The organism is Pseudomonas sp. Ors-4-3C, from assembly GCF_055755035.1.
The window spans coordinates 5665001-5895686 of sequence record NZ_CM146900.1 but is presented as its reverse complement, the minus strand read 5'-3'; the positions used below and the strand labels follow the sequence as shown (position 1 = coordinate 5895686).

Sequence of the window (230686 nt, the reverse complement as noted above, 5' to 3'; positions counted from 1 at the left end):
AGGCCTGAACCTGCGCCTCAAACGCGACAAGAACGGCCACGGCAACTGGGAAGATATCGGCAAATTGCCGACAGCCGCCGCGCCCGCCGGCAGCCCGGCGCCTGCCAGCGCACCTGCTGCCGAAGCCCCTGCCCAGCCGGAAAAACCGCCGCAGCCGATCCGCCTCGACATCGACAGCCTGACGGTCAATAACGCCCGCGTTGAATACAACGACGAGCAGACCGGCAAGCAGTACAGCGCCGAAAGCATTCAGTTGAGCACCGGTGCGGTACACGACTCGACCAACATTCCGCTGAAAGCCACGGCGTTCCTCAGCACCAATCAGCCTGTGCTGCGGGTACGCACCGAGCTCAATGGCGAGCTGCGCATCGAACGCGCCCTGCAACGTTACAAGTTCGAAGACATGAAACTGTCCGGCGAACTGACCGGCGACCCACTGCAGGGCAAGGCCATGACCTTCTCCGCCCAAGGCCAGATCTCCCTGGACAAGGCAGCGAATGTCGCCGAATGGACCGGGATCAAGATCTCCGCCAACCAGTTGCGCGCCCTCGGCGAGCTGAAGGCCAACGACCTCGACAAGACCCCGCAGATCACTGGCGGGATCTCGATCGCCCAGTTCGATCTGGCGAAATTCGTCGACAGCATCGGTCAGACGTTGCCCGCCATGGCGCCCGGCAGCCTGAGCAAAGTCGAACTGGTCAGCCGCGTGGCCGCCACGCCAACCAGCGTGGCTTTCGACAACGTCAACCTGAAACTCGACGACAGCAGCTTCAGCGGGCGCATTGCCGTGGAAGACTTCGCCAAGCAGTCGCTGCGCGCGATCCTCAAGGCCGACACCTTTGATGTCGACCGCTACCTGCCGCCGAAATCGGACAAGACCAAAAACGCCACGCAAGTGCGTCAGGCCGAAGTCGCCAGCACCGAAGCCGATGCCATGGCCGGCGCCGGCAGCACACCGCTGCCGGACAAACCGAGCAAAAGCGCCTGGAGCACCGAGCGTCTGCTGCCGGTCGAGCGTCTGGCCAAACTCGACGTCGATGCCGACCTGACCTTCGGCCAACTGACCCTCGACAAACTGCCGATCCAGAACGCTGCACTCAAGGCCACAGGCCAGAGCGGCCTGCTGACCCTGCAAAACCTGCGCGGCGAGCTATACGGCGGCGACTTCGAAGCCAAGGGCACCCTCGACGTACGCCCGAGCGCCCCCGTGCTCAATCTGCAGACCAAAATCAACCGCGTGCCGGCCGAGAGGATTCTCGAAAGCCAGGGCAAGAATCCGCCGGTCAAAGGCCTGGTCACGCTGACCAGCAACTTCACCGGCAGCGGCAACAGTCAGCAGGCGCTGATCGAAACCCTCAACGGCAACGCCAGTTTCGTGATCAACAACGGCGTGCTGCTCAACGCCAATCTTGAACAGCAACTGTGCAAAGGCATCGCCACCCTCAATCGCAAAACCCTCAGCGGCGAGCCACGAGGCAAGGACACACCGTTCCAGGAACTCAAGGGCAACCTGACCTTGCGCAACGGCGTGGCGAGCAACCCGGACCTGAAAGTGCGCATCCCGGGCATGACCGTCAACGGCAACGGCGACATCGACCTGAAAGTGCTGGGCATGGATTACCGCGTCGGCATCATCGTCGAGGGCGACACCAGCGCCATGCCGGATCCGGCCTGTCAGGTCGGCGAGAAATTCGTCGGTATCGAGTGGCCGCTGCGCTGCCGTGGCCCGCTGGAGCTGGGCGCCAAGGCCTGCCGTGTGGATAACGAACGTCTCGGCCAGGTCGCGACCAAAATCGCCGGTGACAAACTCAGCGAAAAGATCGATGAAAAACTCGGCGACAAGGTCAGCCCGGAATTGAAAAACGCATTGAAAGGGCTGTTCAAGCGATGAGAGCGGAGCAGTTTTCCACGGCGGTGCTGGAATGGTTCGACCGCCACGGCCGCCACGATTTGCCTTGGCAGCAAGACATCAATCCGTATCGGGTATGGGTCTCGGAGATCATGTTGCAGCAGACCCAGGTCAGCACCGTGCTCAATTACTTCGACCGCTTCATGACCGCGCTGCCAACAGTGCAAGCGCTGGCCGAAGCGCCGGAGGACGAAGTGCTGCATCTATGGACCGGGCTGGGTTACTACACCCGCGCGCGCAATCTGCAGAAGACCGCGAAGATCGTCGTCAGCCAGTATGGCGGCGAATTTCCGCGGGACGTCGAAAAGCTGACGGATCTGCCGGGGATCGGCCTGTCCACCGCCGGGGCTATCGCCAGCATCAGCATGGGCCTGCGCGCGCCGATCCTCGATGGCAACGTCAAACGCGTTCTGGCGCGTTTTACCGCGCAAGAGGGTTACCCGGGTGAGCCGAAGGTCGCCAAACAGCTGTGGGCCAACGCAGAGCGTTTCACGCCGCACGATCGGGTCAACGCCTACACCCAGGCGATGATGGATCTTGGCGCCACGCTGTGTACGCGCAGCAAGCCGAGCTGCCTGCTGTGTCCGCTGGAAAAGGGCTGCGAGGCACACATGCTTGGCCTGGAGACGCGCTACCCGATTCCCAAACCGCGCAAGGCCATCCCGCAGAAACGCACGCTGATGCCGCTGCTGGCCAACAGCGAAGGCGCGATTCTGCTTTATCGTCGCCCGTCGACAGGTCTGTGGGGCGGTTTATGGAGCCTGCCGGAACTCGATGACCTCGACGACCTGCAACATCTGGCCGACCAGCACTCGCTGACCATGGGCGAGCAGCAGGCGCTGCCAAGCCTCGTCCACACCTTCAGCCATTTCCAGCTGTCCATCGAACCCTGGCTGGTTCAGGTACAGGAGGCCGGTCAGCACGTGGCCGAGGCCGACTGGCTCTGGTATAACCTCGCCACCCCGCCGCGCCTGGGCCTTGCCGCCCCGGTCAAAACCTTGCTCGAACGCGCGGCCGCCGTATTGAACGCAGGAGAGTCGTCATGACCCGCACCATCATGTGCCGCAAGTACAAAGAAGAACTGCCCGCGCTGGAACGCGCTCCTTTCCCGGGCGCCAAAGGTCAGGATATTTTTGACCACGTCTCGGCCAAGGCCTGGGCTGACTGGCAGAAACACCAGACCCTGCTGATCAACGAAAAGCGTCTGAACATGATGAACGCCGAAGACCGCAAATATCTTCAGGGCGAAATGGACAAGTACTTCTCCGGCGAGGATTACGCCAAGGCTGAAGGCTACGTTCCGCCTGCAGAGTAAACCCGCAAAATCGGGGGTCGGATCGTAAGCGACGGAATTAATTTAAGAAATTTTAAAAAAGTCGTTGACGTAAATCCGAAAAACCCTTTTAATGCGCCCCGTTGCCCAGATAGCTCAGTCGGTAGAGCAGGGGATTGAAAATCCCCGTGTCGGCGGTTCGATTCCGTCTCTGGGCACCAAATACCGAAAACCCTGAATCGCAAGATTCAGGGTTTTTTTATGCCTGCGATTTGATGGCGGCTCAATCCAGCCCCTTTGCGCAGCCCAGAAAAAACCCGCGAGCCTTTCCCAGGCATCGCGGGTTTTGATTGCGCAAATGCGCGACGGGTTTCGAACAAAGGCGATCCGCGCTACTTTGGCTGCACCTTATGGAAGAGGGTCATCCGTTCGATGAACCAGAAAAGAACCCGCGTGCCCCTGCCCCACCCGCCACCCTATCGCCAGAGTCGGACTGCATTCTGGCTGACGGTGCTGGTCGGCGTACTGATCGCCTTCCTCATCGGCGCGTCGATTTATCTGATCGTCCACAGCTTGATCAGCGGCTCCATCACCACCTGGAACCGCTCCGGTCCACGCCACACCTACACCCTTGCACTGCAACCGCGAATGTTCTGGTTCGAGATCGTGTCGCAATGCATCGGCACCGTATTCCTGATAGCCGTCGGCTGGATCGGACTATGGATTCACCGAATGGCGCAAGAACCCACTGACAAGCAGAAGGGCAAGCGTACGCGGGGGTAAATGACGGTTGGCCCTCAGAGGGTGTTGACGTAGTCGACCGGCAACAAAACCGTGTCGAGCGCAGCGTCTACCGGCAGCGATACCACGGTAATCACCGGGCAAACGATCATCATGTAGCAGATGACCGCGGCGGGCATGCCGTCTCCCCCTCTCACGCCAAGCAAGTGCAAGTTGCCATCGACGCCTTTGTAGTACGGTTCTGCAGAATCACCGTTCAGGCGCCCCATCATCGTTCCACAACCAGCCAACAGCAAAACCAGGCTCACCGCTGAGCCAATACGCAAAATCCCTTTCAAACCAGCACTTCCTTGCATCACAGAAACATAAGGCGCGGGATTGTACCCGCGCCTCGACTTTCAATTGAACCCAACACTATCCAGCGTCATTCCAGTGGAACACCAGATTGCGGGCAGCGCCGCTGCCAACGTCTGTCTCATCGCGCCGTGTTTCGCCATTGCGGGTGGCGACCACCGTGTACTTACCGGGTGGTAGTTGCACGTAAACCAGCGGACCCGTTTGGGTGAGGGTCAGTACGGTTTGCCCTGGTGACTTTTGAATCATCACATCGACATCAGCGGTGTACTGGTCTTGCGCGCCCACCGCGAACGTCATGTGCAGGTTGTAACCGGTGGATTGTTGAATGGCTTTTGCCTCATCAACGCCAATCCCGCCGGACAAGTAGTTGATGCCGTTTTGCTGCTGTTGTTGAGCCTGTACGCCTGCGCTGTCGACGGGCTCAAGGCTGGCCGCCTGCAGCATCGCCGGAAAAGCCAATACAGCGACCGCAGCGACTGGCAGCATGAATGAAAGAATGCGCTTCATAATCCCTACTCCCGGACTCTTTTAGAGCCCAACCGTGACTCCTTATTTGATCCGGCCAGGGAAGCGCGCGTTTTAGATTGATTGGAACTTGGCCTGTGTACGAAATGGACTACAGAACATCACTTACTGAAACACCTTTTGCCGGCAACGTCCTGCAATACCCATCCCCTCTTCCTGCCGCCTATACGGGGCTCGCCCGACATCGCCGAGCGGCGAATCCCGGCATGCTTTGCGCCTGTTTCCACTGATGCGGAAGACTCGATGAGCCAGGTAAAACCTACTGATGCGCAAGACCCGAAAATCGATTCATTGCTGGGGGAGTTGGGCGAACTGATTCGCCAGGCGCGGCAAAAAGTGCTGCGTGCTGTTGATACGATTCAAGTCCAGACCTGTTGGCAGATCGGCCGGCATATTGTCGAGTTTGAGCAGCAAGGGGCGCAGCGGGCGGGGTATGGCAAGCAGTTGCTGGTCTTGTTGGCGAAGGATCTGACGGCGCAGTTCGGGAAGGGGTTTGATGCTTCCAACCTGCGCTATATGCGCCTCTTTTATCAGGCATTTCCAATTCGTGACGCACTGCGTCACGAATTGAGCTGGACCCACTATCGGCGGCTTTTGGGCGTCACCAGTGAAAAGGCTCGCCATTGGTACATGGAAGAATCTGCCAATCTGAACTGGTCCAGTCGCGCCCTTGATCGACAGATCAATACGCTCTACTACGAGCGACTGCTGATGAGTCGAGACAAAGCCGATGTGATCGAAGAGGCCACCACCCACATTGCAGCCATGAAACCCCATCCTCGGGAATTCATTCGCGACCCCGTCATACTCGAGTTTCTTGGGCTGCCGTCGGCCGGCAAGGTCAGGGAGAGCCGTCTTGAACAGGCCCTCATCGACCATCTGCAGGGGTTTCTCCTGGAGCTGGGTAAAGGCTTTTCCTTTGTCGCTCGGCAACAACGCATCAGTACCGATGGTGACGATCTGTACATCGATCTGGTGTTCTACAACTACCTGCTCAAATGCTTCGTGATCATTGACCTCAAGCGCGGCAAGCTCAGTGCCGGCGATGTCGGACAGATGGACATGTATGTACGCATGTACGACGAACTCAAGCGCAGCGAGGGCGACAAGCCGACAGTCGGGATCATTCTGTGTGCAGAGAGCAATGATTCGGTCGCGCGTTACTCGATGCTCAAGGGCAATGAGCAACTGTTCGCCAGCAGTTACAAGACGATACTGCCGAGTGAGGAAGAATTACGCGCAGAACTCAATCGCGAACAGGCCTTGATCGAAGAACGCCTGCTCATTCAATCGACTGAATAAACCTTCTGGATTGTTGCCGGGCGGCGCCGAGACTATCGTTGGCAACTTACCCGCAAAGGTGGAAAGCCATGACCTGTCAGGACACGCCCGCGATGCAGGATATGCAGTCAAGGTTGCCAATTTTGACCGCGGCGCAAGGTGAACCCTTCACGGAAGCCGCCAAGGATGGCTTTGCCCTTGGCGGCTTCACCTGGCGCCATGCCCTGCCCGACATCCAGCGACCGGTAGTCATCATCAACGCCGCCACCTCGGTACGCTGCCGCCACTATTCACGCTTCGCCGATTACCTGTTCGCCAACGGCTTCGACGTGATCACCTACGACTATCGAGGCATCGGCGAATCACGCCCGGCAACCCTGAAAGGCCTTGAGGCTTCATGGACCGACTGGGGCGCGCTGGATTTCGAGGCGATGCTCAAACGCGCGCAACGGGAATTCTCCGGCCAGCCAATCGATGTGGTCGGCCATAGCTTCGGCGGTTGCGCGGCTGGGCTCGGCGAGTCCGGGCAGGTCATTCGTCGGCTGGTGACGGTCGGCGCGCAGTTCGCTTACTGGCGCGACTATGCCCCCGAACAGCGCTGGCGCATGTTTGGCAAATGGCACCTGCTGATGCCGCTGCTGACGCGGTTCTGTGGCTATTTCCCGGGCAAGCGCCTCGGCTGGCTGGAGGACACGCCCGCCGGTGTCATACGCGACTGGAGCACGCCTGCCGCGCGCTACGAGCAGCGTCCGAGTGGTCGCCGACTGCTGAAGGCAAGCGGTCGCCTGCCCTTCGCCAACGTCCGCGCAAACACCCTGGCGATCAGCATCAGCGACGACCCCTACGGCACCATTCCAGCCATCGAACGCCTGCTCCACTACTTCAGCCATGCGCACAAAACCCACCTGCGCATCGAGCCGCAGGACATCGGCGAACAACAAGTCGGACATTTCGCCTTTTTTCGCAGCGCATACCAAGCCACACTATGGCCCATCGCTCTGACCTGGCTGCAAACCGGCGAGCTGGCCCCCGACACACCCGGGCGGCCAGTGCCACGCAGCTGAGCCCTTTCAACGCACGACGGAACACACCATGGCCTCCGCCAACAAGCAGCAAAAACGCGCCGCCCGGGCCAAGACCAAGGCCAAGCAAAACCGCAGCAAACGCGCCGAGGCGCCGGTCGAACTGGACCCGAACGATGACCGTATCGACTTCGAGTCGGTGGACCTGACCGAGCTGTTCAAGAAAATGATCAATGCCGAGAAGATCAGCCAGCAAGCCATGTGCACCGCGTTCCTCGAAGACCCGCTGCTAGGACTGGTCTACGAGCAGGAAGGCGAAGAAGGCGCGATGGATTTCATCCTCGCCGCGCTGATCGAGTATCGCCAGTGGTCCCAGGAAACCGACGAAGCCGGCGCCCTGGCGTGGATCGAATCTCCGGCCTTCCAGGCCGACTATGTGGCGGCGTCCGACGCGATCGCCGCACAAACCCAACAGAAGAACTGAGTTCCCATGGCATCCCTGAACAAGCAACAGAAACGCGCCAAACGCGCCAAGGCCAAAGCCAAGCACATCCGCATGGTCGGCCGTAAGCCACTGGACCAGGACGACAATCTCGGGCATCTGGACGAGCCGATCCCGGAATACACCCTCGCAATGTTCAGCAAAATGCGCGACGCCGAAGCCGTCAGCCGCAACGAAATGCTGCTGACCCTGCTGCGCGAACTGGCGTTCATCATCGTTGACCATCCGGAACTGCTGGACATGGAAAACGCCGAGAACGAAGGCATGGCCGCCACTCACCTGGCCGCCGACATGCTGATCGACTACCGCATGTGGGCCGACGGCATGGACATCGAAACCGCCCAGGCCTGGCTGACCGAGCCACAGTTCATCACCGATTTCGGGATTGCGCTGGATACTTACGGCAAGTCGCTGGATGCCCAGGAAGAAAAGAGCGAATAAACCCCGCTCACAAACAAAAACGGCCGCTCGTCATCACTGACAGCGGCCGTTTATTGTTTGGATGGCTCAGCAACCCTCTGCCCGATGACAATGTATATCCCGTTGACATATCCCAAACACAGCCTATCCTGAGCCCATCACTGGATCAGACCCGGGAGGTCAAATATGGAACAGACCACAATTTTCATGAGCAATCGAAGTCAGGCAGTTCGGCTACCAAAGGCAGTTGCGATGCCCGGCGACGTTAAACGAGTGGAAGTCATTGCGATTGGCAGAACACGCGTCATTACGCCTGCTGGAGAAAGCTGGGATAGCTGGTTTGATGGCGACAGCGTCAGCCCTGATTTCATGGCTGACCGTGAGCAACCCGCTGATCAGGAGCGCGAGTCGTTCTGATGATCAAATACATGCTGGATACAAATATCTGCATCTTCACCATCAAGAACAAACCACAGATTGTCCGGGAAGCTTTCAATCGACATTCCGGACAGTTGTGCATCAGCGCTATCACGCTCATGGAGCTAATTTACGGTGCTGAAAAGTCAGCGGCCCCGGAAAAGAATCTAGCGATCATCGAAGGTTTCGTTGCGCGATTGGAAGTCTTGCCTTTCGACAATGACGCAGCAGCACAGACCGGGATGATTCGATCTGAACTTGCGAAAGCGGGAACACCGATTGGGCCGTACGACCAAATGATCGCGGGCCACGCGCGGTCACTTGGACTTATCGTGGTTACGAACAATGTGCGTGAATTTGAACGTGTTTCCGGATTGCGTTTTGAGGATTGGGTTCATCCCGATTGAGCAACGCTCACAAACAAAAACGGCCGCTTGTCATCACTGACAGCGGCCGTTTTGCATTACGCGTTGCGGATCAGTTCAACACCACCGCACCACGGTTTTCCTGCTTGCGACGACGCGCCACCAGCAGGCCGGCGACGACTACCATGAGGCTCAGCAGGCCGGTCGCGAGGATTTCCACGCGGTGGGCTTCCTGGAACAGCATGATGGTCAGGGCCGCGACGATGAAGATGATCACCGCGTAGGTCAGGCCCGGGAACAGCCACATGCTGAAGACGATTTTTTCGCCGCGGGCCATGCGTTGTTTACGCATGCGCAGTTGCGAGAACGCGATCACCAGGTACACCAGCAGCGCGATGGCGCCGGAACTGGCCAGCAGGAATTCGAACACCGCGGCCGGGGCCACGTAGTTGGCGAAGGTGCAGAGGAACGCCGCGCCGGTCGACAACATCACTGCCCAGTATGGCGTGCCGCTTTTGTTGACCCGAGTTGACATGGCCGGTGCGTCACCGCGCTTGCCGAGGGAGAACAGCATGCGCGACGAGGTGTACAGCGCCGAGTTCAGGCAGCTGGTTACCGCGACCAGCACCACGATGTCGACGATCATTTTCGCGTTCGGGATGCCCATGCGCTCAAGCACGGTCTGGTAGGAACCGAGGTTGGCCAGGGTCGGATCGTTCCACGGCACCAGGGCCACAACGATGAAGATCGACACGAGGTAGAACAGGCCGATCCGCCAGATCACCGAGTTGGTGGCCTTGGAGATCTGTTTGCCCGGGTTCTTCGATTCCGCGGCCGCGATGGTCACGATTTCGGTACCCATGAACGAGAACATGGTGGTCAGGATTGCACCCAGCACCGCGCCCATGCCGTTTGGCAGGAAGCCGCCGGAGTCGAACAGGTGCGAAACACCGCTGACCTGGCTGTTCGGCAGGAAGCCGAAGATCGCCGCAAGGCCAAGGATGATGAAGCCGATGATCGCCAGCACTTTGATCAGGGCGAACCAGAATTCGAACTCACCGTAGTTCTTCACACTGAACAGGTTGGTGACCGTCAGCAGCAGGGTGATGATCAGTGCGAACGCCCAGATGCCGACACTCGGAAACCAGGCATGGAGGATGGTCGCAGCGGCGTTGGCCTCCAGCGGAATCACCAATACCCAGAACCACCAGTACAACCAGCCGATGGTGAAACCGGCCCAGTGCCCGATGGCACGGTCGGCGTAAGTCGAGAACGAGCCGGTGTCGGGCGAAGCGACAGCCATCTCACCGAGCATGCGCATCACCAGCACCACCAAGGTACCGGCGGCGGCGTAAGCCAGCAGCACAGCGGGGCCGGCGGCAGCGATAGCATGGCCGGAGCCAACGAACAGACCGGCGCCGATAACACCGGCGATCGACAACATGGTCACATGACGCGGTTTGAGCCCCTGTTCGAGGCCATTGGAGCTTGGGGTACTGCTCATCGGAACTACCTTTGCGAGGAAAGCGATTGCGTCCGTCCCGTCTGGTTTTCCTTCTCGTAAAAAGAAACCAACGGGGCGTTCCAGATTCTGCACGCAATAAGTGCGCCAAAATGTTTCAAACTCTTCTGGCCCGCGGCTTTTAACGCGACCGGACAGTCATCGCAAGTCCTTAAAATTAATGGCAATTCGCCAGAACGTTACCCTGCGACTCACTTTTCAAACGAACGAGCGCACCAGAAACACACTGAAAAAGTGTGGGATGCACAATAAAAGGGCGATTCAGGAACGTTCGGCCGGATAGCGCTTCCAACACCCCGCCAAAGCTGGCAACATCGCGCCTTTTTTTACGCAACACCCACGGGGCTGCACGTTTAAACACCCGTTCGGTTGTTGATGGGGCGACAGTCTGCTGTGCCGATGCGACAACCTGCCACACGCCATCCGCTTACCGCTCGTAGCGCTGTTGGCTGCCATTGAAACGCTATGCTAGCTTGGCCGCCTCGCCAGGAAGGCCCGCCAACAGCAGGAGCGCAACATATATGAGGAACGCACATGGCTGAGGCCACGCCCGCGCTTGAAATCCGCAACTTGCACAAACGCTACGGACAGCTTGAGGTGCTCAAAGGCATCTCGCTGACCGCCCGCGACGGCGATGTGATCTCGATCCTCGGTTCCTCCGGTTCCGGCAAGTCCACGTTCCTGCGTTGCATCAACCTGCTGGAAAACCCGCACCAGGGCCAGATTCTGGTGGCCGGTGAAGAACTCAAGCTCAAGCCCGCCAAGAATGGCGAACTGGTTGCCGCTGATGGCAAACAGATCAACCGCCTGCGTTCCGAGATTGGCTTTGTGTTTCAAAACTTTAATCTGTGGCCGCACATGAGCGTGCTCGACAACATCATCGAAGCCCCGCGCCGCGTGCTCGGCCAGAGCAAAGCCGAGGCGATTGAAGTCGCCGAAGCGTTGCTGGCCAAGGTCGGCATCGCCGACAAACGCCATGCCTACCCGGCGCAACTGTCCGGTGGTCAGCAACAACGCGCCGCGATCGCCCGCACGCTGGCGATGCAGCCGAAGGTGATTCTGTTCGACGAGCCCACCTCCGCCCTTGACCCGGAAATGGTTCAGGAAGTACTTAGTGTCATCCGCGCACTGGCCGAAGAAGGCCGCACCATGCTGTTGGTGACCCACGAAATGGGCTTTGCCCGTCAGGTCTCCAGCGAAGTGGTGTTCCTCCACCAGGGGTTGGTGGAAGAGCAAGGATCGCCTCAGCAGGTGTTCGACAACCCGCTTTCGGCGCGCTGCAAACAATTCATGTCCAGCAACCGCTAACGGAGCAACATGCATGCAGAATTTTAAAAAGGTCTTCCTGGCCGCCGCCGTCACCCTCGCGTTCAGCGCTGGTGCCATGGCCGAGACCCTGAAGATGGGCATCGAAGCGGCCTACCCGCCGTTCAACAATAAAGACGCCAGCGGCAACGTGGTCGGCTTCGACAAAGACATCGGCGACGCCCTGTGCGCCAAGATGAAAGTCGAATGCACCGTGGTCACCTCCGACTGGGACGGCATCATCCCTGCGTTGAACGCGAAGAAGTTCGATTTCCTGATCTCCTCGCTGTCGATCACCGAAGAGCGCAAGGGCGCGGTGGACTTCACTGACCCGTACTACTCGAACAAGCTGCAGTTCATCGCGCAGAAAGATAAAGAGTTCAAAACCGACAAGGATTCACTCAAAGGCAAGATCATCGGCACGCAGCGCGCCACCCTCGCCGGTACCTGGCTCGAGGACACTTACGGTAGCGATATCGAAGTAAAACTCTACGACACCCAGGAAAACGCCTACCTGGACCTGACCTCCGGTCGTGTCGACGCGATCCTCGCCGACAAGTACGCCAACTACGACTGGCTGAAAACCGACGCCGGCAAGAACTACGAGTTCAAGGGCGACCCGGTCGTGGAAAGCGACAAGATCGGCATCGCCGTGCGTAAAGCCGATCCGCTGCGTGAGAAGCTGAACGCCGCGCTGAAGGAAATCGTCGCTGACGGTACCTACAAGAAGATCAACGACAAGTACTTCCCGTTCAGCATCTATTGATCTGACCTGCGGGACCGGCGCCGTGATCCGACGGCACCGGCTCCCGGCCTTGCCTGCCGCGATTTGAAAAGAAATCCATGATTATCGACCTCTACGGATTCGGCCCGGCCCTCGCTGCCGGTGCGCTGATGACCGTCAAACTGGCGCTGACGGCCCTGTGCCTGGGACTGGTGCTCGGTCTGCTCGGCGCCTTGGCCAAGACTTCGCCGTACAAGCCGCTGCAATGGCTTGGCGGTACTTATTCGACTTTGGTGCGCGGTGTCCCGGAATTGCTCTGGGTGCTGTTGATCTACTTCGGTACGGTCAACCTGATGCGCAGCCTCGGTGAATTCTTCGGCAACCCCGACCTGCAACTCAGCGCATTCGCCGCTGGCGTGATTGCGCTGGGCCTGTGCTTCGGCGCCTACGCCACGGAAGTGTTCCGCGGCGCGATCCTCGCCATTCCCAAGGGCCACCGTGAAGCCGGTGTGGCGCTGGGCCTGTCGAAATGGCGGATCTTCACCAAGCTGATCATGCCGCAGATGTGGCGCATCGCCCTGCCCGGCCTGGGCAATCTGTTTATGATTCTGATGAAAGACACCGCGCTGGTGTCGGTGATCGGCCTGGAAGAAATCATGCGTCACGCGCAGATCGGCGTGACCGTGTCGAAACAGCCATTCACCTTCTATCTGGTGGCCGCGGTCATGTATCTGGGCCTGACAGTGCTGGCGATGAGCGGCATGCACTTCCTGGAAAAACGCGCCGCTCGCGGCTTTGCGAGGAGCGCTTCATGAACTGGGAAGTGATCATCAAGTGGCTGCCGAAACTGGCGCAGGGCGCGACCCTGACCCTGGAACTGGTGGCGATTGCCGTGATTGCCGGCCTGCTGCTGGCCATTCCGCTGGGCATCGCCCGCTCCTCGAAGCTGTGGTACGTGCGCGCTTTGCCCTACGCCTACATCTTCTTTTTCCGTGGCACGCCGCTGCTGGTGCAACTGTTCCTCGTCTATTACGGCCTGGCGCAGTTCGATGCGGTGCGTAGCAGCGCACTGTGGCCGTACCTGCGCGATCCGTTCTGGTGTACCACCGCGACCATGACCCTGCACACCGCGGCGTACATTGCCGAGATCCTGCGCGGCGCGATCCAGGCCATTCCGCCGGGCGAAATCGAAGCGGCGCGGGCACTGGGCATGTCCAAGCCCAAGGCGATGTTCTACATCATGTTGCCGCGTGCGGCGCGTATCGGCCTGCCGGCCTACAGCAACGAAGTGATCCTGATGCTCAAGGCCAGTGCGCTGGCGAGCACCGTGACCCTGCTGGAACTGACCGGCATGGCCCGCACGATCATTGCCCGCACCTACCTGCCGGTGGAAATCTTCTTCGCCGCCGGCGTGTTTTATCTGCTGATGTCCTACGTGCTGGTGCGCGGCTTCAAGCTGCTGGAGCGCTGGCTGCGCGTCGATGCCTGCCAAGGGCGTTGAAACTTCCCACGTGCTGACGGGCGAGGACCTACTCGCCCGTTTCACTGCGCTGGATGCTTTTTTGATTGAGCATCAGGCGCTGTGGAAACCTCGTCCGTTCACTCATCTTTCGCTTCCATGGGAAACCGCCTACCCCGAATTGGCTTCGTGGCTACGCGGACGATCGCTGGAAGATGCAGAGCTTGTGCATAACCACCCTGCCGATCTCATCGATGCGCCGGAGCCGTTCGCTTCATTGGCGGCGTTGTCGGCTGCGCTGAGCGCAGTCGGAGAGTTGCCGGGACATGCGCTGGAAGCGGCAGGCCATCGATTGAATGTCGATGTGCCGGGGCGCAAGTGGCAGCAAATTGAAGCGTTCGCCAGCCGCTTGTCTTTCGCCTCTGCGCCAACACATTGGCTGGACTGGTGTTCCGGCAAGGGGCATTTGGGCCGACGCCTGCTGGGCGCCGGGCAACAGCTGACCTGTGTTGAATACGATCCGGCGCTGGTCGCCAGCGGTCAGGCATTAAGTCAGCGCCATCATTTGCACGCCCTGCATGTCGAGCAGGATGTGCTGGCAGCAGACGCAGCGAGCGTTATAAGTGCTCAGCACACCCCGGTCGCCCTGCACGCCTGCGGCGACCTGCATGTGCGCCTGATGCAACTGGCGAGCGCTGCCGGATGTCAGCAGATGGCCATCGCCCCGTGCTGCTACAACCGGATCAATCGCAACGAGTACCGGGCCTTGTCCTGCGCCGGCATGCGATCCGCCCTACAACTCTCGCTCGAAGATCTGGCACTGCCCATGAGCGAAACCGTCACCGCTGGCGCACGCGTCCGACGTCAGCGCGACACCTCGATGGCCCGGCGCCTGGCCTTCGACCTGCTGCAACGGCAACTGCGCGGCGTCGACGAATACCTGCCAACCCCGTCCCTGCCCAGCGTCTGGCTGGACAAACCCTTCGCCGCTTACTGCCGCGACCTGGCAGCGCTGAGAGAGTTATCCACAATCGGCACGCCGAACTGGCAGGCACTGGAAGCCGCCGGTTGGCAGCGGTTGGCCGAAGTTCGCAACCTGGAACTACTGCGCGGACTGTTCCGACGACCGTTGGAGCTTTGGTTGAACCTGGATCGAGCCATTTTCCTCAGTGAACAGGGGTATGTCGTACGCCTCGGCACCTTTTGCGACACCCCACTGACACCGCGTAATTTCCTGCTGCTGGCTGAACGCGCTTAAAATCTTTACAGCCTGTGGATAACTCTGTTGATGGTTTTCCAGTGGATCCAATATTCACGGCCGTTAGACCGCTTAAACAGCATTGGTCATTTTTTGTTCATATTGATAAAAAACCTGTAAAACAGGGATTTGCGCACAAAATGAGAACGTGTCCACAAAATCCCCTGCAACACTGCCGTTGCGTCGATCCGTTGTGCATAAGCTTCCAATCAAAACGACATAAACGGGTGAAATGGGTGCTTGAACGGTGCGGAAATCCTGCCCTCACGCTCAGTCTGGCTTGATCGCGTAGCACCTCGGTTTTGCGGCTAAAAACCCGGCGTCACCGCTCACGCCAAGCCTGATCCAGCGCCTGCGTAAAAATAGTCTGAATTCAGGGGTTTACAGAACCAACCCAATCGCTATAATCGTCGCCCACACGCCGGTATAGCTCAGTTGGTAGAGCAACTGACTTGTAATCAGTAGGTCCCGGGTTCGACTCCTGGTGCCGGCACCATACAAAACGAAGCCCCTGCAGAAATGCAGGGGCTTTGTTGTTTCTGGTACGTCCACATTGCCTGTCACAGCCGTGCACTCAAAATTCGTCGTTAATCTGGATGGCTCGTCGGGGAGGCAACTGCTTCTGCCGGTGCAGAGAGCGGTACCTCGGTGACACGTGCAGCCTTTCCGGCCCTCATTTGACGTTCAGATTCCAGCAAGTCTTGCTGGAATTGCTCCAGTTCATTGAGCATCGCTGATTTCCTACTTCAGTTGCTTATGGAAATAAGGGTCAGACCACGTTTTGAGCTGAGACTGTGGTCTGACTCTATTTTTCCCCACCTTATTTTGCTCGTGTCACCACGGTGCTTAGGTTGGCGAAAACGCTTTGAGAAACCCTGGCCTTCCTTTGCTCTTCATTGGCCGCCGAGAGCGGCAGCAGCGTTGCGCACGAGGCCTGTCCAGCCTTCATCTGACGTACAGATTCCATCAAGTCCGTCTGAAATCGCCCTAGTTCATTTGCCATGCCTTTTCGTCGCCTTCAACTATTTTCTCCAACGCTCGCTTGCTGAACTTATGCAGCTTGAACCGAAAGCGAAATCCGCCTTCCAAGTTGCTGCAACGCACGCTCAACATTCTCGATTTTGGAGTGATGCAGGAAATCTACCAGGCGATCGACCTGGGGCCGTTGTACGCCGAGACGACGTGCCAACTCGGCCTTGCTTAAACCTGACTCCAAAAGCGTATTCCACAGAGCAACCTTTGCTGCAGTCAGCGCAGGCAGACGCAATACAACGTCACTTGCCTGTTCTCCTGCCTGCCCGGTCGGAATCAACCGGCGATCATCAACGTATATCGAGAATGCCGTCTCGATTGCATCAATGGCGGTGTCCAACGCTTGCTCGAGGGTGTCGCCAACGGCGTGCATCTCAGGAATTTCTGCGCAGGACAACCAGACACTGTCCGGCTCTTCGTGAACTTCCAACGCATATTCGAACATCACGATTCCTCTCATGAGGCCCAGCTGTTTGATTATCGATTTTCTCAACCCTTCGCCCATTTCCTTGGCTCCATGGTCGGGAAACACAGTTGATTTGCCATTCAAGGAAACCTTGAAGTGACTGCCCTTGCCGGTTTGAAACTCAACGCCTTGGGCTTTCAACCATCGCCGAAACTCGCTGTACTTCATGTGCATCACTCGCCGTTTCGGTAAAGCGAATGTGCAACATATTTGCTGCACTCGCAACATAAGTGTTGCACTACACAGAGATGGCAACGGCCACCACCTGGCCACGATTGCGCGTCCGTCCTCCGCAAGCTACCGTCAAACCCGTCGCTGCCAATTCAGCGACCGGGCCTGAGAACCCGGGTAAGATACAGGCGCACCAGCGCCCCAAACCCATGATTGCCGGCGCTTTTTTGCACCCGTATTCTCGTGTAATGGCGGCTGTGCGTGGGAGACCTTCGGGTCTGCCGGATTCCTGTATCTCCGGTTTCTCAGCCTGCGCATAGCTGCCACCCTTTCGCCTGAGAACGAAAATGGCAGCTCTCATTTGATACAGGGAGTTTACAAATGAATGCCATCGATCCATCCGTAATCCGCCGCGCTGCCACATCGGTCAACTCACTCCACGCCTTAGATACAGGTGAAGCGAAATGACCAACTACCTCGATTTGAAAACACCAGGCTTTACGCACTTTTCCTTCCAGGCCAATCGAGCGCTGTTCCGCACCAATCGTGGTGTTCCAGTGATGGCCGCCCTCTCGCACGCCTCACACTTGCTTCACATCTCCAAGCTGCTGACCGCCGACTCTACAGTTTCTCGCGATCCTGACCTTCACGCTTATGCCTCCCGGTATCTGCAGGAGTTAAGCAAGGCGCTGATCGACGACGTGGTGAAAGTGCTGGATGCGCCAACAGCAAGCCATTGACGTAAACCGCCAAAAGAAAGCCCTCGCGGTATCGCGAGGGCTTTTTGCGTTTCAAACCTGACTGATCTCAAACACAAACGAAATCCTGCTCTGACTCGCACTCCACACATAACGCAAATGCTTACCCTGCTTCGGAATCGACACGGCCGGCGGCCGGAACGCGGCAACACATTCGTGGCCCGGCAGGCGAACGCTGTTGTAGAGCATCCCCCACGATTCAGACTCACGCAGTTGTCGGGCAAACGCCTGGGATGGGCCATAGGCGTCTGGATCGGGTTGATGCAAATCTGGAAAGTCGTGACGAACATCATGCAGCGGCTTAACCACGCGATTAACGTAAGTACGCATGGTCAACTCAAGATCCGCTTCGTTGGTGGCCGCAAGAAAACGTTCCTGGTGATAGCAGGTTTCGGCGATGGCCGCGGCCTGGCTGCTGGCGGCGTAGTAGACGCCGAAGGTGCCATCGGTGAAGCGGCTGCTTTTGCCGATGTGGGTAAACGCCGCCATCACCGGGGTTGAACCGGGGCCGGAGAGCCGGTCTTCGGGGCGCACGCGGGCGAGGACGCCGGCCTGCTCGATCAGGCGATCGTTGGTCAGCGCTTCCAGCGCGTAGGCGATTTCCAGGTCTTCGGGGTCGAGCACGTCTTCGAACAACGCAATCGGCGGGAAGCTGCTGTTGACGATCCGGTAGGCTTTGGGCCATTGCGGATCGGCCAGCGGTGGGGCCTTCAACCGCGCACCCCGTCGAGGTAGCGGCGCACGTCGGCGATATCGACCACCCTCCCCGCCAGCATGTAATCCAGCGCGGTCCGGCCATTGAATGGCGCCGCCGTATTCGGGCTGCTGACCCACGTATAGGCGCGCTCGCGGCTATTGCTGAAGATGATGCTCAGCGCCTTATGAATGCCCATCAAGTACGAGATGCGCTCCAGCGTGTCATGCGGCAGGCGAATGTTCGGCGGCAAATGTTTGTACTTGTAGAACGTGGTGTTGCCGACGCCCCCCAACAGCGTGCGCTGCTGCTCGGCGTTGCAACCCCAGCGCTCCATGAGGTTGAAGAAAAACTTCAGCGCGACGCGCCCGGCTTCGGGGACGTCGAGTTGTTCACGCGGGGTGAGGGCTGGGGATGAGGTAGCCATGGTCGTCCTTCTTCGCTGTTCCGCAAGCTCAGCGTAGTACACATATGAATTTTTTCAATAACTCTATCCGCATACGAATAAAATCCTCAAAACCTCAGGTTGACACCTCAATGTTCCGTGGCAGAGAATCTGGCTCAAGAGCGCGAAACCGACTGCCTTCAGGTGGCAATAGTCGGCGTTAGGAACCCCGTTGATGACCTGAAAATCAGCGCTCGGGTGAGACCTCTTCTCCCCTGCTTGAGGGAGCACAATATCAAGCGACATTCATGTGAAGGGCAGCCTGAGAAGGCTGCCCTTTCTTGTTTGAGCTACCGGTAACGTCGATACAACAGTTCACCATGCCGATGCTTGTTCAGGCCCTTCTTGTCACAGTTCATGAAATTCCAGAGTAGGTTGCCACGCTCAACATGGATGACCACCAGCATCTGGTATCTCGCGTTGTAGGCGCCGATGAAGGAGAGTCGAAACGAGGCGTCATCGTAGGGGACCCGCCATATTTCTAACGGTTTCGTCAGGGTATCTCGCGCAAATTCGGTGAATCGCTCACGGGCATTCGGGCCCTTTTCCACCGTATGAAGCAAATGCTCATGCTTCACCAAAACCGGTCCATATGGCGTTTCGATCAGAACAGCATCAAGACCGTGAACAAGTCCAAAGCCTCTGGCGACTTGCTCCCACGCTGCATTAAGACTCGAGGCACCCGGAAGCTCTCTGACTGCAGAAATCAGGAGGCCGGGGTCGATATCGCGAATATCCGGTAAGCCCAGATCTTTCCAGGTTTTTTGATCGGGTAACGCCCTGCTCCCCTGCAAACTCATGGCATCGACTCGCTAGCTTCGCGGATGCCGGCATTGCCTGGAAATCCATGGCCTCGGACTAAAAGTCCCGAAAATAACTACCTGATATTTCAGCCACTTGTGCATTGGCGGTAAATCAGCCCGTTCGCTCTTTTCTATAGGAGGCTTCCGACAACGGTGCAAAACAGTGACGTTTCGGTGTGGGAAATACTCAAAAATGCAGTAGTCCCGGGGCATAAAAAAGTGCCCGACTCGTCCGAGCCGGGCACTTTTCTTGACCCCAATCACCCCCACGTCATCAAAAATCCCGATCCTGTGTCAGCTTCCAGCCATCGGCAGGGACATCAATTCGCTACTAAACCCGCGACAACTATGCTCAGGTGCTGGAATATAGCCAGCATATGACGCCGGATCGGCAGTCTCGTAAACAACAATACCCAGCCCACTTCAGAGGGCATTACCCATGGATAGCAGAACCTTACGCAACCTCATGCGCATCGTGCAGACCGGCTCGTTGTCGGCCGCAGCCGAGCATTCGTGCCTGACTGTGCAGGCCTTGGCCGCACAGTTGAACAAGGTCGAAGAGCAGTTCGGTTTCCGCTTGTTTCGTCGTTCCAACAAAGGGCTGACGCTGACGCCGCAAGGCACGGAGCTGACGCCCTACATCGACAAAGTGCTGATTGCCACGCGACAGATGGAAGAAAAGGTCGAGGCGCTCAAGGTGCCTGGCCAGCGCACATTGAAGGTTGCGTTGAACAACACGTTGTCGTCTGACTTCAACCGGCGAATGATCGGACGCCTGATCGAGGTGTTTCCCGATTACCAGATGGAATTCAGCTACGCCGAGTCGATGGAGAACCTGAGCAAGCTGAAGAATGAGGACTTTGACCTCGCGGTGCTGATCGGCCCGCAACGTCCGGGTCTGCCGAGCATTGTTTTGCCGGATGTGCAGGTGCAGGTGGTCGGTGCCCATTGCGGGCAGGAAAACGATCCACTGACGTTGCTGGGCAACAAGTTTCAGGTGCGTCCTGCGGAAGATTGTCCGTATTCCCACAGCTTCCTGCGCTTTCTCGACGCGGGTCTGGGCAATCACGAGAACGGTCAGCGCATGGTCTATTCCTGTAGCGAGACCCTGACGCTGTCGTTGATCACGCAGATGGACGCGGTCGGCATGGTGTCTCGTGAGGCCGCGCAAAAGAACGGCCTGACGATTTTCCCCGGCTTCGAGGATTTCCTCGAAGTGCGTCTGGCGGTGAACAATCCGAACCTCTCGGGCCAGGCCCTGAATGACGTGGTCGATCTGCCGCTACATGAACGAGCCGAGCGCAATGTACGCAGCCGTCCCAACCGCCACACTGAGAAAGAGGTTTTTGCTGAAATACGCACATAACAGCGTCGGAATGGCTGCATAAAATTCCGGGCGGTCGAGCTGTAGGTGCTGATCCTTGATCAACAAGGGAGTCAGGCTGATCGCAGCGACGATCGCCACCGGCAGGTATTCCAGCGCCCGCGCAACGAATGGCGGCCAGTGCTCGGTGTTGACTTGCAGTGGCAACGCGCGCGGCAGGAAAGTCACGGCCATCATCAGCGCCACCACCAGAATCAGGAACGTTTGGTCAGGCATACACCCACTCCGCAGCCCACAAACGTGGCGATGAATACGTTGAATGGCGAAGTACCGACCAGGCTCAGCGCGCCCATGCAGGCGACGGCAGCCGCTGCGGCGATGAGTTTGTTGCGGGTGTTGCACAGCGACACCAGCACGTAAAGCATCATCGCGGTCAGTGCGTAGTCGAGCTGATATTTGATCAGGTGCGATGCATATTGCGCGCAAACGGCGCCCAGCAATCCGCCCAGCACCCAGGAGGCGTGGCAGAACAGATTGAAGCCGATCAGGTAACGGATATTGACCGGCGCGCCGGTGCCCAGCTTGACGCTGTGAAACGCAAAAGACTCATCGGTCAGTCCACCCGCGTAAGCCCAGCGCTCCATGCGGCTGAGCCCCAGTGCGCGCAGGGCCTTGGCCATGTACACCGACATCAGCATGTGCCGCGCATTGATCAGGAACGTGGTCAGCACAATGGTAGTCAGCGAAGCACCACTGGAGATCAGCGCCAGCGCGGCGAATTGCGAAGCACCGGCATAGACGAACAAGCACATCGCTACCGGCAGCCACATCGGCAGCCCGGCGTTGACCGCCATCAGCCCGAACACGAACGACACCGTGAAGTAACCGGCCACCACCGGGCTGGCTTCGGCAAACGTGCGCGATGGCTGATGGGCAGCCATCAGCGGCGCACTGCCGGACGTTTCATTCATAGATCCCTCTCAAATGTCCGTTCGCCGTGGGGTTCGCAAAAACCCTGGGCAGTCCAGAATCGCTTGCCCGCGAGGTTAGCATCGTCGACGAACAGAAACATCCGTAATACACCGACCCGTTTCATGTCAGACGACGCCGCTTCCACCAGCCGCTGGCCGACGCCCTGGCTGCGATAGCGTGGGCTGACCGCCAGGTGGTTGATGGTGCCGCGGCTGCCGAGCATGCCGCCGAGCACCGCACCGACGATTTCGCCTTCGACGTCGAAGGCCAGATAGGCCGTGGTGGTCTTCTGGATCAATACACCGCGCAGGCATTTGGCGTCCTGCCACTCACAGAACGACACCTCGTCGAACTGGCGGAAGAAACGCTCCATGCGCTGCGCGTCCTTGGCGGTAGCGCGTCGCAGCACCACCGGCGTCGAGCACTCGACGCCATCGATTGGGGTGATCTGATTAGCGAACAATGTCGAAAGCGGTCCCGGGCCGCGAGAAGGAAATCGCCAGAATCTGCCGGTAAGCCATGGCATGCGTGTGGGTGTTGCGCGCCGGAGTCACGTAGTGGCGCATGTCGCGGTCAAGGAAGTACGTGGTGTCGAGTATTTCCTTGTAGGTAGTCGACGCCAGTTGATGCTCGTGCACATCGTACAAACGGCTCTCCGCGCCCTCGACGTTGTTGCGCCCCCAGAAGTGCACACCGCTGAACGGATAGCCGTCGCAGTGAATCCCTTCCGGAGTGATTTCCAGTTGCTTGCCGGGTTTGATCTCGATGCGGATCTGATGGATCTGGCACTGCCAGATTTCATCGTGCAGCTCTTCCGGCAACACGCTTTTGTACACTTCAAAATCGGTGTCGATCAGGCTGCGCATCACAGGCGAAGTAATCACCTCATCGGAGAAGTCCTGAAAGTGCCGCACAACACCACCCACGTAGGCGTTGTTCTCTTTCGACTGCACGTACGCGCGATGCTCGAGTTGCTTCAATTCACGTGTTTTCGGGTTGTACTCAAAGTCGCTGTAACGACGGTAACGCATGCCGGCTTCGGCCTGACCGTAGTAACTGTCTGGCTCCATGTTTTCCCAACTTTTGGTCAGTCTGACGAAGTCGGCAAAATGACCGTAGAGATTGAAGTCACCACCCTGGACGTTGACATATTTGTCGCGCCGTAGCGATTCGCCCACTTCTCTGTTCAAAACGATCATTACCAAATTCTCCGCTGCGTTGAGCGGCCTAATCTATTAGGTGGAGAATTTGCGTCCATGAGAAAGAATTTCAGGCATTTAAAGTGCAGTTTGAAACGGAGTTTGCAGCAGCGTAAAAACAACTTTTACATGACAAAAACACGGGTTTTTTACAGTTTCTATAGAAAAGAGGTCGAAAAAAAACCCCGAACCAGTCGGGGTTTTCTCATGTTTCTTACACCGGATCGTTCATCAGAAGATGTTGATCGGGTAGTCCACGAATACACGCAGCTCGTTGCCGCTGACGTTGTACTCGCTGGATTTCTGCGACACGCGCAGGATCGAGCTGCGCAATTTCACGCTCAGGTCTTTCGCCGGACCACTTTGTACGACGTATTTGACCTGGTTGAAGATCTCACGCTCGGTACCGCCTTCGCTGGTGGAAGTGGTGATATTGTCGCCACGCACATAAGCGAAGTTGTAGCTCAGACCCGGTACGCCGAATGCGCCGAAGTCCAAACCGTAACCCAGCTGCCAGCTGCGCTCGTCTTCAGCGTTGAAGTCCGACCAGTAGGAGTTGGCCAGGTAGATGGTGTTGCCACCGTCACCGACACGACCTTGCTCTTTCTGATAGCCGCCATAGGCGTAGCCCAGGTTGCTGTCGCCGGTGGAACGCTGGTGCGCCACGGTGAACGAGTGCGGGCCGGTGGCGAACGTCGCTGCCAGGCTCCAGATCTTGTTGTCGTCACCGGTAGCACCGCTCTGACGAACATAGGAGTCGTCGAGCTTGGTGCGGTAGCCGTTGAAGTCCAGGGTCAGGGACTGATCCTTGTCGATCGGGAACACGTAGTTGGCGTTCACGTACTGCTTCTTCAGCACGTCTTCAACGTCGGAAGCGTACAGCGCCGCCTTGAACTGTTCGGTGAACTGGTAGCTACCGCCCAATACGTTGATAGCCTTCAGACCACCGCTGTCACGGCCTTCAGCGCTTTTACGCGATTCGGCGGTGAAACGACCGGCGTCCAGTTGCAGGCCTTTGATCTCTTTGGAAGTGATCAAGGTACCGGTGTAGCTTTCCGGCAGCAGACGCGAATTGTCGTAATTCAGCACCGGCAGGGCCGGCATCTGGTCGCCGTAGGTCAGCGTGGTATTGGACAGACGGAATTTGACCGCTGCGCCGCCCTTGGACAGGTCGTTGGCAGGTTTGCCGCTGTCGCCACGTTTGAAGAAGTCGATGCCGCCGGCACCGCTGCGATCTTCGCTACGCTCCAGGTTCAGGGCGTACAGGCCGAAGGCGTCAACACCCACACCGATGGTGCCTTGAGTGAAACCGGACGAGAACGTACCGATGGCCGCTTGGCCCCACTCAGACTTGTCTTTGTTGCCGTCTTTGTAATCACGATTGATGTAGGCATTGCGCAGCAGCACTTTCAGGCTGCTGTCTTCAACAAAACCCTTGGACTCGGCCTGGCCGTCAGCCATGGCCTGTGTGGCACTCAACATCCCCAGTGCGATCAGACTGATTCGCTTGTTCAACATTTTGTTTTCCTTATTACGGGTTGAAACGCGCTGTGTCGAACGGCTGAAACGGCGCTAATGCACTCTTTTTTCACCCCGAAAACAAAAAGGCCCGCCCACGGAGAAACCGTGGCGGGCCTGTTTATTATTTTGAGTCATGGCGGTTGGCCACAGGCGTTGGGCCGAATCGTAGCCGCGCCCTCAATAATGTGTCAATTTCAAGAATCGTCTTTAAATAGGTAAAAATCGTCTAAGAATCGTAAATTTTGCGATAGCGCATTGCTCGGAAATGCGCTTAACCAGTGAATCCAGCGCGATTACACGCAGCCGTCGAGACCGCATTGCGCGGGGGATTGCCCTGGCTCAACAGCGACAACCGCTTGCCCCAACCAGTCGGCGAATGCCTGCGGTTTGCCAAGCCATGGGCTGATGTCGAGCAAGGTGAATTGTCCGTCCTGCTCCAGTGCCAACGTTGGAAATCCCTGGCCGCCTAGCTGCGCCAACAGCGCGCGGCTGGCTTTTACATGCGCTGTCGTATCAACGGACTTAAACGCAGCCGCAAAGGTGTGCTCGGCGTAACCCAACTCACTGGCGAGTTCGAACAGCACAGATTCATCGGCAATGCGCCGCCCTTCCACGTAATGCGCCGTTTGCAAACGTCCGAGCATTTGCAGACCACGGCTGTCGATGGACTCTGCCGCCATCACCGCTGCGATCGGCGGCGTCGAATCGAAAATCGCCGAGTGATCGCGCAGCAGGCCTTCGAAATACGCCTCGCCAAACGGCTGCCCGGTGTATTCGGCAATGCGCCGGTCGTGGGGCATGACGTAATCGCGCAGTTGCGGCGAAACGCGCTGGCGATTCGCGCCGCTCATCATTCCACCCGCATGGGCAACGACCGGCAGCACTTGCTGCGCCGCTTGCACCAGCGGTTTGGCGCCGTAGCACCAGCCGCACAATGGGTCGTAGATGTAATGAAGGATCATGGGAGTACTCCGGCAACCAATCAGGAAAATTCGATGCCGACAGACTATTCCCTCGTGTGTTGGCGAAAAACGTCGGAATGCCTTTCAGACTGTTTCGGTAATCGGTCAAATTGTTCAAAGGGTCGGTGTGTATCGAGATCGACACAAATTGAAACAATCCAATAGGGGAACTTCTCAGGAATAAATTACGGGAGCAAATGCAAAGCATTACCATTTGCGCGTTTGAATTTCCCTACCCTTTCGGATGCGCTTTTCCATGCCTGCCCCGTTCCGCCTCACGCCCGTCACCCTTGGATTGTCTGCCTTTCTAACCAGCGGTTTTGCTTACTCCGCCACCGAACTGCCTGCCACCGCGATCAGCGCCGAAGAACAGGCCGAGGACCCGCGCGTCAAAATCAGCAGCACTGCGACCCGCACCTCGACCCCGGTGCGTTACGTGCCGCAGGCCATCGACTCGATCAAGACCGCGAACGTCGCCGACTACGGCACCAATGACATCGGCGACGCCCTGAGCGGCATTCCCAACGTCAGCAGCAGCGCCGACACCCGCTTCGACAGCCTGCGCATCCGTGGCTTCGACGCCAGCAACGACTTCTATCTGGACGGTATTCGCGACGACAGCCAGTACAAGCGCGACCTGCACAACATCGAACGGGTCGAAGTGCTCAAAGGCCCGGCGGCGGTACTTTACGGCCGTGGCAGCCAGGGCGGGATCGTCAACCGCGTGAGCAAGCTGCCCGAATTCGGCCGTCGCTCGACCATCGAAGCGCAGGGCGGCAGCGAAGACCTGCGCAGCCTGTACGCCGACCTCAGCACCGACCCCAGCGAAAACCTCAGCCTGCGCCTGAACATGGGCAACATGGATGAAAACAGCTTCCGCGATGGCGTCAGTGGCAACCGCCAGCTGTTCGCCCCGTCGATGAGCTGGCAATTGACCCCGGACCTCAACTGGCTGGTGCAATACGAATACAGTCGCTACAACCGCACCCCGGATCGCGGCATTCCCGGCGTCAACGGGCGCCCAGCAGATGTCGGTCGCGACACCACCTACGGCAACGATCACGATTTCATCGACGACAAGGCGCAGTCTCTGCGCTCGAAACTCACCTACGAGATCAACGACAACTGGCAGCTGCGCCAGACATTGGGCGTGTTCAAGCTCGACAGCGATTTCGACAACACCTACCTGACCAACTTCGATCCGAAAACCAACAAGGTCGCGCGCCAGCACTGGCAGCAGGATCTGACCACCCGCAACGTCTACAACAACCTCGAACTGGAAGGCGGATTCGATACCTTCGGCCTTGAGCATCGCCTGCTCACGGGTATCGAGATCGGCAGCCAGCGCCGCGACCCGACGCTGTACAACGCCGCCACCGGCAGAACGCAAGGCGCGCAACCCGTGCCATCGCTCGACCTGTACAACCCGAACCGCAATCTGCGCCACACCGGCAGCATGCAGGTCTCGAGCAGCAGCCACACCGAAGTCGAAAGCCGCGCGGTCTACGTCCAGGATCAACTGCGCCTGAATGATCAATGGCAACTGCTGGCCGGCCTGCGCTACGACACCTTCGATATCGAGTCGACCAACAAGCTCAAGAACATCACTGAGGATCGCGACAGCCACAGCACCAGCCCGCGCGTCGGGATTGTCTGGACGCCGCTGCAGAATCATTCGTTCTACGCCTCATGGTCGAAGACCTTCTCGCCAGTGGGCGGCGGCCTGATCGGCATAACCCCGGGGGCTGCCGGCAATAGCAACGACTTGAGTCCGGAGCTGACCAAACAGAAAGAAATCGGGGTGAAAAGCGATTGGCTGGATGATCGCCTGAGCACCACCCTGGCGGTCTACGACCTGGAACTCTACAACCGCCGCACCAGCGATCCGAACGATCCGACCCTGACCGTCATGACCGGTCTTCAGCGTTCCCGCGGTGTCGAGCTGACCGCCACCGGCAAACTGGTCGGCAACTGGTACATGCGCGGCGGCGTCGGCGTGCAGGACACCACCATCGAGAAGGACAACAACGGTCTGGAAGGCAAGCGCGTCAACAACGTGGCCAAACACAACGGCAGCCTGTTCCTGACCTGGAAACCGGAAATGGGCTGGTACGGCGAAACCGGCCTGACCCTGGTCGGCCAGCGTTATGCCGACAACGCCAACACCACCGTGCTGCCGGGGTATGGCCGCTGGGATGCACTGGTCGGTTACCGCTTCAAGGACTGGGATTTGCGCGCAGCGCTGAACAACATCACTGACCGCGAGTATTACGCCTCGGCCACCAGCCAATATCAGATCCAGCCTGGCGCACCGCGCAGCGTGGTGATGACCGGTACTTACAGCTTCTGATTTCACACAAATCCTGTGGGAGGGGGCTTGCTCCCGAAGGCGTCGGGCCAGGCAACATCATCGTCACTGACTTACCGCATTCGGGAGCAAGCCCCCTCCCACAGGTCCAATGTTCGCAGTGGTTTTTGTGTCGTGCATAAAAAAGCGCCGCCATCCCGGCAGCGCTTTTACCAATCCTTGTTGTTTTTCTTATCCTTGCATCACAGCCCATAACGCTTCCAGTTCGGCCTCGCTGAACAGGCCAGCGGGATAGCGCTCGATCATCATCCGGCGCGGATCAGGTTCCCTGATCTGACGCGTTCCATTGGATTTCAAAAAGTGCGCGACAATCTGGAGCGATTCGCCGTTTACGACCATGGGATGCAAATTCCGCTCGCTGACTACGTTCACTTCGGCGTTCATTTCAGCGCTCTCTCCCCGTTCGTGAGCGGCCAAGTTATCCAAGGTTTATGACAGAACTATTGAAGTCCCCCCTCTCCCTAGTGCGCTTTGTCCGATACAAGAGCTATGCCAAGGTTTCCGATTTGTCGACAAGCGGATACAAAGAAGCCCGCGGTCCAGTAAGGCCGCGGGCTTCTTTGCATGCACAGAGAGCTAATTGTTGCCTGGCTGATTTATTAATCAACTCAAGCTGTTACGTCTCAACTCACTCTTTGTGCGGCGCTGGCTGCTGTTGGGTAAGGCAGTGAATATTGCCACCGCCCAGTAACAGTTCACGACCCGGCACCATCACCACTTCGTGCTGCGGGAACAGCTTCTGCAGGATTTCTCGTGCAGGGGCATCCATCGGATCGTCGAAGCTCGGCGCGATGATGCCGCCGTTGACGATCAGGAAGTTCACGTAGGAACCGGCCAGACGCACAGAAGGATTGCGCTCCTGGGTACCGTCGACCGGATCGACGCCCGCGCACTCTTCTTCGGTGGCATACAGCGGCCCCGGGATCGGCATCTTGTGCACCGTGAACGGGCGGCCCTTGGCGTCGGTGCTGCTTTGCAGCACGTTCATCGCGGCCTGGCAGCGCGGGTAGTTCGGATCCTGCGGATCGTCGGTCCACGCCAGCAGCACTTCGCCTGGACGCACGTAGCAGCAGAAGTTATCCACATGACCGTCGGTTTCGTCGTTGAACAGGCCATCCGGCAGCCAGATGATCTTATCCACAGACAGATTGTCGCGAAGCACCGCTTCGATCTCTTCGCGGCTCAGGTGCGGGTTGCGATTGTGGTTGAGCAGGCACTCTTCGGTGGTGATCAGCGTGCCTTCGCCGTCGACGTGAATCGAGCCGCCTTCCAACACAAAACCTTCGGTGCGATAACGCGGGCTGCGCTCGATTTCGAGGATCTTGCCGCCGACCTGCGAGTCGCGATTCCACGGCGAGTACAGACCGCCTTCAAAGCCGCCCCAGGCGTTGAAGTCCCAGTTCACACCGCGCACTTCACCGCTGTTATTGATGACGAAAGTCGGGCCGCTGTCGCGCACCCAGGCGTCATCGCTGGACATCTCGACCACACGGATATTCGGCACGTCGAGGCGCGCACGGGCGTTTTCGTACTGGCCAGCGGAAACCGCGACGGTCACTGGTTCAAACCGGGCGATGGCCTTGGCCACGGCGGCATGCGCAGCTTGTGCCGGCTTGCCACCCAGGCGCCAGTTGTCCGGGCGCTCGGGCCAGATCATCCAGGTCTGGGTCTGCGGCGCCCACTCGGCCGGCATGTAGAAGCCATCGTCACGCGGGGTACTTTTCAAAGTGGTCATCGGATCAGGACTCCTGGGAACCGTCGAAGGGTTGCAAAGCAATGGCGACTTTATAACCGATAAATATCGTATTTTAAATGCTTTAAAATGACGCTCGTCTAAAAAAAACAGTTAAATACCGATACAAATCGAATTAGCACTGAACCCATGTGGGAGCGGGCTTGCTCGCGAAGGCGGCACATCCGTCGATATCACCTTTGAATGAAAAACCGCATTCGCGAGCAAGCCCGCTCCCACAAAAGCAGCGTTTACAGGCCTTCCTCGAGCACCCGATCCAGCATGTCGACAAAGAAGTCCACGCTGCGCCGCGAGGTGACCATCGGCGGTTTGATCTTGAGAATATTCAGGTCATCCCCGGTCGGTTGCATGAAGATCCCCAGCTCGCGCAGGCGATCGCACAACAACGTGGTCTCCTCGGTGGCCGGTTCCAGTGTCTGGCGGTTGCGGATCAGTTCCACCCCCAGATAGAAGCCGGAACCATGTACCGCACCCACCAGCGGATGTTTATCGATCAGCGCTTCCAGCCGCGCCTTGAAGTGACCGCCGACGATCTGCGCGTTTTGCCAGAGCTTTTCTTCTTCCATGACATCCAGGACTGCCATGCCGATCTGACAGCTCACCGGGCTGCCACCGGCCGACGAGAAGAAATAGCCTTCGGCCTCTAGCGCCTCGGCGATTTCCCGACGCGTAATCACCGCGCCGAGCGGCTGGCCGTTGCCCATGCCCTTGGCCATGGTGATGATGTCCGGCACCACGCCCTGCTCTTCGAAGCCCCAGAAGAAGTGGCCCATGCGCCCGTAACCGACCTGCACTTCGTCGGCGATGCACACCCCGCCCTGGGCCCGTACCAGCGCATAGACCTGTTTCAGATAACCGGGCGGCAGGGAAATCCCGCCGGCATTCCCGTACACCGGTTCGCAGATGAACCCGGCCAGTTGGCGCTTCTGCTCGGCGATATGCGCCAGTTGCGCTTCGACGCTGCGCACATAGTCCGGCGCAGAATCCAAGCCACGGAACTCACCGCGATAGATATTCGGCGCGGTCACCGGGTGCACCCAGTCCGGACGGCTTTCCAGCGCACGCGGGTTGTCGGCGATGGATGTCGATACCGCATCGGCGCCGACAGTCCAGCCGTGATAGGCCTCGAGCACGCTGAGCATGTCGCGCCCGCCGCTGTAGGCCCACGCCAGACGAATCGCCAGGTCGTTGGCTTCGCTGCCGCTGTTGACCAGAAACACCCGGTCCATGCCGTCCGGCGCCAGCTTCAGCAAGCGTTCGGAAAACTCCGCCACGGCGGCATAGTTGAAGCGCGAGTTGGTGTTGAGCAGCGACCACTGCCGCGCCGCCACCTGAGCCATGCGCGGATGACCATGGCCGAGCACCGCAACGTTGTTGAGCATGTCGAGGTAGGAGCGGCCCTGCATGTCGATCAGGTGATTGCGCCAGCCGCGCTCGATGCGCGGCGGGTCGACGTAATAATGTTTTTGCGTGCGGGCGAAACTCGCGTCGCGCCGTTCGAGCAAGGTTTTGCCGTCCAGCTCCGGTTCGGCATCGCAGGCCAGGCCCAGCAGCGTTGCTGGCGAGGGGCACAAGGCCTGCCACGCGGCAGCGCGCGAAGGGCTGCAGAACCATGGCGCATCCAGCGATGCCACACGACTCAACTGCACAAGCAACGGACCGCTGACTGCACCCAGCACCTGCCCTTTGACCAACGCCGCGCCGCTGTGCAGCGAAGCATTCACACCGCGCAAACGCACGCTCAGCTGCGGCCCGTCGAGCTGCAGCACACCGTCCGCCGCGTGGTGCAGCACACCGGCAAACGGCGCTTCCACGGTCGCGCCCTGTGGCACGCGCAGTTCAACGTGCAGCGGGAAGGTCTCCGGCTCTACCGCGCTGTCCACTCGCGTCTGCGACAAACGGTATTGCCCATAACGACTCGCCGCCAGGCCATGCGCGGCAGCGGCTTCAGTCAGCAGCCGTTGATCGATCCCCTCCTGCTCCCAGTTGCCCGCTTCGAAATGCGGACTGAGGACGCCAAGATCTATCAACGCAAACTCGCGCCCGACCAGCTCTGGCAACAGCGGAGCGAAGCCTTCACTGTCAATGGCCGGCAGCGGCTGGCCGACCGCCGTGAGGATCGCCGCTTCCATCAGCGCCAGCGGTACAGTCGTGGCCACGTGGAAAATTTCCCATTCGTGGCCAAGGTTATCGCGGCTGTAGGTGTTGCCCGGATCGATGCTGACCTGCTGCTCGCCACTGAGTACCAGCACCGCTGCGCGGGCCACGATCAATGGCCACAACGCCAACAGCTCTGCATGTTGCAACGGATTGACTGCGTGATAGGCCTGCACTGCCGGCAGAATCACCAACGGATCTCCGCCGGCATGGTGCAGCAGCGCCGCGCACGTTACCGACAGATCGGTAATGCGCCAGGTGCGCACCAGATCTCCGAAGTCGATCACGCCCTGCAATTGCCAGTGACGCTTGGCATCTCGTTGCCAGACCACGTTGTCGTCGGTGATGTCCATGTGGATCGCCTGCACCGGCAGCTTGTCCAGCAGCGGCTGCAAGCGACGTTCGGCCTGTTCGGCAGCGTCAGCAATCAGTGCGCGCTGGCCTTCATCCTTGATCACCGGCAGCAGATGCTTGATCAGCGCACTGGCGTGACGCGCATCCCACTGCAGCGTGCGCTGAAGGCCTGGGTGATCGAAGCCGGCCAGGGCCAGATCCATCTCGCCACACAGTTGACCGAAACCGGCCACCACGTCGTGGCCCAAGTGATCAAGATGAGTCAGCGACTGACCCTCGATGTAGTCCAGCAAACGCACGTGCACTGGCTCGCCGTCGGCCTCCAGCGATAACAGATCCGCGCCGTTACTGGCCGGGATCACTCTGGGCACGTGCACCGAAGAGTGTTCGGCAAGGTACTTGAGGCCTGCATGCTGAGCCTGCAACTCCACAAGTGCATAGTCGCCGCGGCAGATTTTCAGGACAAACCGCCCACGCTCAGTGTCGACCCGATAATTCAGATCCTGCTGACTGCCCAGTGCCTGTAACGTGCCACTGAGGCCGTAATGCTCCGCCAACCACTGCCGGGCCTGCGCTTCAGAAACCTGTGGGCTGGGCAAACTGGCGCGATGAATCAACGTGGCGAGTGGCATGGAACGACCCCTGAAATTTTATTAGGCGCCTATATCGCCATTGCTACCGTGGATGCGCAACCCCCGATCCGTGTTATTCAAGCGCTCGCATCCGCGGGCACTTTGCGCAAGAATGTCGGCCATTCACCTCTATCTGGAAAAATCTCATGAATGTAATCACCACCGATCTGCCCGGTGTTCTGATCATCGAACCCAAGGTATTTGGTGACGAGCGCGGCTTCTTCTACGAGAGTTTCAACGCCAAGGCGTTCCAGGAAGCGACCGGTCTGGACACCCAATTCGTTCAGGACAACCATTCGCGCTCGCAGAAAGGTGTGCTGCGCGGCCTGCATTACCAACTGCAAAATACCCAAGGCAAACTGGTCCGGGTAACGGCCGGTGAAGTGCTGGATGTGGCCGTGGACATCCGTCGCAGCTCGCCGCACTTCGGCAAATGGGTTGCCGTACGCCTGTCGGCTGAAAACCACCGTCAACTGTGGGTTCCGGAAGGTTTCGCCCATGGTTTCGTGGTGCTGAGCGAGTTCGCCGAGTTCCTCTACAAGACCACCAACTACTACGATCCATCGTCCGAGCGCAGCATTCGCTGGGACGACCCCGCTCTAGGCATCGACTGGCAGCTTGATGAAGCACCGAAGCTGTCGGCCAAGGATCAGTCCGGCGCGCTGCTCAAGGACGCTGACGTCTTCGCCTGAGCCTAGGCATAATGCGCCTGTCACCACAGGCGCATCCGGCTCATGAAACCTACCCTTCCCCGCAGACCTCGCTGGCGCAGCCTCGCCCTGCTGGCGCTGTGTCTGGCGCCGCTTCTATGGCCGCTGGAACATCTGGCCGAGCGCTATTACCGCAGTGAACTGGCCGGGCAAAACCGCCAGACCCTCGACCTCTACGTTGCCAACCTGCTCGGTACCCTGCACCGCTATGAAGTGCTGCCGCAGATCCTCGGCGACCTGCCGGCCCTGCGCGCCGTACTCGGTGCACCGGACGACGGCGTCACCCAGGGCAATGCCAACCGCCTGCTGAAAAACATCGCGGCGCAGACCGGCGCCGAAGTCATGTACCTGATGGACACCAGCGGCCAGACCCTGGCAGCGTCGAACTGGGACAAGCACGACAGTTTCGTCGGGCGCAATTTCGCTTTCCGTCCGTATTTCAGCGAGGCCATGGCCGGACGCCTCGGACGTTTCTTCGGCCTCGGTACCACCTCGGCCAAGCGCGGTTATTTCTTCGCGGCGGCAGTGCGCAACGGAGAGAAAATAATCGGGGTGCTAGTGATCAAGGTTGACCTCGACCACACCGAAAGCCTGTGGGGCAAAACCCCGGAACAACTGCTGGTGACCGACCATAACGGCGTGGTGATTCTCACCTCGCGTCCGGAATGGCGCTTCCGCTCGACCCGCCCCCTGAGCGAGCCCGAGCGTTTGGCGATCACCGCCATCCAGCCCTATCCGACGCGTGAGCCGCGCCCGCTGAACCTCAGCCCCAATGCCTGGCTGACGCAAACCGTGAACATCGCCGAAACCGGCTGGAGCGTCAGCATCCTCGCCCCGCGTACGCTGATCGACCGTCCGGTACGCACCGTGGTGGCGATCGGTGGCGCCACACTGTTGGTGGTGATGCTGTTGCTGGGGCTGATGATGCAACGCCGTCGGCATTACCTGGAGCGCATCGCTTTCGAAGCGAAGGCCCGTCGCGAACTGGAAGGCCGGGTGGCTGAACGAACCAGCGATCTCGAAGGCCTCAACCGCCGCCTCAAGCAAGAAGTGCTGGAGCGCGAACAGGCCCAGCAGGAACTGGTGCGCGCCCAGGACGATCTGGTCCAGGCCGGAAAACTATCGGCGCTCGGAACCATGTCGGCGAGTATCAGCCATGAACTCAATCAGCCGCTGGCGGCGATTCGCAGCTACGCCGAAAACGCCGAAGTGCTGCTCGATCATCAGCGCACCGACGATGCTCGCGGCAACCTCAAACTGATCAGCGAACTCACCGGGCGCATGGCCTCGATCATCGCCCACCTGCGGGCCTTCGCCCGCCGCGATCGCCATGCCCCGGAAAGCGTGGCCCTGCAACCGGCGCTGGACGATGCGCTGGCGTTGCTGGCCAAACGGCGCCGCAGCATGGAAGTCGAGCTGATCCGCGACCTGCCGGCCGCCACCCTGTGGGTCGAGGCCGGGGAAACCCGGCTGCGCCAGGTGCTCGGCAACTTGTTGGCCAACGCGCTCGATGCGCTGACAGAAAAAGGCCCGCCGCGCAAACTGTGGCTGAGTGCCGAATCCACCGCCGAGGGCGTCAACCTGTACATTCGCGACAACGGTCCGGGGTTCTGCATGGAAGCCCTCGGTCGCGCCAGCGAGCCCTTCTACACCACCAAGACCCGCACCCAGGGCCTTGGCCTGGGGCTGGCCATCTGTGAAACCCTGATGCGCGCCTTCGGTGGCGAACTGTCGTTCGCCAACCACAAGCAAGGTGGCGCCTTGATCACCCTGCGGCTGCGCGCCGGCGCGCCCGGGGTCAGCCTGCAACCGTCCGAGGATCGAAGTGCATGACAATCGACAATCGCATTCAGGTGGTGTTGATCGACGACGATCCGCACCTGCGTCAGGCCCTCGGCCAGACCCTGGACCTGGCCGGGCTGAAAATCCTCCCGCTGTCCGAAGCCAAAGGTCTGGCCGGGCAACTGGAGCGTGACTGGCCCGGTGTGGTGGTCAGCGACATCCGCATGCCGGGCATGGACGGCCTGGAGCTGTTGAGCGAATTGCATGCTCAGGACCCGGAGCTGCCGGTGCTGCTGATCACCGGCCACGGCGATGTGCCGCTGGCGGTGCAGGCGATGCGTGCCGGCGCCTATGACTTTCTGGAGAAACCGTTCGCCAGTGATGCGCTGCTCGACAGCGTGCGCCGCGCCCTGGCCCTGCGCCGGCTGGTACTGGACAACCGCAGCCTGCGCCTGGCCCTGAGCGATCGCAACGAACTGAGCGCGCGACTGGTCGGCCACTCGGCGCCGATGCTGCGTTTGCGCGAGCAGATCGGCGCGCTGGCCGCGACCAAGGCTGACGTGCTGATTCTCGGTGAGACCGGCGCCGGTAAAGAAGTCGTGGCCCGTGCGCTGCACGACCTGTCGAGCCGGCGCAACGGCCCGTTCGTGGCGATCAACGCCGGGGCACTGGCCGAATCGGTGGTCGAAAGCGAACTGTTCGGGCATGAGCCGGGCGCGTTCACCGGCGCGCAGAAACGCCGCATCGGCAAATTCGAATTCGCCAACGGCGGCACGCTGTTCCTCGATGAAATCGAAAGCATGAGCATGGACGTGCAGGTGAAATTGCTGCGCATGCTGCAAGAGCGCGTGGTCGAACGTCTGGGTGGCAATCAGTTGATCCCGTTGGACATCCGGGTCATCGCTGCGACCAAGGAAGACCTGCGTCAGGCCGCCGATCAAGGGCGTTTTCGCGCCGACTTGTACTACCGACTGAACGTCGCTCCCCTACGCATTCCGCCGCTGCGCGAACGCGGCGAGGACGCGCTGGTGCTGTTCCAGCATTACGCCGATGAAGCCAGCGCCCGCCATGGCTTGCCGCCTCATGAACTGCAACCGGCGCAACGCGCCTTGCTGCTGCGCCACACCTGGCCGGGCAACGTGCGCGAACTGCAGAACGCTGCCGAGCGTTTCGCCCTCGGTCTGGAACTGGCGCTGGATAACAGTGGAAGCGAAGGCGGCGGCAGCACGGTGGAAGTCATCAGTGGCGGGCTCAGCGAGCAAGTGGAAAACTTCGAGAAATCGTTGATTGCCGCCGAGCTGGCGCGCTCGCACAGTTCGGTACGCAGCCTCGCCGAAGCCCTGGGCATTCCGCGCAAGACCCTGCACGACAAACTGCGCAAGCACGGCTTGAATTTTGCCGACAGCAGCGCCCATGGAGACGAAGCCGAATGAGTCGCGACAGTCGCTATCTGGAATCGGTGCTGCATCACGACATTCCCCTGACTCGGGAGATGGGCCTCAAGGTTCTCGCCTGGCACGAGCAGCAGTTAAGCCTGCACTTGCCGCTGGAGCCGAACGTCAATCACAAGAGCACCATGTTCGGCGGCAGTCTCTACTGCGGCGCGGTATTGGCAGGATGGGGCTGGCTGCATCTGCGCCTGAAGGAACAAGGCATCGAAGACGGGCACATCGTGATTCAGGAAGGGCAGATCAACTATCCGCTGCCCGTGACCGGTGATGCCACGGCGATTTGTCCGCCACCGGAAGCGGCGGTCTGGAACAAATTTCTGGCGATGTATCAGCGCTACGGGCGGGCGCGATTGACGCTCAATACACGGATCGTCAACGCCGGGAGTGAAGAGGATGCGGTGACGTTCAGCGGGCAGTACGTTTTGCACCGCTGAAGCAAAAGATCGCAGCCTTCGGCAGCTCCTACACGGGATTCGCATTTCCCTGTAGGAGCTGCCGCAGGCTGCGATCTTTTGATCTTATGAGCGCGCCAGCTCCAGCAATCTGGATCGCCACGCCGCTTTCGCCGGCAGCGCCAGAAAGAACTCATTGAGCAGCGATTCCCGCGCCGGATAACAGAACGCTTCGCCCTGCAGATCCACCACCTCACCGCCCGCACCTTCGAGCACACCCTGTGCTGCCGCGGTATCCCACTGCGAAGTCGGCGCCAGTCGCGGATAGCAATCCGCTGCCCCTTCGGCCAACAGACAGAATTTCAACGAACTGCCGATATTCGTCAGTTGCAGCTCGCCCAGGCTGGCGCTCAAACCAGCGAGCAGGCGCTCCTGCTCCGGACTGGAATGCCGACGGCTCGCCACCACGGTGAACGCTTCACCAGCGGCGAGTACGTCACGCACCTGAATCGCCACCGGCGAGCCACCTTTATCCCCACGCCACGCGCCGAGCCCCGCACCGCCGACATAGAAACGCCCATTGGTTGGCATCGACACCACGCCAAACACCACCCGACCGTTTTCGATCAGCGCGATGTTGACGGTGAATTCTTCACTGCCACTGATGAACTCTTTCGTGCCATCCAGTGGATCCACCAACCACCAGCGCTGCCACCCGGCACGCACGCTCTGCGGGATGTCGGCATCTTCTTCGGACAGAATCGGAATACTGGAGTCGAGCGCGGTCAGCCCAGCAACGATCACATGGTGCGCAGCGATGTCCGCCGCCGTCACCGGTGAGTCATCGGACTTGGCGGTGACCGCCACATCAGCGCGCCAGAACGGCAGGATCGCCTCGCCGGCCTGCAATGCCAGCTCAACCACTGGCGCCATCAATGGATGGGGAAAACTCATCGACATCTCACTCATGACTGAAAAAACCCGCGCTGCGTCAGCAGATCACGCGCCAGATACAACGCCGCCAAGGCACGGCCTTCGGTAAATTGCGGGTTCTGCGCCAGCGCCGCCAGTTCACTCAGGTTGACCTTGTCGACACGCATCGGCTCGGGTTCGTCGCCCTCCAGACGCTCCTCGTAAAGGTCGGTGGCCAGCACCACCTGAATCTTCTGGCTCATGTAACCGGGCGACAGTGACAACTCGGTCAGATGTTCCAGCTGGCGCGCGCCGTAACCGGCCTCTTCCTTGAGCTCGCGCTCAGCGGCTGCCAGCACATCCTCGCCCGGCTCGATCAGGCCTTTGGGCAGGGACAGTTCGTACTCGTCAGTGCCGCCGCAGTATTCCTCGACCAGCACCGCGTGTTCGCTATCGAGCATTGCCACAATCATCACCGCGCCATAGCCCGCGCCTTTGCCGACCAGACGCTCGTAAGTGCGTTCCACGCCATTGGAAAAACGCAGCTTCAGTTCTTCGACGCAGAACAGGCGACTGGTGGCGACGATCTCGCGGGCGAGTACAGTGGGTTTCTGGCGCATGCAAAGCTCCTTGGCGTGAACGCGCTACTATAACGCGGCTTTCCCGATTGTTTGTGTCGGATATCTTTCTACCGCTCGAGACGTTGCCATGCCTTCTTTACCGTGGTCTGACATCGATACCGTCCTGCTGGACATGGACGGTACGCTGCTGGATCTGCACTTCGACAACCATTTCTGGCTGGAACACCTGCCGCAACGCTACGCCGAATTGCACGGTGTGAGCCGGGCCATGGCCGACATGGAACTGCAGCCGCTGTTCGAGCGCCATGCCGGGCAACTGCAGTGGTACTGCCTGGATTTCTGGAGTGCCGAACTCAAGCTCTCGGTGCGTGAACTGAAACTGGAAACCGCGCACCTGATCGCGCTGCGCCCGGATGCCGATACCTTTCTGCACGCGCTAAAACAGGCCGGCAAGCGGGTGATCATGATCACCAACGCCCACCGGGACTCGCTGTCGCTGAAACTGGAACGGATCGAACTGGCGCCGTATTTCGAACGGCTGATCAGCTCCCACGATTACGGTTTCCCCAAGGAGAACCCGCAGTTCTGGGATGCCTTGCAGGCGGATATCGCTTTTGATCCGGCGCGCAGTCTGTTCATCGATGACACCTTGCCGATCCTGCGTAGTGCACGGGATTTCGGTGTCGCGCATCTGCTGGCGGTGAAAGAGCCGGACAGCCGCAAGGGACCGAAGGACACGGCCGAGTTTGCGGCGGTCGAGGACTACCGCGATTTGATTCGGGGACTCTAGCAAAACCACTGTGGCGAGGGAGCTTGCTCCCGATGGGCCGCGAAGCGGCCCCAAATGTTCACGACTGCTGCGCAGCCGAACGGGAGCAAGCTCCCTCGCCACAGCGTGGTTATTACTTCGGAATACGGAGCTTCTGCCCTGGATAAATCTTGTTCACATCCTTGAGCATCGGTTTGTTGGCGTCGAAGATTTTCTGGTACTGGTTGGCGTTGCCGTAAACCCGCAGGGAGATCGCACTGAGCGTGTCACCTGCCTTCACCTCGACAAATTCCGCTGCCACCACTACCGGCCCCGTAACGGTAATCTGGTCATCAACACTGCCAACCCCGGCAATATTGCCCAGAGCCAGAAGAATTTTTTCTTTCTCCTCCTGACTCGCGACTTCACCCTTAACCGTGACCTTGTCGCCATCCACCGTCGCCTGAACATTTGGATCGCCCAGACCGACCTTGTCGATATGTTCCTTCAACTGCTCGCTGGCATTGGCATTGCCCGGGGTCAGCAGGTCGATCAGCTTTTCACCGGCCTCTTTCACAAAGCTCAACAGACTCATAGCGCACACTCCTTGATTTGGGTTCCAGACGTCCAAGCCTAGACCACACAAGACCAGCCCGGTTCCAGGCCGACCAATGACCCGACAGCCGCTTGATCGACGCCATCTATCAATAGATCGACAGTACCGATTAGACGCGACAAGTTGCCGCGCCTAGTCTTAGCGTTGATCAATCCGTCGGTGATGCCATGAACGCCAAGCGCCCAACTTGCGCGGCGCCTGCACTCGAAACGCCCGCGCCCGCCGCCAGCCAGACCTACAGCTACAGCGATCTGCCCCTTGTGGAATCGGCCAGCACCGCGCTCGCCGAGGAAGTTGCGTTGGCGATCGCCTACAACGGCATCAGTCAGGCGGTGATGCTGGTGACGCCGACGGATCTGGAAGATTTCATCGTCGGTTTCAGCCTCGGCAGCGGCATCATCGAAGACGCCAGCGACATTTATGACCTGCAACTGACCGGCGCCGGCTCGGCGCAATACGCGCAAGTGACCATCGCCAACCGCGCGTTCTGGAACCTCAAGCAACAGCGCCGACAACTGGCCGGCACCAGCGGCTGCGGCCTGTGTGGCGTTGAAGCCGTCGAGCAAGCGTTGCCCGATCTGCAAGTTCTGTCCGGCGCACCGCTGCCGCCAGCCGTGTGGCTCGACGGTCTGCGCCAGCGCATCGGGGCGTTCCAGCCCCTCGGCCAGCATTGTGGCGCGGTACACGCGGCGGTGTTCATGAACGCCAGTGGTGAACTGTTGCTGGGCCGTGAAGACATCGGCCGGCACAACGCCCTCGACAAACTGATCGGCGGGCTGATCCGCCAGAAGATTTCCACAGAAGGCGGTCTGGCGATTGTCACCAGCCGTTGCAGTCTCGAATTGATCCAGAAAGTTTTACGCGCCGGCATCCAGACTCTGGTCAGCCTGTCCGCGCCCACGGGCCTTGCCGTGCAATGGGCCCGTCGCCACAACCTCAATCTCATCCACCTGCCGCAGAAGAATGCGCCGCGGGTCTACAGCCCAGCGATGGAGAATCAAGCGTGAGCCAACATCATCAAGCCGACCAGAAACCTGTCCCGCGCTACAAACCTTACAAAGGTGCAGCCGGCGGCTGGGGTGCGTTGATCAGCGTGGCCCAAGCCTGGTTGACCAGCGACAACGCGTTGAAAAACCTGCGCATGATGCTCAAGACCAACCAGAACGGCGGCTTCGACTGCCCGGGTTGCGCCTGGGGCGACTCGCCGGAAAGCGGCATGGTCAAGTTCTGCGAGAACGGCGCCAAAGCGGTGAACTGGGAAGCGACCAAGCGCCGGGTGGACAGCAAGTTCTTCGCCAAACACAGCGTGACCTCGTTGCTGGAGCAGAGCGATTACTGGCTCGAATATCAGGGTCGCCTGACCGAGCCGATGGTCTACGACGTCGAGACCGATCGTTACAAACCGATCGCCTGGGACGATGCCTATGCCCTGATCGGCAAACACCTGCAAGCACTGTCGAGCCCCGACCAGGCCGAGTTCTACACCTCGGGCCGTGCCAGCAACGAAGCCGCGTATCTCTATCAGCTGTTCGTGCGCGCCTACGGCACCAACAACTTCCCGGACTGCTCGAACATGTGCCACGAGGCCAGCGGTGTGGCGTTGGCACAGAGTGTTGGCGTCGGCAAAGGCACCGTGACCTTCGACGACTTCGAACACGCCGACGCGATTTTCGTCTGGGGCCAGAACCCCGGCACCAACCACCCACGGATGCTCGAACCGCTGCGTGAAGCGGTGAAGCGCGGCGCGCAAGTGGTGTGCATCAACCCGCTCAAGGAGCGTGGTCTGGAACGCTTCCAGCACCCGCAGCACCCGATCGAAATGCTCACCAACGGCGACAAGCCGACCAACACCGCGTATTTCCGTCCGGCATTGGGCGGCGACATGGCGGTGCTGCGCGGCATGGCCAAGTTCCTCCTGCAGTGGGAACGCGATGCGCAGAAGGCCGGTACGCCGGCAGTGTTCGATCATGACTTCCTCAATGCGCACAGCGCCAACGTGCTGGAGTATCTGGGCGTGGTCGATGACACGCCGTGGGAGCAGATCGTCGCGCAGTCCGGACTGACTCTGGTGGAGATCGAGCAAGCGGCGCGCATGTACGCCAAAGGCAAGAACGTGATCATGTGCTGGGCGATGGGTATCACTCAGCATCGCCATTCGGTGCCGACCATCCAGGAAATCGCCAACCTGATGTTGCTGCGTGGCAACGTCGGCAAGCCGGGCGCCGGCCTATGTCCGGTGCGCGGTCACAGTAACGTGCAGGGCGACCGCACCATGGGCATCAACGAGCGTCCGCCGGTGGCGTTCCTCGATTCCCTTGAGCGGCGCTTCCAGTTCAAGGTGCCGCGCGAAAACGGGCACAACGTGGTCGAGGCGATCCATGCGATGGCCGAAGGCCGCGCCAAGGTCTTCATCGGTCTGGGCGGCAACTTTGCCCAGGCCACGCCGGACAGCCCGCGCACCTTCGCGGCGCTGAGCAATTGCGACCTGACCGTGCAGATCAGCACCAAGCTCAACCGCAGCCACCTGGCCCACGGTAAAGATGCACTGATCCTGCCGTGCCTGGGCCGCACCGACATCGATATCCAGAGCGAAGGCCCGCAAGCGGTCACCGTGGAAGACTCGTTCAGCATGGTTCACGCGTCCAACGGCCAGTTGCAGCCGCTGTCGAACCAGATGCGCTCGGAACCGGCGATCATCGCCGGCATCGCCGCCGCCACGCTGGGCAGCAAACCGGTGGACTGGAACTGGCTGGTGGCCGATTACCGGCGTATCCGCGACCTGATCGCCGATACCATTCCGGGCTTCAAGGACTTCAACGAGAAGGTCAAGAACCCGGGCGGTTTCTACCTCGGCAACAGCGCTGGCGCGCGCAAGTGGAACACCCCGTCGGGCCGGGCCAATTTCCGCGCGAACCTGTTGCCGAAAGATCTGGTGCATGAACGCACCCGCGCCACCGGACAACTGCCAGACCTGATCCTGCAATCGATGCGCTCCCACGATCAGTACAACACCACGATCTATGGCCTCGACGACCGTTATCGCGGGGTCAAGGGCCAGCGCGATGTGTTGTTCGCCAACGAGGCCGACATCATTCGTCTGGGCTTCCGCCCGGGACAGAAGGCCGACATCGTGTCGATCTGGGACGATGGCCGTGAGCGTCGGGTGAAGGGTTTTACCTTGCTGGCGTTTGATATTCCGGCGGGTCAGGCAGCGGCTTACTACCCGGAAGTGAATCCGCTGGTGCCGCTGGAAAGCACCGGGGATGGCAGCCATACGCCGACATCGAAGTTCATTGCGATTCGCCTTGAAGCGGCGAGTGAGACTGGGCTGATCATGGCCAAGTCCGCGTAATGCGGTGCCTGGACTGACCCCTTCGCGAGCAAGCCCGCTCCCACATTTGAAATGCATTTCAATGTGGGAGCGGGCTTGCTCGCGAAGGCGGTGGCTCATTCAACAAAATCCTTTGTACCCTGCACCTTTCAAACGCCCACAAAAAAGGCCGCTTTTTCACAAAAGCGGCCTGTCCGAAGTAGCTAAAGACCGGCAAAAATCGCTTAAGTTCCGCATAAAAAACAGTAACTTGCAGAATTGTATACAAGTCGTGTTATTCGTCGGAATTCGATTGTCAGCCTTGTTACACCACTTCAGGATCGCGCCGTCATCCCTTTGAGGCTCCTCTATGAAGTTCTCCTCGATTCTCTTGTTGTCCCTTGGCCTGGTCAGTGGTTTTGCATCTGCTGGAGGCACCACCGAAGCAGGTGTGGGCGGCGCATTGGGCGGGGTTCTTGGCTCGGTCGTCGGTCAGTCTTTAGGCGGCAGCACAGGTTCAACCATTGGCGCAGCCCTGGGCGGCGCGGGTGGTAGCGCGGTCGGCGCCAACAAACACAGCCGTGGCGAAGCGGCCATTGGCGGTGCGTTGGGCGCAGCCGGCGGTAACGTGGTTGGTCGCAGCATGGGCGGCACCACGGGCAGCCTGATCGGCGCCGCAGCAGGTGGCGGTGCCGGTGGCGCGCTGGGCAATTACATGGGCAACAAGAGCAATGAAGACGATCGTCGTTACGATCGTGGTCGCGACGACCACCGCGGTCGCGGCCATGCCTACGGCCATCGCAAGCATCATCGGTATTACAACCACCGCTGATTGCCAAGCCTTGCGGGCAACGGATCAAAAGATCGCAGCCTGCGGCAGTTCCTACAGTCGAACCCTGTAGGAGCTGCCGCAGGCTGCGATCTCTTTTGCGTTTAGCAAACCAGCAAACGTTCCAGCGCCTGGCGCAACTGGCCGGGAATCGGCACCGGTTGATTGGTCGCCCGATCCACAAACACATGGACGAAACGTCCCGCCGCACACGCCTCGCTTTCGCCAGCCTTGAACACCGCCAGTTCATATTGCACCGAACTGTTGCCCAGCTTGCCGAGCCGCAGACCGACCTCGATCTGATCCGGGAACGCGATCGAGGCGAAATAATCGCAAGATGAACTCACGACGAACCCCACTACCTCGCCATCGTGGATATCCAGGCCACCGACCTGAATCAAGTAAGTGTTCACCGCGGTATCGAAAAAGCTGTAGTAGGTAACGTTGTTGATGTGTCCATAAGCATCGTTGTCGTGCCAGCGGGTGGTGATCGGCTGGAAATGCGGGTAATCGGTGCGTTGCGGCATGGTGCTGGACATCGGTGTCGATTCCTTGAGTTTCTGCCCAGTCTAAAGGTAAAAACCTTTCCCTCGCGCCGCCAACTCGCCAATCAGTGGCGCCGGCCGCCATTGATCGCCCTGTCGCGTCTCCAGCGCCAGCAAGCGCTTGTGAATGTCTGCCAGCCCCTGATCGTCCGCCCAGGCCATCGGGCCGCCTCTGTCCGCCGGGAAGCCATAGCCATTGAGGTACACCAGATCGATGTCATGCGCCGATCCGGCAATACCTTCCTGCAGAATTTTCGCACCCTCGTTGACCAGCGCCAGAAGACACCGCTCAAGGATTTCCTCGGACCCAATCTCCCGGCGCTGAAAGCCGAGGCCTTCGCTGACGCTCAATATCAGCGCATCGACCTCGGGATCATGTTCGGCCTGACGACTGCCCGGCTCATAATGGTAATAACCGTTGCCGGATTTCTGCCCGAAGCGGCCCAACTCGCACAAGCGGTTGTCGACCTGAACCTCCGGCGCATCCTGGCCCTTGCCGGCCAATTCGCGCGCACGCCATTCCAGATCAATGCCGACCACGTCGTACATGCGGAACGGCCCCATCGCGAAACCGAAGCCCTGCAACGCCGCATCGACCTGCTGTGGATAAGCGCCTTCGAGCAGCATCTTGCGCGCCTCCAACACGTACGGATGCAACATGCGATTGCCGATAAACCCGTGGCAATTACCCGATATCACACTGACCTTGCCCATACGTTTGCCGAGCGCCAGTGCCGCTTCCAGCACGGCCGGAGAAGTCTGCGCCCCGCGAACGATTTCCAGCAGCTTCATGATGTGCGCCGGGCTGAAGAAATGCAGGCCGAGTACTTGCGACGGACGCTTTGTTACAGCGGCAATCGCGTCGATATCCAGCGCCGATGTGTTGCTCGCCAACAACGCCGCAGGCTTGAGCACGCTGTCCAGTTCACGAAAGATCTTCTGCTTGAGCTCAAGATTTTCGTACACCGCTTCAATCACCAGATCGACATTACGGATCGCCGCATAATCCGCCGCTGCACGAACTCGGCCGATCCGCGCATCCGCTTCGGCCTGATCAATCCGGCCCTGGCGCACGTTGTGAGCATAAGTGTCGGCCACCGTGCCCAACGCCTGTTCAAGCATCTGTGGATTGTTATCAACCCACTGCACGGCAATGCCGGCATTCGCCAGGCACATGACGATGCCACGGCCCATGGTGCCCGCGCCGATCACGGCAGCTTGCTGAATATCGAACGATGTCTGGCTCATGTTGTTCTCTTGTTGGCGATCCGAAGACAGCCTTCACCATAGTCAGGCACCGGGCATTTTTGAAGTTTATTACCGTGATGAGCGACATTCAGCGCATGGATGAGGCTGTCAGGGCACCGCACTCCCCCTGTGGGAGCGGGCTTGCTCGCGAAAACGGAGTGTCATGCATGGATATTTCAACTGACATGACGCCTTCGCGAGCAAGCCCGCTCCCACAGGGTTTGTACTTACTCGGGCAGATGATTGTCAGCCCAACCGCGAACCTCGGCGTACGGATACTCCTCCAGCGCCCCATACCCCGAGATCGTTCGCGCCTTTAACCTGGTAAACAACGGCACACTGATCCCGCACAGAAACCGCGTCAGGCGCTCCGCCGTCGGCACACTACCGGTGTGCTGTTCGTGCCTGTGGATAAAATCACCGCACAGCGCTGCGAAGTTTTTATCCACAAGCGCTGGCAACTCGGGAGGGGCCGGAAGCCGTGCGACATCACCGTGGCACACCGAACAGTGCCCGCAGCGCTCGGGTGCGTTGTGGTCGCCGAAGTATTCGGCCAGGCGATAACCCAGGCAGCGCTCAGTGCCGAACAGTTCGAGCATGGCGTGAATCCGCGCGATCTCAGTCTGCTCATGCCGGGTGAAACAGGCATGCAACTCAGCGCTTAATACAGCGCTGTCGAAATCACTGTGCAGCACGTTGTAGACCTCGGTCATCTGCTTGCTTTCAAGCTCGACCCAGCCCTTCTCCTGAAAATAATCCAGCGCCTTCACCACCCGATTGCGCTCAGCTGAATACTGCGTGTACATCGCCTCGAAATTCACCGTCGCCCAGGTGCGTGCACGGCTGGAGGTCTGGATGATGGCCGCGACAAAATCCCTGCGCTCTCCTTCGAAACGCTCAAGCAACGCTTCCGGCTCCAGCAGGTATTTGAAACGGTACTCGGCGTAATAGGCATATCGCGGAGCAATCAGGCCGCGCAGTTCCATTTGCACCAACAACGTCTTCAGCGGCAGCGTGCGAATGTTGCTCTGATCCGCCAACGGCCCGAGCAGAAATTCCCACTGCCCTTCAGGTGCGGCAGCCTGCATTTCCTCCAGCACACAACGAATCCCCTCGCGCTCCGGGGTATCGCCGTAGACGAAGTTTTCCAGCACGTTGAGGCTGTCGCGATTGGCCAGTACCAGGCAGTCCGAGGGCTGCCCGTCACGCCCGGCGCGACCGATTTCCTGACTGTAGTTCTCGATGGATTTCGGCAGGTCGAAATGCACTACATTGCGGATGTCGCTCTTGTCGATACCCATGCCGAACGCAATGGTCGCGACAATGCAATTGGACTGCCCGGCCATGAAGCGCTTCTGAATCGCCTCGCGCTGATCGTTGGGCAACCCGGCGTGATAAGCCTCGGCCTGTATGCCGTTGCGCCCCAGATGTTCAGCGATGTGCTCGGCGGTTTTCTGCAACGTGACGTAGACGATGCTCGGCTGGCCCGGACGCTCGCTCATCCACGCCACCAGACGTCGGCGTTTGTCTTGGCCGCGCACCGGCTCCACCAGCAGATTGAGATTGGGTCGGTAGAAACCGGTGGTCACAACATCCGCTTCGGCGATGGCGAATTTGGTCTGCATGTCGGCGATGACCTTCGGCGTCGCCGTGGCGGTCAGCAGCAGCGTTTGCGGGATTTTGAACTGGCGTTGATAGTCCGGCAGTTTCAGGTAGTCGGGGCGGAAGTTGTGGCCCCATTCCGAGATGCAGTGCGCCTCGTCAATCACCAGCAGAGAGATCGGCACCTGCTGCAAAAAATTGCGAAAACGCTCGTTCTTCAGGCGCTCCACCGAGATCATCAGGATCTTCAATTCACCCGAACGGGCGCGGGCCATCACATCATTGGCGTCATCGCGGCTTTGTGCCGAATCGATGCTGCCGGCACTGATGCCGTGGCGCTTGAGGAATGCCAGTTGATCCTGCATCAACGCCAACAGTGGCGAGACCACCAGGGTCAGATGTGGCAGCAACAGTGCCGGTACTTGATAGCACAGCGACTTGCCAGACCCGGTGGGGAAAATCGCTGCCGCCGAGCGCCCGGCCAGTACCGCGCTGATCGCGGCTTCCTGCCCGGGTCGAAACTGTGGATAACCGAAAACCTGTTCCAGGGTGTTGTGCATGCGCTGTCACTCCGTTGACCGCTGTGATGCCAACAGCCTAGCGGGCGATCGCAGCGCGTCGAGAAAAGGCCGGGGGTCAATTCAATACGGGATGATACAGCCAATGGCGCAAACACCTCGGTCCCCTGTGGGAGCGAACCCGTTCGCGAAGAGGCGCTGCCGAACAACACCAAAACAAACCATTCAGGGCCGCAAAACCGCCACTCGCAGTTGCTCGTTCAACATCTGCTCATGCACGCCCTGGCTCTTGCTTGCCCACAACGCATGAGCCGGGCTGATGTCACCCGTGAAGGCCGCCGCCAACTGCCGCAGTTCCGCGACACTGCGCACGCGCGGGCAGAATGGCTGTCCGTCACAGTCCTGGCTGGCGTTGCGATAGGTACTCAGCAAACGCTCCCACCACCCATCACGCACCGGTCCGATCGACTTGAGCTGCACATGCGGCACTCCCAGCCGCTGCTCAAGCCCTGCCTCGTCCAGCGCTTCGCTGGCGAGCAGGGCTTTCCCGAACATCAACACCTCGGCACGCGAGGCGGTATCGATACTGGTTTGGCTGGAGAGCGCATCGGGCCAACCGGTGCGTTCAAGGTCGGCAAACATCCAGCCGTTACCGACGTCCGACGCCAGGGCCAAACGGCAACCACTGGCCCACAGCAATAAAATCGAGGCCAAACGTAGCCACTGCATACCTAATTCCCTTTAAGTGCGTATCGGACGCTTGGAAACGCCCTACAGATTCTGGCGCGCACCATACAGACGTTTGCCAAGAAACGCCTGTGAATCCTGTGGGAAATTTCAGCGCTAGGGGTTTCACCTCGAAAAAGCCGCAAAACCTTGTAGGGCATATGCCCGATCCTCGGAAAAACCCCTACGAACTCTGTCCATCGCGGCGCTCTTGTGAGTGCTCGCCACGCACTTCTATAGTGGCCGGCGCGACTGACCACTGAATCAGCCCCGCCCAAGTGCCTTTGTAAAGGACAAGCCTGACCATGATTACCCGCTATCGCCCGTTGAAGACTTGCTACAACGAAAATCCCGTATTGGTCATCGATACTCACTCCAACCATCGCGATCTGCTTGATGCCGCTGACCAGCGACTGCGTGCCGCCAGCGATCTGCTGGAAACCCTTTACTGTTTATGTTTCAAACAGGCCGACGTGAAAGATATACCTAACATCGTCAATGCTCTTTATTTATTAGTGCAGGATGGCTGTGACTTGCTCGAAGTAGCAAAACATAAACCCCAACAACCAGACCCACACTGAAAACAACTAAAATCCAGAAACAACAGAATGCTTTAATAAACAACCAAAATAGAACTAAGTTGTTGACTCTTACTTTCACCGAGAGCAACACAATGACTGTTTTAACTATCTTTTTTTGCGGCACTGGCTCCAATAAATTCGACGTCGCCCACGAAAACTTCTGGAACGGCGAACTGATTTCCACCTTGGCTGCCAATCATACGGGTTACGAGTTTGCCGAGTGGATCGTGGTCGATGGCCCCGGCAGCGGCAACATGCAGGCCGACGATCTATTCACCAAGACCAAGGAATACGGCATGAGCGGCACCTTGTTCGGCAAGGGCTGGGAAGAAAACGTGTTGCACGCGCTCAATATCATCAAGGGCAAGTGCGACTGGCAACGCGAGCAACTGACTGAAGCCGAATACAATCGCCTGAAGGCTGCCGGCATTCCGATTGAAGATGTAAAAGCCGAGGGTTCGTGGTTTTGGCGCAAATATAATTACGGTAATCGCAGCATTACCCAGCAGCAATTACAGGAAGGAATCATCAAAACCCACCGCAAGGATGGTGTTATTCCTACTCAAGTCAATCTCGTCGGTTGGAGCCGAGGCGGCATCAGTTGCCATATGTTGGCCAATGCAATGTTCAAGGACAGTCTGCTGAAAAACATCCCGGTCAATATCTTTGCGCTTGATCCCGTGCCAGGCATTGGTAACTTTCAGGAAGAGCGCGTCAAACTCGCGGGCAATGTCAAAGAGTATGTAGCGTTCTATGCTCGTGACGAACGCTCCAAAGGTTTCAGCTGCGTCATCCCACAGACCGCTACCGGCACTAAAACCTACATCTATCCTATGGCTGGCCGCCACGCCACCATGGCCGGCAATGCCACCAGCAGCGGCGGCGTCCCGACCGGCGCCAGCGATCTGAAAGCGCTGTCCGAGCCCGGACGCATCGTGCGCCACCTCGCTGAAACCTGCCTCAAACGCTGGGGCGTACGACTGCAAAAAACGTTGAATCTGACCCAGGCCGATCTGGAAAACCTCACCAACGGCATCGCACGCGATGAAGCCAAATACAAATTGATGCACAAACTTTCCTACACCTACTTCACCGAGCTGGATCAAGGCGAACGCTACGTTTCGCTGGGCAGTAAAGGTGTACCGTTCACCAGCGTGAAGGGCGAGATCTACAAGCCGGCGACCGGCCTGGCAACCAGCTTGCTGGATATTTCGGCGTATCAGCATTTACGTTGAAAAACGAAGAAAGACCGGTAGGAACGTCCGATGAGATCTTCATCCCGTTCCTACAGGCCAAGACTCTTTGTCGCCTATCGCGGCTTGAGGGCACCTATCTATAGTCGTGACTGTCGCTGGCAAATCAGCGGCTCGGGCTTGGTCACCTGAATGGATCGTGCATACGCGTCCGCTGTATGCTGCCGGCACTCAATTGCCTGCAGTTTTATGGTGGCTGTGTTTGGGACACCTACGGGTGTGCCGGGTCTGTGCACGATCCTCACCGGTTGACCAACCCGAACACAGTCGCCTCCTGTCGCTTGGTCACGATGTGGTGGCTTCACTTGAAGCATTTGAGGATCAACAAAATGAAAACATGGAATCAATTAGCCGCTGATCGCTACCGCTCACTCGAATCCAGCCTCACCGACACCAAGCCCCTGATCATCGACACAGAGGCCAACCCGCAAGACATCCTCGAATGCGCCGTCCAGCGCCTGCGCGCCTCCAGCGACCTGCTGAAAACCCTCTACTGCCTCAGCTTCAAACAAGCCGACGTCGAAGACATTCCCCACATCACCCACGCCCTCTATCTGCTGACGCAGGATGGCTGTGACCTGCTGCAGGTCGCGCAGCAGCAGATGCTCGGCTGGAAAGCACCGGCCTGAGATTGACAATGTTCGGATCGCTCTGCCGTCTCGCCTGAGAGCGATCAATAAAAACGTGATCAAACATTGGAGCAACCATGAGCGAGTTTTTTGATGCACTGATGGAAAGCGTTCAGGAAATGGACGAGATCTTGCACGCGCAGCGCTGCAACTCGCCCCTTGTTCCGAAAATATCTGAAAAGAACACGCTGACTTTCCAGCAGAAACAAGCCTATTACGACAAGGTATACCGCTCGAATTATCTCGCCAGTTTACGCATTGAAGGCTTTGAAACGGTGCCTGCCGATGCGGTTGAGTCATTGCCTGTTCGGCAGCAAATCCTTGATCGATACCGTCACAACACTAGCTGACCCCAGAGAGTGATCTGTGGCGCTTAAGTGGCATTATTCTGGCTGTTTACATGAGAAAAATCTTGAATAATGGCAGTTAACAGGAGCCGTTATTGTCGACTCCACGCCTAGAGGCAACCTTCTACTTAAGTGCTATTATTCTGGCAGTTAAGGAAAAAAAATGAAGGAATACTGCCACATGGCCAAGAAAACAGCGCCACTTCTGCCCGCCTCCGCTCGACTGCTGTCCGAATTTGGCGAACGGCTGAAGCTGGCTCGTCTGCGCCGCAAGCTGACGGCAAAGCAGGTCGCTGAACGGTCAGGCATGTCGCTGACCACCTTGCGCAATCTGGAGTCAGGCGAATCAGGAGTAACCATCGGCGCTTATCTGTCGGTCATGCAGGTGCTGGGCCTGGAAAAGGATCTGAATCAGCTTGCCGCGACCGATGAAATGGGCCGACAGCTACAGGATGCTCAGTTAATGCCTGCATCAAGATCCCCAATCAAAAAGCCACAGCGAGTACGCGGAGTCAGCGCGTTAAAAAAAGCTGCATCCGATCACAGCGAGACTTCAAGCGTCATCGATGCCGCTACTACAACAAAACTTCCGGACGATTTTCCAATCAACACGCACACTCTCTCCAATCTGTTGAAGAAGAAAAAGCCAGGCTCCACGACAGGTGAAAAATGACGCTGATCGCTGTTTATGCAGATTGGGAATCGTTGAACGGCGCCAGGCGTCTCGGCTTCCTGCATGCCCGTAAGACACGCAACACCAACGTATTCGAGTTTGAATACGATCCCGTAGCGCTGGCCGACCCCGAGTTAAGCTTCACACAGCTGGACCCACGAATCGGACTTTTTCAAGGACGTCAGTTTCCTGGTCAACATCAGACTCGTTTTGGCGTCTTCGCTGACTCAAGCCCTGATCGTTGGGGCCAACTGTTAATGAAGCGGCGCCTGGAGAGGGATATCCGCGACGGTTTGATTCCCAAGGGCAGCAAGCTATTCGAGTCTGACTATCTCCTTGGCGTGCATGACCAGTTCCGCGTCGGCGCCATCCGCTACAAGCTCAACGACGAGGGTAATTTTCTCGACGATCGCGATGGCGTTGCTGCCCCACCCTTTGTTGAATTACGCGCGCTGGAACAGGCGAGTCTGGCCTTGGAAAACGACACGGACAATACCGCACTCGATGGCCGCGAATGGCTAAGAATGCTCATCGCGCCGGGTGGCTCACTGGGCGGCGCCAGACCAAAAGCCAGTGTGGTCGACGAGCATGGCCAACTGTGGATCGCCAAGTTTCCCAGTACGCGAGACGACTACGATGTAGGTGGCTGGGAAATGCTGGTGAACGCCTTGGCGGTCAACTGCGGGCTACGTGTCGCAACCGGCATGGCACGACGTTACGCGAGCGACCACCACTGTTTTCTGATCAAACGCTTCGACCGAACCGAACGCGGTGGGCGCCACCACTTCGCCTCAGCCATGACCCTGACCAACCGCACCGACGGCGACGACGCTTCAACAGGCGCCAGCTACCTTGAGTTGGCGGAAGTACTCATGGAACACGGTTCGGAGCCCAATGCAGACCTTCGCGAGTTATGGTCGAGAATCGTCTTCAACATCCTGGTATCCAACACCGACGACCACCTGCGTAATCACGGATTTATTCTGGATCCCGGTCGGGGATGGCGCTTGTCGGCAGCGTATGACATGAATCCCGTAGCGCATGCAGATGGGTTGAAGCTGAACATCACTGATGCTGACAACGCGTTGGATCTGGAGCTGGCGAGGGAAGTGGCGGGGTATTTTCGAGTGAGCTCGATACATGCAGAAGAAATAATTGAGCACTTTAAATCCGAGATCAGCAACTGGCCGGAAGTAGCACGTGTATTGGGACTATCCAAGCGTGAACAGGACCTTATGGCAACAGCGTTTAGTGCCCTTTAATGACCACAAAAAAAGCCGCCCCTGGAGGCGGCTTCTTACTTCACAACGAACCAATCTTACAACTTAGGACCCGCAGCCTTGATCGCGTCGCTCACTTCGAACTTCTTGAAGTTCTCGATGAACAGACCGGCCAGGGCCTTGGCCGCTTCGTCGTAGGCAGCCTTGTCAGCCCAGGTGTTGCGTGGGTTGAGCAGGTTGGTTTCAACGCCCGGTACGGCCAATGGCACGTCGAGGTTGATGGTGTCCAGGTGCTCGGTGGCGGCACCGATCAGCGCGCCGCTCTGGATTGCAGCGATCACCGCACGGGTGGTCGGGATGTTGAAGCGTTTGCCGACGCCGTAGCCACCGCCGGTCCAGCCGGTGTTGACCAGGTAGACCTTGGAGCCGAAGCCGCGGATGCGCTTGATCAGCAGTTCTGCGTATTCGCCAGCCGGACGCGGGAAGAACGGCGCGCCGAAGCAGGTGGAGAAGGTCGACTTGATGCCGCTGCCCGAACCCATTTCAGTCGAGCCCACCAGCGCGGTGTAGCCGGACAGGAAGTGGTAGGCCGCTTGTTCTTCGTTGAGGATCGACACTGGCGGCAGCACGCCGGTCAGGTCGCAGGTCAGGAAGATCACAGCGTTTGGCTCGCCGCCCAGGTTCTGCTCGGAACGCTTGGCAACGTGCTCCAGCGGGTAGGCCGCGCGGCTGTTCTGGGTCAGGCTGACATCGGTGTAGTCGGCGTGTTTGGCGTCGTCGATGACCACGTTTTCCAGCACCGCGCCGTGTTTGATGGCTTTCCAGATGACCGGCTCGTTCTTCTCGGACAAGTCGATGCACTTGGCATAGCAGCCACCTTCGATATTGAAGACAACGCCTTCGCCCCAGCCGTGTTCGTCGTCACCGATCAGGTAACGGCTTTCGTCGGCCGACAGGGTGGTTTTACCGGTGCCCGACAGACCGAAGAACAGGGTCACGTCGCCTTCTTCGCCGATGTTGGCAGCGCAGTGCATTGGCAGCACGTCAGCGGCCGGCAGCAGGAAGTTCTGCACGGAGAACATGGCTTTCTTCATCTCACCGGCGTAACGCATGCCGGCGATCAGCACTTTTTTCTGCGCGAAGTTGATGATCACGCAACCGTCGGAGTTGGTGCCGTCACGCTCTGGTACGCACTCGAAGTTGGCCACGTTGAGCACTTGCCACTCGTCACGACCGGCCGGGTTGTACTGGGCCGGGTTGATGAACAGGCAACGACCGAACAGGTTCTGCCAGGCAGTCTGGGTGGTCATTTTCACGGCCAGGTAGTGATCTTCAGCCGCACCTACATGCACATGGGAAACAAAGTGCTCTTGCGCGTTGTTGAACGCCTCGACACGAGCCCACAGCGCGTCGAACTTGTCGGCCGGGAACTTGCGGTTGATCGGGCCCCAGGCGATAGCGGCCTGGGTGGAAGGCTCTTCAACGATGAAACGATCGACTGGCGAACGACCGGTACGGTGACCGGTGCGAACGACCAGAGCGCCGGTATCGGCAAGCTCGCCCTCACCGCGTTGCAGGGCTTCTTTTACCAGATCATCAACACTCAGATCGGTGTACACGGCGTTATTGGCTTGCGTCATGAGGTTCCCCGTCGGCCAGTGGCCGAGTGTGCTCCAAACGTTTTGTAGTAGAAAGTCGTGCACTACTACCGCGAAAAAAGTGGGCCGGATTATGCCAGAAAAGCCCAAAAAGAGTAGGGTCCTCCCGTCGTAACGGCGAAATTCCGTCGTTACGCAGTGAATTTACCTGCGCTGAACCGTTTTAGTGCCGGGTATCTGACGGCGTGTCGACGCCTGCGCCAGCGAACAATTGAGCAATATCGGCCGCATCGAACAGGTAACGCTGGTTGCAGAACTGGCAATCGATCTCGATTTCGCCACCGCGTTCGGCCACCAGTGCCTGCGCGTCTTCCAGACCCAGACTGACCAACGCATTGCCCGAGCGTTCCCGCGAGCAGCTGCAACGGAAGCGCAGGTTCTGCACATCGAACAGGCGCACCTGCTCTTCGTGGTAGAGGCGATGCAGCACGGTTTCGTTGTCCAGGCTGAGCAACTCATCGGCGGTCAGGGTGCTGGCCAGCGCGGTGATGTGCTGCCAACTGGCGGCGCGGTCTTCTTCGTCTTTCAGACGGTCAGCCGGCAGTTGCTGCAGCAGCATGCCACGGGCACGACGGCCGTCAGCGAACAGCTTGAAGCGCGTGCCGACCTGTTGCGACATGACGAAATAATTGGTGAAGCATTCCGACAGGGTTTCACCATCGAGGTCGACGATACCCTGGTAACGCTGGCCGATCGTCGGGTCGACGGTCAGGGTCAGGTCACCGCCCGGCATCAGGTCGGCAAGCGTGGCATCGGCCGCGATCTGCTCGGCGTTGTATCGCGCCAGACCACGGATCTCGCGCTCGCTGGAGCATTCGATCATCAGCAGCGGAATCGGGCCTTCGGAACGCGCCTGAAGAATCAGCAAGCCGTCGAACTTCAGGGTGCCCACCAGCAACGAAGCGGCCGCCATCAGTTCGCCCAGCAACTGCGCGACCGGCTCCGGGTACGGGTGCTTGGCGAGGACTTCGGCGTAGCTGCGTTCCAGCGCCACCAGTTCGCCGCGAGTGTCGCTGTCATCGAAGATGAAGCGTTGGGTGTAGTCGGTATCCGGTAGGTCGGTCATAGGTCTGGGTATCTGAATTGATGACAAAAAGGTTACAAAAGATGAAAATCCCGCGCTTTCTTCGCACCTGTTTGGTGCAAAACGTTCAGCCACGGGAGGCATTTTATGAACAATCCGGGTTTGTTCCAATCAAGGTGGAACCTCGGCCGGCTGGTTCTGTGTAACGTAGTGCCATTAGCGCTACTGGCTTTCTGGTTATGGCCTACGGGCCAGATGCTGTGTGTGATTTTCGACGAGTGGCTGTTTCGCTCACTCAATGCACCACTGGCCAGCAACCCCATATGGCTCCACATCTGGGCAATTGCAAGTCTGCGCCCGTTCGACATCGTTGTCGGACTGATTCTGCTGACGCTGCTGATCAAGGGCGACTGGGTGTTCAAGGCGATTGATGTGCGTCGCGCCTTCTTCGGTTTTTTCTCCATTCTGCTGTTGATGGTGGTGATCCGCGCGCTGTTTTCCAAATTCGCCGACTACATGGACTGGCAACACAACAGTCCGTCGATGGTGCTGGAAGGCGCGGTGCACCTGAGTGACTACTTCCCGCAACTGGAAAAAGCCTGGGAGCTGAAGGATCGCTCAAGCCAGAGCTTCCCCGGTGACCACGCTTCGGTGTTGCTGATCTGGGCGCTGTTCATGGGCGTGTTCAGCCGTTCGGTCGGGCAGTTCCTGACGGTCTGGGGCCTGGCGCTGCTGTTCATGCTGCCGCGTCTGGTGGCCGGCGCGCATTGGGGGCAGGACGATTACATCGGCGGCCTGCTGCTGGCGGTGTGGGCGTTGGGCTGGGGTTACTACACGCCGTTTGCCTGTCACGCGGCGAATTTCTGGCTGAAGGTAACGGCGCCGATTTTCGCTTTGCTGGGCAAGCTGCCGGTGGTTTCGCGGATGAGTGTGGTGTCCGCCGCCAACTGACAGTTGTGTGAAGACCTGTGGCGAGGGAGCTTGCTCCCGCTCGGCTGCGTAGCAGTCGCTTTACCCGTCGATGCAGTTGTATTTTGAAATACGTGCTCGCCTGTACAGGGCGTCCTTCGGCCGCCAGCGGGAGCAAGCTCCCTCGCCACAAGTGTGTTCGTCACACACTACTCGTTGCTGCTGCCACGAAACTTAAACAGATCCCGCCGCTGCTTCTTGCTCGGCTTGCCATCAGTGCTCACGCCCAACGCCCCGGCCTTGCGCATCGCCGCTGCCGCTTCACGTTTGGCAATACTCGCCTCGGTCTCGGTATACAGCGTCTGCGCCTCGGGTGCGCCGCGACGCACGATCGACAAGGCTTCGACCCTCACCGTGCGCTCTTCAAAGCCGGTACGAATCTCGAATTCATCACCAATGCGTGGCTCTTTGCCAGGCTTGCAGCGGTCACCTCGGCAATGCACCTTGCCACTCTCGATGGCCGCTTTGGCCAGGGCCCGGGTTTTATAAAAGCGCGCCGCCCACAACCACTTGTCGAGACGGACCTTGTCGTCCTCTTCGCTTTTTTGTGCCATGGAATTTCCTCATTCTGAAATATTGATGAACTGTACTACCGTTTCTGTCGTGCCATGAATTACGCCGTCCCGGATTACAATGCGCACCACCCGACACCCGCTTGAGGGGTCGGCAATCCGGGCCGTAGATATCTGTCGCCTTTTAACCATTATTCTGCGTGAATACCGCGAATTCGGCCGTACGCGGCCCGAGCGGTTTCTGCCGGTTGAGTACCTTTGAAGACATTTGACCATTTGACCGTTGTCGGTCTGCGCGAGTGGGTGGCGCTCCCTGATCTGGGAGTCGCGGGCCTGCGGGCGAAAATCGACACCGGCGCCAGCACCTCCAGCCTGCATGCCACCGACATCGAGCCGTTCGAACGCGACGGCGAGAAGTGGGTGCGCTTCACCGCGCACCTGGGCACGGTGGTGCAGTTGCGTCACCGGCGCTGCGAAGCACCGCTGGTGACGCGAAAAACCATTAAAAGCTCCAACGGCCAGGCCCAGGTGCGCTATGTGATCAGCACCACCCTGGCCCTCGGTGATCGGGTCTGGGCAGTCGAGTTCACCCTCGCCTGCCGCAAGTCCATGCGCTATCGCCTGTTGCTCGGTTCCAAAGCCCTGATCGACGGCCAGCTGGTGGTCAATCCGGGCATCAAGTATGTACAAGACAAGCCGGTGTTCCCGGTATCTACCTCCTCCACAGGTGTTGCATGAAGATCGCTGTGCTGTCGCGGAATCCGCGTCTGTATTCCACCCGTCGTCTGGTCGAAGCCGGCACCGAACGCGGGCATGAAATGGTAGTGGTCGACACCCTGCGCGCCTACATGAACATCGCCAGCCACAAGCCGCAAATCCACTATCGCGGCAAGCCGCTGGAAGGCTTCGACGCGGTGATCCCGCGGATCGGTGCGTCGGTGACGTTCTACGGTTGCGCCGTGTTGCGCCAGTTCGAAATGATGGGCGTGTTTCCGCTCAACGAGTCCGTAGCCATCGCCCGTTCGCGGGACAAACTGCGTTCGCTGCAACTGCTGTCGCGCCGCGGCATCGGCCTGCCGGTAACCGGCTTCGCCCACTCGCCGGATGACATTCCCGACCTGATCGACATGGTCAACGGCGCGCCGCTGGTGATCAAAGTGCTGGAAGGCACCCAGGGTATCGGCGTGGTGCTGTGCGAAACCGCGACCGCGGCCGAATCGGTGATCGAGGCGTTCATGGGCCTGAAGCAGAACATCATGGTCCAGGAATACATCAAGGAAGCCGGCGGTGCCGACATCCGCTGCTTCGTGGTCGGCGACAAGGTGATCGCGGCCATGAAACGTCAGGCCAAGCCGGGCGAGTTCCGCTCCAACCTGCACCGCGGCGGCAGCGCCAGCCTGATCAAGATCACCCCGGAGGAACGCATGACCGCGTTGCGTGCCGCCAAGGTCATGGGCCTGGCGGTGGCGGGCGTGGATATTCTGCGTTCGAATCACGGGCCGCTGGTGATGGAAGTGAACTCGTCGCCGGGGCTGGAAGGGATCGAGACCACCACCGGCAAGAACGTGGCGGGGATCATCATCGAACACCTTGAGAAGAATGGCGGGCCGAATATGACTCGGACCAAAGGCAAGGGTTAACCCCTCAGAAATGTGGTGGCTGGGCGGCCGCGTTCGCGAGCAAGCCCGCTCCCACATTTTGGCATGCGTTCCGCTGTGGGAGCGGGCTTGCTCGCGAAGAGGCCATCAGCCCCACTGAATATCTCGGCTGTCAGACGGCATCCCGCGGCAACATCAACCCCAACGGCAATCGCACTCGCGCCTCCAGTCCGCCCCCGGAGCGGTTGCGCAACTCGACATTGCCGCCATGCATCGAAGCAATCCGCTTCACGATCGCCAGGCCCAACCCCGTACCTTTGCCGCCCCGGGCACGGTCGCCACGGGTGAACGGGTTGAAGATCGCTTCCAGCTCCGACGGATCGATCCCAGCGCCACGGTCCATCACGCTCAGCACCACGTACGGTGCGCTGGTATCGCCGGACACATAAGCCGCAACCTCGACGCCGCTGCCGGCGTGATTCAAGGCGTTGCCGATCAGGTTGTTCAGCAGGCGCTTCATCGACACCCGGCGTAGTGGAAACGGCTGGATCGGCTCCAGACGCAAGCGCACCTTCTCTTCGTTCTGGTTGTACGGTGCGGCCACCTCACGCACCAGATCGCTCAGGTCCACCTCTTCCACCGACTCGTCGCGACCATCGCGAATGAACGCGAGGAACTGGTCGAGAATCGCGTCCATGTCTTCGATGTCGCGTACCATGTCGTCGGTCAAATCGTTGCGATCGCCCATCAGCTCCAGCGACAGCCGCAAGCGGGTCAGCGGCGTGCGCAAGTCATGCGACACCCCCGCCAGCATCAACTCACGCTCACGGCCGGCCTGCTCGACGTCTTCGGCCATCTGATTGAAGGCGCGATACACCTCGGTCATCTCGCTGGGTGTGTCGCTGATCGGCAGGCGCACGCTGCGACCCTGACCGAGTTGCCGCGCGGCATATACCAGACGTTTCAACGGCTGGTTGAGTTGGCTGACGAAAATCCATGCCGAGGCGGTGGACAGCAAACCGATGGCGAGGAACCAGCCGAGCACGTTCCAGATTTTCTGCCCGCGCAGCGGATGCGGGTACAGCGGCACTTTCAGCCAACCGTCGCCGAGGCTTGGCGCACGCACCCACAGCGCCGGCGGCGAGTGCATGCGCAAACGCACTTCGGTGTCGGCGCCCAGCTCCGCCTGCATCTGCCGCTGATAGATTTCACTGTACGGCCAGTGCTGCTCGCCCTCCGGCACCCCGGCGCCGACCACCCGGATCAGGGTCGCGGCATCGGCGATCTTCGCGCGATTTTCTTCATCGGCCGCCCAATAGGCGCGCAGCGTCAGGGCGACGCCGTGGCTGTACTGACGATCCACCAGCACGTCCTCGTTCATCAACAGATAAACCAGGGTCAGTGCCTTGGAAAACAGCACGACGATGAGCACCAGCCAAAGGGTGCGGGAGAAAAAACTTTGGGGGAACCAGACGGGGGTTTTCATCGATAACCGTTAAACACTTGCAGGAGCGAGCAATGCTCGCATATTGCGGATTGCGAGTCTGCGTAGAGGGTCGATCAACCCGATGCGCAGACCCGCTCCTACAAATCGCCGATCACTTGGTGGCGGCGCCGTCCGGTACGAACACGTAGCCCACACCCCAGACAGTCTGGATATAGCGTGGTTTCGACGGATCCGGCTCGATCATCCGGCGCAGACGGGAAATCTGCACGTCGATGGAACGCTCCAGGGCATCCCACTCGCGGCCACGGGCCAGGTTCATCAGTTTGTCGCGGGTCAGCGGCTGACGCGCGTTCATCACCAATGCCTTGAGTACCGCAAACTCACCGGTGGTGAGCATGTGCACTTCTTCGCCACGTTTCAGTTCGCGGGTCGCCAGCGACAGCACGTAATCGCCGAAGGTGACATTTTCGTCTTCGCTGCCCGGCGCGCCCGGCACCGGTGCGGCCTGACGACGCAGAACCGCTTTGACCCGAGCCATCAGCTCGTCCGGGTTGAACGGCTTGGCCAGATAGTCATCGGCGCCCAGTTCCAGGCCCTTGATGCGGCTCATCTCATCGCCTTTGGCGGTGAGCATGATGATCGGAATCTGATTGTTCGCCGCCCGCAGGCGACGGCAGGCGGTCAGGCCGTCTTCGCCCGGCAGCATCAGGTCGAGGACGACCAGATTGAATACTTCACGCGACAGCAGACGATCCATTTGCTCGGTGTTCGGTACGGCACGGGCACGGTAGCCCTTGCTGACGAAGAAACGTTCCAGCAGGCTGCTCAGCCCCGGATCGTCGTCAACAATAAGAATTTTTTCGCCTTCAGCATTGTTTGCAGTGCTGCTCATTGGATGCTCCTTTTAGCTCGGCGCGCATTATGGCGTAGCTGCCGTTATACGCACCGTATGCATTGTTAGCAGATTTTTCCTTCACTGCCAGAAAACCGGGGTTTATGCCTACAGACTGCTACACCCCCGAATGACAGAACGCTGGTTATAATGCGCGGCGTTTTGTGCCAGGCAACGTCTGAATCGTTACCGCAGGTGGCCGGGCTTTTTTCCCGGTGGCCGCAGTAATGGTTCGATTTCACGGGTCAATGGGCTGCCTTTTGACCCAGGCAGCGGCAATTTTCTAGCCGCTCAACCAGACTCCGGGCCTTTATTTCCGTGCCTGCGAGCCTGCTTTCACAATATGTCAGGTGGTTTTATGGACAGCATCAACAGCCGCATCGCCGAGGAACTCGGCGTACGCCCGCAACAGGTCGAAGCGGCCGTCGCGCTACTCGATGAAGGCTCTACCGTTCCCTTCATCGCCCGTTACCGGAAAGAAGTCACCGGCAGCCTCGATGACACCCAGTTGCGTCATCTGGAAGAGCGTCTGCGCTACCTGCGAGAACTCGACGAACGGCGCATCAGCATCCTCGCCAGCATCCAGGAGCAGGGCAAACTCACCCCGGCCCTTGAGCGCGACATCAAGCTCGCCGACACCAAGACCCGCCTCGAAGACTTGTACCTGCCGTACAAGCAGAAGCGCCGCACCAAGGGCCAGATTGCCCTGGAAGCCGGCCTCGGCGAGCTGGCCGACGGCCTGTTCAACGACCCGAACCTGACGCCGGAAACCGAAGCCGCCCGCTTCGTCGACGCCGAAAAAGGCGTGGCCGACGTCAAGGCTGCGCTGGAAGGCGCCAAATACATCCTCATGGAGCGCTTCGCCGAAGACGCCAGCCTGCTGGAAAAGCTGCGTAACTTCCTCAAGCAGGAAGCGACCATCAGCGCCCGCGTGATCGCCGGCAAGGAAGAAGAAGGCGCGAAGTTCCGCGACTACTTCGAACACGACGAGCCGCTGAAAAGCATGCCGTCGCACCGCGCACTCGCCATTTTCCGTGGCCGCAACGAAGGCATCCTCAGCTCTGCGCTGAAAGTCGGCGACGAACTGCCGGGCACCATGCACCCGTGCGAAGGCATGATCGGCCAGCAATTCGGCATCCAGAACCAGAACCGCCCCGCCGACAAATGGCTCGGCGAAGTGGTGCGCTGGACCTGGAAGGTCAAGCTTTACACCCACCTCGAAACCGACCTGCTCGGCGAACTGCGCGACAGTGCCGAAACCGAGGCGATCAACGTCTTCGCCCATAACCTGCACGACCTGTTGCTGGCCGCTCCGGCCGGCCCGCGCGCCACCCTGGGCCTCGACCCGGGCCTGCGTACCGGCTGCAAGGTCGCGGTGGTCGACTCCACCGGCAAACTGCTCGATCACGCCACGGTTTACCCGCACGTGCCGCACAACAAGTGGGATCAGACCATCGCGATTCTGGCCGCCCTGTGCGCCAAGCACTCGGTTGACCTGATCGCCATCGGCAACGGCACCGCCAGCCGTGAAACCGACAAACTGGCGATCGAGCTGATCAAAAAATACCCAGCGATGAAGATGACCAAGGTCATGGTCTCCGAGGCCGGTGCATCGGTGTACTCGGCATCGGAACTGGCGGCCAAGGAATTCCCGGACCTGGACGTGTCGATCCGTGGTGCGGTGTCGATTGCTCGCCGCTTGCAGGATCCGCTCGCCGAACTGGTGAAGATCGATCCGAAATCCATCGGTGTCGGCCAGTACCAGCATGACGTGTCGCAACTGAAACTGGCGCGCGGTCTGGACGCGGTGGTCGAGGACTGTGTGAACGCTGTCGGCGTCGATGTGAACACCGCTTCGGTAGCGCTGCTGGCGCGGATCTCCGGCCTCAACGCGACTTTGGCGCAGAACATCGTCGCTCACCGCGACGAACACGGTGCGTTCAAGACCCGCGCAGCGCTGAAGAAAGTCGCGCGTCTGGGCGAGAAAACCTTCGAACAGGCTGCAGGTTTCCTGCGCGTGATGAACGGCGACAACCCGCTGGACTCTTCCGCTGTTCACCCGGAAGCCTATCCGCTGGTGCAGCGTATTGCCGCTGAAACCGATCGCGACATTCGCTCGCTGATCGGCGACGCCGCGTTCCTCAAGCGTCTGGATCCGAAGAAATTCACCGACGAAACCTTCGGTCTGCCAACCGTCACCGACATTCTGCAAGAACTGGAAAAACCGGGTCGCGACCCGCGTCCGGAGTTCAAGACTGCCGAGTTCCAGGAAGGCGTCGAAGACCTGAAAGACCTGCAACTGGGGATGATCCTCGAAGGCGTCGTCACCAACGTGACCGCGTTCGGTGCATTCGTCGACATCGGCGTGCATCAGGACGGTCTGGTGCATATCTCGGCGCTGTCGGAGAAGTTCATCAAGGACCCACGCGAAGCGGTGAAGGCCGGTGACGTGGTGAAAGTGAAGGTCATGGAAGTCGATATCCCGCGCAAACGCGTCGGTCTGTCGATGCGCATGAGCGACACTCCTGGCGAGAAAATCGACGGCGCCCGTGGTTCGCGTCCAGGCTCGGCACCGCGCCAGTCTTCGGGCAACGCGCCACGCAAGGAAACGGCCACAGCCGCTCCGGCGAACAACGCCATGGCCTCGCTGTTCGCCAACGCCAAGCAGTTGAAGAAACGCTGATGGAAGTTCCGGCCGGGCTCGTCGAGAGCGCGTTTTTCAAGCTGTTGGGCTGCCGCCTGCACAGCCTGGAGACCGGGGTGGCGCAAGTCGCCCTGGTGCTGGAACCGCAACTGCGCAATCGCGGCGGCAAGTTGCACGGTGGCGCGCTGTTCAGTCTGGTCGATATCGCCATGGGGCTGGCCTGTTCCAGCACCCACGGCTTCGATCAGCAGAGCGCGACCATCGAGTGCAAGATCAACTACATCCGCGCCGTATCCGACGGTGAGGTGCTGTGCACGGCGCGGGTCATCCACCCGGGCCGCCGCACTTTGGTGGTCGAGGCCGACGTGATGCAGGGCGACAAACTGGTCGCAAAAGCGCAAGGCACGTTCGCTGTCCTGTAGATGTTGTTCATCATTTTGAGTTAATTTCGGCGCAACGAACCTTGTGGGAGCGAGCTTGCTCGCGAAGGCGGTGTATCAGGCAACCGAAATGTTGACTGATAAACCCTCTTCGCGAGCAAGCTCGCTCCCACAGGGATTGTGCAGTTCCTGACTGACCGGCAAATGGCCTGCCGCTACAAAACCAGGCGAAAACGCCAGTTTCAACTTCACCCTTGTAGACCGTCCTGCCCACCCCCATATTGGGGCGACTGACGCGTGAAGGAATCCAAATTGAGCGAACTTCTCAACCGCCGCCTGGCTCTGCTCGGCGAGCGCGCCAACCTCTCTCTGCTCGAACAGTGCCTCCACGGTATCGAACGTGAATGCCTGCGCGTGACCAGTGAAGGTCGTCTGGCGCAAACGCCGCACCCGGAAGCCTTGGGTTCCGCGCTGACCAATGAACAGATCACCACCGACTACTCCGAGTCGCTGCTGGAATTCATCACCCCCGCCCTGCCCGATCCGGCCGATACGCTGGCGAGCCTCGACAAGATTCATCGCTTTGCCTACAGCAAGCTCGGCAACGAGTACCTGTGGAGTCCATCGATGCCGTGCCCGTTGCCGGCCGAGGAAGACATCCCGATCGCCTATTACGGCACGTCCAACATCGGTCAGCTCAAGTACGTTTACCGCAAGGGCCTGGCCCTGCGGTACGGCAAGACCATGCAGTGCATCGCCGGGATTCACTACAACTTTTCCCTGCCGGAAAAGCTCTGGCCGCTGCTGCGCGAGGCCGAGGGTTTTGTCGGCACCGACCGCGACTTCCAGTCATCCTCGTATATAGCGCTGATACGTAACTTCCGCCGCTACAGCTGGCTGCTGATGTACCTGTTCGGGGCTTCGCCGGCGCTGGATGCCGGTTTCCTCCGTGGGCGCTCGCATCAACTGGAACAGCTCGATCCGGATACTTTGTATCTGCCGTACGCCACCAGCCTGCGCATGAGCGACCTTGGTTACCAAAGCAACGCCCAGGCCGGCCTGACGCCTTGCTACAACGATCTGACGAGCTACACCGACAGCCTGCGCAAGGCCGTCGCCACGCCGTACGCGCCGTACGTTGAGGTCGGCACGCACAAGGATGGCGAGTGGGTACAGCTCAACACCAACATCCTGCAGATCGAAAACGAGTACTACTCCAACATCCGTCCGAAACGCGTGACCTACACCGGCGAACGGCCGATCCAGGCCCTGATGGCCCGTGGCATTCAGTACGTCGAAGTGCGCTGCCTGGACATCAACCCGTTCCTGCCGATGGGCATCGACCTTACCGAGTCGCGCTTCCTTGACGCGTTCCTGCTGTACTGCGCGCTGAACGACAGTCCGCTGCTGACCAGCAATTCCTGCAGCAACGCCACCTCGAACTTCCTCAGCGTGGTCAAGGAAGGCCGCCGTCCGGGGCTGCAATTGCAGCGTGACGGCGAAGCGGTCGAGCTGAAGGTTTGGGCAGCCGAGCTGCTGGAAAAAATCGCCCCGCTGGCGGCCCTGCTCGATCAGAGCCATGGCGGCGACGCGCACAGCAAGGCGCTGGACGCGCAACTGGCCAAGGTCAAGGATTCGTCCCTGACCCCTTCGGCCCAGGTGCTGGCGGCGATGGCCGAGCACAAGGAGAGCTTCGCGCAATTCTCCCTGCGTCAGAGCCAGACGCATGCCGAGTTCTTCCGCAGCGAGCCGTTGGCAGCGGATGAGCAGGCGAAGTTTGAGGAGCTGGCACGTTCGTCGCTGGCGCAACAGGCAGAGCTTGAGCAGAACGAAGTCGGCGATTTCGATGTGTTTGTCGGGTCGTATCAGGCGAGCATTCTGGCCATCAGTAACTAACCACTATTCCCTGTGGCGAGGGAGCTTGCTCCCGCTCGGCTGCGCAGCAGTCGCAATTTCAGTCCCCCGGTGCATAAGAAGCACCGTGATGAATTGATATTGGAGTCCTTCGGCCTCCAGCGGGAGCAAGCTCCCTCGCCACAATGACCTCACCAGCAATCCCTCACGCCTTAGATTTTTCCGCTCATAAGCTAAGTCTAAAAAGTTATTTATTTTTAGATTCTTAGATCATTTAGTCTCCTTTCACGCCGATCATCGGTCGCCTGACTTGGAGCACTCCCCATGAAACTGAATTTCCCGCTTCGCCTGCTGGCCGTGGCCTCGTTGGCTGCTGCGAGCTTTCTGGCGCAGGCCGCCGACCTCACCGTCGCCTACCAGACCACCGTTGATCCGGCGAAAGTCGCCCAGGCCGATGGTGCCTACGAGAAAGCCACCAAGGCCGACATCAGTTGGCGCAAGTTCGATAACGGCGCCGACATCATCGCTGCCATCGCTTCCGGTGACGTGCAGATCGGCTACCTCGGTTCCAGCCCGTTGACCGCTGCGATCACCCGCAAGGTTCCGGTGGAAACTTTCCTCATCGCCACCCAGATCGGCGCCGCCGAAGCGCTGGTCGCTCGCGACGGTTCCGGGATCAAGACCCCGCAGGATCTGGTCGGCAAGAAAATCGCCGTGCCATTCGTGTCCACCGGTCACTACAGCCTGCTCGCGGCGCTGAAGCACTGGAACATCGATCCGTCGAAAGTCACCGTGCTCAACCTCGCGCCGCCAGCGATCATCGCCGCATGGAAACGCGGTGACATCGACGCCACTTACGTCTGGGATCCGGCCCTCGGTGTCGCCAAGGAAAACGGCAAAGTGCTGATCACTTCCGGCGAACTGGCCAAGTTCGGCGCGCCGACCTTCGATGCCTGGATCGTGCGTAAAGACTACGCCGAGAAGCACCCGGAAATCGTCACCGCGTTCGCCAAGGTCACCCTCGACGCCTACGCCGATTACCGCAAGGACCCGAAAGCCTGGCTCGCCGACCAGTCCCACGTCGACAAGCTGGTGAAGCTCTCCGGCGCCAAGGCCAGCGACATTCCATTGCTGCTGCAAGGCAACGTCTACCCGCTGGCGGCTGATCAGGTGATCACCCTCGGCGCGCCGACCACCAAAGCCATCACCGACACCGCCGCGTTCCTCAAGGAGCAAGGCAAGGTCGAAGCCGTACTGCCGGACTACGCGCCGTACGTCAGCGCCAAATACATCACCAACTGATCGGGAGTTAACTGCGATGGCCTTGCTACAGCTGGAGCGCATCAGCGCACAGTACCCGGGCAGCCCGGAACCGGTGCTGGCGGACATTTCCCTGACCCTCGGGCCTCAGCAATTGCTGGTCGCCCTCGGCCCGTCCGGCAGTGGCAAGACTTCGCTGTTGAACCTGATTGCCGGCTTCGTCGAACCCAGCGCCGGGCGCATCACCCTCGACGGCGTGCCGGTCAAAGGCCCGAGCGCCGAACGTGGCGTGGTGTTCCAGGATGACGCTCTGCTGCCGTGGCAGGACGTGCTGGCCAACGTTGCCTTCGGTCTGGAGCTGGCCGGCGTCGCCAAAGACAAACGCGAACAGCGCGCCCGCGAGATGCTCGCGCTGGTCGACCTCACCGGTTTTGAACACCGCCGTATCTGGCAACTCTCCGGCGGCCAGAAACAGCGTGTCGGCCTGGCACGCGCCCTCGCCGCCGACCCGCGCGTGCTGCTGATGGACGAACCCTTCGGCGCCCTCGACGCGTTCACTCGCGAGCAGATGCAGGAGCTGTTGCTGCAAGTCTGGCAGCGCACCGCCAAACCGGTGTTCCTGATTACCCACGACATCGAAGAAGCAGTGTTTCTCGCCACTGACCTGATTCTGTTGGCACCGAATCCTGGGCAGATCGTCGAGCGCCTGCACCTGGATTTCGGTCAGCGCTACGCCGCCGGTGAATCGGCACGGGCGATCAAATCCGACCCGCGTTTTATCGAGACCCGCGAGCACGTGCTGAGCAAAGTGTTCTCGCAACGCAGCGCCGTTCAGCGGCAGGAGCGCGCATGAGCAGTTACGACGTTTCCGCCCCCGCAGTGAAAAGCCCATCGGTGGTGATTCCGGTGCGGCGCAGCCTCAGCACCCGCTGGATCAGCCTGCTGACCCTGTTCACGTTGCTGGTGATCTGGTGGGCGGTGACCGCCAGCGGTTTGATCGAACCGCTGTTCCTGCCACCACCGTCCGCCGTGCTGCAAAAAGGCTGGTTGCTCGCGACCACTGGTTACATGGATTCGACCCTGTGGCAGCACCTGGGCGCGAGCCTGAGCCGCATTGGCCTGGGTCTGGGTTTTGCGATTCTGACCGCGGTGCCGGTGGGCATCGCCATCGGTGCCAACCGTATTGCCCGTGGTGTGCTTGATCCGCTGATCGAGTTCTACCGGCCGATTCCGCCATTGGCTTATCTGCCGCTGATCGTGATCTGGTGCGGCATCGGCGAGTTGTCGAAAGTGCTGCTGATCTACCTGGCGATTTTCGCGCCGATCGCCATCGCTACCGCGACCGGCGTGCGCACCGTTGACCCGGCTAAATTGCGCGCCGCGCAGTCGCTCGGTGCCACTCGCGCACAGCTGATTCGTCATGTGATTTTGCCCAGCGCGTTGCCGGATATTCTCACTGGTGTGCGCATTGGTCTCGGCGTCGGCTGGTCGACCCTGGTCGCCGCCGAACTGATCGCCGCCACCAGCGGCTTGGGCTTCATGGTGCAATCGGCCGCGCAGTTCCTGGTCACCGATGTGGTGGTGCTGGGGATCCTGGTGATCGCCCTGATCGCCTTCGCCATGGAAATGGGCCTGCGTGCCCTGCAGCGCAAACTGGTGCCGTGGCACGGCCAGGCGCATTGAATACTTGCCATCCAAAACCTGTGGGAGCGGGCTTGCTCGCGAATGCGGTGTATCAGTCACAGAAATGTCTTCTGACACACCTCATTCGTCGGAACGCCGCCCGGAGCAAGCCCGCTCCCACCAAAAGCTCAAAACCCGAATTCCAGAGACCCACCATGAGCAGCCTGACCATCACCCCATTAAGCTCGGCTCTCGGCGCGCAGATCAGCGGCGTCGACGTCAGCCAGCCGTTGAACCTGGAACAGCGCGACGCCATCGAGCAGGCGCTGCTCAAGTATCAAGTGCTGTTCTTTCGCGACCAGCCGATCGAACCGTCGCAACAGGCGCGTTTCGCCGCGTACTTCGGCGACCTGCACATTCACCCGATCTACCCGAACGTGCCGGAGCAGCCCGAAGTGCTGATCCTCGACACCGCCGTCACCGACGTGCGCGACAACGCGATCTGGCACACCGACGTGACCTTCCTGCCGACCCCGGCGATGGGCGCGGTGCTCAGCGCCAAGCTGCTGCCCGAGTTTGGCGGCGACACCCTGTGGGCCAGCGGGATTGCCGCGTATGAAGCACTGTCGGCACCGATGAAAAACCTGCTCGAAGGGCTGACCGCGACTCACGATTTCACCCGCTCTTTCCCGTTGGAACGCTACGGCAATACGCCGCAAGCACTGGCCCAGTGGGAAGAGGCGCGACGCAAGAACCCACCGTTGTCACACCCGGTAATCCGTACCCATCCGGTCAGTGGACGGCGCTCGTTGTTCGTCAACGAAGGCTTCACCTCGAAGATCAACGAACTGTCGGAAACCGAGAGCGAAGCGATTCTGAAATTCCTGTTCGCTCATGCGACCCGACCGGAATTCACCATTCGCTGGCGCTGGCAGAAAGACGACATTGCCTTCTGGGACAACCGCGTGACCCAGCATTACGCGGTGGATGATTACCGTCCGGCGCGGCGAGTGATGCAGCGGGCTACGGTGTTGGGGGATGTGCCGTTTTTTAAATAAAGCCTGATTTAGGTGTTGAATTTAAAGGCCCCTTCGCGAGCAAGCCCGCTCCCACAGTGGAATTGTGGTGTACACAAAACCTGTGTGCACCATTGATCCAATGTGGGAGCGGGCTTGCTCGCGAAGGCGTCAGTACCGGCGCCGGGTGATCCGGCGCGGAACGCTTATTCAGCCGTCGAAGGCTTCTCCCAAAGATTGATCCCGCCCTCTTGGGCAAACCGGTCGATCTCCGCCAGTTCCTCGGCACTGAAACTCAGGTTTTTCAACGCCCCGACGTTCTCGATGATCTGCTCCGGCCGGCTCGCGCCAATCAGCGCCGAGGTCACGCGTGGATCACGCAGGGTCCAGGCCAGTGCCAGTTGCGCCAGGCTCTGGCCGCGACGCTTGGCGATCTCGTTCAATGCGCGAACATGCGCAATGTTGGCCTCGGACAGGTGCGAAGCCTGCAGCGAACCACCGCCCGGACGATGGACTCGCGCATCCGCCGGCACGCCGTTGAGGTATTTGTCGGTCAGCAGACCTTGCGCCAACGGCGTGAAGGCGATGACGCCAGTGCCGAGTTCTTCGGTGGTGTCGAGCAGGTCTTTTTCCACCCAGCGATTGAGCAGGTTGTACGCCGGCTGATGAATCAGCAGCGGTACTTTCCATTCCTTGAGCAGCGCAGCGATCTCGCGGGTTTTCACCCCGGAGTACGACGAGATACCGATGTACAACGCCTTGCCCTGCTGCACGGCGGTGGCGAGGGCGCTGGCGGTTTCTTCCAGCGGGGTGTCCGGGTCGAAGCGGTGCGAATAGAAGATATCCACATAGTCCAGACCGAGGCGCTGCAGGCTCTGGTCGAGGCTGGCCAGCACGTATTTGCGCGAACCGCCGCCCTGACCGTACGGGCCGGGCCACATGTCCCAACCGGCCTTGCTGGAGATGATCAGCTCGTCGCGGTAGTGCTTGAAGTCTTCGCGCAGCAGGCGACCGAAATTGATCTCGGCGCTGCCGTACGGCGGGCCGTAGTTGTTGGCCAGGTCGAAGTGGTTGATCCCCAGGTCGAACGCGGTGCGCAGCAAGGCGCGCTGGGTGTCGATCGGCGTGCTGTCGCCGAAGTTGTGCCACAGGCCCAGCGACAGCGCCGGCAGTACCAGACCACTGCGGCCGACGCGGCGGTAAGGGATGGAGTCGTAGCGGTTTTCGGCAGCGGTGTAAGTCATCGAATCCTCTCTTGTTTGATTGCCAGCAAATTGAGGGTGAATCCCAAACCTGTGGCGAGGGAGCTTGCTCCCGCTCGGTTGCGCAGCAACCGCAAAACCATCCAGCGCGCTATGCCTGTCTGAATGCGATGGCAGGTTTTGGGTCTGCTTCGCAGACCTGCGGGAGCAAGCTCCCTCGCCACAAAAGTGCTCTACACAAATTTGTTTATGGGTCGGGCAAGGCCCAGGTTTTCGCGCAAGGTTCGGCCCTCATACTCGGTTCTGAACAGCCCACGGCGCTGCAGTTCCGGGACCACGCCATTAGCGAAGTCTTCGAGTCCGCCCGGCAGGTGCGGCACCAACACGTTGAAGCCATCCGCCGCGCCCTGTTCGAACCACTCCTGCAAGCGGTCGGCGATCTGCGCCGGCGTGCCCACCAAGCTGTAATGCCCGCGCCCACCGGCAATCCTGCGGCCCAATTCGGCGAGGGTCAGATGCTCCCGCCCTGCCAGTTCAGTCAGCAATTTCTGCCGGCTCTGCTGGCCGCTGTAGGTCAGCGGCAACGCCGGCAGCGGTCCGTCCAGCGGGTACTTCGACAAGTCGAAGTTGCCCAGCATACGCCCAAGCAACGCCACGCCAACCTCCGGTTCGACCAATTGCTGAAACGTTTCACATTTTTCCTGCGCTTCGGCTTCTGTCTGGCCGACGACGACAAACACCCCCGGCATGATTTTCAGCGAATCGGCACTGCGCCCGTACTTGGCCAAGCGGCCCTTGAGGTCGGCGTAGAACGCCTGCGCGCCGGCCAGCGAAGTCTGCGCGGTGAAAACCACTTCGGCGGTCTGCGCCGCCAATTCACGCCCGGTTTCAGACGAGCCTGCCTGCACGATCACCGGTTGTCCCTGCGGCGAGCGCGCCACGTTCAGCGGGCCTTTCACCCGAAAATGCTCACCGACGTGATCCAGCACATGCAGCTTCGCCGGGGCGTAATACGCGCCACTGGCCTTGTCGCGGACAAAGGCATCGTCCTCCCAACTGTCCCACAGCCCGGTGACCACCTGATGAAACTCGCGGGCGCGGCTGTAGCGTTCGGCGTGACCGATGTGTTCATCGCGACCGAAATTCAGCGCTTCAGCGGCGTTGTCCGAGGTCACCAGATTCCACCCGGCGCGGCCACCCGACAGATGATCGAGCGAAGCGAATTTACGCGCCACGTGGTACGGCTCGTTGTAGCTGGTGGTCGCCGTGGCGATCAGGCCGATGTGCTCGGTCACCGCGCTCAGGGCCGAGAGCAAGGTCAGCGGTTCGAAGTGATCCGAGCGCGCCATGCGGCTGGCGATATCCTGGGTCGGCGCGGCCACACTGTCGGCGACGAACAGCGTGTCGAACTTCGCCGCCTCGGCAATCTGCGCCAGACGCTTGTAGTGGGCGAAATCCAGCCCGGCATTCGCCGGTACCTGCGGGTGACGCCAAGCGGCGACGTGGTGCCCGGTGGCCATGAGAAAGGCGCCGAGTTTCAGCTGTCTGCTCATCTCAGAAATCCTTGCGCAATTGCACGCCGAAGTAGCGCTCGTCATCCCGTGGCACGGCGCGGTAGATGTAGTTGCCGCCGCTGGCCAGCAGCGGTGAGTAGGACTTGTCGGCGAGGTTCTTGCCCAGCAGCGCCACGCGCCAGCCGTTGCTGTAATCGGCCAGCGCCACACTGGCATTCCAGATGCCGTAGGCGCCCTGCTTGGTATCGGTGTTCTGACTGATGTCGTACTGCACTTCGCTCTGCCAGCTGTAGTCGGTGCCGAGTTCGATATCCAGACCGTTTTCCAGCGGGATCGTGTAGTCGGCGCGCACGTAGCTTTTCCAGTCCGGACTGAACGGCAACGGTTTGCCATTGACGTTGCACGAGGCCGCCGCGCCCGCCGGGCAGCTGAATTGGTCGATGCGTGCGCGGGTGTAGGCCAGCGCTCCGGAGAACTTCAGTTGCTGGGTCGCCTGCAAGGCGTAATCGAGTTCGACGCCTTCGGTGCTGACGCTGCCGGCGTTGATCAGGCGCGTCACCACTTGCCCGGCGACGGTGTCGAAAAAATTCGCCTGATAGTTGTCGTAATCGCTATGGAACACGGCGAGGTTGGTGGTCAGCCGGTTGTTCCAACTGGTGGCCTTGATCCCCGCTTCCCAAGTGTTGGAGGTCTCCGGCTTCAGCGCTTCGGTGTCACGCGGCTGCATGTTGAAGAACACGTTGTACGCCGGGCCTTTGTAGCCGCGCGAGTAGGTCAGGTACGTGGTGACCGCAGCGCTCAGGTCGTACTGCACGCCGAGGCGGCCGGACCAGCCGTCCTCGTCCACCGAACCGGAACTGCTGGTGGCCGGCTGGATGCCGCTGACCGTGGTCGCCGAGGTCGAGACACGACGGTGATCGTATTCCAGATCATCGTGGGTGTAGCGCAGGCCGGCGATGCCGCGGAAAGCCGACGTGAAGTTCAGCGTGGTCTCACCGAACGCGGCGTAGCTGTCGCTGGTGGTGCTGTAGTCAGCCACGCCACGGTTGACGCTGGTCGGCGTCGTCAGGGTGCGCTGGTAGGTCTCGTCATCCTTGCCGTGCATGTAGAACAGGCCGCCGACGTATTCAAGGAACTCACCTTTTGGCGAGGCCAGGCGCAGCTCCTGCGAGTACTGATCGAAGGCCAGATCGCCCTTGTCGGCGGTGCCGGGGAACGCGGTGGTGATCGTGCTCAGCCGATCGCCGTCCTGATATTGCGTGTTGTCCCAGCCGCGCCACGCGGTGATCGACGTCAGGGTGTAATCGCCCAGTTGCCAGTCGAGCTGACCGGACAGGCCTTTGTTGGTGTCCTCGACGTGGGTGCGGGTATCGGTGTTGATATCGCGGTTGTGGTTGCTCGCATAGACCGGGCTCAGCGCGTTGGCGAAGGCCGGGGTCAACGACTTGCTGACGACGCCGTTGGGACCGTCGTCGTGGGACTGCATGTAGTCGGCGATCAGGGTGAAGGTGACGTCGTCATTCGGGGTGAATTCGAGCTTGCCGCGCACGCCGCGATGGTTGTAGCCGTTGACCTCCTGGCCGTTGTATTTGTTGTCGACGTTGCCGTCGTAGCTACTGACCAGGGTGCTGATCGAGCCCTTCAACGTATCCGGAATAAGGCTGCCGCCGATGCCGAAGCGGGTGCGGCTTTCGTTGCCGCTGTAGTACGACTGATCGATGTAGCCGTGGGTCTCGTTGGTCGGCGCCTTGCTGGTGATGTTGAGCACACCGGCCGACGCATTCTTGCCGAACAGCGTGCCCTGCGGGCCGCGCAGTACTTCGACGCGCTCCAGATCCAGCAGGTCGAGAGTCGATTGACCGGGACGCGCATAGACCACGCCGTCGATCACCGTGGCCACCGTTGGCTCGACGCCGGGCGAGGTGGAAATCGTGCCGACGCCACGCACGAACAACGAGGTGTCCTTGTTCGACGCACCGGTACGGAAATTCAGCGACGGCACTTGCTGGACGATGCTCGCCACGCCATTGCGGTTGTCGCGCTCCAGTTGTTCACCGTCGATCACCGAGACCGCCACCGGCACCTTCTGCAGCGACTCTTCGCGGCGGGTGGCGGTGACCGTGACGGACTTGAGGGTCGGCTCTTGATCGCTGCTGTCAGCGGCAAAAGCATTGGTCAGCGGCAACGCCGCCAGCCCGGTAAAAATCCAGCCAGCGGCGCGAATCGACTGCGCCAGTGTATGTGTCGCCCCAGGAATGTTGTGCATGTTTGCCCGCTCGAAATTGGCCCTGAACCGCTGCCGTTCTGCGACGACAGCGCCTGAATCGGTGTCTTGGGCATTCGCTCGAGCGAGTAGCAGACAATGCGCTTTGTTAGCGCTAACATCGCCAGTATCGACAAGCTCGGCATAGAGCGTCCAATACTGAAAAATTACTTTTATATGCGTTTTGGTTTTTAAGAAGGATCAAGCCTTGAGCCAGGAAAAGCCCCGCAAACGCCGTGGCGCCGGACGCGTGACCCTCAATGCGGTAGCGCGCGAGGCCGGGGTGTCGGCGATTACCGTGTCGCGCTATTTCAATCAGCCGGAAACCGTCTCGCCGGAGCGCCGCGAGCGGATTGCGGCGGTGGTCGCCGAGTTGGGTTACGTGCCGAACCTGGTGGCCGGCGGGCTGGCCTCGGCGCGGGGCAAAATCGTCGGCATGGTGATTCCGAACATCTCCGGGCCGATCTTTGCCAACACCATCCAGGGCTTCAGCGACACCCTCAGCCGCCACGGTTATCAACTGCTGCTGGCGTCGAGTTACTTCAGCACCGAGCAGGAAGAAAACGCCGTGCGCGCATTTCTCGGCTGGTCGCCGGCGGCGCTGGTGTTGACCAGCCACTTCCACAGTTCGGGCACGGAAAAGATGATCGCCGAGGCAGACATTCCGGTGATCGAGACCTGGGATTACCAGCCGGATCGCGAGCCGATGCAGATCGGCTTCTCGCACTACGAAGTCGGCGTCACGGCTGCACAATATCTCCACGGCAAAGGCTATCGCCGCATCGCCTTCGTGCAAAACAGTACCCCCGGCGACCTCAGCGCACTGGAACGCCGCGATGGTTACGCCGCCACCGTGCGCGAGTTCGGACTGCAGCCGTGGGTGTTCGCCCCGGACGCCGACCGCGCGCCGTTCGAAGCCGGCAAGCAAGCGATGGAAGCACTGATGAACGCTTCACCCCGCCCCGACGCTATCGTCTTCGCCAACGACAACCTCGCCGCCGGCGGCCTGCTCGCCGGGCAACGCGCCGGCCTGAAGATCCCCGAAGACTGTGCCGTGCTCGGCTTCGGCGATTACCCGTTCGCCGAAATGCTCCTGCCGAGCCTGAGCACGATCAAACCACCGGCACTGGAGATCGGCGTGCTGGCGGCAACGCGGGTATTGGAAAGTCTTGGGGTGTTGCCGAGCGATGAGGTGCAGCGCCTGAATCTGTTGCAGTGCAAGGTGATCGAGCGCGAGAGCACCTGAGACACATGCCTCGGTAGGAGCTGCCGCAGGCTGCGATCCTTTGATTCTGGCTTTTTATAAGCGAAAGATCGCAGCCTGCGGCAGCCCCTACAGGTTGTTCGTCATGCCGACAATTCGCGTAACGCAGCTGCGGCCAGAAATCCGGAGCGGGAACTGTAGCGTTGATCACGCCGGACTGTTTGATCAATACGCTCCAGCAGTTGCTCGGGTAGCGTGGCGTTGAAGCGTACCGACTTGCCGAAATAGGGTGTGATATCAAAGTCGACAACACCCCAGATTCCACCCGCGTAATCCGGGTTGTCGAGATGTGCATCAATGTCCTGAACTCGAGGCAACGGTGCACCATCAGCCACCAGTCCCTCATAGTGCAGGGCCAGAGCCTCCTGAGTGTTTTCAAAAGCTTCGGCTACCGTGCTACCTGCGGAGAAGCACCCCGGTACATCCGGGACAATCACTCCGTAGTCCGAGTCGGCATCCTTGTGCAAAACGACCGGGAATTTCATAAACGTGAATCCTTCCTCTGACGTGTCCATAAAAGGACTTTCACTTCCAATAACGGGCTTCATTTCAACCCCGCCTGTTTCAAAATGCTGTTGATCGTCCCTTTGGGAAGGTCTGAATCCGGATGCTTGATCGTCACCCGACCCAGCTTGCGCGGATGCTTGTACTGATGGTGACTACCCTTCACTGCAACCAGATACCAACCATCCTCCTCGATCATCCTGATCATTTCCCGACTACGCATTTCCTTCGCCCTGTTCGACAGCAAGAGCTGGTCACTTTAGGGCGTAAGCAACCGATTTATACACACGATACACACTCTGAGAAATATTAGCTGGGTGAACAAACGCTCGGTAATTGGTTCGACCAACGGCAGGCGCGGGCCAGTGAAAAAGGGCCTTGCCGTCTAGATACATTTGAATGCGTCGCGAAATGTGTCTGATCGAGAATGGTTGGCTTGTATTGATGCGGGCTGACTTGTCTATGCTCTTAATGACACCGAGGTGGCCCTATCGCGAGCAGGCTCACTCCTACAAGGAATGCGGTTGGCCACAGGATTTGTGCACAGATGCGTTCACTGTAGGAGTGAGCCTGCTCGCGATAAAGGTCTATCAGGCGATATTCATCTACTAGGCAGAACCCGCTATGCACACCGCAATCATCATCTTCTTCGGTCTGGTCCTGCTCGCCCTGATGCTCTATATCGGCGAGCGCGTTGGCTTCAGCCGACAAACGCTGGCCTACAGTTTCGCCGCGCTGTGGCTGGCGTTGACGGTGATCAATGGCGCGGTGGGGGTGGTGCATGCCGGGCAGCCGCTGGGGTCGGAAATCGCGGTGGGCAGTGCAGTGTTCGGGGTGCCGATGGCGGCGATGGTGTTGTTCATGGTGCTGAGCGCCGAGTCGTGAAACGTCCCGGCGCTCAGCTGCCGATCAACGCACCAGATGCAGGAACTGCATGTGGCGTTCGTACTGGTCGAGGATGTCGTTGATGATCTGTTCCTTGGTGTAGCCGACCAGATCGTAGTCCTGACTGCCCTCGCTCAAGTGCACTTCAGCGCGGTAATAGCGGCGGTTGTTGAGCTGCTTGGAACCCATGCCACCCCGGGCGAACGACGGCGTGAAGTAGCCGCGCATCTGCACCTGATAGATGAATGGATGCTGCTCGCCGTGGCCGATTTCCAGGCTGATGTTGTCGTGCGCCGGATCCGGCTGGGTGACCACGTTCAAGCCCTTCTCGACGAATACCGCCGTCACTTCTTCGATCGCCGGACGCACCGTGGTGTCCATGAAGCGGTACACCTCGTCGCGCGACGGGAAGTGCACCGCCTGACTCAGACGCTGGCGCCAGCCACCCTTGCCACGCCGCGAACCGGAGACCGGTGCCAGCGAATGCAATTGCGCGATCTGCTTCTGCGATTCCAGATAGAACGCCTTGTGCAGCCCCCACATCATCAGCAACAGAATCAGCGAGAACGGCAGCGAGGTCAGCACCACCGCTGACTTCAGCGCATCGATACTGCCGGAGAACAGCAGCGCACTGGTGATCAGCGCCGTCATCGCGCCCCAGAACACCCGCAGCCACTTAGGCCCGTCTTCATCCGGGTTACCGCCCTTGGCCGACAGGGTCGAGAGCACCACGGTGCCGGAATCAGCGGAAGTGACGAAAAACACGAAGCTGATGAACACCGTGACCGCGATGACGGTCTTGCTCCACGGGTAGGTTTCCAGCAGCAGGTAGAGGGTCATCGACGGGTTGTCGATGGCCGACATACCCAGCGCCGACATGCCGTGATTGAGCACCTGATCGATCGCGCTGTTGCCGAAGATCGACATCCACGCCAGGGTGAAGCCGAGCGGAATCAACAGCACGCCGAAGACGAATTCACGGATGGTCCGACCACGGGAAATCCGTGCGATGAACAGGCCCACGAACGGCGACCATGCGATCCACCAGGCCCAGTAGAACACCGTCCAGCCACCGAGCCAGTCGCTTGGCTTGTCGTAGGCGTAGAGGTCGAAACTCTTCATCGGCAGCGCGCCGAGGTAATCGCCGAGATTCTGGATCAGGGTGTTGAGCAGGTGCTGGGTAGGGCCGGCGAACAACACGAACAGCAGCAGCGCACAGGCCAGCAGCATGTTGATGTCGGACATCACCCGCACACCTTTATCCACACCCGACACGGCGACGATGATCGCCGCGCCCATCATCAGCGTGATCAGGCCGACCTGAATCCACTGGGTGTGAGCGATGCCGAACAGGTAGTCCAGACCGGAGTTGAGGTGCAGCACACCGAAGCCCATGTCGGCGCCGAGACCGAACACCGTGGCGATGATGCCGAAGCCGTCCACCGCATAACCGATGGGGCCGTTGATGCGTTTGCCGATCAGCGGATACAGCGCCGAACGCAAGGCCAGCGGCAGGTTATGTCGGTAGGCGAAATAGGCCAGCGCCATGCCGACGAAAGCAAACACGCCCCAGCCGTGCAGGCCCCAGTGCAGAAACAGAATCTGCATCGCCTGCCGCGCCGCGTCCGCCGTGCCGGCCTCGCCTTGTGGCGGCTGGAGCATGTGCGTCAGCGGTTCAGAGACACAAAAGAAAAACAGCGTGATGCTGATCCCGGCGGCAAACAGCATGCCGGCCCAGGACAGGTAACTGAACTCGGGTTCGTCGTGGTCGGCACCGAGTTTGATCTTGCCGTAGCCCGATAACGCGGTGACCACCACGAAGACCAGATACAGCGTCATCGCGAGCATGTAGTACCAGCCGACCGTGTTGGCCGCCCAGTTTTGCGCTTGCAGCAGCCAGGCACCGGCCTGCTCCGGCATGGCGATGACAACCAGACCAAACAGCAGAATGACCGTCGCGGCGAAGTAGAACACCGGCGGATTCATGCGGACCAGACCGCTGGCGGGGGTAGACGATGCACTCATGAAACGTGCACCTCGAGGGGTTGAAACGTGGCTGAAATGATCGGACTCAGCAAAGGCAAGCCTCCTGTTGTGAGCGGGCAGCGAACCACCGGTTTAACTTGAATGAACGTTCAAGTTAAACATGGATAGGGCGCTAAGGACTAATCGCAGGGCCAGGCGGTAGTTTTCCTACAGTAGCCCAAGGAGGGGTATGACGCGGGTTTGAGGGGATTCGTTCAATGGAGAATTGGCTGAATGCCATCAACCTGAATTGATGGGTAAATTGTGGCGAGGGAGCTTGCTCCCGCTGGACTGCGCAGCGGTCCCAATCCGGCGTCAGTCGCAATTGGGAGTCCTGCGGCCTCCAGCGGGAGCAAGCTCCCTCGCCACAAACGAACTGGAATCTTACTTCTGCGTGCCGTCATCATGCTGCAGATTGGCCTGCGTCAAGTTGCTCCCCGCCGGCACGCTGCGCGTCAGCCAGACGTTGCCGCCAATGGTCGAACCCTGGCCGATGGTGATCCGCCCGAGAATCGTCGCCCCGGCATAAATCACCACGTCGTCCTCGACAATCGGGTGCCGTGGATGGCCCTTCTGCAACTGCCCGTCTTCATCCGCCGGGAAGCGCTTGGCCCCGAGGGTCACAGCCTGATAGATCCGCACCCGCTCGCCGATGATCGCGGTCTCGCCGATCACCACACCCGTGCCGTGGTCGATGAAGAAACTGCGGCCGATCTGCGCGCCCGGGTGGATATCGATACCGGTGGCCGAGTGCGCAATCTCCGCGCTGATCCGCGCCAGCAACGGCAACCCGGCGCGATACAAATGGTGCGCCAGACGATGGTGAATCACCGCCAGAATCCCCGGATAGCAGAGCAGCACTTCATCGACGCTGCGCGCCGCCGGATCACCGTGATAGGCGGCCAGCACGTCGGTGTCGAGCAGGCTGCGCAGGCCCGGCAAGGCCAAGGCAAAGTCCTGGATGATGCGGATCGCCTGAGCTTCGACGTCAGCGTCACCTTGAGCGCTGTGCCGGGCGACATAACGCAACTCCAGCCGCGCTTGCCCCAGCAACGCATTCAGGGCTGCATCGAGGGTATGCCCGACATAGAAGTCCTCACTCTCCTCACGCAGGTCCACCGGCCCCAGACGCATCGGGAACAACGCGCCACACAGCGCCTCGAGAATCTCTGCCATCGCGGCGCGAGACGGTAACTCACGGCCACCCTGCTCGCCGCTGGCCCGGCCATTCTGGGTACGCCACTGATCCCGCGCGGTACGCAGTTGGCTGACGATGGTCTGCAATTGCCAATGGCTGGAACGCTCGCTCACGGTAAAGACTCCTCACGGGCGGCCGGACGGTCGGGCCGCGTCAACGGCGACTACTTTACGGCATGCCAACGAAGGCGAATTAAGAACCGATAGTGCTGGGCTAAGCACATTTGGCTATAAGCGATCCACGGTTGCCCCGGTAAATCGGCGTGCCTATAGTCCTGTCATCTTTCTCCGCCAGTACGGGCTCATGATCAAACAACAGCTGGATCGCTTTAACCGTCTCGACCTGCTCGGCCAACCCACGCCGCTGGAAAAACTTGAACGTCTGTCCGCCTGGCTGGGCCGCGAGGTGTACATCAAACGCGATGACCTGACGCCGCTGGCCATGGGCGGCAACAAGCTGCGCAAACTCGAATACCTCGCCGCCGATGCCCTCGCCCAGGGCGCCGACACGCTGATCACCGCTGGCGCCCTGCAATCGAATCACGTGCGCCAGACCGCTGCGCTGGCGGCCAAACTCGGCCTGGGGTGCGTGGCGCTGCTGGAAAATCCGCTGGGCACCGACGACAGCAACTACACCGGCAACGGCAACCGCCTGCTGCTGGATCTGTTCGACACCAAGGTCGAGCTGGTGGACAACCTCGACAACGCCGACGAACAACTCGCCGCCCTCGCCGTGCGCCTGCGCAGCAATGGCAAGAAGCCGTATCTGGTGCCGATCGGTGGCTCGAATGCTCTCGGTGCATTGGGCTACGTGCGTGCCGGTCTGGAACTGGCCGAGCAGATCAAGGACACCGGCCTCGATTTCGCCGCCGTGGTGCTGGCCTCGGGCAGCGCCGGAACCCACAGCGGTCTGGCATTGGCCTTGAGCGAAGCACTGCCGAAATTGCCAGTGATCGGCGTGACCGTATCGCGCACTGAGGAAGATCAGCGACCAAAAGTGCAGGGTCTGGCCGAACGCACGGCAGACCTGCTGGGCGTGAAATTGCCGGAGAGCTTCAAGGTCGAGTTGTGGGACGAATACTTCGGCCCGCGTTACGGCGAGCCGAATGCCGGGACACTGGCGGCGGTGAAACTGTTGGCCAGTCAGGACGCGGTGCTGCTCGACCCGGTGTACACCGGCAAGGCCATGGCCGGGTTGCTCGACGGGATCGGCCGCCAGCGTTTCGACGATGGCCCGATCATCTTCCTGCACACCGGTGGGGCGCCGGCGTTGTTTGCCTACAAGGACGCTTTGAGCGGTTGAAGCGCCTTTGTGGCGAGGGAGCTTGCTCCCGCTGGGGCGCGCAGCGCCCCCAAACTTGCTTCCCCATTTTCAGTTGAACACTGGCGGAAGGTATTGCGACTGCTGCGCAGTCGGGCGGGAGCAAGCTCCCTCGCCACAGGTAAACTCCGCATATTCCATATATGAATATCAAATTAGATATTAAGTATTTTCAAGTCTAAAGCAAACATCTTATAGTCTCGCCGCAGGCGAATTTCGGGCAAGACGCATAAGCTGCTTTAGGGCACGATAACGCAGTCGCTCAAATCCCGAATTCGCCAACTTTCCTTAAGCGTCTTCCATAAGAAAACACAGGGGCTTGTCATGAATTTTTCCGCACTACGTCGCAATCTGCTGGTAGGTTCGCTGGGCCTTGCACTGAGCGCCGGCCTGATCGGTCAGGCAACCGCCGGTGAGCAACTGCAACAGATCAAGGACAAAGGCGTTATCAACGTCGGCCTGGAAGGCACTTACCCACCGTTCAGTTTTGTTGACGAGAACGGCAAGCTGTCCGGTTTCGAAGTCGAGTTCTCCGAAGCGCTGGCCAAAGAACTGGGCGTCAAGGTCAAATTGCAGCCGACTAAATGGGACGGCATCCTCGCCGCACTGGAATCCAAACGTCTGGACGCAGTCATCAACCAGGTGACCATCTCCGAAGAGCGCAAGAAGAAATACGACTTCTCCGAGCCCTACACCATCTCCGGAATCCAAGCGCTGGTGCTGACCAAAAAAGCCGCCGACCTGAACATCAAGACCGCTGCCGACCTGGGCGGCAAAAAAGTCGGCGTAGGCCTGGGCACCAACTACGAACAGTGGGTCAAGGCTAACGTGCCAACCGCTGACGTGCGCACCTATGAAGATGATCCGACCAAGTTCCAGGACCTGCGTGTCGGCCGTATCGACGCCATCCTGATCGACCGTCTGGCCGCACTGGAATACGCCCGCAAAGCCAAGGACACCACTGCCGCAGGCGAACCGTTCTCTCGCCAGGAAGCCGGCGTCGCCCTGCGCAAAGGCGAGCCTGAATTGCTTGCTGCTGTGAACAAGGCTATCGAAAAGCTGCGAGCCGACGGCACGCTGGCCAAGCTTTCGGAAAAGTACTTCAGCGCTGACGTCACCAAATAATGGAAGAAACTTTCCAAATCGTACGGGAGGCCCTGCCCTTTTTGTTCAAGGGCATGTACTTCACCGTCATCCTCAGCCTGGGTGGCATGTTCTTCGGCTTCCTGCTGGGCTTCGGCCTGGCGTTGATGCGCCTGTCACGCTTTAAGCTGTTGAACTGGATTGCCCGCATCTACGTGTCGTTTTTCCGCGGCACACCGTTGCTGGTACAACTGTTCGTGATCTATTACGGCTTGCCACAAGTGGGAGTGGAACTCGATCCGATACCGGCTGCCCTGATCGGCCTTTCGCTGAACATGGCGGCCTACATCTGTGAAATCCTGCGCTCTTCGATCAGTTCGATTGAACGTGGTCAGTGGGAAGCCGCTGCGAGCATTGGCATGACTCGCGCGCAAACCCTGCGTCGGGCCATCCTGCCGCAGGCGATGCGTACGGCATTGCCGGCGTTGGGCAACAGCTTCATTTCACTGGTCAAGGACACGGCACAGGCTGCCACCATTCAAGTGCCGGAGTTGTTACGTCAAGCGCAGTTGATCAGCGCCCGTAACTTCGAAATTTTCACCATGTACCTTAGTGCCGCACTGCTTTACTGGATTCTCGCCTCGGTGCTGTCGCACCTGCAGAACAAGCTGGAAGAGCGGGTCAATCGGCACGACCAGGAGTCCTGACCCCATGATTGTCGTGGAAAAACTGACAAAGCAGTTCAAGGGTCAAGAGGTGCTCAAAGGCATCGATCTTGAGGTGAAGGAAGGCGAGGTCGTGGCCATCATCGGCCCCAGCGGTTCGGGTAAAACCACGTTCCTGCGCTGCCTGAACTTCCTTGAACAACCCACCAGCGGCCGGATCAAGGTCGGCGATATCGAAATCGATACCAGCCGCCCGCTGAGCCAGCAGCAGAGTCTGGTGCGCAACCTGCGCCAGCACGTGGGTTTCGTGTTCCAGAACTTCAACCTGTTCCCCCACCGCACCGCACTGGAAAACGTCATCGAAGGGCCGATCGTGGTCAAGAAGATGCCGCGCGAGCAAGCCGTTGCCCTGGGCATGAAGCTGCTGGCCAAGGTCGGTCTGGCCGGCAAGGAAGATGCGTATCCGCGTCGTCTGTCCGGCGGTCAGCAACAGCGCGTGGCGATTGCCCGGGCGCTGGCGATGGAGCCGGAAGTGATCCTGTTCGACGAGCCGACCTCGGCCCTCGACCCGGAACTGGTGGGCGAAGTGCTGGCGACCATTCGCGGTCTCGCTGAAGAAAAACGCACCATGGTCATCGTCACCCACGAAATGGGTTTCGCCCGCGACGTGGCCAACCGTGTGGTGTTTTTCGACAAGGGTGTGATCGTCGAGCAAGGCGAAGCCAAGGCGTTGTTTGCCAACCCGAAAGAAGAGCGCACCCAACAGTTTCTCAGCAAGTTTCTGAATCACGCCTGAGAACATCATTGTTTTGCATCATTAACTTCCATGGATGGAAGTTATACTTCCCCCGATTTGAAAAAAACATCTAAACCGCTCCAGCCTTAAACCTGTCAAAACAATTCATATATGTTCTGCAACAGATACAAGTAATCTGATGCGCGCTTGTTTGCCTGTGAAATGATCTGGATGAGCCCGCACAAAAATCGCAAAAACTCGCGAAAAACCGTAGTTCCATTCGCAATCAACGCTAGGCAGCATGCCTCATCAGCGTAGGAAGCTTCTGATTAATCCGTAATTCATGGATTAACTAAGGCGCTCTATTGACACTCTTTCCCGCACGCTCTTATCTAGTCGCCAACCGGCACCCATTAGTTGAATCAATCCGTTCTCAGCCCGAATAAAAGTTCATGGCTGCATTACCGATTCATCACGCCTTTTGTTTTTTCAAGAAACGGACTTCGCCGCAAGACTTCAAGGAGAGAACCCGATGACCCGCACTTCGCCTACCCCCGAACTGGCAGCGCCGAACCTCGCATCCGCGCAGAAAAACGCCATCAACCTGGCCGCTGCCGCGCACTTGCTGATTGATGTCATGCCCTACCCCGGCATGGACGTCGGCGATCTGATCGAACTGTTCTGGAACAACTGTTACGTCGCCTCGCGGGTCCTGACCAGTGAAGATCTTGGCGCAACGGTCAGCCTGCGGGTGCCGGAGAGTTTCATCGCCAGTGGCACCGCGCGGATTCATTATCGGGTGATGCAGATCGGCCAGGGACCGGCGCTGTCGGCGGCAACCCGGGTGCAGGTCAAGCTCGACTGCCCCGGCGGCCAGCCTTCGCCGTTGTGCGGTGATGAAAATCAGCAACTCGCGCCAGTCACGTTTCCCGACACCATCCGCCGTCAGGGCGTGAACCCCAATCAGATCAAACGCGGTGTGCCCCTGACCATCGAACCCTACCTGAACATGGCCGAGGATGACGCAATCACCTTGCGCTGGGGCGACGTGCGAATGGACCTGGCACCGATCACCGCCGCCGATATCGGTCTGCCGATCCAGGTCTGGGTGCCACCGGCGGTGATCGTCGAGGGAGGTGAGGATCTGCGCCTGGATGTGACCTATTGCGTCCTCGACTGGGTGGGCAACAACTCGCGCTGGGCACCGCCTCGAACGCTGAAGATCGGCTGTGTGAACCCTTATCTGAAGGTGCCGCTGCGCCAGGAGCTGAAGGCCGCTGAATCGCGCCAAGAAGAACGCTGAACCTTGTGGCGAGGGAGCTTGCTCCCGCTGGGGTGCGAAGCGCCCCCAGACCTGCGCACCGCGTTCATTCAAATGAAAGGTGGGATCAGGTTTCGCGACTGCTGCGCAGCCGAACGGGACGGTGCGAGGATTCGACAAGCGTCCTTGCCACAGACTCCAGTCACCGAAACAAAGTTGTTAACCAACCCGACCACCACCCCTTCTATACATATTCCTAAAAGTTAGTTTATTTAATATTTATACACGCTTAGGGTATATGAACCGGACCACCGGACATTCTTTCGTTCGCCGCACTTTTGCGGCGTTTTTCATGAGATGTGAGGTAGGTAGTATGGTCCGGAACACAATCACCCCAGTGCAGATCGCCAGGGCATTGCGTGCAGCCAAGGAGCGGCATTGATGTCCAGTCTGGCCGATGCAAACGTCCAGTCTGATCTGGACATCGCCCCACTGTTGTTGCCCGCGCAGGTCTTGCGCAACGACGCCCAAGCCATCAAGGCTGCCCACGAACTGGCGCAGGTTGCCCGTGTGCAGGCCGCCAAGCGCGACCGCCAGCGCAAGCTGCCATGGTCGGAAATCGAACAGTTCACCCGCAGCGGTCTGGGCAGCATTGCGATCCCGCGCGAATACGGTGGCCCACAAGTTTCATTCGTGACCCTGGCCGAGGTATTCGCGATCATTTCCGCAGCCGACCCGGCGCTGGGACAGATCCCGCAGAACCAGTTCGGCATCATCAACCTGGTACTCGGCAGCGCCACCGAGGCGCAGAAAAAGCAGCTGTTCCAGAGTGTTCTGGAAGGCTGGCGCATCGGCAATGCCGGCCCTGAGCGCGGCACCAAAAATACTCTGGAACTGAAAGCCCGCATCACCGCCGACGGCGATGACTACGTGATCAACGGCCAGAAGTTCTACTCCACCGGCGCGCTGTTCGCGCACTGGGTGGCGGTCAAGGCGCTCAATGACGACGGCAAGCAAGTGCTGGCCTTCGTCCGCCGTGGCACCCCGGGTCTGCGCATCGTTGATGACTGGTCGGGCTTCGGTCAGCGCACCACCGCCAGCGGCACGATTCTGCTGAACAACGTGCGGGTCGAGTCGAGCCTGGTGGTCGACAACTGGAAGATCAACGAGAAGCCGAATACCCAAGGCGCCGTGTCGCAGCTGATTCAGGCGGCCATCGATGCCGGCATCGCCCGTGGCGCCATCGACGACGCCATCGAATTCGTCAAAACCCGCGCGCGGCCATGGATCGACGCCAAGGTCGACCGCGCCAGCGACGACCTCTACGTGATCGCCGACATTGGCAAACTGAAAATCGAACTTCACGCCGCCGAAGCGCTGCTGCGCAAGGCCGGCAAAGTGCTCGACCAAGTCCATGCCGCGCCGCTGACCGCCGAATCAGCCGCCCGCGCCTCGATTGCGGTGGCCGAGGCCAAAGTGCTGACCACCGAGATTTCCTTGCTCGCCAGCGAGAAGCTTTTCGAGCTGGCCGGCAGCCGCGCGACCCTCGCCGAATTCAACCTTGATCGCCACTGGCGCAACGCCCGGGTGCACACCCTCCACGACCCGGTGCGCTGGAAATATCACGCGGTCGGCGCCTATCGCCTGAACGGTACTTTGCCGGCTCGCCATTCCTGGATTTAACGACCGCACACTTTTGACCAGATCTCTGGAGAAACACATGACTTATTCTCATCACGTCGCGGTCATCACCAGCGATGAGCAAGCCCTGATTGTCGCCAGCGACCTGGCCGAAGATTTCAAACGCGACAGTGCCGTGCGCGACCGTGAACGCCGCCTGCCACTGCCGGAACTCGACGTGTTTTCCCGCTCCGGCCTCTGGGGCATCAGCGTGCCCAAGGAATACGGCGGCGCCGGTGTGTCCAACGTGACCCTGGCCAAAGTCATCGCCCTGATCGCTCAGGCCGACGGCTCCCTCGGACAGATTCCGCAGAACCATTTCTACGCCCTCGAAGTGCTGCGCGTTAACGGCAGCCACGAGCAGAAACAGCGGCTGTACGCCGAGGTGCTGGCCGGTCAACGTTTCGGCAACGCCCTGGCGGAACTGGGCACCAAAACCGCTCACGACCGCGTCACCAGCCTCAAGCGTGACGGCGACGGCTATCGCATCAACGGGCGCAAGTTTTATGCGACCGGCGCGATCTACGCGCAGCGCATCCCGACTTCCGTCGTCGATGAAAACGGCGTGCAGCAACTGGCCTTCGTCCCGCGTGACAGCCAAGGCCTGACAGTGATCGACGACTGGAGCGGCTTCGGCCAGCGCACCACCGGCAGCGGTTCGGTGGTGTTCGAAGACGTCTATGTCGCTGCCGAGGACGTGATCCCGTTCCAGAGTGCTTTCGAGCGCCCGACCACGGTCGGCCCGCTGGCGCAGATTCTTCACGCTGCCATCGACACCGGCATTGCTCGCGCCGCTTACGAAGATGCCCTGCACTTCGTGCGCAGCAAGACCCGGCCATGGATCGACTCCGGCAACGACAAGGCCACCGAAGACCCGCTGACCCTGAAGAGTTTCGGCCACTTGAGCATTCGTCTGCACGCCACCGAAGCACTGCTTGAGCGCTCCGGCGAATTCCTCGACAAGGCCCAGGCCGAGACCAACGCCGAAACCGTCGCCGCCGCATCGATTGCCGTCGCCGAAGCACGGGCGATCAGCACTGAAATCTCCCTGGCCGCCGGCAGCACCCTGTTCGAACTGGCCGGCAGTCAGGCGACCCTGATCGAACACGGCCTCGACCGCCACTGGCGCAACGCCCGGGTGCACACCCTGCACGACCCGGTGCGCTGGAAGTATCACGCGGTGGGCAATTACTACCTCAACGATGAAAAACCGCCACTGCGGGGCACTATCTGATGAGCAAGAAAAAGATCCTGCTCAACGCGTTCAACATGAACTGCATCGGCCACATCAACCACGGGTTGTGGACGCATCCACGCGACACCTCGACGCGCTACAACACCATTGAATACTGGACCGAACTGGCGCAGTTGCTGGAGCGCGGTTTGTTCGACGGGCTGTTCATCGCCGACATCGTCGGTGTGTACGACGTCTACCAGAACTCGGTGGACGTCACGCTGAAAGAGTCGATCCAGTTGCCGGTCAACGACCCGCTGCTGCTGGTCTCGGCGATGGCCGCCGTGACGAAAAACCTCGGCTTCGGCCTGACCGCCAACCTCACGTATGAACCGCCCTATCTGTTCGCTCGTCGCATGTCGTCGCTCGATCATCTGAGTCGTGGGAGGGTCGGCTGGAACATCGTCACCGGTTACCTCGACAGCGCCGCCAAGGCCATGGGCCTGCGCGAACAGGTCGAGCATGACCGGCGTTACGATCAGGCCGACGAATACCTCGAAGTGCTCTACAAACTCTGGGAAGGCAGTTGGGAAAACGGCGCGGTGCTTAATGACCGTGAGCAGCGCATCTATGCGCAGCCGGAGAAGGTGCACAAGGTCGAACACCACGGCGAGTTCTATCAGGTCGAGGGTTATCACCTCTGCGAGCCGTCGCCGCAGCGCACACCCGTGCTGTTCCAGGCAGGCAGTTCCGATCGTGGATTGCTGTTCGCCGGGCGTCACGCCGAGTGCGTGTTCATCAGCGGCCAGAACAAGCCGTCGACCAAAGTGCAGGTGGACAAGGTCCGCGCCAGCGCCGTCGAAGCCGGACGCAATCCCGAGGACATCAAGGTGTTCATGGGCCTCAACGTGATCGTCGGCGCGACCGAAGAAGCCGCGTGGGCCAAGCACGCCGAGTACCTGAGTTATTCCAGCGCCGAGGCCGGCGTCGCGCATTTCTCAGCCTCCACCGGCATCGACTTTTCCCAATACGAAATCGACGAACCGATCCAGTACGTCAAGAGCAATGCCATCCAGTCCGCGACCAAGAACCTGCAGAACAACGACTGGACCCGGCGCAAATTGCTCGAGCAGCACGCCCTCGGTGGCCGCTACATCACCGTGGTCGGCTCGCCTGAGCAAGTGGCGGATGAACTGGAATCGTGGATCGCTGAAACCGGCCTCGACGGCTTCAACCTGACGCGCATCGTGACCCCGGAAAGCTATGTCGATTTCATTGAGCTGGTGATTCCGGAGCTGCAACGGCGCGGGTCGTACAAGACCGCGTATGACAACGGCAGCTTGCGCGAGAAGTTGTTCCACGGTGAGGCGCATTTACCTGAGCAACACACCGGCTCTTCGTACCGCCGCTAAAAGCATCGCTGGCAAGCCAGCTCCCACAAGGGTCTGTGGCGTTCACAAAACCTGTGGGAGCTGGCTTGCCAGCGATGAGGCCCGACCAGACACCACAAAATTCATGCACTGACTGGAAACCACACCATGACCCAGAAATTCCTGTCCCACCCAGTCAAAGCACTGGCCCTGGCCTTCGGCCTGTTCAGCTCGGCAGTATTCGCTGCCGACGCCCCATTGAAAATCGGCACCACCGCCGCCTTCGCGATTCCCCTGGAAGCCGCCGTCGAAGAGGCCTCCAAACAAGGCCTGAAAGTCGAGCTGGTGGAGTTCACCGACTGGATCGCACCGAACGTCAGCCTCGCCGCTGGCGACATCGACGTGAACTACTTCCAGCACATCCCGTTCCTCGAAAATGCCAAGGCTGCCGCCGGTTTTGACCTGGTGCCGTTCGCCCCGGGGATCATCAACAACGTCGGCCTCTATTCGAAAAAATACAAAAGCTTCGACGAGTTGCCTGAAGGCGCCAGCGTCGCCATCGCCAACGACCCGATCAACAGCGGTCGCGGTCTGCAACTGCTGGCCAAGGCCGGTCTGATCACCCTGAAACCGGGGGTCGGCTACAAGGCCACCGAAGACGACATCGTTGCCAACCCGAAGAAGATCAAGATCCTGCAAGTCGAAGCCGTGCAACTGGTGCGCGCCTACGATGACGCCGATCTGGTCCAGGGCTACCCGGCCTACATCCGTCTGGCGAAGACTTTTGACGCCGGCTCCGCGTTGCTGTTCGACGGTCTCGACCACAAGGAATACGTGATCCAGTTCGTGATCCAGCCCAAGAGCAAGAACGACCCGCGCCTGATCAAATTCGTCGACATCTATCAGCACTCGCCGGTTGTTCGCGCCGCGCTGGATAAGGCTCACGGCAAGCTGTATCAGGCCGGTTGGGAAAGCTGAGCATGACGGCCGCGATCCAACGGCGACTGGATATTCCAGAGCCCAAAAATGCTGAAAAAACCGAACTGCATCCCGAGCTGAATCGCGCCCACGTGCGCTTCATCGGCCTGGGTAAAACCTACGAGGGGCGGCAAGGCCCGGTCGCGGCCCTGCAAGGCATCGATCTGGCGATCCAGCGCGGCGAGGTGTTCGGCATCATCGGTCGCAGCGGCGCCGGCAAGTCGTCGCTGATCCGCACGATCAATCGTCTGGAGCAACCGACTTCAGGGCGGGTGCTGATCGATCAGGTCGACATCGGCGAGTTCGACGAAGACCGTCTGGTCGCCCTGCGCCGACGGATCGGCATGATCTTCCAGCACTTCAACCTGATGTCGGCCAAGACCGTGTGGCAGAACGTCGAACTGCCGCTGAAAGTCGCGGGCGTGCCGAAGGAACAGCGGGAAAAAAAGGTCCGTGAACTGCTCGAACTGGTCGGCCTGCAAGCCAAGCACAAGGCCTACCCGGCGCAGCTTTCCGGTGGGCAGAAACAGCGTGTCGGCATCGCCCGCGCATTGGTGCATGACCCGGACATTCTGCTCTGCGACGAAGCCACTTCGGCGCTTGATCCCGAGACCACTCAGTCGATCCTCGGCCTGCTGCGCGAGATCAATCAGCGCCTGGGCCTGACGATTGTTTTGATCACGCACGAAATGGCGGTGATCCGCGAAATCTGCGACCGCGTGGTGGTACTGGAACACGGACGGATCGTCGAGCAGGGCCCCGTCTGGGAGGTGTTCGGCAATCCGCAGCACGAGGTCAGCCAGACCTTGCTCGCGCCGCTGCAACACGCCTTGCCGGAAGAACTGCAAAGCCGTCTGCATGCCCAGCCGCCCTCCCCGGGCGCAGCGGTGGTGCTGCGTTTGCAGTTCACTGGCAGTGCCGGCGACGAGCCGGATCTGGCAGCCCTGTTCGCCGCCCTCGGTGGTCGGGTGAAGTTGCTGCAGGGCGGCGTCGAACGGATTCAGGGGCACGCGCTGGGACAACTGTTGTTGGCGGTCAGCGGCTCGACCTTGAGCGCCGAACAATTGCGCGAGCGCGCCGCGCAGTGGGCACAACGGGTGGAGGTATCGGGTTATGTGGTTTGATCGTTTGCTCCAGGGTTTCATCGACACCTTCCTGATGGTCGGCGTGTCGTCGCTGATCGCCTTGCTGGTGGGGATCCCGATGGCGGTGATTCTGGTCACCAGCGACAAGGGCGGGATCTACCAGGCGCCGCTGCTCAACCGGGCGTTGGGCGCGTTCGTCAACCTGTTCCGCTCGATCCCGTTTCTGATTCTGATGGTCGCGCTGATTCCGTTCACCCGGCTGATTGTCGGCACCACGTACGGTGTGTGGGCGGCGGTGGTGCCGCTGACGATTGCCGCGACGCCGTTCTTTGCGCGGATTGCCGAAGTGAGTTTGCGTGAGGTCGATCACGGTTTGATCGAGGCAGCGCAGGCCATGGGCTGCCGACGCTGGCACATCGTCTGGCATGTGCTGTTGCCTGAAGCGCTGCCGGGGATTGTTGGCGGGTTCACGATTACGCTGGTGACGATGATCAACTCGTCGGCCATGGCCGGGGCGATTGGTGCCGGGGGGCTGGGCGACATCGCTTATCGCTACGGCTATCAGCGCTTTGACAGCCAGATCATGTTGACAGTGATTGTGTTGCTGGTGGCGTTGGTGGCGGTGATTCAGTTGGGTGGGGATCGTCTGGCGCGGGGCCTGAACAAGCGTTAAGTCATGCCGCACCTCTGAAACCGCTATCGCGAGCAGGCTCACTCCTACAGGGGAACGCATTTCAAATGTAGGAGTGAGCCTGCTCGCGATGAGCTGCGCAGCGGCCCCGCTGGTTGGCGTATATTCGGCGAATCCCAACTGCCGCGCAGCCCTCGACCATGAAGCAAACCCCCACCGATCTGGAACAGATCACCGCCACCACCCTCGGCCACTACAACTCGGTGGCCGAAGACTTCCGCGAAGGCACCCGCGATCACGATGTCAGCCAGAACATCGACGCCTTGCTTCGCCATATCCAGGGCACGGCGCCGTTCTCCATTCTCGATTTCGGCTGTGGGCCGGGGCGTGACTTGCGCACGTTCACCCGCATGGGCCACGTTGCGGTCGGCCTCGACGGTGCAGAGCAATTCGCGCAAATGGCACGGGCAGACAGTGGCTGTGAAGTGTGGTGTCAGGACTTTCTGAAACTCGATCTGCCGGCTGAGCGCTTCGACGGGATCTTCGCCAATGCGGTGCTGTTTCATGTGCCGTTGCAGGAGTTGCCGCGAGTGCTCAAGCAGCTGCATGGCACGTTGAAACCGGGCGGGGTGTTGTTCAGTTCCAATCCGCGCGGGGATAACCGTGAGGGCTGGAACGGGCCGCGTTATGGCTCATATCACGACCTGGAGGCGTGGCGCGGGTTGCTGACGGCAGCGGGGTTTGTCGAGCTTGAGCATTACTACCGGCCCGCGGGGTTGCCGCGCGAGCAGCAGCCTTGGCTGGCCAGTGTCTGGCGTAAATCTGCGTAGTCAGTTCTGACGCCTTCGCGAGCAAGCCCGCACCCACAGTTGGAATACGCTCCCCTGTAGGAGTGAGCCTGCTCGCGATGAGTGCGCAGCACTCGCTTTTAAGCGTCCTCTTTCTTCGGCTCGCGAATCCTGTACCAGGCCACATACAGCGCCGGCAAAAACAGCAGCGTCAGCAACGTCGCGACCACGATCCCGCCAATCATCGCGTAAGCCATCGGCCCCCAGAACACTTCGCGGGCAATCGGGATCATGCCCATGCTCGCCGCCGCGGCGGTCAGCAGGATCGGTCGGCGGCGGTGTTCGGTCGCTTCCACCACCGCATCCCACGGCGCATAGCCCTTCTTCTCGTACTCATCGATCTGCGTCACCAGAATCACCGAGTTGCGAATGATGATGCCGATCAGCGCCAGAATCCCGAGGATCGCCACGAAGCCCATCGGCGTGCCGGTCGGCACCAGCGCCAGTACCACGCCGATCAGACCCAGCGGCGCGACACTCGCCACCAGGAACATCTTCTGCACGCTGTGCAGCTGGATCATCAGGAAGGTCGCCATCAAAAACAGCATCAACGGCAGCACCTTGGCGATCGGCCCCTGGGCCTTGCCGCTTTCCTCGACCGTACCGCCGGTGGCGACTTTGTAGCCGACCGGCAGCTTTTCAGCGAAGGCGTCGATTGACGGCTTGAGCAGTTTCACCAGGTCGGTCGGCTGGATCTCGTCGCGCACCGAGGCCTTGATGGTGATGGTCGGCAGACGGTCGCGACGCCACACCAGCGGCTGCTCCAGCTCATACCGCACGGTGGCGAAGGCCAGCAGCGGAATCGAGGTGCCGTTGGGCGTGACGATCTGCAGGTTCTGCAGGGTTTCCGGGGTGCCGCGTTCGGAATCCACCGCGCGCCCGACCACGTTGATCAGGTAGATATCGTCATCGACTTGGGTCAGTGGCGAACCGCTGACGATGCTGTTCATCAACTTCGCCACATCTTCCGACGACAGCCCGAGCTGACGCGCCTTGTCCTGGGCGATGTCGATACGCAGGACTTTGCCCGGTTCGTTCCAGTCGTAAATGATCTCGCCGATGTGTTCGTTCTTGTCCAGCTCGGTCGCCAGGTCGATGGCGTGCTTGCGCACCTGATCGATGTCCTTGCCGCTGACCCGGTACTGGATCGGCCGTCCCACCGGCGGGCCCATTTCCAGTGCCTGCACGTAACTGCCGATGCCGACGAAGTCCTTGTGCAGGCGCTCACGCAGGCGTTGGCTCAGAGCTTCGCGGGCTTTGAAGTCTTTGCTGACGATCACCAGTTGCGCGTAATACGGGTTCTGCAATTGCTGGTCGAGCGGCAGGTAGAAACGGATCGCGCCCTGACCGATGTAAGTGCTCCAGCGCACGATGTCCGAGTCACCCTTGAGCGTGGCTTCGAGCTTGTCCACGGCCTTGCGGGTTTCGTCGATCGAGGCGTTTTGCGGCAGGTTCAGATCGACGAGGATTTCCGGGCGATCGGAGGACGGGAAAAACTGGTTCTGCACAAAGCGCATGCAGAACACCGCCAGCACGAAGCACAACACGGTGATGCCGATCGCCCACCAGCGGTTACGCATCGACCACAACAAGCCGTGATTGAATGCCCGGCCAATGCGCCCCGGCTCGGCTGCGTGGGGTTTCACGTTGGTGCTGAGGATGTGCACGCCGATCACCGGTGCGAACAGCACCGCGACGATCCACGACACCAGCATCGCCACCGCAATTACCGCGAACAGGGTGAAGGTGTACTCACCGGCGGAGCTGGCGTTGAGGCCGATCGGCACGAACCCGGCGACCGTCACCAGCGTACCGGTGAGCATCGGGAACGCTGTGGAGGTGTAGGCGAACGTGGCCGCCTGCTCCTTGGTCTCGCCCATTTCCAGGCGCGTGACCATCATCTCCACGGTGATCATCGCATCGTCCACCAGCAGGCCGAGGGCGATGATCAGCGCACCGAGGGAAATCCGCTGCATGGTGATGCCGCTGTACTCCATGAACACGAAGACCATCGCCAGCACCAGCGGAATCGAGCACGCCACCACCAGCCCGGCGCGCACGCCAAGGCTGATGAAGCTGACCACCAGCACGATGATCACCGCTTCGAACAGCGCGCTGGTGAAGCCGCCGACGGCCTCTTCCACCACCACCGCCTGATCGGACACGGTGTGCACGCCGACACCCACCGGCAGGTCGGCCGTCAACTGGTCGATGCGCGCGTGCAGCGCTTTACCGAATTCCTGCACGTTACCGCCCTTCTGCATGGCAATCGCCAGGCCGATGGCCGGTTTGCCATCGAAGCGGAATTCCGGGGTGGCCGGGTCGACGTAACCACGGCTGATGTCGGCGACATCGGCCAGACGATAGAAGCGGTCGTTGAGCTTGAGATTGACCTCGGCCAGATCCTTCTCCGAAGCGAACTGCCCCGAGGTGCGCACGGAAATCCGCTCCGGCCCGGCCTCGATCACACCCGCCGGGGTCACCGCGTTCTGCGATTGCAGGCTCTGCACCACCTGGCGCTGATCAATGCCCAGCGCGGCGAGTTTGCGCGTGGAGAAGTTCAGGTAGATCACTTCGTCCTGCTGGCCGACCATCTCGATCTTGCCCAGCCCCGGCACGTTGCGGATCTCGGCGCGGGCCTGTTCCACGTAGTCGCGCAACTGGCGCATGGTCAGGCCATCGGCAGTAAAGGCGTAGACCGAGCCGTAGACGTCGCCGAACTCATCGTTGAATCCGGGTCCCTGAATCCCTTGGGGAAACTGCCCGCGAATGTCATCGATCTTCTTGCGCACCTGGTACCAGATTTCCGGAATGTCCTTGGCGCTGGTGGTATCGCGCAGGTACACGTAGACCGTCGATTCACCGGGCCGCGTGTAGCTTTTCACGTAATCGAGGGAGTCGAGTTCCTCAAGTTTTTTCTCGATGCGGTCGGTGACCTGCTTGAGGGTTTCTTCCTGAGTCGCGCCCGGCCACTTGGTCTGGATCACCATGGTCTTGATGGTGAACGACGGGTCTTCTTCGCGCCCCAGATTGAAGTAGGAAAACACCCCCATCAGCAGCGCGACGAACATCAGGTACCAGACGAACGACTGATGCTTGAGGGCCCATTCGGAGAGATTGAAAGAGCCTTTCATTGACTGTCCTCGTCGAGTTTCACGGCTTGTCCGGGTTTGAGGCTGTTGACGCCTGCGCTGACCACCTGCTCACCACTCTTGACCCCGCCGGCCAGCACCACGGTGCTGTCAGTGCGGCTGGTCACGCTGACGTCACGGGGGGAGACGGTTTTGCTCTGGGGGTCGATGACCCAGATACGGGTCTTGCCGTCGACTTCCTGCAACGCCGTCGCGGGCAATTCGATCCGCGACTTGATGGCCGAGCTGAGGGTCACGCTGATCGCCGTGCCGAGACGAAACCCGGGCGGGGTTTCGCTCAGGGTCAGGCGTGCACGACGGGTACGCGTGGCGCTCTGTGCCTGGGGTTCGATTTCGCGAATGATCGCCGTGGTGCTGATGCTCGGGTCGAGCTGCGCGGCCACCAGAAACACCACGTCGGCGGGGATCTGATCGACCAGCGTATCCGGCAGGTCAATCACCGCTTCCTTGATGTCCGGTTGCGCCAGGGTCACCACTTGCTGGCCGGCGGTTACCACTTGGCCGGCCTCGGCATTCCATGCCGTGACCACGGCTTTGTGGTCGGCGCGCAGTTCGGTGTAGCCGAGCTGATCCTTGCTCTGGTTGACCGCCGCCCGCGCCTGATCGAGCGAAGCCTGGGTGGTTTTCAGGTCGGTGGTGGCAATGTCCAGTTGTGCCTGGGCGCCCACTCCGCGATCGAACAGCGCTTGCTGACGCCGGGCATTGGCCTGAGCGTTGATCAGTTGCGCCTGCACCTTGGCCAGATCGCCCTGGGCCGAGCGCAACTGGTTCTGCTGATCAGTCGGGTCGAGGGTGGCAAGCAGCGTGCCCTTATCCACTTCGGCGCCGACATCGACATTGCGACTGGCGATGCGCCCGCCAACGCGAAACCCGGTGTTGCTCTCGTAGCGCGCCTGAATGCTGCCGGCAAAACGCCCGAGGGTTTCTTCGTTCAGCGCCTGCACCTTGATCGACAGCACCGGCCGCACCGGCTCCGGCGGTGGTTCGCTTTTCGAGCAGGCAGCCAGCAGCACGCCAATGGACAACAGCCCCAAACGCTTCATGGCTGTGCTCCCGGTTGCAGATCCTTGTAGGTGTTTTCGGCGATTTCGACTTTCATGCCCGGGTGCAGCAGTTGTCCACCGGCAACGATGACTTTTTCGCCGCCGTTGAGGCCGCCGCTGATGATCACCTTACCGGTCAGGTAGCGGCCGACGGTGACGTTATGTAATTGCGCTTGCCCCTTGTCGTCGACCATCCACACCGCCGGGTCGCTGATGTTCTTGGTCAGCGCCGACCACGGCAATTCCACCGCCGTTTTGCCAGTGCCCTTGGCGGTGGCGCTGACCACCGAGCCGAGCTGCATGCCTTGCGGGAGGCTGTCGAGGGTGACCTTGACCTGCACCGTGCCCGATTGCGCCGACACCGCCGGGGTGATTTCACGTACGGTGCCGGTGGTCTTGATGTTGGGGTTGTCGAGCAGACTGACGACGATCGAGCGATCGGCAGGCCGTTCCGAGAGCAGCGATTCGTAGACGTTGAACACCGCATCGCGGTCGCCATTGCGGGCCAGTTTGAAAATCGGCGCGGTCGCCTGGACCACCTGGCCGACTTCAGCCTGGCGCTCGGTAATGATGCCGGGAGCATCGGCGATCAGCGAGGTGTAGCTCAATTGATCCTTGGCATTGGCCAGTTGCGCCTGGGCCGCGCTCAGAGCGCTCTGGCTGCTGCGCAACGCGGCTTGGGCGGAGTCGAATTCGCTCTGGCTGGTGTAGCCCTTGGGCAACAGTTTTTGCTGCCGCACGAACGCCGCAGCGCTCTGTTTGACCCGCGCCTGCTCGGCAACAACCTGCGCCTGGGCGGAATCGACGTTGGTCTGCAAATCCTTGGGATCGAGTTTGGCCAGCACCTGTTTGGCGCTCACCCGGTCGCCGACATCGACCATGCGCTGGATGATCTTGCCGCCGACCCGGAACGACAGTTCGGTCTGCACCCGCGCCTGCACGTCACCGGTGAGGGTCACGGCAGCGGCATAGTCAGCCGGTTTCACCACTTGCACAAAGACCCGGGGGAAGTACTCCGCCGGGGCTTCTTTCTTGCCGCAAGCGGTCAGCGCCGTGAGCAGGCTCAGCACGACCACTGTTTTCAATCCGGGACTCGCCATGCAGACTCCTTCCTGTGTACGAACGTGCAAGTGACGATACGACTGTGAGCTTAGAACAGGGTTCAACCTTCGCTCGCGGGAATAACGCATTTTCCACATTGATTTCCGTGGCGAGGGAGCTTGCTCCCGCTCGACTGCGAAGCAGGCGCAAACCTCTCGAATCGGGGGTTGGGGCCGCTTCGCAGCCCGGCGGGAGCAAGCCCCCTCGCCACAGGGGTACAGGCACGGCACACTATCGGTTCCGGCAGAAGGAAACGCCCATGCTCCAGACCCTCGCGGTGGCCAATTACCGCTCGATCAATAAATTGGTGATTCCGCTGGGCCGCTTGAATCTGATCACCGGCCCCAACGGCAGTGGCAAGTCCAACCTGTACCGCGCGCTGCGCCTGCTGGCGGAGACCGCGCAGGGTGGCGTGGTCAATGCGCTGGCCCGCGAGGGTGGGCTGGATTCGACGTTCTGGGCCGGGCCGGAAACCATCAGCCGGCGCATGCGCAACGGCGAAGTGGCGATCGAGCCGACTGTGCGTCAGGGCGTCAAACGCCTGCGTCTGGGGTTTGCCGGGGAAGACTTCAGCTACGCGATCGCTCTCGGCTTGCCGGAGCCGAGCCTCTCGTTCTTCTCCCTCGATCCAGAGATCAAGAAGGAATGCATCTGGGCCGGGCCGCTCTATCGTCCGGCGAGCCTGCTGGTGGATCGCCACGGCCCGATGATTCGCGCCCGCGAAGGGCGCGGCTGGGACGTGCTGGCCCAGCACACGCCGAACTTCGACAGCCTGTTCGATCAGGTCGGCAGCCTGCGCAGTTCACCGGAGGTGTTCCAGATGCGCGAATTCATCCGCCGCTGGCGCTTCTACGATCACTTTCGCAGCGACGCCGACGCCCCGGTGCGCCAGCCGCAACTGGGTACGCGCACGCCGGTGCTGCATCACGACGGTCGGGATCTGGCCGCAGCGTTGCAGACCATTCGCGAAATCGGCGACCCCGAAGCGTTGCAGGCAGCGATCAGCGATGCCTTCCCCGGCGCACGACTGAACATCGCGCCGCTGGCCGGCGGCCGCTTTGCCATCGAGTTCTATCAGGAAGGATTGCTGCGACCGCTGTCGGCGGCGGAGCTGTCGGACGGCACGTTGCGTTATCTGCTGCTGATCGCGGCGCTGCTGACGCCGCGGCCACCGTCGTTGATGGTGCTCAACGAACCGGAAACCAGTCTGCATCCGGATCTGCTGCCGGCGCTGGCACGCTTGATCATTCGCGCTTCGCAGGAGTGTCAGGTGTGGGTGGTGTCCCACGCACGACGGTTGATTTCGGCGCTGCAGGAAGGTCCCGAGTGCAACTGCATCGTGCTGGAGAAGACACTGGGGCAGACCGGGATTGTCGGCCAGCGGGTGCTGGATGAGCCGGCGTGGAACTGGCCGGATTGAGCGGCGCCTGAACCACCGCTTTCGCGAGCAAGCCCGCTCCCACAGGGGCATGCATTCCAACTGTGGGAGCGGGCTTGCTCGCGAAGAGGGCCTTCAGGTCAGCGAAGATTTATCGGCCAATCAACCCTGCCACTTGCCACCTTCAACAATCACGCTCTCAGGCTTGGTGTCATCGCTCAGCTCTTTACGCACGTATTGGTCATACAGCTTGAGCAGGTACTTCTCTTCACCCAACTTGGCCAGCTCGGTATTCACCCAGTCACGCAGCTCGATATTGCCCTTCTTCACTGCTGGCGCGATCGGCGCCTCAGCCCCGAGCTTTTCGTCCAGCACGCGGTAGCCCGGATTTTGCTTGGCCCAGCTGAACAGCACCAGATTGTCCTGCGCGTAGGCATCGCCGCGACCGTTGGCCAGTGCTTGCAGCGACTCGGAATTTTTCTCGAACTTCAGCAGTTTCCAGTCCGGGTGATTCTTGGTCAGCCAGATGTCGGCGGTGGTGCCGGTGGTGACGATAGTGGTGCGGGTCGCCAGGTCATCGAGGTTCTTCACGGAACTGCCCTGCGGTACCAGCGCCTGGACTGCGACCTTGAGGTTCGGGTTGGTGAATTCCACCGCTTCCTTGCGCTCCGGGGTCACGGTCATGTTGGCGAGGATCAGGTCGACCTTGTCGCTCTGCAGGAACGGAATGCGGCTCGCCGGCTCCACGGCCACGAACTCGACCTTGTTCTCGTCGCCCAGCAGATCCTTGGCGAAACGCCGACCGATATCGGTGTCGAAGCCGACGTAGCGCCCGGCTTCATCGACGAAACCGAACGGTGGCTTGTCGGTGAATACGCCGACGATCAGTTTGTCGCGGGCCTTGATCTTGTCCAGATAGCTGGCCGGCGCGGTGCTTTCGCTGGCGACTTTCGGCTTGGCCGGTTCTTCGGATTTGTTGCAGCCGGCGAGCAGCGCGAGCCCCAGCAGCGGCAGTAAAAACAGGGATGACTTGGCAGTTTTCATAGCGGTTCCAGTTCCTTTGTCGGATTCGTTTCAGGCAGTGTTGCAACGAAGGAGAACTTCTCCAGAAACTGCTGCGCGCGTGCGGTTTGCGGGTTCGTAAAGAAAATCTCGGGCGGGTTCTGTTCAAGGATGCGTCCGGCATCCATGAGCACGATACGGTCGGCCACCGCGCGGGCGAAGGCCATTTCATGGGTGACGATCAGCAGGGTCATGCCCTGGCGAGCCAGACCCTGAATCACTTGCAGCACTTCCTTGACCATCTCCGGGTCGAGGGCCGCGGTGACTTCATCGAAGAGCATGACCCGCGGGTTCATGCACAACGAACGGACGATGGCGATGCGTTGCTGCTGGCCGCCGGAGAGCTGGCGCGGGAAGGCATCGCGCTTGTCCGCCAGGCCCACCCGTTCGAGCAAGGCTTCGGCTTGCTGCTGCGCTTCACGGCGCTGGCGCTTTTGCACCTTGAGCGGGCCGAGCAGCAAATTGTCGAGCACGCTCATGTGCGGGAACAGGTGATAACTCTGGAACACCATGCCGATCTGCTGGCGGATCTCGCGCCAGTCGGTGGCCTTGTCCAGCAGCTCGCGGCCGACAAATTTCAGGCTGCCGCTGTGGGCCTCCTCCAGACCATTGAGGCAACGCAGCAAGGTGCTTTTGCCACAACCGCTGGGGCCGAGGATAACGATCACTTCGCCGCTGCGCACTTGCAGGTCGATGCCCTTGAGCACCTGCTGTTCGCCGTAGAATTTGTTGAAACCGTGAAACTCGATCAATGCGCTCATGCTTGCGTCCAGCGCCGCTCCAGCACGCGCGAGGCGGCCGACAGCGGGTAGCAGATGAAAAAGAAAAACAGAAACAGCGCGCCGTAGATCAGCACCGACTCGTAGGTGCGCTCGATGATCTGCTGGCCGACCTTGATCACGTCGACCACGCCGATCAGCACCGCCAGCGAGCTGGTCTTGATGATCCGCGTGTAGACGTTGATGGTCGGCGGCGTCATGCGTTTCAGTGCCTGCGGCAGCAGCACGTAGCCGTACAGTTGCGCCGCATTGAGGCCGATCGACAATCCCGCCTCACGCTGCCCGCGCGGCAACGAATGCAGCGCGCCACGGGCCACTTCGCCGACCTCACTGGCGCCCCACAGCGACAGCACCAGCACCGCGCACCAGAAGCTCGGCAAGCTCAAACCGAAGAAAATCGGCAGGCCGAAAAACAGCAGGTACAGCCAGACCAGCACCGGGATCGCCCGGAACAGTTCCAGATAGACCCGCAGGATCGCGTTCAGCCACGTCACGTTGAGCGTGCGCAATACGCCGTAGAGCACGCCGCCAATGGTGCTGATCGCAATGCTCAGGAACGAGATCGACAAGGTTTGCCCGGCGCCTTTTGCCAGTTGCGGCAACGACACCCAGAGCAGTTCAAGACCCGAACTGGCCATGCTGGAGCCTCCTTTCCAGACGGCTGAGCAGCAGCGACAGCGGCAAGAACAACAGCACGCAAATCAGCGTCAGCACGGCGAGCATTTCGTAGGTTTTGTAGTAGAGCGCGATGTAGCTCTTGGTGGTGTAGAGGATTTCCGGCACGGCCACCGCCGAGACCACGGTGGTTTCCTTGAGCAGGAAAATGAAATTGGCGAACAGCGACGGCAGGCTGAGAATCCCCGCTTGCGGCAGGATCACGTAACGCAGCAACTGGCCGTGGGACAGGCCGATGGAACGCCCCGATTCCAGTTGCGCCTGCGGCACCGCGTCGACACCGGCACGCAGCACCTCAGTGAGGTAAGCACCGCCGAGGAAGGTCATGGTGATGATTGCAGCGGTGAACCCGGAAACCTTGATCCCCAGCGCTGGCAAGGCGAAGTAGACGAAGAACAGTTGAATCAGCAGCGGCGTGTTGCGCGCCAGTTCTACATACAGGCCGACGGCGCGCTGCAGGTAAGGCGTGCGAAACACCAGAATCGTCGCGTTGAGCAGCGCCACCAGCAACGACGTGCCGATAGCGATGAACCCGACCTGCAGCGTCACGCCCACGGCTTTGAGAAAGGCCGGCAGGGTGCTGAGGATAAATGCGTAATCGAATGTCATGAAACGTCCTGACGCCACTCGGTAAATGGCGGTGGTGCAGTCCATGGACAGCGGGTGGCTGTCCGGCAGGCACTGACTTTATAGGTATAAAAACAAGAATTTAAATACCGTTAAAGCATATTGATATCACCCAAAAAACTATCCTGTGGGTTTGCCGGGAAGGAATAAGAAGGCTATTTTCCCTTGCGCTGTAGGAAGGATCTTTTTTGCATGAAAGCCCTCCAAGGACGAACAGCTTTTGGCCAGACTCCTCCGGCCAAACCATTACAAGGAAGACAACATGGACGTAAAAGTGCCGCAGCGACTGGACCCGCAGGACATTGTGAAATTGCTCGTGGCGTTGCGCCGGGCGTTGAAGACTCAAGTGGCCTGAGTCAGCGAAAAAATCAAAAGATCGCAGCCTTCGGCAGCTCCTACAGGAGATCGCATTCCTCTGTAGGAGCTGCCGAAGGCTGCGATCTTTTGCTTCTGGGTATAGATTTTGTGTCGACCGCACCAATCGAGCACACACAAAAACGCCGATGACCATCACTGGCCATCGGCGTTTTCATACCTTGAAGGGGTGGTTCACGCGTCGGATCAGAACGCCGGCAGTACCGCGCCGTTGTACTTCTTCTCGATGAACGCTTTGACTTCCGGGCTGGTCAGGGCAGCGGCCAGTTTCTGGATCGCGTCGCTGTTCTTGTTGTCCTCACGGGCCACCAGGAAGTTCACGTACGGCGAGTCAGCGCCTTCGATCACCAGCGCATCCTTGGTCGGGTTCAGCTTGGCTTCCAGTGCGTAGTTGGTGTTGATCATGTCCAGATCAACTTCCTTCAGGACGCGTGGCAGCAGGGCCGATTCCAGTTCCTTGAACTTGAAGTTGTGCGGGTTCTTGGCGATGTCTTTCGGCGTTGCCAGCGCATTTTTCGGATCTTTCAGTTCGATCAGGCCAGCCTTCTGCAGCAGGATCAGCGCACGTCCGCTGTTGCTGCCTTCGTTCGGGATGGCGATGGTCGCGCCGTCTGGCAGATCAGCCAGTTTCTTGTATTTGCTCGAGTAGCCACCGAACGGTTCAACGTGCACGCCTTGCACGGTCACCAGGTACTTGGACTTGTCGTCCTTGTATTTGCCGGCGTTGAAGCTGTCCAGGTAAGGCTTGGTCTGGAAGTAGTTGGCATCCAGACGCTTCTCGCCAACCTGCACGTTCGGCTGCACGTAGTCGGTGAAGACCTTGATTTCCAGATCCACGCCTTCTTTGGCCAGGGTCGGTTTGATCAGCTCGAGAATTTCCGCGTGCGGCACCGGAGTCGCCGCCACCACCAGTTTCTCGCCGGCCTGGGCCAGGGAAGCAGTCAGAGCAGCCGCCAATGCGGTAAACAACAGAACCTTTTTCATGCAGTGTCCTTATCGAGAATCACGGTCGCGAATGGCGACGGCTATTAATACGAGTGCCAGTGAAGTGCTATCTCTGGCGTGAAGCGGACAATACCGGGATTTTTTATTCCCGGACAATAACGTTTATTCACTTTGATATTCCATTTCGTTCATACAGAACCAAACGGCTACAACTGCTGGCTCAAACCAATCAGCAGATCTTTCAAAGCCTTACGTTCGTCGACACTACCGCCGATGTTGATTTGTGCTACCAGTCGTTCGATCTGAAGCTGCGGCCCAGACACCTCGGGCAGGTTCAGGTGCTCCGGGAGGATTTCGTCACCGGTACTGACCAACAGCGCAAAGTGAATGACGTTTTCCAGCTCGCGGGTGTTGCCCGGCCAGCTGTGGCGCTCCAGCAGGTGCTGCGCCGCTTCGCTGATCAACGGCACCGGCAGATCCAGGCGCTGGCTGTAGATGCCGAGGAAATATTCCGCCAGCGACAGGATGTCGCCAATCCGCTCGCGCAGGGCCGGCAATTCCAGCTGCCCTTCGCTGAGGTAGTGATAGAGCCGTTCGTGGAATTTTCCGGCGTCCACCGCTTGTGCCAGATCGATGCTGGTGGCTGCGACCAACCGCACATCCACCGGGCTTGGCTGATGTGCGCCGACGCGGGTGACTTCATGATTTTCCAGGGCGGCGAGCAGTTTGATCTGGATCGGCAACGGCAGATCGCCGATCTCATCGAGGTACAAGGTGCCGCCGTTGGCCGAACCGAACCAGCCGGCCCGACTGCTCGCCGAACCTGTATAGCTGCCGGCGGCATAGCCGAACAGCTCGGCATCGGCGTAGGTCGGACTGATCGCGCCGCAATTGACCGAGACGAACAGACCGCTGCGATCACTGGCACGGTGGATGTGGCGCGCGAGCAATTCTTTGCCGGTGCCGGTCTCGCCGCGGATCAATACCGAGATGGCGCGCGGCGCCAGGTGCTCAAGTTCTTCGCGCAACTGGCGGGACCGGGGATCGACGAACACCAGCGCCTTGGCGCGAATGCTCAGGGGACTTTTTTCCGCATCGGGAAAGGTCAGCAACGGCTGACCGAACGTTTCGAAACTCATGGCAGACTCCCGCCCAGAACCGCCGGCAGACGGGGGCGTTCAGAAAAGAAAAAGGTTCAAGCGCGACGCCGGGCGTGGTGTTCCATGCGGTTTTGCAGGCGATACAGATAAGCGAAACCCTGCTCCCAGCGCTGATGCCCGGACTTGACGTTGATGTGCCCCGCCCCGGCAAGAATTCCCGCCTCGGCGCCCCAGTTGCGCGCCAGCTCAAGAGCGCGCGGAGCGCTGACCGCGGCGTCGTTGTCGGAACTGACCACCTGGCTGGGGAACGGCAACAGATCGGTCGGGATCGGCGCGAAATTGCGCAACGCAGGCGCGCAGGCCGGACGCTCGACATCGGCAGGTGCGACCAGCAACGCACCGCGCACCTGACGCAGGTATTGCACAGGCGCGGTAGCCGCCCAATGTGCAACGGTGATGCAACCCAGGCTGTGAGCAATCAGGATCACTGGCGTGCTGTCGGCGGCAATCGCTTCGGCCAGCGCCGCAACCCAGTCTTCACGGCGCGGCGTCAGCCAGTCGGCCTGCTCCACGCGTGCGCTGTTGGGCAGACTGTTCTGCCAGTGGGTTTGCCAATGATCTTCTGGCGATCCTTGCCAGCCCGGCACAATCAGATAGCGGATTGATTCGTTGCGCATGGGGAGCCCTCCTGCGTCGTGTCTGTTCCTGATCGAGTATAGGGACGGGATTTATATTCGTTAAGGAATAAGAAGCTATTTATTAAGACCTAAAAGAAATATCAGTTGCCTTGTGTAGGAGCTGCCGAAGGCTGCGATCTTTTGATCTTGTTCTTAAAAGCAAAATCAAAAGATCGCAGCCTTCGGCAGCTCCTACAGGGATCGCGAGTGGGTTAAAACCGGGATAAAAAAAGGGCCGCACCCTGCCAAGGAGACGGCCCCGGAAAAACGTAAATCCTGTTACCGCGCAGTGATCACCGACAACTTGGTAATCCCTGCCCGCTCGATCGAGGCCATGGCCCGCGCCACTTCGCCGTAGTTCACCCCGTCGTCGGCCTGCAATTGCACGCGTACTTCCGGGTCCTTGGCCTTGGCCGACTTGAGGTTGAATTCCAGCAAGTCCGGCTGGATTTCATCCTTGTTGATAAACAGTTTGCCGGCGCCGTCGATGCTCACCACCAGCGGATCTTTCTGCTCGACCGGTGCTACCGCTTCGGTCTTCGGCAGGTTGATCGGGATCGCGTTGGTCAGCAGTGGCGCGGTGACGATAAACACCACCAGCAGCACCAGCATCACGTCCACCAGCGGCGTCACGTTGATCTCGCTCAGCACCTCGTCGCTGTCTTGCGTGGAGAAGGCCATATCAGGACGCCTCCTTCACTTTTGTTGCGTTGCCCGGTGCCGCTACCTTGTTTGCAGTCGGGTGGATCAGCACACGGAACGCACTCTTCTGCGCCAGGCTGTAGAAGTCGTGGGCGAAGTCATCCAGATCCGCCGCCGTCAGTTTCAGACGCCGCAAAAAGTAGTTGTAAACCAGCACCGCCGGCACCGCGACCGCGATCCCCACTCCGGTGGCAACCAGTGCCGCACCGATCGGACCGGCAACTGTTTCCAGGCTCGCCGAGCCTGCCGCGCTGATGCCTTTGAGCGCTTCCATGATTCCCCACACCGTGCCGAACAGACCGATGAACGGCGAGGTGCTGCCAATACTCGCGACCACTGCCAGACCGGTTTCCAGCGAACGCCGTTCGCGGACGATCTGCTGGCGCAAGGCACGCTCAAGGCGATCCTGATGGTTGATCGCCTGACTCAGGTCATTGGCCTGTGGCGCTTCGCCGACCTGGATCGCCGCATAACCGGCCTGCGCCACCCGAGCGGCAGCGCCGGGTTGGGTTTCGCTCAACTCGGCGGCGGAGTCGAGACTCGACGCCGCCCAGAAACGTTTATGAAACTTGCGATCCTGCGCCTTCAGACGACCGAACTGCACAGCCTTGAGCAGCGCCAGTCCCCAGGTGGCAACGGAAAAAACCACCAGCAGCCAGATCACCGCGCTTTCGATGGATTCCAGTGGAGAGGCCAGTAACGTCATGATGTATTCCCTCGTGTGTGGGAGCCGAGCTTGCTCGCGATGGCGGTTCCAGACACACCGCGAGAATAAAGTCAGCTGATTACCAATTAATGAATCTTGAAATCGATGGGCACGCTGACCCAGCCGTCCTGGGCGACATCACCCTGCTTGGCCGGCACAAAGCTCCACTGCTTGACCGCGCTTAGCGCCGCATCGTCGAGTTGCTGCCGACCGCTGCTTTTCTGAATCTGGATCTCACCGGGCTTGCCGTTGGCCAATACGTGCACCCTCAGCATCACCGTGCCTTCCCAGCCGCGACGCTGGGCCAGCGATGGATATTCCGGCGCCGGGTTCTTCAGGTACGCCGCATTGGCCGAGGCTGGTGTCACTGGCGCGGGAGCCGGTGGCGCGGGTGGTGCCGGCGCGGCAACCGGAGCGGCCGGTTGTGGCGGCGCCGGAGGTTGCTCGAGCGCTTTGGGTGCCGGTTTCGGCACCGGTTTGGCCACGGGTTTCGGCTTGGGCTTGGGAATCGGTTTGGGTGGCGGCGGCTTCACCGCCAACTCGTCTTCAACCGGCGGCGGTGGCTCAACCACCGGTGCCGGTGGCGGCGGTTCGACCACCGGCGGCGCGGGTGGCGCCGGCCGCGAAAACTCGATGGTCATCGGCGGAATTTCCGGCGGCACGATCGGCAACGCCGGCGTCGGATGCTGGTTGATCCAGTAGATCACCGCGCCGTGCACCAGCAGCGCCAGCACGCCGAGCAGAATGGTTTCACGGCGGCTCAGAATGCCCTTGGGCGCACGCTGCAAACGCAGCTGCCCCAGCGGCACACGATGAGGCCGGCCGAGATCGACCAATTCGCCACTCGGTGCCTGGCGCCACAGCACCTCCTGTGCACTGGTGGCGGTCTGGACATTGCCCATTGATTCACTCCCTGCGGTCTCTTTGCGAAGTACCCGACGGGTCGCCGCAAACATCCCCCGGGCGACCGGTCGTTGGGTGAATCATTGGAGCAATTGCTTATCTCCGAAAGTAACTTTTATTGATGTGCTTAGTCTTTTTAAGAATATAAATTTCTGCCGAATGTCGCGAAGCCGCGGCCGGTAAGGGCTAGCGTCCGGGCGCAGATTTACAATGCTTTTCAAGCATGAAAAATATTCGGCGAAGGCATGCGAAAACCGTTCAATCCGGGCTTTTTCACGGCTCTTGTCGGACAAATTCCAGGCCGGTCAGCGCGACATCCCCTGACAGGTCGGCCGCACTACCCATTGCACGCAGGCGTGCATAGGTCTGATCGGCGGAGAACATTACCCACGCTTGTCGCCTGCCATCGGTCATCTGCGTGCTGAAGGTGATGGCGATCGTGCCTGTTGAAAAGCCGTGCTTGAAATGAAAATTGCCAAACGCGAGCGGGTGGTCGATCCCGGACAGCGACAATGTGCCGGTGAAACTGCCGGTGCGGTCATCGCCCTCGGTCAGGGTCAACGTTGTCGCGGAAGGCTCGTGGCGATAAACGCCGTTAATCGTGGACATGTGCAGCATCCTTGCTTGGTTTATTTGAAGAGAGACAGCGGGCGCCGGCGGCGCCTCAGGCATTGCTCAGCAAGTCACCGGGCAACGTGCTGACCGCACCGTCGTAGGTGACGCGCACGCAGTGGCCGCGCAGCTCGTGGGTGCCACGGCTTGGCGAAAACAGGGTCAAGGCGAAATAACCGTGATCCTGGTTAGCCGCCAGGAGCGAAACCACGGTGGGAGGCTGATAGCCGTTGAGGCTGGAATAACGACCGTTGACGATGCTGTAGTTGACGCCTTCGTGATGCAACGTGCCACCGAAGACGCCGGTGCGATCATCGGAATCGACAATGGTCAGAGAGGGACCATCAAGGGTATTGGAATAAAGTCCGTTTTGCATGTACGCATCCTGATCGAGTGATGAAGTTCGCAGCGAGCTTAGAATCATGCACAAGCAAACTCTGTCATCCAAAGGAAGTACGATAGACATGAAAACGACTTATTGAGTGTAAGAAAAAGCCGCCGAGCTTAAATAGCGCGGCGGCTTTTTGTGACTCCAGATTACTGTTTAATAAATTCTCCAGCCAGCCCCACAACATCACCATCAAAGTTGGTACGCGAACCCACCGCACGAACTTTCGAATAGTTGTGATCCGGCGAGAACAGCGTCCAGGATTGATAACCGGTGCCGTCATTCAGAGCCGCGAAGGTGATGATCGTAGGCTGCCCGGTGCTGTTCTGGAAATGGTAATGCCCGTAAGCGATGTCGTAGTTCACGCCGTTCTGGCTGAACTTGCCGCTGAAGGTGCCGTTGGAGTCGTTGCCATCGGTAATCGTCAGTTTGGCGCCAGCGTTAGCGTTTACATAATTGCCATTAATGCTCGACATAACGAGATTTCCTTTATCGTTGGATAAGTGTCTTCCGATGAGAGCAAGTTTCCTCCTGGAAACTCACGACACTCAGGATGGTTGGCCATTCACTTATTGTCCACGCGACTTTTCAACGAAATTACAATAAGCACTATTCATCTCCCACATAACTTATCGCCATTCATTCGAGCATTAATTCCTTTTCAACTAACGACTGGCGCTGACTTGTTGCGCGGACGGTGTCGGGGCGACAACCGCCGTCTCGGAACGCGGGGTTCCGGCCGGCACCCAGTCATAATTCACCGGCAACGCCCGATAGACCCAGTTGCTGATCGCGTCACTGCCCGGCGCTTTGCCCAGATACGGGCTGACGTATTCCCAGACGTTTTCACCGCTGGCCGTGATCTGGAAGAACCGCCCGTTCATACCCTCGTCGATCAGCGTATTACCGTTGGGCAAACGCCGCGCGCTGCTGATGAACGAACTGTAGAAGGCCCACCCCGGCTGCTTCGAATTCGCCGCGCTGTACTGCCAGACAATTTCATTTTTCAGCGGATCGATTTCCAGCACCCGCGAACCGGAAATCAGCCCGAGGGTGACGTTCGGATACCCCGCCGAACCCTGGTTGTCGAACACCAGCAGGTTGCCCGCGCCGGGCAGCCCGGCCGGGATAATGTGCGCGTCGTGCTGGCCAACGAACTGATCGACCGGACGCGGCAGTTTCTGCGCGGTTTTCGGGTTGATCAGCGGCAGGTTCGGGCCGAGACGCCAGACCACTTTGCCGCTGTGCTTGTCGATGATTGCGATGAAGTTGGCGTTGCGCGAATCAAGCAACAGGTTGTCCGGGTTAAAGCGTTTGTCACCGGCATCGAACCACTTGTTCGGCCCGACCACGCTGAGGTTGTTGATGTGCAGGTAATCCGGGTTGTCGCTGGCGCGTACCAGCTTCAATTGCTCCGGGGTGAAACCGAATTCGTTCAGGTGTTCCGAGGCCAGCCACTGCCATTTCACCTGCCCGTCGGGGCTGACTTCATAGATCGCATCGTCGATCACCTCGGGCACTTTGAAGCCTTTGACCTGATGCACCTTGTTCGCCAGCACCACGGTGTTGCCGTTGCTCAGGCGCCGCTGGTCATGGTGTTGCTGCGCCGCGCCACCGGGCGCCTTGTCGCCCCATTGCCAGACCACTTTACCGTTCCAGTCCAGTTCGCCGACGCTCTGATTGCCCAGGCCATTACCGGCGGAGCCGAGCTTGCCCGGATCCTTGTCGCTCAGTTGCAGCAGCACATGCCCGCGCTCGCCGCCGACCAGTTGCGGATCGATGATCGCCGATGGGAAACCCGCCTGTGGCCAGGTTTTCACCTCGTTGCCGTTCATGTCGATCAGGTGCGTCTGCTTGTCGGCGCCACTGAAGATCACGTACTGGTTGAACGCCTTGTCCGGGTCATAACGGGTGACGCCGGTCGGGTACACGCTGGGGGCGGCGAGCGCCCCGGTGCTTGACACTGCGCCGGATAACAACAGCGCTAAAGCGGTTTTGCCTGGCAACATGATGCAGCTCCTTGAATGACAGATCAGAAGTCGTAGCGACCGGTAACGCCGAGGGTGCGCGGCGTACCGAGCAGGCCTTCATAACCGCCGTTGCCGCCAGTCCACAGGGTCGTGTAGTAGGTCTTGTCGAAGGCGTTTTTCAGCCACAGCGAAACGTCCCACTGGCCCTGATTGAAATCACCGCGCAGACCGGTGGACAGGTTGACCACCGCGTAGCTCGGGATCTGCCCGTAGTCGGAATCTTCGACCGTGCCCACCGCTTTCGAGCGGAACGCGTAGCTGGCGGTGACGTAGGGTTCGAAGCCGTTGGCCAGATTCCATTTGTATTCGCCGTTGGCGTTGCCGATCCATTTGGAAGCGCCGACCACCTGGTGGCCGCTGAGATCGCAGGACGCCGGTGCGCCCGGGGCCTGGCTGATTTCCGGTGGGCATGGCGCATCTTTGTACGAGAGGTAGCTGACGTCGTTGTACGAGCCGTTGAAGTTCAGCGTCAGGCCGCGTAATGGGATCACCGTGCTTTCGAATTCAACCCCGCGCGAGCGCACCGAGCCGGCATTGGTCAGGTATTGCACGCGGTTGACGTCGTCGTAGGCGTTGGTCTGATAGGCGTTGACCTGGGTCCAGAACACGTTGGCGTTGAGCTGCAAACGTCGATCCCACAGGGTGCTCTTGAAGCCGAGTTCGGCGTTGTTGGCGCGCTCGGTGCCGATCAACAACGAGTCGGCGCCAGCGGTTGGCGCTGAACCCACCGCGAGGTTCACGCCACCGGATTTTTCGCCGTGGGACAGCGTGGCGTAGCCGAGCAGATCATCGGTGATGCGGTAGCTGAGGTTGAGCAACCCGGAGGGGCTTGAGCTGTACTGGTTGAGATCGCCGGAATCGTAGGCGCCAGTGCGTCCGCGTCGTGCAGTGGCCGCGGCACCGGTCACCGCAGCGCCACCGACTGGTGCATCGCGAGTGACCCAGGCGGTTTTTTCTTCATAGGTGCCGCGCACCCCGGCGGTGAAATCCAGGCGCTCGGTCAGGTGCCAGGTGCCTTGGGCGAACAACGCGAAACTGTCGGTCTTGATATGGCCGTTGCCCACGCTGTCAACGTTGGCCAGTGCACCCCGTGGCGTGCCGTTCCAGATGTCGGCCTGCGGGCCGTAATAGGCGAAGGATTTGTTGTCCAGATCCGATCCGAAGTAGTACGCGCCCACCACGTAATCGAAGAACTCGCCCTTGGGCGAGGCCAGGCGAAATTCCTGCGAGTACTGTTTGTCCTCCACCGAGACACCAGCGTTGTAGGTCGCCGCGACGTTGAGACCGTCGTCGTTGGCCGGGGTGAAATTCCAGAAGCGATAGGAGCTGATCGAGGTCAGGGTGAAGTCGCTCGGCAGCGTCCAGTTAGCCTCCACCGATGTGCCGCCCTGATGCACGGTGACGTGCTGGTCGTTGTCCAGATTGACCTTGCGGTGCGAGCCGTTGACCAACGTCGCACCGGCGGCATCGGCCCGCGACTGGTACAGGTTGACGCCATTGATGGTCGGCCCGGTGTTGTACAGCACGCGGGTGCCGGCGCTGGAGTCCTCTTCGTTGTAGTCGCCGATCCAGCGCAGGTTGAAGTCTTCGTTGGGCTTGAACAGCAACTGCGCACGGAAGCCATCGCGCGAGCCACCGTTCAAATCATGGCCGTTGTATTCGTTCTTGATGTCGCCGTCGCTGCGGGTGCGATAGGCCGAAAAACGTCCGGCCAGCTCATCGTTGATCGGCCCGGAAATCGTGCCCTTGGTCTGGAAATAACCGTCCTCGCCGAACGAGGTTTCGATGCTGCGCTCAGGGGTGAATGTCGGCGCGCGGGTGCTGATGTTGATCACCCCGGCGGTGGTGTTCTTGCCGAACAGCGTGCCCTGCGGCCCGCGCAGGACTTCGAGCTGTTCGATGTCCATCAGGTCGAATACCGCCATCCCCGGACGGCCCAGATACACGTTGTCGATGTACAGACCGACACTGCCCTCCAGACCGTCGCTGGCCGGATTGTTGCCGAGGCCACGAATCGACACGCTGGACTGGCGCGCATGCATGTAGGCGACGTTGACGCTCGGCACCAGTTGCTGCAAATCCTGAATCCGGTAAACGCGCTGCGTCTCCAGTGTCTGGCCGCTGACCACGCTCATCGGTGTCGGCACGTCTTGCGAGCTTTCTTCGCGACGGCGGGTGGTGACGGTCACGGTCTCCAGCTGCGAGCTGTTGGCCGCAGGCTTGCCGGCGGGAGCCGGTGGCGGGGTGTCGGCGTCGGCGGCGTAGCTGTGAGTCCAGCTGGCACTCCCCGCCAGCAACAGGGCCAGAGGCAGGCGTTTGAGCCGTCGTGGCGTTAAGGGTGACGCAAGGTTCAACGGACTCATGGCGCGGCTCCTGGTCAAAAAACACACAGTCAACTTTTGCGCTGTATATTCTTTAAAGTTATTTATTTATGTTTTTACAAAGATTTACTGCATAAGAGATTGCCTTTATAAGGAGTCGACCTAATGCATATCCAATGCATTTCCCGGATATTTTTTATGTGAAAAATGCATATCGACTTGCGCCAACTTCGACACTTCATCGCCCTCGCCGAACAACGCAGCTTCGTCGCCGGCGCGCAGGCGGTGAACCTGTCGCAGTCGGCGTTCAGCCGCAGCATTCAGGCACTGGAACACAGCGTTGGCTGCCAGTTGGTCGATCGCGGGCGCAAGGATCTGCCGCCAACCAAGCAGGGTCAGGTGCTGCTCGAACATGCGCGGCGACTGGTCAGCGGCGCGCAGCAGATGGCCAACGAGATCAGTCAGTTCAATGGTCTGGAAGCGGGCGAGCTGCGCTTCGGTTGTGGCCCGGCGCCGGCAGCCGGATTGATCCCGCGCGCGATCGGCGCGTTCATCGGGCGCTACCCGAAAGCGCGGGTGCAATTTCAGGTCGATGACTGGCAGAGCCTGAGCAAACGCCTGCTCAGCGAAGAGTTCGAATTCTTCGTCGCCGACACCCGACACTTCGAAGCCGATCCGGATTACCTGACTTACCGCCTGCGGCCACGCAAATGGCATTTCTGCTGCCGTGCCGGGCATCCGTTGGCGGCGTTTGAACGGGTCTCGGCCGAGCAGCTGATGAGTTATCCACTGGCGGTGAGCATTCGTCCGCCGAACCTGCGCAAGGTCATCGTCGACCTCAGCGGCCGCCCGGACTTCACCCCCAATGTCGAATGCGAAAACAGCTCAAGCCTGCTCAGCGTGGTGCTGCGCTCGGATGCGATCGGGATTGTCGGGGCGTATTCCGATGCGCTGCATCAGGCCAAGGGTGAGCTGGTGTGTTTGCGGATCGAGGGTCTGGCGGATGACCTGGAAGAGCTGTACACCCGCTACGGGATTGTCAGTCGGGCGGGGTATCGGTTGTCGCCGCTGGCCGAGGCGATGATTGAGCAGATCAAGGCGATTGATGCGGTGGATGATGAGGTGTGTTCGCTGGAGAATTTTGCCGTCTGAGCCCTCTTCGCGAGCAAGCCCGCTCCCACATTTGGAATGCGTACGCCTGTGGGAGCGGGCTTGCTCGCGAAGGCGTCGCCACTCACACCGATGCATCCACTGCATAAAACCCATTCCCCAAATGCACTTGCCGAACACCCCCGCCGAAAGCGACAACCCTCGCCTGTCCTTCTGACCGGTGAACCCCATGCCCAACCCGCAAAACCCTGTGCGCAACGTGCTGTACATCATGTGCGATCAACTGCGCCGCGATTACCTGTCCTGCTACGGCCACCCGCATCTGCACACGCCGAACATCGATCGCCTGGCCGCCGCCGGCGTACGCTTCAGCCGTGCCTACACCCAGGGCACGATCTGCGGCCCGTCGCGGATGTCGGCCTACACCGGGCGCTACGTCAGCAGCCATCAGGTCGCATGGAACGCCGTGCCATTGCCGCTGGAAGAGCTGACGATCGGTGACTACCTGCGGCCCCACGGCATTCGCACCGCGCTGGTCGGCAAGACCCACGCCACGGCCAATGTCGATGCCCTGCAGCGACTGGCGATCAACCCGGACAGCGCACAGGCCGAGGTGCTCAACGAGGTCGGTTTCGAACCGTACTTTCGCCACGACGGAATCTTCCCCGACGACCCGTTGTTCGACGACAAACGCGAATCCGCGCCCTACACCCACTACCTGCGCGAGCAGGGTTTCGACGGGCGCAATCCCTGGCACGACTGGGCCAACGCCGCCGAAGGCGAGAACGGCGAAATCCTCAGCGGCTGGCACATGCGTCATGCGCATTTGCCAGCGCGAATTCCCGAGCAGTTCTCTGAGACTGTCTACACTACCAATCGAGCCATCGACTTCATCACCGAGCAAGGTGATAAATCCTGGTGTTTACACCTCTCCTACATCAAACCGCACTGGCCCTACATCGTACCGGCGCCATACCACGCCTTGTACAGTACGAAATCGATTCTCGAAGCGGTCCGCGCGACGCCCTCCGAAGCCAGCAAACACCCCGTATACACGGCGTTTCGTCAACATGAGGAAAGCCTCAACTTCTCCCGTGATGCAGTACGATTGAATGTAATCCCTACCTACATGGGCCTGATCAAGCAGGTAGATGATCAACTCGGGCGGCTGTTCGATTTTCTGCAGAGCAACGGCAGGTGGGATGACACGTTGATCGTGTTCACCAGCGATCACGGCGACTTTCTCGGCGACCACTGGCTGGGCGAGAAGGAGTTTTTGCTGGAGCAAGCGGTGGGCGTGCCATTGATCGTGCGCGACCCGCGCGCGGCGGCGGATATCACCCGGGGTACGGTGGATGAGCGGCTGGCGGAAACCATTGATGCGTTGCCGACGTTTCTCCAGGCCCTGGGCTTGCCGGGGGCCGAGCATCGCCTGGAAGGACGCTCGCTGATCCCGCTGCTGCACGGCGAACATCCCGACTGGCGCCGCTACGCGATCAGCGAATACGACTACGCCTTCCAGGCCCCGGCGCGCGAGCGACTTGGCCAGCCGATCGACCGCTGTCGCATGACCATGGTGCGCAGCGAGCGCTGGAAATACCTGGCGTACGACGGCTTCCGGCCGCAGTTGTTTGATCTGCTGAATGATCCACAGGAGTTGCGCGATTTGGGTGAGGATCCGGCATACGCGGCGGTGCGCGAAGAGCATGCGGGGTATCTGTTCGAATGGGTGCGCGGCTTGAAGCGGCGGACGACCATCAGCAATCAGGAGATCGATCTGCGCGGGCAGCGGTTTCGCTATGGCGAGCCTGAGACCGAGAAAGTCGTGCAGATTGGCGTTTGGTGAAAGAGCTTCGCGAGCAAGCCCGCTCCCACAGGGTTCTGTGTCGTTCACATCCACTGCGTTCAACACATTTCTACTGTGGGAGCGGGCTTGCTCGCGAAGAGGCCCGATCAGACGCCGACGAGCTCGGCACCTTTGATGGTTTGACTACGCTGCCCCGAAACCCCCACCGGGACTTCCCCCTTGAGCGTCACCCGCCGCACGATGCGATCCTGGGTGCCATAATCATCAATCGCATAATGCTGGGTCGAACGGTTATCCCAGATCGCCACGTCACCGGCCTTCCAGCGCCAGCGCACGGTGTTTTCCTGACGAATCACATGGCTCTGCAACAGGCCAAACAAGTGCGCCGAATCGGCCTGCGAATACCCCTTGATGCGTTTGACGAAGTGCCCCAGCAGCAAGCTTTTCTCGCCGCTGATCGGGTGTACGCGCACCACCGGGTGTTCGGTCTCGTAGACGGTCGAGGTGAAGATCTTGCGATAGCGCTCAAGCTTCTCCGGCGATACGTCCGGCTTGGCCCCGGCGTAGTCGTATTCGTTGCTGTGTACGGCGACCAGTTTGTCCGCCAGCTCGCGCAGTTCGCTCGGCAGTTCGTTGTACGCAGTCGCGGTGTTGGCCCACAGGGTGTCGCCACCGAAGGCCGGCGCCACCACCGAGCGCAGGATCGAGGCTTTCGGGTAGGCGTCGACGAAGGTCACGTCGGTGTGCCAGGAGTTGGCGCGCTGGCCTTCGGCCCCGTCCAGTTCCAGCAGATAACGCGTGCCCTCACGCACCGGTACGGTCGGATGCGCCACGGGCTCACCGAGCAGATGGGCGAAGGCTTCCTGGCGCTGATCGTCGAGCTGGGTCTGCTCGCGGAAGAACACCACCTTGTACTGGATCAGCGCCTGCTGAATGGCTTCGACCGTGGCGGCGTCCAGTTCACCGGACAGGTGCACGCCACGAATCTCGGCGCCGATACGGCCGGCCACCGGATGGATTTCCAGCGCGTGGACAGCGGGTTTTACAGCGAGTGCGGCATTGCTCATGGGTAGACCCTCATCGACTGCTTGCGGTTGGGCGGCAGCGAAACATCGCTCTATCTATATTCCATTTACATCTAATAGATATTCACATGCTTCGTTGACGGAATAAGAGCTTGCATTTAAAACCTCAAGCAACCCTCGTCGCAAATGCCTTCGAGCTATTTTTAGGATGCCGGAAAAGCATATGGATCTTCGCCAGTTGCGCTACTTCATCGCCCTCAACGAACACCGCAGTTTTGTCCGCGCGGCAGACGCGATGGGCATCACTCAACCGGCGTTCAGCCGCAGCATTCAAGGGCTGGAGCAAGAGTTCGGCTGTGTGCTGGTGGATCGCGGCAACAAGGATCTGCGCCCGACGCCCGAAGGCCAGGTGGTGCTGCAACACGCCCTGACCCTGGTGCAAGGCGCGGCGCTGCTCAGCGCCGAAGTGACGCAGATGACCAAGCTTGATGCCGGTGAGCTGCACTTCGGCTGCGGCCCGGCCCCGGCGGTGAAACTGGTGCCGGATGCGGTGGCGCAATTCATCAACGCGCACCCGAAAGTGCGCACCTGTTTTCAGGTGGATAACTGGGAAAAACTCAGCCGTGCGCTGAGCCGTGAAGAGATCGAATTCTTCATCGCCGACATCCGCCACTTCGAAGCCGATCCGAACTTCCAGACCCAGGCCCTGACGCCCAAGCGCGGCGTGTTCTTCTGCCGGCCCGGGCACCCGCTGCTGGCCAAGGAAAGCCTGTCGACCAACGACATGTTCGACTACCCGCTGGCGACCACGCTGATCCCCCCGGGGATTCGCAAACTGCTGGCGAACCTCAGCGGCCGGATCGATTTTTCCCCGACCATCGAGACCGAGCACTTCCCGGCGCTGGTGAAAGTGGTGCTGCAATCGAATGCCATCGGCATCGGTACGGAAGAAGCGTTTTACGAGGACATTGCCCAGGGTTCACTGGCGCTGCTGCACTGGCGCAACCTGCCACAGAACCTGGAGAGCATGAACGCGCGCTGCGGGATTGTCAGTCGTACCGGGTTTCGCTTGTCGCCGGCAGCGCGGGCGATGATCGAGACGTTGGTGGCGGTGGACAAGCAGGAAGTCAGCGTCGCGGTTTGAGGACGCCTTCGCGAGCAAGCCCGCTCCCACAGGGGACCGTTGTGAATACACAATCTGTGTTCACTGAAGATCCTTGTGGGAGCGGGCTTGCTCGCGAAGAGGCCCGTCCAGACACTGAAGATTCAGAGCTTGGCCGCCGCCAGTTCAGGCGCCACCCAATCGCTGACCTTGAACGGCTTGCGAATCAGCTTCTGCTGCGCCGCCAGATCCACCGAGTCCTGCAATTTGCCGAGGAATACCGGGTCCAGCGTCGACGGAAACACTTCGCTGAGTTTCTGATCCTGCAGGTCCTGGGTCAGGATCACCGGTGGATAACTTGCCAGCCCCGACACCAACTGCACGTAGGCATCCTTGTTGCTGTCCTGGGTCAGCCAATCCACCGCCTGCTGCTGCGCCTTGAGCAGTTTCGCCACGACCTCCGGATGCCCGTCGACAAACTTGCCGGCCCCCACCAACACCGATTGCACGCTACCGGCGCCCCCCAGGTCCTTGGTGTTGAGCGGCAATTCGGCCAGCCCCTTGCTCTGCAAAGCGGCCAGACCTGAGCTGCCCCACGACGCATCAATCTGCTTGGCCGCCAGCGCGGCGGTGGCCCCGCTGAAGTCGAGATTGATCACCTTCAGATCCTTCTCGCTCAAGCCTTGACTGGCCAGCGCCGCATCAAACGACAACTGGGTGGCGGTGCCACGGAAGATCGCCACGCGCTTGCCTTTCAGATCCTGCAGGGTCTTGATCCCCGACCCCGGCACCACGCCCAGATACTGTTTCACCCCGCGCGCACTGGCGCTGAGCAAACGTGTGTCGAGGCCATTGGATTTGCCGATGATCGCCGCGAGGTCGCCCAGATACGCCAGATCGACCTGACCGTTGGCAAACGCCTCGTTGATCACCGGCCCGGCGCCCTTGAAGAAGCTCCATTGAATCTTGATGCCCTGATCGGCGAAGGCTTTTTCGAAGATCTGCCGATCACGCAGCACGTCCACCACACCGCCGCCGCTGTGCTGGGTGCCGGCGCTCAGGTCGGGCACGGCGATCCTGATTTCCTTGAGCTCGTCGGCCTGCGCGGTAAACGCCAGCAGGCCCGCCAATGCCGGGATGGCAAACAGACTGAAGACTCGTTTGAAGGGAAGGTTCATGGGTGCGGCTCCTTGATCACGACGGGCGTTGAGGAGCCGAAAGTAGGCCGAAGCATGAACTTCGCTTAAATACTATAAATGCACATTTTTATAGCTTTTGACGCTAAGCAAGCAACGACGCGGGTTGCAGCGGCGTATGCATTAACAGCATCGAAAATATTCTTCGAATGCATTGGATGCGCGTCGGGCTGCAGGCCTTAAATGGTCTGGCTTATCTCTCAATAGAATTGATTTGAATTTTTATAGATCGAATTTGCATACACCGCTAGCCAAATGTGGGAGCGGGCTTGCTCGCGAAGGGGTCGCGTCATTCGCCATCACCGGCGCCTGACACTGCGCCTTCGTGAGCAAGCCCACTCCCACCAAGCCAAGCGGTTCGCCATGCAACCCGACAACGGAGGTCACCCATGGCCCGTGATTCCCTGCTCAGCCTGCCGCTGCCGGCGCCGCCACTGAAAAGTCGGCGCGCGTGGCCGAGCCTCAACCAACGTCTGTTGCCATGGCTGCTGCCGATCAGCCTGTTCGCGCTGTGGTGGCTGGCCGCGCGCAATCAATGGATGAGCGAGCAGATCCTGCCGGCGCCATCGCTGGTGTGGAACAGCGCCATCGAGCTGTCCCAGGGCGAGCTGTGGAGTCATTTGTGGATCAGCGTGCAACGCCTGCTCTGGGGCTTGCTGGCAGGGATCTCTGCGGGCGCGGTGCTGGGTGCTGCGCTGGGCTTCAGCCGGCGTCTCGAACGCCTGGTTTTCCCCACATTCGCCGGTCTGGCACAAGTGCCGACGCTGGCTTGGATTCCGCTGTTCATGGTGTTTTTCGGCATCGGCGAAGTGCTGAAACTGGTGGTGCTGATCAAAGCCATCGTGGTGCCGGTGACTCTGCATACCTTGGTCGGCGTTCGTGATGCGCAACCGAAACTGCGCGAAGCCGCCGCCGTATTGCGTCTGCCGTCGTACCTGCTGATCCGGCGCCTGGTGCTGCCCGCTGCACTGCCGGCGTTCATGGCCGGCGTGCGTCTGGCCCTGGCTGCTGGCTGGACTTCATTGCTGGCGGTGGAGTTGCTGGCGTCCAGCGAAGGCATCGGTTACCTGATGGTCTGGGCACGGCAACTGTTCATGCTCGACATCGTGTTCGTGTGCATCGTGGTCATCGGTGTGCTCGGTGTAGCGATGGATCGCGGCATCGGTTTTCTCGACCGCAAACTGGTGCACTGGCCGCACCCGGCGACTGCGGAAATCCGCCGTGGCCCGCGCTATGAAGGCTGGCAGAGGTTGCAACCGTGGCTGTTGCCACTGGGCCTGATTGGCGTCTGGCAAGTGGCGAGCGATCAGCAGTGGGTCGATGCGAACATCCTGGTCAGCCCGCTGGCGGTGCTGGACACGACCAGGAATGGTCTGCTCGACGGTACGCTGATCAGCGGCATGGCCTTGAGCCTCGGTCGTACCCTTGGCGGCTTGCTGCTGGGCGGCGGACTTGGTTTCGCCCTCGGCTTGCTGTTGGGGCTTTCACGTACCAGCGAACGGCTGCTCGGCCCGACCCTCGCCGCCATCCGCCAGATCGCGATTTTCGCTTGGGTGCCGCTGCTCACCGCGTGGTTCGGATTGGGTGAATTGGCGAAGTGGGTGTTCGTCGCCCTCGCCGCGTTTTTCCCGCTGTTCATCGCCACCCAGCGCAGCGTCGCCAACCTCTCGCCACAACTCAACGAGGCCGCGCAGGTGCTGCGCCTGAGCCTCGGTCAGCGCCTGCGCCGTCTGGTGCTGCCGGGTGCGGCGCCGGGGATTTTCGCCGGGCTCAGGCTGAGCCTGATCTACGCCTGGCTCGGCACCATCGGCGCCGAATATTTCATGCCATCCAACGGCGGTATCGGCAGCCAGATGATCGGTGCCCAACAACTGCTGCGCATGGACCTGATCATGGCCGGGATGCTCCTGGTCGGCCTCACCGGCGCCCTGCTCAACCTCATCGGCCAACGCCTGGAAATTCGCGCCACTCGCTGGAGACACGCATGAACGCACCGATTGTCAGCTTCACCCACGTAGGCAAATCCTTCGATGTCGACGGTTTCGAACTGGAGGCGATTCGCGAATTCAATCTCGACATCGCCGAGGGCGAATTCGTCGCCATCGTCGGCTCCAGCGGCTGCGGCAAATCCACCTTGCTGCGCTTACTGGTGGGGCTCGATACGCAGTTTCGCGGGCAGATCAGCGTCGATGGCAAAGCCGTCAGCGGCATCGGCGGCGAGCGTGGCATCGTGTTTCAGGAGCACCGTTTGTTTCCGTGGCTGACGGTGGCCGACAACATCGGCCTCGGCCTGGTCAACGAACCATTGAGCGCGGCTGAAAAGCAGCAGCGCATCAACGATTTCATCGATCTGGTCGGCCTGCGCGATTTCACCCGCGCCTATCCGCACCAGCTCTCCGGCGGCATGGCCCAGCGTGTGGCGATTGCTCGCGGGCTGGTCGCCAGTCCACGGATTCTGCTGCTCGACGAACCCTTCGGCGCGCTCGATGCACTGACCCGTCAACAGATGCAGGACGAGCTGCTGGCAATCCGCGACCGGGCAAAAATCACCACGATCCTCGTCACCCACGATGTGGAAGAAGCGATCTTTCTTGCCGACCGCGTGGTGGTGATGGAGCCGCGTCCGGGGCGGATCAAGCAAGTGGTCGACATCGCCCTGCCGCACCCGCGTCAGCGCAGCAGTTTCGACTTCCATCAATTGCGTGAAGAGCTGCTGCACGAACTGACCAGTGACGACCATTACCAACCGAGCCTGCCGGTACAGATCCGCGATCTGCCGCTGTCGTTCATTGCCTGCTGAGAGGAGCTTTTCGATGCCGCAACGCCCCAACTTTCTGGTGATTCTGGCCGACGATCTCGGCTTCTCCGACATCGGCGCGTTCGGTGGCGAAATCGCCACGCCGAACCTCGATGCCCTGGCCAATAACGGCCTGCGCCTGACCGATTTTCACACCGCGCCGACCTGCTCGCCAACCCGCTCGATGCTGCTGACCGGCACCGACCACCACATCGCCGGCATCGGCACCATGGCCGAAGCGCTGACCCCGGAGTTGATCGGCAAACCGGGTTACGAGGGCTATCTCAACGACCGCGTTGTGGCCCTGCCCGAGCTGCTGCGCGAGGCCGGTTACCAGACGTTGATGAGCGGCAAATGGCACCTCGGCCTGACCGCTGAACTGGCGCCGCAGGCCCGCGGTTTCGAGCGTTCGTTTTCGCTGCTGCCGGGTGCGGCCAACCACTATGGTTTCGAGCCGACTTACGATGAACACACGCCTGGCCTGCTGAAATCGACGCCAGCGCTGTATATCGAAGACGACACCTTTGTCGACGAATTGCCCAAGGATTTCTACTCGTCGGATGCCTTCGGCGACAAGCTGCTGCAGTACCTCAAGGAGCGCGATCAGAGCCGGCCATTCTTTGCTTATCTGCCCTTCTCCGCACCGCACTGGCCGTTGCAGGCACCGGCCGAGGTGGTCGAAAAATACCGTGGCCGCTACGACGCCGGTCCCGAAGTCTTGCGCCTCGAACGCCTGGAAAAACTCAAGGCGCTGGGGCTGATCGAGCCGGATGTCGAGCCACATCCGCTGATTCAACTGAATGCGCAATGGGACGCGCTGAGTGATGAGCAACGACAGATTTCCGCGCGGGCCATGGAGGTCTACGCGGCCATGGTCGAGCGCATGGACTGGAACATCGGCCGGGTGCTCGATTACCTGCGCCAGCAGGGCCAACTCGATAACACCTTCATCCTGTTCATGTCCGACAACGGTGCCGAGGGCGCACTGCTGGAGGCGTTTCCCAAGTTCGGCCCGGAACTGCTGACCTACCTCAATCAGCATTACGACAACAGCCTCGACAACATCGGCCGCGCCAATTCCTACGTCTGGTACGGGCCGAGCTGGGCGCAGGTGGCGACCGCGCCGTCACGGCTGTTCAAGGCGTTCACCACCGAAGGCGGGATTCGCGTGCCAGCGCTGCTGCACTATCCGCAATTGCCCATCAAAGGGCAGATCAGCCACGGTTTCGGCACGGTGATGGACGTCACCCCGACCATTCTCGATCTGGCCGGCGTGCGCCATCCGGGCAAGCAATGGCACGGCAAACCGGTGGCGCCGCTGCGCGGTAAATCGTGGCTGGGCTTTTTGTCCGGCGAGACGGCGCAAGTGCACGACGAGCACACCGTCACCGGTTGGGAATTGTTTGGCCGCCGGGCAATTCGCCAAGGGTCGTGGAAAGCGGTGTGGATCCCCGGGCCGGTGGGGCCGGCGACCTGGCAGCTTTATGATCTGAGCAGCGATCCGGGGGAGATTCATGATCTGGCGGCGCGTCAGCCGGACAAGCTCAACAGCTTGATCGGGCACTGGCAGCAGTATGTGGAGGAGACCGGGGTGATTCTCAGTGCTTCGCCGTTTCAGCCGGATTGAGGTTGCCTGATCCGGTGCCTTCGCGAGCAAGCCCGCTCCCACAGTTGGAATGCGTTCCCCTGTGGGAGCGGGCTTGCTCGCGAAGAGGCCCGCAAATTCACCATCAAGCCTGAGCCGTACGCGCCTCCTCCGCTACCACTTCATCCCGACGAACAAACCGGTTCGCCCGCCCAAACGTGCCGAAATCATTGAACCGAACACCCATCTCACGCATCACCTTGTGCGCCACCGGCACGGTCATCTGCCGGATGTAAAACGGTTCCTTCACCACAAAATGGTGAATCCCGTGGCTGCTGCCAAAGTTGAAGCAGAATGCCTGCAACGGCAACAACCACCACGGGTTCAACACCTGGCATTGCTGCAGCACATTACCCGCCTCGATGTCGCCGTAGTAATGCATGTTCGAGCTGATGAAGTGCAGGCAAAAGGTGCGCAGCACGTTCGGGCCGATGATCACCACCGCCGCGATGTCGATCACCTGCATCACCGAAAGCGTGGTCGCCGACCATTCAATCGGTGAACCCAGAAGGTAGGCGATGCCATTCGCCGCATGAAAACCGAGGAACACGTACCACGCGCCCCAATGCACCAGCGCCAGTGGCGCGTAGACCTTCAGCGTGCGTTTGATGACGTTGATTTTGTGCGCCCAGGTCTTGGCCCGCAGCATGCGGATGAACGCCGACATCACGTTGTCGCCGACCATCAGCAAGCGCGCAAAACCCCAGGGCTCGCCGTTGGTGATCGCCCGCTCTTCCATGTCGGTTTCGGTGCCGGAGACCTTGTGGTGATTGAGGTGCAGGTGACGGCGGATCCACGGATTGATCGTGCTCGGCCGCGCCAGCCACACCAGGCCCATCATCAGGTTGTGCGGCACCCGTTGTTTGCGGAAATACATGCTGTGGATCAGGTCGTGTTCCAGCTCATGGGTCAAGGAGGTGAAAAACGCATTCAGCAGCAGGCACACCCACCACGCCATGTGGCCAGTGATGTACAACGCTGCCGAGCCGATCATCCCGGCCAGGGCAAAGGCCAGAATGCCGGCGCCGAGGGCATCCTGATGCTGCAGAATCGGGTAGCGCTCACGCAGTTCGACACCCTTGGCCAGCACCACTTCGCGAATATGCGCTGATCGCTGGGCAGCATTGTGTCGCGGGGGACTTGCAGAAGTACGGTCCATGCTTCCATCCTCTGGTTATTGATGTTCGCATCCTGCCTTGCGAAAGCTTTATTGATGATAGCCGTGAACGCCAACCTGTTGACCGGAAGCGCCAATCAGCATGAAGGAACCGACCTCTCTCGCCAGCTGGACCCGTGCCTTGCGCAAGCAACTCGATGCGCTGGGGCTGGACAGTCTCGGCCTGTGCCAGCAGGCCGGGCTCGACCCGCAGTTGATGGACGACCCGAACGCACGTTATCCGTTGTCCGGCACCACACGCCTGTGGCAACTGGCGGTGCAGTTCAGCGGGGATCCGGCGATCGGCCTGCGGGTGTCGCGGTTCGTCAGCCCGACCACGTTCCATGCGCTCGGTTACGCGCTGGTGGCCAGCGGCAGCCTGCGTGAGGTATTCGAGCGCATCGTGCGTTATCACCCGGTGGTCAGCGATGCGCTGGAACTGGAACTGAGCCGCAGCGATGACCGTTATCTGTTCCGTCTGAAAATTCCGTCAGGCAATCCGGCGCCGGCCTTCGAAGCCATCGATGCCTTTGCCGCGATCTACGTGCGTACCTGCCGCAATCGCCTGGGTCGCGATTACGCGCCGCTGGCGGTGTACCTGCGCCGCCCGGAACCGTCCGATGCACATCAGTGGCACAAGGTGTTCCGCGCCCCGGTGCATTTCTCCTGCGCCGAAGATCGCCTGGAGTTCGCCCTCGCTGACTTCGACAGCCACCTCGACGACGCCAACCCGGAACTGGCCGAACACAACGAAGCGGTGCTCAAGCGCACCCTGGCCCAGCTCAAACCGCTGACCTGGGAGCGCAAGGTGCGCGATGCCATCGAGGAGCAACTGCCCGAAGGCGAACCCAGCGCCGAACGCATTGCTCAAGCCTTGCACCTGAGCCTGCGCAGCCTGCAACGGCACTTGGCGGATGAAGGCTGTCGCTTCGACACGCTGCTCAACGAGAGCCGCGAGAATCTGGCGCTGCTACACCTGCGCGATCCGCATTGTTCGTTGAGTGAAGTCAGCTACCTGCTGGGGTTTGCCGACACCAGCAGCTTCAGCCGCGCGTTCAAGCGCTGGACCGGGATGACGCCGGGGCAGTTTCGCGATCAGCTGCGCTGACTAATCCGGAATTTGCGCTGAACCTAATGGCCTCTTCGCGGGCAAGCCCGCTCCCACAGTGTCCGTGTCGTACCCAAAACTCATGTACACCCGATAAACCGGTGGGAGCGGGCTTGCCCGCGAAGGCGCCAGTCAGATCACCTCAAAACCCAGCTCAAACACAGTCCCAGTGACATCACTGCTCACCCGCACCCGCCCGCCATGCAATTGCATGATCGACTGCACAATCGCCAGCCCCAGCCCACCCGAGTCCCCAGGCTGCGCCCGTGAAGGGTCGACGCGATAGAAGCGGTCGAACAGTTTGCCCAGATGTTCTGGCGCGATCACCGGACCGTGGTTGTGTACCTGCAACCAGCACACGCCCGGTTCATCGCGGCGGCGCAGGCTGATCAGCGTGCCTTCATCGGCGTGGCGCACCGCGTTGGCCAGCAGATTACCGAGGGCGCGCTGCAGCAGTTGCTGGTCGGCCAACAGTTCGCCGTGCAGCTGGTTTTCCAGGTGCAACTGGCGATCATCGGCCAGGGCTTCGAAGTAATCGCACAGCTCGCTGCCGACGCTGTGCAGATCCAGCGTTTGCAAGTCGAGCGCGCGCTCTGCCTGTTCGGCGCGAGCAAGGAACATCAGGTTCTCGGCCATGCGCTTGAGGCGTTCGAACTCTTCCATGTTCGAGGCCAGCAGCTCCTGATACTCCGCCGTGCTGCGCGGGTGGTTCAGCGCCTGGCCGTTGCTGGCGAGCAAGGTGTGCAACGGGGTGCGGATCTCGTGGGCCAGATCGGCGGAAAACTGCGACAGCCGCTGCACGCTGTCGTCCAGTCGCGCGAGCATGCCGTTGAGCGCCTGCACCGGTTCGAGCAGTTCGGCGGGGGTGCCGCTGGCGGGCAGTCGCTGGTCGAGGCTGCGCAGATCAATCCCGCGCACCGCCGCGCTCAACTGGCGCAACGGTTGCAGACCACGGCGCAGCAGCACCAGGCCCAGCGCGAACGCCAGCAGCGCGCCCAGCCCGACGGCCAGGTACAGGCGCAGGCGATAACTGGCGAGCATCTGTTCACGTTCAGTGAGCACCTTGCCGGCGATCACCGTCAGCGGTTCGCCGTTCGGCCCTTGGGCGTCACCGGACAACAGCGCCAGCTCGGCGCCGTCCGGCGCTTGCCAGGTCAGCACATCGCGACGCTGCGGCGTTTGCTCGCGCGCGATTGCGCTCAATGGCGGCAGCTCGCGCTGGCGCGGGTTGATCGCGATCACGTTCGAGCCATCGGCCCGCCGCACCAGCAACAGGCTGTCGAGGTTACCGAGCATGTTCTGGTACAGCCGTGGCCGCGCCTGCAAGGCACCGAGGCTGTCGCTGTCGGCGAGCAAGGCGCGCACCTGCTCCAGTCGACCGAGCAACGCGAGGTCGTCGCGGTAGGCGATTTCCGAGGCCAGCGAGCGGTAGAGAAACACGCCAATCACGCTCAACACCAACGCGCAAACAATCGCGAACGCCAGCGCCAGGCGCCAGGCGATCGACTTAGAGCGCATCGTCCGGCGCTTCCAGTTGATAGCCGACGCCGCGCACGGTGTGGATCAGTTTCGGCAGGTACGGGTCATCGACCTTGGCCCGCAAACGCCGCACCGCCACTTCGACCATGTTGGTGTCGCTGTCGAAATTCAGGTTCCACACCTGCGAGGCGATCAGCGTGCGCGACAGCACTTCGCCCTGGCGGCTGGCGAGCAGTTGCAGCAGGGCGAATTCCTTGTTGGTCAGGGCAATGCGCTGACCGCCGCGACTGACCCGACGCCGTAGCACGTCGATTTCCAGATCGGCGATGCTGTAGGACTCGGCCTCGCGCAGCGGCCCGCGCCGCAGCAACGTGCGCACCCGCGCGAGCAGTTCGGCGAAGGCGAAGGGTTTGAGCAGATAGTCGTCGGCGCCCAGTTCGAGGCCACGCACGCGGTCTTCGATGGCGTCCTTGGCGGTCAGGAACAACACCGGGGTGGCGCCGCGCTGGCGGATCAGTTGCAGCAGTTGCCAGCCATTGAGGCCCGGCAGCATCACGTCGAGGATGATCAGGTCATATTCCTGCTGCTCGATGAAATAGCGCCCATCGAGACCATTGAGCGCCACGTCCACGGCAAAACCCGATTCGCCCAGGCCCTTGGCAAGGAAATTCGCGGTTTTGGCTTCATCTTCTACAACCAGCAAACGCATGGCACACCTCAATTGATCAGGCACACAGGCTAGGCGCCTTCGGCCCGATTGCCCATTACAAACTTGTAATCCGACTGACGGGGTTCTGACGAAGAGCGGCGGCTAAGGTGATGTCCTTCGCTTTTGGAGCCTGTCCATGACCGTCAAATACCTTGCAGCGAGCCTCGCCCTCGGCCTCAGCGTCAGTGTTTTCGCCGCCCCTGAACTGCCGCGCCACGCTGACCTCGATCTGAAAACCGCACGCCTGCTGGCCGACACGGCGCTGAGTAATTGCACCGCCACGGTATCGGTGCTCGACCGTGGCGGCAACCTGCTGGTGACCCTGCGCGGCGATGGCATCGGTCCGCACAACACCGCTGCCAGCCAGCGCAAGGCCTACACCGCGCTGTCGACGAAAACCCCGACCCGGCTGTTCGCCGAGCGCGCCCGCAGCAATCCGGAAACCGCCAACCTCAACACCCTCGATGAGCTGCTGTTGCTCGGCGGCGGGATCCCGTTATTCGCCGCTGATGAACTGGTCGGCGCCATGGGCGTGGCCGGCTCCGGCGGCGGCGAGCAAGACGAAAGCTGTGCCATCAAGGCCGCCGAAAAGGCCGGCCTGACCCTGACCCGTTCCCAATAAGGAGACTGACCATGACCCCCCTGCGCATGACCTTCGCCGCACTCGGCCTGAGTGCCTTCTCCAGCCTGGCGCTGGCCGCCGGCAACCCGCTGAGCGTGCACGTGCTCAACCTGGAAAACGGCCTGCCCTCGCCGGGCGTCAACGTGACCCTGGAAAAACACGTCGGCCAGAACTGGCAGCCACTGGCCCAGGGCACCACCAACGAGCAGGGACGCATCGCCGAACTGTTCCCGGCCAAACAGCCTTTCGAGGCGGGCGAATACCGAGTGGTGTTCAAGACCGGCGAGTATTTCGAGAAGAACAAGCGCGAGACGTTTTTCCCGGAGATTCCGGTGATTTTCCAAGTGAAGCAGACTGACCAGCACTACCACATCCCGCTGCTGCTCAGCCCTTACGGGTTCTCGACCTATCGCGGCTCCTAGAAACAACAGCGATCACAGGTGGGAGCGGGCTTGCTCGCGAAAGCGTTCTGTCAGTGCATGATGTGCTGGCTGACACGACGCCTTCGCGAGCAAGCCCGCTCCCACAGGGATGGCAGTGTTCTTTAGAGTGTGGCGAGCGCCCGCAATCGCTTGGCATCGAGAATCTCGATCTCGCCATACCCCAGCCCGATAATCCCCTGCCCCTGCAAATCCTTGAGGATCTGGTTGGTGGTCTGGCGTGACAGCGACAACATCGACGCCAGCTGTTCCTGAGGCAGTTGCAGGACCCGGCGTGGCGCATCGATTTCGCCGTAGCCCTCGGCGATCATCAGCAAGCGATGGGCCAGGCGAGCCGGGGCCGGCAGCAGGCTCAACTGTTCGAGATTGATAAAGGTCAGGCGCAGTTTGTGGCTCATCAGCAACGCCAAGTGCCGCCAATATACCGGCTGTTCATCGAGGATTTTCAGCAGCGTGGCCTGCGGGATATTCAGCAAGGTGCACGGCCCGACCGCATAAGCATCGTGAGTGCGTGGCTGGCCATCGAACAGGCAGATTTCGCCGAACCAGTGCGGCGCCTCGACCAGGCTCAGCAACGCCTCCTTGCCCTGCTCGCTCACCGCCCCGATCCGGATCGCGCCGTCGAGCACCGCGTACAACCCGCAAGGCGGATCACCGCGCTGGAACAAGCGCTGCCCCGCCGTCAGCCGCCGCTCCCGAGCCGCCGCCAGCAGACTATCCTGAAAGGATGCCGGCAAATGACTGAACCATTGCCCGGTCAGCAGCCGTGAACGCTTATCCATGAACACTCCCAATTGTCGCCTGCCTGACAGAGCGAACGCCGAACCCGAGGCATGCTGCACGCACCCTACAGGAGGAACAACAATGAAAAGCCTCGTCGACCATCTCAGTCAATACGCCGCCTACCACCGCGCCCCGCGCAACATCGCCAGCCACTTTATCGGCATTCCGCTGATCGTGGTGGCGGTGGCGGTGTTGTTGTCGCGACCAGAGTGGTCGCTGGGCGGCTTGTGGCTATCGCCGGCGGTGCTGCTGGCACTGGCGTCGGCGTGGTTCTACCTGCGCCTGGAAGTGAAACTCGGCGTGTTGATGACGGTGCTGATGGGCCTGTCGGTCTGGGCCGGACATGCGCTGGCGCAGCAGAGCACCATGGTCTGGCTGAGCAGCGGGCTGGCGATGTTTGTGATTGGCTGGGTGATCCAGTTTGTCGGGCACCACTACGAGGGGCGCAAACCGGCGTTTGTCGATGACGTGAGCGGGTTGATCGTCGGACCGCTGTTTGTGGTGGCGGAAGTGGCCTTCCTGCTCGGCATGCGCCATGAGTTGAAAGAGCAGATCGAGGCGCGGGCGGGGGTGGTGCGGGTCAATCCGAATCGCGCGGCTGTATAGGCCGCTTTCGCGAGCAAGCCCGCTCCCACAATGGAATGCATTCCAAAGGTGGGAGCGAGCCTGCTCGCGAAGCTTTTGACTTTAGAGGCTGGCGACTTTCTGCCAGACCTTCGGCTTGAAGAACAGCGTTTCACCCTTGGCCAGACCAATCAGGCTGTCATGGTCTTTCACCACTTCCGCCTCGATCAGATCCGTCTGCCCCTCCACCTTCAACGTCACTCGCGTGGTCGCACCCAACGGGCGGATATCGCGCACTTCAGCGGCGTGGTGATCTTCCAGCTCATGCTTGGACAACGACACTTCGTGCGGACGGAACAGCACATGGTTGTCGTCGCTGAGCAGCAAGCGGTTGGAGTCGCCGAGGAAGTGATAAACGAAATCGCTGGCCGGGTTTTCGTAAACGTCGCCCGGTGAGCCGATCTGCTCGATCACGCCCTTGTTCATCACCACGATGCGGTCGGCGACTTCCATCGCTTCTTCCTGGTCGTGGGTCACGAACACCGAGGTCAGGTTGATGTCTTCGTGCAGGCGTGCGAGCCAGCGGCGTAGCTCTTTACGCACCTTGGCGTCGAGCGCGCCGAACGGTTCGTCGAGCAGCAGTACTTTCGGTTCCACCGCCAAGGCACGGGCCAGGGCGATACGCTGACGCTGACCGCCGGACAGTTGCTCCGGGTAGCGATCCGCCAGCCAGTCCAGTTGCACCATGTTCAGCAGCTCATGCACCTTGGTCGCGATCTGGCTTTCGCTCGGGCGCTGGTTTTTCGGTTTCATGCGCAGGCCGAACGCGACGTTGTCGAACACCGTCATATGGCGGAACAAGGCGTAGTGCTGGAACACGAAACCGACGTTGCGATCACGTACGTCGTGGCCGGAGACGTCTTCGCCGTGAAACACGATGTTGCCCTGATCCGGGGTTTCCAGGCCGGCGATGATCCGTAACAGCGTGGTCTTGCCGCAGCCGGACGGCCCGAGCAACGCCACCAGTTCACCGCTGTGGATGTCCAGGCTGATGTTGTCCAGCGCCTTGAACGCATTGAAATTCTTGCTGACGTTACGCACTTCGATCGACATGAATTATTCCTCCGCGGCGCTGGCGCGCAGGCGGTTGATACGGTTTTCGCTCCACTGCTTGAGCAGCAGGATGAAGAGCGCCAGGATCAGCAACAGGCTCGCCACGGCGAACGCGGCCACGTGGTTGTATTCGTTGTAGAGGATCTCGACGTGCAGCGGCAAGGTGTTGGTCACCCCGCGAATGTGCCCGGAGACCACCGACACCGCACCGAACTCACCCATGGCCCGCGCGGTACACAGCACCACGCCATAGATCAGGCCCCACTTGATGTTGGGGACGGTGACATGCCAGAACATCTGCCAGCCATTGGCGCCGAGCAGCCGCGCGGCTTCTTCTTCCTGCGTGCCTTGTTCCTGCATCAGCGGAATCAGCTCGCGGGCCACGAACGGCACGGTAACGAAGATCGTCGCCAGCACAATGCCCGGCAGGGCGAAGACGATCTGGATATCGTGATCCTGCAGCCACGGCCCGAACAGGCCCTGAGCGCCGAACATCAACACGTAGACCAGACCGGCGATCACCGGCGACACCGAGAACGGCAGGTCGATCAGCGTCACCAGCATGCTCTTGCCACGGAACGAATACTTACTCACGCACCACGCGGCACTGACCCCGAACACCAGGTTCAGCGGCACCGAAATCAGCACGGCGATCACGGTGAGTTTCAGCGCCGACAAGGCGTCCGGTTCAAAGATCGCGGTGAAGAACGCGCCGAGGCCGTTCTTCAAACCCTGCGACACCACGATGAACAGCGGCAGCACCAGAAACAGGAAAAAGATCAGCCAGCCGAGACCGATCAGGACGCGCCGTGACGTAGCACTGCCACGGCGTGCAGCGTTGGCCGAGGACGCGGCCGCAATAGACGATTGGGACATGGTTCGCGCCTCCTTATGGGGTTTCGATGCGCCGCTGCAGCAGGTTGATCAGCAGCAACAGGACGAAGGAAACCACCAGCATCAGCACGCCGATGGAAGTGGCGCCGGTGTAATCGTACTGGTCGAGTTTGACCATGATCAGCAGCGGCAGGATCTCGGTTTTCATCGGCATGTTGCCGGCAATGAAAATCACCGAGCCGTACTCGCCGACACCCCGAGCGAACGCCAGGGCAAAACCGGTCAGCCACGCGGGCAACAGCGCCGGCACCAGAATATGACGGAACACCTGCAGCGGTTTGGCACCGAGGCAAGCGGCGGCTTCTTCGACTTCACGGGGAATGTCAGCCAGTACCGGCTGCACCGTGCGCACCACGAACGGCAGGGTGACGAAGGTCAGCGCGAGGGTGATGCCCAGCGGGGTGTAGGCGATCTTGAAACCGAGGTCGGCGGCGAACTGCCCGACCAGACCGGTCGGGGTGTACAGCGCGGTCAGGGCGATACCGGCAACCGCCGTCGGCAGGGCGAACGGCAGATCGATCATCGCGTCGATCACCTTGCGTCCCGGGAACGTGTAGCGCACCAGCACCCAGGCCAGCAGCGTCCCGATGATGCCGTTGATGATCGCGGCACACAGCGCCGTGCCAAAGCTCAGCTTCAAGGCGGCGAGCACGCGCGGCGCGGTGATGATCGTCCAGAACTGATCCCAGGTGAGTTGCGCGGCGTGGACGAACATCGCCGCCAGCGGGATAAGCACAATCAGGCTGAGGTACACCAAGGTGTAGCCCAGCGTCAGCCCGAAGCCGGGTATGACGGGGGAGATACGACGCGACATAAAAGTCCTTGGTTAAAAACGCATCAATGTGGGAGCGAGCCTGCTCGCGAAGAGGGAGTATCAGTCAACATCCTTGTCGCCTGAAATACCGCCTTCGCGAGCAGGCTCGCTCCCACATGTCATGTGCCCAAACATCAGGCTGGTTAAGGGTCAGATTACTGCGCCTGATAGATCTGGTCGAACACGCCACCGTCGTTGAAGAATTTCGGCTGCGCGGATTTCCAGCCGCCGAAGTCCTTGTCGATGGTCACCAGTTCCAGTTTCGGGAACTGCTGGGCGTACTTCGCCGCCACGTCCTTGTCACGCGGACGGTAGAAGTTCTTCGCCGCGATCTCCTGACCGGCCGGGCTGTACAGGTGCTTCAAGTAGGCTTCAGCGATCTGCTCGTTGCCCTTCTTCTCGGCGTTCTTGTCGACCACGGCCACCGGTGGCTCGGCAAGGATCGACAGCGAAGGCACAACGATGTCGAACTTGTCGGCGCCGCCGTCTTCCTTCAGCGCCAGGAACGCTTCGTTTTCCCAGGCCAGCAACACGTCACCCTGACCGTTGTTGACGAAGGTGATGGTCGAGCCGCGAGCACCGGTGTCCAATACCGGCACGTGCTTGAACAGGGTCTGTACGTATTCCTTGGCTTTTTCTTCGTTGCCGCCGTTGGCTTTCAGGCCATAGGCCCACGCGGCGAGGAAGTTCCAGCGCGCACCGCCGGAGGTTTTCGGGTTCGGGGTGATCACCGAGACGTCGTTCTTGACCAGGTCGCCCCAGTCCTTGATGCCTTTCGGGTTGCCCTTGCGCACCAGGAACACGATGGTCGAGGTGTACGGGGTGCTGGCATCCGGCAGACGCTTCTGCCAGTCGGCCGGCAGGGTCTTGCCGAGCTTGGCGATTTCGTCGATGTCGCCGGCCAGGGCCAGGGTCACGACGTCGGCGCGCAGACCGTCAATCACCGCCCGGCCCTGCTTGCCCGAACCGCCGTGGGATTGCTGGATTTTCACGGTGTCGCCGGCATGATCCTTCTGCCAGAACTTGATGAATTCGGCGTTGTAGTCCTGATACAGCTCGCGCGTCGGGTCGTACGACACATTGAGCAGTTCGTAATCCTTGGCAACCGCGGAACCGGCAAACACAGCACTGGCCAGCGCGGCCAAAGCGTAACGGCGAATCGACGACATGGTGAAAGCTCCTGGAATTCTTGGTGGTGGCTTTTTCTTATGTGTTGCTGGAATCGGGTGCTCATTCAAAGATCGCCGCCTGCGCCAGCGCTTGCGCACAGCCCCCTGCAAAAGCTGGCGCAGGCTGCGATCTTTTTCAGCTCGGCTTGTTACCCGGCTGCTGCAAACGGAATTTCTCTTTGCGTTCGATCTGCACGACTTGAGCGTTGTGCACAGTGATCTCCACCGCGCCAAATCGCAGATCGCGCAGGGCGCTCTGGATCTCACGCAAAATGGTGGTTTCGTCCTGACCGTCAACGCTGCGAAGGGATGCGCTCATGGTGCTGCTCCTTTGAATGGGAAATGCCTGGCAGTGGGCGGCACTGCGTTCGGCGTGGGAGCAATATAAGAGAGGCGCAGATATTCTTAAAAAGACTATTTAAGAATGTTTATATAACTGGAAAACATTATCTGACGGGGCAAGGGTTTGCGCGGTGTTCCCGCTTCGAAAGAACACCGCCCCCCCTGTGGCGAGGGAGCTTGCTCCCGCCCGAGTGCGAAGCGCTCGCCGTTTTTTTGAGCCTGCTACGCAGTCCAGCGGGAGCAAGCTCCCTCGCCACAGAATCGGACTCAACCGATAAACGGTGCCCGCGCCCAATCAATCTCCCCCGCCGGCACCGGCCGCCCAAACCAGTAACCCTGCCCCAGATCACATTCCTGCTCCAGCAGAAACGCCGCCTGCTCGGCCTGCTCGATGCCTTCGGCATGCACCTGCATGCCCATGCTGCGAGCCAGGGCGATGATCACCCGGACGATCGCCGCATCATCCTCGTCCCACGGCAGACCGGCGACGAAACCCTGATCGATCTTCAACTTCTGCACCGGCAGGCGCTTGAGCCGCAGCAGCGACGAGTACCCGGTGCCAAAGTCATCAATCGCCAGGCGAATACCCAACTCACGCAGACGATGCATCTGCTCCAGCGCCACTTCCGGGTCATCCATTACCGCGCTTTCGGTGACTTCCAGTTCCAGATACGCCGGATCCAGCCCGGTCTCGTGCAGCACCTGCGCCACCTGCTGGTACAGCTCACGCCGGGCAAACAGGCGCGACGACACATTCACCGCCACGAACGACAACACCACCCCGGCCTGCTGCCATTGGCACATCTGCGAACACGCCTGACGCATCACCCAGGCGTCGATTTCGGCAATCAGCCCGGTGCGTTCGGCAATCGGGATGAATTCCGCCGGCGACACCAGACCGCGCTGCGGATGCTCCCAGCGCACCAGCGCTTCGACGCCGATCAGCCGACTGCTGTGCAAATCGTGAACCGGTTGGTAATAGACGCGCAGCTCCTGCTGCTCCAGCGCGCGACGCAGCTCGAAGGCAATCTCGACCCGTTGCTGCGCATGCGCGGTCAACTCTTCGGTGTACAGCGCGTAGCCGTTACGCCCGCTGCTCTTGGCCTTGAACAGTGCGGCGTCGGCATTGCGCAGCAATTGATCGGCACTCAATGCATCGCTGGGGAACAGGCTGATACCGATACTGGCGTTGATGAACAGCTCATGCCGATCGATGCAGAACCGCTGCTTGAGCGCATCGAGAATGCGTTGGGCCAGCGCCGCCGCCTGAACCAGCTGTGGACAACTCTCCGCCAGCACCGCGAACTCGTCACCGCCAAGCCGTGCCAGGGTAATCCCCGGGCCAAACAGTTCCTGCAGGCGCGCCGACACCGCTTTTAGCAGGCGATCCCCAACGTTGTGCCCGAGGCTGTCATTGATCATCTTGAAGTGATCCAGATCGATCAGCAGCAGGGCGCAGCCACGTTTGTGGATCTGCGCCGACGCCAGCGCCTGCTCGGCGCGGTCGCTGAACAACAGACGATTGGGCAGATCGGTCAGCGGGTCGTGATGGGCGAGGTGCTTGAGTTCATGTTCGGAGTCCTTGATCGCACTGATGTCGGAGAACACTGCCACGTAGTGACTCAGCCGGCCCTGATCATCGTGAATCACGCGGATGGTCTGCCACTGTGGATAAATCTCGCCGCTTTTACGCCGGTTCCAGATTTCTCCGCTCCATTCACCCTCCGCCTCCAACGTGGCGAACATCGCCTGATAGAAGCCCGGCGGATGGTGGCCGGACTTGAACAGGCTCGGTTGATGCCCGAGGACTTCTTCGCGCTGATAGCCGGTGATCTCCATGAACGCGCGGTTGACGTGCACGATCAGGCCCTGACGGTTGGTGACCAGCACGCCTTCGCGGGTGCAATCGAACACCGCTGCCGCCTGGCGCAGGCGCTCGCGATCAGCCTGCCGCTCACGCAACCGCGCGCCGATGCCGAGAAACTCGCACAAGCGCACGCGGGCCAGAAAAATCAGCCCGGCACTGAGCGCCGCCCAGACGTAACCGTTGATCAGTTGCCAGCGCAGTTGATCGACGGACTCATCGAAGAAATTGTTTAATAAATAACCAGTACCTTGCAGCCAGACGGCGGCAAGCACGAGATAGAGCAGCGCTGCACGCAAGGCATCGCGATAAGTGGCAGACATTCGGCTGTCCATGTCCCTACAAAAAGGTTGGAATTATAGGTCAAGAAACATCCAGCGACTCTTATCTGAAAGGGCGACTGGTTTTATCTGTGTGCTTGGTGATAATGCAACGGCTGTTTTTATCTTTATCGAGGGCCCTATAGCCTATGTGGTACGAAGGTTTTCTTGGCTTGTCGGCCTGGTCACTGGTCGCGGTCACCCTGCTGATGACCCACGTGACAATTGTCGCCGTCACGGTCTATCTGCACCGTTACTCGGCCCACCGTTCGCTTGAGCTGAACGCCGGTCTGAAACACTTTTTCCGCTTCTGGCTGTGGCTGACCACGGCGCAGAACACCCGCGAGTGGACCGCCATCCACCGCAAACACCACGCCAAATGCGAAACCGAAGATGACCCGCACAGCCCGGTCATCAAGGGCCTGTCCACCGTGCTGCGCAAAGGCGCCGAGCTGTATCGCGCCGAAGCCGAGAACCCGGAGACCCTGCGCATCTACGGCAAGAACTGCCCCGAAGACTGGATCGAACGCAACGTCTACAGCCGCTATCCGCTGCTGGGCGTCGCCATCATGGGCGTCATCGACCTGCTGCTGTTCGGCACCATCGGCATCACCATCTGGGCGATCCAGATGATGTGGATCCCGGTCTGGGCGGCCGGCGTGGTCAACGGTCTCGGCCATGCCATTGGCTATCGCAACTTCGAATGCCGCGATGCGGCAACCAATCTGGTGCCATGGGGCATCCTGATCGGTGGCGAAGAACTGCACAACAACCATCACACCTACCCCAACTCGGCCAAGCTGTCGGTGAAGAAGTGGGAGTTCGACCTCGGCTGGGCATGGATCAAGGTCTTCAGCTTCTTCGGTCTGGCCAAGGTGCAGCGCGTGGCACCGATTGCCCACCGTGTCGAAGGCAAGGGCAATCTGGACATGGACACCGCCATGGCGATCCTCAACAACCGGTTCCAGATCATGGCCCAGTACCGCAAATTGGTGATCGGCCCACTGGTCAAGCAGGAGCTGGACAAGGTCGATCATTCGGTACGCCATCAATTCCATCGGGCCAAACGCTTGCTGTCGCGGGAAACCAGCCTGCTGGAAGACCGTCATCACTTGCGCATCCAGAACATGCTCGAGCACAGCCAGGCGCTGAAGGTCATTTATGAAAAACGCCTGGCCTTGCAGCAGATCTGGGTCAAGACCAGCGCCAATGGCCACGACATGCTCGCCGCCATCAAGGAATGGGTGCACGAGGCCGAGGCCAGCGGCATTCAGTCCCTGCGTGAATTCGCCGACCAGTTGAAAACCTACTCGTTACGCCCCGCCGCAGTCTGACTGCGGTGAATGAGTCCCCTGTGGTGAGGTGATTCATCCCCGATCGACTGCGCAGCAGTCGTAGATCAGGCGACGCGTTTTGACAGACAAAACGCGTCGTTCCTACCGCCCGGCGGGAGCAAGCTCCCTCGCCACAAAAGCGCGGAACTAAGCCAACAATCCCCTATCTCAAAGACACTTCGCCACCCCGGCGGGCAGTACTGTGGCCGTTGTCGATATTGCGGCACGCCCTTTGAGATAAGTGCCGATGGTCAACAACAATCAAAAAGACTCATCCCTCCCGCAGTGGCCCGAAGCCGCGCAAACCCTGATGGCATTGATGCACGCCCAAGGTGAAGTGGCGCGCCTGAGCGAACGCGAACAGCTGTTCAGCTCGCTGCTGGTGAGCGTCAACGCGGTACTCTGGGCCTTCAATTGGGAAACCCGTCAGGTGCTGTATGTCAGCCCGGCCTACGAGCGGATTTTCGGCCGCTCCGCAGGCCTGTTGCTGGCCGACTACAACCAGTGGCGCGACAGCATCTACCCCGACGATCTGGATTACGCCGAACGCAGCCTTGCCGAAGTGCTGCACAAAGGCGCAGTGGAAGACCGCGAATACCGGATCATCGCCGCCGACGGCCAGGTCCGTTGGCTCAGCGACAAGTGCTTCATCAACCGTCAGGATGAGCCTGGGCAACCGGTGATCATCGTCGGTATCGCCGAGGACATCACCGACAAAAAGCACATGGAAACCGAGCTGCAACGGCTGGCCACCACTGACGTGCTGACCCAGAGCAGCAACCGCCGCCATTTCTTCGAATGCGCCAACCGCGAGTTCGAAGAGGCGCGCCTGCAAGGTGCGCCTCTAGCCTTTCTGCTGCTGGATATCGATGACTTCAAGCTGATCAACGACAGCTACGGCCATCCGGAAGGTGACAATGTGCTGCAGCGCATCGCCGAGTGCGGGCGCGGGTCGTTACGCCGCGGCGATCTGTTCGGACGTATCGGCGGCGAGGAGTTCGCCGCCGTGTTCCCCGCTTGCGCACCGGACATGGCGATGCAGGTGGCCGAGCGGCTGCAGCAGGAGATTCAGCGGTTGAGCTTCAATATCGACGGCCAGACCTTCAGCATCACCGTCAGCCAGGGATTGACCAGCCTGAAGGACGAAGACCAAAGCCTCGACAGCCTGTTCGCCCGGGCGGATGCGGCAATGTATGAGGCCAAGCGTCAGGGCAAGAACCGGATCATTTCTGCCTGATCCAGAATTTCAGCCACCCAGAGATCCAATGTGGGAGCGGGCTTGCTCGCGAAGGCGTTGGGTCATTCAGCATTTGTGGTGCTGATAGACCGCCTTCGCGAGCAAGCCCGCTCCCACAGGGGTTTATGCAAATCCGGTTACTTACGCATCCGCATCAATTCCGGCAGCCCGATCTTCAGCAGCCGCGCCGTACGACTCTTCGCCAGCTCTTCAACGCCCTCATGCTCGGTCAGACGGGCCATTTGCGCTGCCATGTTCATCACCAGCGCCTCCCGGGAGTAAACCCCGCCACCGAGCTGGTAGACCGACGCAATCAACTCGCGCAACTCCAGCGGCAAGCGCCAGCGTGTACGCAACGCCGAACCGTAGGCCGCGCCGAATTCCGCCAGCGCCTCGCCGACTTCCTCCAGTTCATCCAGTGCGCCACCGGCCTGCTGCCACTCCTGCAAACAGCGCAGCAACGCCAGGTCACCGAGACGATGCAACATACCGGCGCAGTAGCAGCGCTCCTGATCCAGATCGAGCAGGCGCGCCAGCGTGCGCGCGTATTCCGCGGTGTGCAGCGACAGCCCCCAGTAGCGCTCGGCGTAGTCCGCCAGGCACGGGTCACTGAGCTTGGCGCTGCGTTTGAGCGCCAGGCCGAGGATCAGGTTCATGCTCTGCCCGGTGCCGAGCCGATGCAGCGCCTGCCCGAGGGTCTGCACCGCGGCGCCATGATGCTGCGCCGCGCTGTTGGCGGCGGCGATCAGCACGGCGGTGATCTGCGGATCAGTGCGGATCTCTTCTTCCAGCAGCTTCAGGTCGAGGCCATTGGGATTGAGGCTGCGTTTGACCGCCACCTGCACATCGGTCATCAACGGCGCGCCGTCGGCCTGCTCGCGGCGTCGCTCGAGGAACACCGACAAGGTCATGCCCGGCGCCAGCGTCGGCACTTCGCAGAACACCTCTTCACCCGCGTTCAGCAGCAAACCCTGCAGTCGCTCGGTCAGGCTTTCCATGTTCAACGGTTTGGTCAGGTAGGCCGTCGGGGCCAAGGGTATGGCTTCGCGCACGCTGGCGCTGTCGTTGCGACTGCTCATCAGAATGAACGGCAGCGGCGGATTGCGTTTGCGTTGGCGCACGCTGCGCAGCACGCTCAGACCGTCGATGCCCGGCAACTCCCAATCGACGATGGCCAGGTCATACGGCACTTCGCTAAGCAACGACAGCGCTTGCTGGCCGTCGGCACACAGATCCAGTCGCGCATCGCAGCGCACATTGAGCAGCACTTGTTTGAGCAGGTCACGAGACCATGGGTCAGCCTCGGCAATCAGCACCCGAGGTACGGCGGGTAAATCAACGGCAGTCATGCGCGCTCTCCCTTGCAATGCCTGAACCTTAGCCAATGCTGGCCTTTCGATACAGCGCAAAAGCGCCTGATGTGTTTCAAGGGACGTAAAAAAACCCGCCGAAGCGGGTTTTTTGTCGAGCCGATCACACAGTGCCGGGCTTACAGCTCCGAGAAGCACTCTTCGATGATCGCCAGACCTTTGTCCAGTTGCTCATCCGGCGAGGTCAGCGGTACGAGTACGCGCAACACGTTGCCGTAGGTGCCGCAGGACAGCAGGATCAGGCCCTTGTCACGCGCCTTGGCCACGACTGCCGCAACGGCAGTCGGGTTTGGCTTGTGGCTGTCGCCGTTTTCGAACAGCTCGACCGCAATCATAGCGCCCAGGGCACGCACTTCGCCGATCACCGGGTACTTGGCCTGGATAGCCTTCAGGCCAGTCACCAGACGCTCGCCGACAGCCTTGCAGCGGTCCAGCAGTTGTTCTTCTTCGAACACTTCCATCACGGCCAGGGCCGCAGCGCAAGCGATCGGGCTACCGGCGTAGGTGCCGCCGAGGCCGCCTGGAGCGATGGCGTCCATGTATTCGGCCTTGCCGCAGACACCGGCCAGCGGGAAGCCGCCAGCGATGGATTTGGCGAAGGTGGTCAGATCGGCAGCAACGCCCATCTGTTCCATGGCGAAGAAGGTGCCGGTACGGCCAGCGCCGGTCTGCACTTCGTCAGCGATCAACAGGATGCCGTGCTGGTCGCACAGGGCACGCAGACGCTTCATGAATTCTTTCGGCGCGACGTAGAAACCACCTTCACCCTGCACAGGCTCGATGATGATCGCGGCGATGTCTTTCGGCTCGGCGTCGTTCTTGAAGATGCGTTCGATGGACGCGATCGAATCGTCGATGCTCACACCGTGCAGTTCGTTCGGGTACAGCGCGCGGAAGATGCCGCCTGGCATCAGGCCCATGCCGGCCGAGTAAGGCACGACTTTACCGGTGAGGCCCAGGGTCATCATGGTGCGACCGTGGTAAGCGCCGGTGAAGGCGATCACACCGGCACGGCCAGTGGCGGCACGGGCGATTTTCACGGCGTTTTCCACGGCTTCGGAACCGGTGGTCACCAGCAGGGTTTTCTTGGCGAAATCACCTGGCACCTTGGCGTTGATCTTTTCGCACAGCTCAACGTACGGCTCGTAGGCCAGTACCTGGAAGCAGGTGTGGGTCAGCTTGTTCAGCTGTTCGGTCACGGCCGCAATGATTTTCGGGTGCACATGGCCGGTGTTCAGCACGGCAATACCGCCGGCGAAGTCGATGAATTCACGACCTTCAACGTCGGTCACGGTCGCGTTCTTCGCCGATTCAGCGAAGATCGGGTGAATCTGGCCAACACCACGTGGAACAGCTGCAGTACGGCGGGCCATCAGTTCAGCGTTAGTCTTGCTCATTACAGTCCTCATTCACCGCTCATCGGGCGGTGTGGTTCAAGGATTAAGCGGGAGGAATCGGCGGTGGCAGCATGCGATGATCGACTGCCACGGCGTTCCCGGCCGCAGAGAAAATTCCGGTTTGAAACGACGCAAAGGGACAGCGCTCTCGTGCCCTTTGCGTTTGCAGCGATCCCTTCCCGGCTTAGATGCCCAGGCAGAGGTATTTGATTTCCAGGTAATCCTCGATGCCGTACTTGGAGCCTTCACGGCCCAGGCCCGACGCCTTGATGCCGCCGAACGGCGCGACTTCGTTGGAGATCAGCCCGGTGTTGACGCCGACCATGCCGTATTCCAGGGCTTCAGCCACACGGAACACCCGGCCCAGGTCGCGAGCGTAGAAGTAGGAAGCCAGACCGAACTCGGTGTCGTTGGACATCGCGATCACTTCGGCTTCGTCTTTGAAGCGGAACAGCGGTGCCAGCGGGCCGAAGGTTTCTTCCTTGGCGACAGCCGCGTCTTTCGGCACGTTGGTCAGGATGGTCGGCTCGAAGAAGTTGCCTTCCATCGGCTTGCCACCGGCCAGCACGGTGGCGCCTTTGGCCACGGCGTCAGCGATGTGCTCTTGCACCTTGGCCACGGCTTTCTCGTCGATCAGCGGGCCAGTGGTGGTGCCTTCTTCCAGACCGTTGCCGATCTTCAGCTTGGCCACCGCCACTTTCAGCTTCTCGGCGAACGCGTCGTAGACCGAATCCTGAATGTACAGACGGTTGGCGCAGACGCAGGTCTGGCCGTTGTTGCGGTACTTGGAGATGATCGCGCCTTCGACGGCCTTATCCAGGTCTGCGTCGTCGAACACGATGAACGGCGCGTTGCCGCCCAGCTCCAGCGAGACTTTCTTGATGTCCTTGGCGCATTCCGCCATCAGCTGACGACCGATTTCGGTCGAGCCGGTGAAGGACAGCTTGCGCACGATCGGGTTGCTGGTCAGCTCGCTGCCGATGTCGCCGGCGCTGCCGGAGACCACGCTGAACACGCCTTTAGGGATGCCGGCGCGCTGGGCCAGTTCGGCCAGGGCGAAGGCGGAGAATGGGGTTTGCGACGCCGGCTTGAGCACCATGGTGCAACCGGCGGCCAGCGCCGGGCCGGCTTTACGGGTGATCATCGCCGCCGGGAAGTTCCACGGGGTGATCGCGGCGGTCACGCCGATCGGCTGCTTGATCACGATCAGGCGCTTGTCTGGCTGGTGGCCCGGGATCACGTCGCCGTAGATGCGCTTGGCTTCTTCGGCGAACCACTCGATGAACGAAGCGGCGTAAACGATTTCGCCCTTGGCTTCAGCCAGCGGCTTGCCCTGCTCGAGGGTCATCAGGCGCGCGAGGTCGTCCTGGTTCTCGATCATCAGTTCGAACCAGCGACGCAGCTTGCCTGCACGCTCCTTGGCGGTCAGTGCACGCCAGGCCGGCAGCGCTTTGTCAGCGGCTTCGATGGCACGGCGGGTTTCGGCGGCGCCCATTTTCGGCACGGTGCCGAGGATTTCGCCGGTGGCCGGGTTGTTGACCTTGATCGTCTGACCGTTGTCCGCATCCACCCAAGCGCCATCAATGAAGGCTTGCTGGCGGAACAACTGGGTATCTTTAAGCTGCATGTCGGCTTTCCTTAACAGCACCGCGGCCTGCGCGGAGCAAAATTATGATTGTAGAAAGGCGCCTCGCAAGGCTGCCGTCAGGGAAATCATGGACCGGGCTGAAACCTCTAAATAGCGCACGGTTGCAAACACGTGCGGCTCAACACCCGATCAAAGAGCGTTTGAAATCTCAAACGGATCGTAGGAGCAAAGGGGTTAAAGGACAATAGGCCGTTCGAAAAAAAGAACAAAAACCCAGCGTTTGCTGGTTTTTTCAGATCAACGAGCAAAAACCCCCGGCCGCAGCCAAACCATAGATCAGCCGGGAAAAAGCGCCAAGCGAGGGTTTTGCAGGACGTTACAGCTTTAAGGAATGCAGCGTCTGCGCACCGACACGCGCACTGACAAAACCCGCCCAAACCCGGCATGGACGCCCCGAGCCGACCTAGGTATGATGTCGCCCGCTGCACCAGTAGCTCAGCTGGATAGAGTACTGCCCTCCGAAGGCAGGGGTCGTGGGTTCGAATCCCGCCTGGTGCGCCATGAATTGAAACCAGAAAGCCCCGGACTATGATGGTCCGGGGCTTTTTTGTGGCTGTGATTCGGCAATTGCTGTCCATGCCTGAAACACCTATCTTATCCTGCGTTTTCCTCAACGCATTCAATATGGCGATCAACGCCAAATCATGTATGCACTGGTACGACTGAGAACAAAGGAAGTGATATGGCAAAATTTGGATGATCCGTGGCGAGTCTGGTCGTCTATACGACGACTTCCGCGAACGGGGTGCCGCTGCCATTGGATGGTCAAACTCGCACCGTTGGCCAAACTGCGAAAAAGCAGTCAACCGAAGCTGACTGCCTAGTGCGACTGGCTACGTGATTGCTGCGGGCTTACAGAGACCATTCATTCGACAGAGACTCTGCCTGCTTCAGCACCAACTCCACTGCATCTGATTGCTCGTCTGGCGGGTACTTCCACCGCTGCAAACAGCGACGCACCAAAATGCGCAGCTTCGCCCGTACGCTCTCACGAACCTGCCAATCGATTGTCGTACTGGCGCGCAGCTTCTCGGTAAGCTCCATGGCGATTTTCTTGAGCGTCTCATCACCCAGCTCGCGCACCGCGCTTTCGTTGTTAGCCAACGCATCGTAGAAGGCTATTTCATCGTGGCCCAAGCCCAGCGAAGCTTCTCGCGCCAGCGCGGCCTTGAATTCCTTGGCCATCTGGATCAGTTCTTCGATGACCTGCGCCGTCTCGATCGCTCGGTTGTGATACATGCGTAATGTCTCCAGCAAGCGGTCGCCGTACTTCTTCTCCTGCACTACGTTGTTGCGCGCGCGCGCCTTAACTTCGTCACGCAACAGTTTTTCCAGCAGCTCCACGGCAAGGTTGCGGCTTTCCATCTGCCGCACGTCCTCCAGGAACTCATCCGAGAGCAGGCCGATGTTGGGCTTATCCAACCCGGCCAGCGTAAAAATATCGTCCACCCCATCTGAGATGATGGCATTGTCCAGAATCTGCTTGAGCGCGCTGTTCTTCTCGGCATCGCTTCGCTTCTTATCGACAGTGGTGAACTTGGTAATGGCCGCCTTGATGGCCGAGAAGAAGGCTATCTCCTTACGCAGTGGCGCGGCTTCATCCAACGTGCCACACAACGAAAAGGCCTTAGTCACTGCCAGAATGGTGTCGAGGAAGCGTGTTTTTCCGTCCTTCAGGCCCAGAATATGGTTGGCAACGGGCACCAGTAGTTCGAGTGGCCGGGTCTCAAATGCGCTGTAGTCGAAACCGTGCATCATTCCTCGCACGATATCCATCTTCTCTAACAACACAGCTAATGCTTCAGCAGAGTTGTGAGTGGGGTCACCCTTACCTTTGGCATCGGTATAGGTCTTCAGCGCCGCTTTCAGCTCGTTGGCGATGCCGATATAATCAACCACCAGGCCGCCAGGCTTGTTCTTAAATACCCGGTTGACGCGGGCAATGGCCTGCATCAGGTTGTGGCCTTTCATGGGTTTGTCGATGTACATGGTGTGGCAACACGGCGCGTCAAAGCCTGTCAGCCACATGTCGCGCACAATCACCAGCTTCAGCGGGTCTTTCACGTCTTTGAAGCGAGTTTCCAGACGTTTCTTCACCTGCTTGCTGTAAAGGTGCGGCTGCAACAGGGTCTTGTCGGCAGCCGATCCTGTCATCACGATCTTGATAGCCCCTAGCTCGGGGTCATCGCTGTGCCAGTCAGGACGCAAGCTTACGATGGCGTTGTAGAGATGGGCGCATATATCGCGACTCATGCACACGATCATGGCCTTGCCGTCTGCCACAGATACGCGCGCCTCAAAGTGTTCGATCAGGTCACGCGCCACTTGCTGCAGGCGAGGCTCTGAACCCACAAGCTTTTCCAGCGCGGCCCACTCGCCTTTGGTTTTTTCTCGGCTGACGATGTCTTCTTCGTCTTCTACAACCTCTTCAACCTGCTCATTGAGCGTGTCGATTTCGGCTTGGTTCACATCCAGCTTGGCCAAACGGCTTTCGTAGAAAATCGGCACTGTTGCGCCATCATCCACGGCATCCTGGATGTCATAGATGCTGACGTATTCACCAAACACTTCGCGGGTATCACGGTCTTCCAAGGCAATTGGCGTGCCTGTAAAACCAAGGAAGGTGGCGTTCTTCAATGCGTCGTGCAGATGTTTGGCATAGCCGAACACGTACTTGCCTGTCTTGGTGTCCAACCGGCCTTTGGTGCCATACTGGCTGCGGTGGGCCTCATCGGATATCACCACGATATTGGTGCGATCAGAGAGCAACGGATGCTTCTCTTCCTCTTCCTGCAGCGCGAATTTTTGCACCGTGGTGAAGATGATGCCGCCCGCCTCGCGTGAAGCCAGCATCTCGCGCAGCTCATCGCGGTCACCGGCTTGCAGAGGGGTGGTCTTGAGCAGGTCACTGGCGGCGCAGAAGGTGGCGTATAACTGGCCATCCAGGTCATTGCGGTCGGTCACGACGACTAACGTGGGGTTCTTCATCTCGGGTTGCTGCAACAGCTTACCCGCGTAGCACGCCATGGTGATGCTTTTGCCCGATCCCTGCGTGTGCCACACCACGCCTGCTTTGCGTGAGCCAGGCTGCACCTCTTTGGCATAGGTCGCACGCTCTTCGTGGACCGCAAGCACACCTTTATCCGCACTTTGGGACGCAATCACCGTGGCGCGCACGGCCTCGCGAACCGCATGAAACTGGTGATAGCCGGCAATCTTTTTGACGATGCTGTCGCCATCCTGCTCGAACAACACGAAGTGCCGCACGTAATCAAGAAACAACTCGGGCTTGAAGAAGCCACGCACCACCGTCTCCAGCTCCATCTGCAGGCGCGGACGGTCGTCTTCGTTCAGGATGGTGCGCCAGGGCAACATACGTTCGGCGTTAGCCGTCAGCGAACCGACCCGCGCTGTCCAGCCATCACTCACCACCAAGGCGGCGTTGCTGTTGAACAGGTCGCTGATCTCGTCCTTGTATGTCTGCAGCTGGTTAAAGGCGTCCCAGACGTCTGTTTGTTCGTTGGCGGGGTTCTTCAGCTCCACCACGGCCAACGGCAAGCCGTTGACGAAGGCGATCAAGTCGGGCCGGCGTGGTTGCCTCGTGCCGGTGATGGTGAATTGGTTCACCACCAGAAAGTTGTTGTTGCTGGGCTGGGCAAAGTCGATGAAATACACCCAGTCCTGCTTCTTCTGCTCGCCGACTTCAAACTCCACCGCCACACCGCTGAGCAACAAGCGGTGGACGCTGCGGTTGCGCACCACCATCTGCGGCTCGCTCACCGTTTGCAGCGCATGCACGGCCTGCTCAAGGGCGGCAGCCGGAATCTGCGGATTAATCCGTGCCAGTGCGGTCAACAGGCGCTCTCGCAGAACCACCTGGCGGTAGTAGGTACGCTCTGGGGCGCTGCTATCCGGCGCTATATCCGGGCCGTGGGCAAATTGCCAGCCAACCTGCTGGAACCAGCTCAGGCACAGTTCTTCGAGTTGCTGTTCGTTCAACATGTGAAACCCTTATGCCTTCCTGGGCTACCTGGCAAACGCCCTGGTTTGTGATGAGATAAGAAAACCCATGCAAATCAATGATTTAATGGATATTCGGCGACCAAGGCTGATTTGCGATGAAATGGCGGCTATGCCCATGCTGGGATGTACCCCGCATAGCGACTGGAGTCCGGCGTTTTTCAAGTTATGAGGCTTAAAGATGCTGCAAAGCCATAAGTCGATCTGTCCTGGTGAGCGGCTCATCCAAATACCACCTGTCTACGCGCTACAGCGATAGCCAGTCTGAGAATTTGTTCCAGCAGGCTGTGATCCGGCTTACCCTCAGCATCGTGGGGCGTCGTATACCAGAGCGGTCGAATCCTCAGCTGCAACAGCCGGGCTTCCTTACGGGCCCGTTCTTGCTGTGTGGCGGGTTCATTGAGCAGGGCAAAGTGATCCGGGATTTCAAATGCCGCTTCATCGACCACTGATTTGAAGAGATCGAGCGTCTTGTCCTGCTCCAGGCTACAGCCCAAGAACAGCAGTGAGTGGCTGATAAAGATTTGCCGCAGCGCCCGAGGCAACTGTTTTTGGAACGCGAACGGCTCGCCTGCGGCTCCGCCGTAGGCCTCCTGGTATTGCGCTTGGGTGAATACATGGGTGTTGGCCTGCCCGGCATCCCCGTGCAGCTTCAGAATGCACCGCTCACCGCGCAACAGCCGCTGCACGAAGTTATTGCCCGCCTGCATGCCGTGCATATAGCCATCCAATGGCTGGGTCTTTTCTCGAAACAGGTCCTCGATGACCGTATCGAAATTGGTGGTGACGATACAGCCGTTGGCGAGATCAGCTAGCAGTGTAACCGGCCCGGTGATCGCCCCGCGCTGGCGAAACTCGGTCTTGATGAAATGCCGCACAATTTCTGCGTCCGTTTCGTGCAGCACTTGCGCGGCTTGCAGGTAGTCGTATAGCGCCATCAGCGGCTCGATGTCCTGCACATCCAGACCACCTAGCTTTTGTGCGATCTTGCGCAACGCCTCGCCCCACATCGGATAACCGCAGGGCTTGGAGAGCCCCGCACCGACAAACGGCGCGATTCGCCCAAACCGAATGGCATCCACCAGGTCAAGGAAGACGGCTTGCTGGTCTGAGCCCTTGATAAAGGCCGTCGCCGCTTCATGTTGATTGACCTGACACTGGCCTTCCCAGTGATCCAACTCATCCAGGTAGGCGTCGCGCTCTACCCAGTACAAGGCATCGCTCACCTTGATCAGGTACTCGTGTTCCGGATCGCGCAAACTTTTAAATGACAGAGGCTCAGCCTCATCGAGCACCGTATTGAATTGCTGATTCGATGAATAAGCCGCCTGCAAGGCCTCCTCGACTTTGTCCACGATAAGCTTGTTTTCGCGGAGCTTCTTTATATCCATCAAGCGGTCCCTGCTTGTTCGGCTAGTGCTTCGACAGACAACTCGCCCGAGAGCAGCTTCGGGAGAAGAGTGTTACGCAATTCACCGAGCACACGCATCTGTTGAGCGAGGCGTTGCACCTGCCGAAAGAGAGGGGCAGCCGCGACTTGAAATGCTGCCAGCAGCACGGGGTCTGGGGTCAGCAAAGTTAAGGACTCGATGTGCGCCTTAGTGATAGCCTCGCGCGACGCGCCTGCATTCAGGCCGAGCAAATAGCTCTTGATATCTGGTCGCAGTAGGTGCATGTGAATAAAACGCGGCGGTACGCCAGCCTTGGCCCGGATTATTGCTACGTGCTGACTCACTCGAGCCGGAAGTGCATCAGGCTCGACAACACAGGTACGCAGAATTGACGCACCAGTGATGTTGAGCAGAACATCGTCTTCTTGAACCGTGACACCATTAAGCTGGGTGGCGGCTTCGTCCGAAATGCGGGCCAAGCCCTCCCAGACAAAAAAGCCGTCGAAGACGTTTTGACTGCGAATGAGCGCCACGCCCTCTTCGAGGTAAACTTCTTTGCCGCCTCGCGGTGTTGAACCGCTGCCAATCTTGTCCGTGAGCTGTGCCAGTGTTTTGTAGCTCCAGCCCTTGGGAACCCCACCCAACTCCGACTCTACCATCTCATCCGGAAACAGCGCAGCGGTGGCAGCGAGTTGTTTGTATTGCTCAGGTGGCAGCGCATCGAGTTCGGCATCAGGTTTTCCGCTGATGGAGCTTATCGCGGCGCGCAGCGGGTCGCGGCCCTCGGCAAGGGCTGCGATCTTGGCTTTGACCGGGTCGAAATCGACAAACCACGATCTGAAGATGGACTGAGCTATGGCTTCGAGGGTTTGGTTGATGCAGCGGTTAAGGTTTATCTGTCCGTCTACTGATTCAAGATTCGCGGTGATAAATACTCTGAGATTTTCAGGTGGGTTCGGAACCAACAAACCTTTCAAAGCCGCTGCCGAAATATTTCCCTGAACAGATCCATTGTCTAGCGATTTGATTACGTTTTGTGCCTCAGGACAACCAAGCACAAATCGCAGATACCGTGCCATTCCTTCATCGCTCGCTCTGAGGATCACAAGTGAGGAAGCAATAGCACCCTTTGAATCATCCCCTACATACCCGAGCTTCCCAAGTGAGCCTCGCAGACAAAAAAGAATGTCTCCGCGCTGAACATGCCCGCTACGAAGTTTCGAATAGGACGCGGGGGGAATTTTTTTGGCTTCTTGCCAAGCAATCTTTCCCTCACCGACATCCGTCGCACTAAGGAACGGAATTCCGTCCGAAACGTAGTCGGTTGGTTTTGGGTAGTTCTCTCCTCGGTCTCCATTTATAAACCTTGCCAGGGATCCAAGAGGCACAAGGTCAAAGCGGGACTTAAAACTCATAACCCAACCCCGCCAAGTTCTTCTTGATTTCCTTCTCCAGTTTTGCACTTTCTGCAAACTGCTCTGCCAACTGCGCCGTCAGCCGCGTCATCTTGTCGGCAAAGGCTTCACCGTCATCTTCCTGCTCCTCGGCACCTACATAGCGCCCCGGCGTTAGCACATGCTGGTGCTTGCGAATGTTGTCAAGCGAAGTTGAGGAGCAGAAGCCCGGGACGTCTTCGTAATCCTCGCCGTGCTGCCAGGCATGGAAGGTGTCGGCCACTTTCTGAATGTCGTCCTGGGTGAAGTCGCGCAACACGCGGTCTTTCATATAGCCAAGCTGGCGCGCGTCGATAAACAGGAACTCGCCGCGCCGGTCGCGCTTCTTTTTGTCCAGGTTAAAGCCGTTGGCCTTGTCTTTGGTGAGGAACCAGATACAGGCAGGAATCTGCGTGTTGGTGAACAACTGGCCGGGCAGTGCGACCATGCATTCCACATAGTCTTGCTCGATCAGCTGCTTGCGGATTTCGCCTTCGTTGTTGGTGTTACTGCTCATCGAGCCATTAGCCAGCAGCAGCGCCATACTGCCGGTGGGGGCCAAGTGGTAGAGCATGTGCTGCAGCCAGGCGAAGTTGGCGTTGCCTTGCGGGGGCGTGCCAACCAGCCAGCGGGGGTCTTGCTCCAGTTTGGCGTTCCACCACTCCTTCATATTGAAGGGCGGGTTGGCCATCACGTAGTCGGCGCGCAGATCGGGATGCAGGTCGTTTTGCAGGGTGTCGCCAGGCTGACCTCCAAAGTTAAAGTCCAGCCCGCGGATGGCCATGTTCATGGCTGCCAGCTTCCAGGTAGTAGGGTTGCTTTCCTGACCATAAACACTGATTTGGCCGGTCTTACCGTTAACCACTTTGCCGCCGTGCTCGGCGATAAACTCCTCGCTTTGCACAAAGAAACCGCCCGAACCCATGGCCGGGTCATACACCCGCCCCTTGAAAGGCTGCAGCATCTCGACGATCAGCGTGACGATGCTCTTGGGCGTGTAGTACTGGCCGCCTTTTTTGCCCTCCGCCAGGGCAAACTGGCCAAGGAAGTACTCGTAGACGTGGCCGAGGATGTCTTTGCTCTTTAGATTCAGCGGCTGGCCGTTGTAGCTAGGCTGGCTGAAGTTGGTATCGGAGAAGTGGGCGATCAGGTCGGCCAACTTGTGGCTGTCGAGCTGGGTGCGGGAAAACTCCTTGTTGAGCACGTTCTTGAGTTTGACGTTCTCGCGCTCGATGGCTTCCATGGCGTTGTCGATCAGCCAGCCGACGGTGCGCATCTTTTCTGCCGTGTCTTTACCCGGCGCGTTCCAGGGCAAAGGTTCGCCGGGTGGTAGTTGCGCTAACTCACGCAGGGTTTGCCAGCGCGCCTCAATCGGCACCCAGAAAACGTTTCGCTCGGTGTAGTAGTCGCGCACCTCCAACTCGGCGGCGACATTCTCTTCGTACTCTTCGCTGCCAAGGTCGCCGTAATCCGCCGGGTCCATGAAGTAATCGTCGGCAGGGTTGGTGAGTTGCGCGCGCAGCTCGCGCTGGCGTTCCTCGAAGGCGTCGGATACGTACTTGAGAAAAATCAGGCCAAGCACCACGTGCTTATAAACCGATGCATCCAAGGAAGAACGCAGCTTATCAGCGGCCGTCCAGAGCTTCTTTTCGAGCTCAGTGAAAAATTGTTGTTCGATGGGGTTCATCTGGTCATTCCCTAATGGCTAGGCACGCCGTTTTAGCAGGGCATGTCCAGCGAGATTCGCGCTCAGCGCCTCGCTAAGTGCTGAGAGGCTGTAGTGCGCGGAAAGATACATGCCGTGGCCCTTTTAACGCCACAGCAAATGGCATGGCGAGCCACAAATAACTCTATTTGACTGAATCCCCTGCTTTTGTAGCCATCTAAGAACCACTTGTGGCGTAAGCATTATCGTTCTCGATTGACCGTACCAGGCTGGTCACAGCCAGTAACGTGCTCGGCGTCTATTGGCCAAGGCAGATGCATGCGGTGGTCAGTGCGAATGCAATTGGCTGGGTGGCGGCAATGCAGTTTGGTGGACAAGCGTGATGCAATTATGTAGCAGGGATTTGCTGCGAGTGATGCCACAAATTTGCCACACTCGCTCTGCTAACCGGGGCGACAACCCGCTAAACCCAGCTATCACAACCCGTTGATTTCCCGCCGAATCCCCGCTAACGTATTGATTCTAAACGTCGACTTTTAGGACTCCGAAGGCAGGGGTCGTGGGTTCGAATCCCGCCTGGTGCGCCATGAATTGAAACGAGAAAACCCCGGACTGTGATGGTCCGGGGCTTTTTTGTGGGCGCAACTTTTCCTGGCAAATGATTACGCAAGGCTTAAACAGATGGGGCAGTTGTCAACTTAGAGTTGACAACTGCCCCAGTCGACGCACTAAACGTCATCGACGAAATCTTCGACATTGCCGCTCATGACTGAAGCAATTACCTTACTCTGCGATTCTTGCGATGCGCTACGAGATCGGTCGGGAAAACTAGCAATCGCATACGAAACTCAAAAACCAAGGAGGTGATATGACCAAAATGTGGATGATCCGTGGCGAGTCTGGTCGCCTGTACGATGATTTCCGTGAGCGCGGTGTGGTCGCAATCGGATGGTCAAAGCTCGCACCGTTGGCGAAGCCCGGCATGTCGCGCAAGGAAGTCACTCGCCTCTATCAAGACATTGAGCCCAACATCAAACCCGGCACAGCCATATCAGGTGCATCGCAGGTTTGGCGCTTCATCAATGAAATTCAGCCCGGCGACTGGGTCGTCACCTACTCTCCCGCCAACCGCACCTATCTCGTTGGCAAGATCACCGGTGATTTCAAACATAACCCTGATTTGGCTGACATCGGTATGTCCCTGACGCGTCCGGTGCAGTGGATTGATCAAGAAGTAGATCGCGACAGCCTTACCTCCGCGAGCAAAAACAGCCTCGGCTCCACGCTCACAGTGTTCGTCGTTCCAGACTTCGCGTTGCAAGAGCTAAAAGCGATGGCAGCTGGCAACAAGCCTCCGGCGCTACCGCCTGTCGAAGAAGAATATCCGGATAGCGACCCTCTGGCTGGCATGGAAAGTCTGGCGCTTGAACGTATCAAGGATCTGATCAGCGCCCTGCCGTGGGACGATATGCAGCATCTTGTTGCCGGTATTTTGCGAGCAATGGGTTACAAGACGCAGGTCTCTCCGGCTGGTCCTGATCGCGGTAAGGACATCATCGCGTCACCGGATGGATTCGGCTTTGAGAATCCACGAATCATCGTGGAGGTTAAGCACCGCAAAGAGCAGATGGGTAGTCAGCAAATCCGCAGCTTCCTTGGTGGACGGCACAAGGATGATCGCGGACTTTATGTGAGTACCGGCGGTTTCAGTAAGGACGCCTACTACGAAGCTGAGCGGGCTAATGTGCCGCTAACGCTTTGGACATTGGACAACCTCGTACGCGCATTGATTGAGCATTACGGCCAGACCGATTCGGAGACCAAGCGGTTGATACCGCTAAAGATGACGTACCTGCCTGTTGCTGTCTGACACGCTGATGTTCTAACTCTCGAACGATACCCGGCCAGATGCTCCAAAATGGGCAACCATCAAGTAAAACTTGACGGTTCGAGCCTCGTACTTGAGTCGGGTCAGGTAGCTTTCTTGGGTAGTTTCTGAGGTGGTTTCTTGGGCAGTTTCTTGGGTAGCCCCAAGAAAATCGATCGTGGTTTTTCTAGCATCGCTGTCCGACCACCCTCAGCGCTCAGTACTTTGGGGTGGGAGTTCCATGGTTATCCGTCACTCCGTCGTCCAGTCAAACTCGTCGTAATCGTCGTCTTCGTCTTCCTGATCTTCCCCAACCTCCTCAAAAACCTCGTCCTCTTCCACGACGTCTTCTTCCGACTGGTTCAGCAGAAACTCCTTGCGAGCCTCGGTAATCGCTCGCCGCATCTCCTCGCCCTTCTGCGGGCAGTTGAGGAGTTGGGCGATGCGGTCGATTTTTGGTGCCACTTTGTTCTCCAGCGCTTCAGCCATGGCCCGATAGTGCGCGTTTTTGCCGGGCAATGCCAAATGGCTGGAGATTCATCCGCTCGCTAGCAGCGGATTTGTTCGCGGCACAGGCGTCGCGGTAAAGGCAGGCAACGAAACACGGGGCTGCCCGCCTCAGTGGATGAACGTGATCCTTCATCCACTGAGGCAGCCAGCCCTTTCAGATCGGGTTAAACGCCGCTGAAAATTTTTTCAGCGGTGATAACGCCGCACCACGCTGCTGTTACGCAGTACGTGGCCTTTGATTTTGTCCATCAGCTCGGCGCGGGTCAGGCCGGCGGGCAAGGCGTCCGGGGCCAGATCGAGGGCGTAGATCTGAATGATGTAGTGGTGGGCGCTGTCGCCGACCGGAGGGCAAGGCCCGATGTAGTGGGTGGTGCCTTTGGTGTTGGTACCGCCCACGCCTTCAAGACTGGATTTGGCGCCGACGCCGGCCGGGATCTGCCGGGTGGTGGCCTTGATGCCGTAGTGAATCCAGTGATCGACGCCCAGGCCTTTCTGGCCGTCCGGATCGTGCATGACGATCGCGTAGCTCAGGGTACCGGCAGGGCCCGCATTCCAGGCCAGCGCTGGCGACTGGTTCTTGCCGCCACAGCCTGCCGCATCGCTCGCGGCAGCCGAGGTGAACAGGCGGTTGTCCGAGACACCGGGGATGTCGAGGGTAAAGCGCTCGGCCGCCTGCGCCGGAAACTGCACGCAAAGGGCGACGGCGACGGCCGCCAGCCAAGGGTTGAGAGAGGTCAATCGGGTCATTCCGGGAGCACCTTGTGCAGTTGGGCCTTCGTCGGCCTGCAAACTATAGCCGTACCGTTCGTGCCGTGGCAGTAGCAATTGGCTGAACCTCGCACTGCGCCGCAAACTCGTAAGAGAAATACCTGCCAGGAGCACGAACATGAGCCTGCACCGTGTCGCCCGTTTCGCCGATGTCCCTGAAGACCGTGGCCTGCCGGTGCAGATCGGCGACTGCAAGCTGGTTTTGTTGCGTGTCGCCGGCCAATTACGTGCATTTCAGGGCGAATGCCCACACGCCGGCGCGCCATTGGCTGACGGAGCGCTGTGCCATGGTCGTCTGATCTGCCCGTGGCACAAAGCCGCGTTCCGCGCCGAAGACGGTGCACTGTGCGAACCGCCGGCGCTGGACAGCCTCAAGCGTTATCCGCTGGAAATGCGTGGTGATGAAGTCTGGGTGGATGATCAGCCGATATTCGATCCGCATGTTCCACCGGCCGATGATGCGCGCACCTTTGTGATCGTCGGTGCCGGAGCAGCAGGCACGGCGTGTGCGGCGGCGCTGCGGGAAAAGGGCTTTGGTGGCCGCGTCGTGATGATCGACCATGAACCCGAGGCCGGCTATGACCGTACGGTGCTGAGCAAATTCGTCCTCGCCGCAGAGATGCAAGTCAGCGAAACCCCGCCGCTGCGTGATGACGTTTTTTACCGTGAACAACGCATCGAACGCCTTCAGGACGAAGTCCGGTCAATCGATGTCGACGGCAAAATCCTGCACCTGCGCGAGGGCCAATCCCTGCGTTACGACGCGGCCGTGCTGGCCACCGGTGCTGTGCCCAATTCACTGGAGCTGCCCGGCGCCGATCTGCCGCAAGTCTTTGTCCTGCGCTCGAAGGCGCAAGCCGGGCAGATCATGAGCGCAGCCAAGGCGGAGCAACGCGCGGTCATCATCGGTGACAGCTTTATCGCCCTCGAATGCGCTTCGGCGTTGCGCCAGCACGGCCTCGAAGTGACCGTGCTGGCGCGGCACCAGGTACCGTTCGCCGCGCAGTTCGGCGAAGCCGTGGGCAAAGCGATCCGTGCACTTCACGAAAAAAACGGGGTGAAGTTCATCGCTGAGCATCAAGCGCGGGAAATCGTTGGTGAAGGCAAGGTGGAGGCAGTGCTGCTGGATAACGGCCTGCGGGTGAAGGCGGATCTGGTGCTGGCAGGGATCGGCGTACGTCCGGCCACCGAGGCCTTCGCCTCGCTGCCCAGGGAAAAGGATCAGTCATTGCGGGTCGATGCCGGCATGCGCGTCGCTGAAGGCCTGTGGGCGATTGGCGACATCGCGACCTTTCCCTTGAACGGCCAGCCACAACGCATCGAACACTGGCGCCTGGCCCAGCAACACGCGCGCATCGCCGCCGCCAACATGCTCGGCGCTGACGAGCATTATCTGGACGTACCGTTTTTCTGGACCTGGCACTTTGGCAAGAACTACGACTACCTGGGCCACGCCGAACATTGGGATGAAGTGGAGTTCATCGGTGAGCCGGAACAGCCACCGTTCCTTGGCCTGTTCGGCAGAAACGGCGTCGTCGTGGCCGCCGTGGCGTGCGAGAAAGAGCGGGAGATGGCCATGCTCGCCGAACGCATGAAGCAACCGCTGCAGATGGAAGAAGCGTGGGAGCTGATTCGCGGGTGAATACAGCTCCTGCCGAGGTTCGTGAGCCGTTCAGTGAGCCGTTGGCCCGCGATTGTCATCGTCTTCCGAGTGCAGAAAGATCACCCGCGGATGCTCCAGCGGCGCCAGCGGCGGTGGCAGTTCCGTGGCCTCGACTGGCCTGAAGTTCAGCACGACACGGCTGACATCGCCCTCCTGGTCGTTATGAATGGTGATCACCCCGGGGGTGCGCAGCTGCTGCAAGCGGTCATCGCAGATCTTGAAGCTCTTGCTCAGGCCTTCGTCATCGACAACCGGTGCCGGTAATCGACGCTGCGCGAAGCTTCGGCTTTTGCGCTGCTGATAACGCGCCCAGCCAATCAGAATGACCGCATTGACCAGCGCCACCCACAGGTAAATCTCCAACGTACCCAGGGCCTCGAACGCCGAACTGTCGATCCGCGGCCCGCCGGCGTGCGTCTCGATCAATGGCCACAACCCGCGTATCAGCAGGTACAGCAGGCCAACCCAGGCCAGCACGGTGAGGATCACATCGACCACCACCAGAAATGGCCGCTGGCGGGTCCGGATGATTTTCATTTGATGACCTCCTCTTCGTCGTCTCCGGCCGGTTTGATACCCCGGTCAGGACTGACCCAACGCGCACGCTTCTGATGTTGGCCGAACAGCACTTTGGGAAAACTGACGAGCGTGGTCAGCAGGCTGATGAACCAGAACACCAGCGGATACCACACCACCCAGAACATGGTTCGGCCCAGCCCCGGTTCGTAGCGCCGGTCGATAACGATACTGACCGCGAACTGCACCAGACAGACGAACGCCAGCAACAGTCCGGTGAACGCCGGCGGCATCAGGTGGTGTACGGCGATGGCGTCGGGCATGACCACGAACTTGCCGATCGCCCAGAAAATCACCGACAGCAGGAAGGTGAACGCCCAACCGGTCGACAGGCAGTATTCAAACAGCAGTGGCCACAGATAACGATGGCGGTACTGCCAGATGCCGCGGATGTTCTTGAACAGCACTTCGGCACCACCCTGCGCCCAGCGCAGGCGCTGCTTCCACAGGCCGCGCAGGGTCTCCGGCATGAGGATCCAGCACAGCGCACGCGGTTCGTAGAAGATGCTCCAGTGATCGAGTTGCAGCTTCCAGCTGATGTCGATGTCTTCGGTGATCATGTCTGGGCTCCAGTAGCCGACCCGGTTCAGCGCCGTACGGCGGAACGCGACGATGACCCCGGACACGGTGAAGATCCGCCCGAACACCCGTTGCGTGCGTTTGATCAGGCCGATGATCGACGAGAACTCGCCGACCTGCACCCGCCCGACCAGCGTCGACCGTGTGCGGATTCGCGGGTTGCCGGTCACCGCGCCCAGCCGCGCGTTGTCAAGCATCGGCGCCACCAGATAGGCCGCGGTGTTCGGCGCAAGCAACGCGTCACCGTCGATGCACACCAGATATTCGCTGCGCGCAGCAATGGCGCCCATGCGCAGGGCCACGGCCTTGCCCTGGTTTTCCGCCAGATGCAGGACCCGCAGCCGCGGGTCTTCCTGAGCGAGCCGGTCGAGCACTTCGGCGGTGTTGTCCTTGGAGCCGTCGTTGATCGCGATGACTTCGATGTTCGGGTAATGCTGGGCCAGCGCCGCGTGAATGGTGTCGGCGGCGTTTTCACCTTCGTTGTAGCAAGGAATCAGGATCGAGATCAGCGGCTCGCCTTCCAGTGGCGGCGGCAGGGTGTCGTCCTTCCATGGCCAATGGCGCTCCCAGTGCAGCCAGAAATACAGGCCGCCGGCAATCCACAGCCCGGACATGAACAACGGGTAGAAGAACACGAAGTCCATCAGGAACTGCCCGGTGACCAGGAAGATCAACCCCAGCGGCACGCCGAGGACGAGCGCCAGAACAAGCAGGGCTAACAGTCTATCCAGCATGTCATGGGTTCCATTTGTTGGAGAGCGCAGGCCTTACGGTTTTCAGGTCCGGCAGGTTGTCGAGGAAGTTGTCCGGGTAGTAACCGAAGCTGGTCGCACCCTGACGCTTGAGCCGGCCCATCCAGTCGGCCAGTTGCACACCGTCGATGTCGGCCTGATCCTTTTTCGTCCAGTCGCGGGCCTGCAGTTCGAACACCGTGCGATCCAGTGCACCGGGGCGCTGCTTGATCTTTGCCACCAGTTCTTCGAGCCACGGGCCGGATTGCGCCTGGGTCTGTTTTTCCATCAACGGCATGGCCATCGGCGCCGTCCAGTCGTAGGCCGCGAGGAAGTCGTCGAGGTTCTGCGCGAACCAGGCTTCGCTGTCGGGATTGAGCACCGGTTCGGCGAAGATATTGCGCGCGGTCAGCACCTGTGGGCCACGGATAGCCCGGACTTTGGCGGTCAGCTCGTTGGTGAAGTCGATCAGGTATTGGCTCTTGAAGCGCGTCCAGCGCTGCATCGCCTCCGGATCGGCGCGCAGCGCGGCAATCGAACCCGGCAAACCGTGTGCTGCATAAGCTTTCAGCGCTTGCGGACTGGCATCTTCGAAGTCCGAGAGCACCGCGTCGTCGTGGTAAAGGATGCCGTCGACCGAAGTCAGGCGCGCCACGTCTTCGTAGATTTCGCCAATGATCCGCCGCACTTGCGGATCGAACGGCGACAAACGCTGGTACTGGTCCGGATCCACCGCAGTGGTGCCGGTCTTCGGATCCCAGCGAGTTACGCGCGGCAGCTTCGAATCGAGGCCGAAACTCAGCACCGGCATCCACGCGAACACTTTCACGTGGGCCCGTGTCCGCAGTTGCCAGGCTACACGGTCGAAGATATCGGCGCGCACCGGCAAGTGACGGTTGGGGAAATACAGCGAGTGCACCAGACCATCGCCTTTCGGATCGGCGAAAGCTTGCAGGAACACGGTGTTGGCGCCCATGTCGGCCATGCGCTGGATCAGTTTGCCGAGGTTGATTTCCTGCTGCGCCGGATCAGGGTCGTAAACGTTGTCCAGATCCACGTGCACCACGCGCATGGTGAAGTCCGATTGCACGCCGACGATGCTGTTGGCGAAATGCTCGCCGTCAGGATCGGAGGCAACGAGGAAGCGCGGGCTGCTCATCAGGTTGTCGAGAGCGTCGAGGCCGTCGTCGAGCGTCAGAGCCAATTCATAGCCTTCTTCGCCAATGACCGTCAGCGAAGTGCCATCCGCCGTCCCGTACGGCCAGACCCAGACGCGCGGCTTCTTGCCGGTGACCTTGCGGATTTTTTCCGAAATGGTCACCACGTCGTTGCGAATCCGTGCGCGGAAATCATCTTCCGATTCATAGCGCTTGGTCACCGGATCATAACGCCGGGTCGCGGCCGCCGGCTGCAGGTTGCCCTGCGGATTGGCGAGGATGCCCTTGTGGCTCGCGTCGGTGTGAGCGGCGATTTCCACCAGCCCCGATTGCGAGATTTCCCGCACCTGGTCCCAGGTCAGAAACTCGGAACGCGGACGCATATCGCCAGCGAAATCCACCCGTTGGTTCGAGGGTGTATCGATCCAGGTGCCGACCGGCGCCAGCAAGGCGTGCCAGTTGTAGGCGCGCAGCACCGGCAGCACGCGAGTATAGAAGCTTGAATAACCGTCGTCGAAACTGAGCAGAATCGCTTTGGCCGGCAGTTCCGGGCCGCCCTTGCGCGCCGCCATGATCTGATCGACGGTTACCGGCTTGTAGCCGTTCTCGCGCAGCCAGGCCAACTGTTCGATCATGCGCTCGGTGCGTACTGCCACCACCGCCTGATCCGGATCGCGGTCTTCGATGTCGTGATAAGCAATGCCCAGCACGTGATTTTTCGGCCACGGTTTTTCGCTGGCCGCCAGCGGTCGTTCCGACGGCGGCGCGAAGGCCGGGGCTTGCTGGGCACAGGCGCTGACCAGCAGCACTCCCAGCAGAAGGATGAAACGCGAAATCAAAGGCATCTTCAAACTCTTCTAGAAGCGGAAAGTGAGGTCGACGAGCAGACGCAGATCGGTTTCCCGATCGCCGTCGTAGGGCCGGTTGATCACACTGAACAAGCCGCCCACCTCGAACACGTCGTTCCAGGCATAACGTTGGCCATAACCGAGCATCGCCATGCCGCCAGTACCGTAATCACGCTGGCTGTAGGTGCCCGCACCGGCCTGGAACTGCTGGCTCCAGGAGGTTTCGTAGCGGTGGTACAGCACGTGATTGACGTTGACCGTGGGCATCACACTGAAGTCCGCCTTCGGGTTGAAGTACGGCACGTCTTCGGAGTTGGAGTTGTGGCTGGTGCCGACTTCCAGACCGGCGTCGACCTGCACGTGCGGCGTGCTGTAGACGCCCTCGCGCCCGGTGAGCAAGGCTTCGACGCGGTTGTTGCCGTCGCTGAAGTGCGATGGGCTGACGGAGAGTTTCCACTCGCGGCTTTCGTTGGCGCGCCAGCGGATGAACGCGTTGCCGCCGTTGGCCTTGATATCGCTGTTCAACGCACGCAACGGCGTCTCGGCCGACAGATAGGAGAAGCTGCCGCCGTACTGCCAGTTGTCGTTGATGTCGCGAGCAATCGCCACGCGCGCGCCTTGCTTGTCGCCATAGCCGTAGTCGTGGTTGGAGACTTCGGCTTCCAGGGTCATATCGCGGGTACGCCGCTCCAGACCCACGCGCTGGAAGCGGTCGGTACCGGTGCCTTCGGCAAAATCACCAGTGGCATAACCGGCGCCGACGAATACCCGCCAGTCTTCATCGATCGGCGGGCTGTACAGCGTGCTCTGGATGCCGAAATCACGGCTGCCGCTGACCGCCCCGGCGCCGCTGCTGCCGCCGCCATTGGCCTTGCCGCCGTAGGCTTCGACGCGCAGTTCGGACATGTCATGCACTTCACGCTCACGCTCGGCGCGCTGCACCTGGCGATTGTCAGGGAAACGCTCGACGAGGTCGTCGGTCAGCGCATCCATTTGCCGCCATTCCTGCAGGGTCATGGCGGTGCGCGCCTGAGCGAGTTCCAGGCTCATGTCGCGCGGCACCATGCTCTCGACTTCCTTGAGCTGACTCTCGGCGCGGCGCGGCCAGTCACGGGCCAGATACAGATCCGCCTGGGCCACGCGCAAGCCGACGTTGCCCGGCGCCTGGTCGACGAGGGTCTGCAGGCCTTCCTCGCCGTGAGGCAGGTCGGCGCCGTACGTCCCGGCCTGCGCGGCCAATTGCTGAGCATCCATCCACTCGTCGTTGGGGTTGCCGATCGGCAGACCCTTGAGTTCGACCCGTGGCTTCTCTGACTTTGCCAGATCATCCGCAACCTTGCGGGCCTCCTCGGGGTGATCACTTTCCAGCAGCGAGTAATACAGGGCGGTGGTGTCTTCCAGACGATCCCCCGGATCGGCGTCAGGTGCCGCCAGCACCTGACGGTACAGATCGGTGGCGATTTCCGGCTGGCGCTGATCCAGATACGACGCCGCGACCCAACGCAAGGCGTAGGTCGGGACCTTCACGCCTTCGGCTTGCAGCTTCTGATATTCAGTGATGACTTCAGCGGTTCGCGTCCGCGCCTTGAGGGCGCCCATGCGGTCGATGCGCCAGCGAACCACGTCGTCGTGGGCACTGGCGTCGGGGGTCCAGGTGGCGAGCAGCTTGTCGTAGTCGGCCAGCGCGCGGTCGGCGATGACGTAGCGCTCTTTTTCGCTGCGAGTGGCGAACTCGGCGAGGCGCACACGCTCGGCGGCCAGGTCGCCTTCGAGGCGGCGCAGGGTTACCGGGTCGATCAGGCCCGGACGCTGGTTGGCCAGACGCAGTGCCGGCTCCGGCAGACGCGCCTTTTGCAGGGCCACCACATACTCACGGGCAACGTCAGGTTTGCTGCCGGCGCGGATGAACGCCTGATCATATTCAAACAGGGCATCGTATTGCTTGCCGGCGCGGGTCAGGGCATAGCCCAGTGCGAGGCGACGCGAGGGATCATCGGGTTTGGCGGCGACCAGAGCCTTGGCGCGGGTCACGGCTTCGTCGGGTTTGCCCGAGTCGGCCTGGGTCAGCGCCAGCCCCAGTTGCAGATCAGCGTTGCTCGGCTCCAGCGCCAGGGCTTTGTTGTAGACCTGGATTGCCTGATCCCAACGCTTGAGGTTGCGATAGGCACGGGCCGTGGCGGTCAGTGCCTGCACCGGCAGCGCACGGTCGCGACCCTGGGTCTCATAGACCTGCACCACTTCGGCATCAAGACCGGCCCAACTGGCGATCTGCAGGTGATCGCTGATCTGCCCGGTGGTCGATTGCCCGGGCGGCACCTGACGCAGCACATTCAGCGCGGGCGTAGTCTGCCCGGCACGGGCATCACGCACCATCTGATCATAGGGCGTATCGGCATACGCCAGTGCCGGCCAGAGCAACTGGCTGCACAGCGCGACACGAAACAACGGGCGTAAACCACGATGTAGAACAGGCACATCAATACGCGGCATTCGTCAGCATCCTTACATGGCCAGCCGGGTCGCAATGCCCCCCTTGCCCATTAGTAACGGCGGCCGAGTCGAGAGCACTCGGCCAAGCTTAGTCAGGCAGTCTTGCATGCAAGCGTAGACCAATATTCAGAACACAATAATTGTTCAGATTCGTGACGCAGCGTCTGCCCCCAACCTGAGCAAAGCCTGATGCCAGACAGCAAAACGCCCGGCGTCTGCATTGCGCAGAGGCCGGGCGTCGCTTTTGGAACGCGCGGGTGTTACTGGATCTGAACCCCGGCGAATTTGCTCATCAGGAAGCCGACGAACTGTTCCACGGTCATCTTCTGGCCGTTGAACTCCACCTGGTTGGCGGCGTAGTGCAGTTTGGTCACCACATTGGTGCCGTCGAGAGTCGCCAACTGCGAACCGACTGCCATGCCGGCAAACATGTCGGCGCCGGCGCTGGCCTGATCGACAATGGCTTTGGCATCGGTCTGGCCATCGACTTGCGCCTGCACGCTGAGCAGATCGACCAGCATCGGCTTGGACACCTGCACATTGAGGTCGAGCAGTGCGATCAACTGTTTGACCAGTTGGTCCGGCGGCATGTCCATCGAGGCCGGTTTGGTCAGGTCGATTACCAGATTGGCGCGGCTTTCACCGTTGGCGGTTTTCAGCGACAGGTTTTCCAGCGCCAGTTGCGGGCCGGCGGCCAGCAGTTTTTGCAGATCGGATTTGACTTGCGCGTTTTCCGCCTCGGTCAGATTCAGCTCCGGAGCTGGCAGGCCAGCGGCAGCGGCTTCAGCGGCAGCCTTCTCGTAAGGCTGCAGTTTGGTCTGATAGATCTGCATCAACGACAGGGTCGACGGGATGTCGAGGTTCTTCAGGCTCATGGCCAGTTGCGCCGAACCGATCTTTTTGTCGTTCAGCGACACTTCACCGATCTGGTAATCCGCACGGCCGGAGGCGTTGCTGCCATTCTCTTCGGTGAGGTTCTTCATTTCGAAGTTCTTCACGCCCAGCACCGACTGTTTGGCACCGAAAGTGGTTTTGCTGCTGGTCAGCTCCAGGGTGTTTTCCCCGGTGTAGTAGCCGTAGCTGCTCTTGGTCAGGTTGCTGGCCAGGGTCAGACCGTTGAGTTCGACCTGCACCGGCGCCTGGTCTTGCGCCACGGTGACCAGTTTCAGGTTGTCCATGTAACCGTCAGCCTTGACCTTCTGCGCCTGGGCACTGGCGGAGATGTTCATGGTCAGGCCGGAGAATTTCAGGCTCGATTGCTCGTCCAGCGCGGTTTCCAGTGGCAGCAACTCGAGGCTGCTGGTAGTGGATTCGTCGTAGCCGATGTTGGTCACGCCCTTGAGCGGCGCGGCGCCTTTGGTAGCAGCAAACCATTTTTCGGTGGCCGGGCTCTTTTCCAGCTCGTAATTGCTGGTGGCCATGACCGGCAGCCACTTCAGCGATACCAGACGCGAGAACGGCAGCGGGCCGTGTTCGATATGGTCGACGAACAGCAGCTCGACCGGCTTGTCACCGAACATCTCGCCCTCGCCCTTGAGGCGGTAGTGCGCGGTGCTGGTGAAGGTGTGACGCTCCAGCGACACCAGCTCCAGCGATGCGGTGCCATTGGAGCCGGCCATCGCGGTCTGCAGCTCTTTGTTGGCGTTGGTGACGGCGTTGTTCAGCACGCCTTCGATCTTGGTTCCGGTGTACCAGGCCCCGCCGGCGCTGATGGCACCGATGGCTACAACAATCCCGAGAAGCACGCCTGCTGATTTATTCATGAATGACCTGATCAATGTCCGTGGCTGAAAATGTGGTCGTCTTCCCTGAACCCGTGACCGGGTCGCGGCTCGACTCCGCTGAAATTAGCGGTGGAGATTAGCACTGGCAGCGCGAGGCGGCCCAATGTTTAAAGGTTAAAGAGTGTCTATGGGGAGTGTGGACAGCTGACAGGCAGGGAGAGTTGCAGTGTTTTTTAAGGCGCTATCGCGAGCAGGCTCACTCCTACAATTGGAATGCGTTCCCCTGTAGGAGTGAGCCTGCTCGCGATAGGGCCACTGGATTCGCAGAAGATCAGGAATACTGAACCTCGATCTCATCGAGTTGATGATCAAAGCTCTTCAACCGCGCCGTCCACGTATACACCAGCACTTCGAAATCCCGATCGATCACCGCTGCGCCCGGTCCCTCGGCGCGCGGGTCGCAGAAATCCAGTTGATAACGCTCCCGGGCCATGGCCGTGGCGACATCCGACAGTTCGCGGGCATTGTTGAGCCAGTGCCAGCCTTCATCGGCAATCTGCTTGTCGAGTTCCAGACACTGCTTTTTCAGGGCTTCGAGGCTTTTTTCCAGCGGGGTGCCGGTGAGCTCGCCCATGACTTCGGCGAAAGTACGTCCAGGTTGCCAGTAACTGCCCCAGAAGTAGCGATCGAATACGGTTTCGACCCGACGCAGAGCGACTTTGGTGTCCCAGATCAGCACCAGGGTCTTGCCTTGTTCAAGCTGTCTTTTCTTGACCCGCTGCACCTGGACCGAGGCCCACGCCACGACGACGATTGCCATCACCGCGATCAACGCCGTGGCGCTGTCGAGGAAGACCATGGCCTTATCGATCTGATGGGCCAGCATGATGCCGTAGAAATAGGTGGCCGACAGCAGCACCAGCGCTACCAGGGCGCACCAGAAGCCGAGAGCGTAAGGGTTTTTCATTATTGGTTTCCCCTAGACCAGCGCTAGCAATGTGCGCTGAAAGGGCGCCGTGCTCAGGGCACCCTTCCAACACTTCAAAGCATAGCAACGGCTTCAGGGTTTGCTGGCGCTTGAGGCTTGCGTTCGTCCGCTTTCCCAACCGCCGCCCAGCGCGAGGAACAAATCGATCTGGCTCATGGCAACTTGGGTGTTGGCGGCGGCCAGTTGCGCGGTGACGTCGGTGTAGGTGCGGGTCGCTTGCAGGTCGGCGAGGAACGACTCGCGCCCGGCCTGGAAGAAGCGGTGCGTCTGGTCGGCGGCGAGTTTCGCCGACTGTTCCGCATCGGCCAGCGCATCGCGGCGTTGTAGCAGCGCGGTGTACTGCGCCAGGCCGGTCTGGGTTTCGCGGATGGCGTTGAGCACCACGCCATCGAAGTGCGCCAGCGCACCCTGGGTATTGGCTTCCGCCTCGCGAATACGGGCGCGGGCGCCGTTGGTCGGGACCTTCCAGCTCAACGACGGGCCGAAGCCCCAGCGGTTGGTCGACGGATCGCCAAGATCGGAAATAATACCGACAGTGCCGATGGTCGCGCCGATGCTGATGTCCGGGTACAGCTCGCCAGTGGCGATGCCGATCCCGGCGGTCGCGGCGGCGAGGCGACGTTCGGCCTGACGCACATCAGGCCGACGCTTGAGCAGCGCCGCACCGTCGCCGACCGGCACCAGTTGGGCGATTTTCGGCAGTTCGGCGCAGGTGGCGGTGCCGGCCGGCAACTGATCGACCGGTTTCGCCAGCAACATCGACAGGCGGAACAGCCCGGCCTGACGCGCCGCTTCATAGCGCGGCATGTCGGCGCGCAACGACTTGAATTGGGTTTGCGAACGGGTGACCTGGGTTTCATCGCCACGCCCGGCATCGCGCAGGCGCTGGATCAGGGTCGTGCCTTGCGATTGCAGGTCGAGGGAATGCTGGGCGATTTCCCGCTCTTCATTGGCGGCACACACCTGGGTGTAGGCGCGAACCACGTCCGCTACCAGAGTGATGCGCGCGGTGTCGGCGGCGGCCTGGGTCGCATCGGCGTTGGCCTTGGCGGCTTCGATCCCGCGCTGCAACGTGCCCCACAGGTCGAACTGGTAAGAGGCGCTGATGCCAATATCGCCGACGTTGGCCACCGGCACCTTTTCCGTCAGCAGGTAGGCCTGACCGGACTCCTGCAAGCGCTGCGCGCCCATCTTCACCCCGGCACTCCAGCCGCCCGCCGCTTCAGCCTCATCGACCTGGGCCCGCGCCCGCGACAGGTTCGCCGCCGCCACGCGCAAGTCAGTGTTGGACGCCATGGCCTGCTGCACCAGTTGATCCAGACGCGGGTCCTGATAAAGCCGCCACCAATCGGCGGGCACCGGCGCTGACACCACCGGTTTGCCCTCCACCGCCAGTTCGCCCTGAAAATCCTTGCGCTGCACCGCCGCGTCAGCGGGCAGGTGATAGTCCGGCCCGACCATCTGACAGGCCGAGAGCATCACGCCCAACCCGGCGATCATCAGGGCCTTGTTCATTGCGCGGGCTCCTGTTTGTGGTCGTCGCGTGGCTGATCGTCGATGATCGACACGGTAGCGGTCCGCCCGGCGATCATGCGGAAATCTTCCGGCACTTCGTCAAAGGCGATGCGCACCGGAATCCGCTGCGCCAGCCGCACCCAGCTGAACGCCGGGTTGACGTTGGGCAGCAGGTTGTTGCCGCTGGTGCGGTCACGGTCTTCGATACCGGCGACGATGCTTTCGACATGCCCGCGCAGCCTGGCCTTGTCACCGATCACACGGATGTCCACCGACTGCCCGACATGAATGCCGTCGAGTTTGGTTTCCTCGAAATAGCCGTCGATGTGGAACGAGTTGCTGTCGACCACCGACAACACCGGCCGCCCGGCGGTGACAAATTCCTGCACTCGCGGCGCGCGGTCGTTGACGTAACCGTCCACCGGGCTGCGGATCACCGAGCGATCCAGGTTGAGCTGCGCGCTGTCCACTGTCACCAGCGCTTCGGCCAGCGCCGATTGCGCACGGGCAACTTTCGACAGGCTTTCTTCCAACTGTTCGGCCGGCACCAGATTGCCCAGCCCACGGTTACGCTTGGCTTCGCGCTGCGCCTGGGCCAGGGTTTCTTCGCGATCGGCGACCGCCGCCTTCGCCTGACGCAAGGCCAGTTTGAAACGGTCCTGATCGATGCTGAACAGCACCTGGCCGCGTTTGATCAACTGGTTGTCCTTGACCTCGACCTGCTGGATCAGCCCGGACACGTCCGGGGCGATCTGGATGATGTCGGCCCGAATGTGGCCGTCACGGGTCCACGGCGCGAACATGTAATACATCACCATGCGCCAGACGAGGACGACGGCAAAAGTCACGATCAGCAGGGTCAGGACCACGCGACCGATAGTCAGAAACGGTTTTTTCATGTCATCAGGTATCGACTGAGTGAGTCCACGCCGTACAGCATCACGGCGTAGAGGGCCACGTTGAACAATGCCCGGTGCCAGACCAGACGGTAAAAGTGCAGGCGCGTGAGCACGCCATGCACCAGCAGAAACAACACATAGGTGATGCCCATCAACACCAGCAGGGTCGGCAGGAAAATCCCGCTGATATCCAGATCACCGATCATAGGGGCGCTCCATCGGGCAGCGGTTCTTCGGCATCGCTCGTGCTGACGAATTCCACGCCGGGCAGCAATGCCAGGCGCAAACCGCTCAGGGCATGCAACAGGTTTAGTCGGGTTTCGTCGTCGCCGTGGCCTTTGAGGGCGCGACGCGCACGGTCCATGGTCATCAGTAGCGGGCTCGGCGCCGGCAAGCGTTCACCGGCCTTGAGGCAGGCGCGGAAATATTCGCCGACCTCAGCCACCACTTGCTGCAGCAGGACATTCGGCGCGCCTTCCACCCGCGGGGTGTAGGCCAGCAGATCGAGCAGGTTCAGACCCACGCGCACTTCACGCATGGCGATGCCGGTGTCTTGACCGGTCATGGCCAGACGCGGCAGGTGCTGCATCAAACGGTCGAGCAACTGCACGCCCAGTTGCCGGTGCTCGGCGAGGTTCGCCGGCTCGGTCATGCGCACAATGTCCTTCCAGCTGAAACGGGTCAGACGTTTGGCCGCCAGTTCGACACCGAACGGGCGGGTGACCAACGTCCAGATGAACGCGAACAACAGGCCCATCGGCCCGGCCAGATTGGAATTCACGAAGGCAAAAAAGTCCGCGTCGTACGCGCCCTGAATGCTGATGAACGACGAGGTGTTGACCAGTGTCAGGAGCATGCCGAGATAGAACCGTGGCTGCACCGTCAGGGTGCCGACACAGATGAACGGAATCGCAAAAGCTAGCACCAGCATCGGGAAATCGTGCAGGTTCGGCAGAATCAGAAATAGATAGAGACTGGCGAACAGCACCGACATCCCGGTCCAGAAAAAGAACCGGTAGATCTGCGGCGCCGGGTCGTCCATCGAGGCGAAGAAACTACAGGCCACCGCCGCCAGAATCACCGCGCTGCCACCGTCCGGCCAGCCGAGCAGAATCCACAGCACCGAAGCGACGATGATCGCCAGAATGGTCGAGGCCACCGAATACAGCATCATCCCGCGGTCGAGAAACGGCGTCAGCCGACCGAGGCGCCAGTGCCGGTACACCGCACGCCAGCTGTCCTGGCGCTCGCAGAGAATCGCGTCCTGCAGACTGCGGCAGTCCTGCCACAGATCGATGAATTCGCCGAGGCGATAAATCGCGTTGGAGAACAGCAATTGCTTGCGATCGTCCAGCGCCTCGCAGCTTGGTTGCAGGGCCTGGAGTTGATCCTTGAGCGCCTGCCAGCGGTCAAGATCGGCATCTTTATGACCGAGCCATTCCTGGGTCGCGGTCAGCAGCGGGGCAAACTTTTCCACCAGCTCCGGCGTACGTCGCTCAAGGGCATACAGCGAGTCTTCCAGAGCGTCGATCACCGGCAACAGGTGGATCATCCGCCCGCGCAGCTCCTTGGTGTTGCGCACGGTTTGCGGCCGGGCGCCTTCATGCGGCAACTGGCCGATCATCAATTCGAGGCTGTTGAAATTGGCGACCATGGCCATGCGCAGCGCGGCGATCTGTTCAGGCTGCACGTCGCGGCTGAGAAACTTCAGGCTGTAGGTGGTGGCGTCGGCGAACCACTTGCCCACCGCGTCGTTAAACACCGGCGCCAGACGCCGTGGCCAGAACATCGCACCGATCACCGCCGCCACGGCGATACCGAGAAAAATCTCTTCGGTACGCGCTTCCGCCACATCCCACACCGCCAACGGGTTATCCACGGTCGGCAAGGCAATCAGCGGCAGGGTGTAACCGGCTAGCATCAATGCGTAGTTATTGGCCGTGCGCAGGTGCAGCGACAGGAACAACAGGATCCCCGTCCACAGCGCGATGACCACCACCAACACGTACGGACTCTGCACGAACATCGGCACGAACAGCACCGCCGCCGCCGCTCCGAGAAAAGTGCCGATGGCGCGGTACAGCGCCTTGGAACTGGTCGGGCCGAGAAACGGGCTGGAGACGATATACACCGTGGCCATCGCCCAATACGGACGCGGCATTTGCATGAGCAAGGCGATGTACAGCGCAATCATCGACGCTGCAAAGGTGCGGACCCCGTAGAACCAGTCCCGGGCCGGAGGAATGCCGGAGAAAAAACCGTTCAAGAATTGATCACCACAGGCGGATGGGCCGCCTCAAAAGCTCGCAGTACCCGAAGCGTAGCCTCCAGATCACTCTGGTCGATGCCTTCGAGCACTTCATGACGCAGACGTACCAGTTCACTTTCCACCGCTTGCACCAGTTCACGGCCGGTGTCGGTCAGGCTCAGGCACTTGGCCCGACGATCCTGCGCATCTTCGGTGCGGCAGACATAACCGGCGTGGCACAACTGATCGAGCAGGCGCACCAGCGACGGACTCTCCATCCCGGCCGCCTGCGCCACCTGCACCTGACGCACGCCCTCGCCCAACCGCCCGATCATCAGCAACGGCACGGCGCAGGCTTCGGAGATGCCATAGTTGACCAGCGTGGTCTGGCAGATCTTCCGCCAATGCCTGGCGGCCACCACCATGGCACTGCTGATGTTCATCTGAAGAGCGTCGAGGGAATTCGGCACGGGAAAATGCACACTGTTAGTTTGCTAACTATCAATATCGCATTGGCGGGGAATTTCAGTCAAGTTTTGAAACAAATCTTCTCGGCAGAGAATTTCTATAGTTCATCCAGCTCGATGGCTACCCCTACTTCGTTCCTGCGCGAATGTGTGATTGACACCAAATCGAAATCATCCAGCTTATTCAGGATCGCTTCATAAGTTTCTGGCGAAATCAGCACAGCCACTGTTGTGTCGTGCTCCCGAAACTCGACAGGCCCGTTGGAGATGCTTTCGATCACTGCCTCAATACAGTCCCCAAGCGCGTCAACATCAATTGTTCTGACTGGCAAAAATGATTGCATCGACGGCTCCGGATTGTTGAATTGGCAAGCTACTCCAACATCGATAGGGATCCTGCGGACATTCTGTAATAAGGTTTTACTTCAGTCCTACAAAACCCGCCCCTTGCGCAACAACACATTCAACTGATCCACCACCTCCGCCCAATCCGCATCATCAAGAATCTCATCCCGCAAAAAATCCGCCTGGCTCTTGCTCCAGAAAAACGCGTCTGCGAGGTGCAACTCGGGTTTGAGTGGTGAATGGGTGGCGATGAATTGCTCGATGCTGGTCGGGTCGCTGCTCAGGCCGAGTTGGTCGAACAGGGATGGGAGGCTGTGGGTGGGCTGTTCCATGGAGGACTCCTTCAAGAATGCGGTGGATGGGCGATTATTCGCGAGCAAGCCCGCTCCCACAGGGGATTGCGGTCAACCTGTGGGAGCGGGCTTGCTCGCGAAGGCGTCAGTGGCCGCACCACAAAACCTAATGACTCAACTCCCGCACCTGCGCATGCGGCACCATTTTCAGGAACTCGGGCATGCTCATGTGCAGCAGGTAGTTGTGGTTGCCGGCTTCCAGGTAGATGTCTTTCTGCCGAGTCAGCAGCGGGTCGATGACCATGTCCAGGCCATAGGAATCACCCAATGGCGGCACCGCGCCGCGTTCGCAGTCATCGAAGATATGCGCCAGATTGCTCTCGCGGGTGATCTGCCATTCACCGCTGCTGCGCACTTTGCTCAAATCCAGGTGCCGGCTGGCGGGCAGCACGGCCATCAGGTAATGCCCGTGGTGGTCGTCGAGGATCACCGATTTGGCCACACGTTCGGCGGGCACCCCGGAGACCCGCGCGGTTTCCAGGCTGCTGGCCGAGTGTCGATGGGCCACGACGTCATATTCGCAGTGCGCCCGACTCAGGCTGCTCTGCACTTTTTTTGCCATACGCATGATGCACCTCGGTGTCACGCTGAACGTTGTACCTGTTCTGCTGAGTCTAGTTCGGCAAGCCACTGGCGAAGGGAAATCCGCTCACTGGACACATCTGTTCATTGATCAGAATTCATCCAGCGCCAGGCTCAACTAGACTCAAGGAACCAACCCATGACTCTCCCGGAGGGTCACGTGACCAGTCGATGTTGTACGTTTTTCCTGATGCTGCTGCTCAGCGGCTCGGCCCTCGCGGCCGACGTCCCGCTGACGGCGGTCAATCCGGTCGGCCTGTGGCTGATCACCCTCGGGATTGCCTTTCTGATTGCCGAAGCCGCGCTGCCCAACTACGGGGTAATCGGCCTGGGCGGGATCATCATGTTCGTCATCGGCGCGCTGATTCTGAGCAATGCCGATTTGCCGGTACCCATGATGATCGGGCTGGGCCTGATCAGCGCCCTGCTGTTGATCGCGCTGATCATCCGCGCCTTGAAAACCCGCCCGCGTCACGCCGTCAGCGGCGATGCCGGGCTGGTCGGCAGCGTGACGGCGGTGACCACCGTGCAAGCGGAAAACACGCACAACGGCTGGGTGCAATTGCAGGGTGAGCATTGGCAAGTGCAAAGCACAACACCGCTGCACACCGGGCAATCGGTGCGTGTGCTCGGGCGCAAGGGCTTATTGCTGAAAGTCGCCGCGACTGACGCGGCAGGACACGGAGAGTGATCATGGGTCTGCAAATCGGTTTCGTTGCACTGTTGCTGCTGGTCATTGCCCTCGCCGGGTCGACCTTTCGCATCCTGCGTGAGTACGAGCGCGGCGTGGTGTTCCAGCTCGGGCGCTTCTGGCAGGTCAAGGGTCCGGGGCTGATCCTGCTGATTCCAGTGGTGCAGCAAATGGTCCGGGTCGACCTGCGCACCGTGGTGCTCGACGTGCCACCACAGGATGTGATCACCCGCGACAACGTTTCGGTGAAGGTCAATGCGGTGCTGTACTTCCGCGTGCTCGACCCGCAGAAGGCGATCATTCAGGTCGAAGACTTTCTTTCGGCCACCAGCCAACTGGCGCAGACCACCCTGCGCGCGGTGCTCGGCAAACATGAACTGGATGAGCTGCTGGCCGAGCGCGAGCAGTTGAACATCGACATCCAGCAGGTGCTCGATGCCCAGACTGACGCATGGGGCATCAAGGTTGCCAACGTCGAGATCAAACACGTTGATCTGAATGAGTCGATGGTGCGCGCGATTGCCAAACAGGCCGAAGCCGAACGCGAACGCCGGGCCAAGGTGATTCACGCCGAAGGCGAACTGCAAGCCTCGGAAAAACTCATGCAGGCCGCCGAAATGCTTGGTCGTCAGCCCGGCGCCATGCAACTGCGTTACATGCAGACCTTGAGTTCGATTGCCGGCGACAAGAGTTCGACCATTGTTTTTCCGCTGCCGATCGAGCTGCTCAAAGGGATGGCGGATCTGTCAGGCAAGTCATGAGCATGCGCAGACCAGCGATTATCCCCCCGGTTTATCGGCGCTTGGCACCATCACGTACAAGCGCGCAAAAGCGCCACCCGCATGCACATCGCTTTGCCGCTGCCAGCCTTCGGGCAACGCCGCAAAGTCAGTGGGTTCGTCCAGGGTGCCGATCAACCATACCCGAGCGCCAACCTTGGACAAATCGCCGAGTTGGTCGAGATAAACATCCTCGCTGACCAGCGTGCCGAATCCGTAGGCATTGGGACGCGTGGAGCGTCCGTCCGCCGCCGGTGGCGTGTACAGGCGAACCTGCGCATCGGTGCGGTTGTAGTAGATGTAACTGAGGTACCACATCATGTCGCTGGTAACGATCCGGTCACCCTCAACGAAGTGCCGGTTGACGTAGTCGACCACCACGCTGAACTGATCGTTGCTGTCGACCGTGGCGTTGTTCTTCACACCCACCAGTTCGACCCCAACGAACAACACCAGAATCGCCAGCGCCAGCACGCGAGAACCTGTGTACAGCCGATCGACCGCCAGCGCCACCAGCATCGGCAGCCCCAGCGCATAGGCCGTCACATAACGTTCGATGAACACCGGAGAGATGAACGACACGCCAAACACCAGCAGAATCGGCAACACGCTGTAGAACAGCAGCAGCAAGCTGCCGCGAAATACGCTGCGATCACGTAGCAGGGCAACCCCGATCGCTGCCACCAGCGCCGATGGCAAGAGCAAAAACAGCCAACCCGGCAGGGTCATGCCATCGTCTTGAATCAGCAGCGACCAGACCATCGACGGCAGTGAGCTGAGGGTAACCGGATCTTCCCAGCCAATGTCATTACTGGCCTTGAGTTCCGGGATGTGTTGCAGCAGATCCAGCAGATTGGGCACCCACGGCAGGTACAGCAACGCAATGACCAGATTCGCCAGCCACCACGCCGGTCGCTGGATATGCCGCAGCCGATACCCCGGCTGCACGCGCACTGCCGCCAGGTACAGCCAGTGGCTGATCACGCAGAGCACGGTGAAGTAATGGGTATAAAACGCCGCCGTCATCAGCAGCGCGTACGCCACCAGGTAGCGATGCCGCCGAGGCTGCCGAACCCAATAGACCAACGCAATGGTCGCCGCGATCAGCCACATGCCGAGCAGCGAATACATGCGCACTTCCTGGCTGTAGCGCACGGCCGTGGGCAACAGCGCCAGCAGCAGCCCGGCCAGCAGCGCGGCGCGGCGGGTGGCGAGCAGATCCACCAGCCACACACCGAGACCGACGGTAATGATCCCCGGCAGCGCACTCATCATGCGAATCGACAGGATGCCGTCGCCGAACAGCCCGATCCAGCCGTGCAGCAACAGGAAATACAACGGCGGGTGCACGTCGTGGGCTGCACGCCCCCAGATTTCAGTCAGCGAAAACTGGCTCAGCAGGACGCTGGAGCCTTCATCGAACCAGATCGCCGCCGCCGTCAGGTCGAAAAAACGCACCGCCGCCGCCAGCAGCATGATCGGTAACAGCCAGTGTTCTCTGGCCCAACGAATCAGGCGCAAGGCAACCAGCCATGCCCCCGGGACCGCACGCGGATCCTGCGTGTCGCCAACCGGCGTTTCTCTGTGTGCCGCCATTGCATCCTCTTGCTGTGCCGGAATATCGCGAACGGAAGGCTCCGAACCTGACCGTCACTTTAGGTCAGCCACGGGAGGGCCGTCGATGGCGGTGTGCGGTTTCACGACATCCGGCACTCTGGCCAATCCCAAACATCCCTCGGCATTTTCAGTTCACGCCATCAGCGTTGCGCCATCTCCCCCGGCGGATACACCGACTCCCAGCCCCCGCCCAACGCCCGGTACAACCCGACCATCGCCAGCGAAACGCCGGTCGAACTCTCCACCCACTGCTCCTGCGTCGCCAGCAACGCACTTTGCACGGTGAGGACGTTGACGAAATCCACCGCGCCCTCGACGTATTGCTGCTGCGCGGTGCGCAGGGCGATCTGGTTCTGCCGTACGGCTTCGGCGAGGCTGTCGCGGCGACGCTGGCTGGCGTTGTAAGCGGTCAATTGATCGTCGATTTCATGCCAGGCGCGCAGCACGGTCTGCTGATAGGCGATGCCCGCTTCCTGTTGCTGGGCTTCGCGCAGTTGCAGCATGCCGCGCAGGCGTCCGCCGTCGAACAACGGCAGGCTGAATTGCGGGCCAATGCCGAATGCACGTGAACCCCAGGAACCGAAATCGCTCAACTGCATCGCTTGCGATCCGAGGTTGCCGGACAGGGTGATGCGCGGATAGAAGTCGCCCTTGGCCACGCCGATGTTGGCGGTGGCGGCGTGCAGGCGCGCTTCGGCCTGACGGATGTCAGGACGGCGTTCGGCCAGCTGCGACGGCAGGCCGATGGCGACTTGCAGCGGTGACTGCGGCACCGCGCCGTCTGTGGATAACTCTTTGGCCAGGGCTTGCGGCGGCTCGCCCATCAGCAGGCTGATCGCGTTGATCAGTTGCGACTGACGCTGCTCAAGCGCCGGCAGGCGCGATTCGATGGCGGAGACCTGCGCGGCGGCTTCGGCGACGTCGAGGTCGGTCGCCACACCGTCGTTCAGGCGCAATTGCGAGAGCTTGAGGCTGTGCCGGGCGACGTCGAGGTTCTGCTCGGTGACCGCGCGAGTGTTCTGCACGCCACGCAGCTGGATGTAGTTCTGCGCGGTGTCGGCGAGCACTGCCAGAAGCACACCGCGCCGGTCGTTTTCAGCGACTTCGAGGCTGGCATCGGCGGCTTCGGTTTCGCGGCGCACACGGCCCCAGAAATCCAGTTCCCAGGAAGCGGAGAAACCGGCGTCCCACAGGTTGAAGGCGGAATCGCCGTTGTGCCCGGACGGGTCGCTCAAGCCTTTGCCGCTGTTGCGCTGGCGGGCGTAACTGCCAGTGGCGGCGGTGTTCGGGTAGCGATCAGCGGTGATCACCTGACGCGCGGCGCGGCTTTGTTGCAGACGGCTGCTGGCCAGTTGCAGGTCGAGGTTGCTCTTGATCGCCCGCTGGGTGAGGGCCGAGAGCTGCGGGTCGTGGAAAACCTCCCACCAGCGTTCGTTCAGGGGTTCGCTGACGGCTTGACTGGGGGCGGACTTGGCGGGTTTGGCCCAGTCGGTGATCTGTGCGGCTTCGGGCTTGTGGAAGTCGGGGCCGACGGTGCAGGCGCTGAGGCCAAACAAGCTCACCACAACAAGTGACTGAAACAGACTTTTGTGGCGAGGGAGCTTGCTCCCGCTCGAGTGCGCAGCACTCGCGATTTTTGCGGTCGCTTCGCAACCCAGCGGGAGCAAGCTCCCTCGCCACAGGTTTTTACCCCGAATCATCGCTGAGTCACCTCACGTTCCGCCGACGCCGAACGGCGAGTATCGATACTCGCCTCCACCGACATGCCCACACGCAAACGCTCGGCCAACGGCTGACCCGGTTCAAGCACGATCTTCACCGGAATCCGCTGCACGACCTTGGTGAAGTTACCCGTGGCGTTGTCCGGTTTCACCGCGGCGAATGTCACGCCAGTTGCCGGGGCGATGCTTTCGACGCGACCGCTCAAGGCCTCGCCACCAAGGCTGTCGACGCGCACCTGCACTTGCTGGCCTGGCTGCACATCCGTCAGTTGGGTTTCCTGGAAGTTGGCAACCACATACGCCTGCTTCAACGGCACCACCGCCAGCAGCTTGCTGCCCGGCGTGACATAAGCGCCGACGCGCACAGCACGCTCGCCGATCATGCCGTCCTGCGGCGCGGTGATCCGGGTATAGGACAGTTCGAAACTGGCGATTTCCAGCGCCGCTTGCGCGTGCTTCAGATTGCCTTCGGCGGCATCGCGCTGCGCCGTGAGAATCTCGACCTGCTTGCGTTCAGCCGCGAGCTTCGCGCTGGCGGTATCGAGCCGAGCGGTTGCCTGATCAATACGCGTGCGGGCCTGTTGCGCGTTCTGCACCGTGCCGGCACCCACGCCAGCGAGGTGGTTGTAACGATTGAGCTCCTGCTGGGCGAACGCCATTTCTGCCTTGGCCGAGACCACCGAGGCCTGCGCCTGAGCAATCACCGACGTCTGCCGCTCCAGCGTGGCCTTGGCGTTTTGCAGCTGAGCGCGGGCGACCAGGGTTTGCGCATCGGCCGCTTCAGCGGCGGCGCGCAAATCGCGATCATCGATCAGCGCCAGCAGTTGCCCGGCCTTGACCTGCTGGTTGTCTTCCACCAGCACTTCCTTGATGAATCCGGCCACACGCGGCACCACCAGGGTGAAGTCGGCGGAAACGAACGCATCGTTAGTGTTTTGCTGGGTGCGCTTGCCGAACAGTCCCGGCACCGCCAGGTACAGCAACACGCCGACAGCCAGTGCGGCCGCCACGGCCACCGCGAGTTTTTGCTTTGCTTGAGTCGTCATAAAAACCTTCGGTATCAGTGAAGCAATCAGGTCGGCGCACGGGGCGGAAAGATCCGCGTCGGCAGCCAGAAAATCAGCAGGATCAGCGCCACCGCGACGCCGGCCATGCACACATAGAGATCAGAGGAAGTCAGCACCACGGCCTGTTCGTGCAGGCGATGGGCGAGGCCCGGATCGCTGCGATCGGCCAACGGTGAATTGCCGAGGCTGTCGATCAACATGGTCGAGTGGAAATGCAGGCGCGCGGTGGTCAGCGCCTCAATGACTCCGGTGGCGATCACCGCCGCCAGGCCTTTCACCGTGTTGAACCACGCCGAGGCAAACGGCCCGTCCTGCGGCTGGATGCTGCCGGTCGACAACATCAACAGCGGCAGTACCGACATCGGCTGACCGAAGATCTGCAGCCATTGCAGGACGTAGAAATTGTCGCGGATCCACTCCGAGGTCAGCAGCGAGCCGCCCAGGCAGGACAGGGTCAACATGCTCAAACCAATGCCAAGCACCCAACGGCAATCGACCCAGCGCAGGTTGCACAGCGCCGCCACCAGCGGCAGCGCGATCAGTTGCGGCAACGCGGCGATCAGCATGATCGGCGCGGTCTGCACCGGGCGATAACCCTGGACCTGCGCCAGATAGCTCGATGGAATCAGCACCACCGCCTGCAACACCACCAGCACCCCGGCCAGGGTCATCAGGGCGAACGCCAGGTTGCGGATGCCGAGCATCTGCAACTTGAAGAACGGAATCGGCTGCGACCACTCATTGATCAGAAACGCCACCAGCAACAGCGAGCCGGCGCCGAGCAAACCGCAGATCAGGCTCGACTCGAACCAGTCCAGCCGATTGCCTTGCAGCAAGCCGATCACCAACATGCAGATCGCTGGAAAACCCAGCAGCAGGCCTTTCCAGTTGAATGTCTTGAGACGCTCCAGGCGCAGCGGATCCTGCGGAATCCCCCAAGCGACCATCGCCATGGCGATCAGGCACGGCACGATGATTTGCCAGAACGTCCATTGCCAGCCGACGTACTCGCTCCACAGCCCGGCCAGCGGCGTGCCGAGGCCCGGGCCGAAAGTCGCCGTCAACGCATAACCGGCCAAACCATAGAGCTTGAAGTTGGCCGGCAGAAAACGCAGGGCGACGGTCATCAGCATCGGCGGCAACGCGCCGCCAGCCAGACCTTGAAGGGTGCGCATCAGCAGCAGGCTTTCGTAATTCGGGGCGAACGGGCACAGCACGCCGAGCAGGGTAAAGACGCTGATCATGCAGAGGGTGAAACGGCGCAGCGAAAAGGTCACCGAGCACCAAGGGGCGAATGCCATCGCGGCGACCGAGGTCGCGGTGTAGCAGGCAACCAGCCACGTGCCTTCGTCGTAACCGATGTGCAGCGCGCCACGGATGTCGGCCAGCGCGACCTTGGTCACCATCTCGTTGAGGCCCGAGACCAGCACCGCCAGCAGCACGCCGACCAGGCCCGTGATGATCCGCGCCCCGAATACCGGTGGCGCGGCCGCCGTCGCCGGACTGGCCGCAGCGAGGGGCACCGGGACCGACAGGGATGTCATGGATTCAAACTCCGGAGGAAAAATACCGGAGCATTTTAGTAAGGCTTACTGCTGACGAAAATTGACTTATTGGCAGGTTATAAGTGCGCTCAGTGCAGCAATGAATATCCAATGTGGGAGCGGGCTTGCTCGCGAAAGCGGTGGGTCATTCAACCTATGCATTGCCTGACACGACGCCTTCGGGAGCAAGCCCCCTCCTACATTGATTCGGTGTCAGGGCTGTGCGGCCAGCCAGGTTTCGTCGCAACACGCCTTGAGCGTTTCACGCAGCCAGCGGTGCGCCGGGTCCTTGTCGAAGCGCGGATGCCAGGCCTGGGTCAGCATCAGCGTCGGCAACGGAATCGGCAGATTGAACGAGCGCAGCTTCAGGCCCAATCGGCGCACGCTGAGCAATGCTTCCTTGGGCACCGGCAGGATCAGGTCGGAATCCGGCAGGGCAAACATCGCCGCGTGGAAACTCGGCGCGATCACCGCCACCCGCCGCTCCAGGCCCAGTGCATTCAGCGCAGTGTCGATGGGGCCGCGAGCAATGCCACGGCGCGACATGCTGATATGCGAGTAACCGGCATAACGCTCGGCGGTGATCTCGCCGTCGAGCAACGGATGATCTTCCCGCACCAGACCGACGAAATGCGTGGAAAACAGGTTCTGCACTTTGACCTCCGGGGACACCGGACGGGTGTTGCTGACACTCAGATCAATCCGTCCTTCGCGCAGTGCTTCGTCGTCACCATCGCCCTCGGGGACGAAGCGCAACTCGCAGTGCGGCGCCTGCTGGTCGAGGGTATCGAACAGCTTGCCGCCATATACACCGATGAAAAAGTCGTTGGCGCGGATGCTGAAGCGCCGGCGCAACGTGCCCAGATCCACGCTGTCGGCGGAGCGAAACAGCAGCGCCGCCTGCTCGACCACATCGCGCACTTGCTCACGCAGCTCCAGCGCCTTGGGAGTTGGCACCAGGCCGCGACCGGCGCGCACCAGGATCGGATCGCCGATCGCCTCGCGGATTCGCGTCAGGGTGCGGCTCATGGCAGCGGGACTGAGGTTCATCCGCCGCGCGGCGCCAACCACACTGCCCTCGTCGAGCAAGGCGTCGAGGGCGACCAGAAGGTTCATGTCCGGGAGTTGCATGCAGAGCACTCGTGGCTGATCTGGATTGATCTGGGTGCAATGCTAGCAAACATCCTTGAAACCGGTGGCGCATGAACCGACGCCTTCGCGAGCAAGCCCGCTCCAACAGGAGAAACGCATTCCAAAATGTGGGAGCGGGCTTGCTCGCGAAGGGGCCAGGGGGAACACCACAAATTACCGCTGCATACCCCAGCGCTTGACTGTCACCCGCTCCAGCGTATCGAACACCAGATTCTCCACCAGCAACCCGATCAGGATCACCACCGCCAACCCGGCGAACACCTTGTCGGTGTACAGCTCGTTGCGGTTCTGGAAGATGTACCAGCCCAACCCACCCTTGCCGCTGGTGGCGCCGAACACCAGTTCGGCGGCGATCAGCGTGCGCCAGGCAAACGCCCAGCCGATTTTCAGCCCGGCGAGGATCGACGGCAGCGCTGCCGGAATCAGGATGAACAGCACAAAACGCATGCCCTTCAGCCCGTAATTGCGCCCGGCCATGCGCAAGGTTTCCGAAACGCCGAGAAAGCCGGCGTAAGTGTTCAGCGCCAGCGCCCACAACACCGAATGCACCAGCACGAAAATCAGGCTGTTCTGCCCCAGCCCGAACCAGAGCAAGGCCAGCGGCAGCAAGGCAATCGCCGGCAGCGGGTTGAACATCGAGGTCAGGGTGCTCAGCAGGTCGCGACCAAACTGCGTCGACACCGCCAGCGTGGTCAGAGCGAATGCCAGCACGATGCCGATCAGGTAACCCTTGATCAGCACCACCAACGATATCCACACCTTGCCCAGCAACTCGCCGCTGAGCAGGCCGTCATACAGCGCATGACTGGTCTGCAGAAAACTCGGCAGCAGCAAGTCGTTGTTCTGCACCCGGGCGATGACTTCCCAGAGAACCGCCAGCAGAATCAGGATCACACTCTTACGCAACCAGCCCTGTTGCCACAGGCGTTGGCCTACAGGCAATTCGCGCTCGAGCGGTACGCTGGTCAATGGTTCAAGGACGGTTTCAAACTCTTGTCGTACAGACGATGGTTGGCTCATCGGGCAATCCTCCAGAACGCTCAATAAGCGATACGAATGTCGTTGAAATCGTGCTCGCGCTCGGTTTCCGGCGACTGGCCTTCATCGAACAGCAAACGGTGAATGCGCCGCGCCGACTCCTGAAACGCCACGCCGCCGAGGCTTTGCAGATCGTATTGATGGCTGTGCACTTCAGCGCGCACCCGCCCCGGATGTGGCGACAACAGCAGGATGCGATTGCCGACCACCAGCGCCTCTTCGATCGAGTGGGTGACGAACAGCAAAGTGAAGCGCACCTCTTCCCAGAGCAGCAGCAATTCTTCCTGCATCTTGCGCCGGGTCAACGCGTCCAGTGCGGCGAACGGCTCGTCCATCAAGAGGATTTTCGGCTGCATCGCCAACGCCCGGGCAATCGCCACCCGCGCCTTCATGCCGCCGGACAGGGTGTGCGGATAGGCATCGGCAAACGCTGCCAGACCGACTTTTTCCAGATAGTGCAGCGCGCGCTCTTCGGCTTCTTTTTTGTTCAAGGTTCGCGAGGCCAGCAGCGGAAACATCACGTTCTGTTTCACGGTTTTCCACGGCGGCAGTTGATCGAACTCCTGAAACACCACGATCCGGTCCGGCCCCGGCGCATCGACGCGCTGGCCTTGCAGGCGGATCTCGCCTTCGCACGGCGCAATGAATCCGGCGACCGCTTTGAGCAAGGTGGATTTGCCGCAGCCGGACGGGCCGAGCAGGACGAAGCGGTCCGCCGGATCGACCTCGAAACTGACTTGATGCGTTGCCCGTACCACCCGTTGCGGGGTGCGGTATTCAAGGCTGACTTGGTCAACCGCCAACAGCGCCTGGCTGCTGGCGATCGGGTTGCTGGCCGCGTGGCCTTGCAAGGGGGCGTTCATCTCGATCAGCTCCCTTGCAGCGGTTTGGCGTCCTGGAAGAAGTAGTCCTTCCACGATTCCGGTTTGTTTTTGATCGCACCGACGCGGTAGAGGAATTCGGCCAGTGGATAGGTATTTTTCGGCGTGACGCTGAATTCGAATTGCGGGTTGTCGATGATTTTCAGCAACTCGGCACGGTCGATCTTGGCCTTGGTCACGCGAATATACGTGTCCGCCGCCGCGCCCTTATCGTTCTGCGCAAATTGTGCGGCTTCGGTCAGCGCCTCGACGAAGGCTTTGTAGGTTTTCGGATTGTCGTTGCGGAATTTCTCGGTGGCGAACAGCACCGTCGGCGAGTTCGGGCCGAGGATGTCGTAGGAGTTGAGCACCACGTGCACGTTCGGGTTCTGCAGCGCCTGATCCTGGAACGGCGGGTTGGAGAAATGCCCGGTCAGTTCGGTGCCGCCAGCGATCAACGCTGCGGTCGCGTCCGGGTGCGGGACGGCGATGGTGTATTTGTCGAGGCGATTGAATTCCTTGTCACCCCACTGCTTGGCCGCGGCGTATTGCAGGAAACGCGACTGCACCGAAACGCCCACCGCCGGCACCGCAATGCGGTCTTTCTCGGTGAAATCGGCAATGGTTTTGACCTTGGGATTGTTGCTGACCAGGTAGTACGGGAAGTTGCCGAGCGAGGCCACGGCCTTGACGTTCTGCTTGCCGTGGGTGCGATCCCAGATGGTCAGCAGCGGGCCGACGCCGGCACCGGCAATGTCGATGGAGCCGGACAGCAGCGCATCGTTGACCGCGGCGCCGCCCGAGAGCTGCGTCCAGTCGACCTTGATGTCGAGGCCTTCCTGCTTGCCGTACTTCTCGATCAGGCCCTGATCGCGCACCACGTTGAGCAATAAATAGACGATCCCGAACTGTTCGGCGATGCGGATTTCACCTTCGGCGTGGGCCACGGCCGGCGCTACCAGGCTGCCGGCGATGAGACTGAAACCGAGGCCAATGGCCGCCGCCAGCGGTGCAAATGGAAGACGTTTGGACATGATCGAATCTCCGGCAAATCAGAAAGGCGCGTCGCCCTGGATGGTCGTGCGATACAGCTTGCGGCGCAGGTGCGCGGGGCAGCCGGCGGCGAGGTGGATCAGCGAGCGGTTGTCCCAGAACACCATGTCGTGGGGCTGCCACTGATGGCGGTAGATGTTCTGCGGCAGCACGCTGTGGGCGTAGAGCTCGGCCAGCAGTTGCTGGCTCTCGTCCTCGGGCAGACCGACGATGCGAGTGGTGAAGCCTTCGCTGACGAACAACGCCTTGCGGCCGTTTTCCGGATGGGTGCGAACGATCGGGTGCACCACTTCGGCGACCTGCGCCAGTTGCTCCGGGGTCAGGGTCGGACGCCAGTTGCCTTCGAATTTGGTCTCGCTGTAACGCGCCGTATAGGAGTGCGCGGCCGAGCGCCCTTCCACGGCTTTGCGCAGCGCTTGCGGCAGGTTGTCCCAGGCTTTGTGCATGTCGGCAAACAAGGTGTCGCCGCCCTCGGACGGCAATTCCTGCGCATGCAGCATCGAGCCGAGGCTCGGCAGTTCTTTATAGGACAGGTCGGAGTGCCAGAACTTGCCGGCATCGCCCAGACCGATGTTCTGGCCGTTCTCGACGATGTTGGAAACGATGAGAATTTCCGGATGATTGGCCAGCAGGAACTGCTTGAGCACGTGAATCTGCAACACGCCGAAGCGGCGGCTGAAATCGATCTGTTGTTGCGGGGTGATGCGCTGGTCGCGGAACACCACAACGTGGTGATCCAGGTGCGCACGGTGAATGCGGGCGAAGTCCTGGTCGTTGACCGGCCGGGTCAGGTCCAGGCCGATGATTTCGGCACCGACGGCACCGCTGAACGGGCGAATTTCAAAGCTTTGCGGCGCGGCAGTCGCGGCGCTTGGGGTGGCAGTAGCTGCGGACATCTTTCAATCTCCCACGCACGGCGCGCTCACAGGCGCGCACGTCGATCAGAAACTCACGCTGGATTGCGTGTTGGTTCAGGTCGTGCGGCGCGCCGATTGGTCGGCAGGTACGCAGGTGGCTGACTTTAAAGCTATAAGAAAGGGAAATTAAATACCGTTAATGAATAACGATATGGCGGATGGTGAGGAATGGACTGGATGGTGAATGACGATTTGTGTCACTTACTGACAGGGCATGGTGATTTTGCTGGCCCCTTCGCGAGCAAGCCCGCTCCCACATTTGATCTTCAGTGGACACAAGTTCTGTGTTCGACCGAGATCCACTGTGGGAGCGGGCTTGCTCGCGAAGGGGCCATGTGCCGCGCTGAAGACTTACCGCTCGTGCAACGCCTCGGCCCGCGCCCGGATGATCGGCTTGAGCAAATAACTCAGCACCGACTTCTTGCCGGTGATGATATCCACCGACGCCACCATCCCCGGAATGATCAGCAGCGGTTTTTCATCAGTGCCCAAGTGGCTGCGCTCGGTGCGGACCTTGATGATGTAGTAAGTGGTTTTCTTGTCTTCGTCGGTGATGGTGTCGGCACCGATCTGCTCCAGTTTGGCTTTCAGCCCGCCATAAATGGTGTAGTCGTACGCGGTGAATTTGACGATCGCTTCCTGCCCCGGATGCAGGAAGGCAATGTCCTGCGGACGGATCTTGGCTTCGACCAGCAAGGTGTCATCCAGCGGCACGATTTCCACCATGTCGCTGCCCGGCTGGATCACGCCGCCGATGGTGTTGACCAGCAACTTGTTGACGATCCCGCGTACCGGCGAGGTGACCAGCGTCCGGCTGACCCGGTCTTCCAGGGCCTTGCCGGTGGCCTGGGCCTTGTTCAGGTCGGTGCGGGCTTCGTTGAGCTGGGTCAGCGCATCGCTGCGGAATTTGCCGCGCGTCTCGTCAATCTTGCGTTGTACTTCCTTGATGGCCGATTCGGCGCGCGGAATCGCCAGCGTGGTGGCGTCGAGCTGACCACGGGTTTCGACTTCGGCACGCTTGAGTCGCAGCACTTCCACCGGCGACACCGCGCCCTGCGCCACCAGCGGCTCGGACATGTTGATTTCCTGGCGTTGCAGGCCCAGTTGCTGGCGATATTGCGCCTGCTTGGAGGTAAATTCGCGCAGCTCTTGCTGACGCTGAATCAGCTGTTCCTGCAAACCGCCAATCTCGTCGTGCAATTGCTGGCGACGGCTGATGTACAACGATTCTTCGCTTTTCGCCTGACCCGGCACGGCTTTGAGCACGTCGTCCGGGAAATTCAGCGGGCGGTCATCGACCTCGGCGCTCAGGCGTTCGACGCGCAGCAGCATCGACAGGCGATCGGCTTCGGTTTCGCCGACGTTGGAAGCAAAACGCGTGTCGTCGAGGCGAATCAGCGGCGCGCCGGCCTCGACGATCTGACCTTCCTTGACGAACATTTCCGAGACAATCCCGCCCTCAAGGTTCTGGATTTTCTGGATCTTCGACGATGGAATCGCTTTGCCGTCGCCCTTGGTCACTTCGTCGATCACCGCGAAGTTGGCCCACAGCAGCAGGAACAGGAAGAAGCCGATGATTGCCCAGATGGTCAGGCGCACGACGCGCGGGGCGTCCTCGATCAGCGCCTTGTTGACCTCGGGCAGCGGCTGGCCCTGCAGCGAGGCAGAACCCTTGAAGTAGCGACGGATCGACTCTTTGACACCGGACTTAAGCAACACTGATCTGCCCCTTCTTCAACGCTTCCATCACGGCGGCTTTCGGGCCATCGGCGAGAATCTGTCCACGGTCGACCACCAGCAGGCGGTCGACCAGCGACAGCAGCGAGGCCCGGTGCGTCACCAGCACCACGGTCTTGTTTTCAACCACGGCAGCCAGACGTTGCTTGAGGCGTTCTTCGCCGGTGTTGTCCATGGCGCTGGTCGGTTCGTCGAGCAGCAGGATCGGCGGGTTGAGCAGCAGCGCCCGGGCCAGTGCGACGTTCTGCCGTTGGCCGCCGGACAGGTTCTGCCCGCGCTCGCCGACTTGCAGCTCGTAGCCTTGCGGATGCAGACGGGCGAATTCGTGGACGCCGGCCAGTTCGGCGGCTTGCAGCACCAACTCGTCCTCTACATAGCGCGCGCCGGAGACCAGGTTGTCACGCAGGGTGCCGGCCAGCAGCTGGATGTCCTGCGGCACGTAGCCGATGTTGTAGCGCAGCTCGCTGACGTCGATCTGGCGGATGTCCACGCCGTCCACCAGCAACGCGCCGTCGTCCGGCTGATACAGACCCACCAGCAGTTTCGCCAGCGAACTCTTGCCCGAACCGCTGCGGCCGATGATGCCGATCTTCTCGCCGGGACGAATCACCAGGTTGATGTTCTTCAGCGCCGGGTTCTGTTGTTCCGGATAGGTGAAGTTCAGCTGACGGCACTCGATCGCGCCCTGCAACACCTTGCGGCTCAGCGGACGCTCTTCGAAATTGCGCTCCTGCGGCAGCTCCATCATCTGGTCGACGGAAGTCATGGTCACCCGCGCCTGCTGGTAGCGGGTCAACAGACCGGACAGCGACGCCAGCGGACTCAGCGCGCGGCCGCTGAGCATGTAGCAAGCAATCAGACCGCCCATGCTCAGGTTGCCGGCAATGATCTGGTACACGCCGAAGACGATCATGATCACCCCGGCCAGTTGCTGGATCAGCAGGGTGATGTTCATCGCCAGACCGGAGAGCATTTTCACCCGCAGCTCGAGGCGGCTGAGGGTGCCGATGGTCTGTTCCCACTGGTACTGACGCTCGCTTTCGGCGTTGTTGACCTTGACCGCATCGAGGCCGGCGAGGGTTTCGATCAGACTCGACTGACGCTCGGCGCCGAGGGCCATGGTGCGTTCCATGGTCGCGACCAGCGGCTTCTGCAACGCGTAGCCGATCAACAGGGCAATCGGGAACGCCAGCACCGGAATCCACACCAGATGCCCGCCGAGAATGGCGATGACGATGAAGATCAGAATGGTAAACGGCAGATCGATCAGACTGGTCAGCGTCAGTGACGCGAGGAAGTCGCGCAGGCTCTGAAATTCATGGATGTTCTGGGCGAAGCTGCCGACCCGTGCCGGGCGGTACTTCATGGCCATGCCGACGATACGCTCGAACAGCGTCGCGGAGATGATCAGGTCGGTTTTCTTGCCGGCCAGATCCAGGCACAGGCTGCGCAGGCTCTTGAGAATCAGGTCGAAAATGTAGGCACCAGTGATGCCCAGCGCCAGCACCCAGAGGGTCGCTTCGGCCTGGTTCGGCACCACGCGGTCGTAGACGTTCATCACGAACAGCGGCGCGGCCATGGCGATGATGTTGATCAGGAAACTCGCGGCGATCGCATCCGCATACAACCAGCGCGAACGCTTGAGGGTGTCGCGAAACCACGAGCGCGCACGCGGGATCAGCGTGCCGTGGTTGACGTCGAATTTGTGCTGCGGCTGGGCGAAAAACACTTTGCCGGTGTAGTCGTCGGCCAGCAGTTCGCGGCTGACCACTGATTCGCCGCCATCACTTTCGCTGAGCAGCACCCGTGCTTCGTTTTCGCCTTGCCAGCCGAGCAGGACAGCACTGCGGCCATCCTTGAGCAGCAACAACGCCGGCATGGCAATCGCCGGAATCTCTTCCAGCTTGCGTTGCAGCACCCGGCCCTGCAGCCCAGCGCGCGCCGCCGCACGCGGCAGCAGCTCGACACTCAGGCGCTGCTTGGGCAGCGGCAGGCCGGTGGTCAGCATCGCCGCGCTGGCGGGCTTCTGGTGCAGCATGCAAAGGGCGAGCAGACCATCCAGCAACGGATCGTCGTGCAACGCGCGTGGATCATGACTGAGATGAACTCGACTGACTTCTGATTCCACGCTCGACACTCTTTAACAGTTGAAAAGGGATAACTCAGTTCATCCCGGGCAGCTGAACCTTGGGCTTCACGTCGTTCTGCACAACGGATGCCAATGGTGCGACCACTCCCTGGCTTTTGAGCAATTCGCCCATGGTCGCCTTGATTCGGTATTGAGTAAATAACTGAATGTTTTTGATTTCAGCCAGACGCCGCGAAGCGGTGAACAACTCGTTTTCGCTGTCGAGCAAATCGAGCAGGGTCCGCTCACCGAGGCTGAACTGACGCTGGTAGGCGGTGCGCACGGCGGTGCTGTGATCAACGTACTGCTGAGCAATCGGCACCTGCGCATTGGCGTTGTTCAGGGCGTTCCAGGCCAGGCCCAGTTCTTCGTTCAACTGACGCAGGGCGTTGTTGCGGATGTCCAGCGCCTGGTTCGACAGGTACGACTTGGATTCCAGATCGGCCTTGTTGCTGCCACCGGAGTACAGGTTGAAGCGCATGCGCAGCATCGCCTGCCACTCGTTGTTGTGGCCGTTCTGACCGTCGAGATCGTTGTCGGCAGTGCGACCCAGCTCGGCGTCGAAACGTGGGTAGAAGGTCGACTTGGCGGTTTCGTACTGCTTCTCGGCAGCGGCGATATCGGACTCGGCCGAACGCAGGATCGGGCTGTTTTCCAGCATTTGCTGGCGCGCTTCATTGAGGTTGACCGGCATCATCGCCATAAACGGCGCCGGACGCTCCAGCTGGTCAGGCATCTGGCCGACAGCGCTGAGGAAGTTGGTCTCGGAGTCGGCGAGGTTGGTCTGTTCGGTGATCAGGTTGTTGCGCGCCTGGGCCATCCGCGCTTCGGCTTGATCAAGGTCGGCGCCGCTGCCAACGCCGCGCTGGGTACGCAACTGGATCTGGTCGTAGATACGCTGGTGGCTCTTGAGGTTTTCCTCGGCCAGACGCACGAATTCGCGGCGGGTCAGCACGTCCAGGTACACCTGGGCGACGGTCAGCGCGGTGCGCTCGGAAGTGCCCAGCAGAGAGTAGGCGCGGGAGTTGACGGTGGCTTGTTGACGCCCGACTTCGCTGGACGTTGCAAAACCGTCAAAAACCATTTGCGAGAGACGTAAACTTGACTCGCCGCGGTTCAGGGTTTCCCAGTGATTGCCACCACCGTTGGCTCGCGTGGTCACGCTGTCGGTGCCCTCACGGCCATACCCGCCCAGCAGATCAACTTTGGGCAGGTATCCACCTTTGGCTGCCTTTAATTGATAATCCGCCGCCAAACGACTGTTGACCCCTGCCTGGATTTCCGGGTGGACATCCAACGCCTGTTGCATGGCTTCCGGTAAGGATTGTGCCTGGACGAAAGAGGCGGCGAGAGCGAACGGTAGAGCCTTGAACAAGTGCAAACGCATGGTAAAGATTTCCCAGGACTTCTTGTCTTGAATCACAGCAAAACGTGCTGCTGCGTCGAATAATTGGCAACCGGAATGACCGTATGTCGGAAAGTTCAAAATAGGAACTGGATCACACGCTGAGGGACAGGTCGCCGCGGAAATATCAATGTGACATTAGTGGGGCGATTGTTTAGGATGGCACCCAGAAGGTCAATAGTTTGGCATAAAGTTAATAGCGAAAGAATCTAGCCAAATTTTTGACACAGAACAGCGTCAAACTTGATTAGCAAATTTTAAAAGTACGTCCAGACTGATTCGGCGCCGAAGCCATCAGGTCTATGGAAGTCAACTGAACGTGACACCCCGGAGAGTCTTCAATGAGCAGTGTTGTTGCCATCGTCAAAAGCATTGTCGGTCAGGTATTCGCGGTGTCCCCGGAGGGCGTCCGTCGCGTACTCGTTGAAGGCGACCGCCTGTTCGTCGGCGACCAGATCGATACCGGCCTTTCCGGCGCCGTGTCGCTGGAACTGGCCGATGGCCGCACCCTGGACCTGGGCCGCGAGACTCAGTGGAGCGCCAACGCGCCCGACTCCAGCACTGACCTGGCCGAAGCCACCGCGCAGGCCGCGCCGTCTGTAGCAGAACTGCAGCAGGCTATCGCTGCCGGCGCCGACCCGACCACCGATCTGGAAGCCACCGCTGCCGGCCCGAGCGCTGCGGGGACAGGTGGTGCTGCCGGTGGTGGCCATAGCTTCGTGATGCTCGACGCCACCGCTGGCCGCGTCGATCCGACCATCGGCTTCCCGACCGCGGGCATCAACTCCGGTGCTCAAGCGGCACAGAACATCACCGGTGGCCAGACCACCGACAGCACCGCCAACGCTCTGCGTGAGTCGACCCTGAGCCTCAGCGCCACACCGACCATCACCGAAGCCGGCGGCGTGCTGGTGTACACCGCGACCCTGACCCAGGCGCCGCTGACCGACCTGACCATCACCCTGTCCAACGGCTCGGTGATCGTGATTCCGGCAGGTTCCACCAGCGGTACCGTCAACGTGCCGCTGGCACCGAACGACACCGTCTACAACGACCCGACCCAGATCAACGTGGCCGTCACCGGCACCACCGGTGGCAACGGCATTACCGTCACCGTGCCGACTACTCCGGCCGTGACCCAGGTCACCGACACCATCGACACCACCACCGTTACTCTGACGGCGGGCAACAGCGTCACCGAAGGTGGCCAGATCACCTACACCGCGACCCTGACCAATCCGGCGCAGACGCCGGTTACCGTGACGCTGTCCAACGGTTCGACCATCACCATCGAAGCCGGCAAGACCACGGGCACCGTCAACGTGCCGACACCGCCGAACGACGTCTATAACAATGGCAGCACCGTCACCACCACCATCACCGGTGCTACCGGCGGCAACTTCGAAAACCTGGTGCCGAACACGACGCCGGCGGTGACCACTATCACCGACTCGATCGACACCACCAACCTGACCCTGACCGCCACCGGCAGCGTGGTTGAAGGCGGCCAGATCACCTACACCGCGACCCTGACCAACCCGGCACAGACACCGGTTACCGTGACGCTGTCCAACGGTTCGACCATCACCATCGAAGCCGGCAAGACCACGGGCACCGTCAACGTGCCGACACCGCCGAACGACGTCTACAACAACGGCGGCACCATCAGCACCACCATCACCGGTGCTACCGGCGGCAACTTCGAAAACCTGGTGCCGAGCACGACGCCAGCGACCACAACCGTTACCGATTCCATCGACACCACCAATCTGTCGCTGAGTGCCACTGGCACCGTCGCTGAAGGCGGCTCGATCGTTTACACCGCAACCCTGACCAACCCGGCTGGCACCCCGGTGACCGTGACGTTGAGCAACGGCTCCGTCATCACCATCGAAGCCGGCAAAACCACTGGCACTGTGACCGTTCCGGCGCCTGCGGACGACGTCTACAAAGATGCCGGCAAAGTCGAAGTCAGCATCACTGGCACCACAGGTGGCAATTTCGAGAACCTGGTGCCGAGCACCGTTCCGGCCGTGACCGAAGTCACCGATACCATCGACACCTCGACCGTGAAACTCACGGCCGATACCTCGGTGGCTGAAGGCGGCACCGTCACCTACACCGCCACCGTCGGCGCCCCGGTAACCGGTTCGCCGGTTGTTGTGACCTTGGCGAACGGCCAGACCATCACCATTGAGGTCGGCAAGACCACCGGCACCGTGACCACCACCGCGCCGAACGATGCGCTGACCGGCAATCCGCCGCTGACCAACGCCATCACCAACGTAACCGGTGGCAACTACGAAAATCTGATTGCGGACAAAACCCCGGTTTCGACCACCGTCACCGACACCGTCGACACCACTAACCTGTCGCTGAGCGCCACCGGCTCGGTCGCCGAGGGTGGTTCGATCGTCTACACCGCGACCCTGACCAACGCGGCTGGTTCGCCAGTCACCGTGACCCTGAGCAATGGCGCGGTGATCACTATCGAGGCTGGCAAAACCACCGGCACAGTGACTGTTCCAGCGCCAGCCGATGACGTCTACAAAGATGCCGGCAAAGTCGAAGTGACCATCAACGGTGCAACCGGCGGCAACTTCGAAAACCTGGTGCCAAGCACTGTTCCAGCCGTGACCGAAGTCACTGACACCATCGATACTTCGACGGTCAAACTGTCCGCTGATACTTCGGTCGCCGAGGGCGGCACCGTCACTTACACCGCCACCGTCGGTGCCCCCGTGACCGGTTCGCCGGTGCTGGTGACCCTGGCCAATGGTCAGACCATCACCATCGAAGTGGGCAAGACCACCGGCACCGTAACTACCACCGCACCGAACGACGTGCTGAACGGCCAAGCACCGCTGAGCAACTCGATCACCGGCGTGACCGGTGGCAACTACGAAAACCTCGTAGCGGACAAAACCCCGGTCAGCACCACCGTAACCGACACTGTCGACACCACCAACCTGACGTTGAGCGCCACTGGCTCCGTCGCTGAAGGTGGTTCGATCGTTTACACCGCCACCCTGACCAACCCTGCCGGCACCCCGGTAACCGTGACGTTGAGCAACGGCTCCGTCATCACCATCGAAGCCGGCAAAACCACTGGCACCGTGACTGTTCCGGCGCCTGCCGATGACGTCTATAAAGACGCGGGCAAAGTCGAAGTAAGCATCACCGGTACCACCGGCGGTAACTTCGAGAACCTGGTGCCGAGCACCGTTCCTGCCGTGACCGAAGTGACCGATACCATCGACACTTCGACCGTCAAATTGACCGCCGATACCTCGGTGGCCGAGGGCGGGACCGTCACTTATACCGCCACAGTGGGCGCGCCTGTCACCGGCTCGCCAGTGACCGTGACTCTGGCGAACGGCCAGACCATCACCATCGAAGTCGGCAAAACCACCGGCACCGTGACCACCACCGCGCCGAACGATGCGTTGAACGGCCATGAACCGCTGACCAACGCGATCACTGACGTGAGCGGCGGCAACTACGAAAACCTCGTGGCCGACAAAACTCCGGTCAGCACCACCGTGACTGACACCGTCGACACCACCAACCTGTCGCTGACTGCGACCGGCACCGTGGCTGAGGGCGGTTCGATCGTCTACACCGCGACCCTGACCAACCCGGCCGGTACTCCGGTGACCGTGACCCTGAGCAATGGCTCGGTGATCACCATCGAAGCCGGCAAAACCACCGGCACCGTGACTGTTCCGGCCCCTGCCGATGACGTCTACAAGGACGCGGGCAAGGTTGAAGTGACCATCAAGGATGCGTCCGGTGGCAACTTCGAAAACCTCGTCCCGAGCACTGTTCCGGCGGTGACTGAAGTCACTGACACCATCGATACGTCGACCGTCAAACTGACCGCGACCGAGTCGGCCGCTGAAGGTGGCACCGTCACCTACACCGCTACCGTTGGCGCGCCGGTCACCGGTTCGCCAGTCGTGGTGACCCTGGCCAATGGTCAGAACATCACCATCGAAGTCGGCAAGACCACCGGCACCGTGACCACCACCGCACCGAACGACGCGCTGAACGGTCATGCACCGCTGACCAACTCGATCACCGGCGTAACCGGCGGCAATTACGAGAATCTGGTCGCCGATAAAACCCCGGTTTCGACCACCGTCACCGACACCATCGACACCACCAATCTGTCGCTGACTGCGACCGGCACCGTGGCCGAGGGCGGTTCGATCATCTACACCGCGACCCTGACCAATCCGGCCGGTACTCCGGTGACCGTGACCCTGAGCAATGGCTCAGTGATCACCATCGAAGCCGGCAAAACCACCGGCACCGTGACTGTTCCAGCCCCAGCCGATGACGTCTACAAAGACGCCGGCAAAGTCGAAGTCACGATCAAGGATGCTGCGGGCGGCAACTTCGAGAACCTGGTGCCAAGCACCGTCCCTGCGGTCACTGAAGTGACTGACACTATCGACACCTCGACCGTCAAATTGAGCGCCGATACTTCGGTCGCCGAGGGCGGCACCGTCACTTACACCGCCACCGTCGGCGCTCCGGTAACCGGCTCACCTGTGGTCGTGACCCTGGCGAACGGCCAGAGCATCACCATCGAAGTCGGCAAAACCACCGGCACCGTCACCACCACCGCGCCGAACGATGCGTTGAACGGTCACGAGCCGCTGAACAACTCGATCACCAACGTCAGCGGCGGCAACTACGAAAACCTCGTAGCTGACAAAACGCCCGTCAGCACCACCGTCACCGACACCGTCGACACCACCAACCTGTCGCTGAGCGCGACCCCGGCGGTGAACGAAGGCGGCCAGATCACCTACACCGCCACCCTGACCAACGCCGCCGGCACCCCGGTGACCGTGACGTTGAGCAATGGCGCGGTCATCACCATCGAGGCCGGCAAAACTTCCGGCACCGTGACCGTCGATGCACCGAAGGATGACGTCTACAAGGACGCCGGCACCGTTGAAGCGACCATCAAGGGCGCGACCGGTGGCGACTTCGAAAACCTGGTGACCAGCAACGCCCCGGCAGTGACTACCGTCAACGACACCATCGACACCTCCACCGTGTCGCTGACTGCCACCGCCAACGTCGCCGAAGGCGAAACCGTGGTTTACACCGCGAGCGTGACCGCACCAGTAACCGGCTCGCCAGTCGTGGTCACCCTGTCCAACGGCCAGACCATCACCATCGCCGTCGGTGAGACCACCGGCAGCGTGAACTTCGTCGCGCCGAACAGCCCATTGGCGGGCGGCAGCTCGCTGAGCGTCGCCATCGACAAGGTTGCCGGCGGCAACTATGAAAACCTGGTGGCCGACAAGACACCGGCTAACACCGCAGTTTCTGACACTGTCGACACCACCAACCTGAACCTGACCGCCAGCGACTCGGTGGCTGAAGGTGGTTCAATTGTTTACACCGCGACACTGACCAACCCGGCTGGCACCCCGGTGACCGTGACGCTGAGCAACGGCGCTGTCATCACCATCGAGGCCGGCAAAACCACCGGCACCGTGACTGTTCCGGCTCCGGCTGACGACGTGTACAAAGACGCGGGTAAAGTCGAAGCGACCATTTCCACCGCTACCGGTGGCAACTTCGAGAATCTGGTGCCGAGCACTGTTCCTGCAGTCACCAACGTTACCGATACCATCGACACCACCACGGTCAAACTGACCGCGACCGAGTCTGCGGCTGAAGGTGGCACCGTCACTTACACCGCGACTGTCGGCGCGCCAGTGACTGGCTCGCCGGTCGTGGTGACCTTGGCCAATGGTCAGAACATCACCATCGAAGTGGGTAAAACCACTGGCACCGTGACTACCACTGCGCCGAACGATGCGTTGACCGGCCACGCGCCGCTGACCAACGCCATCACCGACGTGAGCGGCGGTAACTACGAAAACCTCGTGGCGGACAAAACTCCGGTTTCGACCAATGTCACCGACACCGTCGACACCACTAACCTGTCGCTGTCCGCGACCGGTACCGTGGCCGAAGGTGGCTCGATTGTTTACACCGCAACGCTGACCAACGCCGCTGGCTCGCCAGTCACCGTGACGTTGAGCAACGGCGCCGTGATCACCATCGACGCCGGAAAAACCACCGGCACCGTGACCGTTCCGGCACCAGCCGATGACGTGTACAAAGACGCGGGTAAAGTCGAAGCGACCATTTCCACCGCTACCGGTGGCAACTTCGAAAACCTGGTGCCGAGCACTGTTCCTGCAGTCACCAACGTTACCGATACCATCGACACCACTACGGTCAAACTCACCGCAACCGAGTCTGCTGCTGAAGGTGGCACCGTCACCTACACCGCAACCGTTGGCGCACCAGTGACCGGCTCGCCTGTAGTCGTGACCCTGGCTAATGGTCAGAACATCACCATCGAAGTGGGCAAAACCACTGGTACCGTCACCACCACTGCGCCGAACGATGCGTTGACCGGTCATGCTCCTCTGACCAACGCAATCACCGGCGTGACTGGCGGTAACTACGAGAATCTGGTGGCCGACAAAACTCCAGTCAGCACCACCGTGACTGACACCGTCGACACCACCAACCTGTCGCTCAGCGCTACCAATTCGGTCGCCGAGGGCGGTTCGATCGTTTACACAGCAACCCTGACCAACGCCGCTGGCTCGCCAGTCACCGTGACGTTGAGCAACGGCGCCGTGATCACCATCGACGCCGGCAAAACCACCGGCACCGTGACCGTGCCGGCGCCAGCCGATGACGTTTACAAAGACGCGGGTAAAGTCGAAGCGACCATCTCCACCGCTACCGGTGGCAACTTCGAAAACCTGGTGCCGAGCACCGTGCCGGCTGTGACTCAGGTCACCGACACCATCGACACCACCACGGTGAAACTCACCGCGACCGAGTCTGCTGCTGAAGGTGGTACTGTCACTTACACCGCTACCGTGGGTGCGCCAGTAACCGGCTCGCCTGTGGTCGTGACGCTGGCCAACGGTCAGAACATCACCATCGAAGTGGGTAAAACCACCGGCACCGTGACCACCACTGCGCCGAACGACGCGCTGACCGGTCATGCGCCGCTGACCAACGCGATCACCAATGTGAGCGGCGGCAACTACGAAAACCTCGTTGCCGACAAGACGCCGGTTTCGACCACCGTCACCGATACCATCGACACCACCAATCTGTCGCTCAGCGCCACCAACTCGGTGGCCGAGGGCGGTTCGATCATCTACACCGCGACCCTGACCAACGCCGCTGGCTCGCCAGTGACCGTGACCCTGAGCAACGGCGCCGTGATCACCATCGATGCCGGCAAAACCACAGGCACCGTGACCGTGCCGGCTCCGGCGGATGACGTTTACAAAGACGCGGGTAAAGTCGAAGCGACCATTTCCACCGCTACCGGCGGCAACTTCGAGAACCTGGTGCCGAGCACTGTTCCTGCAGTCACCAACGTTACCGATACCATCGACACCACCACGGTCAAACTGACCGCCACTGAGTCTGCTGCTGAAGGTGGCACTGTCACCTACACCGCGACTGTCGGTGCGCCGGTCACCGGTTCGCCTGTGGTCGTGACCCTGGCCAACGGCCAGAACATCACTATCGAAGTCGGCAAAACTACTGGCACCGTAACCACCACCGCACCGAACGATGCGCTGACCGGCCATGCGCCGTTGACCAACGCGATCACCAACGTGAGCGGTGGAAACTACGAGAATCTCGTTGCCGACAAGACCTCGGTCAACACCACCGTCACCGACACCGTCGACACCACCAACCTGTCGCTTAGCGCTACCAACTCGGTCGCCGAGGGTGGTTCGATCATCTACACCGCGACCTTGACCAACGCGGCTGGCTCGCCAGTCACCGTGACCTTGTCGAACGGAGCTGTGATCACCATCGACGCCGGAAAAACCACCGGCACCGTGACCGTTCCGGCACCAGCCGATGACGTTTACAAAGACGCGGGCAAAGTCGAAGCGACCATTTCCAACGCTACCGGTGGCAACTTCGAGAACCTGGTGCCAAGCACCGTTCCTGCGGTCACCAACGTTACCGATACCATCGACACCACCACGGTCAAACTGACCGCGACCGAGTCTGCGGCTGAAGGTGGCACCGTCACCTACACCGCAACCGTTGGCGCACCAGTGACCGGTTCGCCTGTGGTGGTGACCCTGGCCAACGGCCAGAACATCACCATCGAAGTCGGCAAGACCACCGGCACCGTGACCGCCACCGCACCGAACGATGCGTTGACCGGTCACGCGCCGTTAACCAACGCCATCACCGAAGTCAGCGGCGGCAACTACGAAAACCTCGTGGCTGACAAAACTCCGGTGTCGACCAATGTCACCGACACCGTCGACACCACTAACCTGTCGCTGTCCGCGACCGGCACCGTGGCCGAAGGTGGCTCGATCGTTTACACCGCGACTCTGACCAACGCTGCCGGTTCGCCGGTTACCGTGACGTTGAGCAACGGCGCTGTGATCACCATCGAGGCCGGCAAAACCACCGGCACCGTGACCGTTCCTGCTCCGGCGGACGACGTTTACAAAGATGCCGGTAAAGTCGAAGCGACCATTTCCACCGCTACCGGTGGCAACTTCGAAAACCTGGTGCCGAGCACCGTGCCGGCAGTGACCGAAGTCACCGACACCATCGATACTTCTACCGTCAAACTGTCCGCTGATACCTCGGTCGCCGAGGGCGGCACCGTGACCTACACCGCTACCGTCGGCGCGCCGGTCACCGGTTCGCCGGTTGTGGTGACCCTGGCCAACGGTCAGAACATCACCATCGAAGTGGGTAAAACCACCGGCACCGTGACCACCACCGCACCGAACGACGCGTTGACCGGTCATGCGCCGCTGACCAACTCGATCACCGGTGTGACCGGTGGCAATTACGAAAACCTCGTGGCTGACAAAACCCCGGTCAGCACTAACGTCACCGACACCGTCGACACCACCAACCTGTCGCTGTCCGCGACCGGTACCGTGGCTGAAGGCGGTTCGATCGTTTACACCGCAACGCTGACCAACGCGGCTGGCTCGCCAGTGACCGTAACGCTGTCGAATGGTGCTGTTATCACCATCGACGCCGGAAAAACCACCGGCACTGTGACCGTTCCGGCACCGGCCGATGACGTGTACAAAGACGCGGGCAAAGTCGAAGCGACCATTTCCACCGCTACCGGTGGCAACTTCGAGAATCTGGTACCGAGCACTGTGCCGGCTGTGACTCAGGTCACCGACACCATCGATACCACCACGGTCAAGCTGACCGCGACCGAGTCTGCGGCTGAGGGTGGCACCGTCACCTACACCGCCACCGTCGGTGCGCCGGTAACTGGTTCGCCAGTGACCGTGACTCTTGCCAACGGTCAGAACATCACCATCGAAGTGGGTAAAACCACCGGCACCGTGACCACCACCGCGCCGAACGACGCGCTGACCGGCCATGCGCCGTTGACCAACGCAATTACCAACGTCAGCGGTGGCAACTACGAAAACCTCGTTGCCGACAAGACCCCGGTCAGCACTAACGTCACCGACACCATCGACACCACCAACCTGTCGCTGACCGCTACCGGTACCGTGGCCGAAGGTGGTTCGATCGTTTACACCGCAACGCTGACCAACGCGGCTGGTTCGCCAGTGACCGTAACGCTGTCGAACGGTGCTGTTATCACCATCGACGCCGGTAAAACCACCGGCACCGTCACCGTCCCTGCACCGGCCGATGACGTCTACAAAGACGCCGGCACCGTGCAGGCAACGATCAAGTCGGCGACCGGTGGCAGCTTCGAGAACCTGGTCCCAAGCACCACACCAGCCGTGACCAACGTCACCGACACCATCGACACCACCACGGTGAAACTCACCGCGACCGAGTCTGCTGCTGAAGGTGGTACTGTCACTTACACCGCTACCGTGGGTGCGCCAGTAACCGGCTCGCCTGTGGTCGTGACGCTGGCCAACGGTCAGAACATCACCATCGAAGTGGGTAAAACCACCGGCACCGTGACCACCACTGCGCCGAACGACGCGTTGACCGGTCATGCGCCGCTGACCAACTCGATCACCGGTGTGACCGGTGGCAATTACGAGAATCTGGTCGCTGACAAGACGCCGGTTTCGACCACCGTCACCGATACCATCGACACCACCAATCTGTCGCTCAGCGCCACCAACTCGGTGGCCGAGGGCGGTTCGATCATCTACACCGCGACCCTGACCAACGCCGCTGGCTCGCCAGTGACCGTGACCCTGAGCAACGGCGCCGTGATCACCATCGATGCCGGCAAAACCACAGGCACCGTGACCGTGCCGGCTCCGGCGGATGACGTTTACAAAGACGCGGGTAAAGTCGAAGCGACCATTTCCACCGCTACCGGCGGCAACTTCGAGAACCTGGTGCCGAGCACTGTTCCTGCAGTCACCAACGTTACCGATACCATCGACACCACCACGGTCAAACTGACCGCCACTGAGTCTGCTGCTGAAGGTGGCACTGTCACCTACACCGCGACTGTCGGTGCGCCGGTCACCGGTTCGCCTGTGGTCGTGACCCTGGCCAACGGCCAGAACATCACTATCGAAGTCGGCAAAACTACTGGCACCGTAACCACCACCGCACCGAACGATGCGCTGACCGGCCATGCGCCGTTGACCAACGCGATCACCAACGTGAGCGGTGGAAACTACGAGAATCTCGTTGCCGACAAGACCTCGGTCAACACCACCGTCACCGACACCGTCGACACCACCAACCTGTCGCTTAGCGCTACCAACTCGGTCGCCGAGGGTGGTTCGATCATCTACACCGCGACCTTGACCAACGCGGCTGGCTCGCCAGTCACCGTGACCTTGTCGAACGGAGCTGTGATCACCATCGACGCCGGAAAAACCACCGGCACCGTGACCGTTCCGGCACCAGCCGATGACGTGTACAAAGACGCGGGCAAAGTCGAAGCGACCATTTCCACCGCTACCGGTGGCAACTTCGAAAATCTGGTGCCGAGCACCGTGCCGGCTGTGACTCAGGTCACCGACACCATCGACACCACCACGGTCAAACTGACCGCTACCGAGTCTGCGGCTGAAGGTGGCACCGTCACTTACACCGCGACCGTTGGTGCACCGGTAACTGGTTCGCCAGTGACCGTGACTCTTGCCAACGGTCAGAACATCACCATCGAAGTGGGTAAAACCACCGGCACCGTGACCACCACCGCGCCGAACGACGCGCTGACCGGCCATGCGCCGTTGACCAACGCAATTACCAACGTCAGCGGTGGCAACTACGAAAACCTCGTTGCCGACAAGACCCCGGTCAGCACTAACGTCACCGACACCATCGACACCACCAACCTGTCGCTGACCGCTACCGGTACCGTGGCCGAAGGTGGTTCGATCGTTTACACCGCAACGCTGACCAACGCGGCTGGTTCGCCAGTGACCGTAACGCTGTCGAACGGTGCTGTTATCACCATCGACGCCGGTAAAACCACCGGCACCGTCACCGTCCCTGCACCGGCCGATGACGTCTACAAAGACGCCGGCACCGTGCAGGCAACGATCAAGTCGGCGACCGGTGGCAGCTTCGAGAACCTGGTCCCAAGCACCACACCAGCCGTGACCAACGTCACCGACACCATCGACACCACCACGGTGAAACTCACCGCGACCGAGTCTGCTGCTGAAGGTGGCACCGTCACCTACACCGCCACCGTCGGTGCGCCGGTAACTGGCTCGCCAGTGACCGTCACTCTGGCCAATGGTCAGAACATCACCATCGAAGTGGGTAAAACCACCGGCACCGTGACCACCACTGCGCCGAACGACGCGCTGACCGGTCATGCGCCGCTGACCAACTCGATCACCGGTGTGACCGGTGGCAATTACGAGAATCTGGTGGCCGACAAGACCCCGGTCAGCACCACCGTGACCGACACCATCGACACCACCAACCTGTCGCTGTCCGCGACCGGTACCGTGGCCGAAGGTGGCTCGATTGTTTACACCGCGACCCTGACCAACGCCGCTGGCTCGCCAGTGACCGTGACCCTGAGCAACGGCGCCGTGATCACCATCGACGCGGGCAAAACCACCGGCACCGTCACCGTCCCGGCACCGGCCGACGACGTCTACAAAGACGCCGGCACCGTGCAGGCGACCATCAAGTCGGCGACCGGTGGCAACTTCGAAAACCTGGTACCAAGCACCACGCCAGCCGTGACCAGTGTCACCGACACCATCGACACCACTGGCGTGAAACTCACCGCCACTGGCACCGTGGCCGAGGGTGGCACCGTCACCTACACCGCCACCGTCGGTGCGCCTGTCACCGGTTCGCCTGTGGTCGTGACCCTGGCCAACGGCCAGACCATCACCATCGACATCGGCAAAACCACCGGCACCGTGACCAGCATCGCCCCGAACGATGCGCTGACCGGCCACGCTCCGCTGACCAACTCGATCACTAACGTGACCGGCGGCAACTACGAGAATCTGGTGGCCGACAAAACGCCGGTCAGCACCACCGTGACCGACACCATCGACACCACCAACCTGTCGCTGAGCGCGACCGGCACTGTGGCCGAAGGTGGCTCGATCGTTTACACCGCAACCCTCACCAACGCCGCCGGTTCGCCGGTCACCGTGACCCTGAGCAACGGCGCCGTGATCACCATCGACGCGGGTAAAACCACCGGCACCGTGACCGTTCCGGCTCCAGCCGACGACGTCTACAAAGACGCCGGCACCGTGCAGGCGACCATCAAGTCGGCGACCGGTGGCAACTTCGAGAACCTGGTCCCAAGCACCACGCCAGCCGTGACCAGTGTCACCGACACCATCGACACCACTGGCGTGAAACTCACCGCCACTGGCACCGTGGCCGAGGGTGGCACCGTCACCTACACCGCCACCGTCGGTGCACCTGTCACCGGTTCGCCAGTGACCGTGACCCTGGCCAACGGCCAGAGCATCACCATCGACATCGGCAAAACCACCGGCACCGTGACCAGCATCGCCCCGAACGATGCGTTGACCGGCCACGCTCCGCTGACCAACTCGATCAGCAATGTGACCGGCGGCAACTACGAAAACCTCGTCGCCGACAAAACCCCGGTCAGCACCACCGTGACCGACACCATCGACACCACCAGTCTGTCGCTGAGCGCGACCCCGGCGGTGAACGAGGGCGGCCAGATCACCTACACCGCGACCCTGACCAATGCCGCCGGCTCGCCGGTCACCGTGACCCTGAGCAACGGCTCGGTGATCACCATTGACGCCGGCAAAACCACCGGCACCGTGACCGTTCCGGCTCCGGCCGACGACGTCTACAAAGACGCCGGCAGCGTGCAGGCGACCATCACCAACGCCAGCGGTGGCAACTTCGAAAATCTGGTGACCAACACCACGCCAGCCGTGACCAACGTCACCGACACCATCGACACCACCACTGTCAGCATCACCGGCAGCACCTCGGTGACCGAAGGCCAGACCGCCAGCTACACCGTCAGCCTGACCCACCCGGCGCAGACCGACGTGACCCTGAAAATCGTCTACAGCGGCACCGCTGCCGACGGTTCGGACTTCACTGGCGTGTACACCGTGAAGATCCCGGCAGGCGCCAGCAGCGCACAGTTCAACGTCGCGACCATCGATGACAAGATCACCGAAGGCACCGAGAACTTCGTGGTCAAGATCGACTCGGCGACCGGCGGCAACTTCGAGAACCTGGCCGTCAGCAGCACCAACGGCAGCGTCAGCACCTCGATCATCGACAACGATGCGCCACCGGTCATCGACCTGGATGCCAACAACTCCAGCGGCGCCACCGGTGCCGACTACAAGGTGACGTTCACCGAAAACACCCCGGGCGCTGGCGTGTCGATTGCCGACACTGACCTGACGATCACCGACCCGGACAGCACCATGCTGACCGGCGCGACTATCGTGCTGACCAACCGTCAGGACGGCGATGCGCTGAACCTCGGCAACAGCGTCAACGGCATCACCATCAACGCCAACAGCACCAACGGCACCGTGACCCTGACCCTGTCGGGTAACGCGACGCTGGCCGACTACATGCAGGCGATCAAAAACATCACCTTCACCAACAGCAGTGAAGACCCGAGCACCGTGCCGCGGATCATCACCGTGACCGTGACCGATGGCGGCAACTACTCCAACACCGCGACCACCACGGTCAACGTGGTGGCGGTCAACGATGCGCCGGTTGCGGCTCCGGTCAACGTCACCGGCACCGAAGACACGCCACTGATCCTCGGCTGGTCGACCTTCGGTGTGACTGACGTCGACAGCCCGGCCAGCAGCCTGGGCATCAAAATCACCCAGCTGCCGGGCGAAGGCAAACTGCAGTATCTGGACGGTTCGACCTGGAAAGACGTCGCCAACAACCAGACCTTCAGCAAGGCTGACATTGACGCCGGCAAGCTGCGCTTCATGCCGGATGCCAACGAGTCGGGCGTCAACGGTTACGGCGGCACCGGCCTGGGCAACAACCAGGCTGACTATGCACAGATCAAGTTCCAGCCTACCGACGGCCAACTGCTGGGCAACACCGGCACCGTGAAGATCGACATCACGCCGGTGGCGGATGCACCGACCGTGAGCGTGGCCGACAACAGCGTGAAGTCCACCGGACTGGTCAAGGAAGTCTGGACCGGCCTGCCAGGTCTCGGCACCGACGGCAGCGGCGCGAACTCGACCACCCTGAAAAACGTGATCGACGGCGCCGGCACCCCGAACTCCAGCACCAACGTGACCAACGTGCAGTCGGACGGCAGTGTGGCCGCCGGCACCGCGTCGAAAACCTCGGGCCTGATCTATCTGGAAGCCGGCAAGACCTACAGCTTCAGCGGTGTGGCTGACGACAGTCTGCTGATCACCATTGGCGGCAAGAGTGTGGCGTCGGGTACGTGGGGCGCGGGCGGTGCGATCAGCGGCTCGTTCACCCCGACCACCAGCGGCTACTACACCCTGGACATCTACCACCACAACCAGAGCGGCCCCGGCAGCTATGACGTGAACCTGTCGGTCAACGGCAGCACGCCGATCGACCTGAGCAGCGCCGGCGTGCCGATCTACACTGGCGTGCAGGACCTGGTGAATTCCGGTGTGACCGTCTCCGACCTGCACGGCACCAACGGCGAAGGCTATTACGACGGCTACAAACTCAACACCGGCGCCGAAGGCACCACGGTGAAACTCTCGGCGATCAATACTGCGCTGACCGACACCGACGGCTCGGAAACCCTGAGCGTGAAGATCAGCGGTGCGCCGGTCGGCTCGGTACTCTCCGACGGTCACGGCCACAGCTTCACCGTCACCGCGAGCAATGGCGAAGCCAACGTCACCGGCTGGAGCCTCGGCAGCCTGACCGTGACCCCGCCGACCTACTACAACGGCCAGTTCAACCTGACCGTGACGTCGACCTCCACCGAGATGGTCGGCGGCTCGGCCAGCAGCACCGCGACCATTCCGGTCACCGTGGTGCCGGCGGTGTACAACGCCGTAGTCGGTACCTCTGGCGATGACACCTTCAACGGCACCGATGGCAACGACATCATGGTCGCCGACATCGGCGGTCTGACCGTGGTGCCGGGCACCAACTACAACATCGCATTCATGGTCGACTCCTCGGGCAGCATGAGCACCTCCTCGATCAACGCGGCCAAGGACTCGCTGACCTCGGTGTTCAACACCCTCAAGCAGAGCCTGAGCGGCAGCAACTCGGGCACGGTGAACATCTTCCTGGTGGACTTCGATACCCAGGTCAACAAGTCGGTGTCGGTGAACCTCAACGACCCGAACGCGCTGACCAAGCTCAAAGCCGTGCTCGACTCGATGACCTCCGGCGGCGGCACCAACTACGAAGACGTGTTCAAGACCACGGCCAACTTCTTCCAGAGCGCGGAAGCTGTGGCGAACACCGGGGCGAAGAACCTCACGTACTTCATCACCGACGGCCAGCCGACCTACTACCAGAGCGGCGAGCAGACCAACCCGACGCTTTACGGCAGCGTGAAGTTCGATAGTGTGGTGACGACCAGCAACTACAAGCTGGGCGATACGTTCGCCACTTACATCGACAGCACGCACTACCTGACCATCAGTGCAGCCGGTGCTGCTGTTCTGCAAACGTATAAAAACGGCAGTTGGAACTGGAGCAGCCTGGGTACCGTTCACGCTCAGGGTGATGGCACCTATGAGCTGTCGAGCCTGGCGGGCAGCGGCAGCAGCACCAGCTCGGCCACCACCGATAACGCCAACAGCAGTTTTGCCTTGCTCAACGGCCTGTCGAACGTCGAAGCCATCGGTATCAACAGCGGTGTCAGCCTCAACGATCTGAAACCGTACGACTCGGATCACTCGCCGCAAACCAACATCGATCCGAAGGACCTGGCCAACTCGATCATCGGCCACACCGAAGCGACGATGCCGGGCAACGACACCGTCAGCGGTGGCGACGGCAACGACATCCTGTTCGGCGACCTGGTGAGCTTCAACGGCATTGCCGGCGAGGGTTATCAGGCAATGCAGGCGTACGTCGCACAGCAAACCGGTGTGGATGTCAGCAAAGTCACCACCAGCAACGTGCACCAGTACATCACCGAGCACTATCAGGCGTTCGATGTGTCGGGTGCGCATGACGGCAACGACACGCTGCTGGGCGGCGCGGGCAATGACATCCTGTTCGGCTCGGGCGGCAACGACCTGCTCGACGGCGGCAAGGGCAATGACATCCTGCTCGGCGGCACCGGCAATGACACGCTCATCGGCGGCCAGGGCAACGACATCCTGATCGGTGGTTCCGGTGCCGACACCTTCGTCTGGAAAGCAGGCGACACCGGCAACGACGTAATCAAGGACTTCAACGCCAACGAAGGCGACCGCATTGATCTGCGTGACCTGTTGCAGGGCGAAACCGGCAGCACCATCGACAACTTCCTGAAGATCACCACGGTCGACGGCGTGTCGTCGCTGCAAGTCAGCTCCGGCGGCAAGTTCAACTCCGGCGATGCCGCTGCGGCCACTCCGGACGTGACGATCAAACTGGAAGGCAACAACTGGTCAACCGCCAACATTCATAACCTGATTGCCGGCAGCGATCCGACCATCAAGGTCGACCACAACAACAGCTGATGCGTGAACAAAACGGCCGCCCCTTGGGGCGGCCGTCACGTTTGCGCCTATCGCACCGGTGACGATTTCGTCGCCGCACCGCATACTCGCGCGCAGTTCGCCTATGCTGCTGACAGCATGACGCTGGTTCTTTCTGAGGGATGCTCAATGTTTTACGTGCAACGCGATGCGCAGGGTCAGCTGATCCGCGTGGAAGCTGCGGCCTACGCCGAAGCCTCGGAAACGCTGCCCGCCGACAGCCATGAAATCCAGGCCTGGTTCGCCAACGAGGTCGTGGAAACCAGCCTGAAACAGCTCAAACAGAGCGATCTGGAGATGATTCGGGTACTCGACGACCTGATTCAGGTGCTGACCCAGAAGGGCGTGATCCGCGTTACCGATCTGCCGCCGGCGGCGCAGGCCAAGCTGATGGATCGGACCCAGGCGCGGGAAGCGCTAGGCGGGTTGAGCCACTTGATCGACGACGAAGAGACCGGGCTGATCTGATCCGCGATCTTCAGTGACCGGACTGACCACCTTCGCGAGCAAGCCCGCTCCCACATTTGAAATGCATTCCAATGTGGGAGCGAGCCTGCTCGCGAAGACGGCATCAATGACGCCACCGTATTAAAGGTTTACTTCCAGGGCTTGGGTTCACCGAACAACTGCCCCTGCACTCCGTACAAGCCCATCTCGCGAATCACTGACAACTCCCCTTCGGTCTCGACCCGCTCGGCAATCAGCGGCAGATCGATGCTGTGCGCCGCACGCTGGATCGCCTCGATGAACAGGCGCTTGTCGCTCTCCTGATCGATCGCGCGAATGTAGCTGCCATCGATCTTCAGGTACGCCAGCCCCAGACGCGCCAGGTTGCCGATCATGCTGAAGCGTCCACCAAAGCGTTGCAGGCTCAGGGAAAAACCGAGTTCACGCAGACGTCGGGTCAACTGCTCCAGCACCGCTTGCTCCGGCAATTGTTCCTCGCCGATCTCCAGGGTCAGGCGCGCGCCGAGGTCGGAGTGCGCACGCAGAATCTCGAACACTTTGTTCAGGGCCTGCGAATCGGCCAGGGTTGCCGAAGACAGGTTCAGCGCCAGCGAATCCTCGTGCCCTTTCATCTGCTCCAACACCCGCTCGAGCATCAGGCGGTCGAGTCGCGCGGTCCAGCCGAAGCGCTCAAGCCACGGCAGGAAACGTCCGGCCGGAATGGTCTCACCCTGATCGTCCAGCAGTCGCGACAGCACTTTGTAATGCAACACCAGTTGCGTGTCCTGGGCAGCCACCACCGGTTGGAAGTACAGCTCGAAACGCTGCTGGTTCAGCGCCTGATCAAGCAACCGATGCCAGGCGTGGTGATCGTCACCAACATCGGCCACCAGGCTCTGATCGATACAGGCCCAGTTCCGCTCGCCCTGCCCCTCGGCCTGCGCCAGCGCCTGATCACCCCGTGTCAGCACAGCTTGCGGTGAATCGCCATGAGCAAACGGGGCGAGGCCGATCGAGGCCACGGCCGGCACATCGGTGGCGCCGGTGGCGTGCAGGCTGCTCAACGCACTGTCGAGGTTCTGAGCCAGTTGCAGCGCTTCTTCGCGCACCAGCCCCGGCGCCAGCACGGCGAACTCGCCGCCGCGAATGCGCGTCACGAGGTTCTGGGTTTCCGGGTAGCGGGCGCACTCGCGGGACAATTGCTCGCCGACCGCTTTCAACAATTCATCGGTGCGCTGCCCGCCCAGGCGCTGGTTGAGCCCGGCCAGATCCTTGACCCGCAACAGCAGCAAATAACCGGAGCTGGCCTGTTCGGCATTGCTCACCCGATTGTTCAACTGCATTTCGAAATAACGTCGGTTGGCCAGGCCGGTCAAGTTGTCCTGATAGGACTCGACACGCAGTTTTTCACTGCGCTCGGCCTGCTCCTGGAACAGCGCCTTGAGCTTCTCGACCATCTGGTTCATCGCCTGCACCACGCGGCGCAGTTCCGGAGTGCGCGGCAGCTCCGGCAGGCTGAGGAATTCGCGGCGGGCGATGGCGTGGGACTGTTTGACCATGTAGTCGAGCGGGCGCAATTGCCGGCGCAGCAGCAGCGCGCCAAGCGCCGCACTGACCGCGCCGCACAGCAGCAGCCAGCCGAGGCTGCCCAACGCGCTCTGCCACAGCTTGGCCACGGCGAACATCGGATGGCTGACCACTTCAACCCGCGCCGCCTGTTCCCACCCACGGCTGACCAACGCATCGCCGCCGGCCGGCTCCAGACCAATCAGTTTGACGAACCAGTCCGGCACATTGCTGACCGCCGGAATCCCGCTGCGCTCGACGATGGTCTTGTCGGTCTTGAGATCGACCACCCGGATGCTCGCGTAATAGCCGCTGTCGAAGATCGAGCTGACCAGCAGCTCGACCATCGCCGGATCGTCGATATTCGGCGTCAGCGACAACGCCAGCGCCGTCGCGGCGTCCTGGGCGTGGGAGCGCAGCTGGTTGACGTACTGGATGCGCGAACTCTCCAGGCTGACCATGAAGCTGCCGGTGAAGGCGACCACCAGGAACAGACAGATAGCGATCAACAGCTGTTTGAACAAAGACATCTGAGCGCGTGCTCCTAGTTAGTCGTTTCGACCGGGAAACCTTCGGCCTGCATTTTTCTCAACACATCCTGCCAGCGCGACAGGCGTTTGGTGTCACCGACCCTTTTGTTGCCCTTGGCCCCCGGCAGATACAGACCTTCGGCATTGAAAGAGTAGACCGGCAGCAAATCGGTTCGCTGCGACGCCGGCTGGATCTGATCGATCAGGCTGTCGAGCACCAGTGGCATGGCATCGGGGGTGGCGTAGTAAGTCAGCACCATGTGCGCGCGGTTCTGGCGCAGTGCCTTGACGTAGGTGATGCGCAGCTTGTCACTGGATACCCCGAGATGGCGCAGGCTGAAATACTTGGCGATCGCATAGTCTTCGCAATCGCCGGCGCCTTTCCACAACGCCTCGATGGGCGTCTCCCAATAATCGACCTGCCCCCACAGATCGATGTCCTCTACATAGCGCATCTGCTTGTTGAAAAACAGGTTCACCACCTTGAGCTTTTCCATCTCGCTGACCTGTTTCTGCGTCGCCAGCAGATTCTGCCAGGCATCGATCCGCTGCTGCCCGGCACCCAGCGGGCCGTACAGCGCCGTGGCCTTGCGGCTGATCGCGGAAAAATCCCAATCGGCATGCAGACCGCCCAGCATGACGCCGGCCAGCAACAGTGCACAGCCTAGCCAGCGCAAAGTCCGGGGGATCGCGAAACGTACCGCCACAGCAGGTTTCCAGGAGGCAGGAAGGAAAGCGTTTGATGGTGAAGCTTAGCCGGACAAAAAACAATGGCACACTGAGATCATCGCCCGCGCGCTAAACTTCGCACAGGATCGCAGCTTCACACGGTTTGACAACCTGTGGAGCAATCACTAGTGTCCTTGGATCCAAATTCCGTCTTCATTCAGGGTGAGTAGTTGTGACACAGAAGCCCAAACCGCTGCACAGCATCAAAGTCGACGGGCCGATTCCCGCACACCTCGCCCGTTCGATCATCGAAGAGACCTTGCGCTCGGCGATCCTTGACGGTCGTTTGCCATGCGGCACCGCCCTGCGTCAGCAGGACCTGGCCGACCTGTTCGGGGTCAGCCGCATGCCGGTGCGCGAGGCTCTGCGTCAGCTGGAGGCCCAGGAGCTGCTGAGTGTCACCACCCACAAGGGCGCTGTGGTTGCCCCTCTGATTCAAGGCGACGCCACCGAAACCTACGAGTTGCGGATCCTGCTCGAATCCGAAGCCATGCGCCAATCGATCCCGCTGCTGACCAGCGCCGATCACGCCCGCGCCGCCAGCTATATCGAAGAGCTCGAGACCCAGCACGACTACGGCGAAATCGGTCGGCTCAATCGCCTGTTCCATATGGCCCTGTACAGCAAGGCCCCGAATCAGCGGTTGCTGCGACTGGTCGAAGACGGCCTCAACGAGGAGGAGCGCTTTCTGCGTTTCAACCTCGAAGCCATGGGCCTGGGCAAACTCTCCCAGGAAGATCACCGCGCCATGCTCCACGCGGTGATCGAGCGCGATGTCGAGCTGTCGGTGAAGTTGCTCACGCAACACCTCAACCGTGGCGTCGACGTGATCACCCGTTACCTCGCCAGCCCTGCCGGACAAAACCGCAAGGCCGTACGCTGATTCCCTTTCTGCCGGTCTCTGCTCTTCACGCCTGACCGGCGAATAACCCGCTTACAAATCCTCTCTGCGCTCCGCCGCAAATCTGCTGGCGGATCGGCCTGTTCGCTCTAACCTCCCAGCGCCCATATGCCCGGCATTGCAGCTCGCTGCGGACGAATCGGTCATAGCCGTCCTGCCAATTTACCCGCACTCTTTAACGGCCAACCCATGAAGAACGGGCGACGCTCCGCACCGCCGGCGCAGTCCCCGCACCAGGAACCTACGGAAGGAGCCTTGCCACGGGATAAAAGGAAGTTACGGCGCCGTTTCCGGCCAACTTTCATTCCTATACATCACTTCAATCTTTGCATCGGAAAGTTGCTTTGAGTGAGGCATTCACTCTTGTCTTCAATTTTGGCCATTATTTGCCGAAAGGAGCAACTACGCCCAAGTAAAACTGAAATCAAAAGTTTTACCGGGCCAACTCATACTTGAAAAACACACAACTAAAAATAATTAAAAATAAACTTGTTAAATTATTTGACGATGTATTAGCTTTTCCTCGCCGAGCGGGTTCAACCCGCAAACACGGCACGGCTCCGCAGTCAGCCAATAGCTTTGGCAAATAGTCGCCAACGCATGGCCGAGAGCCTTTCATGCACTTTGCAAACTTTCATTAATCCGAATGAGGCCCGCACTCGCCAATAGAAAACATTTCAAATTTATCAAGTCCGTGTTGATGCACTGAACGAGCAACTCCCTCTATTCCAATAACACCGAGGTTCGCCATGATGCCAACTAAAGAACAACTCGCCCTGAAAAAAGCTCAATTGAGCGTTCACCCGATCTTTACCGAAATCGATTCGTTATCGGTACTGCGCCGGTTCATGGAGTCTCACGTCTTCGCCGTGTGGGATTTCATGTCGCTGACCAAACGCCTGCAGCAGGAACTGACCTGCACCCGCCTGCCATGGTTGCCACCACGCGATCCGCATGCTGCGCGGCTGATCAACGAAATCGTGTTAGGCGAAGAGTCCGACGACCGTCCCGCTCACGGCCATTACAGCCATTTCGAGCTGTACCTGGACGCCATGCGCGAAGTCGGTGCGAGCACCACGGCGGTCGAGCGGTTTGTCGCGCTGCAGCAGGAAGGCGTGAGTTACGACGTCGCCCTGCAGAGTGTCGAGGTCGATCCGGCAGCAGCGAAATTTGTCCGCGAGACGCTAAACACCGCACTGCATGCGCCAGGCCACAGCGTGGCCGCCGCGTTCCTGCATGGTCGCGAGAGCGTGATCCCGCCAATGTTCCAGCGCATCCTCGATGACTGGGGGATCGGCATCGAACAGGCACCAACCTTTCGCTATTACCTGGAGCGCCACATCGAGGTCGACTCCGAGGATCACGGCCCGGCCGCCGAGCAATTGCTTGAGCGCCTGGTCGATGGCGATCCGCAGCGTGAAGCCGAGGTCTACGCCAGCGCCATCGCGGCCGTGGAAAGCCGCATCGCCCTGTGGGACGGCCTGCGTCTGAGCATGCGTGAACCTTTGGCGGAGGTGGCCCAATGAACGCCGCCGACTATCAATCCTTCGCCGACGCCTGGGAAACCCGCGCCACCATCCGCACCCGGCCACGGCGTGTTCTGGAAGACGATGAACGCCTGATCTATCCGTTGAGCCGCCAGCCCCTGGTGCTCAGCGAAACCTTCCTGCGCGAGTGCCCGCAGCAGCGTGATTTTGCGTTGGTGCAGACGCTGTACAAGTTCATCAACGACGTGGTGATTTTCGAGACCGAAATCGTCGACCAGACCGCCCGCGCCATCGCCAAGAATCGCTTCGCCGTGCCGTTCCCGTTCGCCTGTCGCTACGACGCGATGACCGTGGTGGTGGACGAGGATTATCACGCACTGGTGGCGATGGATTTCATGCAGCAGACCGTGGCCATGACCGGCATCGAGCCGATCGAACTGCCTGCTGAAATCGAACTGAGCCGGGCGATTCCGGCCGCCGTGGCCCTGGCGCCCGAGCACCTGCGCAGCCCCGTGGAACTGATCTGCGTGGCCATCGCCGAAAACACCGTGACCGGCGACGTCGCCGCGTTCGCCCGGGACGACACGGTCAAGCCGTCGATCAAAGGCCTGATGGCCGATCACTTGCTCGACGAGGGCCGGCACTCCAGCTTCTGGGCGCGCATGGTGCGCATCTATTGGCATACCGCCAATGACGCGGACCGGGAAACCATTGCGCAGATCCTGCCGGTGTTCATCGGCCATTACCTGACCAATGACATCCAGAAGTCCTTCGATCTGCGCCTGATCGACGCCTTGCCGGTCAGTGATGTGATCCGCCGTTCGCTCAAGGACGAAATGGCCGGGCTGGCCTTCCCGATCAATCGCCACCATCCGCTGGTGGGCAACATCGTGCGTTTTTTCCACAACAGCTCGCTGCTCGACACGCCCTGCGTGCAGCACGCCCTGCGTGACTATCTGGTGTGATGAGGAGGCCGACATGAGACGTCTCGACATTTTGCTGATTGGCGCCAGCCAGGCCATGACCGACCTGGCACAGGAACTCGAACAACACGGTCACTCATTGATGCGCAGCGGCGCCGCGCAATCGACAGTGGATCTGATCATCGACGATGGCTTCATCGGCGCCGGCGATCGCTGTGCAATCCCCCACCTGCATCTGCGCCTGGGTATCGGAAGGCAAAGCATTGGTGGTTTGCCGACACTCGACCTGCTGTGTTTCATCGGCTCGTCACTGATCAGCCGCGTGCCGATTGGCGAGGAGCCGTCCGGCAACGGTCAGGCACTGCGCCAGCGAGTGCTGACGCAGTTGGTTGACGAAGTCGCGCTGCTGGTCAGCCGCTTCTCCCGCGATGCCGGGTACTTCCAGCAGGCATTGCCGGCCACGGCGCCGGACTTCGAGCAGGTGGAAGACCTGTCGTTTCTCGACAGTCTGGCCTACGTCCATCGCCTCAACGCCACGGCGCATCCGGCATTGTTGCAACAGGCGCAGACACCGCTGATCGAGCGCCTGCAACAGAGCCTGATCGAACACGCCGAGCGACCGGCGCTGCATCTGGCCGAGCAGTCGCTCAGCTACCGCCAGTTGCACGCCCACAGCCGTGCGATCCAGCAACGCCTGCAACCGCTGCTCGAGCAGCATCCGCAGCCGTGGGTCGTGGGCATTTGCCAGCCGAAAAGTCCGGCGCTGTTCGCCTCGATTCTGGCGGTGCTCGGCAGTGGCGCGGTGTATCTGCCGCTGGAGCCGAGCCATCCGTTGCAGCGCCAGCAATACATCCTGCAGAACGCCGGAGCCTTGCTGTTGCTACACGACGGCGAGCACCCGCTCAGCGAGTCAATGCCCGGGCTGGATGTCAGTCGTATCGACAGTGCCGACGCCGATCTCGACCTGCCGTTGATGCGTCAGCGACCGACGCTTGAAGCACCGTGCATGGCGCTCTATACCTCGGGCACCACCGGGCATCCGAAGGGCGTGCTGCTGAGCCAGGCGAACCTCGCCCACTTCACGGCGTGGTACGCCGATTACGTGCAGTTGCGCGCCGAGAGTCGGGTCTTGCAGTTCTCTTCGCTGAGCTTCGACTCGTCGCTGATCGATATCTTCCCGAGTCTGCTGCAGGGCGCCGAACTGGTGGTGCCCGACGACACCCAACGCCGCGATCCACTGCAACTGGTGGCGCTGATCCGCCGCCGACAACTGACCCACGCGTTCCTGCCGCCGGCGCTGCTGAGCATCCTGCCGCTGGAGCAACTGCAAGGCGTGGAGGTGATGACCGGTGGCGACGTCTGCGAGCCTTTCGTCATCGAGCAACTGACCCGGCAGGGCAAGCTGCACAACCTCTACGGCCCCACCGAGGCGACGGTGTTGATCACGGCTCGCCAGCTCAAACCGGGTGACAGCAACCGCACCCTCGGCGCACCGATTGCCAACAGTCAGGTGCTGATTCTCGATGACGACTTGCAACCGGTGCCGGAGAACACCGTCGGCGAATTGTTCATCGTCGGCCCCGGCGTCTGCCTTGGTTATCTGAACAATCCGCAGCAGACCGCCGAGCGCTATCTCACCTTGCAACTGCCAAACGGCCAAGCGTTGCGCGCGTACCGCAGTGGCGACATGGCCAAGTGGGGCGAACACGGCATCGAGCTGTGCGGACGGCGCGACAATCAGGTGAAGATCCGCGGTTTCCGGGTCGAGCCGGAAGAGATCGAGCGCTGCCTGCGCGAGAGCCAGTTGTACCGTCAGGTGGCGGTGGTGATCGACAGTCAGCGGCGGATTCTGGCGTTCCTTGCGCAGCCGCAATCAGACGCTGCCCGCGATCTATTGAAGGCGCATGCCCAGCAGTTTCTGCCGGATTACATGCAACCGGTGGCGTGGACTGAACTGGCGCAGATGCCGTTCGCCAGCAACGGCAAGGTCGACCGCAAGGCGTTGCTGGAGCTGCCGGTGAGCGTGCAGGACGGCGGCCCGAAATGCCTGCCGGCAAACGCCGACGAAGCGCTGCTGCTGGAGATCTGGGCGGAACTGCTGGAGCTGCCGAGCAGCGATATTTCCACCGACGAAAGCTTCTTCAATCTCGGTGGGCATTCGATTCTGCTGTCGCGGATGTTGCTGCGCTTGCGTGAGGAGTTCGGGCGCAGCATCTCGATCAACCGCTTCATCGAACTGCCGACCATCAGCAAACTCGCGACGCTGGTGCGCGGTACCGATGACAGCGCGGTGCTCAGCGCCCAGGCCATGGCCGACGCCGAACGCCCGCTGAACATCGAGCCGCTGCCGATCAGTCGCCTGGGCGATGTGCACAAGGTGATCGTCACCGGCGCCAACAGTTTTGTCGGCGTGCACATCGTCGAAGCACTGCTCGGTTGGGGCGCCAGCGAAGTGGCGTGTCTGGTGCGTGATGGTGGCGGGCAAACGGCGGCGCAGCGTTTTGCTCAGGCACTGCGCGAGAACCGTCTCGAGCACCTGGATCTGAGTCGGGTGCGGATCTATTCGGCAGACCTCACCCGACCGCAACTGGGCCTGACCGACGACGATTATCAGCGCCTCGATCGCGAGTTCGGCGCACTGGTGCACAACGCCGCCAACGTCAACCACGTGCTCGATTACGAGTCGCTGGCAGCGGATAACGTCGAGCCGATTTTCGAGCTGCTGCGCCTGTGTGAAGGACGCAGCAAAAAGGTCTTCAACTTTGTCTCGACGCTGTCCGCTTCAAGCACCGTCGATAGCGAAGGCCGAGTGCTCGAATTGCCCGCTGCGCCGACTCCGCCGATCTACATCCGCAACGGCTACAACCTGTCGAAGTGGGTCGGCGAACGCGTCCTCGAACGGGCGCGCGAGCGGGGGGTGTGGGTCAACCTGTATCGCCCCGGCAACATCAGTTTCAACAGCCTGAGCGGCGTCTGCCAGCCGCACAAAAACCGTTTGATGCTGATGCTCAAAGGCTCGATCCAGCTCGGTCAGGTGCCGGCCTTCGCGCTGAATTTCGACCTGATGCCGGTGGACTTTCTAGCGCGTTTCATCGCCTTCCACGCCAGCCGTTATTCGACCGAGCGCGCGGTGTTCAACCTGCACAACCCCGAACCGCTGAGTTGGGATGCCTACGTCGCCTCGTTCCGCGAAACCGGCAGCGAATTCTCGCTGGTCAGCGTCGCCGACTGGCAGCAGCAACTGGGCCGGGTCGACACCGACAACGCGCTGTTTGGCGTGCTCGGTTTCTACCTCAACGGCTTCGAGGAGGACATTGGCGACATCTCCCTGATCGGCCACGCCAACGCCGAAGCCGGCGTGCAACAGATGGGCGCGCACTACCCGGAAAAATCCCCGGCGCTGCTGCGTCGCGGCTGCGATTACCTGAAAGAAATCAACTTCATCTGATTCATCCAAAAAAGGAGCAACACCATGAGCACTCTGCAACCGGACACCCTGATCAAAAACCCTCACGGCTGCCATGTCATCTCTTCGGTGGAAGTGCCGGCGGACGCGACGCAGGTCTGGGCGGTGGTCGGCAATTTCGCTGGCTTCGACCGCTTCATCCCGGCGCTGTCGCACATCGAAATGACCGGCGAAGGCGTGTCCTCGCTGCGCAAGAAATTCTTCAAGGACGGCAACGTGGTGGTCGAGCAACTCAACTCCCGCGATGAGCAGGCACGGGCCATGACCTGGACCACGATCTACAACACCTTGGGTGTGGCCAATCTGTGGGCGGCGATGAATGTGGAATCGTTGGGCGCAGGGAAGTCGCGGGCGACCTGGACGATCATTGCCGAGCCGGCTTCAGGTGGGGAGGAAGCACTGCCGGGGTTCAAGGATTTCGTGCAGGGGTTTGCCGATGATGCGATGGGGAATGTGTTGAAGCTGTTTGTATAAGGCTTCAGTTCTGCGGTGATTGAGCTACCGCCTTCGCGAGCAAGCCCGCTCCCACCTTTTGATTGCATTCCTTCAAGAGGAACACGGTCAACCTGTGGGAGCGGGCTTGCTCGCGAAGAACGATAACGCGGTCTTCAATCTGCGGATCAGATCTTGAAGCTGTCCACCAGCTGCTTCAGGCGGTTGGCCTGCTGCGACAACGCATCACAATCCTTCAATGTTTCATTGAGGTTGGCCACGCTCTGCTGGTTCAGCAGGTTGATCTGGTTAACGTCGACGTTGAGGGTTTCCACCACGGCGGTCTGCTCTTCGGTTGCAGCAGCCACCGACTGGTTCATGCCATCGATTTCGCCGATGCGCTGGGTCACGCTGACCAGGCGCAGACCGGCCTGGTTCGCCACTTCCACGCTCTCTTCGCTGGACGCCTGACTGGCGTTCATGGTGGTCACCGCTTCACGGGAACCGACCTGCAAGGAGGTGATCATCTTGTGGATCTCTTCCGCCGATTCCTGGGTGCGATGGGCGAGGTTGCGCACTTCGTCCGCCACCACCGCAAAACCGCGTCCGGCTTCACCGGCACGGGCCGCTTCGATGGCCGCGTTGAGCGCCAGCAGGTTGGTCTGCTGCGAGATGCCTTTGATCACATCGAGGATGTGGCCGATGTTGTCGGTGCTGGCGTTGAGTGTTTCGATCTGGGTGCACGACAGGCTGATCTTTTGCGACAGCTCGGTCATCGCCTGAATGGTCTGCTCGACCACCTGACGACCGTCATCGGCCTGCTCGCTGGCGCCGCTGGCGTGCTGCGAAGCATCGGCGGCGTTGCGGGCGATTTCCTGAGTGGCGGCGCCCAACTGGTTGATCGCGGCGGCCACGCTGTTGGTGCGGGCGCTTTGTTCGTCGGAACCGATGATCGAGGCGTTGGACGAGGCCATCACGCGTTGCGACAGGTCGTGCACGTGACGAGTGGCCGAGGACACTTCGGAAATCGACGCGTGAATGCGCTCGACGAACTGGTTGAACGAACTGCCCAGTTCAGCGAACTCATCCTTGCCTTCCACGACCAGACGACGGGTCAGGTCACCTTCGCCCTGGGCGATGTCCCGCATCGCGCGGCCCATGGTGGTCAGTGGACGCATCAGGACGTTGATCAGCAGGCTCAGCAGCAGCGCAATCGCAGCGACCGCGACGAACATCGCGATCAGCGCCGAAGTACGGAACTGACTGAGGGCGGCGTAGGCCTTGTCGCGATCGATCGACAGACCGATGTACCAATCGGCATTCGGCAAGTCGCTGACCGGAGTGAACGACAGAATGCGTTCCTGGCCGTTGAGCACCACGTTCTGGTTGCCCTTCTCGATGCGCACGCCGGAATTCGGGTAGATGTCCTTGAGGTTCTTCATCACCTGGTCTTTGTCCGGGCTGACGATCACTTGACCGTCACCGCTGACCAGGAATGCGTGGCCGAGGCCACCGAAGTCCACCGAGTTGATGATTTTCACCAGGGTTTCCAGGCTCAGGTCACCGCCGACCACCCCCAGCAACTCGCCATTCTTTTTCACCGGCATGGCGATGGTCACCACCAGACCACCGACCGCGGCCATGTACGGCGGGGTCAGCATGGTTTTGTCGGCAGCAACGGCTTGCTTGTACCAAGGGCGCTGACGCGGGTCGTAGCCGTCGGGCATCTTCGCGTCAGGGCGCTGGGTGAACACACCGTTGGCCTGACCGACGTAGGTGAACTGGAAGTTCGAGGTGAAGGCCGGTTGATCGACCAGCCCAGGGAAGTCGGCGTCCTTGCCCTGATGGGCAACGTTCTGCGCGAGGTTTTCCAGCACCAGAATTCGCCCGCTCATCCAGTTCTGCACGCTGCTGGCGGTCAGATCGCCGGCCTGCTGCACAGACGACTGGAGGTTCTGGCGAATGGTGTTGCGCTGCAGATAGTCGTTGTAGAGGGTGAACAAAGCGAAAGCCAGGACCACGACGCCCGAGGCGGCCAACAGGATTTTATGGCTGAACTTGAGATTCATTTCATGGGACTTCTTATGCAAAAGTGGGGATGCGTTCCGGGATGCAACATTCCATGTACAGCGCAGGCAGCGTTCTGATGGCCGCTCTACTTTGGTGCACGCATGTCTCACCAGTCTGTCGGCACGGTTCGCAGAAATCTTAGGGTTGTGTGGGAAATGCACGGCATTTCTGACAGATTCCCGCCGAACGGCGCGCCAGAGCGTTCGCTATAAAGTTTTTTATGCTGGTTATCCGAGCGGAGGTTGCAAAATTCACCGCCCTTGATAAAAATGCGACTAATTATCATTTGTGACGTTCGGGCTGTCGCGTTCATGTCCTCACCTGAGTTTGCAGTGCAGGCGCTTTACAGTAGTCATCACGGCTGGCTCAACGCCTGGCTGCGAGCACGGCTGGGCAATGCCGCAGATGCCGCGGATCTGGCTCAGGACACCTTCGTACGCCTGCTACAACGTACCGAACGCCTGGAGCTCAAGGCGCCCCGCGCATTTTTACGCACCATCGCTCGCGGCCTGGTGATCGACCATTGGCGTCGTGAAGAAATCGAACGCGCCTATCTCGAAACCATCGCCCATTTGCCCGAAGCCGAAACCCCGAGCGCCGAAGCCCGCGCGTTAGTGATCGAGCTGCTCGAAAGCATCGCGCGCATGCTTGAAGGCTTGCGGCCGAAAGTCCGTCAGGCATTTCTGCTGGCGCAGTGCGAAGGTTTGACGCACAAGCAGATCGCCGAACAGCTGGGCTTGTCTCTGCGCTCGGTGGAGCGTTACGTCGCCGATGCGCTGTATCACTGCTACGTGTTGCGATACGACAGCTGATGCCTGTGGATAACCTCTCGACCGGGCGACGCGCCGAACCGCCGCAACAGGTGGTCAAACAAGCCATTCACTGGCTGCTGCGGCTGCGCAACAACCATGGCAATGCGCGCCTGAGTCGCCAATGCGAAGCGTGGCGCGCCGAGCATCACGAGCATGAACTGGCGTGGCAGCGCGTGCAGTCGCTGCAGGCCGAACTGAGCCATAACCTGCGCGCCGTGCCCGGCGCACAGGTGGCGTTCAATACCCTGGAAAACAGTGCGCAGGGGCTGGGGCGGCGGCAGGCCTTGAAGCTGCTGTCCGGCGCGGTGCTGATGGGTTCCGCCGCATGGCTGGCCAAGGACACCGCCGTCTGGCAGCAGTGGCGCGCCGACTACGCTACGGCGACCGGCGAACGTCGCGGCTTCCAGTTGCCCGACGGCACGCGGATCGAGCTGAACACGGCCAGCGCCGTGGATCTGGATTACACCGCGCAGCAGCGGCTGATCAAACTCACCCGTGGCGAAATCATCGTCACTTGCGGGAGTAATGATGAAGGCGCGGCGTTCAGCCGGCCGCTTCGCGTGCAAAGTCGCCATGGCACTTATGAGCCGGCCAATGCCCGCTTCATCCTGCGCCAGGAAAACGATTGCACGCGACTGAGCGTCAGTTCCGGGCGCGTCGCCATCCACAACGGCGGAGCTTCGGTTGAGGCTCTCGCCGGACAGACCTTTCTGATCGATCACCATCAGGTGCGCCCTGCACCACCACTGGATATGGACGCGGGCGCCTGGGTCGATGGTTTGATCGTGACCCGCAACATGCGCCTGGGCGATTTCCTCAATGAAGTCGGACGTTATCGTCAGGGCTTCGTGACGTGCACGCCGCAGGTGGCAGATCTGCGCCTGTCCGGTGTGTTCCGCCTGGAGGACACCGACAAGCTGCTGGCAATCCTGCCGCAGACTTTGCCGGTGCAATTGCGCTATCGCACCCGTTGGTGGGTAACGCTTGAGGCAGTGGCCTGAAATTATTTTGGCGGGTTTTCGCGACAAGTCCGGCTTGGTCAGTAAGCACTTCAACTCAGCCTTTGCGACTGCCTACGGAAACCTACAATGACTGTCCGCCTCACCTGTAAGAACTCGCTGAATTTCACTGCCGAATCGGGCCTGCTGGGGCAAGCCATTCGCGCTGCCCTGCTGTCCACCGTTCTGGGCGCCGGTGTGCTGCCAGGCCTGAGCCTCGCCGCCAATGCCAGTGAAGCGAGCAGTCATCGCTACAACATCACCGCCGGCCCGCTGGGCGAAGCGCTGAACCAGTTTGCGCGCGAGGCGGGCATCACCTTGTCGATGACCCCGCAGCAAACGCAGGGGCGGCAGTCTCCGGGCGTACAGGGCGAATATTCCACCGATCAGGCGTTGAGCCATTTGCTGGGCGGCTCGGGTCTGGAAGCGGTCAGCCAAGACGGAAACAGCTACATCCTGCGTTCAATCAGCGAACCCGAGGCGCTGGCACTGCCAACCACCGACATCAAAGGTTTCGCCCTCGGTAACGCGCTGGGCAGCATGGAAGGCTACAACGCCACGCACAGCCAGATCGCTACCAAAACCAGTACCGCGCTGCTGGAAACCTCGCAAAGCGTATCGGTGGTGACCCGCGAGCAAATGGACGATCAAGGCTCACAGACCGTCTCCCAGGCGATGCGCTATACCCCCGGCGTGCTGACCAACCCTTACGGCGCGACTCATCGCTACGACTATGTGGCGATGCGCGGTTTCAACGACGGCTCGGTGGACAACATCTACCTCGACGGCCTCAAGTCGATGGGCGACAGCGGCACCTACAGCACCATGCAGGTCGATCCGTATTTCCTTGAGCGTGTGGATATTCTCAAAGGCCCGTCGTCGGTCTTGTATGGCCGCAGTTCGCCCGGTGGCCTGGTGGCGCTGACCAGCAAAAAGCCGTTGTACGAGGCCTATCATCAGGTTCAGGCCACGGTTGGCACCCAAGGCCAGCGCGGTGTCGGTTTTGACTTCAGCGGTCCGGTCGATGACGACAAACGCATTGCCTATCGTCTGACCGGTTTGACGGATCAATCCGACACGCAGTTCGACCACAACAAGGAAAAACGCTTCGCCCTCGCACCGTCCCTGAGCATCGACTTCAGCGAAGACACTTCGCTGACGCTGCAGGCGTATCTGCAGCACGATCCGGACGGCGGCTACCACGGTGGCGTGCCGGCGGATGGCACGATTCATCAGCGCAACGGCAACCGCATCTCGCCGCACTTCTTCGAAGGGGAGCCGGGGATTGACGGTTACTCGCGGGATCAGCAGTCGTTCGGCTATCAGTTCGAGCATCGCTTCAACGATGTCTTCACGGCGCGGCAGAATTTCCGTTACCTCGACTCCAAGGTCAACATGGATCAGGTCTACGCCTACGGCTGGACGACGCCAACCAGCAACGAACTGAACCGCTACTACACCGGCGGCGATGAACGCCTGCATGCGTTCATCGTCGACAACATGCTGCAGGCCGAATTCTTCACCGGTGCCACCAAGCACACGGTGTTGATGGGCGCCGATTATCAACGGCGCAAAACCGTGGTCGACTGGACCAGTGGCGGCCTGGCCCCGATCAACGCGTTCAACCCGGTATACGGCAATTCGGCGATCGATATGTACGGCGATACCAGTTACCTGCGGCGCCTGGAGCAGACCGGCGTGTACCTGCAAGACCTGATCGAGATGGACCAGTGGCGCTTCTCGCTGGGGCTGCGTCAGGACTGGGTCGAGACGTCGGATGAGAACCGTATCGCCGAAGCAGGCCGTCCGGTCGGTACTGAAATCAATGATCGGCGCACCAAACTGACCGGCCGTGCTGGCGCGTTGTATCTGTTCGAGAACGGCCTGGCGCCGTACATCAGCTACTCCGAGTCGTTTAACCCGAACTCGTATGCCGACAGTGCTGGTAATCCTCTGCCTCCGACCGATGGCACACAGTGGGAAGTCGGCCTGAAGTATCAACCGCCGGGCACCGACAACCTGTTCACCGCCTCGCTGTTCCGGATCGATCAGGAAAATCTGGCGACCAAGCTGCCTCAGGAAAACTTCTACCGCGCGGTAGGCGCTGTCCGCTCGCAAGGCCTGGAGCTGGAAGCGCACATGCAGTTGACCGACAACCTGAAAGTGCTCGGCAGCTATACCTTCACCGATATCGAGTACTCGAAGTCGATGGTCAGCACTCTGAGCACGCCGACCGCCGTGATCGAGAACAAAGGCAACTCGCCGACCCAGGCGCCGCGGCATATGGCGTCGTTGTGGGCTGACTACAAGTTCGACAGCGCGGCACTCGATGGCCTGCGTCTGGGCGGTGGTGTGCGTTATGTCGGTTACAGCTGGGCGGATGCGGAGAACACCCTGAAGGTGCCGTCCTACACACTGTTCGACGCATCGATCGGCTATGACCTGGGCAAGATTGGTTTGAAAGATGTCGACGTGCGTCTGAACGCGAACAACCTGACCAATGAATCCTACGTGGCCTCCTGCGCGAGTCTGAACTTTTGCTACATGGGCGAAGAGCGCAACGTCGCTGCCACGGTCAGCTACCAGTTCTAAACCTTTGCCTTGTGCATAAAAAAGCCAGCCCCTGTTTTCAGGGGCTGGCTTTGTCGTCTCTGTGGGGAACATTTCATGCGCGCATTGTTGGTGTTGTTGCATCGCTATATCGGGTTGGCGACGGCGGTGTTTTTGCTGCTGGCCGGGATCACCGGAAGCATTCTTGCGTTCAATCATGAGTTGGATGAGTGGCTGAATCCGCAGTTCTACGCGGCTTCATCTGAGGGGCAACGATTGCCTCCCGGGACCTTGGTCGACGCGGTGCAAACCTCGCATCCGAAGTTGCAGGTCTGGTACATGGAGTATCCGCAGGAGGCGGGACATACCGCCATGTTGGCGGCGGTGCCGCGCAATGATCCGGCGACCGGCAAACCGTTTGATGAGCGCAATCAGGTGTTCTATCTGGACCCGGTAAATGCCGAGCAGAAGGGCCAACGTTACTGGGGTGAATGCTGCTTTGCGCGGGAGAACTTCATTCCGTTCATTCTTGAGTTTCATTACAACCTGACGTTGCCCGGCAACTGGGGCCTGTGGTTGATGGGCCTGGTTGCCATCGCTTGGGTAATCGATTGCTTCATTGCGCTGTGGCTGACGCTTCCCCGTGGCAAACCGTTCTGGAGCAAGTGGTCGTTGGCCTGGAAGATCAAGGGCGGGCACGCTTATCGGCTCAACTTCGATCTGCATCGCGCGGGGGGATTGTGGCTGTGGTTGTTGTTGCTACCGATTGCGGTCAGCAGTGTCGCGATGAACTTGCCCAGTCAGGTCTTCAAACCGGCGGTGTCGCTGTTTTCACCGATCGAGCCGAGCGTTTATGAGGCCCGAGGGCGAATGCCTCCGTCGGCGTTGGGGGTGACGCAGTTGAGTTATCAACAGGCGTACGAAAGGGCATTGCTGGAGGGGAAGAGGTTAGGACTGACAGCGGCGATCGGGGAGTTGTATTACAGCTTTGAGTACAACTTCTACGGCGCAGGATTCGGGCATCACGACACTGAAGCGCATGGCAAATCCTGGTTGTTCTTCCACGGTACTGACGGGCGATTATTAGGTCAGGAAATTGCCGGACAAGGGACGTTGGGGGAACGGTTTTACCGCTTGCAACTACCGATACATGGCGGACGGATCATCGGCTTCACCGGGCAAGTGATCATCGCGGTATTGGGGGTTCTGATCGCGGGGCTATCGGGGACTGGCGTCTACATCTGGTGGCGCAAGTGGCAGGCCCGGCGCATCAGCAAGGCTCGCAAAGCGGCCTGAGTTTTGGGAGCCCTGAAACGACAAAACCCCTGTCTGCGTTAGCAGACAGGGGTTCTGGAATTTAATCTTGACGATGACCTACTCTCACATGGGGAAACCCCACACTACCATCGGCGATGCATCGTTTCACTTCTGAGTTCGGGATGGGATCAGGTGGTTCCAACGCTCTATGGTCGTCAAGAAATTCTGTATCTGGCCCGTCAACACGGTAACGTGCCAGCAAAATCGGTAACTTCTACTAAAACAAAACCCCAACTGCTTTCGCAATTGGGGTTTCGGAATTTAATCTTGACGATGACCTACTCTCACATGGGGAAACCCCACACTACCATCGGCGATGCATCGTTTCACTTCTGAGTTCGGGATGGGATCAGGTGGTTCCAACGCTCTATGGTCGTCAAGAAATTCGGGTACTGACTCGCGACCTGTTGGCCTCGCTTCAGCAAATCGGGTATGTGATACAGGTGTTTGTGAGCATCGCGAACTTTCGGTTCATTGCGTCTTCACACACCGCAATCTGATGCTCTCTCGAGTAGTCAAATTGCTTGGGTGTTATATGGTCAAGCCTCACGGGCAATTAGTATTGGTTAGCTCAACGCCTCACAGCGCTTACACACCCAACCTATCAACGTCGTAGTCTTCGACGGCCCTTCAGGGAACTCAAGGTTCCAGTGAGATCTCATCTTGAGGCAAGTTTCCCGCTTAGATGCTTTCAGCGGTTATCTTTCCCGAACATAGCTACCCGGCAATGCCACTGGCGTGACAACCGGAACACCAGAGGTTCGTCCACTCCGGTCCTCTCGTACTAGGAGCAGCCCCTCTCAAATCTCAAACGTCCACGGCAGATAGGGACCGAACTGTCTCACGACGTTCTAAACCCAGCTCGCGTACCACTTTAAATGGCGAACAGCCATACCCTTGGGACCGGCTTCAGCCCCAGGATGTGATGAGCCGACATCGAGGTGCCAAACACCGCCGTCGATATGAACTCTTGGGCGGTATCAGCCTGTTATCCCCGGAGTACCTTTTATCCGTTGAGCGATGGCCCTTCCATACAGAACCACCGGATCACTAAGACCTACTTTCGTACCTGCTCGACGTGTCTGTCTCGCAGTCAAGCGCGCTTTTGCCTTTATACTCTACGACCGATTTCCGACCGGTCTGAGCGCACCTTCGTACTCCTCCGTTACTCTTTAGGAGGAGACCGCCCCAGTCAAACTACCCACCATACACTGTCCTCGATCCGGATAACGGACCTGAGTTAGAACCTCAAAGTTGCCAGGGTGGTATTTCAAGGATGGCTCCACGCGAACTGGCGTCCACGCTTCAAAGCCTCCCACCTATCCTACACAAGCAAATTCAAAGTCCAGTGCAAAGCTATAGTAAAGGTTCACGGGGTCTTTCCGTCTAGCCGCGGATACACTGCATCTTCACAGCGATTTCAATTTCACTGAGTCTCGGGTGGAGACAGCGCCGCCATCGTTACGCCATTCGTGCAGGTCGGAACTTACCCGACAAGGAATTTCGCTACCTTAGGACCGTTATAGTTACGGCCGCCGTTTACCGGGGCTTCGATCAAGAGCTTCGCGTTAGCTAACCCCATCAATTAACCTTCCGGCACCGGGCAGGCGTCACACCCTATACGTCCACTTTCGTGTTTGCAGAGTGCTGTGTTTTTAATAAACAGTCGCAGCGGCCTGGTATCTTCGACCGGCATGAGCTTACGGAGCAAGTCCTTCACCCTCACCGGCGCACCTTCTCCCGAAGTTACGGTGCCATTTTGCCTAGTTCCTTCACCCGAGTTCTCTCAAGCGCCTTGGTATTCTCTACCCAACCACCTGTGTCGGTTTGGGGTACGGTTCCTGGTTACCTGAAGCTTAGAAGCTTTTCTTGGAAGCATGGCATCAACCACTTCGTCACCCAAAGGGTAACTCGTCATCAGCTCTCGGCCTTAAGATCCCGGATTTACCTAAGATCTCAGCCTACCACCTTAAACTTGGACAACCAACGCCAAGCTGGCCTAGCCTTCTCCGTCCCTCCATCGCAATAACCAGAAGTACAGGAATATTAACCTGTTTTCCATCGACTACGCTTTTCAGCCTCGCCTTAGGGACCGACTAACCCTGCGTCGATTAACGTTGCGCAGGAAACCTTGGTCTTTCGGCGTGGGTGTTTTTCACACCCATTGTCGTTACTCATGTCAGCATTCGCACTTCTGATACCTCCAGCAAGCTTCTCAACTCACCTTCACAGGCTTACAGAACGCTCCTCTACCGCATCACTTGCGTGATACCCGTAGCTTCGGTGTATGGTTTGAGCCCCGTTACATCTTCCGCGCAGGCCGACTCGACTAGTGAGCTATTACGCTTTCTTTAAAGGGTGGCTGCTTCTAAGCCAACCTCCTAGCTGTCTAAGCCTTCCCACATCGTTTCCCACTTAACCATAACTTTGGGACCTTAGCTGACGGTCTGGGTTGTTTCCCTTTTCACGACGGACGTTAGCACCCGCCGTGTGTCTCCCATGCTCGGCACTTGTAGGTATTCGGAGTTTGCATCGGTTTGGTAAGTCGGGATGACCCCCTAGCCGAAACAGTGCTCTACCCCCTACAGTGATACATGAGGCGCTACCTAAATAGCTTTCGAGGAGAACCAGCTATCTCCGAGCTTGATTAGCCTTTCACTCCGATCCACAGGTCATCCGCTAACTTTTCAACGGTAGTCGGTTCGGTCCTCCAGTCAGTGTTACCTAACCTTCAACCTGCCCATGGATAGATCGCCCGGTTTCGGGTCTATTCCCAGCGACTAGACGCCCTATTAAGACTCGCTTTCGCTACGCCTCCCCTATTCGGTTAAGCTCGCCACTGAAAATAAGTCGCTGACCCATTATACAAAAGGTACGCAGTCACCCAACAAAGTGGGCTCCCACTGCTTGTACGCATACGGTTTCAGGATCTATTTCACTCCCCTCTCCGGGGTTCTTTTCGCCTTTCCCTCACGGTACTAGTTCACTATCGGTCAGTCAGTAGTATTTAGCCTTGGAGGATGGTCCCCCCATATTCAGACAAAGTTTCTCGTGCTCCGTCCTACTCGATTTCATGACCAAGAGATTTTCGCGTACAGGGCTATCACCCACTATGGCCGCACTTTCCAGAGCGTTCCGCTAATCTCAAAGCCACTTAAGGGCTAGTCCCCGTTCGCTCGCCACTAC

General features: G+C 60.4%; 187 protein-coding genes, 3 tRNA genes, 3 rRNA genes and 2 pseudogenes (2 of these 195 cut by a window edge). 87 read left to right on the top strand and 108 right to left on the bottom strand.

Annotated features, from left to right (window positions below):
• The 5 genes from ACVHNU_RS26705 to ACVHNU_RS26685 all read left to right on the top strand — a co-directional run.
• Window positions 1-1891 carry the 3' portion of an AsmA family protein gene (locus ACVHNU_RS26705; protein WP_473018615.1) on the top strand. 335 nt of this gene lie to the left of the window's left edge, so only the last 1891 of its 2226 coding nucleotides appear in the window; its start codon lies beyond the left edge, outside the window; its stop codon occupies window positions 1889-1891.
• On the top strand, window positions 1888-2955 hold the full coding sequence (mutY, locus tag ACVHNU_RS26700; RefSeq protein WP_473018614.1) for an A/G-specific adenine glycosylase: 1068 nt from the start codon (window positions 1888-1890) through the stop codon (window positions 2953-2955). The genes ACVHNU_RS26705 and mutY overlap by 4 nt, the downstream gene beginning before the upstream one ends.
• Window positions 2952-3224, top strand: a complete 273-nt coding sequence (locus tag ACVHNU_RS26695; RefSeq protein ID WP_003220737.1) for an oxidative damage protection protein — start codon at window positions 2952-2954, stop codon at window positions 3222-3224. The genes mutY and ACVHNU_RS26695 overlap by 4 nt, the downstream gene beginning before the upstream one ends.
• 103 nt (window positions 3225-3327) lie before the next feature.
• Window positions 3328-3403, top strand: a tRNA-Phe gene (locus ACVHNU_RS26690).
• Window positions 3404-3614: 211 nt separating this feature from the next.
• Complete coding sequence (locus tag ACVHNU_RS26685; RefSeq protein WP_003220735.1) at window positions 3615-3965, top strand: hypothetical protein; 351 nt, start codon at window positions 3615-3617, stop codon at window positions 3963-3965.
• 14 nt (window positions 3966-3979) lie between these two features.
• On the opposite strand, the gene ACVHNU_RS26680 is transcribed toward ACVHNU_RS26685, so the two are convergent.
• The gene (locus ACVHNU_RS26680; RefSeq protein ID WP_045122255.1) at window positions 3980-4261 is read right to left on the bottom strand and encodes a YceK/YidQ family lipoprotein; all 282 of its coding nucleotides are present in this window, start codon (window positions 4259-4261) and stop codon (window positions 3980-3982) included.
• A gap of 76 nt (window positions 4262-4337) precedes the next feature.
• A complete protein-coding gene (locus ACVHNU_RS26675) occupies window positions 4338-4787 on the bottom strand; it encodes a hypothetical protein (protein ID WP_003220731.1) in 450 nt (149 codons plus the stop codon).
• Window positions 4788-5048: 261 nt separating this feature from the next.
• On the opposite strand from ACVHNU_RS26675, the gene ACVHNU_RS26670 reads away from it, so the two are divergent.
• The 6 genes from ACVHNU_RS26670 to vapC all read left to right on the top strand — a co-directional run bounded on the left by ACVHNU_RS26670 (window position 5049) and on the right by vapC (window position 8854).
• Window positions 5049-6107 (top strand): PDDEXK nuclease domain-containing protein, encoded by a 1059-nt coding sequence (locus tag ACVHNU_RS26670; protein WP_473018613.1) that lies wholly within the window; start codon window positions 5049-5051, stop codon window positions 6105-6107.
• A 68-nt stretch (window positions 6108-6175) separates the two neighbouring features.
• A complete protein-coding gene (locus ACVHNU_RS26665) occupies window positions 6176-7150 on the top strand; it encodes an alpha/beta hydrolase family protein (RefSeq protein WP_473018612.1) in 975 nt (324 codons plus the stop codon).
• 28 nt (window positions 7151-7178) lie between these two features.
• Window positions 7179-7592, top strand: coding sequence for a hypothetical protein (locus ACVHNU_RS26660; protein WP_473018611.1), 414 nt, complete (start codon window positions 7179-7181; stop codon window positions 7590-7592).
• A 6-nt stretch (window positions 7593-7598) separates the two neighbouring features.
• Window positions 7599-8051, top strand: a complete 453-nt coding sequence (locus ACVHNU_RS26655; RefSeq protein WP_103485282.1) for a hypothetical protein — start codon at window positions 7599-7601, stop codon at window positions 8049-8051.
• A gap of 165 nt (window positions 8052-8216) precedes the next feature.
• The gene (gene vapB / locus ACVHNU_RS26650; protein ID WP_103485283.1) at window positions 8217-8447 is read left to right on the top strand and encodes a type II toxin-antitoxin system VapB family antitoxin; all 231 of its coding nucleotides are present in this window, start codon (window positions 8217-8219) and stop codon (window positions 8445-8447) included.
• Window positions 8447-8854 (top strand): type II toxin-antitoxin system tRNA(fMet)-specific endonuclease VapC, encoded by a 408-nt coding sequence (gene vapC, locus ACVHNU_RS26645; RefSeq protein WP_103485284.1) that lies wholly within the window; start codon window positions 8447-8449, stop codon window positions 8852-8854. The genes vapB and vapC overlap by 1 nt, the downstream gene beginning before the upstream one ends.
• Window positions 8855-8924: 70 nt before the next feature.
• Here vapC and gabP read toward each other — a convergent pair whose 3' ends face one another.
• Window positions 8925-10316, bottom strand: a complete 1392-nt coding sequence (gabP, locus tag ACVHNU_RS26640; RefSeq protein ID WP_201136038.1) for a GABA permease — start codon at window positions 10314-10316, stop codon at window positions 8925-8927.
• A 552-nt stretch (window positions 10317-10868) separates the two neighbouring features.
• On the opposite strand from gabP, the gene ACVHNU_RS26635 reads away from it, so the two are divergent.
• From ACVHNU_RS26635 to ACVHNU_RS26610, 6 genes are all read left to right on the top strand, one after another.
• Entirely contained in the window at window positions 10869-11642 is a 774-nt protein-coding gene (locus ACVHNU_RS26635) for an ABC transporter ATP-binding protein (RefSeq protein ID WP_003220720.1), read from the top strand.
• 13 nt (window positions 11643-11655) lie between these two features.
• On the top strand, window positions 11656-12405 hold the full coding sequence (locus ACVHNU_RS26630; protein WP_473018610.1) for an ABC transporter substrate-binding protein: 750 nt from the start codon (window positions 11656-11658) through the stop codon (window positions 12403-12405).
• A gap of 77 nt (window positions 12406-12482) precedes the next feature.
• The gene (locus ACVHNU_RS26625; RefSeq protein ID WP_003220715.1) at window positions 12483-13178 is read left to right on the top strand and encodes an ABC transporter permease; all 696 of its coding nucleotides are present in this window, start codon (window positions 12483-12485) and stop codon (window positions 13176-13178) included.
• Window positions 13175-13864: an ABC transporter permease gene (locus ACVHNU_RS26620; protein WP_003220713.1), complete on the top strand. Its 690-nt coding sequence runs from the start codon at window positions 13175-13177 to the stop codon at window positions 13862-13864. The genes ACVHNU_RS26625 and ACVHNU_RS26620 overlap by 4 nt, the downstream gene beginning before the upstream one ends.
• Window positions 13845-15080 carry a methyltransferase gene (locus ACVHNU_RS26615; RefSeq protein ID WP_473018609.1) on the top strand — a complete coding sequence of 412 codons (1236 nt, stop codon included), beginning with the start codon at window positions 13845-13847 and terminating at the stop codon, window positions 15078-15080. The genes ACVHNU_RS26620 and ACVHNU_RS26615 overlap by 20 nt, the downstream gene beginning before the upstream one ends.
• A gap of 420 nt (window positions 15081-15500) precedes the next feature.
• Window positions 15501-15576: transfer RNA gene (locus ACVHNU_RS26610), tRNA-Thr, on the top strand.
• A gap of 115 nt (window positions 15577-15691) precedes the next feature.
• Here ACVHNU_RS26610 and ACVHNU_RS26605 read toward each other — a convergent pair.
• The 3 genes and pseudogenes from ACVHNU_RS26605 to ACVHNU_RS26595 all read right to left on the bottom strand — a co-directional run.
• Window positions 15692-15811, bottom strand: a pseudogene (locus tag ACVHNU_RS26605) (helix-turn-helix domain-containing protein); the annotation flags it as partial.
• Window positions 15812-16131: 320 nt separating this feature from the next.
• The gene (locus ACVHNU_RS26600) at window positions 16132-16557 is read right to left on the bottom strand and encodes a type II toxin-antitoxin system HicB family antitoxin (protein ID WP_103485324.1); all 426 of its coding nucleotides are present in this window, start codon (window positions 16555-16557) and stop codon (window positions 16132-16134) included.
• Between the two features lie 15 nt (window positions 16558-16572).
• Window positions 16573-16746, bottom strand: a pseudogene (locus ACVHNU_RS26595) (type II toxin-antitoxin system HicA family toxin); the annotation flags it as partial.
• 467 nt (window positions 16747-17213) lie between these two features.
• Between ACVHNU_RS26595 and ACVHNU_RS26590 the strand changes: the two are divergent.
• The gene (locus ACVHNU_RS26590) at window positions 17214-17489 is read left to right on the top strand and encodes a DUF3077 domain-containing protein (protein ID WP_103485286.1); all 276 of its coding nucleotides are present in this window, start codon (window positions 17214-17216) and stop codon (window positions 17487-17489) included.
• 51 nt (window positions 17490-17540) lie between these two features.
• Here ACVHNU_RS26590 and ACVHNU_RS26585 read toward each other — a convergent pair whose 3' ends face one another.
• From ACVHNU_RS26585 to ACVHNU_RS26575, 3 genes are all read right to left on the bottom strand, one after another.
• Window positions 17541-18221, bottom strand: a complete 681-nt coding sequence (locus tag ACVHNU_RS26585; RefSeq protein WP_473018608.1) for an RES family NAD+ phosphorylase — start codon at window positions 18219-18221, stop codon at window positions 17541-17543.
• Window positions 18218-18628: an MbcA/ParS/Xre antitoxin family protein gene (locus tag ACVHNU_RS26580; protein WP_338800555.1), complete on the bottom strand. Its 411-nt coding sequence runs from the start codon at window positions 18626-18628 to the stop codon at window positions 18218-18220. The genes ACVHNU_RS26585 and ACVHNU_RS26580 overlap by 4 nt, the downstream gene beginning before the upstream one ends.
• Before the next feature lie 308 nt (window positions 18629-18936).
• Window positions 18937-19446, bottom strand: coding sequence for a PBECR2 nuclease fold domain-containing protein (locus tag ACVHNU_RS26575; RefSeq protein WP_473018607.1), 510 nt, complete (start codon window positions 19444-19446; stop codon window positions 18937-18939).
• A 442-nt stretch (window positions 19447-19888) separates the two neighbouring features.
• Between ACVHNU_RS26575 and ACVHNU_RS26570 the strand changes: the two genes are divergently transcribed.
• Window positions 19889-20815: a LysR family transcriptional regulator gene (locus tag ACVHNU_RS26570; RefSeq protein ID WP_045122253.1), complete on the top strand. Its 927-nt coding sequence runs from the start codon at window positions 19889-19891 to the stop codon at window positions 20813-20815.
• Here ACVHNU_RS26570 and ACVHNU_RS26565 read toward each other — a convergent pair.
• From ACVHNU_RS26565 to ACVHNU_RS26540, 6 genes are all read right to left on the bottom strand, one after another.
• Window positions 20732-21049 carry an AzlD domain-containing protein gene (locus ACVHNU_RS26565; protein WP_003220702.1) on the bottom strand — a complete coding sequence of 106 codons (318 nt, stop codon included), beginning with the start codon at window positions 21047-21049 and terminating at the stop codon, window positions 20732-20734. The genes ACVHNU_RS26570 and ACVHNU_RS26565 overlap by 84 nt on opposite strands.
• A complete protein-coding gene (locus tag ACVHNU_RS26560) occupies window positions 21028-21744 on the bottom strand; it encodes an AzlC family ABC transporter permease (protein ID WP_473018606.1) in 717 nt (238 codons plus the stop codon). The genes ACVHNU_RS26565 and ACVHNU_RS26560 overlap by 22 nt, the downstream gene beginning before the upstream one ends.
• Window positions 21741-22118, bottom strand: a complete 378-nt coding sequence (locus ACVHNU_RS26555) for a GNAT family N-acetyltransferase (RefSeq protein WP_003220700.1) — start codon at window positions 22116-22118, stop codon at window positions 21741-21743. Before ACVHNU_RS26555 ends, ACVHNU_RS26560 begins: the two co-directional genes overlap by 4 nt.
• Before the next feature lie 79 nt (window positions 22119-22197).
• Complete coding sequence (locus ACVHNU_RS26550; RefSeq protein WP_003220699.1) at window positions 22198-22944, bottom strand: 2OG-Fe dioxygenase family protein; 747 nt, start codon at window positions 22942-22944, stop codon at window positions 22198-22200.
• 231 nt (window positions 22945-23175) lie between these two features.
• Window positions 23176-24462 (bottom strand): OprD family porin, encoded by a 1287-nt coding sequence (locus ACVHNU_RS26545; protein WP_400498756.1) that lies wholly within the window; start codon window positions 24460-24462, stop codon window positions 23176-23178.
• Between the two features lie 296 nt (window positions 24463-24758).
• On the bottom strand, window positions 24759-25427 hold the full coding sequence (locus ACVHNU_RS26540) for a DsbA family protein (RefSeq protein WP_473018605.1): 669 nt from the start codon (window positions 25425-25427) through the stop codon (window positions 24759-24761).
• A 256-nt stretch (window positions 25428-25683) separates the two neighbouring features.
• Between ACVHNU_RS26540 and ACVHNU_RS26535 the strand changes: the two genes are divergently transcribed.
• Window positions 25684-27777, top strand: coding sequence for a TonB-dependent receptor (locus tag ACVHNU_RS26535; protein ID WP_473018604.1), 2094 nt, complete (start codon window positions 25684-25686; stop codon window positions 27775-27777).
• Between the two features lie 189 nt (window positions 27778-27966).
• Here the strand turns inward: ACVHNU_RS26535 and ACVHNU_RS26530 are convergent, their stop codons facing one another.
• The 3 genes from ACVHNU_RS26530 to ACVHNU_RS26520 all read right to left on the bottom strand — a co-directional run bounded on the left by ACVHNU_RS26530 (window position 27967) and on the right by ACVHNU_RS26520 (window position 32691).
• Window positions 27967-28179: a hypothetical protein gene (locus ACVHNU_RS26530; protein WP_003220694.1), complete on the bottom strand. Its 213-nt coding sequence runs from the start codon at window positions 28177-28179 to the stop codon at window positions 27967-27969.
• 244 nt (window positions 28180-28423) lie between these two features.
• Window positions 28424-29530, bottom strand: a complete 1107-nt coding sequence (gene aguA / locus ACVHNU_RS26525) for an agmatine deiminase (protein ID WP_003220691.1) — start codon at window positions 29528-29530, stop codon at window positions 28424-28426.
• Between the two features lie 248 nt (window positions 29531-29778).
• A complete protein-coding gene (locus tag ACVHNU_RS26520; protein ID WP_473018603.1) occupies window positions 29779-32691 on the bottom strand; it encodes an aminotransferase in 2913 nt (970 codons plus the stop codon).
• A 146-nt stretch (window positions 32692-32837) separates the two neighbouring features.
• On the opposite strand from ACVHNU_RS26520, the gene rfbC reads away from it, so the two are divergent.
• From rfbC to ACVHNU_RS26500, 4 genes are read left to right on the top strand one after another with little or no spacing between them, the layout of a single operon-like run.
• Complete coding sequence (rfbC, locus tag ACVHNU_RS26515) at window positions 32838-33383, top strand: dTDP-4-dehydrorhamnose 3,5-epimerase (protein ID WP_003220688.1); 546 nt, start codon at window positions 32838-32840, stop codon at window positions 33381-33383.
• A gap of 42 nt (window positions 33384-33425) precedes the next feature.
• On the top strand, window positions 33426-35234 hold the full coding sequence (locus tag ACVHNU_RS26510) for a sensor histidine kinase (RefSeq protein ID WP_103485296.1): 1809 nt from the start codon (window positions 33426-33428) through the stop codon (window positions 35232-35234).
• Window positions 35231-36616 carry a sigma-54-dependent transcriptional regulator gene (locus ACVHNU_RS26505; protein ID WP_003220686.1) on the top strand — a complete coding sequence of 462 codons (1386 nt, stop codon included), beginning with the start codon at window positions 35231-35233 and terminating at the stop codon, window positions 36614-36616. Before ACVHNU_RS26510 ends, ACVHNU_RS26505 begins: the two co-directional genes overlap by 4 nt.
• Complete coding sequence (locus tag ACVHNU_RS26500) at window positions 36613-37068, top strand: YiiD C-terminal domain-containing protein (RefSeq protein ID WP_473018602.1); 456 nt, start codon at window positions 36613-36615, stop codon at window positions 37066-37068. Before ACVHNU_RS26505 ends, ACVHNU_RS26500 begins: the two co-directional genes overlap by 4 nt.
• Before the next feature lie 84 nt (window positions 37069-37152).
• Here ACVHNU_RS26500 and cysQ read toward each other — a convergent pair whose 3' ends face one another.
• A complete protein-coding gene (gene cysQ, locus ACVHNU_RS26495) occupies window positions 37153-37980 on the bottom strand; it encodes a 3'(2'),5'-bisphosphate nucleotidase CysQ (protein WP_473018601.1) in 828 nt (275 codons plus the stop codon).
• An 11-nt stretch (window positions 37981-37991) separates the two neighbouring features.
• Window positions 37992-38558, bottom strand: a complete 567-nt coding sequence (gene nudE, locus ACVHNU_RS26490; protein ID WP_003220680.1) for an ADP compounds hydrolase NudE — start codon at window positions 38556-38558, stop codon at window positions 37992-37994.
• An 88-nt stretch (window positions 38559-38646) separates the two neighbouring features.
• Here nudE and yrfG point away from each other — a divergent pair, with 88 nt between their 5' ends.
• Window positions 38647-39309 (top strand): GMP/IMP nucleotidase, encoded by a 663-nt coding sequence (gene yrfG / locus ACVHNU_RS26485; protein WP_003220678.1) that lies wholly within the window; start codon window positions 38647-38649, stop codon window positions 39307-39309.
• Between the two features lie 112 nt (window positions 39310-39421).
• Here yrfG and lysM read toward each other — a convergent pair whose 3' ends face one another.
• Window positions 39422-39862 carry a peptidoglycan-binding protein LysM gene (gene lysM / locus ACVHNU_RS26480; RefSeq protein WP_473018600.1) on the bottom strand — a complete coding sequence of 147 codons (441 nt, stop codon included), beginning with the start codon at window positions 39860-39862 and terminating at the stop codon, window positions 39422-39424.
• A 188-nt stretch (window positions 39863-40050) separates the two neighbouring features.
• Here lysM and fdhD point away from each other — a divergent pair, with 188 nt between their 5' ends.
• The 3 genes from fdhD to ACVHNU_RS26465 all read left to right on the top strand — a co-directional run bounded on the left by fdhD (window position 40051) and on the right by ACVHNU_RS26465 (window position 44025).
• Window positions 40051-40890 (top strand): formate dehydrogenase accessory sulfurtransferase FdhD, encoded by an 840-nt coding sequence (fdhD, locus tag ACVHNU_RS26475; RefSeq protein WP_473018599.1) that lies wholly within the window; start codon window positions 40051-40053, stop codon window positions 40888-40890.
• Complete coding sequence (locus tag ACVHNU_RS26470) at window positions 40887-43235, top strand: FdhF/YdeP family oxidoreductase (RefSeq protein ID WP_473018598.1); 2349 nt, start codon at window positions 40887-40889, stop codon at window positions 43233-43235. The genes fdhD and ACVHNU_RS26470 overlap by 4 nt, the downstream gene beginning before the upstream one ends.
• A 328-nt stretch (window positions 43236-43563) precedes the next feature.
• Complete coding sequence (locus ACVHNU_RS26465; protein WP_473018597.1) at window positions 43564-44025, top strand: glycine zipper domain-containing protein; 462 nt, start codon at window positions 43564-43566, stop codon at window positions 44023-44025.
• Window positions 44026-44126: 101 nt separating this feature from the next.
• Here ACVHNU_RS26465 and ACVHNU_RS26460 read toward each other — a convergent pair whose 3' ends face one another.
• The 4 genes from ACVHNU_RS26460 to ACVHNU_RS26445 form a co-directional block, all read right to left on the bottom strand.
• Window positions 44127-44561, bottom strand: a complete 435-nt coding sequence (locus ACVHNU_RS26460; RefSeq protein WP_473018596.1) for an acyl-CoA thioesterase — start codon at window positions 44559-44561, stop codon at window positions 44127-44129.
• A 30-nt stretch (window positions 44562-44591) separates the two neighbouring features.
• Complete coding sequence (locus ACVHNU_RS26455) at window positions 44592-45815, bottom strand: 3-hydroxyacyl-CoA dehydrogenase (protein ID WP_473018595.1); 1224 nt, start codon at window positions 45813-45815, stop codon at window positions 44592-44594.
• A 227-nt stretch (window positions 45816-46042) separates the two neighbouring features.
• The gene (locus tag ACVHNU_RS26450; protein ID WP_473018594.1) at window positions 46043-47977 is read right to left on the bottom strand and encodes a RecQ family ATP-dependent DNA helicase; all 1935 of its coding nucleotides are present in this window, start codon (window positions 47975-47977) and stop codon (window positions 46043-46045) included.
• 183 nt (window positions 47978-48160) lie between these two features.
• Window positions 48161-48664 carry a polysaccharide deacetylase gene (locus ACVHNU_RS26445; protein ID WP_473018593.1) on the bottom strand — a complete coding sequence of 168 codons (504 nt, stop codon included), beginning with the start codon at window positions 48662-48664 and terminating at the stop codon, window positions 48161-48163.
• A 302-nt stretch (window positions 48665-48966) separates the two neighbouring features.
• Here ACVHNU_RS26445 and ACVHNU_RS26440 point away from each other — a divergent pair, with 302 nt between their 5' ends.
• The 6 genes from ACVHNU_RS26440 to ACVHNU_RS26415 all read left to right on the top strand — a co-directional run bounded on the left by ACVHNU_RS26440 (window position 48967) and on the right by ACVHNU_RS26415 (window position 53406).
• The gene (locus ACVHNU_RS26440; protein WP_473018592.1) at window positions 48967-49242 is read left to right on the top strand and encodes a hypothetical protein; all 276 of its coding nucleotides are present in this window, start codon (window positions 48967-48969) and stop codon (window positions 49240-49242) included.
• Between the two features lie 92 nt (window positions 49243-49334).
• Entirely contained in the window at window positions 49335-50477 is a 1143-nt protein-coding gene (locus ACVHNU_RS26435; protein WP_103485306.1) for a hypothetical protein, read from the top strand.
• Window positions 50478-50824: 347 nt separating this feature from the next.
• Window positions 50825-51124 (top strand): hypothetical protein, encoded by a 300-nt coding sequence (locus ACVHNU_RS26430; RefSeq protein ID WP_400508503.1) that lies wholly within the window; start codon window positions 50825-50827, stop codon window positions 51122-51124.
• Between the two features lie 188 nt (window positions 51125-51312).
• Window positions 51313-51474, top strand: a complete 162-nt coding sequence (locus ACVHNU_RS26425; protein WP_473020102.1) for a YhfG family protein — start codon at window positions 51313-51315, stop codon at window positions 51472-51474.
• A gap of 178 nt (window positions 51475-51652) precedes the next feature.
• Window positions 51653-52144 (top strand): helix-turn-helix domain-containing protein, encoded by a 492-nt coding sequence (locus ACVHNU_RS26420; protein WP_045122694.1) that lies wholly within the window; start codon window positions 51653-51655, stop codon window positions 52142-52144.
• Window positions 52141-53406 (top strand): type II toxin-antitoxin system HipA family toxin, encoded by a 1266-nt coding sequence (locus ACVHNU_RS26415; RefSeq protein ID WP_473018591.1) that lies wholly within the window; start codon window positions 52141-52143, stop codon window positions 53404-53406. The genes ACVHNU_RS26420 and ACVHNU_RS26415 overlap by 4 nt, the downstream gene beginning before the upstream one ends.
• A gap of 56 nt (window positions 53407-53462) precedes the next feature.
• Here ACVHNU_RS26415 and ACVHNU_RS26410 read toward each other — a convergent pair whose 3' ends face one another.
• Both ACVHNU_RS26410 and hslO read right to left on the bottom strand, forming a co-directional pair.
• Window positions 53463-55004 carry a phosphoenolpyruvate carboxykinase gene (locus tag ACVHNU_RS26410; protein WP_262143453.1) on the bottom strand — a complete coding sequence of 514 codons (1542 nt, stop codon included), beginning with the start codon at window positions 55002-55004 and terminating at the stop codon, window positions 53463-53465.
• Between the two features lie 181 nt (window positions 55005-55185).
• Complete coding sequence (hslO, locus tag ACVHNU_RS26405; RefSeq protein ID WP_103485310.1) at window positions 55186-56088, bottom strand: Hsp33 family molecular chaperone HslO; 903 nt, start codon at window positions 56086-56088, stop codon at window positions 55186-55188.
• 105 nt (window positions 56089-56193) lie between these two features.
• Here hslO and ACVHNU_RS26400 point away from each other — a divergent pair, with 105 nt between their 5' ends.
• Window positions 56194-56997, top strand: a complete 804-nt coding sequence (locus ACVHNU_RS26400) for a phosphatase PAP2 family protein (RefSeq protein ID WP_003220647.1) — start codon at window positions 56194-56196, stop codon at window positions 56995-56997.
• 167 nt (window positions 56998-57164) lie between these two features.
• Here the strand turns inward: ACVHNU_RS26400 and ACVHNU_RS26395 are convergent, their stop codons facing one another.
• Window positions 57165-57569, bottom strand: a complete 405-nt coding sequence (locus ACVHNU_RS26395; protein ID WP_003220645.1) for an RNA-binding S4 domain-containing protein — start codon at window positions 57567-57569, stop codon at window positions 57165-57167.
• Between the two features lie 216 nt (window positions 57570-57785).
• Here ACVHNU_RS26395 and rimB point away from each other — a divergent pair, with 216 nt between their 5' ends.
• Together rimB and rimK are read left to right on the top strand one after the other, a co-directional pair.
• Entirely contained in the window at window positions 57786-58265 is a 480-nt protein-coding gene (gene rimB, locus ACVHNU_RS26390; RefSeq protein WP_003220644.1) for a retropepsin-like aspartic endopeptidase RimB, read from the top strand.
• Window positions 58262-59167 carry a 30S ribosomal protein S6--L-glutamate ligase gene (gene rimK, locus ACVHNU_RS26385; RefSeq protein WP_003220641.1) on the top strand — a complete coding sequence of 302 codons (906 nt, stop codon included), beginning with the start codon at window positions 58262-58264 and terminating at the stop codon, window positions 59165-59167. Before rimB ends, rimK begins: the two co-directional genes overlap by 4 nt.
• Before the next feature lie 130 nt (window positions 59168-59297).
• On the opposite strand, the gene ACVHNU_RS26380 is transcribed toward rimK, so the two are convergent.
• Both ACVHNU_RS26380 and ompR read right to left on the bottom strand, forming a co-directional pair.
• On the bottom strand, window positions 59298-60611 hold the full coding sequence (locus ACVHNU_RS26380) for an ATP-binding protein (protein ID WP_003220639.1): 1314 nt from the start codon (window positions 60609-60611) through the stop codon (window positions 59298-59300).
• A gap of 112 nt (window positions 60612-60723) precedes the next feature.
• The gene (ompR, locus tag ACVHNU_RS26375) at window positions 60724-61464 is read right to left on the bottom strand and encodes an osmolarity response regulator transcription factor OmpR (protein ID WP_003220637.1); all 741 of its coding nucleotides are present in this window, start codon (window positions 61462-61464) and stop codon (window positions 60724-60726) included.
• Window positions 61465-61822: 358 nt separating this feature from the next.
• Here ompR and ACVHNU_RS26370 point away from each other — a divergent pair, with 358 nt between their 5' ends.
• The 7 genes from ACVHNU_RS26370 to tauD all read left to right on the top strand — a co-directional run bounded on the left by ACVHNU_RS26370 (window position 61823) and on the right by tauD (window position 70283).
• Window positions 61823-64147: a Tex family protein gene (locus ACVHNU_RS26370; RefSeq protein WP_473018590.1), complete on the top strand. Its 2325-nt coding sequence runs from the start codon at window positions 61823-61825 to the stop codon at window positions 64145-64147.
• Complete coding sequence (locus ACVHNU_RS26365) at window positions 64147-64530, top strand: PaaI family thioesterase (protein ID WP_003220635.1); 384 nt, start codon at window positions 64147-64149, stop codon at window positions 64528-64530. The genes ACVHNU_RS26370 and ACVHNU_RS26365 overlap by 1 nt, the downstream gene beginning before the upstream one ends.
• Window positions 64531-64800: 270 nt before the next feature.
• Window positions 64801-66384, top strand: a complete 1584-nt coding sequence (gene gshA, locus ACVHNU_RS26360; protein WP_473018589.1) for a glutamate--cysteine ligase — start codon at window positions 64801-64803, stop codon at window positions 66382-66384.
• A gap of 282 nt (window positions 66385-66666) precedes the next feature.
• Window positions 66667-67644 (top strand): taurine ABC transporter substrate-binding protein, encoded by a 978-nt coding sequence (gene tauA / locus ACVHNU_RS26355; RefSeq protein ID WP_003220632.1) that lies wholly within the window; start codon window positions 66667-66669, stop codon window positions 67642-67644.
• A 16-nt stretch (window positions 67645-67660) separates the two neighbouring features.
• Window positions 67661-68455: a taurine ABC transporter ATP-binding subunit gene (gene tauB / locus ACVHNU_RS26350; RefSeq protein ID WP_103485314.1), complete on the top strand. Its 795-nt coding sequence runs from the start codon at window positions 67661-67663 to the stop codon at window positions 68453-68455.
• Window positions 68452-69285 carry a taurine ABC transporter permease TauC gene (gene tauC, locus ACVHNU_RS26345; RefSeq protein WP_473018588.1) on the top strand — a complete coding sequence of 278 codons (834 nt, stop codon included), beginning with the start codon at window positions 68452-68454 and terminating at the stop codon, window positions 69283-69285. Before tauB ends, tauC begins: the two co-directional genes overlap by 4 nt.
• A gap of 155 nt (window positions 69286-69440) precedes the next feature.
• Window positions 69441-70283, top strand: coding sequence for a taurine dioxygenase (tauD, locus tag ACVHNU_RS26340; RefSeq protein WP_103521437.1), 843 nt, complete (start codon window positions 69441-69443; stop codon window positions 70281-70283).
• A gap of 164 nt (window positions 70284-70447) precedes the next feature.
• Here the strand turns inward: tauD and mgrA are convergent, their stop codons facing one another.
• The 3 genes from mgrA to ACVHNU_RS26325 all read right to left on the bottom strand — a co-directional run bounded on the left by mgrA (window position 70448) and on the right by ACVHNU_RS26325 (window position 75223).
• A complete protein-coding gene (mgrA, locus tag ACVHNU_RS26335; protein WP_473018587.1) occupies window positions 70448-71485 on the bottom strand; it encodes an L-glyceraldehyde 3-phosphate reductase in 1038 nt (345 codons plus the stop codon).
• 191 nt (window positions 71486-71676) lie between these two features.
• On the bottom strand, window positions 71677-72996 hold the full coding sequence (locus ACVHNU_RS26330) for an LLM class flavin-dependent oxidoreductase (protein ID WP_473018586.1): 1320 nt from the start codon (window positions 72994-72996) through the stop codon (window positions 71677-71679).
• 1 nt (window position 72997) lies between these two features.
• On the bottom strand, window positions 72998-75223 hold the full coding sequence (locus ACVHNU_RS26325; RefSeq protein ID WP_473018585.1) for a TonB-dependent receptor: 2226 nt from the start codon (window positions 75221-75223) through the stop codon (window positions 72998-73000).
• A gap of 205 nt (window positions 75224-75428) precedes the next feature.
• On the opposite strand from ACVHNU_RS26325, the gene ACVHNU_RS26320 reads away from it, so the two are divergent.
• Window positions 75429-76466 carry a LacI family DNA-binding transcriptional regulator gene (locus ACVHNU_RS26320; RefSeq protein WP_473018584.1) on the top strand — a complete coding sequence of 346 codons (1038 nt, stop codon included), beginning with the start codon at window positions 75429-75431 and terminating at the stop codon, window positions 76464-76466.
• A gap of 101 nt (window positions 76467-76567) precedes the next feature.
• Here the strand turns inward: ACVHNU_RS26320 and ACVHNU_RS26315 are convergent, their stop codons facing one another.
• Together ACVHNU_RS26315 and ACVHNU_RS26310 are read right to left on the bottom strand one after the other, a co-directional pair.
• Window positions 76568-77032, bottom strand: coding sequence for a type II toxin-antitoxin system HicB family antitoxin (locus ACVHNU_RS26315; RefSeq protein WP_027611195.1), 465 nt, complete (start codon window positions 77030-77032; stop codon window positions 76568-76570).
• Complete coding sequence (locus ACVHNU_RS26310; RefSeq protein ID WP_003220615.1) at window positions 77029-77211, bottom strand: type II toxin-antitoxin system HicA family toxin; 183 nt, start codon at window positions 77209-77211, stop codon at window positions 77029-77031. The genes ACVHNU_RS26315 and ACVHNU_RS26310 overlap by 4 nt, the downstream gene beginning before the upstream one ends.
• Window positions 77212-77612: 401 nt before the next feature.
• On the opposite strand from ACVHNU_RS26310, the gene ACVHNU_RS26305 reads away from it, so the two are divergent.
• Window positions 77613-77873 (top strand): hypothetical protein, encoded by a 261-nt coding sequence (locus ACVHNU_RS26305; protein WP_003220613.1) that lies wholly within the window; start codon window positions 77613-77615, stop codon window positions 77871-77873.
• A gap of 24 nt (window positions 77874-77897) precedes the next feature.
• Here ACVHNU_RS26305 and betT read toward each other — a convergent pair whose 3' ends face one another.
• The gene (betT, locus tag ACVHNU_RS26300) at window positions 77898-79859 is read right to left on the bottom strand and encodes a choline transporter BetT (protein WP_262143499.1); all 1962 of its coding nucleotides are present in this window, start codon (window positions 79857-79859) and stop codon (window positions 77898-77900) included.
• A gap of 423 nt (window positions 79860-80282) precedes the next feature.
• Window positions 80283-81209, bottom strand: a complete 927-nt coding sequence (gene epsC / locus ACVHNU_RS26295) for a serine O-acetyltransferase EpsC (protein WP_003220610.1) — start codon at window positions 81207-81209, stop codon at window positions 80283-80285.
• A gap of 190 nt (window positions 81210-81399) precedes the next feature.
• On the opposite strand from epsC, the gene ACVHNU_RS26290 reads away from it, so the two are divergent.
• The 12 genes from ACVHNU_RS26290 to ACVHNU_RS26235 all read left to right on the top strand — a co-directional run bounded on the left by ACVHNU_RS26290 (window position 81400) and on the right by ACVHNU_RS26235 (window position 93909).
• A complete protein-coding gene (locus tag ACVHNU_RS26290; protein ID WP_103485322.1) occupies window positions 81400-82398 on the top strand; it encodes a D-cysteine desulfhydrase in 999 nt (332 codons plus the stop codon).
• A 342-nt stretch (window positions 82399-82740) separates the two neighbouring features.
• Complete coding sequence (gene tcyJ, locus ACVHNU_RS26285) at window positions 82741-83541, top strand: cystine ABC transporter substrate-binding protein (RefSeq protein WP_123585657.1); 801 nt, start codon at window positions 82741-82743, stop codon at window positions 83539-83541.
• A complete protein-coding gene (gene tcyL, locus ACVHNU_RS26280; RefSeq protein WP_226499778.1) occupies window positions 83541-84206 on the top strand; it encodes a cystine ABC transporter permease in 666 nt (221 codons plus the stop codon). The genes tcyJ and tcyL overlap by 1 nt, the downstream gene beginning before the upstream one ends.
• Before the next feature lie 4 nt (window positions 84207-84210).
• A complete protein-coding gene (gene tcyN / locus ACVHNU_RS26275) occupies window positions 84211-84960 on the top strand; it encodes an L-cystine ABC transporter ATP-binding protein TcyN (protein WP_003220606.1) in 750 nt (249 codons plus the stop codon).
• A gap of 472 nt (window positions 84961-85432) precedes the next feature.
• On the top strand, window positions 85433-86203 hold the full coding sequence (locus tag ACVHNU_RS26270) for a hypothetical protein (RefSeq protein WP_003220605.1): 771 nt from the start codon (window positions 85433-85435) through the stop codon (window positions 86201-86203).
• Between the two features lie 399 nt (window positions 86204-86602).
• On the top strand, window positions 86603-87844 hold the full coding sequence (locus ACVHNU_RS26265; protein ID WP_473018583.1) for an SfnB family sulfur acquisition oxidoreductase: 1242 nt from the start codon (window positions 86603-86605) through the stop codon (window positions 87842-87844).
• A 37-nt stretch (window positions 87845-87881) separates the two neighbouring features.
• On the top strand, window positions 87882-89075 hold the full coding sequence (locus ACVHNU_RS26260) for an SfnB family sulfur acquisition oxidoreductase (protein ID WP_103521963.1): 1194 nt from the start codon (window positions 87882-87884) through the stop codon (window positions 89073-89075).
• Window positions 89075-90427, top strand: coding sequence for an LLM class flavin-dependent oxidoreductase (locus tag ACVHNU_RS26255; RefSeq protein ID WP_473018582.1), 1353 nt, complete (start codon window positions 89075-89077; stop codon window positions 90425-90427). The genes ACVHNU_RS26260 and ACVHNU_RS26255 overlap by 1 nt, the downstream gene beginning before the upstream one ends.
• 126 nt (window positions 90428-90553) lie before the next feature.
• Entirely contained in the window at window positions 90554-91363 is an 810-nt protein-coding gene (locus tag ACVHNU_RS26250) for a MetQ/NlpA family ABC transporter substrate-binding protein (RefSeq protein WP_473018581.1), read from the top strand.
• A 2-nt stretch (window positions 91364-91365) separates the two neighbouring features.
• Window positions 91366-92487, top strand: a complete 1122-nt coding sequence (locus ACVHNU_RS26245; RefSeq protein ID WP_473018580.1) for a methionine ABC transporter ATP-binding protein — start codon at window positions 91366-91368, stop codon at window positions 92485-92487.
• Complete coding sequence (locus ACVHNU_RS26240; protein WP_027611182.1) at window positions 92477-93121, top strand: methionine ABC transporter permease; 645 nt, start codon at window positions 92477-92479, stop codon at window positions 93119-93121. The genes ACVHNU_RS26245 and ACVHNU_RS26240 overlap by 11 nt, the downstream gene beginning before the upstream one ends.
• Window positions 93122-93279: 158 nt before the next feature.
• Entirely contained in the window at window positions 93280-93909 is a 630-nt protein-coding gene (locus ACVHNU_RS26235; protein ID WP_103485219.1) for a class I SAM-dependent methyltransferase, read from the top strand.
• 98 nt (window positions 93910-94007) lie between these two features.
• Here ACVHNU_RS26235 and ACVHNU_RS26230 read toward each other — a convergent pair whose 3' ends face one another.
• From ACVHNU_RS26230 to ACVHNU_RS26220, 3 genes are read right to left on the bottom strand one after another with little or no spacing between them, the layout of a single operon-like run.
• The gene (locus ACVHNU_RS26230) at window positions 94008-97061 is read right to left on the bottom strand and encodes an efflux RND transporter permease subunit (RefSeq protein ID WP_473018579.1); all 3054 of its coding nucleotides are present in this window, start codon (window positions 97059-97061) and stop codon (window positions 94008-94010) included.
• Window positions 97058-98122, bottom strand: a complete 1065-nt coding sequence (locus ACVHNU_RS26225; RefSeq protein ID WP_003220590.1) for an efflux RND transporter periplasmic adaptor subunit — start codon at window positions 98120-98122, stop codon at window positions 97058-97060. The genes ACVHNU_RS26230 and ACVHNU_RS26225 overlap by 4 nt, the downstream gene beginning before the upstream one ends.
• On the bottom strand, window positions 98119-99222 hold the full coding sequence (locus ACVHNU_RS26220) for an efflux RND transporter periplasmic adaptor subunit (protein WP_473018578.1): 1104 nt from the start codon (window positions 99220-99222) through the stop codon (window positions 98119-98121). The genes ACVHNU_RS26225 and ACVHNU_RS26220 overlap by 4 nt, the downstream gene beginning before the upstream one ends.
• A 260-nt stretch (window positions 99223-99482) precedes the next feature.
• Here ACVHNU_RS26220 and ACVHNU_RS26215 point away from each other — a divergent pair, with 260 nt between their 5' ends.
• Entirely contained in the window at window positions 99483-100643 is a 1161-nt protein-coding gene (locus ACVHNU_RS26215; RefSeq protein ID WP_473018577.1) for an AAA family ATPase, read from the top strand.
• Between the two features lie 120 nt (window positions 100644-100763).
• On the opposite strand, the gene ACVHNU_RS26210 is transcribed toward ACVHNU_RS26215, so the two are convergent.
• The 15 genes from ACVHNU_RS26210 to ACVHNU_RS26140 form a co-directional block, all read right to left on the bottom strand.
• Entirely contained in the window at window positions 100764-101645 is an 882-nt protein-coding gene (locus tag ACVHNU_RS26210) for a transporter substrate-binding domain-containing protein (RefSeq protein WP_003220583.1), read from the bottom strand.
• Entirely contained in the window at window positions 101642-102424 is a 783-nt protein-coding gene (locus ACVHNU_RS26205) for an amino acid ABC transporter ATP-binding protein (protein ID WP_473018576.1), read from the bottom strand. The genes ACVHNU_RS26210 and ACVHNU_RS26205 overlap by 4 nt, the downstream gene beginning before the upstream one ends.
• Entirely contained in the window at window positions 102421-103080 is a 660-nt protein-coding gene (locus tag ACVHNU_RS26200; protein ID WP_003220580.1) for an amino acid ABC transporter permease, read from the bottom strand. The genes ACVHNU_RS26205 and ACVHNU_RS26200 overlap by 4 nt, the downstream gene beginning before the upstream one ends.
• Window positions 103061-103726 carry an amino acid ABC transporter permease gene (locus ACVHNU_RS26195; protein WP_003220579.1) on the bottom strand — a complete coding sequence of 222 codons (666 nt, stop codon included), beginning with the start codon at window positions 103724-103726 and terminating at the stop codon, window positions 103061-103063. The genes ACVHNU_RS26200 and ACVHNU_RS26195 overlap by 20 nt, the downstream gene beginning before the upstream one ends.
• A 579-nt stretch (window positions 103727-104305) precedes the next feature.
• A complete protein-coding gene (locus ACVHNU_RS26190; protein WP_103520457.1) occupies window positions 104306-105103 on the bottom strand; it encodes a MetQ/NlpA family ABC transporter substrate-binding protein in 798 nt (265 codons plus the stop codon).
• 167 nt (window positions 105104-105270) lie between these two features.
• Window positions 105271-106203: a sigma 54-interacting transcriptional regulator gene (locus ACVHNU_RS26185; protein WP_003220574.1), complete on the bottom strand. Its 933-nt coding sequence runs from the start codon at window positions 106201-106203 to the stop codon at window positions 105271-105273.
• Between the two features lie 56 nt (window positions 106204-106259).
• Window positions 106260-106841 carry an alpha/beta hydrolase gene (locus ACVHNU_RS26180; RefSeq protein ID WP_003220572.1) on the bottom strand — a complete coding sequence of 194 codons (582 nt, stop codon included), beginning with the start codon at window positions 106839-106841 and terminating at the stop codon, window positions 106260-106262.
• Between the two features lie 279 nt (window positions 106842-107120).
• Window positions 107121-107522, bottom strand: coding sequence for an ExbD/TolR family protein (locus ACVHNU_RS26175; protein ID WP_003220570.1), 402 nt, complete (start codon window positions 107520-107522; stop codon window positions 107121-107123).
• A 1-nt stretch (window position 107523) separates the two neighbouring features.
• Window positions 107524-108249: a MotA/TolQ/ExbB proton channel family protein gene (locus ACVHNU_RS26170; protein ID WP_003220564.1), complete on the bottom strand. Its 726-nt coding sequence runs from the start codon at window positions 108247-108249 to the stop codon at window positions 107524-107526.
• Window positions 108250-108335: 86 nt separating this feature from the next.
• On the bottom strand, window positions 108336-109151 hold the full coding sequence (locus ACVHNU_RS26165; protein ID WP_473018575.1) for an energy transducer TonB: 816 nt from the start codon (window positions 109149-109151) through the stop codon (window positions 108336-108338).
• Between the two features lie 274 nt (window positions 109152-109425).
• Window positions 109426-109761, bottom strand: a complete 336-nt coding sequence (locus tag ACVHNU_RS26160; protein ID WP_003220559.1) for a hypothetical protein — start codon at window positions 109759-109761, stop codon at window positions 109426-109428.
• A 55-nt stretch (window positions 109762-109816) separates the two neighbouring features.
• Window positions 109817-110140 (bottom strand): hypothetical protein, encoded by a 324-nt coding sequence (locus ACVHNU_RS26155; RefSeq protein WP_473018574.1) that lies wholly within the window; start codon window positions 110138-110140, stop codon window positions 109817-109819.
• 161 nt (window positions 110141-110301) lie between these two features.
• On the bottom strand, window positions 110302-110628 hold the full coding sequence (locus ACVHNU_RS26150) for a hypothetical protein (protein WP_003220553.1): 327 nt from the start codon (window positions 110626-110628) through the stop codon (window positions 110302-110304).
• A gap of 189 nt (window positions 110629-110817) precedes the next feature.
• Window positions 110818-112161, bottom strand: coding sequence for an aryl-sulfate sulfotransferase (locus tag ACVHNU_RS26145; protein ID WP_473018573.1), 1344 nt, complete (start codon window positions 112159-112161; stop codon window positions 110818-110820).
• A gap of 23 nt (window positions 112162-112184) precedes the next feature.
• Window positions 112185-114545, bottom strand: a complete 2361-nt coding sequence (locus tag ACVHNU_RS26140) for a TonB-dependent receptor (RefSeq protein ID WP_003220549.1) — start codon at window positions 114543-114545, stop codon at window positions 112185-112187.
• 165 nt (window positions 114546-114710) lie between these two features.
• On the opposite strand from ACVHNU_RS26140, the gene ACVHNU_RS26135 reads away from it, so the two are divergent.
• Both ACVHNU_RS26135 and ACVHNU_RS26130 read left to right on the top strand, forming a co-directional pair.
• Window positions 114711-115655, top strand: a complete 945-nt coding sequence (locus ACVHNU_RS26135) for a LysR family transcriptional regulator (protein ID WP_103520463.1) — start codon at window positions 114711-114713, stop codon at window positions 115653-115655.
• Window positions 115656-115842: 187 nt separating this feature from the next.
• Window positions 115843-117459: an alkaline phosphatase family protein gene (locus ACVHNU_RS26130; RefSeq protein WP_473018572.1), complete on the top strand. Its 1617-nt coding sequence runs from the start codon at window positions 115843-115845 to the stop codon at window positions 117457-117459.
• Window positions 117460-117566: 107 nt separating this feature from the next.
• Here the strand turns inward: ACVHNU_RS26130 and ACVHNU_RS26125 are convergent, their stop codons facing one another.
• Window positions 117567-118487, bottom strand: coding sequence for a TauD/TfdA dioxygenase family protein (locus ACVHNU_RS26125; protein WP_338800505.1), 921 nt, complete (start codon window positions 118485-118487; stop codon window positions 117567-117569).
• A gap of 181 nt (window positions 118488-118668) precedes the next feature.
• On the opposite strand from ACVHNU_RS26125, the gene ACVHNU_RS26120 reads away from it, so the two are divergent.
• On the top strand, window positions 118669-119589 hold the full coding sequence (locus ACVHNU_RS26120; protein ID WP_045122247.1) for a LysR family transcriptional regulator: 921 nt from the start codon (window positions 118669-118671) through the stop codon (window positions 119587-119589).
• A gap of 122 nt (window positions 119590-119711) precedes the next feature.
• Here the strand turns inward: ACVHNU_RS26120 and ACVHNU_RS26115 are convergent, their stop codons facing one another.
• The gene (locus ACVHNU_RS26115; RefSeq protein ID WP_003220542.1) at window positions 119712-120725 is read right to left on the bottom strand and encodes an ABC transporter substrate-binding protein; all 1014 of its coding nucleotides are present in this window, start codon (window positions 120723-120725) and stop codon (window positions 119712-119714) included.
• Window positions 120726-121132: 407 nt separating this feature from the next.
• On the opposite strand from ACVHNU_RS26115, the gene ACVHNU_RS26110 reads away from it, so the two are divergent.
• Genes ACVHNU_RS26110 through ACVHNU_RS26100 form a run of 3 tightly spaced genes read left to right on the top strand, consistent with a single transcriptional unit; the run spans window position 121133 to window position 125167 of the window.
• A complete protein-coding gene (locus tag ACVHNU_RS26110; RefSeq protein ID WP_473018571.1) occupies window positions 121133-122731 on the top strand; it encodes an ABC transporter permease in 1599 nt (532 codons plus the stop codon).
• Window positions 122728-123543 (top strand): ABC transporter ATP-binding protein, encoded by an 816-nt coding sequence (locus tag ACVHNU_RS26105; protein ID WP_134785163.1) that lies wholly within the window; start codon window positions 122728-122730, stop codon window positions 123541-123543. Before ACVHNU_RS26110 ends, ACVHNU_RS26105 begins: the two co-directional genes overlap by 4 nt.
• Window positions 123544-123556: 13 nt before the next feature.
• Window positions 123557-125167, top strand: a complete 1611-nt coding sequence (locus ACVHNU_RS26100) for an arylsulfatase (protein WP_400506126.1) — start codon at window positions 123557-123559, stop codon at window positions 125165-125167.
• A gap of 103 nt (window positions 125168-125270) precedes the next feature.
• Here the strand turns inward: ACVHNU_RS26100 and ACVHNU_RS26095 are convergent, their stop codons facing one another.
• Window positions 125271-126344, bottom strand: a complete 1074-nt coding sequence (locus tag ACVHNU_RS26095; protein ID WP_473018570.1) for a fatty acid desaturase — start codon at window positions 126342-126344, stop codon at window positions 125271-125273.
• A gap of 100 nt (window positions 126345-126444) precedes the next feature.
• On the opposite strand from ACVHNU_RS26095, the gene ACVHNU_RS26090 reads away from it, so the two are divergent.
• Window positions 126445-127449, top strand: a complete 1005-nt coding sequence (locus ACVHNU_RS26090; RefSeq protein WP_003220532.1) for an AraC family transcriptional regulator — start codon at window positions 126445-126447, stop codon at window positions 127447-127449.
• A gap of 132 nt (window positions 127450-127581) precedes the next feature.
• Here ACVHNU_RS26090 and ACVHNU_RS26085 read toward each other — a convergent pair whose 3' ends face one another.
• Both ACVHNU_RS26085 and ACVHNU_RS26080 read right to left on the bottom strand, forming a co-directional pair.
• The gene (locus ACVHNU_RS26085; RefSeq protein ID WP_338800501.1) at window positions 127582-128967 is read right to left on the bottom strand and encodes a heavy metal sensor histidine kinase; all 1386 of its coding nucleotides are present in this window, start codon (window positions 128965-128967) and stop codon (window positions 127582-127584) included.
• Entirely contained in the window at window positions 128957-129637 is a 681-nt protein-coding gene (locus tag ACVHNU_RS26080) for a heavy metal response regulator transcription factor (RefSeq protein ID WP_473018569.1), read from the bottom strand. Before ACVHNU_RS26080 ends, ACVHNU_RS26085 begins: the two co-directional genes overlap by 11 nt.
• 136 nt (window positions 129638-129773) lie before the next feature.
• On the opposite strand from ACVHNU_RS26080, the gene ACVHNU_RS26075 reads away from it, so the two are divergent.
• Both ACVHNU_RS26075 and uraH read left to right on the top strand, forming a co-directional pair.
• Window positions 129774-130259 (top strand): GlcG/HbpS family heme-binding protein, encoded by a 486-nt coding sequence (locus ACVHNU_RS26075; RefSeq protein WP_098966609.1) that lies wholly within the window; start codon window positions 129774-129776, stop codon window positions 130257-130259.
• An 11-nt stretch (window positions 130260-130270) separates the two neighbouring features.
• Complete coding sequence (gene uraH / locus ACVHNU_RS26070) at window positions 130271-130681, top strand: hydroxyisourate hydrolase (protein WP_473018568.1); 411 nt, start codon at window positions 130271-130273, stop codon at window positions 130679-130681.
• A 122-nt stretch (window positions 130682-130803) separates the two neighbouring features.
• Here uraH and ACVHNU_RS26065 read toward each other — a convergent pair whose 3' ends face one another.
• On the bottom strand, window positions 130804-131481 hold the full coding sequence (locus ACVHNU_RS26065; protein WP_282413527.1) for a Crp/Fnr family transcriptional regulator: 678 nt from the start codon (window positions 131479-131481) through the stop codon (window positions 130804-130806).
• 82 nt (window positions 131482-131563) lie between these two features.
• Here ACVHNU_RS26065 and ACVHNU_RS26060 point away from each other — a divergent pair, with 82 nt between their 5' ends.
• Window positions 131564-132088: an Mpo1 family 2-hydroxy fatty acid dioxygenase gene (locus tag ACVHNU_RS26060; RefSeq protein ID WP_473018567.1), complete on the top strand. Its 525-nt coding sequence runs from the start codon at window positions 131564-131566 to the stop codon at window positions 132086-132088.
• Window positions 132089-132169: 81 nt separating this feature from the next.
• On the opposite strand, the gene ACVHNU_RS26055 is transcribed toward ACVHNU_RS26060, so the two are convergent.
• The 6 genes from ACVHNU_RS26055 to dibA form a co-directional block, all read right to left on the bottom strand.
• Window positions 132170-133159 (bottom strand): sulfate/molybdate ABC transporter ATP-binding protein, encoded by a 990-nt coding sequence (locus ACVHNU_RS26055; protein ID WP_103520289.1) that lies wholly within the window; start codon window positions 133157-133159, stop codon window positions 132170-132172.
• Between the two features lie 3 nt (window positions 133160-133162).
• Complete coding sequence (gene cysW, locus ACVHNU_RS26050; protein WP_003220512.1) at window positions 133163-134035, bottom strand: sulfate ABC transporter permease subunit CysW; 873 nt, start codon at window positions 134033-134035, stop codon at window positions 133163-133165.
• A 13-nt stretch (window positions 134036-134048) separates the two neighbouring features.
• Entirely contained in the window at window positions 134049-134867 is an 819-nt protein-coding gene (gene cysT / locus ACVHNU_RS26045) for a sulfate ABC transporter permease subunit CysT (RefSeq protein ID WP_003220511.1), read from the bottom strand.
• A 155-nt stretch (window positions 134868-135022) separates the two neighbouring features.
• Window positions 135023-136036 carry a sulfate ABC transporter substrate-binding protein gene (locus ACVHNU_RS26040; protein WP_226499753.1) on the bottom strand — a complete coding sequence of 338 codons (1014 nt, stop codon included), beginning with the start codon at window positions 136034-136036 and terminating at the stop codon, window positions 135023-135025.
• Window positions 136037-136172: 136 nt separating this feature from the next.
• A complete protein-coding gene (gene oscA, locus ACVHNU_RS26035) occupies window positions 136173-136355 on the bottom strand; it encodes a sulfur starvation response protein OscA (protein ID WP_003220508.1) in 183 nt (60 codons plus the stop codon).
• A 290-nt stretch (window positions 136356-136645) separates the two neighbouring features.
• Complete coding sequence (gene dibA, locus ACVHNU_RS26030) at window positions 136646-138565, bottom strand: phosphodiesterase DibA (RefSeq protein WP_473018566.1); 1920 nt, start codon at window positions 138563-138565, stop codon at window positions 136646-136648.
• Window positions 138566-138711: 146 nt separating this feature from the next.
• Here dibA and desA point away from each other — a divergent pair, with 146 nt between their 5' ends.
• Both desA and ACVHNU_RS26020 read left to right on the top strand, forming a co-directional pair.
• Window positions 138712-139896, top strand: coding sequence for a delta-9 fatty acid desaturase DesA (desA, locus tag ACVHNU_RS26025; protein ID WP_003220506.1), 1185 nt, complete (start codon window positions 138712-138714; stop codon window positions 139894-139896).
• Between the two features lie 247 nt (window positions 139897-140143).
• Entirely contained in the window at window positions 140144-141133 is a 990-nt protein-coding gene (locus tag ACVHNU_RS26020) for a GGDEF domain-containing protein (protein WP_226499751.1), read from the top strand.
• A gap of 137 nt (window positions 141134-141270) precedes the next feature.
• Here ACVHNU_RS26020 and ACVHNU_RS26015 read toward each other — a convergent pair whose 3' ends face one another.
• The 3 genes from ACVHNU_RS26015 to gabD all read right to left on the bottom strand — a co-directional run bounded on the left by ACVHNU_RS26015 (window position 141271) and on the right by gabD (window position 145527).
• Window positions 141271-142482, bottom strand: a complete 1212-nt coding sequence (locus ACVHNU_RS26015) for a response regulator (RefSeq protein WP_003220504.1) — start codon at window positions 142480-142482, stop codon at window positions 141271-141273.
• Between the two features lie 140 nt (window positions 142483-142622).
• Window positions 142623-143900, bottom strand: coding sequence for a 4-aminobutyrate--2-oxoglutarate transaminase (gene gabT / locus ACVHNU_RS26010; protein WP_003220503.1), 1278 nt, complete (start codon window positions 143898-143900; stop codon window positions 142623-142625).
• 184 nt (window positions 143901-144084) lie between these two features.
• Window positions 144085-145527: an NADP-dependent succinate-semialdehyde dehydrogenase gene (gene gabD / locus ACVHNU_RS26005; RefSeq protein WP_003220501.1), complete on the bottom strand. Its 1443-nt coding sequence runs from the start codon at window positions 145525-145527 to the stop codon at window positions 144085-144087.
• A gap of 445 nt (window positions 145528-145972) precedes the next feature.
• On the opposite strand from gabD, the gene ACVHNU_RS26000 reads away from it, so the two are divergent.
• Window positions 145973-146049 (top strand) — tRNA-Arg (locus ACVHNU_RS26000).
• Between the two features lie 351 nt (window positions 146050-146400).
• Here the strand turns inward: ACVHNU_RS26000 and ACVHNU_RS25995 are convergent.
• The 4 genes from ACVHNU_RS25995 to ACVHNU_RS25980 all read right to left on the bottom strand — a co-directional run bounded on the left by ACVHNU_RS25995 (window position 146401) and on the right by ACVHNU_RS25980 (window position 154079).
• Window positions 146401-149547: a type I restriction endonuclease subunit R gene (locus ACVHNU_RS25995; RefSeq protein ID WP_473020101.1), complete on the bottom strand. Its 3147-nt coding sequence runs from the start codon at window positions 149545-149547 to the stop codon at window positions 146401-146403.
• 242 nt (window positions 149548-149789) lie between these two features.
• Window positions 149790-150959, bottom strand: coding sequence for an SIR2 family protein (locus ACVHNU_RS25990; protein ID WP_473018565.1), 1170 nt, complete (start codon window positions 150957-150959; stop codon window positions 149790-149792).
• A complete protein-coding gene (locus ACVHNU_RS25985) occupies window positions 150959-152374 on the bottom strand; it encodes a restriction endonuclease subunit S domain-containing protein (RefSeq protein WP_473018564.1) in 1416 nt (471 codons plus the stop codon). Before ACVHNU_RS25985 ends, ACVHNU_RS25990 begins: the two co-directional genes overlap by 1 nt.
• Window positions 152364-154079, bottom strand: coding sequence for a class I SAM-dependent DNA methyltransferase (locus ACVHNU_RS25980; RefSeq protein ID WP_473018563.1), 1716 nt, complete (start codon window positions 154077-154079; stop codon window positions 152364-152366). The genes ACVHNU_RS25985 and ACVHNU_RS25980 overlap by 11 nt, the downstream gene beginning before the upstream one ends.
• Before the next feature lie 847 nt (window positions 154080-154926).
• Between ACVHNU_RS25980 and ACVHNU_RS25975 the strand changes: the two genes are divergently transcribed.
• A complete protein-coding gene (locus ACVHNU_RS25975) occupies window positions 154927-155928 on the top strand; it encodes a restriction endonuclease (RefSeq protein WP_473018562.1) in 1002 nt (333 codons plus the stop codon).
• Between the two features lie 249 nt (window positions 155929-156177).
• On the opposite strand, the gene ACVHNU_RS25970 is transcribed toward ACVHNU_RS25975, so the two are convergent.
• Both ACVHNU_RS25970 and ACVHNU_RS25965 read right to left on the bottom strand, forming a co-directional pair.
• Entirely contained in the window at window positions 156178-156414 is a 237-nt protein-coding gene (locus ACVHNU_RS25970; protein ID WP_003220499.1) for a hypothetical protein, read from the bottom strand.
• 207 nt (window positions 156415-156621) lie between these two features.
• A complete protein-coding gene (locus ACVHNU_RS25965; RefSeq protein WP_473018561.1) occupies window positions 156622-157182 on the bottom strand; it encodes a YbhB/YbcL family Raf kinase inhibitor-like protein in 561 nt (186 codons plus the stop codon).
• Between the two features lie 139 nt (window positions 157183-157321).
• On the opposite strand from ACVHNU_RS25965, the gene ACVHNU_RS25960 reads away from it, so the two are divergent.
• Window positions 157322-158845 carry an FAD-dependent oxidoreductase gene (locus tag ACVHNU_RS25960; RefSeq protein WP_473018560.1) on the top strand — a complete coding sequence of 508 codons (1524 nt, stop codon included), beginning with the start codon at window positions 157322-157324 and terminating at the stop codon, window positions 158843-158845.
• A 30-nt stretch (window positions 158846-158875) separates the two neighbouring features.
• Here the strand turns inward: ACVHNU_RS25960 and pgaD are convergent, their stop codons facing one another.
• The 14 genes from pgaD to ACVHNU_RS25890 form a co-directional block, all read right to left on the bottom strand.
• Window positions 158876-159403 (bottom strand): poly-beta-1,6-N-acetyl-D-glucosamine biosynthesis protein PgaD, encoded by a 528-nt coding sequence (gene pgaD, locus ACVHNU_RS25955; RefSeq protein ID WP_003220491.1) that lies wholly within the window; start codon window positions 159401-159403, stop codon window positions 158876-158878.
• Complete coding sequence (gene pgaC / locus ACVHNU_RS25950; protein WP_400496522.1) at window positions 159400-160755, bottom strand: poly-beta-1,6-N-acetyl-D-glucosamine synthase; 1356 nt, start codon at window positions 160753-160755, stop codon at window positions 159400-159402. The genes pgaD and pgaC overlap by 4 nt, the downstream gene beginning before the upstream one ends.
• A 1-nt stretch (window position 160756) precedes the next feature.
• On the bottom strand, window positions 160757-162754 hold the full coding sequence (gene pgaB, locus ACVHNU_RS25945; RefSeq protein ID WP_473018559.1) for a poly-beta-1,6-N-acetyl-D-glucosamine N-deacetylase PgaB: 1998 nt from the start codon (window positions 162752-162754) through the stop codon (window positions 160757-160759).
• Window positions 162755-162766: 12 nt separating this feature from the next.
• Window positions 162767-165247: a poly-beta-1,6 N-acetyl-D-glucosamine export porin PgaA gene (gene pgaA / locus ACVHNU_RS25940; RefSeq protein WP_473018558.1), complete on the bottom strand. Its 2481-nt coding sequence runs from the start codon at window positions 165245-165247 to the stop codon at window positions 162767-162769.
• Between the two features lie 260 nt (window positions 165248-165507).
• A complete protein-coding gene (locus ACVHNU_RS25935; protein ID WP_473018557.1) occupies window positions 165508-167010 on the bottom strand; it encodes a YdgA family protein in 1503 nt (500 codons plus the stop codon).
• Between the two features lie 292 nt (window positions 167011-167302).
• Window positions 167303-167938, bottom strand: a complete 636-nt coding sequence (locus tag ACVHNU_RS25930; RefSeq protein ID WP_003220482.1) for a hypothetical protein — start codon at window positions 167936-167938, stop codon at window positions 167303-167305.
• Window positions 167939-168031: 93 nt separating this feature from the next.
• Window positions 168032-169474 carry an efflux transporter outer membrane subunit gene (locus tag ACVHNU_RS25925; RefSeq protein WP_003220479.1) on the bottom strand — a complete coding sequence of 481 codons (1443 nt, stop codon included), beginning with the start codon at window positions 169472-169474 and terminating at the stop codon, window positions 168032-168034.
• Window positions 169471-170373 (bottom strand): efflux RND transporter periplasmic adaptor subunit, encoded by a 903-nt coding sequence (locus ACVHNU_RS25920; protein ID WP_262142080.1) that lies wholly within the window; start codon window positions 170371-170373, stop codon window positions 169471-169473. Before ACVHNU_RS25920 ends, ACVHNU_RS25925 begins: the two co-directional genes overlap by 4 nt.
• Entirely contained in the window at window positions 170370-170579 is a 210-nt protein-coding gene (locus ACVHNU_RS25915) for a DUF1656 domain-containing protein (protein ID WP_098966584.1), read from the bottom strand. Before ACVHNU_RS25915 ends, ACVHNU_RS25920 begins: the two co-directional genes overlap by 4 nt.
• Window positions 170576-172639 (bottom strand): FUSC family protein, encoded by a 2064-nt coding sequence (locus tag ACVHNU_RS25910; RefSeq protein ID WP_473018556.1) that lies wholly within the window; start codon window positions 172637-172639, stop codon window positions 170576-170578. The genes ACVHNU_RS25915 and ACVHNU_RS25910 overlap by 4 nt, the downstream gene beginning before the upstream one ends.
• Entirely contained in the window at window positions 172636-173064 is a 429-nt protein-coding gene (locus tag ACVHNU_RS25905) for a MarR family winged helix-turn-helix transcriptional regulator (RefSeq protein ID WP_045122246.1), read from the bottom strand. Before ACVHNU_RS25905 ends, ACVHNU_RS25910 begins: the two co-directional genes overlap by 4 nt.
• A gap of 122 nt (window positions 173065-173186) precedes the next feature.
• Window positions 173187-173432 carry a hypothetical protein gene (locus tag ACVHNU_RS25900; protein WP_103486194.1) on the bottom strand — a complete coding sequence of 82 codons (246 nt, stop codon included), beginning with the start codon at window positions 173430-173432 and terminating at the stop codon, window positions 173187-173189.
• 87 nt (window positions 173433-173519) lie between these two features.
• Window positions 173520-173765: a DUF2789 domain-containing protein gene (locus tag ACVHNU_RS25895; protein ID WP_262142078.1), complete on the bottom strand. Its 246-nt coding sequence runs from the start codon at window positions 173763-173765 to the stop codon at window positions 173520-173522.
• Window positions 173766-173892: 127 nt separating this feature from the next.
• Window positions 173893-174354 carry an aminoacyl-tRNA deacylase gene (locus ACVHNU_RS25890; RefSeq protein ID WP_003220467.1) on the bottom strand — a complete coding sequence of 154 codons (462 nt, stop codon included), beginning with the start codon at window positions 174352-174354 and terminating at the stop codon, window positions 173893-173895.
• A gap of 153 nt (window positions 174355-174507) precedes the next feature.
• Here ACVHNU_RS25890 and ACVHNU_RS25885 point away from each other — a divergent pair, with 153 nt between their 5' ends.
• Together ACVHNU_RS25885 and ACVHNU_RS25880 are read left to right on the top strand one after the other, a co-directional pair.
• Window positions 174508-175059 (top strand): NfeD family protein, encoded by a 552-nt coding sequence (locus ACVHNU_RS25885; protein WP_473018555.1) that lies wholly within the window; start codon window positions 174508-174510, stop codon window positions 175057-175059.
• Window positions 175060-175061: 2 nt separating this feature from the next.
• Entirely contained in the window at window positions 175062-175820 is a 759-nt protein-coding gene (locus tag ACVHNU_RS25880) for a slipin family protein (RefSeq protein ID WP_003220464.1), read from the top strand.
• An 18-nt stretch (window positions 175821-175838) separates the two neighbouring features.
• Here the strand turns inward: ACVHNU_RS25880 and ACVHNU_RS25875 are convergent, their stop codons facing one another.
• The 12 genes from ACVHNU_RS25875 to ACVHNU_RS25820 all read right to left on the bottom strand — a co-directional run bounded on the left by ACVHNU_RS25875 (window position 175839) and on the right by ACVHNU_RS25820 (window position 192059).
• On the bottom strand, window positions 175839-177434 hold the full coding sequence (locus ACVHNU_RS25875; RefSeq protein WP_473018554.1) for a glycosyltransferase family 39 protein: 1596 nt from the start codon (window positions 177432-177434) through the stop codon (window positions 175839-175841).
• Window positions 177435-177595: 161 nt separating this feature from the next.
• Window positions 177596-179155, bottom strand: a complete 1560-nt coding sequence (locus ACVHNU_RS25870) for an efflux transporter outer membrane subunit (protein ID WP_473018553.1) — start codon at window positions 179153-179155, stop codon at window positions 177596-177598.
• Entirely contained in the window at window positions 179152-180222 is a 1071-nt protein-coding gene (locus ACVHNU_RS25865) for an HlyD family secretion protein (RefSeq protein ID WP_473018552.1), read from the bottom strand. Before ACVHNU_RS25865 ends, ACVHNU_RS25870 begins: the two co-directional genes overlap by 4 nt.
• A gap of 26 nt (window positions 180223-180248) precedes the next feature.
• A complete protein-coding gene (locus ACVHNU_RS25860; protein WP_473018551.1) occupies window positions 180249-181787 on the bottom strand; it encodes an MFS transporter in 1539 nt (512 codons plus the stop codon).
• Window positions 181788-182000: 213 nt separating this feature from the next.
• Window positions 182001-182918, bottom strand: a complete 918-nt coding sequence (locus ACVHNU_RS25855; protein WP_103486188.1) for a LysR family transcriptional regulator — start codon at window positions 182916-182918, stop codon at window positions 182001-182003.
• A gap of 174 nt (window positions 182919-183092) precedes the next feature.
• On the bottom strand, window positions 183093-183959 hold the full coding sequence (locus ACVHNU_RS25850) for an ABC transporter permease (protein ID WP_226499739.1): 867 nt from the start codon (window positions 183957-183959) through the stop codon (window positions 183093-183095).
• A gap of 20 nt (window positions 183960-183979) precedes the next feature.
• Window positions 183980-184840: an ABC transporter ATP-binding protein gene (locus ACVHNU_RS25845; RefSeq protein WP_473018550.1), complete on the bottom strand. Its 861-nt coding sequence runs from the start codon at window positions 184838-184840 to the stop codon at window positions 183980-183982.
• A gap of 5 nt (window positions 184841-184845) precedes the next feature.
• A complete protein-coding gene (locus ACVHNU_RS25840; protein WP_473018549.1) occupies window positions 184846-185871 on the bottom strand; it encodes an ABC transporter substrate-binding protein in 1026 nt (341 codons plus the stop codon).
• Between the two features lie 18 nt (window positions 185872-185889).
• A complete protein-coding gene (locus ACVHNU_RS25835) occupies window positions 185890-186786 on the bottom strand; it encodes a TauD/TfdA dioxygenase family protein (RefSeq protein ID WP_003220456.1) in 897 nt (298 codons plus the stop codon).
• 372 nt (window positions 186787-187158) lie between these two features.
• Window positions 187159-188526, bottom strand: coding sequence for an HlyD family type I secretion periplasmic adaptor subunit (locus tag ACVHNU_RS25830; RefSeq protein WP_003220455.1), 1368 nt, complete (start codon window positions 188524-188526; stop codon window positions 187159-187161).
• Window positions 188516-190672, bottom strand: coding sequence for a type I secretion system permease/ATPase (locus tag ACVHNU_RS25825; RefSeq protein WP_003220454.1), 2157 nt, complete (start codon window positions 190670-190672; stop codon window positions 188516-188518). Before ACVHNU_RS25825 ends, ACVHNU_RS25830 begins: the two co-directional genes overlap by 11 nt.
• Window positions 190673-190706: 34 nt before the next feature.
• The gene (locus ACVHNU_RS25820; protein WP_003220452.1) at window positions 190707-192059 is read right to left on the bottom strand and encodes a TolC family outer membrane protein; all 1353 of its coding nucleotides are present in this window, start codon (window positions 192057-192059) and stop codon (window positions 190707-190709) included.
• Between the two features lie 359 nt (window positions 192060-192418).
• Here ACVHNU_RS25820 and ACVHNU_RS25815 point away from each other — a divergent pair, with 359 nt between their 5' ends.
• Both ACVHNU_RS25815 and ACVHNU_RS25810 read left to right on the top strand, forming a co-directional pair.
• Window positions 192419-209254, top strand: a complete 16836-nt coding sequence (locus ACVHNU_RS25815; RefSeq protein ID WP_473018548.1) for a LapA family giant adhesin — start codon at window positions 192419-192421, stop codon at window positions 209252-209254.
• 147 nt (window positions 209255-209401) lie between these two features.
• Window positions 209402-209740: a hypothetical protein gene (locus tag ACVHNU_RS25810; protein ID WP_003220449.1), complete on the top strand. Its 339-nt coding sequence runs from the start codon at window positions 209402-209404 to the stop codon at window positions 209738-209740.
• 128 nt (window positions 209741-209868) lie between these two features.
• Here the strand turns inward: ACVHNU_RS25810 and lapD are convergent, their stop codons facing one another.
• Entirely contained in the window at window positions 209869-211815 is a 1947-nt protein-coding gene (gene lapD / locus ACVHNU_RS25805) for a cyclic di-GMP receptor LapD (RefSeq protein WP_473018547.1), read from the bottom strand.
• A 14-nt stretch (window positions 211816-211829) separates the two neighbouring features.
• A complete protein-coding gene (gene lapG / locus ACVHNU_RS25800; RefSeq protein WP_003220445.1) occupies window positions 211830-212522 on the bottom strand; it encodes a cysteine protease LapG in 693 nt (230 codons plus the stop codon).
• A 194-nt stretch (window positions 212523-212716) separates the two neighbouring features.
• On the opposite strand from lapG, the gene ACVHNU_RS25795 reads away from it, so the two are divergent.
• From ACVHNU_RS25795 to ACVHNU_RS25775, 5 genes are all read left to right on the top strand, one after another.
• Complete coding sequence (locus ACVHNU_RS25795; RefSeq protein ID WP_045122243.1) at window positions 212717-213427, top strand: GntR family transcriptional regulator; 711 nt, start codon at window positions 212717-212719, stop codon at window positions 213425-213427.
• 767 nt (window positions 213428-214194) lie between these two features.
• The gene (locus tag ACVHNU_RS25790) at window positions 214195-214971 is read left to right on the top strand and encodes a DUF3050 domain-containing protein (RefSeq protein WP_003220443.1); all 777 of its coding nucleotides are present in this window, start codon (window positions 214195-214197) and stop codon (window positions 214969-214971) included.
• A complete protein-coding gene (locus ACVHNU_RS25785) occupies window positions 214968-215897 on the top strand; it encodes a diiron oxygenase (protein ID WP_473018546.1) in 930 nt (309 codons plus the stop codon). The genes ACVHNU_RS25790 and ACVHNU_RS25785 overlap by 4 nt, the downstream gene beginning before the upstream one ends.
• Window positions 215898-215910: 13 nt before the next feature.
• Window positions 215911-219303 carry an amino acid adenylation domain-containing protein gene (locus ACVHNU_RS25780; protein WP_473018545.1) on the top strand — a complete coding sequence of 1131 codons (3393 nt, stop codon included), beginning with the start codon at window positions 215911-215913 and terminating at the stop codon, window positions 219301-219303.
• A gap of 24 nt (window positions 219304-219327) precedes the next feature.
• Window positions 219328-219795, top strand: coding sequence for an SRPBCC family protein (locus ACVHNU_RS25775; RefSeq protein ID WP_003220437.1), 468 nt, complete (start codon window positions 219328-219330; stop codon window positions 219793-219795).
• 146 nt (window positions 219796-219941) lie between these two features.
• Here the strand turns inward: ACVHNU_RS25775 and ACVHNU_RS25770 are convergent, their stop codons facing one another.
• Complete coding sequence (locus ACVHNU_RS25770; protein ID WP_103519918.1) at window positions 219942-221822, bottom strand: methyl-accepting chemotaxis protein; 1881 nt, start codon at window positions 221820-221822, stop codon at window positions 219942-219944.
• Between the two features lie 312 nt (window positions 221823-222134).
• Here ACVHNU_RS25770 and ACVHNU_RS25765 point away from each other — a divergent pair, with 312 nt between their 5' ends.
• The 4 genes from ACVHNU_RS25765 (at window position 222135) to ACVHNU_RS25750 (ending at window position 227479) form a co-directional block, all read left to right on the top strand.
• On the top strand, window positions 222135-222635 hold the full coding sequence (locus ACVHNU_RS25765) for a sigma-70 family RNA polymerase sigma factor (RefSeq protein WP_003220433.1): 501 nt from the start codon (window positions 222135-222137) through the stop codon (window positions 222633-222635).
• Window positions 222635-223636 carry a FecR domain-containing protein gene (locus tag ACVHNU_RS25760; RefSeq protein WP_473018544.1) on the top strand — a complete coding sequence of 334 codons (1002 nt, stop codon included), beginning with the start codon at window positions 222635-222637 and terminating at the stop codon, window positions 223634-223636. The genes ACVHNU_RS25765 and ACVHNU_RS25760 overlap by 1 nt, the downstream gene beginning before the upstream one ends.
• An 87-nt stretch (window positions 223637-223723) precedes the next feature.
• Window positions 223724-226225: a TonB-dependent siderophore receptor gene (locus tag ACVHNU_RS25755; protein ID WP_473018543.1), complete on the top strand. Its 2502-nt coding sequence runs from the start codon at window positions 223724-223726 to the stop codon at window positions 226223-226225.
• Window positions 226226-226300: 75 nt separating this feature from the next.
• Window positions 226301-227479, top strand: a complete 1179-nt coding sequence (locus tag ACVHNU_RS25750; RefSeq protein ID WP_473018542.1) for a PepSY-associated TM helix domain-containing protein — start codon at window positions 226301-226303, stop codon at window positions 227477-227479.
• 65 nt (window positions 227480-227544) lie between these two features.
• Here ACVHNU_RS25750 and rrf (ACVHNU_RS25745) read toward each other — a convergent pair.
• The 3 genes from rrf (ACVHNU_RS25745) to ACVHNU_RS25735 all read right to left on the bottom strand — a co-directional run.
• Window positions 227545-227660, bottom strand: a 5S ribosomal RNA gene (gene rrf / locus ACVHNU_RS25745).
• A gap of 105 nt (window positions 227661-227765) precedes the next feature.
• Window positions 227766-227881 (bottom strand): 5S ribosomal RNA (gene rrf, locus ACVHNU_RS25740).
• Between the two features lie 154 nt (window positions 227882-228035).
• Window positions 228036-230686: ribosomal RNA gene (locus tag ACVHNU_RS25735) — 23S ribosomal RNA — on the bottom strand (it continues 241 nt past the right edge of the window).

Bases quoted from the DNA above. Each gene is read 5' to 3' on its own strand.
- mutY (WP_473018614.1), top strand. From the start codon at position 1,888: ATGAGAGCGGAGCAGTTTTCCACGGCGGTGCTGGAATGGTTCGACCGC.
- ACVHNU_RS26695 (WP_003220737.1), top strand. From the start codon at position 2,952: ATGACCCGCACCATCATGTGCCGCAAGTACAAAGAAGAACTGCCCGCG.
- ACVHNU_RS26685 (WP_003220735.1), top strand. From the start codon at position 3,615: ATGAACCAGAAAAGAACCCGCGTGCCCCTGCCCCACCCGCCACCCTAT.
- ACVHNU_RS26675 (WP_003220731.1), bottom strand. From the start codon at position 4,787: ATGAAGCGCATTCTTTCATTCATGCTGCCAGTCGCTGCGGTCGCTGTA.
- ACVHNU_RS26670 (WP_473018613.1), top strand. From the start codon at position 5,049: ATGAGCCAGGTAAAACCTACTGATGCGCAAGACCCGAAAATCGATTCA.
- ACVHNU_RS26665 (WP_473018612.1), top strand. From the start codon at position 6,176: ATGACCTGTCAGGACACGCCCGCGATGCAGGATATGCAGTCAAGGTTG.
- ACVHNU_RS26660 (WP_473018611.1), top strand. From the start codon at position 7,179: ATGGCCTCCGCCAACAAGCAGCAAAAACGCGCCGCCCGGGCCAAGACC.
- ACVHNU_RS26655 (WP_103485282.1), top strand. From the start codon at position 7,599: ATGGCATCCCTGAACAAGCAACAGAAACGCGCCAAACGCGCCAAGGCC.
- vapB (WP_103485283.1), top strand. From the start codon at position 8,217: ATGGAACAGACCACAATTTTCATGAGCAATCGAAGTCAGGCAGTTCGG.
- vapC (WP_103485284.1), top strand. From the start codon at position 8,447: ATGATCAAATACATGCTGGATACAAATATCTGCATCTTCACCATCAAG.
- gabP (WP_201136038.1), bottom strand. From the start codon at position 10,316: ATGAGCAGTACCCCAAGCTCCAATGGCCTCGAACAGGGGCTCAAACCG.
- ACVHNU_RS26635 (WP_003220720.1), top strand. From the start codon at position 10,869: ATGGCTGAGGCCACGCCCGCGCTTGAAATCCGCAACTTGCACAAACGC.
- ACVHNU_RS26630 (WP_473018610.1), top strand. From the start codon at position 11,656: ATGCAGAATTTTAAAAAGGTCTTCCTGGCCGCCGCCGTCACCCTCGCG.
- ACVHNU_RS26625 (WP_003220715.1), top strand. From the start codon at position 12,483: ATGATTATCGACCTCTACGGATTCGGCCCGGCCCTCGCTGCCGGTGCG.
- ACVHNU_RS26620 (WP_003220713.1), top strand. From the start codon at position 13,175: ATGAACTGGGAAGTGATCATCAAGTGGCTGCCGAAACTGGCGCAGGGC.
- ACVHNU_RS26615 (WP_473018609.1), top strand. From the start codon at position 13,845: ATGCCTGCCAAGGGCGTTGAAACTTCCCACGTGCTGACGGGCGAGGAC.
- ACVHNU_RS26600 (WP_103485324.1), bottom strand. From the start codon at position 16,557: ATGTTCGAATATGCGTTGGAAGTTCACGAAGAGCCGGACAGTGTCTGG.
- ACVHNU_RS26590 (WP_103485286.1), top strand. From the start codon at position 17,214: ATGACCAACTACCTCGATTTGAAAACACCAGGCTTTACGCACTTTTCC.
- ACVHNU_RS26580 (WP_338800555.1), bottom strand. From the start codon at position 18,628: ATGGCTACCTCATCCCCAGCCCTCACCCCGCGTGAACAACTCGACGTC.
- ACVHNU_RS26575 (WP_473018607.1), bottom strand. From the start codon at position 19,446: ATGAGTTTGCAGGGGAGCAGGGCGTTACCCGATCAAAAAACCTGGAAA.
- ACVHNU_RS26570 (WP_045122253.1), top strand. From the start codon at position 19,889: ATGGATAGCAGAACCTTACGCAACCTCATGCGCATCGTGCAGACCGGC.
- ACVHNU_RS26565 (WP_003220702.1), bottom strand. From the start codon at position 21,049: ATGCCTGACCAAACGTTCCTGATTCTGGTGGTGGCGCTGATGATGGCC.
- ACVHNU_RS26560 (WP_473018606.1), bottom strand. From the start codon at position 21,744: ATGAATGAAACGTCCGGCAGTGCGCCGCTGATGGCTGCCCATCAGCCA.
- ACVHNU_RS26555 (WP_003220700.1), bottom strand. From the start codon at position 22,118: ATGGAGCGTTTCTTCCGCCAGTTCGACGAGGTGTCGTTCTGTGAGTGG.
- ACVHNU_RS26550 (WP_003220699.1), bottom strand. From the start codon at position 22,944: ATGATCGTTTTGAACAGAGAAGTGGGCGAATCGCTACGGCGCGACAAA.
- ACVHNU_RS26545 (WP_400498756.1), bottom strand. From the start codon at position 24,462: ATGTTGAACAAGCGAATCAGTCTGATCGCACTGGGGATGTTGAGTGCC.
- ACVHNU_RS26540 (WP_473018605.1), bottom strand. From the start codon at position 25,427: ATGATCCTTCATTACATCTACGACCCATTGTGCGGCTGGTGCTACGGC.
- ACVHNU_RS26535 (WP_473018604.1), top strand. From the start codon at position 25,684: ATGCCTGCCCCGTTCCGCCTCACGCCCGTCACCCTTGGATTGTCTGCC.
- ACVHNU_RS26530 (WP_003220694.1), bottom strand. From the start codon at position 28,179: ATGAACGCCGAAGTGAACGTAGTCAGCGAGCGGAATTTGCATCCCATG.
- aguA (WP_003220691.1), bottom strand. From the start codon at position 29,530: ATGACCACTTTGAAAAGTACCCCGCGTGACGATGGCTTCTACATGCCG.
- ACVHNU_RS26520 (WP_473018603.1), bottom strand. From the start codon at position 32,691: ATGCCACTCGCCACGTTGATTCATCGCGCCAGTTTGCCCAGCCCACAG.
- rfbC (WP_003220688.1), top strand. From the start codon at position 32,838: ATGAATGTAATCACCACCGATCTGCCCGGTGTTCTGATCATCGAACCC.
- ACVHNU_RS26510 (WP_103485296.1), top strand. From the start codon at position 33,426: ATGAAACCTACCCTTCCCCGCAGACCTCGCTGGCGCAGCCTCGCCCTG.
- ACVHNU_RS26505 (WP_003220686.1), top strand. From the start codon at position 35,231: ATGACAATCGACAATCGCATTCAGGTGGTGTTGATCGACGACGATCCG.
- ACVHNU_RS26500 (WP_473018602.1), top strand. From the start codon at position 36,613: ATGAGTCGCGACAGTCGCTATCTGGAATCGGTGCTGCATCACGACATT.
- cysQ (WP_473018601.1), bottom strand. From the start codon at position 37,980: ATGAGTTTTCCCCATCCATTGATGGCGCCAGTGGTTGAGCTGGCATTG.
- nudE (WP_003220680.1), bottom strand. From the start codon at position 38,558: ATGCGCCAGAAACCCACTGTACTCGCCCGCGAGATCGTCGCCACCAGT.
- yrfG (WP_003220678.1), top strand. From the start codon at position 38,647: ATGCCTTCTTTACCGTGGTCTGACATCGATACCGTCCTGCTGGACATG.
- lysM (WP_473018600.1), bottom strand. From the start codon at position 39,862: ATGAGTCTGTTGAGCTTTGTGAAAGAGGCCGGTGAAAAGCTGATCGAC.
- fdhD (WP_473018599.1), top strand. From the start codon at position 40,051: ATGAACGCCAAGCGCCCAACTTGCGCGGCGCCTGCACTCGAAACGCCC.
- ACVHNU_RS26465 (WP_473018597.1), top strand. From the start codon at position 43,564: ATGAAGTTCTCCTCGATTCTCTTGTTGTCCCTTGGCCTGGTCAGTGGT.
- ACVHNU_RS26460 (WP_473018596.1), bottom strand. From the start codon at position 44,561: ATGTCCAGCACCATGCCGCAACGCACCGATTACCCGCATTTCCAGCCG.
- ACVHNU_RS26455 (WP_473018595.1), bottom strand. From the start codon at position 45,815: ATGAGCCAGACATCGTTCGATATTCAGCAAGCTGCCGTGATCGGCGCG.
- ACVHNU_RS26450 (WP_473018594.1), bottom strand. From the start codon at position 47,977: ATGCACAACACCCTGGAACAGGTTTTCGGTTATCCACAGTTTCGACCC.
- ACVHNU_RS26445 (WP_473018593.1), bottom strand. From the start codon at position 48,664: ATGCAGTGGCTACGTTTGGCCTCGATTTTATTGCTGTGGGCCAGTGGT.
- ACVHNU_RS26440 (WP_473018592.1), top strand. From the start codon at position 48,967: ATGATTACCCGCTATCGCCCGTTGAAGACTTGCTACAACGAAAATCCC.
- ACVHNU_RS26435 (WP_103485306.1), top strand. From the start codon at position 49,335: ATGACTGTTTTAACTATCTTTTTTTGCGGCACTGGCTCCAATAAATTC.
- ACVHNU_RS26430 (WP_400508503.1), top strand. From the start codon at position 50,825: ATGAAAACATGGAATCAATTAGCCGCTGATCGCTACCGCTCACTCGAA.
- ACVHNU_RS26420 (WP_045122694.1), top strand. From the start codon at position 51,653: ATGGCCAAGAAAACAGCGCCACTTCTGCCCGCCTCCGCTCGACTGCTG.
- ACVHNU_RS26415 (WP_473018591.1), top strand. From the start codon at position 52,141: ATGACGCTGATCGCTGTTTATGCAGATTGGGAATCGTTGAACGGCGCC.
- ACVHNU_RS26410 (WP_262143453.1), bottom strand. From the start codon at position 55,004: ATGACGCAAGCCAATAACGCCGTGTACACCGATCTGAGTGTTGATGAT.
- hslO (WP_103485310.1), bottom strand. From the start codon at position 56,088: ATGACCGACCTACCGGATACCGACTACACCCAACGCTTCATCTTCGAT.
- ACVHNU_RS26400 (WP_003220647.1), top strand. From the start codon at position 56,194: ATGAACAATCCGGGTTTGTTCCAATCAAGGTGGAACCTCGGCCGGCTG.
- ACVHNU_RS26395 (WP_003220645.1), bottom strand. From the start codon at position 57,569: ATGGCACAAAAAAGCGAAGAGGACGACAAGGTCCGTCTCGACAAGTGG.
- rimK (WP_003220641.1), top strand. From the start codon at position 58,262: ATGAAGATCGCTGTGCTGTCGCGGAATCCGCGTCTGTATTCCACCCGT.
- ACVHNU_RS26380 (WP_003220639.1), bottom strand. From the start codon at position 60,611: ATGAAAACCCCCGTCTGGTTCCCCCAAAGTTTTTTCTCCCGCACCCTT.
- ompR (WP_003220637.1), bottom strand. From the start codon at position 61,464: ATGAGCAGCACTGCAAACAATGCTGAAGGCGAAAAAATTCTTATTGTT.
- ACVHNU_RS26370 (WP_473018590.1), top strand. From the start codon at position 61,823: ATGGACAGCATCAACAGCCGCATCGCCGAGGAACTCGGCGTACGCCCG.
- ACVHNU_RS26365 (WP_003220635.1), top strand. From the start codon at position 64,147: ATGGAAGTTCCGGCCGGGCTCGTCGAGAGCGCGTTTTTCAAGCTGTTG.
- tauA (WP_003220632.1), top strand. From the start codon at position 66,667: ATGAAACTGAATTTCCCGCTTCGCCTGCTGGCCGTGGCCTCGTTGGCT.
- tauB (WP_103485314.1), top strand. From the start codon at position 67,661: ATGGCCTTGCTACAGCTGGAGCGCATCAGCGCACAGTACCCGGGCAGC.
- tauC (WP_473018588.1), top strand. From the start codon at position 68,452: ATGAGCAGTTACGACGTTTCCGCCCCCGCAGTGAAAAGCCCATCGGTG.
- tauD (WP_103521437.1), top strand. From the start codon at position 69,441: ATGAGCAGCCTGACCATCACCCCATTAAGCTCGGCTCTCGGCGCGCAG.
- mgrA (WP_473018587.1), bottom strand. From the start codon at position 71,485: ATGACTTACACCGCTGCCGAAAACCGCTACGACTCCATCCCTTACCGC.
- ACVHNU_RS26330 (WP_473018586.1), bottom strand. From the start codon at position 72,996: ATGAGCAGACAGCTGAAACTCGGCGCCTTTCTCATGGCCACCGGGCAC.
- ACVHNU_RS26325 (WP_473018585.1), bottom strand. From the start codon at position 75,223: ATGCACAACATTCCTGGGGCGACACATACACTGGCGCAGTCGATTCGC.
- ACVHNU_RS26315 (WP_027611195.1), bottom strand. From the start codon at position 77,032: ATGAAGCCCGTTATTGGAAGTGAAAGTCCTTTTATGGACACGTCAGAG.
- ACVHNU_RS26310 (WP_003220615.1), bottom strand. From the start codon at position 77,211: ATGCGTAGTCGGGAAATGATCAGGATGATCGAGGAGGATGGTTGGTAT.
- ACVHNU_RS26305 (WP_003220613.1), top strand. From the start codon at position 77,613: ATGCACACCGCAATCATCATCTTCTTCGGTCTGGTCCTGCTCGCCCTG.
- betT (WP_262143499.1), bottom strand. From the start codon at position 79,859: ATGAATCCGCCGGTGTTCTACTTCGCCGCGACGGTCATTCTGCTGTTT.
- ACVHNU_RS26290 (WP_103485322.1), top strand. From the start codon at position 81,400: ATGATCAAACAACAGCTGGATCGCTTTAACCGTCTCGACCTGCTCGGC.
- tcyJ (WP_123585657.1), top strand. From the start codon at position 82,741: ATGAATTTTTCCGCACTACGTCGCAATCTGCTGGTAGGTTCGCTGGGC.
- tcyL (WP_226499778.1), top strand. From the start codon at position 83,541: ATGGAAGAAACTTTCCAAATCGTACGGGAGGCCCTGCCCTTTTTGTTC.
- tcyN (WP_003220606.1), top strand. From the start codon at position 84,211: ATGATTGTCGTGGAAAAACTGACAAAGCAGTTCAAGGGTCAAGAGGTG.
- ACVHNU_RS26270 (WP_003220605.1), top strand. From the start codon at position 85,433: ATGACCCGCACTTCGCCTACCCCCGAACTGGCAGCGCCGAACCTCGCA.
- ACVHNU_RS26265 (WP_473018583.1), top strand. From the start codon at position 86,603: ATGTCCAGTCTGGCCGATGCAAACGTCCAGTCTGATCTGGACATCGCC.
- ACVHNU_RS26260 (WP_103521963.1), top strand. From the start codon at position 87,882: ATGACTTATTCTCATCACGTCGCGGTCATCACCAGCGATGAGCAAGCC.
- ACVHNU_RS26255 (WP_473018582.1), top strand. From the start codon at position 89,075: ATGAGCAAGAAAAAGATCCTGCTCAACGCGTTCAACATGAACTGCATC.
- ACVHNU_RS26250 (WP_473018581.1), top strand. From the start codon at position 90,554: ATGACCCAGAAATTCCTGTCCCACCCAGTCAAAGCACTGGCCCTGGCC.
- ACVHNU_RS26245 (WP_473018580.1), top strand. From the start codon at position 91,366: ATGACGGCCGCGATCCAACGGCGACTGGATATTCCAGAGCCCAAAAAT.
- ACVHNU_RS26240 (WP_027611182.1), top strand. From the start codon at position 92,477: ATGTGGTTTGATCGTTTGCTCCAGGGTTTCATCGACACCTTCCTGATG.
- ACVHNU_RS26235 (WP_103485219.1), top strand. From the start codon at position 93,280: ATGAAGCAAACCCCCACCGATCTGGAACAGATCACCGCCACCACCCTC.
- ACVHNU_RS26230 (WP_473018579.1), bottom strand. From the start codon at position 97,061: ATGAAAGGCTCTTTCAATCTCTCCGAATGGGCCCTCAAGCATCAGTCG.
- ACVHNU_RS26225 (WP_003220590.1), bottom strand. From the start codon at position 98,122: ATGAAGCGTTTGGGGCTGTTGTCCATTGGCGTGCTGCTGGCTGCCTGC.
- ACVHNU_RS26220 (WP_473018578.1), bottom strand. From the start codon at position 99,222: ATGGCGAGTCCCGGATTGAAAACAGTGGTCGTGCTGAGCCTGCTCACG.
- ACVHNU_RS26215 (WP_473018577.1), top strand. From the start codon at position 99,483: ATGCTCCAGACCCTCGCGGTGGCCAATTACCGCTCGATCAATAAATTG.
- ACVHNU_RS26210 (WP_003220583.1), bottom strand. From the start codon at position 101,645: ATGAAAACTGCCAAGTCATCCCTGTTTTTACTGCCGCTGCTGGGGCTC.
- ACVHNU_RS26205 (WP_473018576.1), bottom strand. From the start codon at position 102,424: ATGAGCGCATTGATCGAGTTTCACGGTTTCAACAAATTCTACGGCGAA.
- ACVHNU_RS26200 (WP_003220580.1), bottom strand. From the start codon at position 103,080: ATGGCCAGTTCGGGTCTTGAACTGCTCTGGGTGTCGTTGCCGCAACTG.
- ACVHNU_RS26195 (WP_003220579.1), bottom strand. From the start codon at position 103,726: ATGACATTCGATTACGCATTTATCCTCAGCACCCTGCCGGCCTTTCTC.
- ACVHNU_RS26190 (WP_103520457.1), bottom strand. From the start codon at position 105,103: ATGAAAAAGGTTCTGTTGTTTACCGCATTGGCGGCTGCTCTGACTGCT.
- ACVHNU_RS26185 (WP_003220574.1), bottom strand. From the start codon at position 106,203: ATGAGTTTCGAAACGTTCGGTCAGCCGTTGCTGACCTTTCCCGATGCG.
- ACVHNU_RS26180 (WP_003220572.1), bottom strand. From the start codon at position 106,841: ATGCGCAACGAATCAATCCGCTATCTGATTGTGCCGGGCTGGCAAGGA.
- ACVHNU_RS26175 (WP_003220570.1), bottom strand. From the start codon at position 107,522: ATGGCCTTCTCCACGCAAGACAGCGACGAGGTGCTGAGCGAGATCAAC.
- ACVHNU_RS26170 (WP_003220564.1), bottom strand. From the start codon at position 108,249: ATGACGTTACTGGCCTCTCCACTGGAATCCATCGAAAGCGCGGTGATC.
- ACVHNU_RS26165 (WP_473018575.1), bottom strand. From the start codon at position 109,151: ATGGGCAATGTCCAGACCGCCACCAGTGCACAGGAGGTGCTGTGGCGC.
- ACVHNU_RS26160 (WP_003220559.1), bottom strand. From the start codon at position 109,761: ATGTCCACGATTAACGGCGTTTATCGCCACGAGCCTTCCGCGACAACG.
- ACVHNU_RS26155 (WP_473018574.1), bottom strand. From the start codon at position 110,140: ATGCAAAACGGACTTTATTCCAATACCCTTGATGGTCCCTCTCTGACC.
- ACVHNU_RS26150 (WP_003220553.1), bottom strand. From the start codon at position 110,628: ATGTCGAGCATTAATGGCAATTATGTAAACGCTAACGCTGGCGCCAAA.
- ACVHNU_RS26145 (WP_473018573.1), bottom strand. From the start codon at position 112,161: ATGTTGCCAGGCAAAACCGCTTTAGCGCTGTTGTTATCCGGCGCAGTG.
- ACVHNU_RS26140 (WP_003220549.1), bottom strand. From the start codon at position 114,545: ATGAGTCCGTTGAACCTTGCGTCACCCTTAACGCCACGACGGCTCAAA.
- ACVHNU_RS26135 (WP_103520463.1), top strand. From the start codon at position 114,711: ATGCATATCGACTTGCGCCAACTTCGACACTTCATCGCCCTCGCCGAA.
- ACVHNU_RS26130 (WP_473018572.1), top strand. From the start codon at position 115,843: ATGCCCAACCCGCAAAACCCTGTGCGCAACGTGCTGTACATCATGTGC.
- ACVHNU_RS26125 (WP_338800505.1), bottom strand. From the start codon at position 118,487: ATGAGCAATGCCGCACTCGCTGTAAAACCCGCTGTCCACGCGCTGGAA.
- ACVHNU_RS26120 (WP_045122247.1), top strand. From the start codon at position 118,669: ATGGATCTTCGCCAGTTGCGCTACTTCATCGCCCTCAACGAACACCGC.
- ACVHNU_RS26115 (WP_003220542.1), bottom strand. From the start codon at position 120,725: ATGAACCTTCCCTTCAAACGAGTCTTCAGTCTGTTTGCCATCCCGGCA.
- ACVHNU_RS26110 (WP_473018571.1), top strand. From the start codon at position 121,133: ATGGCCCGTGATTCCCTGCTCAGCCTGCCGCTGCCGGCGCCGCCACTG.
- ACVHNU_RS26105 (WP_134785163.1), top strand. From the start codon at position 122,728: ATGAACGCACCGATTGTCAGCTTCACCCACGTAGGCAAATCCTTCGAT.
- ACVHNU_RS26100 (WP_400506126.1), top strand. From the start codon at position 123,557: ATGCCGCAACGCCCCAACTTTCTGGTGATTCTGGCCGACGATCTCGGC.
- ACVHNU_RS26095 (WP_473018570.1), bottom strand. From the start codon at position 126,344: ATGGACCGTACTTCTGCAAGTCCCCCGCGACACAATGCTGCCCAGCGA.
- ACVHNU_RS26090 (WP_003220532.1), top strand. From the start codon at position 126,445: ATGAAGGAACCGACCTCTCTCGCCAGCTGGACCCGTGCCTTGCGCAAG.
- ACVHNU_RS26085 (WP_338800501.1), bottom strand. From the start codon at position 128,967: ATGCGCTCTAAGTCGATCGCCTGGCGCCTGGCGCTGGCGTTCGCGATT.
- ACVHNU_RS26080 (WP_473018569.1), bottom strand. From the start codon at position 129,637: ATGCGTTTGCTGGTTGTAGAAGATGAAGCCAAAACCGCGAATTTCCTT.
- ACVHNU_RS26075 (WP_098966609.1), top strand. From the start codon at position 129,774: ATGACCGTCAAATACCTTGCAGCGAGCCTCGCCCTCGGCCTCAGCGTC.
- uraH (WP_473018568.1), top strand. From the start codon at position 130,271: ATGACCCCCCTGCGCATGACCTTCGCCGCACTCGGCCTGAGTGCCTTC.
- ACVHNU_RS26065 (WP_282413527.1), bottom strand. From the start codon at position 131,481: ATGGATAAGCGTTCACGGCTGCTGACCGGGCAATGGTTCAGTCATTTG.
- ACVHNU_RS26060 (WP_473018567.1), top strand. From the start codon at position 131,564: ATGAAAAGCCTCGTCGACCATCTCAGTCAATACGCCGCCTACCACCGC.
- ACVHNU_RS26055 (WP_103520289.1), bottom strand. From the start codon at position 133,159: ATGTCGATCGAAGTGCGTAACGTCAGCAAGAATTTCAATGCGTTCAAG.
- cysW (WP_003220512.1), bottom strand. From the start codon at position 134,035: ATGTCCCAATCGTCTATTGCGGCCGCGTCCTCGGCCAACGCTGCACGC.
- cysT (WP_003220511.1), bottom strand. From the start codon at position 134,867: ATGTCGCGTCGTATCTCCCCCGTCATACCCGGCTTCGGGCTGACGCTG.
- ACVHNU_RS26040 (WP_226499753.1), bottom strand. From the start codon at position 136,036: ATGTCGTCGATTCGCCGTTACGCTTTGGCCGCGCTGGCCAGTGCTGTG.
- oscA (WP_003220508.1), bottom strand. From the start codon at position 136,355: ATGAGCGCATCCCTTCGCAGCGTTGACGGTCAGGACGAAACCACCATT.
- dibA (WP_473018566.1), bottom strand. From the start codon at position 138,565: ATGTCTGCCACTTATCGCGATGCCTTGCGTGCAGCGCTGCTCTATCTC.
- desA (WP_003220506.1), top strand. From the start codon at position 138,712: ATGTGGTACGAAGGTTTTCTTGGCTTGTCGGCCTGGTCACTGGTCGCG.
- ACVHNU_RS26020 (WP_226499751.1), top strand. From the start codon at position 140,144: ATGGTCAACAACAATCAAAAAGACTCATCCCTCCCGCAGTGGCCCGAA.
- ACVHNU_RS26015 (WP_003220504.1), bottom strand. From the start codon at position 142,482: ATGACTGCCGTTGATTTACCCGCCGTACCTCGGGTGCTGATTGCCGAG.
- gabT (WP_003220503.1), bottom strand. From the start codon at position 143,900: ATGAGCAAGACTAACGCTGAACTGATGGCCCGCCGTACTGCAGCTGTT.
- gabD (WP_003220501.1), bottom strand. From the start codon at position 145,527: ATGCAGCTTAAAGATACCCAGTTGTTCCGCCAGCAAGCCTTCATTGAT.
- ACVHNU_RS25990 (WP_473018565.1), bottom strand. From the start codon at position 150,959: ATGGATATAAAGAAGCTCCGCGAAAACAAGCTTATCGTGGACAAAGTC.
- ACVHNU_RS25985 (WP_473018564.1), bottom strand. From the start codon at position 152,374: ATGAGTTTTAAGTCCCGCTTTGACCTTGTGCCTCTTGGATCCCTGGCA.
- ACVHNU_RS25980 (WP_473018563.1), bottom strand. From the start codon at position 154,079: ATGAACCCCATCGAACAACAATTTTTCACTGAGCTCGAAAAGAAGCTC.
- ACVHNU_RS25975 (WP_473018562.1), top strand. From the start codon at position 154,927: ATGACCAAAATGTGGATGATCCGTGGCGAGTCTGGTCGCCTGTACGAT.
- ACVHNU_RS25970 (WP_003220499.1), bottom strand. From the start codon at position 156,414: ATGGCTGAAGCGCTGGAGAACAAAGTGGCACCAAAAATCGACCGCATC.
- ACVHNU_RS25965 (WP_473018561.1), bottom strand. From the start codon at position 157,182: ATGACCCGATTGACCTCTCTCAACCCTTGGCTGGCGGCCGTCGCCGTC.
- ACVHNU_RS25960 (WP_473018560.1), top strand. From the start codon at position 157,322: ATGAGCCTGCACCGTGTCGCCCGTTTCGCCGATGTCCCTGAAGACCGT.
- pgaD (WP_003220491.1), bottom strand. From the start codon at position 159,403: ATGAAAATCATCCGGACCCGCCAGCGGCCATTTCTGGTGGTGGTCGAT.
- pgaC (WP_400496522.1), bottom strand. From the start codon at position 160,755: ATGCTGGATAGACTGTTAGCCCTGCTTGTTCTGGCGCTCGTCCTCGGC.
- pgaB (WP_473018559.1), bottom strand. From the start codon at position 162,754: ATGCCTTTGATTTCGCGTTTCATCCTTCTGCTGGGAGTGCTGCTGGTC.
- pgaA (WP_473018558.1), bottom strand. From the start codon at position 165,247: ATGCCGCGTATTGATGTGCCTGTTCTACATCGTGGTTTACGCCCGTTG.
- ACVHNU_RS25935 (WP_473018557.1), bottom strand. From the start codon at position 167,010: ATGAATAAATCAGCAGGCGTGCTTCTCGGGATTGTTGTAGCCATCGGT.
- ACVHNU_RS25930 (WP_003220482.1), bottom strand. From the start codon at position 167,938: ATGAAAAACCCTTACGCTCTCGGCTTCTGGTGCGCCCTGGTAGCGCTG.
- ACVHNU_RS25925 (WP_003220479.1), bottom strand. From the start codon at position 169,474: ATGAACAAGGCCCTGATGATCGCCGGGTTGGGCGTGATGCTCTCGGCC.
- ACVHNU_RS25920 (WP_262142080.1), bottom strand. From the start codon at position 170,373: ATGAAAAAACCGTTTCTGACTATCGGTCGCGTGGTCCTGACCCTGCTG.
- ACVHNU_RS25915 (WP_098966584.1), bottom strand. From the start codon at position 170,579: ATGATCGGTGATCTGGATATCAGCGGGATTTTCCTGCCGACCCTGCTG.
- ACVHNU_RS25905 (WP_045122246.1), bottom strand. From the start codon at position 173,064: ATGAACATCAGCAGTGCCATGGTGGTGGCCGCCAGGCATTGGCGGAAG.
- ACVHNU_RS25900 (WP_103486194.1), bottom strand. From the start codon at position 173,432: ATGCAATCATTTTTGCCAGTCAGAACAATTGATGTTGACGCGCTTGGG.
- ACVHNU_RS25895 (WP_262142078.1), bottom strand. From the start codon at position 173,765: ATGGAACAGCCCACCCACAGCCTCCCATCCCTGTTCGACCAACTCGGC.
- ACVHNU_RS25890 (WP_003220467.1), bottom strand. From the start codon at position 174,354: ATGCGTATGGCAAAAAAAGTGCAGAGCAGCCTGAGTCGGGCGCACTGC.
- ACVHNU_RS25885 (WP_473018555.1), top strand. From the start codon at position 174,508: ATGACTCTCCCGGAGGGTCACGTGACCAGTCGATGTTGTACGTTTTTC.
- ACVHNU_RS25880 (WP_003220464.1), top strand. From the start codon at position 175,062: ATGGGTCTGCAAATCGGTTTCGTTGCACTGTTGCTGCTGGTCATTGCC.
- ACVHNU_RS25875 (WP_473018554.1), bottom strand. From the start codon at position 177,434: ATGGCGGCACACAGAGAAACGCCGGTTGGCGACACGCAGGATCCGCGT.
- ACVHNU_RS25870 (WP_473018553.1), bottom strand. From the start codon at position 179,155: ATGATTCGGGGTAAAAACCTGTGGCGAGGGAGCTTGCTCCCGCTGGGT.
- ACVHNU_RS25865 (WP_473018552.1), bottom strand. From the start codon at position 180,222: ATGACGACTCAAGCAAAGCAAAAACTCGCGGTGGCCGTGGCGGCCGCA.
- ACVHNU_RS25860 (WP_473018551.1), bottom strand. From the start codon at position 181,787: ATGACATCCCTGTCGGTCCCGGTGCCCCTCGCTGCGGCCAGTCCGGCG.
- ACVHNU_RS25855 (WP_103486188.1), bottom strand. From the start codon at position 182,918: ATGCAACTCCCGGACATGAACCTTCTGGTCGCCCTCGACGCCTTGCTC.
- ACVHNU_RS25850 (WP_226499739.1), bottom strand. From the start codon at position 183,959: ATGAGCCAACCATCGTCTGTACGACAAGAGTTTGAAACCGTCCTTGAA.
- ACVHNU_RS25845 (WP_473018550.1), bottom strand. From the start codon at position 184,840: ATGAACGCCCCCTTGCAAGGCCACGCGGCCAGCAACCCGATCGCCAGC.
- ACVHNU_RS25840 (WP_473018549.1), bottom strand. From the start codon at position 185,871: ATGTCCAAACGTCTTCCATTTGCACCGCTGGCGGCGGCCATTGGCCTC.
- ACVHNU_RS25835 (WP_003220456.1), bottom strand. From the start codon at position 186,786: ATGTCCGCAGCTACTGCCACCCCAAGCGCCGCGACTGCCGCGCCGCAA.
- ACVHNU_RS25820 (WP_003220452.1), bottom strand. From the start codon at position 192,059: ATGCGTTTGCACTTGTTCAAGGCTCTACCGTTCGCTCTCGCCGCCTCT.
- ACVHNU_RS25815 (WP_473018548.1), top strand. From the start codon at position 192,419: ATGAGCAGTGTTGTTGCCATCGTCAAAAGCATTGTCGGTCAGGTATTC.
- ACVHNU_RS25810 (WP_003220449.1), top strand. From the start codon at position 209,402: ATGTTTTACGTGCAACGCGATGCGCAGGGTCAGCTGATCCGCGTGGAA.
- lapD (WP_473018547.1), bottom strand. From the start codon at position 211,815: ATGTCTTTGTTCAAACAGCTGTTGATCGCTATCTGTCTGTTCCTGGTG.
- ACVHNU_RS25790 (WP_003220443.1), top strand. From the start codon at position 214,195: ATGATGCCAACTAAAGAACAACTCGCCCTGAAAAAAGCTCAATTGAGC.
- ACVHNU_RS25785 (WP_473018546.1), top strand. From the start codon at position 214,968: ATGAACGCCGCCGACTATCAATCCTTCGCCGACGCCTGGGAAACCCGC.
- ACVHNU_RS25780 (WP_473018545.1), top strand. From the start codon at position 215,911: ATGAGACGTCTCGACATTTTGCTGATTGGCGCCAGCCAGGCCATGACC.
- ACVHNU_RS25775 (WP_003220437.1), top strand. From the start codon at position 219,328: ATGAGCACTCTGCAACCGGACACCCTGATCAAAAACCCTCACGGCTGC.
- ACVHNU_RS25770 (WP_103519918.1), bottom strand. From the start codon at position 221,822: ATGAATCTCAAGTTCAGCCATAAAATCCTGTTGGCCGCCTCGGGCGTC.
- ACVHNU_RS25765 (WP_003220433.1), top strand. From the start codon at position 222,135: ATGTCCTCACCTGAGTTTGCAGTGCAGGCGCTTTACAGTAGTCATCAC.
- ACVHNU_RS25760 (WP_473018544.1), top strand. From the start codon at position 222,635: ATGCCTGTGGATAACCTCTCGACCGGGCGACGCGCCGAACCGCCGCAA.
- ACVHNU_RS25755 (WP_473018543.1), top strand. From the start codon at position 223,724: ATGACTGTCCGCCTCACCTGTAAGAACTCGCTGAATTTCACTGCCGAA.
- ACVHNU_RS25750 (WP_473018542.1), top strand. From the start codon at position 226,301: ATGCGCGCATTGTTGGTGTTGTTGCATCGCTATATCGGGTTGGCGACG.